This window comes from Klebsiella sp. FDAARGOS_511, from assembly GCF_003812845.1.
Classification (GTDB): domain Bacteria; phylum Pseudomonadota; class Gammaproteobacteria; order Enterobacterales; family Enterobacteriaceae; genus Klebsiella; species Klebsiella grimontii.
The window spans coordinates 342,642-565,557 of record NZ_CP033824.1; the positions used below are offsets into that span (position 1 = coordinate 342,642).

The following is a 222,916-nucleotide window of genomic DNA, read 5'->3' on the forward strand; positions in this document are numbered from 1 at the left end:
TCGCGAACATGAAGATACGTTAGCCGGGATCGAGGCCACCGACGTCGTTCAGCGTAACGGCGTGCTGGTGTTCAGCGGCGAGTTTTATCTTGATGAACAGGGACTGCCAACGGCGAAGAGTACGGCGGTATTCAATATGTTTAAATATCTCGCGCACGAGCTGTCTGATAAGTATCACCTGGCGGATTAACCGCTGCGCGCAGGGCCAATACGACAACGCGAGGCCGGTGCCTCGCGTTGTTTTGTTTACATTAGCGGCTTTTGCCCACGCTGCCACCAGCGCAGCAGCAGTTTATCGGCGCTTTCCGCCGCACTGCCGGTAAACCGGTCGAGCATTTTCTTACGCTGCTGGTAGCGCACGCTGATAACCTCATGCTTGTCCATCAGGCCCAGCAGAAGTTCATCGCTGGTTTCCACCGCGTCAACAAGGCCTTTTTCCAGCGCCTGAACGCCATACCAGTGTTCACCCGTCGCTACCTGCTCGATATCCAGACCAGGGCGCATCCGGTGGACAAAGTCTTTGAAGAGTCGGTGGGTATCGTTCAGATCTTCGCGGAATTTCTGCCGCCCTTCTTCGGTATTTTCGCCCAGCATCGTCAGGGTACGTTTGTACTGCCCGGCCGTATGTAGCTCAATGTCGATGTCCTTGTTCTTCAGGAAACGATTGATGTTGGGGATCTGCGCCACAACGCCAATAGAGCCAAGGATAGCGAACGGTGCACTGACGATTCTGTTCGCCACGCAGGCCATCATATAGCCGCCGCTGGCCGCAACTTTATCTACCGCGACCGTTAACGGGATCTGTTTGTCGCGCAGACGCTGCAGCTGCGAAGCGGCAAGGCCGTAGCCGTGGACCACGCCGCCGGGGCTTTCAAGGCGAATCACCACCTGGTCGCGCGCTTTTGCCGCCGCCAGAACGGCGGTGATCTCTTCGCGCAGGCTGCTGACTTCGTGGGCATCCATGCTGCCTTTAAAATCCAGCACCCAGGCGCGCGGTTTCGCGTCCGGCTCGGGAGTTCCCAGCTTTGCCCGCGCCTTTGCCGCTTTTGCTTCCTGCTTAAGCTTTTTCTTTTGCGCTTTATGCCACAGCTTCTGCTGCGGCCCATCGAGCAATGAAGCCGCCAGCTCTTCCTTCATCTCCTTATATTGCTCGCTAAGATTGGTTACCCGCAGCTCGCCGCGCTGTTTTTTGCGCTGAGTCAGGTTAACAATAATGGCGACGATAACCGCAATTGCGACAACGATGGTCGCGATTTTGGCCAAAAACAGGCCATATTGAGCAAGTAATTCCACGTTTTCACCTTGTGTAAACCGCTGACGTTGGCGCACAGTGTACATCAGCCATCGGCGAGAAGTCTTTGTGCTTTGTGTCGCGTGCGAGGCGCCTTCCTGTTTTTTTCAGCGACGATGAAATCGTTGCAAGATATTAATTCCGCGAAGAGTTTCCGTTTCGCCGATTGCAATAGCGGGCGCTTTCAGGCATAAAGACAAAGAAAAGCATGAAATAACAATAAATATCAATACTTTAATCAATAAACAGATTAAAAAACACACTACAATTTACTACATTTCACTACAAATCCAGTCACTATATATCAATTACTTAAGCCCTCTTTGTGACCTCACAATTCGCCCTTCTTATATAAGAATACCGTAAGCGTCATATGCCAAGATTCAGCGCACATATAAAGGATGCTCATCCCGAAGGTTTTCTTTGTCCTTTTCCGTGTCGCCTGGTTACTCCACAATTGCGACACATCTAAACAGGACTATCATCTTGCCTCAAATCGTTGATCGCATGGGTTGCAACTCAGGGCTCATCAACTTCTCCAGGACACCATTAAGTAAATACATGCCCATGCAACCGTCTCTTCAACTTAACTGTTCAGACCAGAAATATCTGGAAAAACCAGGCGTTTTCTCAGAAGATATCCCGCGCGCAAAGACGCACACAGCAATAATGTCATGAAGTATTTTCCCCTAAGTGTGCCTGCTCAGGGGACTTTTTATTAGCAGTCCATCCTCCAGCCTTATGTCGTTGACATGGTGTTGGGGCTATCGACTTTCATGACAGCTGCAAGTTTCTGTTAAGCCTCTGACCAGCATTGTCCGCTATACGCTGGAATAGCAAAAGCAATCGAACCTTTGGCTCTTGACTTTAAAGCATACCAGGCATGCAAGAGGTCATAACGTCGTCCCGTAAGAATTTTTGCTACTCCAAGTGATAAAGTGACTGCTGCTAACCCATGCATTATTGCTCTCAAGTGGGTACATATATCCATTTTCATACACAAAAATATTGGTCTTTATGTCCTTCATGGTCAGAAATGTTGAGGATTCGAGCCAGCCAACTTCAGCGGTGATTGCGGTAAGGTGGTGCTGACTGTTCCCCATAGTTTATCCGAATGTGCAGCGATAAATGCCAGCCCGAAATACCAACATTATCTGGCGTCATGTCTAACAGCAGAGTATTTGCCCGACCTTCCCATTCCGATTGAATAATCCTACCTGCTTAACTTCAAACAAAGTCTGGTTTCTTTCTCAGCAAGTCTTCGTATTCATATGGTTCAGTTAGACTGCATTAATAGGATAATTTTGCTACTCTGAAAAGGTTACACCTCTCACCTAGGGCGACTTATCAATTAATGGAATGTATAAAATGAGTGAACATGACACGATCCCTAAGAAGTCTCAGAGTCAGATTAATAAAGCAGTATTTTATACCTCTGCTTTGTTAATTTTCCTTCTTGTCGCTTTTGCTTCGCTCTTCCCCGATGCAGCTGACAAAAACTTCAAGCTTCTGCAGCAACAAATTTTCACTAATGCCAGTTGGTTTTACATCCTTGCTGTAGCACTGATCTTACTGAGCGTTACATTCCTGGGTCTTTCTCGCTATGGCGATATAAAACTTGGCCCAGATCACGCGCAGCCTGATTTCAGCTATCACTCCTGGTTTGCAATGCTATTTTCAGCCGGAATGGGGATAGGCCTTATGTTTTTTGGCGTAGCCGAGCCGGTCATGCATTATCTATCTCCACCAGTAGGTACACCGGAGACCGTCGCTGCAGCAAAAGAGGCAATGCGGCTGACTTTCTTCCACTGGGGACTCCATGCCTGGGCTATTTATGCTATTGTCGCGCTGATACTTGCCTTTTTCAGTTATCGTCATGGTCTTCCACTGACATTACGTTCCGCGCTTTATCCTATCATTGGCGACCGTATCTATGGTCCTATAGGCCATGCCGTTGATATTTTCGCTGTTATCGGTACAGTTTTTGGGGTAGCGACTTCGTTAGGATATGGCGTCCTGCAGGTTAACGCAGGTCTGAACCATCTGTTCGGTGTTCCCATAAATGAAACAGTCCAGGTTGTTCTAATCGTTGTTATCACCGGGCTCGCTACTATCTCTGTCGTATCGGGACTGGATAAAGGAATACGTATTTTGTCTGAGTTAAACCTTGGACTGGCAGTTATATTACTTGCACTAATTTTATTGTTGGGCCCGACAGTTTTACTCCTCAAATCATTTGTTGAAAATACAGGTGGATACCTTTCCGAACTGGTGAGTAAAACGTTTAATCTTTATGCCTACGAGCCAAAGTCGAGTAACTGGCTGGGTGGCTGGACATTATTGTACTGGGGTTGGTGGCTTTCATGGTCGCCGTTTGTCGGTATGTTCATCGCACGAGTTTCTCGTGGCAGAACCATCCGCGAGTTCGTGACAGGTGTGCTGTTTGTCCCCGCTGGATTCACGCTATTGTGGATGACTGTTTTTGGCAACAGTGCCATTTATCTGATAATGAATCAGGGAGCAACAGATCTCGCAAACACTGTTCAGCAGGATGTTGCGCTTGCGCTGTTTAATTTTCTTGAACATTTCCCTTTCTCGTCCGTACTTTCATTTATTGCCATGGCTATGGTCATCGTCTTTTTTGTGACATCTGCTGATTCCGGAGCAATGGTAGTTGATACGCTGGCTTCTGGCGGCGTGACCAACACGCCAGTATGGCAACGGATTTTCTGGGCATCATTGATGGGGATAGTCGCTATTGCTCTTCTCATTGCTGGCGGACTTAGCGCGCTGCAAACGGTGACAATAGCAAGTGCTCTACCTTTTTCAGTGATTCTGCTTATCTCTATTTATGGCTTGCTCAAAGCACTGCGTCGCGATCTCACAAAACGTGACAGTCTCAGTATGGCGACAATCGCCCCTACTGCAGCCCGTAATCCCATTCCATGGCAGCGACGGCTGCGTAATATTGCCTATCTTCCAAAACGTTCTCTTGTTAAACGATTCATGGTTCAGGTTATCAGACCAGCGATGTATCTGGTGCAGGAGGAACTCAATAAACAGGGCACGCAGAGCCATATCGGTGATGAATCAGAAGATCGTATTCGATTTGAAGTAGATTTAGGCAACGAGTTAAACTTTATCTATGAAGTCAGACTACGTGGATACAATTCTCCGGCATTCGCGCTAGCAGCGATGGATAATGATGAGCTGCAATCTGAACAGCATCGTTACTTCCGGGCGGAAGTTTATCTTAAAGAAGGTGGACAGAATTATGATGTGATGGGCTGGAATCAGGAACAATTGATTAACGATATACTTGATCAGTACGAGAAGCATCTTCACTTCCTGCATCTTGTTCGTTAATGACTAAGTGCCGTCCTTAGGACGGCACTTTTCAATAACTATTTTGAATTCCGGATGGGAGTTTATATGATTTCTCGCTGGCAATGGCACCTGACTCAGACATCACGAAAGATTTGGTTTAGGGCAACGCTTTTTGCTATAGCAGCTGTACTCACTGCGCTGCTATCAATAGTGTTTAAATCCATGATACCGCCATCATTTTCCGTGCGTATAGGTGCAGAAGCCGTTGACAATATACTGAATATACTTGCATCAAGTATGCTGGCAGTAACAACCTTTTCGCTAAGTATCATGGTTACTGCTTATGGTTCAGCAACAACAAACGTAACACCACGAGCAACCCGCCTTGTTGTTGAGGATTCAACTACACAAAATGTGCTGGCGACTTTTATTGGCTCTTTCTTGTTCAGTTTGGTCGGGATAATTGCTCTGAACATGGGGGCATACGGAGAGCGCGGAAGGGTCATTCTCTTTATTGTCACTCTAATTGTTATCGCACTCATCCTCATTACATTATTGCGCTGGATACAACATTTAACCTCATTAGGACGCGTCGGAGAGACGACCGCAAGGGTTGAAAGTGCTGCAATTAAAGCCTTCTCTGACCGAGCTCAGACACCTTACCTTGGAGGTTTTCCGTGGCCAGAAAACGGAAAACCTCCCATGGGGACTTTCACTCTGTACTCCGAGCAAATTGGTTACATTGAACACATTGATATGGGTAGGCTTTATCTTTCACTTGAGGACAGCGCAATACACGTCTACCTGAATGTACAACCCGGTAATTTTCTACATCCTTCAATTCCGGTGATGTATCTCACTGAAAGAGTTTCAGATGAAAAACATCATAAATTAATGTCTGCTTTTACTATTTCTGAAACCAGATCATTTTCACAGGACCCCAGATTCTGTTTGTGTGTATTGTCAGAAATCGCAAGCCGGGCACTTTCTCCAGCAGTGAATGATCCTGGTACTGCAATCGACGTACTTGGACGTTCTGTCAGAATTTTATCGTTTTATGCGCAGGAAATGCAAAAGAGCACAGATATCTTATATCCTAACATACATGTTGCACCACTCTCCATTGACAGTATTTTTGATGATATCTTTTCACCCATAGCCAGGGATGGAGCTACCTTACGTGAGGTGCAAATAAGATTATTAAAATCCCTGAGCATGTTGGCAAACGCATGGCCAGATATTTATTCAGAAAGCGCTAGAAAACATGCAAGAGAAGCTTTGAATTATGTAGAACATTCTCATCCATTACATTCAGATCTACGCTTATTACATGAACTCTACGCCGACACTTGGTTAAATAGTTCATGTAAGGATGTATGACACCATTAACTTTGAGAGTTTTTGAATCTCTCTCTAGCACAGGCTAAAACGTCTACTATTATTAAACTAACAATCAATTTTGCTTTACCATGGTTGTTATTTTCATGAATTTTTAACCTCTTATCAGAGCTTTCATGAACATTTCAAACATCATTAAGGTTGTAACCTATGCCACATAAAAATCCACACATTAACAGAATCCACATTCTTTACAAATCAATGGTAAAAAGATACGTCAATATTGATGAAACATTCAAGATAATCCTTGATGAAGGCCTTAAGGCATTTAACTTATCTCTGGGTATTGTGAGTCAGATTGATGGTGATAAATACACATTACTTGCTGTTTCCGGAGCTCCAGATGGAGTATACCCGGGATTAAGCCTTCAATTAAAAAACACCTATTGTAAAAAAGTTGTAGATGAGAAGAGAATTATAAGTACGAAGAATGCCGGCATAAATAAAAGTTACAACACACACCCTGTATATATAAACATGAAACTCGAAAGCTATATTTCAGCACCTATATGGGTAAGAAGTAAGATTTGGGGAACAATTAATTTCTCCTCAACAAAAATCAAATCAGAAGATTTTAGTAGTGAAGATCATGAATTCATCAGTCTTATGGCTGAAGGAATAGCATCGCTTTTGGAAATAGATATTTTAACTAAAGAAAAAGAAAGTATTATTCAATCTTTAGTAGAATCAAATCAGATACTTGAGAAGATATTTGATAACTCCACCATTGGTACGGCTATAGTTTCTGAAGAAGGGCGATGGGTAAAAGTTAACCAAGCACTTATAAATATGCTTGGATATGCTAAGGAATACTTGTTATCCACAGACTTCCAAATGATCACACATAAAGATGACCTTGACATTGACCTCAAACTTTTAGAGTCATTAAAAAAAGGTAAAATACCATATTATGAGCTTGAAAAAAGATATATTAAATTCAATCATGATAGTATTTGGTGTCTTTTAAGCGTATCAATGATGAAAGATGAAGTAAACAATGTCATATATTACATTTCTCAAATCCAAAACATCGATGACCGTAAGAAAATGGAGCTAGACATTATAAATAAACAAGAAGAACTTACAAATGCAAATGAAGAATTAGAAAAAATGGCTACATTTGATGCGTTAACTAACATATACAACCGAAGAAAGTTCATGATTTTATTCAACGAAGTAAAGACAAAAGCAGAATACAATCTAGAACCTTTCTCACTCGCCGTTATCGATATAGACTATTTTAAATCATATAATGACGACTTTGGTCATCAGGAAGGTGATTTAGCGTTAAAACATGTGGCACTCAATTTAACCTATGCGTTGGAGAAAAAAGGGATAGTTGCCCGATTCGGCGGTGAAGAGTTCATTGTGCTGATCCCAAGCACAACCGAAAATGAATGCTTAATGGCATGCGAAAAATTAAGAAAATCTATCGAGGACATGTCAACACTACAAAGGAAAATAACTGTGAGCGTTGGTGCTGTAACCATATCCCCGAAATCAGATTGTATAATTTCTTTTGACGACATATTCAAAATTACGGACTCGAAGTTATATGAAGCCAAGAGATCAGGTAGAAACCGTATAAAACATGCTTATTTAGAGTATTGATAGTTAACTTCATATGCCGCAACTGTTACGGTTTGCGGCATCGATAGAATGTACAAAAAGTTCGTTAAATTTTATATCTTGAGATTCCTAAATGCTTTTATAGGTCCAGACTGCTTTGGCGGCAGACTTTTATCGCATTGTGATTTCAAATTCATACTGAAAGATACTTATAAATTATCTTCACATCCCCCCTATCATATCGGCCACCTGCTGTCGGGTTTAGCTAGCTATTAACAAGTTCGATACTTTTCTCGCACTACTACTGCTTACGTTGACGCCAGGTAGAGATTTAGCTGCCTGACGTAAGGCGGCGTTGAAAGCGATTATGCTGACCGGGCAACATTGGTACTTAACACGGTTAGAATGACTCTGAAATAAAAAAACATCTTCTGGATAGCGCTCTCTTCTGCGAGCAATTATCGCCACTACTGGAGGGGATAATTCAACACGTAGCGCCTTCAGGCGTCGATGTTTGCGTATCACTATCGAGCCAGCTTCAATATCAACATATCGAAGACCAAGCAGCCTTCCAGCGCTTAAACCCGTGTGAAAAATTAATGCCCACAATTCAGCCCATGTATCTGAGATGAGAACAAGATTGCTGTTTATAGTTAGAAATTGTTCAAAACTAATTGTTTTCTTACCGTTCACGAGCAAACCAAACTGTTTTCAAAACTGAAAGCACTTTTTCTCTCAAATGTTACATAACACGGGAAGGGCTGGAACCCTTGATCGCGGACGGTAACAGGAAAGTATTTGTAAATCGTTTTTACTTCCACGCCTATCACATCGGCTACCTGCCGCCGAGTCGCTCCCAAATGCAGCATTCTATGGCACCGCTCCATAACATCTTCGGTCATTATCTGGACGCCGCCGACTCTCCCCTGCTTTCTCGCTGCAGCTAAACCGGCTCGGGTACGCTCTACGATAGCATTTGCAAAAATCAACTTTAAACCATTTAAAATCATATTGTTACATTTTAAAACATTGTTTTTTTAATTGGTTTTAATACACAAATTTATACACATTATTTTAGTTGTTCGCTCCGGCAGTCGTTTGTTATGTGACTGTCGGAGTTATCCCCTCCCTTTGACCCATACATTCTATACTTTCAGTCTGAAGACTGGAGGTAACCATGTGCGGACGATTTACCCAATCACAAACCCGTGATGAATACTTGGCTTATCTTGCTGAAGAGGCCGAGCGGGATATCGCCTTTGACCCCGAACCGATCAAAGATAAAAGTTATCATAGATAATCTAATGACTTATAAAATGAACAGCTTCACACTGTTCACTTTATATTTACCGAGATATCTAAATAACTTCACTAAGTATTCATTGGTGAATCATTTTTTTCATTAGATGCAATTTTTTCGCTAGTCTTTAACGCTCCTTTTGAAACATCATTTGCAGCATTTAGTGCTTGCTCAGCAATTTTTTTTATTTTATCTGAAAACCCTGGAACTACTTTTAACGCTTCCTTAAAGGTATCTGACGTCAATAATTCATGATAGGGGCTTCCATGTGTTTCGGTTTCCACTAAGCGTAGAGGTAGTTCATCTAATCTCGAAAGTGCTGAGGCTAAAAGTTTAACCTCTAAATTTTTATCTATACGAGAAGCTTCACTTCTAAATCCTTCATATGCACGGGATATTGAGGCTTTAAACGCATAATCCTCTGAAAGACGAAACCGTTGCCCTATCTGTTTTGTAGCCAACCACGCAAACCAGACAGGCCCACCTATAGATAATATTGATAAAAATAATCGTATTGTTATAACAGATGAAGATGGTTGAGGACTGCCAGTCGCAACCAATAGACCATGAACGTTTATTGTTCCGAAAATCGCCGCAGTTATAAGAGCTACAATTAGCCCCCCTATCCAAAACGTCATTGACTTGTTGAGAGCTGCTGAACGCTCACTAAAAGCTGCGGCCAGACCCACACTAGTTGACGCAGCATATGCGGTTTCGCAACGCTTTAGTATGTCATCAGCATTAACTCTCATTGATATGAGCTCATTCAAAATATCATTTCCCTCTTCTTTTAAGAGCTCAATCTTACTAGCACTCATGTCGCTTTTTGAGATTGTTTCTTTAATTTTTTCGCGAGACTCGGTTAGTAATTCAAGGTCGGCTGGAAGTTGTTCTGCTGTATTGAATGCTTGCTCTATCCTTTCAACCATAGAAGATAACGATGCAGTTCTTGGTTCAACTTGTTTTAATCTTGCCTCAAGAGCTCTAAGCCCTCTCACTGCTCTTTGTAGATCTGCATTATGATTTTTATCAAATAACTTGTTGAGTTCTTCCTTAAGCTCATCTAATGTCATCAAATAGGGAGGGACGCCTGCCGCCACATTCCCCCATAAATTAGGAATAGTTGAATCGGAGATAAACCTGAGCCTTTTTTTGTAGTCCGTGAGGATACTTATATTTTCATCAGGTATATCATCTTCTATACATTCAATTAGTGAAATTAAATTTCGAGCTTTATTGATTAGATCATTTTTAGTTAAGCCCGGAAATGTCCAATTAGCATGGGCAATATTAAATGGATCATTAGTTGGAATGATCGTACCTAGCTTTGATATTATACTTTCAAGTTCTACTGTGAGGTCTGATAATACTTCATTCATAAATACCGCCAAATTAGCCGTTGATATGATATAATTTCATTGAAAGTGTACTGTAAACAACTTAACTTGCCAATAAAGATTATCGACTCTCTCGTTCTAGCCCCCTTCTAAGTAGTATCAGGTTGCATAATATCCTAGGCTGTCAGAATAAGATGAACTAATGAAAGAATAATTTAATCAGATAATGTCCTACTATAGCGTAATGTTTCCTCTGATTTAAAATTTTAACAATGGGGTTAAGTGAGTGCTATGCATAAGAAAATAAATTTCACCTGACATGCATAAAATCGCTGTACCTAGTCGTGTACCGCGGCGAAAGCATTTCCCGCTTCATCTGCCAGGCAGTCTGGATCCCCTGCCCCGCAAAATAGAGCGTCCCCCTGCCATCCTTTGCATTGAGATGGTCGAGGACTTCCATTAACTTTTCGCTGTTCTGCCGCGGTGCGTTGTCATCAAAAAGATTCAGCTGTGCCACGCCCTGGCTGTAGAAATCGCCCAGCATCACGCCGGCCTTCTGGTAACGGTGCCCGTCTCGCCAGATAGCATCGAGGCATTTAGTCGCCGCGGTGATTATGTCCCTGCTGTCCTGGGTCGGGGTCAGCAGCTTTACTGATGCGCTGTTGCCGTAATATGGCTCGTTGAGCGCAAAGGGGCTGGTTTTGACAAAAGCGGAGATAAACCGGCAATACTGATGCTCGCCGCGAAGTTTCTCGGCTGCGCGCGATGCATAGCTGCATATCGCCTGTCGAATTTCATGATATTCAGTGATGCGGCCACCGAAAGAACGGCTGCACACAATTTCCTGCTTTATCGGCGCGAACTCCTCAAGCTCAAGACATGGCTCGCCACGCAGCTCCCGCACAGTTCTTTCCAGCACGACGTTAAAATGTTTCCGGATAAAACGAATGTCCGTATCGGCTAACTTAAGCACCGTGTCTATCCCCATGGACTCCAGTTTTTTACTGATGCGGCGCCCAACACCCCATACTTCATCAACCGGCAATAGATCCATTAACTTTCTCTGCCGTTCCAGGTTCGACAAATCAACCACTCCCCCGGTCTGCCGCTGCCACTGTTTCGCGGCGTGATTGGCCAGCTTCGCCAGAGTTTTTGTCTGGGCTATGCCAACACCAACCGTGAGGTGCGTCCGGCGCAGAACCGTCTCGCGAATTTCCCGGCCAAAGTCGGTAAGGTCGCGACAGTTACGAACTCCTGTCAGATCGCAAAATGCCTCATCGATACTGTAAATTTCGCATCGTGGAGAGAGCTCTTCAAGCGTAGTCATGACCCGGTTCGACATATCCGCATAGAGCTCATAGTTGCTACTAAACGCGATAATGCCGTGCCGACGAAACATGTCCTTTTGTTTAAAATACGGCTCCCCCATTTTGACAAACGGCTTGGCTTCTGCACTAAGTGCAATCACACAACCATCATTATTGGAAAGGACGACTACCGGCCGCCCTTTCAGATCTGGTCTGAATACCGTTTCGCACGATGCATAAAAGGAGTTCACATCGCAAAGCGCAAACATCTCAGCCAGCCGACTTGATTATATAAGTTACGACCCCGAAAACGTCGAGAGTGTCCTCACTACCGACGACTATCGGGGAATACGCGCTATTCATTGGGTTTAGCTGAACCCGCGGATGCAACTGCAGTTTCTTAACAGTGAATTCCCCGTCCACCGCGGCAATCACAATATCGCCATGGACTGCGGTCCTTGAACTATCCACGACCAGAAGATCCCCCTCACCGATCCCGGCGTCCTTCATGCTATCGCCGGCAGCTTTGACAAAATACGTCGCGCTGGGGTGGTTAACTAGCAGCTCGTTAAGGTCGATACGCTGCTCAACATAATCCTGGGCGGGACTTGGAAAACCACACTGAACAAGGTCGCTGTACAATGGGATCAGGATAATCTTACGTAACTCAACGGGCGTGTAAAACCGCATGATAGACTCGCTCATATAAATACTGTTTATATATACAGTATATTTAACCCAACCACATATCAATATAGGTTCCGGCTATCAATTCGCGACATTGACGTAACGCATTGATGTAATGAGTAAGGTAAGTCGTAAAGTGCTTTCAGTGCTGAACTGTTTGATGATTTTGCGAACAATGCGAGGATAAAATTTTTCAGCTATGACACTGCCTCCATAGCAAATTGCTCACCTGCAGGCTCTTGCATACGGTTACCAGGTAGGGCTCTGAAGTGCCTGGTAGCAAAACTTCATTGTTTTGTAAAGCTCAGCAACTATTTTTATGTCGTGGTGTCTAATGTGTAATCAATAAAACACAGGCTCTTAAATGACTACTTTACTCGTTGCCGCAACACTCTTTACTATCTCAGGACTCATGATGTTTGGGCTTTTACAACTGTGGGAAGGCATATCAAATAATCACGAAAAGTTTTGATAGCCATTAGGCTTAAAACTCATCCCGTTACTGGCAAATATTTATAGATAGTCTTCACCCCTACACCGATCACATCGGCTATCTGCTGGCGTGTAGCTCCGTTCTCCAGCATACGGCGGCCTCGTTCCACAACTTCTTCGGTCATAACCCGGCGGCGGCCACCGATCCGCCCCTGCTCTCTTGCCACCGCCAGCCCTGCGCGTGTCCTCTCTACTATCAATTCTCGCTCCATCTCCGCCAGAGCGCTCATGACGTGGAAGAAAAAGCGGCCGGCGGCTGTGCTGGTATCGATCGAATCAGTCAGACTCCGGAAATTTACCCCGCGCGCCTGCAGCTCCGATACCAGGGTGATAAGGTCACGCACGCTTCGCCCCAGCCGATCCAGTTTCCAGACCACCAGCACATCACCCGGTCGCAGCCGCCGCAGCGCACGCTTTAACCCTGGTCGTCTGGCATTCTTTCCGCTGGCCGTATCTTCGAAAACCAGCTCACATTCTGCGCGGATCAGCGCATTTTTCTGTAAATCGAGGTTTTGATCCCCGGTTGACACCCTGGCGTAACCAATCAGCATGATGTAACCCTCTGAAATAGCTGATTGTAAAAAGCTCCGGTCTTTCGCTCAAACCCTCGTTTGGGCGAAGCCTCTTTTTGGAGCAAAAAACATGGCCTTTAATCCTCCTCTGGGGAGCACTTCTCCTGCGGTACTGCTCGATAACGCCGGGCGACTGGATAAGCTGGTGAATGGCCCCGCTGCTGATGTTCCCGACCGCGAAGGTGAGCCGCTGGATTCCTGGCGTCAGGCGATAGCGAGACTAAAAGCGGCGGGCGGTGCGATGGGGTTTGCATCAGCGGCGGAATTACTGGCCTTTACGCCGTCAGAACCCAACACGCTGGCGATGGACACGGCTACCGGGACACTGTACCTCTGGAACGGGACAGCATGGGCCAAAGCCGGGTATCAGAACGCGCAAATCGTCGATTACATCAATGGCCTGATAGGCTCTACCCCGCTGGCCGTTCTCAGTGACCTGACCGGTTCAAACTACATCGTTAAAGCTGATGGTTCGCGGGTATCTTCGACTAACTGGCGAAACTCTACGTATATTGCTGTTACTGAGGGCCAGCAGCTTAAACTGACAGCAGCGAATAACAGCGCCAGTTACGCAAACGTTGCGTTTTACGATCAGGACAAAACGTTTATTTCTGCCGAGAATGTCGGGGTCGGGCCTGAGGCTTACACACGGACATTTGCGGTGCCCGCCGATGGTTTTATTATTCTGGCAACACGCATCGCAACATCACAGACATTTTCCTGTGATGTGATCAAAGACGTGCTGACGGTGGATAACAGCGATAAAGCCGGTGGCTATACTTCATTCGAGACGTTTGAAACCGCGATAAATACCCTTGTCGGTGAGGCCGTGACCGCCAGCGGTGCAGAGGCATTCCCGAATAATGGATTCGTGAGCGTAAGCGCGCCAGCCTCTTACCCTACGGTATCTGCAACCAGTTTTAATACGGGATTCATTAAGGTTACGGTGGGGAGTATTATTTCAGCCCGTCTGGCCCTGCCGTCTTCAGGCTATGCCATTGCGTTTTTCTCCAGCCATTCGGCTGCGTCTTTTGTCGAGGGCGTGATCGGCAACGGCGCTGAAAGCATCAAAGAGTATAGCTATTCCGTGCCAACCGACGGGTACATCGTACTGTCTTTAAGCACTGCGATTTTATCCACGGCAGCGCGGGACTCCAGCTACTCTATTTCAGCAGGGCTAATTAAACGCCGTGAAGTGGATTCTGCTCTTGATGTTGCCGTCCCCAGCACACAGAATCTGGTTGAAAATAAAGTCACGGATGTTTATTACGCCGACATTAACGCCAGAGCAACGGCGACAATCATTCCCAATCAGTACATTTCCATGGCGGGCGCGCTGGTTTCCAGCCTGTACCAGAAGCTGTATGTCGTTGAACTGGAGGCCGGGGAATCTGTTTTTGCCAGGGTAAATTTAAACTCAAATGCCTTAACCGCTAAATATGGTTTGCCTGTACTTTCTAAATATATTTCTGAGGGGGTATTTGAGCCGATCAGTTTTGCTTTCAAAGCGGGCGCTGTCTACACCGAGCATCTGTATACCGCCACTGAGGCCTGCACGATATATGTCACCGCATATATGACCGACGGCAGTCTTCCTGCCTTTATTCGTAAGCGTAAGTATGCTGTTGGCTCCAGGGTCAAACAGTACACTTACCCTGCCGATTCGTGGGAAGTGGGAGTTGTACGGTCGAACGGTAATTCAGGCCGCGTGGATTCGAATGTAAACTACATGAGCACGGCGCTTATCCCTGTGAAGGCTGGCGATTATGTGAAAGCCAGGACAGTGCAAAACTCGACGAATGCAGGCGCTACACTGTTTATGGGAGCCAGATATAACAAAGTCGGCAAATATCTTGGAAGCACGCTGCAGTTTACCTATGTTAATAACAATTACTACGGATACGCCTGTGCGCTGATTGAAGAAGACGGGTTTATCGCCGTTAACAACTATTCAGCAACCGGACTTTATGATCCTGAGGTCGTTATCTTCAGTACCACAGAAGATGATTCCTTTTTTATTAAAGGCCCCGGGTCGAATCCGTTCGGCGATATCTACCCCGGACTGGCCTATGATGCTGCGGGTTCGTTAGTTTCTGTTCCTACGGCGGTTACGTACCTTTTTGACCGCGCCGCAGTCCCCAAAGATGCAGAAGTCACGCTGTCATATGCCGCGGGTAACACCTACATGTATATGGCCAGACTGGACAGTAACCGCGGTGTTCTCTCCGTTGAGACACTAACCACGGGTATTAACACGTCCACTTTGCTTGACCTTTTCACATCAGACGATGTGGCTTACGTCGGGATTTCGCATGTGTCTGACGGGCGCAGGGACTCCACTGCATTCAACGTGCTGGTAAATGGTCGGGGAGGTGAAAGAGCCTTTCTGGAACTCTCGGAGCCAGTTTATAAATTATATGACCTGGCAGGCCGACCCGATAAAACCCTCGCTTATGATTACACCCCGTTGCTTCAAAAGCTCTGCCTGAAAATGGAGCGCCAGAAACGCGGCAAGGTTTATATGGAAAGTGGGCTGTATAAAATTTCCGGCTGTTACATCAAGAGCTTCAACCACATCTACGGCGACGGGATGTACAACACGATTATTTGCGGCGCGGACGTTCCGTTTAAAAATGAGAAGTTGAGCGATCACGTTTACGAAAAAATCACTTTCGAAAACCTGGGCTTTAACCTGGATATTCTCAGCTCTCGCGCGGGTCGTGGAATTAATATGGAGTATGTTAAGGATTTTACCGCCCGGAATATCTGGATTTATAAATCAGCGATAACCGGATTCGGCGTGGACATGATTATGTCCGGCGTCCTGGATCATATTGTTACTGAGGGCTGCGGGCAGAACAAACAGGATGGGTCCTGCGCCGGGATGGGGATCGGGGTAGGCGCGTTTCTCGCCGGACGGGAGCCGATTCAGGTGATGAACTGCATTAACCGGAATAACTATGGTCACGGCATGTTCTTTGAGTGGCACAACCACCGCGAGAGCAGCGGCGAGACGATTATCGGCGATTTCCCGGTGGGTGTTAACGTTACGAACTGCTATAGCGAAGGCAATGCGGTTGGCTTCGGTAACGCTGGCTGTAATGGCCTTTCCTATGCTAACTGCACGGCATTCCGCAACCTGAATGGATTCGCCGCAGATAATGGCAGTCAGGTTGGCGAAGTTCGTTATGGCATAAATGCCGTTTTCTCTGACTGTAAAGCCATGGAGAACGGAACCCGCTATATCCAGAACCCATACTTTACGCCTCGTCAGATGGGCTTCGGAAACGGCAACGGGTTTGCAGTGTATAAAACGGCAGACTACGTTAACGCTGAAATCGGAGATAATGCGCGCGGATACTACCTCGACAACTGCATTTCAGAAGACAACGAGAGCCACGGACTGCGGGTTGTTGCTGCAACGAATGTCACAACACCGATCCGGGAGGTCTCCGTTAATGGTGGCTCTTTCTCCAGAAATGGCGGGAGCGGTATCCAGCTTGGCAATGCGGCGGAAAACGTCATTATTCGGGGCGCCATGCTTCTGAATAATGGTCAGAACGGGATCGGGATTAGTGCCCAGTTAACTGACGCTATTCTCAAAGACAGCATCATAAAAGGCAACGCAAAAGGCATGTCCGCGGCGAGCGCTGACTATATGGCCAGCACTATCACCAGAGACAATATTGTTAAAGGTAATGCACAGAACTTAGAGAACGTAATAAATTCATAACAGTAAAATCAGTAACAGCCCTCATAAATTATGGAGGGCTGTTGTTCATTCAAATTGAAAAAGCGAAATACTACTTAGTCTTATTGCAGAGATTAACCTAAATCAGTAATTCCCCATGCTGCGCTGAGGTAGGCACTTACACTATCGAGGACTGATGCGACCTGAGCCTGAGTCAGCGCTGTTTCAAAAATCAATTCCATCCCCATCGTGATATTTGCCCCTGCTGGATAGGCAGCTGGCGCATGATGCGATCCGATGCGGATCGTACGGTCGGTATAAGCTGTGCGGCTGGTCAGGGTTTTGGAGTTCTGCCAGTTCAGGGCGCCTCCCTGCCGGGCTGCAATCCTCGCCACATTATTATCACCGTCAACCAGCTCGACAAAGGCGGCCCATCTGGCGCTGTCATACGCTGCGCTGTAATAGTTGATCATGTTCAACGGCGTAGCACCGTTATCCTCAACAAACGCTCCGTAAAGGCTTTGTCCGGAAAACAGAAATGCAAGCCCGTCGCCGCGGTAGACAGCCGGTGCGCCGGAATAGCTGTAGTTCCCCATCATGAATGCCTGCTGCGTTTCGGTTGCCGCTGTCGGCTTTACCGGCTTACAGATCACGATATGCGTCTGGTTTTTGGTTGAGACCTTCCCGGTATCAAAACAGTTTCCAAAACTACAGATCGCCCCAAATTCGGAGAGGATTGTCGGGGTTCCGATTTTTGTCAGCGGGGCGGAATTGTCGGCGCGATTCCTCATGCTGAGGTCTGCTGTTCCTCCCTGAATGTACAATCCTTTAAGCCCCGCTGTTACAGGAAGGTCTGGCTGCATGAAATGACCTTTTTTCGGATGTGCTCCGGGGATCACGACATCACCGAGTTTTGGGATATAAACAGTATTCATAATAAATTAGCCTTTAATCAGTGCGTTATTAAGTGATGATGCGACCAGATTACTGCCTGTAGCATTCGGATGAAGATTATCGAGGAAACAGCCCAGGCTGTTCATTTCAGTCCAGGTGTCAAACAGGTCATAGATGCTGAAGAACTCGACATTCAGCGTCTGCGAGAGATCGTGCATCACGTCACGGAAATCAACGAGCGGCGTTACCGCCGTTCCGTTCGTGCGGGGTGGTGCCATCAGGATAAACCAACGTCTGGCAACACCGTGCGGCAGGCGGCGATGTACGTCTGCAATGCGGTTTTAAATACCTGTGTCCCGTCAGAATTACGGTAATCATTGTTGCCGATGACGATACAAATGACGTCCGGCTGCATTGTGCTCAGGTACTCCGCGATTTTGTCGGAGAACAACAGAAACTGGTCCGCAAGAATCCCGGAGTTACCCGCCTTACTCATCACGCAACCAGCCACACCGGCGCGCCAGAGGTAAAACCGTGGATGGCCACACGCCCGGTATTGCCATCAGTTTTGACGTAAATCGTCCTGGCCTCGTCGGCCATGCCTGTCAGCAACACCGATTTGTCGCGCCGGTATTCCCGCAGACAACCTCAGTCCACTGAGTGACCCCGCCAACGTCGTAGCCGTACTGAAACTTACCGTTCAGGTCCTGGTAGTAAATACGGCAGTCAGTGCAGCGGACATTCGTCACCCTGAAATAGGCCGTGCTCGTCGTGGTATTGATTGACTGGCCGTCAATACCACAGCCATAAAGCGGCGCTCCGCTCGTCGGGGACGAATCATATAAATCCCATCCCTCTGATCGATATATTCCCGAACCGTCGCGCGCGGCCCCGTAGTTAACAGTTCTCCAGCCAAGACCCGCGTCACCGTAATCATTGTGCAACAGCCCGGCGATAGCTGTGGCCAGTTCGTTATTCTGCGTCCAGCTGTCGCCCGTCAGCATGAAGTGTGGACGGACTGTCAGGCCTGCTTTGAGCTGTGCTTTCTTCGCTTTCCAGCGCCAGAGCGTCCGGCCATCAGTATGCAGCGGAATATTGTAGACGGCAGAGTACATCCTCCCCTGAAACCAGCTGACCATATCCCCGCGAATGTTCGGCCCGACCCCACTGGCATCAAGCTTTCCATCATGGAACCAGAACGGGACGTTCCCGGCGGCATCCATCATCCCCGGTACAAAGCCAGGGGAAATCAGAGGGACATTCTGGTTAAGCGCGCTGGCGATGATACCGTTGATATAAGACCATATTTTTTCCAGCAGCCCCGTCGCAATTGCCGACGCATCCAGCCCGCCATTCCAGTACACCGGTACATTTCCCGCGCTGTCCATGAATAACGGAAAAAAGCCTGGGGAAACCCCTGTCACTTGTGCATTCAGCGCATCCCCAAGCCGCGCATGAACATCCTCATAGATCATCTGATACAACGATGTGGCAATACGCGAAACAGCAAAACCATTATCCCAGTACAAAGGCACATTTCCGGCCCCATCGACAAAGAAAGGGAAAAAGTCACCGCTGACGGTGCCGGTGGCAATAAAGTTTTCAATAAACTGGATAAGTGCATCGACAGAGCCCTGAGAGGGCATCCTTCGGCCGGTTGCCGTCAGAGTCACACCATCACTCAGGTACTCATCAGCCAGCGCGCTGCCGTCCTGGCTGCGCACATAGGTTGTGGAGCCCGCCGGAATATTCGCAATATCATCCTGCGCTACGGCCAGCGTCATGTACTGGCGACTCAGCGGGATGATGTTTTGCCGGACTTCATCATTTTTCGCCATCATCTGGCGCCACGTATCGAGCGGTTCACCTGCGCGGTCGTTAACCGTTCCTGCCGGGCCGTTCACTAACCGATCGGCCCGCTTAACGTTATCTAAAAAGATTTCAGGCGTCGTCGTACCCAGCGGCGGATTCAGTTCATCTGCAGCCATGTTTTTTGCTCCAAAAAAGGCGTTCGCCCAAACGAGGGTTTGAGCGAAAAGAGTTAATAAGGGGTTTTTGTGGGGTATTACGCGACGTCGCCGGGGTATGTGGCGTCGTCGTAGGCGTAGAACGATTCAAGATATTCGTTGGCGGTCACCTGACAGGTGCCGTCAGACTGTGGGGCAATTTCTGCCACCAGCGCATCATAGATATGCCGCGTTGAGCCGCAGAACACCAGCCGGATCGGCTCGATGGTTGCAGACGATAAATTGATTTTCAGCAGGTCATCAAACTCACTCAGATGCGGGACCGAAAGTTGATAATCCCCTGATCTGGTCGCCACCATCAGCCCGGAGGCCGAGCCATCCTGGTAACGGACCAGCGCACAAGGGTTTTCAAAAGACCAGTCCAGCGGCTCCGTAACGGTGAAGGTCGTTGAACCGCCAGCTGTTGTCATCTCCTCAACCAGACCGGAAATCGTGTTATTCCCCGGTATATCGTCGGTCAGCACAATACGATCGCCAACGTTGTAGCAGAGCGCGTCCAGTTCGGTCGTCGTCTGGAACGTTACCCGCTGCTGCAGGTATTTCATCAGGCGCCGCATCCCGATTTGATAAGCGTGATCCTGGCTCAATACCCCGTCGAGTTTGTAATCCTCGATTTTCACCGGTGTTGGGTTATCGGGAGTGCGGCATTTAACCGTCTCTTCCGCCCAGGTGGTCCCGTTAATGTACGTCACGTCAACGCCGTCGTAATCATCGTCAGATGGAGCAGTGAAACCACTCTGCAGCTCTTCGACCATCTCATGCGGGGTGATCACACCTGTCCAGGGCTTAATCCCTTCCCGGTTTACTGTCGCCAGGCCATCACTCAGCAGAAAACGTGACTTCCCGGCGTTGGCGATCTTTTGCAGCATTTCCAGTGCCGAGATACTGTCGCCAGTAGCGAAATCAAAATACTCTCCCCGCGGGGTCCAGTACGCGGACTCAATGCCGTTAATGGTATCGACATCCATCTCCAGTCCCAGCGAGTTCCCGACATGCAGCAGCGCCCCCGAAATGGTTCTGGCCGTTCCGGTTTCATAGGCACGCGTCCCAACAACGTTTACGCGGCGGTCAGACTGTGCCGCCAGTTTACCGCCCGTCTCGACAGTCGCCGCCATCAGCGACACACCGGGATAGGAGGCTGGGCGAGTCAGCAGTCGCCCGCGTAGTGCCTGCCAGTACATCGAATCGCGAGCATTATTACTTCCCTGCTCATTACGGCGGCTGCAACGCACTTCGACAAGGCCTGGCGAGCCCAGAACAATCCGCTCAGTAAAGCCCAGGCCGTTGACGTTTTTCAGCGCGTACTCGCCCTGTTTACTTACCCACCCTGAGCCGGAGCCGTAAATCCGGTACTGAATTTCCCACTCAACATGCCGGAGTCGCTTTTTGCCCTTGCTGTCAAAACCGCAGATGCCGTTCGGAAATGAAAAATTCACTTCGAACATATCCACCACTTCATTTTCAGGGCATACCAGAAACGGCCCCAGCCAGCTCAGCGTGTCGTTAAGGCCAGTGGCCTCATAGTCGATCATCGTCCTGGTGGTGAATCCCGGCCATGACTCATAAACTGCACCGTTAACCAGACGCGCCACCGTCGCCGTCGTGCCGTCTGCAGACGCAATCCGGTACTCATTCCCACGGTGAGCAAGTGAAAGCCGCTGCATACCATCCGGCATGCCGGAAAAGGCCGTTCCCGTGGCGCTGTTATAGGCAAGCGTCACGTTTGCCGTTACCGCCGGGCTGCCGCCGGTTGATGCCGTGCCGGCGGTGTAAACAGGGGCATCACCGAAAACGGCAGCAGGCAGCGAAGAGGATGTGATCGCCCCTCCCGCGAACGGGCTGGCCGCCTCAGTTATCACTACAGTCCCGCTGTTATCCTGCGCGACCAGGCCGGAGCCAGTGAGCCCTTCGGTGATAGCCGCCAACAGTCCCGACATCGAGATATAGTTCGCCACCAGCGACACCGCGTAAGCGATCCCCTGCCACGTGATCGTGAACGTGCTGGAGCTGGTCGAAAAGTCGTAGGTGGTAGGTGCTGCGCTGGCCTGAACTTTTGCCGCACTTCCCCCGGTGCCCGGCACCGCAGCCTGGCCAGGGGTATATGACGCGATAAACAAATCGTAATCGACTGAGTTAAACCCCAGCGTCACCGGCATACCAATCACCGGCGCGATCTCCGTCAGCAGCGGACTCGCGATAACGCTGTACCCGGCCGCCGTTGATATCTGGTAGTTGGCGGGAGCCTTTATCTCAACAATCGCGCCTTCTACCCAGCTATCCGGCAGAGAATTGTCGTTCTCGTCGTCATCATCGCCATCATCCGTGTCCAGCCCGGTAAACGTCACGGATGCACCAGAAACGGTCATACTATCGGCGTTGATATCTGTCGAATCTGGAGAGGTCTGGGCCATATCAAGACCGGTACCGGATGACGTCCCACCCACCTCGGTAGAATTGAACCAGTTTTCACTGCGCTCATCGCCTGATACGTCCGCACCTGGGGGATAATGCGTGCTGCTGAATCCTGGCAGGGTAGATGCAGGCGTACTGCCAACGCGGATATCACCATTGGTATAATCCAGAGCTCCGACACCAAGGCACAGCAGCATCTGCACCCGCATTTTCGTGGGATCGGCAGCATCGAACCGGGTAACGGGCTGCACAACATAATCAGGATAAATACGCACGCGCCCAAATACCTCCCGAATGGCATCACCGAGTTTCGCCGTATTCGCCTTTGCTGGGTTCAGGTCGAGGCTTCGCCCGGTGGATGACGTGTAGCCACCAGCATCAATATTACCCATCATGAACAGTGAATAAGCCGCCGTTGCCACAGCGATACCTACCCCTATCCACGCGATCGTTGCTACTTCAAGCCCGAAAGGAACCGGGTACATGCGGACATCGCTCTCCGGTCGGATGATGCAAAACGCCCATTCGCCAGGTGGTACCGGCTGGCCATCCAGTTCAATAGCCAGCGGTGGAACATCCCGATCCTCATAATCTGCGACATTGGCAACCAGCCAGCTCCGAATGGTGGTAACGCCATGCTGATGCGTTTCGACTGGTTCACCGGGCAGCCGCGACGGGTAAAAACGAATGGTCATTGCCAGAACTCCACTTTGACAAATCGCCGCTTAAATCGCGGCAACGGCAGAAAGGTGACGTTCGTTCCCGGATTACATTCCGCCACGTGCAGCAGGCCACCGATATTGACGACGATACCGACATGGGTGACGGTTGAACCGGAATAACAGGCCACCCCGGCGCCTTCGCGCGGTTCGCAGCGCTCCAGAGAAAGCATCATCCGGCGCGCTTCTCGATTGAGTCCGCCGCCGTCTTTGGTCACCCCGGCGAACTCAGGCCAGAGAGGCAGTCCAAGGTCCGCCCGGATTTCGTTCACAATGCCGAAGCAGTCAAGTTCTGGGTACGTGCGACCGCCCTTCAGCCAGGTGACTGAAAGGTATTTGTCAGGGTTAAACATTGGGATTCCTTAGCTGATGTAACGCAGACCGGGGAATAAAGGGAGCGTATAACGGTATCGCGGCCAGGCGGTATCGAGGACATTCATATAGCCCGCGGTGATCTGCACCTCTGTCGCTGTCCAGTAGCCAGATTTGACCTGCAGCGTATACGGTACCGCTGCAGGCGCCGCTAAATCTGTGGAGATATAACTCCGGTAAGTCAGCGACGCCGAAAGGCGGTTCGCCAGCGCATTGCGGATCGCCGTGGACACAACGCCGTCGATATTGCACAAAGCGAATTTCAGGTCCTGCGTTCCGTCCTCGTTACGCGCCGGCAGCGCAATATCCATCGCGCAGGCGGTAAACGTTACGGTCTCGCCGTTCTCCGTCGTCGCGGTAATATCCTCGTAGCCCTTACACAGATAGTGAACATCTGAACCGATGGTTATCTGCAGCGTTTCAATGATCACCTCCGGCCCGCTACTGGCGTAAAGGCGGTTAATCTGCGTCATGCTTTGGCCACTCCTTATTCAGCGCGATATCGAGCAGCGAGCTGCCGACTATCCATTCCGGATAATTCCCCCACGGGGCCGGAATAAGCGGACGCTCCCATAACTCAAGAGTCGCTGAATACTTCCAGTAAATTGGTGCAACAAGCTCCGGCCCCTGATAAATATCTGTAAACCAGCATTTATAAAACTTAATTCCCGCCGGCGTCTGCAGCTTCATCAGGAACCAAGCCGCACCATCAGATAATGCATCGCGGAACCACGATTCAAACGCCAGTCCCTGAGCATCGTTTTCCATGAACCAGGTGATACTGGCCTGCGTCGGCGTTGACGTATAAGCTCGCCTTTGCCGCGCGCGGCCGGTGGTTAGCTGAGTTCGTTTTAACGGGCTTACAGGCTGGAATCCGTACCCTTCCTGTAATGGCATCGGGAGGCTGTCATGTGGATAATAGATATCAGCCATCAACTCATCCCCCTGCCAGGATATTTACTTCGCATCGCGTTACCCACCTTCCCGTCCCCCTTCAGCACTTGCGCTGCAACCTGATTAAGCGCATCTGTTGTCGCCCGCTTCTGCGTTTGTGCCATGGAGATAGCCATCTGGTCAGGGGTTACACCAGCAGGTGAATGGAAATGCTGTTCTATCGGTGCATGAATAGTGGTTTTCCTGCTGTTATCACTATTCACGTTCTGCACCCCGGTCCCAAAACCCGGTTTGCTGAGCGTGGCATCGAGCGGTTTACCATTCCGAAGCGCCTCAAGCTGAGACACCCCTATCCGGTTCGTTGATGCCTGGTCAAAGACGTATTCACCTTTGTGAACAATACCCGCGGGCTGATACTTATCACCGGGGCCGGTATAACCGCCGGAGGCGAAGCCAACAGCAGCAGCGCTGGTGATGCTCGAAGAGATGGATGCCATAATCCCCACAACATTAGCCATGGCAGCAAGGTTAGCGGGGAATGGTAATCCGGCTAATGCCTGCCCCATCGCCATGGGGAGCTGTAAGGCAGCCTGAGCGATGGCGAATCCTTTCTGGGTCATAAAGGCGACTTTATACATCGCGGATTGCTCACCGAACATCGTTCCCATCGCATCGGTGATACCGGAGAAGGAATTTTGGGCAGATTGCATCTGAGCAACGTACACCGCTCTGCTTAACGCCTCCTGGTTCTGCTGGCCCTGTTGCTGCAAGTCCAGGAGCTGTTGCTGCTTCTGCTGCTCATTCAGGACTGTGCTCTGCGTTATTGCCTGCTGCTGCTGATTCAGCCAAGCCGCATAATCAGTCTGGGCAAGTTTTAACTTCTCAATGATTTCAAGCTGCGGATCGATTTGCAGCCCTATCATGTTCAGGCCTTGCCCTGCCAGGTCGCTGTTAGTCGCACTTGAAGTGAGCGTTCCACCAACCTTGTTAACCCCTGATATGACGGAATCGGGGAGTATTGATTTGCTAATGAGGTCAGTGGCCTGCTTTCCAGCATCCTCCGGTGACAACTTTTTGAGATCGACCATCTTTTGCAGGATTTCGAGACGTTTTTGCAAAGTCTCATTTTGTCGCAGTTCCTTCGGTGCGACCTGCTCCTGCATTTTCCGGTAGTCGTCCAAAGTCTTAACGGAGTTCTGTAACGCCTCCTGTTGCTTGTAGGCCTGCAAGATTGCATCAGAACGGGAAAGAATCGACTTCTGGTCGGCGGTAAGCTGCGTTTTAGACTTGAGATCAGCAATCTGCTGTTCAAACTTAACGCGAGCCTGTGTCGCACTGTTGAGCTTGTCACTTGCGTCCAGTTGAGACTGCATAGCGGCAGTCTGGTGATTGATCTGGTCGAGCAGGCGGGTGGCGGCATCTTCTGTGTAGGCTTTTTCTTTTGGCGTTTTTGGTGCTTTGGGATCCTTGTACTTCTCGTTTATATTTGCGCGAAGTTTTGCCTCTTCTTCTGCACTAATTGAGTTGCCGGCCGCCCTTGCCTTTGCCAAATCCCTTGTTAATTCATCCAGTGCCTTTTTCCGTTTCTGGGAATTTGTAAGGGTTTGGTCTGTTAGCTTATTAATACGCTCCTGGGCTTCGATCCCTTCTTGTTGTCGCTTGTTATAAGTGCTAATAGAGTCATTTAGCACACCCTGAACGGTAATTTGAGTTTGCAAGTCATCCCTCAGTTTCATCATTGCTGGGAGGTTAGTGAATCTTGCATTTAGTCCATTCCAAAGCCCACCTTCGGACTGTCCTTTTTGGGCTTCGGCTATGCTTTCATTCAGGGTTTTTAGCTTATCTTCGAGTGTTTGCTCACGCCCTACGTCGAGCATCGCGTCCCATGCGCCTTTCGCCCCTCTGCCAAGAGCGGCCCATGCGGATTCAAGTAAACCCAAGTTATCTTTAATATCATTAGAGCGCTGAATCAGCGTAGCGGAATACGACTCACTGGCTACTCGTGCCGCCTCCTGCTGATTCCCCTCATCCTGAAGAGCTTTAATCTGGTTGTACGTTGCGAGCGTAAGGAAGTGATACTGATCGTTTAGTTTGGTAATGGCTGCAACCGGATCAGCAGCAATGTCGTTAAAATCACCAACCAGCTTATCGGTAGCAATGCCTGTCGCCTCGCTGGTCTTAATGATAGCGGTTGTCACGCGCTCCAGAGAGTCGCCAGCGACTTTCCCGGATGATACCAATTGATTAAGCGTTGAAGCCGCTGCGCCAGTTGTGGAGTTCGCGGCGACTGATACACGGGCCGCCATATCAGCCAGTTGCCCGGATGTTTTGCCAACCAGATTACCGGTCAGTGTCAGCGACTTGTAAAATTCGTCCTGCTCCTGAGAGCCTTTGTAATATGCCAGACCAAGAACACCGACAGCCGCGGCAGCCAGAGTGACAGGATTAATCAACCTCAGCACATACCCGCTAACCCCTTTAACCGCAGGACCAATACCGCCGAACATGTCTTTAAGCTGACCGCCTTGCTGCATGAGCACCATGAATGGCGACTGACCTGTAGATAAGCCGACAATAATATCTGTCATTTGAGCAGGGATCATGCGCATAGCATTGGCAGTCTGAGCTGCAGATTGGCCTGTTTTACCCAATTGCGCCTGGGTTTTCTCCAGGGCATCGCGGGATTCTGCAAGTTTGCTGTTAAGGCGATCGTAAGCCAGGGGCGACAGCATCCCTGATGATTTGGCGCTATCCAGTTGGCGCTGCTGCTCATTCAAACGTCGGAAAGCTTCCCCTACAGGATCAATCTGAGCCTCAAGGCGTCGTAACGCTGCTACCTGCTCTTCGTGAGCTTTTGCGGCATCACGTTCTGCCTGAGCCGTCCCGGTAACTTCCCGGCGCGTCTCCATCAATTTTTTGCTGTATGCATCGTATTGTGATGGGTTAATTTTCCCAGACTCAAGAGCCTCATTCAGTTCAGATTGCTGCTGATCCAGGTTACGAAGAGCTGCGGATAATGGGTCAATTTTATCCAGCATTCTCTGAAGCGACTGAGCTTGCGCCTCCTGCTGCGCTGCTGATAATTTACCAGCCTTTTCCGCGTCCCGCTGAGCCTGGGCGACACCGCTCAACTCCTCGGTGGTGTCATTCAGCATCTTAGAAAGTGAACGAAATTCTTCCTCGTCAATTAGCCCTTTTTCGAAGTATTTTTTCAACTCACTAAAGCGACGGCCTACCGTATTGATTGCAGCGCCAACCGGATCAATTGCAGCTCGTAATTTATTTAGGGCCTCTTTTTCCTCATCTGTAGCTTTAGATACTTTGACAATGCTGGTTACTGCCTTATCCCCAGACTGGGTCATTTTATCGAGTGCTACAGTGAGACTATCGGCCTGCTTCTCTGCCCCAGAGCTATCAATAACAATGGCCAGGCGGGAGGTTTGTTCTGTCATTTAACGTTCTCCGGGCAATAAAAAACCCCGCCGGAGCGAGGTTCGTGTTATGGTGGCGGCAATAAAAAACCCACCAAATGGTGGGCTCAGTTATCAAAATTTCGCATTATAAGTTCGAATGAATTCATCCCGTATTCCACTAGGTAACTGATTTACCAAATCATCAATTTGCATAATATATTTTTCTTTGATGTTCTCGGGATTTAAGTCAGGATTGGCTTGTTTTAAGAGTGAAACCAAGTTAGTTACCGCCGCTTCATTAACATCAAAGCCTACCTTTTTTCTGCTAAAAAATGCATCAAACGGAATATCGCTAGGCTTGAAATTTCCGAGCCTTGCAACTTCTAGCGCTTCTTTTACATCACTACCGCAGTGCTTACACTTTATGGCTTCTGGCTTGATCATTTCTGCGCAATATGGGCATTTAACTAACCCCTCGTCAAGTTGGCTCTGCTCCAAGGCGCGAGCATCCTTCTTGATTAACAGTGAGTGAATTAAAGCAACGATGAAAAGCAGCGCTCCGTATAACCACCAGGCAAAAAACGATCGTCCCTTATTGCTCGCTATCGCTGCCGGTACACACCCAATAATTGCGCAAATTATGATTAATTCCACATCCCTATCCCCATCATTAACATTTGCACACAGGTTAGCAGGGATGCGAGGGGGCGGCAAAAGGGCTGATCGTTTATCAGGATGTTCGACGCTTCGTTACCATAGTAAGTTGGAAAACAAACCTAGCAAAAAGGAGTTGGTATGGAAAAATTCGATAGACTGCTTCAAAAAGAAATGCTTACGATCCTTATTGATGCATATCCGGATCAACCTGATGACATAGATTACCATTCAGACCTTATAGATAAAGCAGACCCAAAAGTTTTATCAGCAAACATTTACTACCTTGCGGAACATCGATTAATAAGAATTATGGAAAGTGCGGCAACTTTAGATTCTGGTGATTCTCGCTGGCTTTTCGAAAGTGCTACGGTTACGTCAAAAGGCATTGATTTTATGCTCAACGACGGCGGCCTCTCAGCAATTCTCAACGTTCAGACCATCAAATTTCATCGCGAAGCAGTAGTCGTCCTAGAAGACCTGATCGCGATTTCAAACATGAATGATGAGCAGAAAGAAAAGGCTAAATCAACACTTGGTGAACTATCAACAGAAGCCCTTAAAACTGTGGTGCAAGCTGCGACTACCGCGGGGCTATCTAAACTATTTGGGCAATGAAGACGGACAGGTAGCAAAAACCCGCCGGGGGCGGGTTTCTTAATCGAGAACATTTACGATGCCTTTGCTTCCTTAAGATCTATCCATTTTCCAAAGAAAAGACCAGCAGACTCTAGCCCTGCCTCTGCCATTTCTCTAGAAACGGTGACTTCAGAAATATGGTAGTCTGCTTCATTCCTAGCATCTCGCATTTGTTTTAGGTTATATCCCATAACTTTTAGCTTGTGCTTGTCATAAGGCTCCAACTTACATTCGGAAGCATTTGTCATATAACTGATGAGACTAGTGTGGTGATTCATACTATAAGCCGGAACGCATGTTAGTGACGTCATGGCCTCATGAAACATGCCATAGTAAGCACGAGATATACAACTGCGATAACCTGATTCAGTTTCACTGTTCATGCAACACAAAGCTGTTTCAATGAAATTAGTGCTATTAACCGACATAGCTCACCCCTGTATGCAGCTCTCTTATCGGTGAAAACCTTCCGATAAGCTTACAGTTATCCAACAACGGCTCCATACAGACAGCTTCAGCCAGAGAATAGTTCATTTTCGCAATTGTTTTGGGGTCTTTGTTATTTATATCAACAACATAGCAACAATTATGGTTTTTACTAACTTCAATGTGCCCATAGTTAGCCTCATATTCTTTAGCCACTTTAGCAATGGTTTCAGCAAGAAGCTGGAATTGCTCCTTGGTGCAACCAGATGATACATAAGCATCATCTAGTTCCGTAAGTAATTCTTCTTTGTGTTTTTCAGCCAATAACCTTCCCTCCTCATCAGAGAGCAACTTTATGTGTTGGCTCATGTACCTATCCAATGCAGCCTTATCACCGTAGCGATAGGCATAAGAATAGGCAAACACTGTCATTTTTTTTGATTGGTACTTATCGGCATATGCATACGCAAAATCTTTAACCAGATTCTCATTTCTGGTCGCTCTGAGCATGAACAGATGGTTCGCCGGAATTGATGCATCATGGAATTTCTCAACCCCATCTGTAAAAACCTGATTCGCTTTATCAATGAATCCAGCAGTAGCATGAAGCAAACCCAGAGCGCTTACCGAAGCGGAAGAGTTATCATTTTCCAACTCACGTAATGAACGCCAGTAGGACATCTCATCGATAGAAACGCCAGCCTTTAGCATGTCTCCATACATTTCGATCAGTTCTACTGATTTTTCCTTAGGTATGCCTGCCGCCATTCCAACTTACGCCTATACTATGTGGGTTTAGAATTCTATGTGCTTCAGCTAAGTTTCGTCAACCAGAGACTTTACACTAACTGTGCTTAAATATGTAATCAACTCACATATCCTGACTACAAAATCTCGCCTATTAGGCCATTTAAACTGGTAATGATCTATCATCATTTGCAAAGAATGGCCGTCTTCATCCATGGTGATATCGAACTCATCACGTTTAAAACATTCACGTTTAAAACATATCTGTTAAGGGTAGCCAGGACTGAGCATCAATGCGAACTGCATTATTGCAAGAATACCGTCCTCCTCCATATTGCACTTTAGGAGTCACGCTATGCTGGCAGTATCGATGTTCATGTGCCCTTATTGTTATCCTTCTGATATTTAGCCCACGCATCTCGCCAAGCATCATCCAGTGCCAGTATCGCAGCGTCAAACTCGATACGGTCAATCAGGATGGAGCGAGAAGCCAGATAGCGCTCGATATCACTCAGGGACAACGGGAGCGGTACGCCAGCCATTCCTGCATACTGCCTGCCGCGAGATATCATGGCGTAAGCGTTGAGGATCTCCCCCGTCACAGCATCAATCTCAGGCTCAGGGATTGGTGGGAGATTTAATTTCTCCCGCCGCCACTTTGCCTTATCTCCCCGTTCGACCCCGAACTCCTTAAGCCACTTCTGCGCCTCTAAGGCTTTTTTACGGTTTCCTGAGTCTGCTGCTCTTTACCCTGAGCAATGTTCGCGGACTCGGCCAGTATCAGCCAGTACAGCTCCGGGTGCTGTTTCAGCATGGCGGTCCCGAGTTCTGGGGTATAGTCGAGAGCAACCTCTGTGCCATCCACCAGCTGGCCCACACCTTCCCAGCCTTTCAGCAGGAACCGCGCTACGTTATCGATCAGCAGGTCATCAACAGAGTCGATATCGTCCACGCTGGCGAGATTAAAATCCGTTGTCCCCACCTTATAACCTGCGTCCATCTTATCGATGTGGCGGCGCACCAGCGCGTTACGAGAGCGATATTGCGGATTCTCGCTGCTGGCCACCAGCAGGCGAAGTTTGAACAGCGATTCTTCTTCCGGCGAGAATTCCTTTTTGCTGCCTTCTGGCTTTTTGTAGGGATAAAACCAGCGCTCACCATTTAAATCAATTTTCGGGGTAACAATCAGCATAAAAACTCCATAAAAAAACCCTCCAAAGAGGGCTAATGTTAATCACCACCGCCAGTAGTGGCAGGAACGCGGTTAATAGTTGGCGGAGTATTGGCCGCGGTGATATCCAGCTGAACCTGAACAATGTCAGTACTGCCCGCATCAGGCCAGTCGCCGGAAATCTGCACTTCCGGGAAATCGAAGGTATAGGCGCCTTCAGCATTCTCCAGCGTGAAGCTAAACGGCACCGTTTCGCCGGTGAACGTTTTTTTGTAAACCTCCCAGGCAGCCTTTGACCATGACAGAGTGATTTGACCTGACGGGGTAAAGGTTGTCGGTATATTTGCGCCGGCGAACGCCGAACCGGTACCGATGCAGCGCTGGGTCTGCATATTGTTGTTGAATTGAATGTTAAAGGTGTCGACGCAGAAGCCTGTCCCGCCATCAACACCATTCAGCCGGATGTTCGTGACCTCTTTGAAGGAGTAACGCAGCGCCCCCGCCAAATCCACCGGTGCGGTGAAATAGCTTGTGTCGTCCCCTTTCGTCTCCCAGTCCAGCCCTGCAAACGTAATGGTTGCAGTGATATCACCATCGGCCGGGATTTCCATCTGGAAGGTGCCAACCTGGCAACCGCGGGCAATCTGGGCGATCCCCACATCACTGGCAAAGGTCGCCACGGAGAACGTAATACGACCGTTACCCATCGTCAGCACGTTATTTACCCATTCGGTACCGAAACAGCTGGCAAGAAAATCATCATGCTGGTTCCAGCGAAACCGCGTGCCGACATCGCCGCCGACATCCACAGTGCCGCGTGAAACACCCTGCGCCATGCGTTCACCAGCGATTTCGTCATTGTCGTTGGTGTTCTGCGTTGGTTTCAGACCAAATGAAGAACGCCGCAGCAGGTTCCACGCCCCTGCTGTTGGCGTGATACCTGGCGTTGTCTCACGAATAAACGCGGCTACTACTTTTGCACCTGAGCTCACAGGAGCCTCCTGTTTTTTGTGCGCTACAGAGCGCGATAAGGAATTTGAAGATTGAGCTGTAACCAGCCATCGGTCTCGCCTGCCGGTACAGCAGAAACGGCGAAATAACTCAGCTTTCCGTCGTCCTTGAACTCAAATAGCTCCGTTAGCTGATCGGCGGTCCGGGAGATAAGCAACGTCCCGGAACCGACCGGAACAAACAGCTGAATGATGAGTAAACCTGTCCTGTGCACGACCGGCCCGTCCCCGATCTCGGTTGCGCCAGCCTGTCCTGCAATGTTAGTGAGGCGGGCCCAGATATCGCGGCCGCCGGGGTCAAATACCGGACCATTGGGATAATCCACCGCATCAGAGGCAATAGCGGTCTGTGCCGCCATTCGGGAAATGGCAGCGTTTCTGATTTCTGTGAGAGTCATTTGTAGGCCTGAATCACACCATTAAACGAGACGGCATAGACGCCTGTCGGCGCCTGCGTTGAGTGGCCATTCTCCAGAGGCACGGAGTAAGGCAGGTTCGACTGGATGTAAATCACCGAGTAGGCTGGCGCCTGTTCAATGATATTTTTGCCATTAAGAAACGTCATTGTCCCACGCGGATCCGGTTCGGTCGGGACGGAGTGATCGGGTTCGCCGATACTGACAAAATGCGATGCCCTGAAGGTTCCTGCGCGATACTCAGCCGGCCGCCTGATATCCATGCTGTCATTAACACGGACTTTCTTCCTGAGCTTTCCGGTTTTGGTCAGGTTAGAAGGATCGGCATAAAGAGATTCGTTCCATTCCCCAACAGCTTTGTTGTATTGAACCGCGGTCGCGTTGATGGCCCACAGCTCCGGGTTTCCTACCGGCGACCGTTGAACAATTTCATTCAGCAGTTGAATGGCGATTGTCCGCTGGCGTAGTTTGACATCTTCGGCCACCAGCCCGGCGAATGCCACCGGGTCAATGTTCCAGCCCTTAGCCATATCACACCCTCCGCAGTTGAATGGAGTACGCAGCGCCAGCAGAGTCGGCAGAAGCGGTGATGATCTCGTAACGCTGAAGCTCACCCGTAATAGAATCCGGTGCGGTGATGATATGCCCGACTGCCGGCTTGTCAGTCACCTCATTGACCAGGGCGGTTAGCTTCACGTCACCATGCAGAATGTTAACGCCATCGATACGGCGCAGTTTATAACGCGCCAGCACTCCACGCCCCGAGTAAGTCACCTGCGTTTCAGTGCCGGTTTCCGTCACCGGGTCCCAGGCACCTCGAACGGTGTATGACCCAGTGAAATCCTTAACGGCATCCTGCAGGTCTGTATCGAAGGCTGCGGCGACTTCAGTTTGGAGTTCGTCGCGGATACCCACGGTCTACCTCCTCTATGCCTTTTTCACCAAAACGCTGAAGCGGGATATTGTTAGAAACATATCCGCCAGTAAAAAGGACCAGGACGTTACCACGCAGTTTCCTGGTATAGATTTCGCCGTTGCGTTTAACCCTCAGCGGAAGCGGAGCAAACTCAACAACGCCCTTTGCCGGGTTTGCGTAAACGACATAATTGATCGGGTTTCCATTCACAAACACATCGCGAGGGCCGAGCCCGTCACCGGCATAATGCACATCAGTGTTTTGCATATCACCCCCTTACCAGCCGTACCTGAGACTGACTAACGCCATAGGGCTTTAGCATTGCAAGCGCCAGCTGCAGATCGGAATCAAGCAATGCCGAGCTGTTGGTAGCGAGTTCCGCGAAGGTCTTTGAAACGCTGACATCTTCGGCATCTACCGTCTTACTCAGCAACACACCAGAATCGGTTTTCTGCTGATAAAGGCCACCATTCGAGGCCGCTAGCGCCGCATAGGCGCCAGCTTGTTTCACATCGTCAGGAATGATGATTTCGTGAGTTGCCTTATTGCACGGCATTTTCAGGTTAAGTCCATTCATCCAGGTATTAGCCATCAGCACAGATTTGGCTTTTTTGCTTTCATCTGTCCAGGTGGCACCGAGAATCGAATTGACGTCTTCAACGGTGATGAAAGTGATCATGCATCACTCCATTTCTTTCCAGCCGTGCGCCTTCCAGTTCTCCACTTCATCAGGGTGAACGTTGGCGGTATTGGGGGCGCCGGGGAATGCCGGGAAATCGGTAATCATCGTCACCAGCTGCGATATGGTCGATACGGGTACGTTGTTATCCGCCTGCGTAGACGCAGTTTGCTCAGCAGCTCGTTGGGCGCGCTGCTCTTTTGTTAATCCGGCCATTAGCCCTCCACTAAAAAAAGGGGCCGAAGCCCCTGTTTATCAGCCCAGCAACAACGCTGAGTGCGCCGACTTAACTGCCGCTACGCCCCAGGACAAACCGACTTCGTAACGCACCTGGCGATACTGGCGGTACAGTGCTACCTGATAAGTGATGCCAGATACCGGGTCAGTAACGTTCATCACATCATCCGCGGTATCGCCGCCCTGCGGCATTGCCGGAGTTCGGGATGCAAGCAGGAATGCATTACGATCAAACGCCATGTTTGCGGTGTAGGCGCCACCAGCGGTAATAGCGGTGTTGTCGGCTAGTACCTGACGTAAGCCAGGAGCAGCCAGGGTGATTGCTGTGGCCGTCGCAGCAGCAACAAGGTATTTATTGCTGTCCCCGTCAAACGTCACGATGTCACCCGCTGCAAAAGCACCTGTGCCGGTATCAATCGCAATCAGAATATCGCCTTCAGCTTTTGCTCCATTTACCAGGTATCCGGCAGCCGGAGATGCAGCGCGTTTCTTGACATGCGCGGATTCGTGGATATTGAAACCTTCCAGTTGCCCCACGATACCTTCGCGCAGAAGCGCATCAGTACCGGATTCGTTTACTTTGAACAGAACAGACTGTTTACCGCGGAGGTTAGCGATAGCCGAAGAACCGAGAACCATCTGCAGATCAGTTGTCGGCGAACCGTTGTCAGAGAGAACCTGACGCGCATTTGCCGCATCTGATAAATCACCGGCAATACCAAACGGTGCTGTACCCGCAGTACCGACAGCACGGGAAGAGGCGAAATACAGCGCCGCCAAATCCGCATCCATCTCGTTGGCCAGCGCGCGAAAAGCCTGCTTAAACTGATCAGCAAGGATGGTGTTGTATGTCCCTGCGGGCCCCAGCGCCAGTTGTTCCTCACCGTTCCATTTAACCGGGGCCATTTTGGATTTGGTGATTTTGACATCAACAGTGCCGATCGTCTGGTCTCCGTCATTCGGCGCCGTAGCCCCCGGGGTAATATCAACAGTGGTTGCCGGTGGCGCAACCGGCGCAGTAACAGTCTGGTCCTTCGCCGCCGCATCAGCTTTAGCATTGCGCGATACAGCCGGGATAAAACCGACCTGTTCGCGAGATACGGTATCCAGAGCCGTGAAGATAGTCGGGATCAACCCGGTAAGCGTATTAGCCATATGTATAGATTCCTTGGAGATTAAAATATAGGGTTGGTTGAGCTATCCAGCTCCGGCACCAGCAGCCATCCGGCGGCTGGCAAAGAATTAATCGACGATGGTGATACCGTCTTTGAGAGTTGATTGCTGATCTGTCGGGCTCAGACTGGTAAACGCATCGCGTTTCATCGTTTTCTGCCCGAGTGAATGCTGAGACTGGCGAGAGCCTCCTCCTTGATTGCCGCTGGCCTTCAGAATGTGATCTTTCTGCGGGTACTGCTCCACCAGGAATTCCAGCGCCTCATCAAAGGCCGCCAGTTCGCCCGGCTTAGAACGGGAATAAATTTTGTTGCCAGAGCCATCATAGGCAACGACTTTGCCGTCCTCGACTTTGAAGGACTGACCGAACCGCGCCTGAAGCATATCTGCCGGAATTGCTACTTTATCTGCGATGAATTTCGAGCCTGAGAACCGGCCGCCAATCATTTCCTGATACAGCTGGCCTTCAAGGGTCGTCGCACGCTGAGTAGCTTCATCAAGCTGCGCCTGGAATGATTTGGTGATATCCGCTTTCACCTGGTCAACAGCACCCGCGTCGATCAGTTTTTTCTGGTCGATTTTGGTCATCATGTCCAGCGCTTCGAGCGCCTTCGCCGGGTCACCGATTTTGGCAAATTTAGCCAGGCTGGCTTCAGCAGCTTCTTTAGATTCACGATGAGATTTTGCCTCGCCATTCAGTGCGGAAATTTTTCCCACTGCCTGGACGGCATCAAAACCGACCTCCTGGCCGTCGTCGTGGACGTAGACGGGCAGACCGTTCGCGTCAATTTCTGCATACTGTTTGCCGTTTACTTCTGCTGTCTTCAGTTTCATGTTGATACCTTTTTGGGGTCATCCGACCGTTGCACCGCTCACCATCCGGATTACGGCAATAAAAAAGCCACCCGAAGGCAGCCTGATTGTTGATTTATAGAAAATTAAAGCCTGGCGTTGCTGAATGCCTGCGCGTCACGGTTGCGTAGCTGGTCCAGCGTCAGCCATTCTCCCCTGTCGTTATAGAATTCATCAGGAGACATGCCGCCATCACGAATCAGCCTGGCGCGCGTCACGCCGACAATCTGGGACTGCCGTGTGAATGATTGCCGCGAGAACCAGCCCTGATAATCGGTATCCGCTGGCACCTGTCCGTCCATGCTGGCGCGGGAACTATCCGATATTTGCCCCACAGCAATACCGAGCTCATCCGACGACTTAAGGATGTAGGTTTCGGTGCTGCGGCAGCAAAAGTGAATTTTCCCCGGGCCCTGAAGGTAGGGGATTTTGTGGCCGATGGGTTTACCATCCAGGGTGTACTTGAGGCGGTCGCGAATCCGACATTCTTTTGATGTCCGGTTATCCAAAGTGGATAACCACTGCTTACCCTTCAAAATGTCATCGTTCGCATCTGCAAAGCTTTTCCTGGCCGTAGAAGCAAGATGCCCCACAGCCGTTTTTGCAATACTGCCGGCATTGGTGCGGCTCATCTGCAGCGCGCCATCCTGATAGCCACGGTTAGCATGACCACGGACCTTTCTGGCGATTTGCTCATGTGTATCGCCCAGGAGAAAACCCTGCCGCACTGTATTGGATATTCTTGCCATTCTGTCAGCTTCAAGGTTATCTGCCCACTCCGAAAGCAGGCGCCCCTGAAACGGCTGTGCCATCGTAGCTGCGTAAACGACATCCGGTGAAATGCCCACCAGTGGATGAAGCGATAGAACATCATCGGGGATCGCAAACTGGAACAGGCTCAGCTGAAAGCCTGCTTCGTGCTGAGCGAGTTGCTGCAACTCTTCAGATAGTCCCGCGTACATTGACTGCACAGCCTCGCGATTAAGAGCCCTGACACTAACGAGCAGCGCTTCCAGTCGCGATACGGTAAAGCTGTCAGCATCCAGGCTATCCATGGCCACCAGCAATCTGGCGGTCAGCTCAGCGTCGCTGTCATTCAGGACCTTTATCATCCTGTTTGCAACGCTGGTGCTGTACCGCGCTATCCATATCGCATGCGCTATCGATTCATCCTGAAGCTTGTCATTCGCCGTTGCCATTTGCACCACCCTGGTTACTCAGGCCGCCGACAAGCGTCACCTGCTGGTTCCTCAGTTCGTCGATCACCTCTTCAGGTTTTGCGTCCGGGTCGATGAATTTCAGCGCCTGAAGAACGCGAACCGCATCAAACTGGCGAATATCACCACCCTGCCGAAGTGACTGAACAGCCGTAGCGGCCGCGGAATCGAATGTCTGTGCCGAAACATCCAGCTCAGTTCTGACATCGACGTTTCCACCCTCGGATTCACCAAGCCATTCCGCCATGATCTGCAGGATGTTATCGAGCGCGTCCTCCAGCGAACTCGCCATCGTGTACAGCGGCGAATTCTCCTGCATGTGCTCTTCATGCGTCTGATCGACTGATTTGGTCGAGGTATTTTCTACCCGAAGCAACTTCGCCCCAGCCTGGCGCATCTGATTCTCCAGGTCATCCAGAGACGTTTTACCTGAGCCGATTGCCGATCCAGTGTGTTCAGTGTATTCGAGCCCTTGCTTAGAGCGATCAGAGAACAGAGTTGCGACCGATGATCCGATAGTCAACTCTTGACCCTCGGCGAGACCGAATGCCGATAACAAAGGAACACGCGCGACATGCAGGATATTGTCCTGTTCGCTCTGGCTCTGCCAGTGCTTGATGTTCAGCAATGCCAGGTTCAGCAGCGGTGGAGAGCCGCGCATAAATCCTGTTCGCTTCGTGTAGAGCGTCACCAGAGGAATATCATCACGGCTGGTATTCCACTGGTCATGAAGTTGCCACTGGCTTTCGCCGTTATCGCCCTTGTTGCGGCGATATATCTCAACCTTGCGCGGCATGATGTGGCGAATCTGTTCTACCTTTGTCTGCCCGTAGTCATTGCCATCAACGACGATAACCTCTTTTACGCGCAAATCCGTCAGAATGACTTTGCCTCCCCGAACATCAGACTTCCAGCCAATGACCTGCCGGGGATTGAGCATTGTCACGTATGGGCGACCACCAGCTGCTTGCTCGTCAGCCCTCGTCTTAACCGCTTCTGGATCTGTTCGCGTATAGTCCACAAGGGCATGCGCCAGACCGTACTGGAACGCGAGCGAGAAGAATTGCTGCGCCCATACATCAAGTCGGTCGCCTTCCATGTCGATATTTTCAGCCAACTCGACAATCTTCTCGGGGGTTTCTTCGCTAAGCCTCGTCGGCTCAGCAAACACGCGACCGATGTTTTGCTTAATCGCCTCTTCATATGCAGGGAGAAGCGTAGCTACGGCCAGACGTTGTTCGTAGGCCTCCTTGTCCTCTTTAGGCCACCGAGGAAGATAGGTTTTATTCTGCCGCCGCATTTCAAGCGTACCGCCCATCAGCGCATCGTTGATATCCCAGGCCTCAACCATGTCGTTATAGTCGAGGTTGGGTGTTGAAATATCAGGCATAGTTTTACATCCGCAGTTGGGTGACTTTCCCGGTTGGTTTGACGATCGGAAACTGTTTCACGATGAAGTAGCCGCCGGCATCGTTGGGGTGATCGTTATCGGCTTTTTTGTCAGGCTCGCCATTTTCGCCCCAGACCTGCTGCTCAAGCGACTCCGTGTATACCGGGCAGCGCTTTACATTCACTTTGTAGCGACGCTCACCATTGCCATTGCAGAACATGGCGTTCATGGAATTAATACGATCTTTTACTGGCGGGTTTGAATCATTCACGATCACATTAAAGCCTGCCTGTTTAAGCTGGGCGATATCCGTAGTGCTGGCATGGGCTGATTTACGAGAATCACCGGAGGCGTCTGGGTAAATATAGATTTCCCGCACCTTCCGGTAGTCATGGCCGTCATACAGCCAGAACCGCTCTTTAATGATGCGAATAATGTCCGGTGTGTCGTAAGCCTTAATGATTTCCGTAACTGCACAGGGAAGCCCAAGGCGTAGCACATGAACAATTCCGGCCATTTTCCCGACGTTGAAATCCATACCGATATACAGAGGTTCGCCGGGCTGCTCTTCCTCCTGGCAGTTATTCAGCTTACGGTCAAACTGATGGTAAATAGTCCCGCTGGTCAGGTTGGTAAACTGGCCGCGCAGATAAGCCTTAATCAGCTCCGGCGGATAAGACTCCATCAGGGATGGAATGTAGTCTGCCGGCAGGTTCTTTTCGTTGTCGAAGGTCGAGGCCTGAACCAGCCCGTATAGCGTTGAGAGCGAAGGTTTATCGCGCACAGCCTTTGCGAACTGTTGATAAACAAACTTAAACCCTTCCGGCGTCGTGGTGACGTCTATTCCGTTACGCAGACCGGGCACGTTGTAACGCATACGCGCAATGATTTTCCGCCAGGCTAACTGCGCCTTTTTGGCGGGCATCACATCGAGCTCATCTATCAGGGCATTACCAATTTTGAAACCAACGATGGTATGTGGCTTTTCCATCGAGCGGCATATCGTCGTCCCGCGGAACTGCTTCCCGGCGTAGAAATGGACCTCTTTGTTTCCCTCATTGATTTTGACATTCAGCCCCCAGTCGTGGGCCACCTCCTCTACAGTGGGATAAAAGATGTCACGGATTTGCGGATACGTTGGCGCAAAGTAACCCTGGTTGATTTTGGGGTGTTCCCACATCCCTTTGCAGATACCGCCGCAACCAACCCATGTCTTGCCAGAACCAAACCCGGCTACGTAAGCCTTAAACTTGTACTGCATCGCAAGGAATTTGGCCTGAGGGATGTTAAGCGTCGGTGCTATCGCCATCCTCTTCCCTCACTCGCGCATCGACTACGTTGATATTGATTGCAACTGGCGTTGGTTCGTCATCTTCCGGGTCAGCGGCTAGTTCTTTGCGGAGTTTGTCGTTCTCCAGCTGTCGGCGCTCGATTTCTATCTGCTGCAGACGCTGGGCGAACTCGCTATCGGCCAGGCCAAGGCGCTTCATCACCGCCTCGTACATTCGCTCGCGGCTGATAGCCGTTATCTCTACCCCATTCTTCCCGAGCTTGACGCCGGAATAGGCAAGTGCAGCATCAGGCGCCAGCTTGCGCGTATCCGCGAAGAACGGCTGACCGATGCCATCACCATTGCAGCGGGGGCATTCAGGATTAGGTGCGCTGGTATGGTCGTAACCGTAACCGCCAACATCGAGAGGCTCACGACGTTTACGCTCAAGCGCTTCGAGTCGCTTTTCTTCGTACTCCACGGCATCACGCCATTGGTACTGGTGACCAAAGCCCCAGCAGTAACGGCAGCTCCCGCGACGATACTGTGATAGCAGGTTTGCATCGAAGGTGGCCAGGCGCCACATCTGCTCAAGCACCTCATCAGCGCTGCCGAGTGTGCGCACAATGGATGCTTTCTGCTGCTGCGCAATGGCCTGCGCAACTGAAGTTTTCTGAAGCAGTTGATAGCCAATCTGTTCAGCGGTCTTCTTGCTGTAGCCAGCGCGAATAGCTGCCTGTGTGGCGTTGTTGTCTTTCAGGTATTCCGCGACAAATAAACGTTGTTGACTGGTGAGGCCGTCACCATCCACCAGCTCTTCTGCGCACTTTTCCTTTTGCGCTGTGCGCAGTTTCTTCTGCGCAGGTTTTTGCGCAGTTTGCGCAGAAGGTTTTTTGATGTATCGACGGGCAGTAGCGTAATTCAGTCCCTGCGCTTCACACCAATCCTTCGGTGATACGCCGGTTGCGGTATGATCGGACAGGAACCGTTGCTGAAGCTCGCCCCAGTCCGGTTTTGCCATGGTTTAATCCTGTTATAATTCATTAAAAACAACACGGAGAAATCGTATGGGCGTAAAGATATTCAGAAGTGAACTTCAACCGGATAGTGAGTCTGCATATCGTCAGTGGCTTAACGATAATCCTGATGGATATGTCATCAACGCTTTAAAAACCGCCAGCGGTAAGGCAAGCAAGAGTGATGAACGCTTTACCAGGATTCATCGGGCTAATTGTAAAAGAATCAACCCGCTACTTGGACTGACGGAAAAGAAAGGCTTCACAACCGGTAGATACCAGAAGCTTTGCGCAGCTACCTTTGAATTGGCAGAGAGAGAAGCAAGATCGGTTACTGGGCTGGCAAGAGTGAAAAAATGCCTATGCATCTGATATGTTGTTAAAACCATGAAAAAAGCCACCAGGAGGTGGCCTTTCTGATGGCTAAGAAAAAGGCCGCAAAAAATGCGGCCTTTTGTCATACACAGTTATCGATTAAATAAACTCTCAGGAGCCATCCGGGAGAGCATCACTTAAACGAGTAACTGACCTCCGACAGACTGGTGTTGGGACAGAGGTGCAATGAGAGTAGTGTGTTTCTTTTTTTTCACACCAGCAACCACACAATAATGTGTAGTTCGTCTTTATAATCAGTAACTGCTGACCAATTAGTCTGCCCGGACAGATTATTGTTCTGGACATTATTATAGAAATCATTAAATGAATGCCTTCTGTAAGGCATTCAACTATGCGACTTAGTACTTAGCTCATTTAATTCACTAGCTTTTGCATTGCTTCATCCACACCTGACATCCTTAAGAGCAAAACAGATAGCTGAATATGCAATCCCGCTAATCCCATGAGCCCGCTACGCTTGTTAAATCTCATCTTTTTTCTAAACTAATGTATGAGTTTTTCAGCTTTAACAAAGTTCACCTTACTGTAGTACCTGTGAGCTCAAGGGTGAGCTACCCCACAAATAGTAGATGCATCATTGGCTACCATTGCAGCATATATTCATTTGGTCGTATACACACCAAGGGTTTATTAGGTTCCATAACGATGCTTCGGTCTAGAATGATCAATGCACTTAAGTGAAAGGCCAATGAAACTTAAAGGTCATGTATTTTTATTATATTGTTGAAACAAAAATTTTATAGCTTATTTTTATATCAGGTATATATCCATCCTGAAGTCCCTACGATCACGGCAAGCAGTAGAAAAATGACTGCTGTTTTGGGCATTAGCACACCATAAAATGCTAAAGCTAACCCGACGAAAGCAACAATCAATACTGGCCACATATCCAGTAAGAGGAAAAGATATCCCTCGAAAGCGCTGTCAATCAGCACGTCCACATTACGCACTCCTATTGATAGATAATTTTGGCCGAAAATCATATCACGAAGCGTTAGCAGACGAACTGCTAATTAGCAAGCATTGGCTTACTAATTTTTGGTGGTTTTATTCTCGCAGTTAGCCAGCACGGATTTGTTGTGCGCCAGAATGTCTCGCTTGGTCTGCATATCCAGCATGTCGATATCGTGGTCGGTCAGGTAAATGACTCTCACCCAGATGCAGGCCGTATCAACGACTACCGGGCCGGGTGAATTGCTCGCGCAGCTCGCGATCAACATCGTCATCGACCATACGCTTAACGTCTTCCTGTACATCAGTGGCCCCTTTCGTTGCATCAGCCCGGCGTTCTGCCGCGGCAACGGTAGCAGCGGCGTTTTCTTCGGTTCGCTGCTGATCGGCTTTGGCTTCCGCTTTATTAGTGCCTCGCGCATGACCTAACCCAAATGCGCCAGCGATAACGGCCAGCAACGCAGTTGCCAGACCAATAATCATTTCAATGCCCATAGTGACCTCACACCAGCACTGATTTAGCCTGGTTAAACAGCGCTCGTCGTTTATCCAGACCGTTGCGGCCACCGTTAATAAGCAGCGTTACGCGTTCAACATCACCGGAATGAAGAAGGCAACCGTGGGAAACATAAAACCATGCGGCTGAACGAGCGGCGTAATCATCTCGCTCCAGCAGCTCAGGCTGGGTGACAAGGTCAAGCTTCAGTGCCTGTCCGCAGCTGCGATAGTTGCTCAAGCCCGTAACTTGTTTCAGGCCGCGACCGCGATATTTCCAGCCATCACCGGCAACCTGATTTCCGAGGTTCTTTTTCCCCCACTCGCCCCCATACACCAGGTTCGCGATTGCTCGCTGATTAGCTAGTTGCGTTGCCGTTCTGCCGAGTGCGGCGGCCTGCTGGGCGGTGATACGGTGTTTACCGAACGTAGGCACAAGGCTATCTGCTGCATAGTTCAGATTTTCCACCAGCCGGGTAAAACCTCCGGACTCGTGCCCCATCTGGGCAATGAACATCGCCTGATCGAGTGGAGCTGTGATGCCGAATTCTTTCATCGCAGCATCAATGTGCGGAAACCAGCGCGCAGCTAACCCGGCGCTGATACCAGCCGCCCGTTGAAATTGTGATTGGTTCATCAGTGCCTCAGTGCATCAACCAGTCGCGCCACATTCCCCCTGAACCAGAGAACGGCAGCGCAAATCAGGACGTTCGCCAGCACCACAAACCAGTGTGATTCATGGTAGAGACCGAACAGATAACGGAAAGGAACGCTGGCATAAACCAGCACAGTGAAGTAAGCCATCAGCGATATCATGGGGCGGTGTCTTGACCCGTCGCGTCGGTAGAACATCAGCGCAACAACAATTACAGCGCATATCACCGCATTAATGATTGCGCTCGGATCACTTGTTACCATTGCTTGTCCCTCCTCCACGTAAGCGAGAGAGAATCCCAAACAGGCTACCCAGGTCCTGACTGTTTACGAAAGTCAGCAGCTTTATAGCTATGGCTGCCACGATTACCGCTCCGAGTGCATCAAGCGGCCTGTCGTTGTAACCAGTCCACTTTGAGAAGTACGACCCCAGCAGAGGAGCACCAATCACACCGAATATGAATGAAGTAATGAAATAGCCCACCAGCTTTATGCGGCTAATATTCACCGCCGTTGCGACATAGAACACCGCACCAGCAAACGCACCAAATACCACGCCGTAATCAATACCAGTTGCCAGGCCGAATAGGCTGGCGCCGAACAGTCCACCAGCCGCTATCGTTGTGGCAGAAACAGGATCGGACATTTAGCCCCCTCTATTGCTGTGAGTCCTCTCATGAACGAGGGGAATAAAAAAAGCCCGCTATGAGAGCGGGCTGAAAAAGTTGGCTTTCGAGGAGTAACGATAAAGAAAGGTTCCTGATAGTCCGAGCTACCGATTTACCAGAAAAACATTCCCTTTTATGTCGTTACTGTAATTAACCATAGTCTGCCAGAGAGAATGAGTAAACCCAACAAGGTGTTCGGTTTACTTACTTGCGATTAGATGTGGTGCCGGGTGCCTCCCGGTGAGCTTTTGGGTGACCGACCATAGCTCGCGTTCATTAGTTTCTAACTCTGCTGACGTTACCGTCACGAATCACTTAGTCAGTTACGCCCCTCCGCACAGGGGGATTCACCACGCAGACACAATAGCTGGGCGGCATATATCGAGTCAATGTGTCTGAGGGTATGCACCTCTTTAGAAAACTCAGTGATGAATCAGCTTTTGCTTGATCAATACATGTCAAATCATTTCAAAATGAATGATAAAATTTCATAAATGATGTAAAATCAACAAGATTAATCAGTTAGGAATTTTCTCACTTCGCTCGCACACTACGCCTCACATAAAACAAGAATATCCATACTCTTCTAGAGGCTTCACTCACATGACAACAACCATACTGATGATAGCGTTAGCTGTAGTTCTTCTTTTAGTCGCTGTGGGTTCACTGGTGTCTTACATCAAAGAAAGGCGAGCATATAAAAACACTTTCAAAAAAAGGTATTAATAATTATCCACTTTTACAGAAGCAGGGGTAGTGATACCTGGGGATTGCTCCTGCTTCTTATGCCACCTTTCGACACAAAGTCCTGCCCTACACTATCAATGCTCTCACCAGTTATATTCCGCATACTGATAAGAAGCCCTTTCCCTGCCAAACTAAATCAGCAATCTGGTTTAGAGCTCTCGCGTATGAGCTCAACGTATAGTACGGCACGTATTCACTCAAGAGCCCTGACCAGATTGCACAAATGATAAAGCCCCGGCGAATACCGAGGCTTTGTAATTGTGATTGTCGCTCTACGACGATGTGACAGGGGTACTGATGCAATGCACCTCGCGAATACCCCTGTCGTATCGCCGGAAAGCAAAAAGCCCAAGGCGTTAACCTCGGGCTTCTAATGATTTTTGCTGCTCAGTTCGCTTTAACGTCCCGAGCCTAACACAATTCAAGCAGTTTCTGGCTCACTTTGCAAGTAAAATCTGTCGCCATTTGTGCCGAATGCATCACACATTGGTGCGTACAGCATCGATTCAGCCAAACTTATCCATGTATCAACTCTTCGTCTGCAGGTCATAAAGCACCAGTCCGGATGCTTTTCATTGAGCTCTTCCGCTATGCGGCGTTTGCTTTTCCGCAAGCGGTAATGCTCCACCAGCACACTGTATAAGCCTTTATGTTCATTCGCGATAAGGATGGCACCCAGGACCCGATCAATCAGAAGCCCTTCATCATCAGTGCAGAACGATAGGCCGCTTTTGTTTTTCCCTTCTAAAATTTCACGGAAGAACGCCTCAAGCTCAGGTTTCGAAATTCCTGATTTCTTCATGCGGCGTAAGGCTTCATTGATAGCCGTTTTAGTTATCTTTCCGGATGCCAATAACTGATTAAACATATTGCCGCCGCTACCACCGCCAATATACGACCAGCGGCCCCACATACGCAGCTTTCCCTGTATCCAGATGCTTTCCAGAGTGCGGAGGCGAACCATTTCACCTGATTTACCAACCTCAGAAGGGTTAATCATTTATTCACCTCATTTTTGATTTTCGGTTGCTCGGCGGCAAACTGTGCCAGCGCCATAAACGCCTGGCCTTTCGCTTCCAGTTCGGTGCGGTTGATGTAGCTGAATTTCTCTCCTCGCCAGGTCTTATCAAACACAGCTATGGCGCCCGCAAAAAAAGCGCTGGTTGGCCTTTGTTTTTCGTCGGCAGGGTTAAACCAGACAGGCAGATCGAAACCAATTCGCCCTCGAATAAAGCAGACATGGTCCGCATCTTCTGGCCACCAGGTTTCGCTCGTTGCGGATTTGACCAGGAAAACATAGCGTCCGCCCTTCTCGCGTTGCGCAGCGGCGTAATTCATGATGTGAGTCATGCCAGTGATGGCTTGCTTTTCGTGGTACTGAGAGCGGCTGTAAGGCGGATTGCCAAATGCAGCACCACCGATTGAGGAAAGCATTTCCGACCAGTCCTGTGTCAGCGCGTTATCTTCTGCGGTGTACCAGACAGGACATTTTGCGTTGCTGTCATCAGCGAACAGGTCCAGCATCAACGGACCAAACATCGCGTTAATACCCCAGAACAACAGATCCGGAGTCCGCCACTGGTCGCCAACCTCTTTTAAATAATGTGATGGCGCATTGCGTAGGGCTGTGAGGGATTCGCAGTAAGGATTAGTCATGCCGCCTCCTGCGCTTTTTTCAGGGCGCGTAAGTCGGCGTAAGCCTGCAAGCGGATGGCTTCCAGCTCTTCGATGGTCCAGCGGTGAATTCTGTTGTCGTTATCCAGCCCTAGAACCGCAGATTCGCCGTATTTTTCCACAAGCCCTACGCGGTAGGCTTTGATATTCCCGGACTTGCCGACGTTGCAGTCATCGCATTGAAGGTTGATATTGATGTGGGTAAACCGCAGATGAGAGGCTTTAGCGACTGTCCGATAATGTCCAGCGTGCCAGACAGCAGCCTGGTGAGTTCCGCAGGAAATACACCCCTCTCCATTAGCAAGTGCAGTTTCACGGCACAGGGTATTAACCACGCGCTCGGTGACTTCCAGCCAGTGACTAAGGGACTTTTCAGCCGTCTTTGGTTCAGGGCGAATATGGTGAACGGGTTTATTTTTTAACCGGTCTTTAGCCTTAGTTTTTTGTTTCTCGCGCTGATGCGCAAGGTACTGGGTCTTATGCTCTTCGCAGCACCAGTAAACATTAGAATAGGTAAGGTTAAACCAGGCACCGCAGCCGGGTGCTTTGCATCTGCGACGGGGGTCTCTCATATCGCACCGCCTGGATGCGACAGACAAACAGAAACACCGCGCACTGAGGCACGGCGTAAAATGGCGTTGCTGCGTTTTTGCGTCATCACTTTACTCCTGTGATGGCGCGATAGGTTCGGTGTTCAGCCGAGGTGATTAGTATAAATCACTTTTTCTTCTTCCGGAAGAATACTTTACACTCCTCGTGAGATTCCTTTGTGATTACAATCTCTCCTTCATTAAGCGGGGTTACAACATAAACTCCACCAGAAAGGTGGTTGACGACATACGTACCCAAAACGTCCATTGCTTCATTCATTTCTTTCTTATTCATCAGTCTGCACCTTGTGAATATTTCATAAATCGTAGATTTTTCTTTTCCTGTACAGGGATGGCTAAAAATGAACTCGCGACGTTCTGGAATACAATGACATATTTAGATCGTCCATCAAGACCCTATTTTTACGGACAAAAGATAATAACAATGAAAATACAAAGATCAATAAATTCAATGCATTATGAAAAACCACTAAATATAAAAAGTCATTCACATTTTTTATCTGGTGCAACCCCCTATTTCACTCAGATAGAAGAATTTAGCCAATTTCAGGATTTAATTAATTATATGAAAAATGGAGTAGCAGAAAACACTACTGCAACAAAGAATGCACATTTTGCGTTGCGCGCAACCCCCTATTTCACCTAACTAAAGGTCTTCATCTGACTTCAGAGTTTAACGATTACAATTCTGTATTATGCAGCATAAAAAACTTTAAGAGAGGGTGATGCATATTTTGTATAGCGTGCAAGCCCCTATTTACTCGCATAATGAATAGAAATGTTCGAGATTGTCTTATAGATTAAACAAACCCGCCGAAGCGGGGTCTCATTGAGCGGATTTTTCAGCGACCTTGCTGTGAACTTCCCACAGGCTGATTCCGCAGCTGCCGCAGAAGTTAGCCAGGTAATCCAGGCCTGACCATTCCCGGACACCGCCGCGAGCGGCTTCTACGTATACGCCGATTTGCTTATCTCTCCAGAGACCAAACAGTCGCCAGCTTCCGCTATCTGCGTTTCTGACTGCAACAACGCGGGTCAGAACTCCGGTCTGATACAGCTCGGTAAAGGCTGGCTTTTTTCTGGTTATCATTTGCATAAATAACAAACCTTAGATTTGTTGATAACAAATATGGTATTTGTGTTTTATTGCTTTATCCCCTGCTCAGTATTTTTCAGGTCATTTTCCGCGAATAGAATTGCTGTCCTGGCGGAGCGTAGCCGGGCCTTGGCATTTTTCTCTTCTCGCTCGAGGTTGGCTACAGCCTCGCGCAGTTCGTCACGGCGGTTATGAAGTTGCTTAATCTCCCTCACCACAGCCTCGCCATCAGTCGCGCACTGGAGAACATACTGGAAAGGGTCTACAGCGCAGCCGCACTGTAGGCAAAGGATAACTCGGGCCTTATCGTCAACCTCAATAGCTCGATGCTTGCAGTGTTGTTGTCTGTAGTCTTTCCTGTCAGTTACTGTGATGTTCAGCAGCTTCTCTTCGTCACGCTTTGGCTGCTCCAGAGTGATGACGTTGTCGCTGTCATTTTCCATCTGGCACCTCCTGCGGGGTGGCTGCGAGCATGGCTGCGCGGCAGGCGTTCCACCATTTAGCAGCAATGATGCCATCCCGTATAGAATATTCCGCTCCTCTCGCGGCGGTCATTTCCGCTACCTTTTCAAGTGATATTTCATCCGGTATTACCAGCGCTGGCTGTTCTTTGATGTGCAATCGCGACTCACCATCTTTCGGCTCAGGCCATTCGCGTTGTTTGTTCACTGCCAGCTTTTCGATCATCGCCTGAGTAATCTGCTCGTCAGTGATACCAGCCCGGCGCTGGGCGTCCCACAGCAGGAATTGCATATCAGCCCACTCGCTGAGGTCGCCTGGTTCTGCTGCGGCTTCCAGCGCTTCTTTGCTGAGGTGTTTCAGTGGACCAATAGGACCGACATTACCGAATGTTGATTGTGACCACTCCGCATGCTCCTGGCGAATCTGTTCGCGTTCCAGCTCTGATTGAGCGCGGATAGTGTCAGCGCGACAAGAATTATAACCCGCAACAAAACTCTCAATAGAACCACGCCCTCCGCCCCAGAACTTCATTGCCACACCAATATTCATTTCCTCCGGCACGATGTTTCTGGCTAAGCTTATTCCATTGTCTATTGCGGCCAGCGCGATGCGGACCATAAACTCAATTTCTTCATCGCTAATTGGCTTGTTGAGCCTGCCGCCACGGAACTCTAAAATTTCTGACAGTCGCTCTCTGGTTATGGTTGATTTGGTCATTTGTTGGCTCCTTCTGGCTTGATTCCGCCGTCACAATGCGGACATGGGCCAGCTTGCTGACCGTTTTTGATGGTCCTGCCATACGAGCAACGGTAACACCGCAAATTTTTAGCCTTTTCCGTCGCTCTTATTATGTCCCTACCGAATCCCATAGAAATTCGCTCAAGATAGCCGCGCTTTATCAGGCTTTCAGCCACGGTGCCGACTCTAACTGGAAGGAGATAATCGCCATCCCATAAAGCCGTTTTACGGAATAGGCTAATTTCGATTTCCCAGCCGTGGACAATCGCTGGCTTTAAAAACTCGCGTTCGCGCTTGTTAAGTGGCTTATCCATCTACTCAGCCTCCCATAGCTTCTTCCAGCTCTGCAATTTTTGCCTGCTGATTTAATAACGTTTTGTGAGCTATCAATAATTGCCCTCTCACGTTCGCGGCCTGCTCTATTTCGTCGCTCAGCGTTGCCGCCAACTTATCCGCGCGAAAGCGCTCATTATCAAAGCTGGTGCGCCAGTTTTCCCGCTCCTGCAGCGCCTTCTCCAGCGCCTCTACCAGCGATAAAGAGAGTTTTCGTAAATGGTCTTTACTGCCAATTGCCGGATTTGAAAGCTCAGCACGCAGCTGCGCCAGTTCGATGATATTCATTCCGCCACCCATTCAATGATCATGCTGATACACCAAACCATGAAGAAAAAGCTCACCAAAAAGACAACTTGAATTGCCGCTTCAAGCCAGCGCAGCCAAGGTTTTCTGTACTTATTTGGATAAATATTCATAATTCTTCCCCGAGCACCCAACGCAGGGCGTCAGCATATTCACCGTTGGCACCTTCGAGGGCTTTGGTAATTTCTTTTCGAGTTTTAAGACGTAAATTTTTATCACCAAGGACCTGACGCTGGCGACGGGATTTTTCATGGCCGGTAGTCCCAGCGGTCGCAGATTCAATCTCTTTCACTTTTTCCCGCTGCTCTTCCGGGGGAAGCGTGCCAAGCTGACGTGCCTGGGTAACGGTAACAGTGCCAGACTCCACCGCTTCCCGGACGGCCTGGGTGGCATCCAGCAGTGACAGCGTTGCGCGTACGGTCTGGACACTCACGCCAAACATCAGGGCTAAATCGTCCTCGTCGTGCCCGCGCTCCAGCGCATCAGCCATTTTCTTTGCTCGGCCCAGCGGCGTATCTGCCTGGCGGATTTCGTTAGCACTTACCATCGCCTGCGCCATGCGAACGGCTGAGCCACGTTTAGCGACTGCCGGAACCAGTAACGGTTCTTTGCCTTCTTTCGACAGCCGCTTGTTAGCTTCCAGTGTATGGCGCACACGCTGGCGGCCATCAACCACACAAGACAGCCCTGTCTCCGGATCTTTCCAGACGATAATCGGCTCAAGAACGCCCTGGTCCATGATGTTCAGCACCATAGCCTCGCTAATAGGCAGGTGGATACGCTCATCGTAAAGCGGGTGAGTTTTGTCGGTAACCAGATGAAGGTTTTCAGGCTCGAACGTTAAAACGTTCGTCTTGCCACTGGCGCCGTATACCACTTTCGAATCTTTAGCCATTTTTAACCTCGTTTTTATTCACCGCTTCCGCCCATTTTTGTTCCAGAGCATTCCTGGCTTTGTTCTTTCCACCAGCCCAGTAACTGTGCTGGACTCGGTAATGGTCGTTTGGGCATTTCAGGGCGCCAGAGCAAGAGCCAAACGTGTAATCTTTCCAGTGAAACTCAGGTACAGCGCCGCAATCAGGGCATTTCTGCAATTTCATTGAGCGACCCCGCGACATTCCCTCAGGAGGTTTTCAAACATCATTCGGATACGGTTCGCGCAGCCAAACGGCATGTCGTTATAGCGCCACAAGGCTGCGCCGTTGCGTAGGCCGCTCTGGACAATCTGCCCTGCTCCATGAAGCTGGCGAAGCTGGCCATTCACTGACGACATACCACGCCCCAGCGCAGTGGCGATTTCACGCGTAGTCAAATCAGAATTAGCTTTGAGAAATTCGATCATCGTGATTTCACCGTTGTATTGTGTTTTCCTGGATTTTGTTGTTTTCATTAAAAAACTCCTTAGCCCCTGAAACCCTTCGGAATATCTGCCTGAACCTTGCCGCTAAAACCGAGATTGCCACCGGTTGTGAGATTTGCCGGACAAAGCTTCACAGCCACCTCAGGCCATTTGCTCCGCAGGCGGTCAGCAGTTTTAATGTCCTTGACCCACCAGCTGTTCTGAATGCGTTCAACCATGGTGTACATGTGCTCGTGAGTGCAGCCCTGCTGTTCGCGTAGCAACCGGATTTCATTCGCCCAGAATGTCCAGTCTGGCTCTACTGGTCTTGAAATCGTCCCGTCGAATTCAGCAGCTCGTTCGTGCACTTCGACGACGCGGGCATAAAACCACTTCGAAAACTCCAGGTCTTCCGCGCTTCCCCAAAGGCTTTTTTCAGCGTTGAAAATCACCGCCTCAGGATGCTTCTCAGCAAAGTTATCCACAGGGGAATACTCTCCGCCTTGGTTTTTAAGATCTGTTATAAGATCTGTTCTTTTAAGATCTGTATAGAGATAGGATTCGGCGTTTGTGCCGTTTCCATTCGGCGTTTGTGCCGTTTCCTGGATTCGGCGTTTATGCCGAATGCATTCGGCGTTTGTGCCGTTTCCATTCGGCGTTTGTGCCGAATCCAATACTTTCAATGCTTTGCTTCCATTCGGCACTTGTGCCGAATCCAGTATTGACGGGAAAATCTTGAGCATCAGCTCTTCCTGGTCAATGCGGTAATGCTTCTTCGGCGTACCGTTAACCTGACGAATTTCTTCCTGGATAACGCCGGGTAAATATTGCTCAGTAATTTTGTAGATAGCTCTTCGGACCACATCGCCCTCTAAAACCCGAACCTCTTTCGCAAGCGCTGCGTGCTCTTTGTAAAACCAGCCATTTTCCAGACTCGACTTGCCCGACCAGAACACCAGCTGATTGAGAATGGCCGCCAGCAAATGCTGCTGCCTGTCTCCTGCAAAGAAATCCAGATACGGTCCGGGGATCGTTATGCAGTTCCCCTGCCCCGACATGGCCTGAACAATTTCAAACACCTGATTGTTCATTCCGAAACCTCATTGTGTAGCCGTAAAAACTCTCTCAATCCCACCCAGCCAACAGCCCCGCAGGCTTTGCGGTAGGAAACATCTTTCTCTGTCGCTGTGATTACCGTCACCATGTGGCCTTTGTGCCTGTGCTGGAAGCGAGAACCGGCCTTAGGGATGCCAGTGCCTGCACAATCTCCTTCAGACGGCTCATACGCCGGATAAGCCCGTTTCAGGCGAGCAATCAATTCAGCAGCAGACTGGGTACACATAGTCACCTCCGAAATCAGTGGTATTTCGTTACTTCAACAGCTACAGGCTGATTCGCCTTGCTGTATATGGCTTCAATAGCGTCGTCGTGCGCATCAATAGCCGTTCCGATGGCATGCTGGGCCGCCAGCAATGCCCGACGCTCTATCGTGTCGTAGATGCTCAGACGATGACGGATTTCACGCGGCAGAACGCGCAGGATTGCCGGAAGCAGCAGACGGATTTTCTCGCGCTGCTGTTCGGTCTCACCCTTCAGCCAGCGATGGAAGATATTCTGCTGATTGGCCCACGCCTTACCCGGAACCAGGCGAAGCTCAGTCCCACCGGAACGCACGTACTCTTCAGTAATGGCATTGGCTGCATAGGCCTGACCGACTTCAGCAGCCCATGCCAGCAGAACTATCTCAACGTGCTCGTGTTTGATTTCCATCAATCAGACTCCCTCTGCCGCTTGGTGATAATTTCTTCCGTAAGCCCACTAATCGGTGTTGGATGAAGATCCGGGCGAAGTTCATGAGGGGTTACTACCCACCCTCCCATGCGACAGAGTGGGATGACGCGATCACTAGGGACGCAATTTCGGTTTATCCAATTTGCTACTGACTGGCTCGACTTAAAGTCGAACATGCGGGCGACACAGGAAACATTCCCAATCGCTCTAACGGCTTTTTCCGTTATGTTTTTGTATGGTGTAGGCATTCTTACCTCCTGTGAGTTGGTAAGTAGAGAATACTACACAAAGTAGAAAATGCAACTACTTAAAATAGAAATGACTAAAAACATTCTCTGCCGTAATCTTCTACCTATGGTAGAAAAATCGAATAAGCATCAAGACTTCGCAGATCGACTTAACCAAGAGATGAGTAAAAAGAACTTGTCTGTTAAGCAATTAAGTCATGCGGGACAGGTCACCTACGAAATGGCTAGGCGGTATACGCTTGGCACAGCAAAACCGCGCGATGAAAAGCTGATGAGAATTGCGGAATGGTTGAGCGTGCCTCCAGCCTGGCTAGACTACGGGGCAGTAGAAAACAGCGCTGAATCCAACGCAGCCCCGGAGACTGTCACCTTCACCCAACCAGAGAATGGCAATGAAACAGAATTCGCGAGCTTAAGCGATGAAGAGAAACGCCTGATTCGAGTCTTCAGAAAATTCCCTGATGCAGAAGCAAACAACATGCTTCTGGCCTTTGAGATTCGCTATAAGAAGCTCCTGGAGTTCTATAGCGAGTACGCAGATCCAGACAAAAAATAAATCAGAAACAACCACACCAAACCCAGCAATGCTGGGTTTTTTTGTGTTCCCGTATTGTTAAAAACAACTTTTAGTAGATATTTATTTCTACTTTAGGTGTTGACCAATCTACTTTATGTAGTATTCTCTACTTATCGACACAACGGTGCGATAGGTTAAACGTTCGGTTGGCCGCCTGAAGGCTAAAAATCAACAGACTTTACAATGCAGTGAATGCGGCTATGCGCACGCGGCACAGTTAAGCGGTATCACTCGTTTCTAAAAAGAGTGGGGTGGAAAAGAAGCTGTCGATACCAGTTGTTAACTGGCTGGTATCACCGGGAGGCACCCGGCACTGCATTGCAAGGCCTGTTAGGTACTCAACACGCATGAGGGAAAGGAGATGATTCGAGACGAAGACAAGCCAGCATGGCGCCGGTTCTGGTTGAAGGTTGTTCCGTTTTTGGTTGCGGTCGCATCGGTAAGCGTTCAGTGCTGGGGTGGCGTATGAGCAGAAATGGCATTCGATCACTGATTATTGTTCTGGCCATCTGCCTTGTTGCCTGGTCAGCGACCATTATCAAAATTCTGCATGTTACGGGGGTGTTTAATGGCTAATTGTCTGCAAAGCAACCCGACGGTTAAAGCAGCTCAAAGCAAACTCGCTATTGCGCAGTTCATTGGTAACAGTGGCATGTGGTCTGATGCCATGGCATCAATAAAAGATATTCATGAAGCAGCAAAGCACGAAGAAGACCATATGTTTTGTGGTCGTACGGATGCGCTTTCAGGACTTCAATTTCGTGATGTTATTTTAAATTACGACCTGTACGGGGATTTAATTTCCGTCGATGCTGACTTGCTTACAGGGCAATATAAAGTCAATACCGAAGTTTCATTTTAATTATCGAATAAATGAATTAATGCCTTAAATGGCAGGTATCCACACACCTTAATACAGGAATAAATATGGAAACCGAAACACTCCACTGCTACAGCTGCGGCGGCTCCTTTGCACGCGAAGAGTTGCAATATCGCCCCATCGGAAAGGGTGCATACCGTAAGCAAGCCTATTACTGCCCTGTGTGCAATGAAAAGCAAAAGAAGAAAGAAACGCTCACAGCTGCAAAGTCATCATTCCGAAACTCTTTACCAGCCAGACCAGCAACAGCCCAATTACGGCCTTCGTTCTGGAATAAATAAAATCAGTTTCAGTTAGCAATCCTGCAAAAGGAAATAACAAATATGAAAATAGAATTTATTGATAAAGGTGTAATAGCAACCGCGATTGTCACAAGTACGGTATTCGAATTCCGGCTGCACAATCGCGCCGTTGATACTGCTTTATTCCTGGCTCCTTCCGTTCGTTCAAAGCGTAGCGGGTTCTTTATTTTAAAAACGGTTATTTCCGGGAAAACAATCCATGTATTGCGTGCATACAAGGCTCTTCAGTCGGAGGCTTCACGATGCTCGAGCGTGGAATGATTTTTAACGCTGAGATGGTGCGGGCCATTCTCGACGGACGGAAGACGCAGACACGGCGCCCAGTAAGGTTTCCGGTATTAGACAAAAACCTTGGGTGCGAGCTGGCTGGCAATGAACTGGCCGGGGAGCTGTCGGCAGGCAACTATCTGAACAGCGCATTTGGTAAACCAGGCGATCGAATTTGGGTGCGCGAGACATTTCGTGTCCATAGCCGGGCTACCGACGTCGCCACACTGGTATACAAAGCCAGCGTGCGAAATTCCTGGACGGAGCAAACCCACCGCGTGCCTGTATCGGTCTGCAATAAACCGGCAACGCCTGAGAAGTGGACGCCATCGCTGCACATGCCGCGCTGGGCCAGCCGCATTCTGCTGGAAATTACCGGTGTGCGCGTGGAGCGATTAAACGCTATCAGCGAAGAGAATGCAGCATCTGAAGGCGTGGCCCAGTTTCGCGGCGGGTTCTGGAAGCATTACCAACCGGGCTGGACTCAACACCAGCTTAGCGCCAGGGGCTCTTTCGTTACTCTCTGGAAATCTATCTACGATGAAGAAAGCTGGCAGAGCACCCCATGGGTTTGGGTTATTGAGTTCAAACGATGTGGCAGCACAAACTGATTTCCAATAATCAACATTAAACCGGGGAACTGATTATAGTTTCCCGGCCATGAGGTTATTTATGGCACTTATTACCTTAAAAGAATGGAATGCCAGGCAGCCACGACCACGCAGCCTTGAGACCGTTCGTCGATGGGTTAGACAAAGTAAAATTTATCCAGCACCGAAGAAAGACGGTGTGGAGTATTTGTTTCAGGAAACGGCTATTAAGGTTGAGCCATCACAGTCATCAACCTGCGGTCTATTGCGGAGAATGACTGGTGGGAAGAAGAAGAAACCATGAGAGACGGGATTTGCCACCTAATTTGTATGTAAGGAATGGAGGTTATTACAGTTATCGCGATCCGCGAGATGGGAAAGAATATGGTTTAGGCAGAAACCGACGGCTTGCGGTCAGTGAAGCGATACAGGCCAATATAGAATTACTTGGTGACGCTGGTCATGTTCCTCTTAGTACGCGCATCAGTCAGATAGACTCCGTTACCTTACATTCATGGCTGGAGCGCTATGAAAAGATTGTCGCCTCTCGCGGGTTAAAGCCGAAAACACTTATCGACTATGCCAGCAAACTAAGGTCAATAAAGGAACGAATGCAGGACATTCCTATTGCGGAAATCACCACTAAACAGATAGCTATTATCCTGAATGATTATGCTAATGAAGGAAAGCATGCAATGGCAAAGCTAATCAGGTCGACGCTGGGAGATATTTTCAGGGAGGCTATCGCGGAGGGGCACATTACAGTTAATCCCGTCACAGCGACAAGAGCCGCTAAATTTGAGGTTAAACGCACCCGGCTGACCGTTGAGGAATACCGGGAAATTTACCGGGCTGCGGGAACGCTCTCACCGTGGGTTAGGCTGTCAATGGATCTGGCTGTATTAACCGGGCAGCGTGTCAGTGATCTATGCGCTATGAGCTGGGAGGATATTCGAGACGGGTATCTGTACGTAGAGCAGAAAAAGACAGGCGCCAAACTGGCGATACCAGTAGGGCTGAAAATTGAAGAGTTAAACATCTCTCTGGAAGGGGTTTTGCAGAAGTGCCGTAAGCTCTCCGCAGGAAAGACCATTGTCTCATCCAGTAGCGGAAAGAAGCTATCAACCACTACCGTGTCAGGTAATTTCAGGCGAGCTCGCGAACTTTGCGGGATTACCTTTACAGGAGAGCCTCCTAGCTTCCATGAACTCAGAAGCCTGTCTGCGAGGTTGTATGGCAAGCAGGTTGGTGATAGTTTTGCACAGCATCTGCTGGGGCATAAATCAGGAAGTATGACGGCGACATATCGTGACGACAGAGGCCGAGAATGGGACAGGATTGAAATTGGATAATGAATTTATTTTGAATGATTTTGACTTCACGTTTTTAATTTACTGATTTTTAAGATGAAATTTTTGATTACACTTTCAGGCATAAAGCGCAAAAGTGAAATACCGAATAGCAAGCGCGATCGCCTGCAGATCGCCCGAGGAGTCGCCGTGCACTATCAACCGCAACGTCACCTGTTACAGGATCGCATCATCCTGGTTACCGGCGCCAGCGACGGCATAGGCCGTGAAGCCGCCCTGACCTATTCCCGCTATAGCGCCAGCGTTATCCTGGTCGGCCGTAATGAAGAGAAGCTGCGCAGCGTTGCGCACGAGATTCAGCAAGCGGGCGGCATCCCCGCCCGTTGGTTTACTCTGGATCTGTTAACCTGCACGCCGCAGGAGTGTCAACAGCTGGCGCAGAAGATCGCCATCCACTACCCGCGCCTCGACGGGGTGCTACACAACGCGGGTCTGCTGGGCGATGTCTGCCCGATGGATCGGCAAAAGCCGGAGGTATGGCAGCAGGTGATGCAGGTGAACGTTAACGGCACCTTTATGCTCACCCAGGCGCTGCTTCCTTTATTACTCAAATCCGAATCAGGTTCGCTGGTCTTTACCTCCTCCAGCGTCGGCCGTCAGGGGCGCGCCAACTGGGGCGCTTACGCCGCATCTAAATTTGCCACCGAAGGCATGATGCAGGTGCTAGCCGAGGAGTATCAGAGCCGTCATCTGCGGGTTAATTGCATCAACCCCGGCGGCACGCGCACCAAAATGCGCGCCAATGCGTTTCCAACGGAAGATCCGCAAAAATTGAAAACCCCCGCTGATATCATGCCGGTTTATCTGTGGCTGATGGGCGACGACAGCCGCCGTAAGACGGGAATGACTTTTGACGCCCAGCCGGGCCGCAAACCAGGAATCGCACAATGAGTGATGAACGCCACCGCGAACGCCAGCAGCGGGTGAAAGATAAAGTTGACGCTCGCGTCGCCGCCGCGCAGGAAGAGCGCGGCATCGTGATCGTCTTTACCGGCAACGGTAAAGGCAAAACCACCGCCGCTTTCGGCACCGTCACCCGCGCCGTCGGGCACGGTAAAAAAGCCGCCGTCGTGCAGTTTATTAAAGGTACCTGGCCAAACGGCGAGCGCAACCTGCTTGAGCCGCACGGCGTTGAGTTTCAGGTGATGGCGACCGGTTTTACCTGGAATACTCAGGATCGCGAAAGCGACACTGCCGCCTGCCTGGCGGTCTGGGAGCACGGGCGCCGCATGCTAGCTGATGAAAGTCTCGACCTCGTTTTGCTGGACGAGCTCACCTATATGGTGGCCTACGACTACCTGCCGCTGGAAGAGGTGCTTACCGCGCTGCGCAACCGCCCGGCCCACCAGACGGTCATTATCACCGGCCGCGGCTGCCACCGTGAAATTAGCGAACTGGCCGATACCGTTAGCGAACTGCGTCCGGTTAAGCACGCCTTTGATGCCGGGATCAAGGCGCAGATAGGGATCGACTACTAGCCGCTAGCCGTTCGAGCAACCCATGATTGAGCGGCAGGCACAGACAGTCCTCCCCCAGCGCCAGCTCGCTTTCGGGAATATTTTGCCGTGAGACGAAGCGCTTGCGGTATTCGGTTGGCGTGACGCCGCAGTATTTATTAAAGGCGGCAATCAGATACTTGTGCTCCTGAAAGCCGCAGCTGTGGCTAATCTCAGTGATTGGCGTGCGGGTATCGCGCAGCAGGGTGCGGGCTTTGTTTAGCCGCACCAGCGTCAAATACTCTTTAAAATTATAGCGGCTCACCTTTTTGAACAGCCGCGAGAACCAGGAGTAGCTCATCCCGCTATGGCAGGCTACCTCGCTCAGGGTCAGCGGCTGATCAAAGTGTTGATTAATAAAATCAATGCCTCTTTTGATCATCGCCTCGTCACGCAGCGAGCTTTCGGCGCGCCGCGTCGGCTTTCCGGCGCAGACGACCGCATCCAGCAGCAGGTAAATCGCCGCGATGCGCTGAAACGGCGCGTGGTTGTCAATTAGCTGTTCCAGTAGCCTCGCCAACCGTAGGTGCACCTCACTGTCTGCCGTAGAGTAAGGCCGTCCGCAGGTACTCCAGTCCAGCTGCGGCGAGGGATGAAGCTCATCAAACAGGCCGGGTGAAAACTGGACGGTGACCAATTGGCTGCCCGCCATCTCCGCGCTAAGCGAATGGACCTCTTCGGCATTGATGTACAGCATATCCCCCTGCGCTAGCTCCAGGCTCTGCTGACCGACAGAGAGCGTAAATCGCCCCGCCAGCACGGTAATCAGCTCCGGAGCCGGATGCCAGTGAGGCTCGCAGTAGCGAACCTCCGCGGCAAACACGTTCAGCTTCTCGGCATCAAAGGCAATCAGCTCATAGCCGCTGTTCGCCGTTTGTCGTCCGGTCTGGGTGACCGAACGAGGATGAGTCACTGAAAAAGGGAACATGCGCACTCTCCTGTCATTAGCAATGATTAGCGCCCGCCAACACCGCGTTAAGCTCGTCGCGCTCAATATCCAGCGCCAGGAATTCGGTCAGCGCAATCAGCAGTCCGCAGAACAGATCCGGCGCCAGGCGAATCAGTTTTTCACGCACCTGCTCCGCTGGCATCTGACTCTTATCGGCTATCAGCATTACGACGCGGGCAAAGGCCTCCGGCTGCTGGATAAGCTGTTGTAGAGAGTTATCATCGCGCAGCGGTACGTACCGCTGCGGACAATCTACCTCCATTTCCGCGATTAACGGCAGATCCCGGGATGAGGCGCCGACGCGAACCTGCCAGATTCCCGGCGTCACCACCCAATCGCCCAGGCCCGGATGGTAGCAGGCTAGTTCGGCAATGGGCAGCTGCAGGCTTACGCGCCGGGATTCTCCGGCAGCCAGCACCACTTTGCTGAACGCTTTTAATGACTGCACTTCGCGAATCAGCTCCCCCTTCGGCGCGCTGACGTACAGTTGGACGATCTCTTTGCCCGCATACTCTCCGCAGTTGGTCAGGTCGAACGACACGGTAAGCGTCTCGTCTGCGCCTAATCGGGAGGCTGACAGCGCGATATTATCGTACGCAAACCGGGTATAGCTTAAGCCAAAGCCAAACGGAAACTGTGGCGTCAGGCGACGTTTGTCATAATAGCGATAGCCGACAAAAAGCCCTTCTCCGTAGTAGTGGCGCAGGTTTTCGCCCGGATAGTGCAGCCAGGCCGGCGTTTCCTCCAGGGAATTAGGCACCGTTACCGTCAGTTTGCCGCAGGGGTTACGCTGGCCGAAAAGGATTTCCGCCACCGCGCGCCCCATCCCTTGCCCGGCAAAGAACGTTTCCAGCAGCGCTTTGCACTCGCCGAGCCACGGCATCACCACCGCATCGCTATTCGCCAGCACCACCACGATATTCGGCTGGACCGTCGCCACTTCGCGAATTAACCGTTCGTGCACCGGCAGAATATGCAGATCCTGACGATCGCCATTTTCGCCATCTTCGCCTACGGCAGTACTGACGAAGAGTACCGCCACGTCTGCCTCTTTTGCCACGCGGCAGGCCTGCGCCAGCGCCTGTTCGTCATCGCGCAGATCGTCCGGCGCGCCTACGGCCGAGGTGACGCTAAAATCGTCCCCGGCGAGGTCGAAAATTTCATCCAGCGGGCGATCGAGAAGATACGGTACCGTGGTCGCACATCCGGATCCCTGAATCACCGGCTCCTGCGCCGGTTTACCCAGCACCGCGATGCGCGGCGTTTTCTCCGGACGCAGCGGCAACAGACCCTCTTCATTTTTCAGCAGGACGATGGATTCACCGGCAAGCCGCTGCGCCAGCGCGTGGTGCGCCCTAAAATCGGCTCGCGTTTGCGGGCGGCGATGGCGCTGAACCTTGTCGAGCAGTTCCAACATGCGTAGACAAGCGCGGTCCACCACCGCCATCGGAACTTCTCCGCCTTCGATAGCCGCCAGCAAGCTGTGTTTATCGCGGCGGGTTTCCGGCATCGCCAGGTCGTTGCCCGCCATCAACGAAGCGGGACGATCTTTAATACCATACCAGTCGGACATGACCAGGCCGTCATATCCCCACTCATCGCGCAATACCTGAGTGAGTAAAAATGGATCCTGCGAAGTTTGTACGCCGTTAAGACGATTGTAGGAGGACATCACCGTCCACGGCTGGGATTTTGCAATCGCCCGCTGGAAACCTGCCAGGTAGATTTCCCGTAGCGCACGCTCTTCAATGATCGAATCCATTTCCGTGCGGCGATATTCCGAGTTATTGGCCGCAAAATGCTTCAGGCTGGCTCCGACGCCCTCCTGCTGCAGGCCGTTGATCAGCGCAGCGGCAATATCGCCGCTGACCACCGGATCTTCGGCGTAATATTCATAGCCGCGCCCGGCCAGCGGCGTGCGGCGAATATTAATGCCGGGCCCGAGCAGGATCCCGACGCCCATTTGCTGACACTCTCGCCCCAGCGCTTCCCCCATCTGATGCACCAGCTCCACGTCCCAGCTACAGGCCAGACTGGAACCGTTTGGAAAGCAGGTCGCCGGTAGCGAAGTGCTGAATAGCGCCTCGCTACCCCCTTTCGCGACAGGCTCTTCCGCGCTGGCCTGGTCTGCGGTTTGGGTGATGACCGAGATAAAATCATCCATACTCCACTTTTCCCGGCCATCAATCTGCGCACTACTGTAGCGCACGCCGTAGGTGCCGTCGGTCATAATGATATCTTCGATACCGTGCTGCGGCAGCGAGGCGGTGCGCCACAGACCGCTGCCGGTCAACAGCGCTACTTTCTCTTCCGCGCTCATCGCGGCAAGGGTGGTGTTAAAATCGTTACTCATCTCTCTGACTCCCTGAGGTTAAAGCGCGTTCTGTTTACGCAGGCTGATCTTTTGCACAATATCGCGATAGGTTTTTTCATCCAGCGAATAGCAGGCGACAAAGAGGGCGCTGAGGGCAAACATCGCGCCGGGGAATAGCGTCATCAGTACGTTAATGCCGTTAATCGCGCTGGCGGTAATGTTGCCCGCGTCATAGTGGTAATAGTCCAGCATCCAGCCCGCGCAGCCGCCGCCGATGGCCATCGCTATTTTGGTAATGAAATTAAAGAAACCGTAAATTGCGCCTTCGGTGCGCACCCCATGGTGCCACTCGGCATATTCCACGGTATCGGCAATCATTGACCACATTGAAACGAAACCCATCCCCAGCGTAATACTGTACAGACACACGCCGGTCATGATCAGCCAGATATTGTCGCCGGCAATAAAATATTGCATCAGTACGCCCACAACGCCGATCGACAGCGCCACCAGCGTCATTTTCTTTTTACCTATCAACGCAATGATTTTTTCCGAAATAACGGTACCAACAATATAAGCCGCCGACTGAATCATAAAGAAGGTTGAGGTAAAACCTTCGCTACCAATTATATATTTGATAAAGTAAATAGCGATCGCCATCCACACGGTATAGGCAATATAAAAAAAGACGGTGAACATCGAGAGGTTAATTAGCGGCGCGTTGCCTGCCACCGCCTTCAACATTTCCCGCAGCGTCGGCGCCGGAGTCTCTTCCTCTTCTTCACCAACGCGCTCTTTGGTCATCCCGAAGCAGGCAAGGAACAAAAACGTCGCCAGCAGCGCAAAGCAAGAGACGGCGAAGACGTACCCCAGCTGTTTATCGCTAAACGGGGAAATCAGCCTGTCCGCAGTAGTGGACACAATCAGATAGCCAACAATCGCCAGGACAAACCGGTATACCGACAGCGATGAACGGGAGGCTTCATGCTGGGTTAAACGGTTGGTCAGCGCCGAATAAGGCGTATTTACCGCCGTATAGGCCAGGCAATAAATAGTATAGGAAATCAGTGCGAAGTAGAATTTGGCCTCACCGCCGAAAGGCACAAAGCAGAGCACCGTTAAGAAGCCGAGCGGAATTGAACCATACAACAACCAGGGTCGAAGCTTACCGTAGCGGCTGTGGGTTTTATCGATGGCAAAACCAATCAGAATATTAAATGCCGCATCAACCACGCGGGCAATAACAAAGATCAGGCTCGCCTGTACGGCGCTAATGCCGTAAATATTGGTATAGAAAAAAAGTAAAAACAGAGAAACGAAACCAAAGGATAAATTAGAGGCGAAATCGCCAAAACCATACCCTATTTTTTCTTTAACGCCGATAACCACATAGCTTGTCGAAAGTTTTCCTGCTGTTTCCATTTTAGGCTACCTGTTAATATAATCAGTGGCCTCAGTATATGGCGTCGCCTGGCGCGCCGCTTTGCGTTATTTGTCCGGGCATTTCCTGTTTTTTGTCTTTATGCAGAAGTGTGAAAGGAGTCACAGGAGGGAGAATTCCGGCGGTGACCGCCGGAACTGGAATAATTAACCGTTACCGTTATTACGGCTGCTGGAACGACGGTTGTTATTATTATTGCTCACCTGGCTGTGGCGCTTAACCGCGCGGCGAATCTGATTGGCCTTCATACGACGGCGATCTTTTTCGACGGCGACCTTAGAGGTGGTTTCCGGCGTAAGCTCGACCAGCTCACGCAGGTAGTTAGTTTGCGCCAGGTCCAGCTCGGTGTAGCCGCCGCGCGGCAGGCCTTTCGGCAGTAGAATATCACCGTAGCGCACGCGGATCAGGCGGCTGACCTGTACGCCAACGGCTTCCCACAGGCGGCGAACTTCGCGGTTACGTCCTTCGGTCAGCGTGACGTTATACCACTGGTTAATCCCTTCGCCACCGGTAAACTTGATGGTTTTGAACGCTGCCGGGCCGTCTTCCAGCTGCACGCCGCGAGAAAGCTGGCGCAGCTTGTCATCATCTATCTGGCCAAACACGCGCACTGCGTATTCACGTTCCACTTCGCGGCTCGGGTGCATCAGGCGGTTCGCCAGTTCACCATCGGTGGTAAACAGCAGCAGGCCACAGGTATTCACGTCCAGACGACCAACGGCAATCCAGCGCGCGCCGCGCAGCTTTGGCAGACGATCGAACACCGTCGGACGCCCTTCCGGGTCGTTACGGGTGCAGAGCTCACCCTCCGGCTTGTAGTAGGCCAGCACGCGGCAAATCTGTTCCGCAGACTCTTTCACCGAGATCAGGTGACCGTCGATACGAATTTTTAAACCCGGGACAATTTCAACGCGATCGCCAAGGGTGGCGATTTTGCCATCGACGCTGACGCGGCCAGCTTCGATTTTGGCTTCGATTTCACGGCGGGAGCCGTGGCCAGCGCGGGCCAGCACTTTTTGTAATTTCTCGCTCATTGAGCTTCCTTAAGGTGTCGCCTTCCCAGGCGTCTGGTATACTTCGAAAAACAGGACGTGAGGCAAAATGAAACCTAACACCCTGTTCTGTAAAATTTTTTTGCATCAGCGCGTGCCGTTATCTATGTTGCAACAGCAGACATAACAGAGACACGCCTTCTCGCGTGGGCGAACATGGTACACGAACTTTAAGATGAATGCTTCTCTGCGTTACGCAGCATAGCACAACTTACCGCGCACCTCCGTCCGGGCGCATGGCGCGCTGATGGAAGCCAGGTAGCACAATAGGGTCTTTTGCAGAGGATGAACCATCAAAAGGCGCGCGGCATTGCGCCGCGTTGAACGGCGGCAAATAAAAGCGGCGAGCGGGGATTCATTACATGACGATTCCTTCCATGGAAACAGGCGTCATTACAGGAACGGCGTCACGTCCCCGACACCTTCACGCACTACGACCGGCGCGTCTTCGGTAAGATCGATAACCGTGGTCGGCTGCTGGCCCAGATAGCCGCCGTGAATAATCAGGTCCACCTGCTTCTCCAGACGATCTTTGATCTCTTCCGGATCGGATTCGGTAAAGTCGCTACCTGGCAGCATCAAGGAAGTGGAAAGCATTGGCTCACCCAATGTTTCCAGCAGCATCTGCGCAATCGGGTTGGACGGCACGCGCATCCCGATAGTCTTACGCTTCTCCTGCAACAGGCGGCGCGGGACTTCTTTGGTGCCCTTGAGGATGAAGGTGTAGTTACCCGGCGTATTGTTTTTAATCAGACGAAAGGCCACGTTATCGACGAATGAATAGGTCGATAGCTCGGACAAATCGCGGCACATCAGAGTAAAGTTGTGACCGTTTGGCAAATTACGGATCCGGCAAATCCGTTCCATCGCGCCTTTATCTTCAATTTTACAGCCTAAGGCATAACCGGAGTCGGTCGGATAGACGATGACCCCGCCTTTACGCACAATGTCCACCGCCTGGTTAATTAACCGCGCCTGCGGGTTTTCCGGATGGATATAAAAAAACTGGCTCATATTTCCCTCTCAATTTTGTTCTACGGCCACTTCCCAACTGCGCCAGATCCCTTCTACGCCCGCGGGCAGCCAAAGTTTACGGCCCAGTTCGATCCACGGACAGGGCTGATGAAAATCAGACCCCTGCGAGGCATCCAGGCCATACTGCACGGCGTAAGCGGCAAGCTGAGCGCGCTCGTGCGGCGCCTGTTGACATTGCGCCACCTCCATCGCATCCCCGCCCTGTTCGCTAAAGTGGGCCAACAGACGTTTCAACCACTTGGCGGAAAGGTCATAGCGCCCGGGATGGGCAATGACCGCCTTACCGCCAGAATGATGAATGACATCAATCGCTTGTTTTATTGTACACCACTGAGGCGGAACGTAACCGGTTTTCCCGCGCGCCAGATACTTCTTAAAAACGTCAGCCATGTTGTTGGCATAGCCGGCCTCCACCAGAAAACGGGCAAAATGGCCGCGCGTCACTGCACCGCCGTCCGCCAGCTTCAGCGCCCCTTCCCAGGCCCCGGGGATCCGCGCTTTTTCCAGCCGCTCGGCAATCTGCTGGCCCCGCATCTGGCGACGCGCTTTCTGTTCATCAAGCAGCGCGGTCATCGCCGGATGGCCGATATCGATATTCAGCCCGACAATGTGAATTTCATGATTTTCCCACAATGTGGAAATTTCCACCCCGGTAATCAGCGCCAGCGGTAAGCCGGCGCGTTCAATTTCAGCCTGAGCCGCGGGAATTGCCGCCACGGTATCGTGGTCGGTAATCGCCAGGGTGCCGACGCGCATCTGGTGGGCGCGATGGACAAGTTCTTCTGGAGTCAGACGCCCGTCAGAGGCGATAGTATGGCTGTGCAGGTCGTAAATCACTGCGTAATTGGTGTTGCTCAAGATGACTCCTGCTGGACATGAACCTGTACCCGTCATACTTTAAGTCACAGGCAGATTGACTGTGATTCTGCAGCTTAAGTGATTCAGGATATCAATAAGCGCATCATCATACCGACTCAGAGAGAAAATCTGCAAACAGGGGTTGACTTTAATCTCCCGGACTAGTTAACTAGTACGCAAGTTCACATGAAGGGGTATTAACGATGAAAACGCAATTTATCACTCTGCACGGCTGGTGGCGCACCTCCTGTTATCGGGCGGCGTGATCGCGTTTTGCACTCAGCATACAGATACCCGGCCCGCCAATGAGCGGGCTTTTTATTGGACAAATTATTATAGCGAACAGGCGACAACAATAATGCAAACATCAAAACCGGCACTCGAGCTTCTCACCAGCGACGCCATCTATCGGGAAAACCCCACGGCATTGTTCCACCAGATCTGCGGCGCGCGTCCAGCCACCCTACTGCTGGAATCCGCTGATATCGACAGCAAGGATGATTTAAAGAGCCTGCTGCTGGTGGACAGCGCCCTGCGCATTACCGCACTTGGTGACACTGTCACTATTCACTCATTGTCCGCCAACGGTACGGCGCTGCTGGAACTGTTGGATAGCGCCCTGCCCGCTGGCATCAATAATCAGCGTCAGCCAAATAGCCGGGTATTAACCTTCCCGCCGGTCAGCGCGCTGTTAGATGAAGATGCCCGCTTATGTTCACTCTCGGTCTTCGATGCTTTTCGCCTGCTGCAGGAGCTGGTTACCGTTCCGCAGGACGAGCGCGAGGCCATGTTCTTCGGCGGCCTGTTCGCCTATGACCTGGTCGCCGGTTTTGAAGACCTGCCATCGCTGGAAAACGACACCGCCTGCCCGGATTACTGCTTCTATCTCGCGGAAACGCTGCTGGTTATCGACCATCAGACCAAAAACACCCGTATCCAGGCGAGCCTGTTTACGCCGTTGGAAAGCGAAAAGCAGCGTCTGCTTGAGCGGATCGCTCAGCTTCGTCAGCAGCTGAACGAGCCGCCGCTGCCGCTGCCGGTGACTACGGTTGCCGAGATGCGCTGCGACTGCGACCAGAGCGACGAAGAGTACGGCGCCGTGGTGCGTAAAATGCAGCGCGCCATCCGCGCGGGCGAGATTTTTCAGGTCGTGCCGTCGCGCCGCTTCTCGCTGCCCTGCCCGTCGCCGCTCGCCGCTTATGATGTGCTGAAAAAAAGCAATCCGAGCCCGTACATGTTCTTTATGCAGGACAACGATTTCACCCTGTTCGGCGCTTCTCCGGAGAGCTCTCTCAAGTATGACGCCACCAATCGCCAGATTGAAATCTACCCGATCGCCGGTACCCGCCCGCGCGGCCGTCGCGCCGACGGTTCGCTGGATCGCGATCTCGACAGCCGCATTGAGCTGGAGATGCGCACCGACCATAAAGAGCTCTCCGAGCATCTGATGCTGGTCGATCTTGCGCGTAACGACCTCGCGCGCATCTGTACGCCGGGTAGCCGCTACGTCGCCGACCTGACCAAAGTCGACCGCTACTCCTTTGTGATGCACCTCGTCTCCCGCGTGGTTGGCGAGCTGCGCCGCGATCTTGACGTTCTGCATGCCTACCGCGCCTGTATGAATATGGGCACCCTCAGCGGGGCGCCGAAAGTGCGCGCCATGCAGCTTATCGCCGCCGCTGAAGGCAAACGCCGCAGCAGCTACGGCGGCGCGGTGGGCTACTTTACCGCCCACGGCGACCTCGATACCTGCATCGTTATCCGTTCCGCCTACGTGCAGGATGGCGTCGCCACCGTCCAGGCCGGCGCCGGTATCGTGCTCGACTCCGTTCCCCAGTCAGAAGCGGATGAAACCCGTAATAAAGCTCGCGCGGTGCTGCGCGCTATCGCCCAGGCCCACCACGCGAAGGAGATTTTCTAATGGCCGACATTCTGCTGCTCGATAATATCGATTCTTTTACCTATAACCTGGCAGACCAGCTGCGTTCGAACGGCCATAACGTGGTGATTTACCGCAACTCCGTCCCGGCGCAGGCGCTGATTGAGCGCATCGGCACGATGAAAAACCCGGTACTGATGCTCTCTCCCGGTCCGGGGACGCCGAGCGAAGCCGGCTGTATGCCAGAGCTGCTAACCCGCATGCGCGGCAAGTTGCCGATTATCGGTATCTGCCTCGGCCACCAGGCGATTGTCGAAGCCTACGGCGGCTACGTCGGCCAGGCCGGCGAAATCCTCCACGGTAAGGCTTCCAGTATTGAACATGACGGACAGGCGATGTTTGCCGGTCTGAGCAACCCGCTGCCGGTGGCCCGCTATCACTCGCTGGTGGGCAGCAATATCCCGGCAGGACTCACCATCAACGCCCACTTCAACGGAATGGTGATGGCGGTGCGTCACGACGCGGATCGCGTCTGCGGCTTCCAGTTCCACCCTGAGTCAATTCTGACCACCCAGGGGGCACGCCTGCTGGAGCAAACCCTGGCCTGGGCGCTGCAGAAGCTGGAGCAGACCAACACCCTCCAGCCGATTCTGGAAAAACTGTACCAGGCCGAAACCCTGAGCCAGCAGGAGAGCCATCAGCTGTTCTCTGCGGTGGTGCGCGGTGAAGTCAAACCCGAGCAGTTGGCCGCCGCGCTGGTGAGCATGAAGGTGCGCGGTGAGCATCCGCAGGAAATCGCTGGCGCCGCCACCGCGCTGCTGGAAAACGCCGCGCCGTTCCCGCGCCCGGACTACCCTTTTGCCGACATCGTTGGTACCGGCGGCGACGGCAGCAACAGTATCAATATTTCGACCGCCAGCGCCTTCGTTGCCGCCGCCTGCGGCCTGAAGGTCGCGAAGCACGGCAACCGCAGCGTATCGAGTAAATCAGGATCGTCCGACCTGCTGGCGGCATTCGGTATCAACCTCGATATGAATGCCGATAAATCTCGCCAGGCGCTGGATGAACTGGGCGTTTGCTTCCTGTTCGCCCCGAAGTATCACACCGGTTTCCGTCACGCGATGCCGGTCCGTCAGCAGCTCAAAACCCGCACCCTGTTTAACGTGCTTGGGCCGCTGATCAACCCGGCCCACCCTCCTCTGGCGCTGATTGGCGTTTATAGCCCTGAACTGGTGCTGCCGATTGCGGAAACCCTGCGCGTGCTGGGCTACCAGCGCGCCGCGGTGGTGCATAGCGGCGGTATGGATGAAGTATCGCTGCACGCGCCGACGGTGGTCGCGGAACTGAACCATGGCGAAATCAAGAGCTACCAGCTGACCGCCGCCGACTTTGGCCTGACGCCTTACCATCAGGAGCAGCTGGCAGGCGGCACGCCGGAAGAAAACCGTGACATTCTTACGCGCTTGCTACAAGGTAAAGGCGAGGCCGCTCACGAAGCCGCCGTTGCCGCCAACGTCGCCATGTTGATGCGTTTACATGGATACGAAGATCTGAAGGCCAACGCGCAGCAGGTCATCGATGTGCTGCACAGCGGAGCGGCCTATGACAGAGTGACCGCATTAGCGGCAAGAGGGTAAATAATGCAGACCGTTTTAGCAAAAATCGTGGCCGACAAAGCGATTTGGGTAGAAGCCCGCAAACAACAACAACCGTTAGCCAGTTTTCAAAATGAAGTGGTACCGACGCAGCGCAATTTTTATGACGCCCTCGCCGGAACCCGCACCGCGTTTATTCTCGAGTGCAAAAAAGCCTCGCCATCAAAGGGGCTGATTCGCGATGATTTTGACCCGGCGGCCATCGCCGGCGTCTACAAGCACTACGCCTCGGCTATCTCGGTGCTTTGCGATGAGAAATATTTCCAGGGCAGCTTCGACTTTCTGCCGATCGTCAGCAAGGTCGCGCCGCAGCCGATTTTGTGTAAGGACTTCACCATCGATCCTTACCAGATTTACCTGGCGCGCTACTATCAGGCCGACGCCTGTCTGCTGATGCTTTCAGTGCTGGATGATGAGCAGTATCGCCAGCTCTCTGCCGTTGCACATAGCCTGAACATGGGCGTGCTGACCGAAGTGAGCAATGAAGAGGAGCTGGAGCGCGCGATTGCGCTGAAGGCGAAAGTGGTGGGCATCAACAACCGCGATCTGCGCGATATGTCGATTGATCTCAACCGTACCCGCACCCTGGCGCCTAAGCTCGGTCATGAGGTCACGGTGATCAGCGAGTCCGGTATCCATACCTATGCAGAAGTGCGTGAACTAAGCCACTTCGCCAATGGTTTCCTGATTGGCTCAGCGCTGATGGAGCACGCCGACTTGAACGCCGCCGTGAAGCGCGTGCTGCTCGGCGAGAATAAGGTCTGCGGCCTGACCCGCCCCCAGGATGCTCAGGTGGCGTATGAATCCGGCGCGATCTACGGCGGCCTGATTTTTGTCCCGACGTCGCCGCGAGCGGTGAATGACGCTCAGGCGAAAGCCGTCATCGATAGCGCGCCACTGAGCTACGTCGGCGTGTTTCGCAATACCCCGGTGGCGGAAGTTGTCGCCCGCGTGGAAAATCTGAGCTTAGCCGCGGTACAGCTGCACGGCAGCGAAGACCAGGCCTATATTGATACCCTGCGCGCCGAACTTCCGGCAACGGTGCACATCTGGAAGGCCCTCAGCGTCGGCGAAACCCTACCGCAGCGCAATCTGCATCACGTCGATAAATATATTTTCGACAATGGTCAAGGCGGCACCGGCCAGCGTTTCGACTGGTCGCTGCTGCAAGGTCAGGACCTGCGGAACGTTCTGCTGGCAGGCGGCCTCGGTGCCGATAACTGTGTGGAAGCCGCCAAAAGCGGCTGTGCCGGACTCGATTTTAATTCAGGCGTAGAGTCGCAGCCGGGTATTAAAGATGCCAGCAAACTGTCCTCTGTATTTCAAACGCTGCGCGCATATTAAGGAGCAATAATGAGTACTTTACTGAACCCCTACTTTGGCGAATTCGGCGGGATGTACGTTCCGCAGATCCTGATGCCCGCCCTGCGCCAGTTGGAAGAAGCGTTCGTCAGCGCGCAGAAAGACCCGGCATTCCAGGCTGAATTTACTGACCTGCTGAAAAACTACGCGGGTCGCCCGACGGCGCTGACCAAATGCCGGAACCTTACCGAAGGCACCCGCACCACGCTGTATCTCAAGCGTGAAGACCTGCTGCACGGCGGCGCGCATAAAACTAACCAGGTGCTCGGCCAGGCGCTGCTGGCGAAACGGATGGGTAAAACGGAAATCATCGCCGAAACCGGCGCCGGCCAGCACGGCGTTGCCTCTGCGCTCGCCAGCGCCCTGCTCGGCCTGAAGTGCCGTATCTATATGGGCGCTAAGGATATCGAACGCCAGTCGCCGAACGTTTTCCGCATGCGCCTGATGGGTGCTGAAGTGATCCCGGTACATAGCGGTTCTTCTACACTGAAAGACGCCTGCAATGAGGCCCTGCGCGACTGGTCCGGCAGCTACGAAAAAGCCCACTATATGCTCGGCACCGCCGCCGGTCCGCACCCGTTCCCGACCATCGTGCGTGAATTCCAGCGCATGATTGGCGAAGAGACCAAAGCGCAGATCCTCGAGAAAGAAGGTCGCCTGCCGGATGCGGTTATCGCCTGCGTCGGCGGCGGATCGAACGCCATCGGCATGTTCGCCGACTTTATCGACGAAACCGCTGTTGGCCTGATTGGCGTGGAGCCGGCAGGTCACGGTATTGAGTCCGGCGAGCACGGCGCGCCGCTGAAGCACGGTCGGGTGGGTATCTACTTCGGTATGAAATCGCCGATGATGCAAACAGAAGAGGGGCAGATTGAGGAGTCCTACTCCATCTCCGCCGGACTGGACTTCCCGTCAGTAGGGCCGCAGCATGCGTATCTGAACAGCATTGGCCGCGCCGATTACGTGTCAATTACCGATGACGAAGCGCTGGATGCCTTTAAAGAACTCTCCCGCCATGAGGGGATTATCCCGGCACTGGAGTCCTCCCATGCCCTGGCGCACGCGCTGAAAATGATGCGTGAAAACCCGGAAAAAGAGCAGCTGCTGGTGGTTAACCTCTCCGGCCGCGGCGATAAAGACATCTTCACCGTACACGATATTTTAAAAGCGCGAGGGGAAATCTGATGGAACGTTATGAGACGCTGTTTGCACAACTGAAAGCTCGCCGGGAAGGCGCGTTTGTTCCCTTCGTCACCCTCGGCGATCCGAATCCGGAACAGTCGCTGAAAATTATCGATACGCTGATTGAAGCGGGCGCCGACGCGCTGGAGCTGGGCATTCCCTTCTCCGACCCGCTGGCTGACGGCCCAACGATTCAGGACGCCACCCTGCGCGCATTTGCCGCAGGCGTCACGCCCGCCCAGTGCTTTGAAATGCTGACAGCAATTCGTCAAAAGCATCCGACCATCCCGATCGGCCTGCTGATGTACGCCAACCTGGTTTTCAGTCCGGGCATTGATGAATTCTACGCCGCGTGTGAACGCGCAGGCGTCGATTCCGTACTGGTCGCCGATGTCCCCGTGGAAGAGTCCGCGCCGTTCCGCCAGGCCGCGTTGCGCCATAACATCGCGCCGATTTTCATCTGCCCGCCGAATGCCGATGACGATCTGCTGCGCCAGATCGCCTCTTACGGTCGCGGTTATACCTACCTGCTGTCGCGGGCGGGCGTGACCGGTGCGGAAAACCGCGCCGCGCTGCCGCTGCATCATCTGATTGAAAAGCTGGCCGAGTACCACGCCGCGCCGCCGCTGCAGGGTTTTGGCATCTCGGCGCCGGAGCAGGTGACCGCGGCGATTGACGCAGGCGCAGCCGGCGCGATTTCCGGCTCTGCCATCGTCAAAATCATCGAGCGTAACGTGAACGACCCGCAGGCTATGCTCGCCGAACTGAAAGCCTTTGCGCAAAGTCTGAAGGCTGCCACCAAAGCCGCGTAAGCTAGTCCGCCGTCCGGTCCCGCGCCGGGCGGCTATTTCTGTTGCAAGCTGCCGGCATAGACAAAATAGCGCCAGCACATCATCTTGCGTCCACCCCGCCAGCACCTCATTCATCAGCCGCGTTCTTGCTTGCGCAATGCGTGTAATCATCTCCTGGCCCGCTTCGCTGAGCGTCACTTCGCTAATCCGCCGCTCTTTCGCATTGGGCTGCTTTCGCGCCAGCCCCAGGGCTTCCAGCTTTTTCACCTGCCCTTTCCGCTGCCGATATTGCTCTGAGCGGTACTGCGCTCCGCGCCGCTGCAGCTGATGGGCAGCGGTATTGGCAGCCTATCAGTGTCCCAGCGGCTGACCACTACGGGCGGGTTTACCATCGCCACCGCTCCCCAGATCGCCACGGCGTGGCCTCAGGATAACCGCCAGAAACGCACCATTTTTATCGTCGATTAAAAAATGATTCCGCACAAAAGTTGGGGTTGATATATTAAATGAGAAATATTATCTTTCTCATTACCGAATAGTTGAGTAATCAACTCAGGTATTCGGTACGACATTGCTCACATTGCTTCCAGTATTTTTGCCCGCACTTGTGCGGGCTTTTTTTATGGCTGCCGACATACTCTGCGCACCAGTTGCCTTAGCCAGCGATGCGCTAATTCATGCTGCTGGCGAGGATGCCACATTTGTGACACCGTTATCTCCGGCACGCTCACCGGGAGAGGAAAACCGATCATCTCTTTTCCCGCCGCGCTCCGCAGACAGGAGGCCGGGACAACGGCGATAAGTTCAGAATCCCGGGCAACGGCCAGCGCGGCGGAAAAAGCAGGCACCACCGCGGCAATTCTGCGGCTCATTCCACATGCCGCCAGCGCTTCATCAACCGGCCCTCGGATCGCCCCGCGACGGGAGGCTATGACGTGCCCTACGGAAACAAATTGTTCTCGCGACAGATCGGCAAAGGCGGCTAACGGGTGTGTTTTGGCCAGTGCGGCGACAAAGCGATCGCGAAACAGCGCCTGCAGGCGGATCTCAGGCCCCATATTTTCAAGTACGCCAATTTCCAGGTCCACCAGCCCCTCGCGTAGAAATCGGGCATTTTTCTCCGACTTCGCGGCAAACTCCAGCGTCACACCCGGCGCTTCTTGTGCGACAGCGTTCACCAGCGCCGGGCCAAAAACGTCTATAAATCCCTCATTGGTACGTAACGTAAATCGCTTCTCAAGGGTCAATAAACTCAGCGGCGCAGGCGAAGCATTAAGCACCGCGCGCATCTCAGTGACGACGTTTTTTGCCCGCGCCTGCAGACTTTCCGCATGGGGAGTCAGCACCATTTTTCGCCCGGCTCTGACCAGTAGCGGGTCGCCGGTTACCTGCCGTAAGCGCGCCAGCGTACGGCTCATCGCCGACGGGCTAAGCTCAAGCCGCTTTGCCGCCCCGGCAACGCTCTTCTCGCTCAACAGCACATCCAGCGCAGCCAGTAAATTAAAATCGGGATCGGTCATCTTTTCTCCATTCCAGGATATGGCGTCTGATGCACTTTATTATTGCAAATGCTGCGCCTTCCGCCTGCTACAGCACCAGCCTATATTTATCCCATCATTTATTTAAGCCGGAGGATACCAATGGCCGCTTCCACTAAAACAGTATTGATCGCGGGCGCTTCACGCGGGCTTGGCCACGCCATGGCTGAACAGTTTCTGCGGCATGGCTGGCAGGTCATCGGCACCGTGCGCGATCTGTCGCAAACCACGCCGCTGCACCATCTGGCTCGAGCATATCCTGGACGGGTTCGTATTGAGGCGCTGGATATTTGTGATAATGACGGGATCGCGGCGCTGCGCGAAGCGCTTAGCGATAGCGTACTGGATATGCTATTCGTCAACGCGGGCACCACCAACCGCGATCCGACACAAACCATCGGCGAAATCGCGACGGAAGAGTTTATTCATGTCATGTTGACCAACGCGCTCGCGCCAATGCGGGTAATAGAAAGTCTGCAAGATGTCGTGTTACCGCAGGGACTGATTGGCGTCATGTCCTCAGGGCAAGGCAGTTTGAGCAATAATACCGGCGGGCAGCGCGAGTTGTACCGCGGGAGTAAAGCCGCGCTGAATATGTTTATGCGCAGCTTTGCCGCCCGCCCTGCCTGCGTATCGCATCCGCTGGTGGTCATGGCGCCGGGCTGGATCCGCACGGCCCTCGGCGGCGAGAGCGCCCCGCTTACCATTGCAGAGACCATCCCCTCGCTGGTGAACGTGCTGCTGGAAAAACAAAATCGCCCCGGATTAGAGTATTTGGATTATCGAGGATGTCGGGTGCCGTGGTAATAGTTTTATGCGTATTAATGGCGTGCTGACGAGTTCAGGGCAGTCAATTTTCGTTTTTTACGCTATTACCCCCGATGACGGGGAGTTTCCGCGCCCGTCTCGCTTGGTGTGGGCTGGTCATGCGTTTTTCTGGTCGCTCCTGAGCTAAAGCCCGGCAGGAGTGGTATTATTCATGGCAGAAAAAACAGGCACAACGTCAACCGGGGAGCGATTTATGCACGAAGAAGTACCTCTGAAATATTACGACATTGCGGATGAGTATTCGACCGAGTCCGCCGAGCCCGTGAGCGAGTCGGAACGCGATCCTCTGGCGCGCTATTTCCAGCTGTTGATTACTCGCCTGATGAATAACGAAGAAATCAGCGAGGAAGCGCAGGGAGAGATGGCCGTACAAGCGGGCATCGATCGCCAGCGCATTGATGATATCGCGGTATTTCTGAATAAATGGGGTAATGAGTAGTCGTTGCTGCGGCCGACCTGGGGGATACTTAGGGAAATCCGCCACGCGTCAGAAAGCGTAATAAAGCTGGTCACGATGACCAGCTTTATCAGGGACTTTAGAACCGGTATCCGGCCGAGAACATAAACACCCACGGATCCAGACGAATACTATCGTGCTGCTGCGCGCCCGCCAGCTTATAGTTGGCGGTGGTATCGATATCCATGTACCACACCGACATGTTAATCAGCCAGTCGCGGTTAATCAGATAGTCCATCCCCACCTGCCCTGCCGCTCCCCAGGAGTCTTTCAGGCTCAGGTCAGAGATACCGGTTTTTTTACCCGTATCGTTCACGCTTTCGTCGAAGAAGGTCGTGTAGTTGATACCCGCGCCAATGTACGGACGCAGTTTGCTGCTCGAATCGCCAAAGTACCACTGCGCCATTAACGTCGGCGGTAAATGATGAACGGTTGCAATATTGCCGGTTGCCGCGGTCCCGACTTTATGCCGGAACGGCGTAGCGGCCAACAGTTCAACGCCGATGTTATCGGTTGCCATATAGGTGAATGTCAGACCCAGTTGCGTATTGTTGCTGACGTTAAAGCCCCCCAGGCTGCCTAACGTACCGCCCGCGCCTTCGGTCGGCCTGACCGTGGCCGAACCCGCGCGAATAAAAAATTCCCCGGCTTCATGCGCCCAGACGCTGCTGCCGGAAAGACTGCTCAGAATAACAACCGCCGCTGCTAACTTTTTCATACCCACTTCCTCGTTATGGTTATTCAGCGCAAGAATATACATACAAAGAGGTATGCTTGATCCAACATAGATCACATTAAGTGGGCAAATTTAACATTTATTGATCCAGATTAATTTTCACTTTCTCAATACAATCAGTGATAAGCGTGTGATATCAAGTTTCTTCATTTACGGTACTCCGAACAGCGCTTCGCTGATTTCCTCTTCTATTTACAAAGATATACTTAGCGCGCAGCAGCAGAGACTGCTACCCCGCCGCGATTTGCGGTACAATCGCCGGCTAGTTAACACCTGCAATACTCAAGGAGAATGCATGTCTATCACGGCGAAGTCCGTCTACCGTGACACCGGGAACTTTTTCCGCAATCAGTTCGTTACTATCCTGCTGATTGCGCTGCTATGCGCGTTCATTACGGTAGTACTTGGCCATGCCTTTTCACCCAGTGAAGAACAGCTGTCGATATTAAGCCAGGGCGATAGCCTGGCGGGTAGCGGCGGGCTGTTTGAACTGGTCCAGAGCATGACGCCTGAGCAGCAGCAAATCCTGCTGCGAGCCTCTGCGGCTTCCACTTTCTCCGGTCTTGTGGGCAACGCCATCCTTGCCGGCGGCGTTCTGCTCATGATTCAAATGATCTCCGCCGGTCAGCGGGTCAGCGCCCTGCGCGCGATCGGCGCTTCCGCGCCGGTGCTGCCAAAGCTGCTGCTGCTGATCCTGCTGACGACGTTTATCGTGCAGATGGGGATGATGCTGGTGGTGGTGCCTGGCGTCCTGCTGGCTATCGTGCTCTCTTTCGCACCGGTTATGCTGGTGCAGGATAAAATCGGCATCTTCAGCGCCATGCGTGGCAGTATGCGTCTGGCCTGGGCCAACGTGCGTCTGGTGGCGCCGGCGATTATCGGCTGGCTGCTGGCGAAAACGCTGCTGCTGCTGTTTGCATCCAGCTTCGCGGTCCTGACGCCGAACGTTGGCGCGGTGGTAATAAATACCCTCAGTAATCTGATCTCTGCATTGTTGCTGATCTATTTATTCCGCTTGTATATGCTTATTCGCAACTAACTTAATCCGAGGCGGGCTATTTCTGCCCCGATCTGAACGACGGAATCGATGTATGAAGCAGTTTCTGGATTTTTTACCGCTGGTAGTCTTCTTCGCATTCTACAAGCTATATGATATTTACGCCGCGACAACCGCGCTGATTATCGCCACCGCCATCGTGCTGATCTACAGCTGGGTACGCTATCGCAAAGTCGAAAAAATGGCGCTCATTACCTTCGTGCTGGTCGCCGTGTTCGGCGGATTGACTATCTTCTTCCATAACGACGAGTTTATTAAATGGAAGGTAACGGTTATCTACGTGCTGTTCGCCAGCGCGCTGCTGTTTAGCCAGTGGGTGATGAAGAAGCCGCTGATCCAGCGCATGCTGGGGAAAGAGCTGACGCTACCGCAGCAGGTGTGGTCGCGCCTCAATCTGGCCTGGGCGGTATTTTTTATTCTTTGCGGACTGGCCAATATCTACATCGCTTTCTGGCTGCCGCAGAATATCTGGGTCAACTTCAAGGTCTTCGGCCTGACCGCGCTGACGCTGGTCTTCACTCTGCTGAGCGGCGTTTATATCTATCGCCATATGCCACAGGATGACAACCACTAAGCTGCCATTCTCCCGGCACGCAGCTTTGCGTGCCGTCTCCCCCTTGATCCACTGTTATGCTCTCTGAACAGGATTAAAAAACCGTTTTCTTCATAATATCTACCGGATCACGGAAAGTTGCGGCAATTGTGAGGATTTTGTGGAGATTAACGCACTGTTATTGTAATGATAATTATTATCATTGATATTCTCGATCTCAATTTAACCCGATTTTATAGGGATATTTATCATGAGACCGCAGAAACAGCACATAACCACTCCTCTAGCACTGGCCATAGCAGGCTTGTTCAGTCCGGCTGGCTTTGCCGAAGAAGTGGAGCAGGATACCGAAACCATGGTGGTACGGGGAACCGCCGAAGAGGCGCTGAAGCAGCAGCCGGGCGTCTCGATCATCACCGCGGAAGATATTGCTAAAGCTCCCCCGGTTAACGATCTCTCAGAAATCATCCGTAAAATGCCCGGCGTAAACCTGACCGGCAACAGCGCCAGCGGCAGCCGCGGCAACAATCGTCAAATAGATATTCGCGGTATGGGGCCGGAAAACACGCTGATCCTTATTGATGGCGTGCCCGTCACCTCCCGCAATTCTGTGCGCTATAGCTGGCGCGGCGAACGAGATACCCGCGGCGACAGCAATTGGGTGCCGCCGGAAATGGTGGAACGCATTGAAGTTCTCCGCGGCCCTGCCGCAGCGCGCTACGGCTCAGGCGCCGCGGGCGGGGTGGTCAATATCATCACCAAACGCCCCACCAACGACTGGCACGGCTCGCTTTCGCTTTATACCAATCAGCCGGAAAATAACAAAGAAGGCTCCACTAACCGGGCTAATTTCAACCTTAACGGACCGCTGGCCGGGGACGCCCTGACCATGCGTTTATACGGTAACATTAACAAAACCGAACCCGACGCCTGGGATATTAACCGCGCGCAAAATGGATCTTATGCCGCGGGCCGTGAAGGTGTGCGCAACAAAGATATTAACGCCCTGCTGTCATGGAAAGTCACGCCGCAACAGATTATCGATTTTAGCTACGCCTATAGTCGGCAGGGCAATATCTATGCCGGCGATACCCAGTATAGCAACAGTAATATGAGCCCCAATGGCCTGGTAGATACCCTCTACGGTCAGGAAACAAACAGGATGTATCGACAGACCTGGGGGCTGACCTATAACGGGATATGGGACTGGGGCCAGTCAAAGGCGGGCGTCTACTACGAAAAAACCAACAATACTCGCCTGCAGGAGGGCACCACCGGCCGCGTTGAAGGGATGATCAACAGCGATGTCTATGACACCAGCCGCCTGGAGTCATGGCGCTCAACCGCAGAGGTGAATCTCCCCTTCAACTGGCTCGCTGAACAGACCCTCACTCTGGGCATGGAGTGGAATCACGATGAGCTGAACGATCCGGCGTCGATGCAGGCCACCACCACCACGGATGCGCTCCCCGGGGTTTCCGGCGATCCTTCACAACGCAGCCCTAAAAACAGCGCCACCCTGACCGGTATCTATCTCGAAGACAATATTGAAGCGACGCCGGGCACCAATATTATCCCGGGTCTACGTTTCGACTATCATAACGACTTCGGCAGCAACTGGAGCCCGAGCCTGAACCTGTCGCAGGATCTGGGGGATATGTTTAAGGTCAAAGCAGGTATTGCCCGGGTATTTAAGGCGCCGAACCTGTATCAGTCCAGCGAGGGGTATCTGCTTTCTACGCGGGGCAACGGCTGCCCGATAAGTATTGCCGATGGCAACTGCTATCTTTTGGGAAACCCGGACCTCGATCCGGAAATCAGCATCAATAAGGAGATTGGCCTTGAGTTTAACCTGAACGGTTATAACGCCGGCGTCACCTGGTTCCGCAACGACTACAAAAACAAGATCGTCTCCGGCACCGAGATACTGGGTAATACCGCTACCGGGGCGAATATCCTGCAGTGGGAGAACGGCGGGAAAGCGGTCGTCGAAGGCCTTGAAGGCACGCTGCTGGTTCCGGTCATTGCCGATAAGCTCAGCTGGCGCACCAATGCCACTTATATGATCAAATCGGAAAACAAAGATACCGGAAACCCGTTGTCCGTTATTCCGAAATACACCATCAATACCCTACTTGACTGGCAGGTAACCAGCAAGTTTTCGGCGAACGTCAACTGGACCCTGTACGGTCGGCAGAAACCGCGCGAATACGCGGAAATTCGTAATGAAAATGGGGTGCTGGCCACCAATGAAGTCGGTTCCTATTCCGTGGTGGGTATCGGCGGCAACTATCAGCTAATGAAAGACCTGCGCCTGAACGCCGGGATTAGCAACCTGTTCGATAAGCAAATTTATCGTGAAAACGAAGGCGCTTCGACCTACAACGAACCGGGTCGCGCCTATTACGCTGGCGTCACGATCTCGTTCTGACCCCTCATGCCCGCTATCGCGGGCGTATTCCCTATTTTCTCAGCGTCCTTTTCATAGTAGCATCGCGCCTGATCATCTTTGACTAGTACAGAGTATAGAATGACAACAACAGATCTTGCGCCGAAGGGCGAATTGGTTTTACGCACCCTGGCGATGCCGGCGGACACCAACGCTAACGGCGATATTTTCGGCGGCTGGCTGATGTCGCAAATGGATATTGGCGGCGCCATTATGGCCAAAGAGATTGCCCACGGCCGCGTCGTGACCGTCCGCGTCGACGGCATGACCTTTTTACGCCCGGTGGCAGTTGGCGATGTCGTATGCTGCTACGCCAACTGCGTGAAGCGCGGCAATACGTCGATAACCATTAATATGGAAGTGTGGGTCAAGAAAGTGTCGTCTGAGCCTATCGGCCAGCGCTATAAAGCGACCGAAGCGCTGTTTATCTACGTCGCGGTAGATAATCAGGGCAAGCCTCGCGCCCTGCCCGCCCTGTAATGCAGCCGGCCCGGCACAACCGGGCCGGTCGTTTACAGAAAACCGAGTAAAGAGAAGAAGAAGTAGCCCAGTACAATAATGACCACCGGCAAAACGTAAAGCGGAAAATACTGCACCAGGATGGTATGACGCGGCACCACCACACGTTCGGAGATTTGCTCGCGCGTCAGCCCTTCAGCCCCTTTTGCCTGCTCCAGAATCAGCTGATCCTCCACGCCTTCGCGCAGAAATTTAGCCTGGCGCCCCATCCGCGCCCCGGACGCCTGCAGCGCCATGCCGACAAACACCAGAATATAGATAATCCAGAAGCCAATGTTCATACCGTGCTTAAAGTCCGGCAGCGGCGAGTTGTACCAGAAGAAATTGAGGAACGGCGTATTAAAACGCATCATCTCAATCATTACATGGGCGAAGTCCATCATCACCGCGTCAATGCCCGGTTTTTTCTCACTGTGCTCGTACATAAACTTCAGCACGGAAATCAGCGTCGAGATAACCGCCGGGATAAATACCACCCACCCCAAAATACGTTTAAGTACTGCAATGCGTCCAGCTTGTTGATACGTCATGGGTTCCCCTTGTTAAGACGCCTATCCACTCTAAGTCTACCTTCGTCGGCGAATTTCGCCCAATAATGCGCGGTATGATATACCATGAGTGCCGATTCGTTATCTATTTACGCTACAAGGAGAGGGACTTATGTCAGCCAGGCGCCAGATTCACGCCGCGATTTTTGATATGGATGGGTTACTGATTGATTCCGAGCCGCTATGGGATAAAGCCGAACTGGAGGTGATAGCAAGCCTGGGGGTGGATATCAGCCGCCGCCATGAAATGCCAGATATTCTGGGCCTGCGCATCGATTTAGTCGTCGACCTGTGGTTTGCCCAGCAGCCGTGGAAAGGCCCGGATCGCGCGGAAGTCACCGCGCGGATCATCAATCGCGCCATCCAGCTGGTGGAAGAAGCGCGTCCGCTTCTCCCCGGCGCGCGCGAAGCGGTGGCATTGTGCAAAGCCCAGGGGCTAAAAATCGGCCTCGCGTCAGCATCGCCGCTGCGGATGCTGGAAAAAGTCCTCGCCATGTTTGAACTGCGCGACCAGTTTGACGCCCTCGCTTCCGCCGAAATGCTGCCGTTCAGCAAACCGCATCCGCAGGTGTATCTGAACTGCGCCGCCAGTCTTGGCGTCAGCCCAATGAACTGCGTGGCGCTGGAAGACTCGGTCAACGGCATGATTGCCAGCAAAGCAGCGCGGATGCGGTCTATCGTGGTACCGGAAGCAGAAAACAGCCGCGACCCGCGCTTCGTGCTGGCTGACGTGAAGCTTGCTACGCTTGAGTCCCTCACGCCGGGCGACCTGCTCGGCTAATCCTGTCTGTGATGATGGGATAGCGGTATCATCCTATCATCACAAAAATAAAACACCGTTTCATTTTTAATTGTTTTTTCCTCTTTCGCCCTCTATGCTTATCTCAACGGCGTTATTTGACGCATGAAATCAGCATACAGAGGTGCATATGGTACTGAACGCCTTTGACCTTGCGGGCAAGGTCGCCATCGTGACGGGTTGTGATACCGGGCTGGGCCAGGGAATGACTTTAGGCCTTGCCCAGGCCGGGTGCGATATCGTCGGCGTGAATCGCCGGATCCCCCATGAAACCGCAGAAAAGGTGCAGGCGCTGGGCCGCCGCTTTACCGCTATCCAGGCCGATCTAAGCCGGCAGGATGAGATTGAAGATATAGTGACTCAGGCTGTGGCCGCCATGGGCCGGGTAGATATTCTGGTCAACAATGCGGGAACCATCCGTCGCGCCGATGCGCTCTCCTTTAGCGAAAAGGACTGGGACGACGTGATGAATCTGAATCTGAAATCGGTGTTCTTTCTTTCCCAGGCGGTTGCCCGGCAGTTTATTCAGCAGGGTGATGGCGGAAAAATCGTGAACATTGCCTCCATGCTCTCTTTTCAGGGCGGTATTCGGGTTCCATCCTATACCGCATCAAAAAGCGGCGTACTGGGTATTACCCGCCTGATGGCCAATGAGTGGGCCGGGCATCGCATCAACGTTAACGCGATTGCGCCGGGGTATATGGCGACCAATAATACCCAACAGCTGCGCGATGACGCCGAGCGTAGCAAAGCGATCCTCGACCGTATTCCGGCCGGGCGCTGGGGGGTTGCGGATGACCTACAGGGGCCGGTCGTCTTCCTCGCCTCCAGGGCGGCGGATTACATCAGCGGCTATACCCTGGCGGTGGATGGCGGCTGGCTGGCGCGCTGATGGTTTTGTGACAAAGAGTTACACCGTCACCTCTTTCACACACTGTATAAAAACCCTATACTGTATGAATTGACAGTTTAGGGTTTTTATCATGACGGCGGAAGGCCACCTCCTCTTTTCTATCGCCTGCGCGGTATTTGCGAAAAATGCGGAATTAACGCCCGTGCTGGCCCAGGGCGACTGGTGGCATATTATTCCTTCCGCCATCCTGACCTGTCTGCTGCCGGATATCGATCACCCGAAGTCATTTCTCGGCCAGCGCTTGAGCTGGATATCAAAACCGATAGCGCGCGCCTTCGGCCATCGCGGCTTCACCCATAGCCTGCTGGTGGTTTTTGGCGCGGTCGCGATTTTCTCATTGAAAGTGCCAGAAAGCTGGATAGTTCCGGCAGATGCGGTTCAGGGGCTGGTTCTGGGCTATCTCAGCCATATTCTCGCCGACATGCTCACCCCGGCGGGCGTTCCGCTGCTCTGGCCCTGCCGCTGGCGTTTTCGTCTGCCTCTCCTCGCGCCACGCAAGGGCAATCAGCTGGAGCGTGCACTGTGCATGGCGCTGTTCATCTATGCCGTGTGGATGCCGCAAAACGTTGCCGAAAACAGCGCCGTTCGCTGGTCATCGGATATGATTAATTCGCTGCAAACCACCTTTAATCGCTTTATTAGCCACCAGACTGGACGATAAACCAGCGAATTATTCAATTGGTTATAATCAATTCCATTTGAATATAAGTAACGAATTACGCCTTCTGCTACCCTTGCCGTCATAAGAGTTGGTTATTGACCAACCCGGTGATAAAAGTTATCAGGAGAACGGGGATGAACTTTCCATTAATAGCGAACGTTATCGTGTTCGCGGTTTTACTGTTGGCGCTGGCCCAAACCCGGCATAAACAGTGGAGCCTCGCTAAAAAAGTGCTGGTCGGTCTGGTGATCGGCGTGGTCTTTGGCCTGGCGCTACAGCTGATCTATGGTTCCGACAGCCAGGTGCTGAAGGATTCTATCCAGTGGTTCAATATCGTCGGTAATGGCTATGTTCAACTGCTGCAAATGATCGTTATGCCGCTGGTTTTCGCCTCGATTCTGAGCGCGGTCGCCCGCCTGCACAATGCTACGCAGCTGGGTAAAATCAGCTTCCTCAGCATCGGTACCCTGCTGTTCACCACGCTGATTGCGGCGCTGGTCGGGGTGCTGGTGACCAATATGTTTGGCCTCACCGCCGAAGGACTGGTTCAGGGCAGCGCGGAAACCGCCCGCCTCAACGCCATTCAGAGCAACTACGCCGGTAAAGTCGCGGACCTGAGCGTCCCGCAGCTGATCCTCTCTTTTGTGCCGAAAAACCCGTTTGCCGATCTGACCGGCGCGAACCCGACATCGATTATCAGCGTCGTTATCTTCGCTGCGTTCCTCGGCGTCGCGGCGCTGAAACTGTTGAAAGATGACGTCGCGAAAGGCCAGCGCGTACTCACCGCCATCGACACGCTACAGAGCTGGGTGATGAAGCTCGTACGCCTGGTGATGCAGTTAACGCCGTACGGCGTGCTGGCGCTGATGACCAAAGTGGTTGCGGGCTCTAACCTGCAGGACATCATCAAGCTCGGCAGCTTCGTTATCGCCTCTTATATTGGTCTGGGCATCATGTTCGTGGTGCACGGTCTGCTGCTGGCGGTGAACGGCGTGAGCCCGCTGAAGTACTTCCGTAAAGTCTGGCCGGTACTGACCTTCGCCTTTACCAGCCGCTCCAGCGCCGCGTCGATTCCGCTGAATGTGGAAGCGCAAACGCGTCGTCTGGGCGTGCCGGAGTCTATCGCTAGCTTCTCCGCATCGTTCGGCGCCACCATCGGCCAGAACGGCTGTGCGGGTCTTTATCCGGCGATGCTGGCGGTAATGGTCGCACCGACCGTCGGTATTAACCCGCTCGATCCGCTGTGGATCGCAACGCTGGTTGGCATCGTGACCGTCAGCTCCGCCGGGGTCGCGGGCGTAGGCGGCGGCGCGACCTTTGCCGCCCTGATCGTCCTGCCGGCGATGGGCCTGCCGGTCACGCTGGTGGCGCTGCTGATCTCGGTGGAGCCGCTCATCGATATGGGCCGTACCGCGCTGAACGTGAGCGGTTCTATGACCGCCGGTACCCTGACCAGCCAGTGGCTGCGTCAAACCGATAAAACCATTCTCGATAGCGAAGAAGATGCGGAGCTGGCGCACCGCTAAGCTGATGCAATCTTCAGGTTATCAAAACAAAAAAACCGCTGAAATATCAGCGGTTTTTTTATTTCCCCTGCAGCCTCAGGAGTCGATTTCCCCTTCCTGCCTCATCTGCGTCGCCCAGCGCTGCGCAGCTTCCGGCACGTTAAACGGCGGGGAACGGCGAAAATGTTCGTCTATCAGCACAAAGGCAACGTACTTACCTCGCAGAGCCCAGACGTCGCGAAAACCATCCATTTTGACGGCGTGTTCCGGCGGCGCAGGTTCCACTCGAGGCACGTAGCTAATGACCTGACGATTTTGTTGGCGAAGTGGTTTCATCACAAATAGATTCACTAAACACAGCGGGAAACGGAAACCCTTATCATAGCCGAAAGCGCCCCCTTTCGTCGCCCCCTGCTTGCGACCCTTTAGTAGCAAAACTCCTATAAAAATATGTTCTTGAAATGATGTTCTACAATTAGAAGGGTTTTGGTTTAGCAATGACCATTTTCAGCAATGAAAGCAGGAGCAAGCAATGTCTGATAAACACTCTAACCCACAACCCCATCAATCGCCGGTTCACGATGACCGGGAAGCAAAACCTGGTCTGGATGCCTTGGCTCCCGAAGACCAAAACTGGCGGCCCACGCCGCATCCGACAGCCCCTGGCGAAGAGCCGACCGCGCCGGGCAGTATGAAGGCCCCGGATACGCACAGCGAAAAGCTTGATGCCCTCGAAAAACATCGTAAAGGCGGTGAAGATTATGCGCTCACCACCAACCAGGGCGTTCGCATCGCTGACGATCAAAACTCCCTGCGCGCAGGTAAACGCGGCCCCACGCTGCTGGAAGATTTTATCCTACGTGAAAAAATCACCCACTTCGACCACGAGCGCATTCCGGAAAGGATCGTCCATGCCCGCGGCTCCGCTGCGCACGGCTATTTCCAGGCGTACAGCGATTTAAGCGACATAACCAAAGCCGATTTCCTCTCCAGCCCGGAGAAAAAAACGCCGGTCTTCGTCCGCTTTTCAACCGTACAGGGCGGCGCAGGCTCCGCCGATACGGTGCGCGACATCCGCGGTTTTGCCACCAAGTTTTATACCGACGAAGGGATTTTCGACCTGGTCGGCAACAACACGCCGATCTTTTTTATCCAGGACGCGATCAAGTTCCCTGATTTCGTCCACGCGGTCAAACCCGAGCCCCACTGGGCCGTCCCGCAGGGGCAAAGCGCGCACGACACGTTCTGGGATTATGTCTCGCTACAGCCGGAAACGCTGCATAACGTGATGTGGGCGATGTCCGACCGCGGACTGCCCCGCAGCTACCGCACGATGGAAGGGTTCGGCATCCACACCTTCCGCCTGATTAACGCGCAAGGTAAAGCCACCTTCGTACGTTTTCACTGGAAGCCGGTCGCGGGCAAAGCCTCCCTGGTATGGGACGAGTCGCAAAAGCTGACCGGTCGCGATCCCGATTTCCACCGCCGTGATTTATGGGAAGCGATTGAAGCCGGCGATTATCCTGAGTATGAGCTGGGCTTACAGCTGATCCCGGAAGAGGACGAGTTTGCTTTTGATTTCGATCTACTGGATCCCACCAAGCTGATTCCGGAAGCGCTGGTCCCGGTGCAGCGCGTCGGTAAGATGGTCCTCAATCGCAACCCGGACAACTTCTTTGCCGAAAATGAGCAGGTGGCCTTCCATCCAGGGCATATTGTTCCGGGGATAGACTTCAGCAACGATCCGCTACTGCAGGGCCGACTCTTCTCTTATACCGATACGCAGATTAGCCGCCTCGGCGGACCTAATTTCCATGAAATCCCGATCAATAAACCCACATGCCCGTACCATAATTTCCAGCGCGACGGGATGCACCGGATGGATATTGATACCAACCCGGCAAACTACGAGCCCAACTCCATTAATGATAACTGGCCGCGGGAGACGCCGCCGGCCGCTAAACGCGGCGGCTTTGAATCCTATGCCGAGCGGGTTGACGGAGAAAAAATTCGCCAGCGCAGCCCCTCGTTTGGCGAGTACTACTCTCAGCCCCTGCTGTTCTGGCGTAGCCAGACGCCTGTTGAGCAGCAGCACATTATCGACGGCTTTAGCTTCGAACTGAGCAAGGTCGTCAGGGAGTGGATCCGCGAGCGGGTGGTCGATCAGCTGGCGCATATCGACCTGCAGCTAGCTCAGGCGGTGGGCAAAAACCTGGGGATTGAGCTCACCGACGAGCAGCGCAGCATCACCCCGCCACCGGATGTTAACGGCCTGAAAAAAGATCCGACCTTAAGCCTGTACGCCATTCCCAGCGGCGACGTTAAGGGCCGGGTGGTGGCGGTACTGCTTAACGACCGGCCGGTCGCGAAAGAGCTGCTGGCGCTGCTGAAGACGCTGAAGGCGCAGGGGGTACATGCCAAACTGCTCTATTCCCGAATGGGTAAAGTAAAGGCTGATGACGGTAGCGAGCTACCGGTGGCCGGAACCTTTGCCGGGTCGCCCTCGTTAACCGTCGATGCGGTTATCGTTCCCGGCGGCGATCTGCAAAGCCTGAGCAACAACGGAGATTTCCACTATTACCTGCTGGAAGCTTACAAACACCTGAAGCCAATTCTTCTGGCAGGCGATGCCCGGCAGTGTAAAGCGCCGCTGCAGATCGCCAGCCAGGGTGAAGAAGGCGTTATTGAGACGGATGTCATTGGTAGCCAGGCGATGGATGAGCTAATTACCCTGATGGCGGCACATCGGGTGTGGTCAAGAAGCGCCAAAATCGCCGCGATCCCGGCGTAAAAGAGAAGCCCGGCAGAAATGCCGGGCTTTTGACTTGCCTTTATACATCGCGATAGGTTCCGAGCCGGTAACCGCGCCCGGCGATCGCCGATTTCAGCGACTCGCTCGTCAGCACATCCAGCTCGGTCAGACGCGGATAGCAATAGGCGCTGCCCATAATCGTGTTATCCACGAACGCCGGGTGGCACATTACCTCCAGAGACGTCTCACCGCGGTGGATAGAGGCATCCAGGGTTTGCAGAAACAGTGCTTCCGAAACCCCTTCCCCGTAAAACTCACTGGCGAACCCTTCACTGCTGCGCGCCGCATCCTGCGCTAAACCTGACAGCGTCGCCAGCTGTCGGTCGATCCGCAGCGCCACCCCTTTCTCACGCGCAAAGGCCGCGACGATGGGGTAAATCTGCGCAATCATGTGCACATGGTGATGGCTGTCGATATGCGTCGGCTCATGGCCAAACAGCTCGACAAAGCGCCGGTACTGGCACTCCAGTTCGTGCGCGATTTCATCCAGCGGCAGGCTATCCTCTTCCGCCATCTGCCAAATCCACTTACCGAGACGGCCTTGGCGGGTTAATCCCGGCATCGCCGACAGCGGTTCGCCCAGCGTCAGGACAAAGTGCATCCCCACCGCCAGCTCAGGGATGCAGCGGCTAAGCTGGGCAGCATGGCCGATCGCCGCGCCGTTGACCAGCGCCGTCGTGGAGGTGACCAGACCGTTCTTGCAGGCTTCGATAATGCCGTAGTTTTGCCCTTTGCTGAGGCCAAAATCATCGGCATTGACGATTAACACGCGTTCCATGAGCCGCTCCCGTTACTGTTTCAGTTTTTCGATAGTCGCCGCAAAGTTTGGCAGCCACTGCTCGTGCGCAAGGATCATCTCACGCGCCAGCTTCTCGGCGTCACGATCGGAGTGGATCAGCGGGCTCAGGTTAAGCGCCAGCAGCACGTCATCCAGTTTACCGCTGATTGCCGCTTCGCTGGCCGCGACTTCAAAGCCTTTAATGGTGTAAATCAGTCCCAGCACTTTTTCGTCGAAATGCGTGATGCGCGGCGTCGGTTTGGCACCATCGCGACCCAGCGTACAGGTCATCTCGACCGCCCAGTCGGCCGGGATGTTATCCACGTGGCCATGGTGCGGCACGTTCACGTAATGCTCGGCCTGCTTATCATTGTAAATGGCGTTAATCACTTCACAGGCGGCGTCGGAATAATAGGCCCCGCCGCGCTGCTCCAGCTCTTTTGGTTTAACGTTCAGGTCCGGATCTTTGTACAGCTCAAACAGCTGTTTCTCAACCTTCTGCACCACCTGCGCGCGGGCGCCGCCTTTGTAGTACTCGCCCATTTCAATCGCCAGCATCTCTTTTGGCTTAAAGTAGTAGAGCAGATAAGAACAAGGGATCAGGCGCAGCGATCGGAGCAGCCCTTCGCTAAACGGCAAATCAAAGATATTTTTCACCGAGTTTGCGCTCAATCGACCCGACGCTACGCCGTCAAGCAGCTCGTCAAAGCGTGAAACGCCGTTGACCAGTACATCGCGAACAAACACCAGATGGTTCAGACCAAACAGATCGATATTAAGCTCATTGCTCGGAGTCAGCTTCAGCACGTCGGTGATAAACATCTTCATGCCGATAGGAATATTGCACACGCCGATAAAGCGCTTAAAGCCGGTATGACGATAAACCGCTTCGGTCACCATGCCCGCCGGGTTGGTAAAGTTAATCACCCAGGCGTTAGGACAGACTTCCTGCACATCTTTCACAATGTCAAAAATGACCGGAATGGTGCGCAGACCTTTAAACAACCCACCCGCGCCGTTGGTTTCCTGGCCTAAATAGCCGTGGCTCAGCGGAATACGCTCATCCTTTTCGCGCGCCTTAAGCTGGCCGACGCGCAGCTGGGTGGTGACGAAATCTGCGCCTTCCAGCGCCGCGCGGCGATCGAGGGTCTTGTAGACTTTCATCGGGACGCCGGCTTTTTCTACCATGCGCTGGCACAGCGCGTGGATAATATCGAGCTTTTCCTGCCCTTCCGCAACGTCCACCAGCCACAGTTCGCTGATCGGCAGTTCATGATAACGCTTCAGGAATCCTTCCAGTAATTCCGGGGTATAGCTGCTGCCGCCGCCAATAGTCACTACCTTCAATTTCTGGCTCATCTTTTTCTCCCTTGCGGATAGCGCGTATACGGCACCCGCTCTCCGTTTAAATACGGACAGTTAATTTGAATATTTAGACCGCGCGGACTAATCCGCGCCCGGTTAATTAATACTGGTGAGGTGTTTCCGATAGCTGCTGGGGGTAAAGGACGTCAGCTTCTTGAATGTTTTAATAAACAGACTTGGGCTACTATACCCCGACTCATAGGCGATATCGGTCACCGAGTAGTTGGTTATCTCCAACTGTTTTTTGGCGAAGTTGATGCGAATATCGTTAATCATCTGCATCGGCGTTTTGGCGTAATAACGCTGGGTTGCGCGGGTTAAGTATTCCTGAGTTTTCCCGGAAAGCTCGACCATATTTTCCAGCGCCCCCTCACCAAATTTAAGCTTATCGTGCATACCCTCGACGGTATTTTTCAACCACTGCGGAATAACATCTTCGGTAGGCTCTTCACGATAGTGCCGCAAACGATTCAGGGTGTAAAAAGACACCAGCTCGATAAATTCGTCGAATTCAGTTTCGCGAAAATTCAGTGATGCAATAACCGACTCAATATAACTGAGAAAAGTACTTTTAACGGCATAGACCTGTGAGGCGACCAGACCAAACGGCAGCAGCGGCAGATAGTGTTTCTCAAAGAAACTTTTGCTGATGCCAACGTTAAGAATGCGCGTCGCGCCAAATTCATAAAAACTCTGGTGATGCGACCCCATTGGGATGAAAACAAAATCCCCGCGCTCCAGCAGCACCCGCTTACCATTAATAACCTGATAATAGCGCCCGGTTAAAACGATGGTGTACTCGTAGTAATCATGCTGGTGAAGCCCGCTTACGCTCTCCGTTTTGTTATAGATGACCACATGAAAGTTCTTGCCGTTAAAGAGTTGTTGCTCCCGGGCGGTACTGATTTCAGTGGTCATCATCTTTGGCTGCCTCATCGTGTCGATGACCTATTGTACCTTCTCGTGCAGCTCAATCAATTCGGCAACCAGCTCACGAGCCAGCATTGAGGTCATCAGATGATCCTGCGCATGAACCAGCACCAGGCTCACCTTCATTTTGCCTTCTCCCTCATCGCTCTCAATCAGCTGCGTCTGCACAAGGTGCGCTTCGCTCAGCGCCATACGCGACTGTTCCATCATCGCTTTCGCCGCCGCGAAATCTCCCTGCTTAGCCTGCTTCAGCGCGGCATAAGCCAGGCTGCGCGCTTGACCGGAGTTGATAATCAGCCCCATCACCACCTCTTCGAGGTCGTTTACCGCGGTCTCTTCTGCTGCGATGTTATCCAGATCAAACATAATGACTCCCTTATTTCCAGGACGGTACGGGAAAACTCCCGTACCGCTCAATATTAGAATTTCAGTGCGTTAGCGATATCTTCTTCGCTCTCTTCCTGCTCAATGACGCCCTGCGCTTTGTTGGAAATCACCACAAACGGCAGGTAGACCAGGGTGGATACGGCAAGGTTGAACAGGGCCAGCAGCAGGGCCGCGACGCTACCGTTGGTGTTAAAGAAGGCGCCTAAACCGGTCGGCATGGTCCACGGCGCGATATTGGTAATCGGCGGGATGATGCCGAGGGTGTAAGCCGTCATGGTGATGGCCGCCAGCAGAGGCTGAATCAGAATGAACGGGATAAACATCACCGGGTTCATAATGATCGGCAGACCGAACAGGATTGGCTCGTTAATCTGGAAGATGCCTGACGGCAGCGCCAGTTTCGCCACCTGACGATGATCCTCACGACGTGAAGCGATAAAGATGGCGATGATTAAGCCCAGAGTCGCGCCGGTACCGCCAAGGAATATGTAGGAATCCAGCATCGGCTTGGCCCACATATGGAAGCTCTTACCCGCGGCCAGCGCGGCCTCTACAGAACCGTACTGCTGATAGGTTGCGATGTTTTCCAGCGCCCACGGCGTCATGATCCCGCTATCCAGCGCTGACAGCGCCAGTGACCCGTGTACGCCGAAGAACCACAGCAGCGAGGTGAAGATAACGTATGCCCAGCCTACGACGGCGCCCATTGAAGCCAGCGGCGTGGAGATCGTGTCCATGATGATCTGGTGGAAGTTAGTCCCCCAGTGGGTCAACGCCCAGGAGATAATCCCCATAATAGAGAGGATAATAAACGCCGGGATAACCGCCGAGAATGAACGGGAAACGGAGGCCGGTACGCTGGAAGGCAGCGTGATCACCCAATTGCGATGAACGATAAAGGTGAACATCTCGGCAACGACCAGACCGATGACAATACCAGAAATGATATTGGCGCCGCCTAACCAGTTTGCGCCCACGGCATAGGCTTCACCGACGCTATAAGGCGTAACGGTCATAAATGCCGCAACCGCCAGCAATCCGGCCGCCATTGGGTCAACTTTACGCTCTTCAGCTAAAGCCGAACCAATAAAGAAAGGCGCCATCAGCGACATAATGCCGAGCGTACCGTTATAAACGTTACCGCCGATAGCTTTAAAACCGTTCAGTGTTTCGATTGTCGAGGCATCCAGACGAATGCCCATTGAATAAAAGAATGAACCGTCGCCAAAGCTCAAAAATACGTTATTAATTAAAACAAACATCGCCCCTGCTAACGTCAATGGCATTAACTTAATAAAGCCGTTTTTAATTGCATTGACGTGGGGCTGCCTTCCTATTTTGACGGCAAAAGGAAGGAGTACCTTTTCAAGCGAGTCAATCACTTTACTCATAATAAATACCCTTTAAGGCCGCAATATAATCATTGCGGCAATGATAGATGAAATTACTCTTTGACGGGAAAATAAACTCTGGGTATTTCGGACAGCAAGCAGCTAAAACACACCCTCACGAAATTTTAACCGCTGCCATCCGAAATATGTCGAGTTTTAAAATAAAAATTATTGTGCAGCCGCTTTCTTAATGGCCGCAACGGCCGCTTTCAGAACACCTAAACCATCGATCTTACCGTACAAAACGGAATCAATGACTTCTACGGGTTTATTGGGCAGTAAACGCTGAATATCCGGCAGCATATAGGAAATTTGTGGGCCTAATAATACGACATCGGCATCAGGACCTTTTTCACCAGCTAAGGTCTCCGGAAATGCTTCAATAATCACCGGCACTTCATACTTCTCGGCCTGGGCGCGCATTTTCGATACCAGCAGTGATGTCGACATCCCGGCAGAACAGAACAGGTAGATATGTTTCTTTTCCATGAACGCTTCCTCAATTTGTGTGACCCGGTCCTCTCCGCATCATCGATGCCTGAGAGGCGGTAAGAGATGTTTCTTTGAATTAGTATTGTTTATGCATTGAGTATACGGCATCGTTCACCGCCAGGATAATTCCTCCTTGAACAGAATTGTCTCTCATTGACCTCGCGTTTTGACTGCCTTCACATTTCCCTCAAATAATTCGCGCAATTAAATAAGCATCAGAGTTCACAAAAAAGCCCGACCAATGGTCGGGCTTACGTAGAAATCAGCGTTATGTCAGGGATACTACTTGCTGTTGCGCGGGTCGGTATCGTACTCGGCACAGGTCTGATAACCGGAATTTATCACGTGGCCAGTATCGTCCAGAGCGACAAAGTAGGTTTCAATTTTACCATCGCGTTGACCCAGGATGTATGTCTGGCAGGTACCGCGCGCGTGGATCATGGTAACTTCTGATGAAGGTTTACCGGCAATCTGCGCAACCTGGGCGCGACTCATACCTTTTTTAACGTCTTTGACCACCGGCTGAGTGAACTGATCTTTGGTACGGTCATAGGCCGTACAGCCTGCCAGCATGGTCAATACTGCTGCTGCGCCCAGAAATCCTGCAAAATGCTTGTTCATGTTCCATCCTCTTTTTTTTGGCGTGTTAATAAGCCTGGAATAAATATCTTTATTTTTCAAGCCGAAGGTGGAAATGAAACGAAATTAAGAGCTTTCCAATAATAAATCCCCTCTTGTTGAGGTTGCCTGCTTTTGCTTCACTCAAAATTGTGATCCTTGTCGTTTTACCGGCAAAGAGGTAGGTTAAACCCCTGCTGATTGGCAAACAGATTCACTTCCCGGAGGGCGCAATGACGCTACAACAAGAGATTATTCAGGCGCTGGGCGCAAAACCCCAGATCGATGTCGAAGCCGAGATACGCCGCAGCGTAGATTTTTTGAAATCCTACCTGCAAAAATACCCCTTTATCAAATCGCTAGTCCTCGGCATCAGCGGCGGCCAGGACTCTACGCTCACCGGTAAACTGTGTCAGTTGGCCATCAGCGAACTGCGCGCCGAAACCGGCGACAGCAGCCTGCAGTTTATTGCCGTGCGCCTCCCGTACGGCGTGCAGGCGGATGAACAGGACTGCCAGGACGCTATCGCTTTTATTCAGCCGGACCGCGTATTAACGGTCAATATTAAGGGCGCCGTGCTGGCCAGCGAGCAGGCGCTGCGCGAGGCCGGGATCGAACTTAGCGACTTTGTTCGCGGTAACGAAAAAGCCCGCGAACGCATGAAGGCGCAGTACAGCATTGCCGGAATGACCCATGGCGTGGTGGTAGGCACCGACCATGCGGCGGAAGCGATCACCGGGTTCTTCACCAAATACGGTGATGGCGGTACCGATATTAACCCCATCTTTCGCCTCAACAAACGCCAGGGTAAACAGCTGTTGGCTCATTTAGGCTGTCCGGAGCATCTGTATAAAAAGCTGCCGACCGCCGATCTTGAGGACGACCGCCCCTCCCTGCCGGACGAAGTGGCGCTGGGCGTGACCTACGAAAATATTGATGATTATCTGGAAGGCAAAGCGCTGGATGAGAAAATTGCGAAAACGATTGAAGGCTGGTATTTGAAAACCGAGCATAAACGCAGACCGCCGATTACCGTCTTCGACGACTTCTGGAAAAAGTAATTCGCCTCTCCCCCTCTGCCCCGACCCGGTTCGGGGCGATTTTTTATCCTTTTCGCCTCTTCCTTCGACTGCTATACTGGATAAATAACCAGCACCAGGAGCAAAAGTGGCAAGAAGGCAATCCGCCCCGCGTCTCGAATTTGAAGCGGCGGCAATTTATGAGTATCCCGAACATCTGCGTCCGTGGCTTGAGGCTTTGCCCAGGCAGCCGGGGGTGTATTTGTTCCATGGCGAAAGCGATACCCTACCGCTCTATATAGGGAAAAGCGTGAATATCCGCAGCCGGGTGTTGTCGCATCTGCGCACGCCCGACGAAGCGGCGATGCTGCGCCAGTCCCGGCGTATTACCTGGCAGCGGACGGCTGGTGAACTCGGCGCGCTGTTATTAGAAGCGCAGCTAATTAAAGAACAGCAGCCGCTATTCAATAAACGACTGCGGCAAAACAGGCAGCTGTGCTCGTTACGCCTTGCTGACGACCGTCCTCAGGTGGTTTACGCCAGTGAGCTGGATTTCTCGCAGCAAAGCGATCTCTTTGGCCTGTTTGCAAATCGCCGCGCGGCGCTGCAGGCGTTGCAAAAAATCGCCGATGAGCATCGCCTTTGTTACGGATTAATGGGCCTTGAACCGCTCAACCGCGGGCGCGCCTGCTTCCGCTCCGCTCTGGGCCGCTGCGCGGGGGCCTGCTGCGGGAAAGAGAGCGTTGAAACGCACCATCAGCGGCTGCGTGAGAACATGCAAAAGATGCAGCTGGTGTGTTGGCCGTGGGCCGGAGCGATCGCACTGGAAGAGCGCAGCGAGGATATGACCCAATACCACATTATTCAAAACTGGCTGTGGCTCGGCGCGGTAGAGTCCCTGTCACAGGCATCATCGCTCACGCGCCTGTCGGCCAAATTTGACCATGACGGGTATAAAATATTGTGTAAGCCGCTGCTCAGCGGCCGCTATAAGCTCCATCCTCTGTGAGGTGAATGTCAGCCCCGATGCGCTATCGGGGCAATTACCAGCCGCCACCGCCACCGCCGCCCGAGCCGCCTCCGGATGAACCGCCTCCGGAGGAACCGGAGCCACTGTAACCGGAACCTGATGATGAACCACGTCCTGAACCGCTATCCGGCGTCGACATAGAGGCGGTTCGGCAGGCTTCGCTGAAGTGGCGGACGCTTCCCCAGTCGGCGTCGGCAAACGCATGCGACATGGCGCCTGTACTACTCAGGTAGTGGGCAAAGGTATTTGCCCATGTTTTCCCTACGCCAAGCGCCAGAGCAACCGGCAGCAGCGCTTCAAAATGGGAAATCATCTGCTCAGGCGGATAGATAATTTGATAACGATGCTTTTCGGCGGTACCCAGATAGCGCATCAGTCCTTTCGCGATAGCCAGTTCATCAAGCCCGCGCTGCGTATAGCGCGGCGTTTTCCAGGCAACGAAAACGCACAGCGCGAACGCGGCCATAAGCGCGCCAATGTATCCTGACGGAAGCTGGGTGATGGGCAGTATACCAAAGAGAAAAATCCCGCCTCCCAGCGTCGCGAAGGGGCCGAAGATCGCCAAAAAAAAGAGCGGCACCGGCCCCCAGGCACGCCACATCTCCCGCGGGCGGCATATAAAACGCAGCAAACAGGTGAGCATCGCTCCGCCGAACAGCATAAAAACTGCGGCCGGTATCGTCAGCAGCGCGGCCTCCGTATTAACCCAAAGGCCGCAGACCACCGGCACCAGCAGCGCGATATAGATACAGCGCCGCAGCGGCTGTCCCCATTTGCGAAATAATTTATCCCGCTGCGCTTCACAACGCTTTTCCTGCTTTTCACGCGCTGTCTGCATCGGTCGCTGATGGGCCTTGCTGAGATCGATATTTTTTTGTTTACCTTTAAAAAGCGTACTTAACAGCTGCCTGTCATCATAGTTTAATTGCCGGTTTCCCTCGACGGGCAAACGGGTCAGCCGCTGTTTTACGCCGGCGTTCGCAAGCCACGGGTTAGGGGTGTGTTGACTGTCCCCGCTGACCGCCATTCCGCGTTTAGCCACCAGCGCTAATAAATCGCTACTAAAAGCCACATCATCATATTTACGCCGGGTGATAAAACGCAGGTAGCCCGGAGACATGCCGGGGGGCGGCGAATAAAGCGCAACGACCGGCGGCATTTTTAGCCCGGCTTTGGTGACGTGTTTTCGCCACCACATCAGGTAATAAGCGGCCATCAGCAGCAGAGGTAGCCAGACTACGCCGGTTTTTAGGGTGGGGATAAGTAGATGCACCAGCGGCAAAGCCGCCTCCGGCGCCGGAGCGTCGGCAAGGATCGACCGAGGCCAGGTATAGACCACAGTCAGCCCCTCCCCCCGCGCCAGAGGCCGCAGGGTGCGGACACTACCGTCAGGAAGTATCTGCGCATTGTGTTCTTTCGCCCCTGCGACGCCGGTATAAACATCAAGCGATCGCAGTCTGGCGTCCTTAGCGTTAGCGTTGAGGTTTCCAGCGGCGTCCGGGAGGTCAAGATGAAAGCTGGCCTCGCTGATAGGCCACGCCCAGTCGTTGCCCGTCACGTTCCAGTAAAGCTCATCCCACTCGGGGAAGCGGCTGAAATGGTTGCTGATTTGATAGCGAATTTCGTAGTTATAGATCCCGGGTTTCAGGACCCGTTCACCGCTGCCAATGCGTACCGTCAGGTTTTTTTCTGCTTCATCAAGGCTAAACGGTTCAGGCACACCATCGCGCGACACCGACTCGATCGCATAATACACGCGAAAGATCTTGCCGTCCTGACGGTTCCAGGTGAGGGGCAGCGTACGGAAAATCCCCCGCCGAATCTGCCTGCCCAGAGAAAGTACTTTGATATTTTCTCGTATCTCCATGCTACCGTCCGGGTTAAAGCGCGCCCGGGCATCGAAAGAGAGGATATGTTCATACGCTGGAATAGCGTCAGCAGGAAGCTGGGAGGCATCCTTGATGATGATCATATCGTCGGCGGCAAAAGCCGCGCTGATGTTCAGAAGCAGCAGCAGGACGAGGGGGCGCAACCCCCGGAAAAGTAAATTCGCCATTTAATCACGCCATCCGCGGTAACTTAGCTTCTTCCGGTGAGTCAAGTTCAAAGAATGCTTCTGCTTTAAAATTAAATAACCGCGCCAGCAGCAGGCTGGGGAAAGACTCGACCAGGATATTGAAATCGCGCACCGAGCCGTTGAAGTAGCGACGAGCCATCTGCAGCTGCTCTTCTATTTCGCTGAGCGATTGCTGTAAAGCAAGGTAGTTTTCGCTGGCTTTAAGTTCTGGATACGCTTCGCCGAGCGCGAAAACGCGCCCTAGCGTGCCAGAGTACTGGCGTTCGCTGTCGGCGATCTGTCGGGTGCTGCCGACCAGTTCGCCACGCTGGCGGGAGATCTCTTCCAGCAGTTCTTTTTCATGCTGCGCATAGCGTTTCACCAGGCTCAACAGATTCGGCGCCAGGTCGTGGCGACGCTTAAGCTGTACGGCAATACCGCTCCAGGCTTCGTCTTTGAAACGTCGCAGGGAGATAAAGCGGTTATAGGTCATTACGACCCAAATGAGGACGACAACGAGTACGGCGAGGCCGATATACATTTCCATATGCGAGATCCATGAGCAGAGTAGGCTTTAGACCAGGACACCTGAGTCCTTGGCGATCGTTAAGGCACTCATACTGGCACATTCGTCCCTGCCGGGTAAATCAGGTTTCACGATGGACTTTTAGCAGATAAGAAAAAACCGCCGGCCCTGCCCAAAGCCTGTTGGCGTTATTGGGCAAGACCGGCGGTCTTAAGTCAGCGCGCTGAGTTATTCAGCTGGTGCAGGCATTTTACCTTCCGGCGCTTTACGATCTGTCAGATGCTTCTCAAAATTGGCATTGAACTGTTTTTTCTGTTCCGGCGTCAGGATGTTGTAAATCTTGTTCTGGGTTTCCAGACGCGTCAGCGCCATCTCTTTATGCTGGGCCTCCATCTTATCAATCTGCGCTTCCGCTTTTGCCTTATCGAAGGTATCGCTGGCTACCAGCTCATGCATCGCGCGGCGCTCATCCAGGGATGGACGTTTCATGTTGTCGCGCTGGTTCTTCATGATGTCGCGGATTTGCGTTCTCTGCGCATCGGTCAGGTTCAGACCTTTAAACATCATTTCGTGCGGGCCGCCAGGTCCGCGCTTATGATGCATCATCGGCGCGTTATCGGTTGGGGTAGCCGTAGTGTCAGCCGCGTGGGCCAGGTTAGCCGCGCCCAGAGCCAGAGTAGAGGCAACAAACAGTGCTGTAATCTTCTTCATCGTTCAATCCTTACTTTGCGTTATTCTTACGGCGCGTTGCCGTGTTGACGAGATTAACTTTACGACGTTTATCGTCAATTAATCAGAGCAAGCGTAAAACATTGAAAGTGTAAAAAACATTTTCTCGCCAATTATGGATAAAATAAGGAAAATGAGGAGAAAAGTGTCAGAAAAAATAAATAACAGGCTGTTTTACCGAGAAATTATGGAGATTATAAATCAGCAGAGATTAAAAACAAAGCATTTAACCAGGAATAATCTGCAATCAATGGACAGAGCACGAAAAAATAAGATGACAGTGGAAAAATAAAAACCGAAATAAACGCCGCCGCCCGGACGGGCGACGGATTCACTGGAAGCGCTGCAGCATCAGCCCGGCGCGCTGGCCCAAGGCGACGCTGGGATTGGGGAACAGAATGTACTCTTGCTCCCCTTCCACCACATAGCGAGTGTCGCCATCCTCAGCAAGCAGCGTCCCGGCGGCAAACGGCGTAAAGTTCAGCGTCTTCGCCGACATATACAGCTGGAACCTGTCGCTGCTGCGGGTGATTTGCTGTACCACCCTGTAGCGCAGCGGCGTGTGCTCAGCTTCCAGCGTCACCTCCCCCGCCAGCAGCAGCGACAGCGCGCGTTGAGTCGCCGCGAACAAGCGCAGATCGTTTTCGCCAAAAGGTAGCGCCTTACCGAGCTCCAGCGTGCAGGAGCGCGCGCCGAAGCGTTCGCAGCTGAAATGGGTAAAGGTCCCGCCCGGCTGCTGATGAAACACCAGCGCCTCCAGCCCTGCCGCCCCCAGCCAGCGCAAAAACGCTTCATCCCATGGGGTATCCCGCGCCGGCAGGACACCAAAGCGGGTATGCAGCGAACCGCGTATGGCGGTATGTAAATCCAGGTGCCAGCGCTCGCCGGACGTCCCGGCATAAAATCGCGCCAGCGCATGCTCCAGCTGCCGGGCGCGAACGGTTTCATCGCTGGCGCTAAAAGCGCGCCATCGCTCGCCGAACATACGGTTGATATCGCTATGCAGATAGCGCTTGTTGGCCCTTAACGCCTGAGGGTTACCGAAGATAACCAGCAGCCGCCAGCGTAGCGGCATTTCCCCACGAAAGAGCTGTCGCAGCAGGAGATCGGTGATTTCGACCGGCGCGGTTTCATTGCCGTGAAGTCCGGATGACAAAACCAGCGACCGATCGCAGGGCTCATGGGGAACGAGCTGCAGAATGCCGCAGTCAATCCAGTGCCAGCGAAACTGTGCGGTTTGGCCATGAAAATGGTGGGGCAAACGCCCCGCCAGAGTGAGTGCCAGAAAGTCGTCCACGACGCCTCCTTATTATTGCTGGAACGGATACACTGAGCCCAGGCACAAGATCTGCGTTAAATGGTCGAGCGCTTCGCGGCCTTCACGCAGAAGCTGCGGATCCGCGAGATCGGCCTGGGTCAGGCGATCGCGATAGTAGCGGTCTACCCAGTCATTCAGGGTGGCGAATAGCGCATCGTTCATCATCACCGCCGGATTCACCGCCTGTCGCTCGTCCTCAGTCAGCACCACCCGCAGCCGCAGGCAGGCCGGGCCGCCGCCGTTGGCCATGCTTTCGCGCAGATCGTAAACCTGCAGCTCATCAATCGGGTTATCGCCTTCCACCAGCCGGTTCAGGTAGCGCCAGACGCCCGGGTGTTCCTGCGCCTCCAGCGGCAGAATCAGCCGCATCCCACCCTCCCGTTTGCTCAACAGCTGACTGTTGAACAGATAGGTCGCCACCGCGTCTTCTACCGAAACCTGGCTTGCCGGTACGACGAGCGGCGTAAATCCGGGAACCTGCTGCGCCAGCTGCTGCAGGAGCTGCGGCTGGTCAACAAACGCCTGCTCGTGACAAAACAGCACCTGCTGATTGCTTACCGCAATCACATCGTTATGAAACACGCCTTTATCAATCACCGCCGGATTTTGTCGGGCGAAAATCACCTGCCGGGGATTGACCTGATTCAGGCGGGCGACGGCCTGGCTGGCCTCGAGCGTCTGCCGCGCCGGGTAGCGCAGCGGATTATCTTCGCCCCCCTGCTGGCGGCCGTAAATAAACAGCTGCACGCCGGGCGCGCCGTAGTCGCCGCCGAGGCGGTTATGGTTTGCCGCCCCTTCGTCGCCGAACAGCGATACCTGGGGCAACGCGCCGTGGACGGCAAACCGCTGCTCATCGGGGAAAATCGCCTTTAGCAGCGCTTCGGTGGTCGGCGCTTCGCTGGCGCGGTGGAATTTATCGTTCAGGTTTGCGACGGTCAGATGCACCCGGCCATCCAGCGAGTCGGCTGAGGGCGAGACCGTGGCGGCATTGGCGACCCACATCGATGACGCGGAGCTGACCGCCGACAGCAGTTCCGGCGCCTGGCGCGCCGCCTTTTCCAGTACCTGCTCATCGCTGCCGTCAAAACCAATCTGGCGCAACAGCGGAATGTTTGGCCGCTCCTGCGGCGGGATCAGCGCCTGCGGATAGCCCGCATCCGCCAGCGCTTTCATTTTCTTCAGCCCCTGCTTTGCCGCCAGCTGCGGGTTAGACACCCGATAGCGGTGTTTTGTCGAGGCTTCGTTGCCGAAGGATAAGCCCGCATAGTGGTGGGTCAGGCCCGGCAGCCCGTCAAAGTTCACTTCCCAGGCTTTCATTGGGATGTCTCCTGACGAAAATTCAGCCCCGGGCTGAGGGTAGCCGGTAGCGACAACTCCGGCGATTCCAGGCTGGCCATCGGCCAGGCGCAATAGTCCGCAGCGTACCAGGCCCCCGGACGATGGTTGCCGGAAGCGCCGGTACCGCCGAACGGCGCGGTGCTGGCGGCGCCGGTCAACGGTTTATTCCAGTTAACGATACCGGCCCGCGCCTCCAGCAGCAGCTGGTCGAATTTGTCGCGTTCGGCGGAGATCAGCCCGCAGGAAAGCCCGAAACGGGTCGCATTAGCGAGGGCAATCGCCTCATCAAAATGGTCATAGCGCCAGACGCAGAGCAGCGGGCCGAAGACCTCTTCGTCAGCCACCTGTGCAACTTCGCCCATGTCGATAATGCCCGGCGTCAGCAGCGAGGTTCCGGCCTGCAGCAGGCGCGGCTCCAGCAGGGTTTTGCCGCCGCTGGCCACGTGGGCCAGCCAGGCTTGATGCACCTTTTGCGCCGCCTGCGCTGAAATTAATCCGCCAAGAAACGGCTGGGGCTCGGCGTCCCACGCGGCGGGAATCAGCGTTTGTGACACCGTCACAAGACGTTTAAGAAAGGCATCGCCCGCCTCGCCGCGCTTTACCAGTAGCCGACGCGCGCAGGTACAGCGCTGTCCGGCAGTAATAAAGGCCGATTGAATCGTCAGATGCACGGCGGCATCAATATCCTGAAGATCATCCACGATCAGCGGGTTGTTGCCGCCCATCTCGAGGGCAAGAATTTTTTCCGGCTGCCCGGCAAGCTGGCGATGAAGCTGAAAACCGGTAGCAGAGCTGCCGGTAAACAGCAGGCCGTCGATATCCGCCTGGCCGCTCAGCGCCTCGCCGGTTTCCCGTCCGCCCTGGAGCAGGTTAAGCACGCCCGGGGGCAGGCCGGCTTCGGCCCATAGCTTCACCACCGCCTCGCCGCTTTGCGGCGTCAGCTCGCTGGGTTTGAATACCACGGTATTCCCCGCCAGCAGCGCCGGAACGATATGACCGTTAGGCAGATGCCCGGGAAAATTGTAGGGGCCAAATACCGCCAGCACGCCGTGCGGACGGTGGCGTAGCGTCGCCTCGCCGTCCGCCATCGCGGTCTGCGCTTCTCCAGTACGGCTATGGTAAGCGTTCACCGAAATGGCGATTTTATTGATCATCGCGGCAATTTCCGTTGCCGCTTCCCAGCGCGGTTTGCCGGTCTCCCCGGCGATAACCGCGGTTAATTCGCTTTTGTTCGCTTCCAGTAGCGAAGCAAACTTTTCCGCGATCGCTTTCCGGGCGGCAAACGGCTGACGGGCCCAGGCGGGAAACGCCGCACGCGCCGCGCTGACCGCCAGCGCAACCTGCCCGGCATCGGCATCGTTGCCCTGCCACAGCAGCGCCTGGCTTACCGGGTTATGTTTACTACGGGCCGGGCCGCGACCGCTTTGCCAGTCGCCGTTAATCCATAAACTCATGATTTTTTCTCCTCGGGGCACAAACGAACCAGGCGAATCTGGTCGCCGGGGTGGCATTTCAGGGCATCCAGCTCGCGCGCGCTTAGCACCAGGCGGTCGCTCTCCGGGTCGGCGTAAACTAACATGGCGCGAAACTGCTGGTACTGCTCATTGGCCACCAGGCACGCTGGCCACTCGCCCGGCGCGGGCTGGCCTTCGGCGACGGTGACCAGCCGACTTTTGCGAATAGCCCGCACCCGGTCAATTTCGCATTCCAGCGTCGGGCCGCCGTCAAAAATATCGACGTAGTTGAGATAGCGGAACCCCTCTTTCTCCAGCACCGCGCGGGCCGGGGCGGTTTGCGGATGGACCTCACCGATGACCGCTCGCGCCTCGTCGCTTAAAAAGTCGATATACAGCGGATGCTTCGGCATCAGGGCGGCGATAAACGCTTTTTGCCCGGTACCGCACAGATAGTCGGCGCGGGAGAACTCCATCGCGAAGAAGCGCTTTCCAAGACTCTCCCAGAACGGCGAGTAACCGTGTTCGTCGATGACGCCGCGCATTTCCGCCACGACCTTTTCGTTGAAACGTTCGCGAAAAGCGGCCATAAACAGAAAGCGTGATTTCGACAGCAGGTAGCCGTTGCCCTCTTTCCGCCATTTTGGATCCAGGAAGAGCGTGCATAGCTCGCTGCTGCCGGTATGATCGTTACTCAGGAACAGCGTCGGCAGGGCGTTGTAGACGTTAAGCTCTTTCGACGCGTGCACCTGGGTACCAACGCGATAGTTGTACCAGGGATCGTTAAGCCCAACGGCCACCTCAATGGCGCAAATTCCCGCCACCGCGCCGCTGGCGCAGTCCTCAAGAACGAAGACATACCCCTGCTCGCTTTTGGGCAGCTCGCCGCGCCAGGTCATCTGCGAACGTTCAATGCGCGCGGCCAGCGTGGCTTCATCAGCCGGCAACGACGTCAGGCCGCCGCCGGTCTCTCCGGCCAGGGTCAGTAGCCCCGGCAGATCACCTTTTTCTACCGGACGGATCACCATCATGATGAGACTCCCGCGAGAAAGCGTTTGCAGGCCAGCTCGAAACGATCCAGACCGCTGTTAACCTCGTCCTCGCTGATAATCAGCGCCGGAGCGAAGCGCACCACGTTGGCGCCGGCAATCAAAATCATCAGCCCCTCTTCCGCCGCCTGATTGCTGATAGCCTTCGCCTTGCCGGCATACTCGTCCTTCAGCACGCAGCCGATAAGCAGCCCCAGGCCGCGGATCTCTTTAAACAGGCCGTAACGCGCGTTGATCGCGTTGAGCCGTTCGCAGAACCACTGATGGCGCTGCTTAACACCATTGAGAACCTCGCGGGTGTTGACGATGGCAAACACTTCCCCCGCCACCGCGCAGGCCAACGGGTTACCGCCGTAGGTGGTGCCGTGGGTACCGACGGTCATCACGCTGGCGCAGCGCTCCGATGCCAGTAGCGCGCCAATCGGGAAACCGCCGCCCAGCGCCTTGGCGGTGGAAAGCAGGTCCGGCGTCACGCCGTAGTGCATATAGGCGTACAGCTCCCCGGTGCGGCCGACGCCGGTCTGGACTTCGTCGAAAATCAGCAGCGCGTTGTGCGCATCGCACAGTTCACGCAGGCCGCGCAGGAAGTCCGCATCCGCAGGCACGACGCCGCCTTCACCCTGCATCGGTTCAACGATCACCGCGCAGGTATTGGCGTCGATCAGCGCCTTTGCCGAATCGAGATCGTTATAGATAGCGTGCTGAATCTGCGGCGGCAGCGGCGCAAAATCCTGCGAATAGGCCGGCTGGCCGCCCGCGGAAACGGTAAACAGCGTGCGGCCGTGGAAGGCATTTTTGAACGCCACGATGCCGCTTTTCTCACTACCGAAACGATCGTGGGCATATTTGCGCGCCACTTTTAGCGCCGCTTCGTTGGCTTCGGCCCCGGAGTTACAGAAAAAAACCCGGTCGGCAAAAGTGGCGTCAATCAGCTGTTTAGCCAGACGCAATACCGGTTCGTTGGTGTAACCGTTGCCGGTATGCCAGAACTTTTCCGCCTGCCCGGTCAGCGCTTTAACCAGCCGAGGATGAGCGTGGCCGAGGGCGTTCACCGCAATGCCGCCGGCAAAATCGATATACTCTTTTCCCTGCTGATCCCACAGGCGTGACCCCTCGCCGCGTACCGGAATAAAAGCCGCTGGCGCGTATACAGGCATCATCCATTCATCAAAGTTGCTACGCGTAATTGACTGAGACATATCGACCTCTTCCGGTAAATAAAAAGTTTAAATAATGTTAATGAATATGGTTATTACGCTGTAAATGTAGATTGCACGGTTCGTGCCAGCCAGAGGTAAAAATGCATAAATCGAGGTCGATAACGAAATATCAATAAGTTACGAAAGACCGTTATTCATATAAAATGCATAAAAAGTGAATAAAAATACTAAAAGAGGCTTTTGCAGTGGAATAAAAAGAAAGATTATGCAGGGGTAAGATATAATTCTGTAATTGTGATCCTTGACGAAATTTATCGGCAATAATCGCCCTTTTTTGGCGCAGCGCGTTCCAGAATGGTGCACAGTTTGTGCAAACAGGCTACCAACCGCTGCAATCGGCAGAATAAAGCGCCTTTGCGCAGCCAGCCCGGCGAATTTCTGCTACCATCCCTGCACTATTCACCTTGCACAGTGGCAGCGACTATGAAATTTGTCTCTTTTAATATCAACGGCCTGCGTGCCCGCCCGCATCAGCTGGCCGCCATCATCGATAAACACCAGCCCGATGTCATCGGCCTACAGGAAACCAAAGTCCACGACGACATGTTTCCCCTCGAAGAGGTGGCGAAGCTGGGCTACAACGTCTTTTATCACGGGCAGAAAGGCCACTACGGCGTCGCGCTGCTGACCAAAGAGACGCCGATCGCCGTGCGTCGCGGTTTCCCGAACGATGGTGAAGAGGCCCAGCGCCGCATCATCATGGCGGAAATCCCTTCCCCGTTTGGCAACCTGACGGTGATTAACGGCTATTTTCCGCAGGGCGAAAGCCGCGATCATGAAACCAAATTCCCGGCGAAAGCGGCGTTTTACCAGAACCTGCAAAACTACCTCGATACTGAACTGAATAAAGAGAATCCGGTGCTGATCATGGGCGACATGAATATCAGCCCCACCGACCTTGATATCGGCATCGGCGAAGAGAACCGTAAGCGTTGGCTGCGTACCGGCAAATGTTCATTCCTGCCGGAAGAGCGCGAATGGATGGAGCGCCTGCTGGGCTGGGGCCTGGTGGATACGTACCGCCATGCGAACCCGCAGGATAACGAGCACTTCTCGTGGTTCGACTATCGTTCTAAGGGCTTTGACGATAACCGCGGGCTGCGCATCGACCTGCTGCTGGCAAGCACCCCGCTGGCGCAGCGCTGTGTCGAAACCGGCATCGACTACGAAATTCGTGGAATGGAAAAACCCTCCGACCACGCGCCGGTATGGGCGACCTTTAAAGTCTAAACCGCCGCGTCATCAGGCTCACTGGCCCGCTGAGCCTGAGCCATATCAAAAAAGCCGCCGTCAGCGATTGTGAACGGCGGCAAACTATTATACTGTCGCGCGCACTTTTGACCGCCGCGCAATACAGGAGAACCCAATGCAAAAGAAGCCGTCATAAAGCAGAGTATAAGCTGCTTTTTGTTGTGGTCGTATTGAGCATTGTCGCCTGTATTATTCAGCAGTCGGGTTTTGCCGAGCTGGTTACCCATTTTGACCGTCTGCGCGAGGCCATCCGTCAGAGCGGCGCCTTCGGCTATACGCTCTATATTCTGCTGTTTATCGTCGCCACCCTGTTTTTAATACCGGGCTCTATTTTGGTGATTGCCGGCGGAGTCATTTTTGGTCCGCTCGCGGGGACCTTGCTGTCGCTGCTGGCGGCGACGTTCGCCTCTTCCCTGTCGTTTCTGTTCGCCCGCTGGCTGGGCCGCGAGCTGCTGCTTAAATACATCGGGCAGACGGCGATATTTCAGGCCATTGAAAAAGGCATCGCCCGTAGCGGCGCCGATTTTTTAATTCTGACCCGGCTCATCCCGCTGTTTCCCTATAATATCCAGAACTACGCCTATGGCCTGACGGCGATTCCGTTCTGGACGTTTACCTTTATTTCCACCCTCACCACCTTGCCCGGCATATTTATCTATACGCTGATGGCCAGCGAGCTTATTCGCGATGGTGTCACCCCCCTGTTTGTACTGAAACTGACGCTCGCGGGGCTGGCCTTATTTGCCCTGATTCAGGCGGCGAAAAGCTATGCCCGCTATCGGCGGATCGCTACGCCACGTTTACGGTCTAACGATGAAAAATAGCAACGCGCTCTCGCGGATAGCCATTGGCATTACGCTGCTTGCGCTTCTGCTGGCATGGTGGCTGATACCCGGCGTACATGGGTTTATGCAGCGCAGCCTCGAGGCCTTTGCCACGCTCGATCAGCAAGCTGTTGAACGCTTTATCGACGCCTGGGGCCCGCAGGCGGCGCTGGTCTCCTTCGCGCTGATGATTCTGCAGGCGATTATCGCCCCGCTTCCCGCCTTTCTGATCACCTTTGCCAACGCCTCCCTGTTCGGGGCTTTCTGGGGCGGCGCGCTGTCGTGGGTAAGCGCTATGGCCGGGGCGGCGCTGTGCTTTTTTATCGCCAGAGCGCTTGGCCGAGAGGCGGTGGAAAAACTCACCGGCAAAAATGTATTACAGAGTATGGATGGCTTTTTTACCCGCTATGGCAAACACACCATATTAATCTGCCGTCTGCTGCCCTTCGTGCCATTCGATCCGGTGAGCTACGCCGCCGGGCTGACGTCAATGCGCTTTCGCCACTTTATGCTGGCCACCGGCCTCGGCCAGTTGCCCGCGACGATAGTTTATTCGTGGACCGGCAGCCTGCTGACCGGCGGCACCTTCTGGCTGGTCACCGGTTTATCGATCCTGTTTGCGCTGGCCATTGTGGTGGTGGTCGCGAAAGCGCTCTATCTTGAACAACAAAAGAGGCGTTCACGATGAGCTTACCCCCTCTGAAGTCCATTCCGCTGATTCTTCGCCCGCAGGCCTGGCTGCATCGCCGCCACTACGGCGAGGTACTCAGCCCTATCCGCTGGTGGGGCCGTATTCCGCTGGTGTTTTACCTGGTGTCGATGTTCGTCGGCTATCTGGAGCGTAAGCGTTCGCCCCTCGATCCGGTGCTGCGCTCGCTGGTCAGCGCCCGCGTCGCGCAGCTGTGCCTGTGCGAGTTTTGCATTGATATCACCAATATGAAGCTGGCGGAACGCAGCGGCGGCAGCGATAAACTGCTGGCGGTCGCCAAATGGCGGGACAGCGCGCTATTCAGCGAGCGCGAGCGGCTGGCGCTGGAGTATGCCGAGGCGGCCAGCATGACGCCGCCGGTGGTCGACGATGCGCTGCGCAACAGGCTGGCAGGTCAGTTTGACGCCCGCACGCTCACCGAACTCACGGCGCTGATCGGTTTACAAAACCTGTCGGCGCGCTTTAATTCAGCCATGGCGATCCCCGCCCAAGGATGGTGCCGGATCCCAACCGATTCAAAATCATAAGGAGCGGTTATGCGCAGTATGTTGGTCTTCGCTTTACTGTTGCTCTCCCCGCTGGCCGCCAGCGCGGGATGGCAATCCACGCTACAAGAAGCCCGCGGCCAGACGGTGTGGTTTAATGCCTGGGGGGGCGATCCGGCGGTTAACCGCTATCTCGACTGGGTCAGCGGTGAGGTGAAGCGCGATTACGCTATCGACCTGCGCATAGTGCATATTGCCGATGCCGCCGATGCGGTCAAGCGCATCCAGAGCGAAGCCCGCGCCGGACGTAGTCAAGGTGGTTCCATCGATCTGCTGTGGGTAAATGGCGAGAACTTCCGCACCCTGAAAAACGCCAGTCTGCTGCAAACCCGGTGGGCGGAAACCCTGCCCAACTGGCGCTTCGTTGATACGCAAAAGCCGGTGCGCGAGGATTTCTCCCTGCCGACCGATGGGGCGGAGTCCCCGTGGGGCGGCGCGCAGCTCACCTTTATCGCTCGCCGTTCACAAACGCCCAACGCGCCGCAAAATCCGCAGGCGCTGCTGGCTTTCGTCGCCGCGCATCCCGGCAGCGTCACCTATCCGCGTCCGCCGGATTTTACCGGTACCGCGTTTCTTGAACAGCTGCTGCTGACGCTGACCCCGCGGCCCGACGCGCTGCGCCAGCCGCCTGAGGAGGCCACCTTCGCCGCCGTGAGCGCGCCGCTGTGGCACTATCTTGACCAGCTTCACCCACTGCTATGGCGCCAGGGCCGTGACTTCCCGGCTTCGCCCGCCCGCATGGATGCCATGCTGAAGAGTGGGACCCTCAGGCTGTCCATCACCTTTAACCCGCTGCACGCGCCGCAAAAAGCGGCCAGCGGTGAGCTACCTGAAGACAGCTACGGCTTCGGCTTCAGCCAGGGGATGCTCGGTAATGTCCACTTTGTGGCGATCCCGGCCAATGCCCGGGCGACGGCGGGGGCGAAAGTGGTGGCGAATTTCCTGCTCTCGCCGCAGGCCCAGCTGCGCAAAGCCGACCCGGCGGTATGGGGCGACCCCAGCGTGCTGGATCCAGCGAAATTAAGCGACACTGAGCGGCAGGCCTTTAACGCCGTTGTGCCGCAGAATATGCCGCCGATGCTGGGTGAACCGCACGCGGCCTGGGTAGAAGCGCTGGAGCAGGAATGGCTGCGCCGCTACGGCACGCACTAAGGCTGCTGATCTGGGCCGCCATCGCGCTGATCTATCTGCCGCTGCTGCCGGCCGCTGGGCTAATGGCGCTTCCGGCGCTTCGCCTCTCCCTCTGGCAGTCGCTGTTTGCCGACCCGCAGTTTGGTCAGGCGCTGGCGGCGACTCTCGTCTCAACCCTGCTGTCGGTGGGCGGCGCGCTAATTATCACGCTCACCGTCGTGGCCGCGCTCTGGCCGTCGGGCGGCTGGCGACGGCTGGCGGCCAGGCTTCCGCTGCTGCTGGCGGTGCCCCACGTGGCCTTCGCTACTGCCGCCCTGCTGCTGTTTGCCGAAGGCGGCTGGCTCTCTCGCCTTTTCCCGCTCCTTAACCCGCCGATCGACCGCTACGGCATCGGACTGGGCCTGACGATGGCGATTAAAGAGAGCACGTTCCTGCTGTGGGTGGTTTACGGTCTGCTGGGTGAAAAACGCCTCGCCGGACAGGCAACGGTATTAAAAAGCCTCGGCTACGGACGCTGGCAGTGCCTGAAGTGGTTGGTGTTACCCACCCTGCTTCCGGCGCTGTCGATAGTGCTGCTGGCGACTGCCGCCTGGAGCCTTTCGGCGGTCGACGTCGCGCTGGTGATCGGGCCGGGCAACCCGCCGACCCTGGCGGTGCTTGCCTGGCAATGGTTAAGCCAGGGCGATGAGCACCAGCAGGCGAAAGGCGCCCTCGCCAGTCTGATACTGCTGCTGACCCTCGCTATGATGACGCTGGCGGCATGGGGAGTCTGGGGTATCTGGCGACGACGGATCCCGCCGGTTAAGGGGATCCGTCGCCCGCAGCCGCGGGCGCTAGCCGGGAAAAGCTTCGCCCTTCTTCTACCGCTGTGTGGGGTGGCCTGCGCCCTGCTGCTTGCCGCGGCGGCGCAGACTAGCCTGCCGGTCCAAGATAGCGTCGGCAACAGCCTGTGGCTTGGGCTATGCTCAGCATCGATCGGCGTGGTCATCTGTCTGCTATGGCTGGCGCTGGGCCCCTCCCGCTTCGGCGAATGGATCTGGCTGCCGCTGATTTTACCGGCGCTGCCGCTGGTGGACGGTCAATATCAGCTGGCGCTGTATACGTGGCAGGACGGCGAATGGCTCACCGTTTTATGGGGGCATTTGCTGTGGGTCGTACCGTGGATGCTGTTTATTCTGCGTCCCGCGTGGCGCGCTCGCGATCCGCGCGCGGAGCTCGTCGCCCGCACCCTCGGCTGGCAACGAGGCCGCATCTTCTGGCTGGTCACGTTACCCGCTCTGACCCGTCCGCTGCTGACGGCGCTGGCGGTGGGCTTTTCGGTAAGCATCGCGCAATATCTGCCGACGTTATGGCTGGGAGGCGGACGGGTTGTGACCCTGACCAGCGAAGCGGTGGCGCTGAGCAGCGGCGGCGATACGTCCACCCTCGCCGCGCAGGCGCTGTGGCAGTTGCTGTTACCGGCGCTGTTTTTTGCCGCCACCGCGCTGCTGGCCTGGCTGATCGGCCGATATCGACAAGGATTACGCTAATGTTGATCGTCAAAAACCTTACTCTGCGCCTCAAAGAAGAGCCTCTGCTGCGCAACGTCGATTTTTCCGTTGCTCCCGGCGAGGTCCTGACCTTGATGGGGCCATCCGGTAGCGGCAAATCAACGCTCTTCTCCTGGATGATCGGCGCGTTGGAAGAGAGCTTCCACGCCGCGGGCGAACTGTGGCTGGATAATCAGCGCTGCGACAGTTTACCCACCGAGCGGCGCCGTATCGGCATTCTGTTCCAGGATGCGTTGCTGTTCGACCACTTCAGCGTCGGGCAAAATCTGCTGCTGGCGCTTGCCTCTGACGTTAGCGGCCCACAGCGCAAAGCCCGGGTCGAGCAGGCGCTGGAGCGCGCCGGTCTGGCGGGATTCTATACTCGCGATCCGGCGACGCTTTCCGGCGGCCAGCGGGCGCGGGTCAGCCTGCTGCGTGCCCTGCTGGCCAGGCCGCGGGCGCTGCTGCTGGATGAGCCATTTAATCGCCTCGACGTTGCGCTGCGCGCCGATTTTCGCCGCTGGGTGTTCAACGAACTCGCGCGGCAGGCGATCCCCGCGGTGCTGGTCACGCATGATGACCAGGATACGCCCTCCGGAGGGCGCTGCTTGCATATGGGGATCTGGCAATGAAAGCCTGCGCTATCGCAAAGAATTCTCCGCTTATAACGCGGAGAATTGCCGCTCAATTTTCTACTGTCGGGCATTTCGATGAAACGTGTTTCTCAACTGACCGCACTCGCCCTGCTGATGGGGCTTGCTGCCGCTTCCACCTCCGCCGCTGAAACTATGCCAACGCTAACGCTTTCCACGCTGCAACAGCACAATGGCGTCGCCATTGATACGCGTCTTAGCGCTTTCTATAACGGTTGGCCGCAAGGCGCCAATGGCCCTCAGGGCCATGAACCACAGGCGCTCAACCTCGCCGCCGGCTGGCTTAGCGCAATGACCGACGAACAGCTGGGCGCCTGGGCTAAGCTGCACAATCTGCAGGCCTCAACGCCAATTGCGCTGTACGGCGATGCCGACGACAACGCGAAAGTCGCGGCGCGCCTTAAGGCCGCAGGTTTCACTCATCTCAGCTCGCTTGACGACGCCCTGAGCCAGGCAGAGCGCCTGCAGAAGCTGCCGCACTTTGAACAGCTGGTGTATCCGCAGTGGCTGCACGACCTCCAGCAGGATAAACCGGTCACCGCCGCGCCTGCCGGACACTGGAAGGTGTTCGAGGCCGCCTGGGGCGCGCCGAAGTTTTATCTGCTGAGCCATATTCCGGGCGCCGGGTATATCGATACCAACGAGGTGGAGAGCGAGCCGCTATGGAACAAAGTCTCCGACGCGCAGCTTAAAGCGATGCTGGCAAAACACGGTATTCGCCATGACACCACGGTGATTTTGTACGGTCGCGACGTGTATGCCGCCGCCCGCGTGGCGCAGATCATGCTTTACGCCGGAGTGAAGGATGTGCGCCTGCTCGACGGCGGCTGGAAAACCTGGTCCGACGCCGGGCTGCCGGTCGAGCGCGGAACCCCGCCGAAGCAGAAGCCCGAGCCGGAGTTCGGCGCACCGATCCCGGGTCAGCCGCAGCTGATGCTCAATACCGAGCAGGCTCGCGCCCTGCTGCACCGTCAGGACGCCTCGCTGGTGAGCATTCGTTCCTGGCCGGAGTTTATCGGCACCACCAGCGGCTACAGCTATATCAAGCCGATGGGGGAAATTGCCGGCGCCCGCTGGGGCCATGCCGGAAGCGACTCCACCCATATGGAGGATTTCCATAATCCAGACGGCACCATGCGTAGCGCAGATGATATCGCCGCGATGTGGAAATCATGGAATATTCTGCCAAACCAGCAGGTCTCTTTTTACTGCGGTACCGGCTGGCGCGCCTCAGAAACCTTTATGTATGCCCGGGCGATGGGCTGGAACAACGTCTCGGTCTACGACGGCGGCTGGTACGAGTGGAGCAGCAACTCGAAAAACCCGGTCTCGCACGGGGAACGCGGCCCGGAAAGCAGTATGTAATTCGCCTGTTGACCATATGAACCGCCGGGAAGCATTCGTCCCGGCGTATTTCCCGAAGACGACGCTGGCGCACCGGACCGCTGACGACTGCGGCACCGTAGCCCGGCTAAGCGCAGCGCGAGCCGGGAAAAACCTGCCCATCAATCTCTGACCTGCTTCAGGGTCAGGTATCCGCTCCACACCCGCGTAAAGGTCGTCAGCCAGCACAGCGCGCCAAAAATCCACGCCAGCCACGCAAACCACGCCGGGAACAGGCAGCTCAGCACAAACAGCGCGATAGTTTCCGTCCCTTCCGTCAGCCCGCCAAGGTAATAAAACGATTTATGGGCATAGCCCGGATTATCGATCTGATGCTTAGCCGCCAGCGCGGCAAAGGCGAGAAAGCTGCTACCGGTGCCGATAAACGCGAATAGTAGCCAGCCGCCCGCCAGCGCGTTGTGCGCCGGATCGGCAAGAATAAAGCCAAACGGCACCAGAGCGTAAAACAAGAAATCGAGCGAAATATCGAGAAAACCGCCGGCATCGGTCAATCCGCGTCGCCGGGCCAGCGCGCCGTCTAAGCCGTCCAGCAGGCGATTGAGCACGATCGCCGCCAGCGCCGCCGGATACCAGCCCAGGGCTAAAAACGGCAGCGCCAGCACGCCAATCGCAAAGCCAAATAGCGTCAGGCCATCGGGAGAGATAGCCGGACGATCCAACAAGCCGGCGGCAGCGTTAAGGACAGGTTTCAGGCGGGGATGCAAATGACGGTCAAGCACAAAGTCTCTCCAGCGGATTCAGGGTTGTTTGACGGGGACAAGGACGGTGATAATAGGCCATTATCCTGTACAGAACGATGATTCACATGCTAAAAACCCTTGATGTTGTTGCCGCCATTATCGAACGCGATGGGCAAATTCTGCTGGCGCAGCGGCCGCCCCACGCGGATCAACCGGGAATGTGGGAGTTGGCCGGAGGAAAAGTCGAACCCGGCGAAACCCAGGCCCAGGCGCTGGCGCGTGAGCTCCAGGAAGAGCTGGCGATCGACGCCTGGCCGGAATGCTATATCGCCAGCCATCAGCGCGAAGTTTCCGCCCGCCTGATTCATCTTCACGCCTGGTGGGTTCCACATTTTCACGGTGAACCCAGCGCCCGCTACCACAGCCAGCTGCGCTGGTGTTCACCGCAGGAGGCGTTAACCTTTCCTCTTGCGCCAGCCGATATTCCCCTGCTCGAAACCTTTATCGCCCAGCGCGCCGCTCTCCATTCCCGCTAATTTTGTCAGGTGGTTGTCATCGCTTTTGATTATGACCACCGCCTGATTATAAATTTTGCTTTCTGAACAATTTTTCCTTGCTTAACTAACGATTTCCGATGGTATAGTCGGAAAATCGGCTTTTTCAAGGGCCGAATCATAATAAATAGACGCAACCACAACCATAAGGGGAACTTATATCTATGGATCAGACGTGCACTCTGGAAGGTTTTCTCGCCCGCGTTCAACAGCGCGATCCAAATCAAACTGAATTTGCTCAGGCGGTCCGCGAGGTGATGACCACCCTGTGGCCATTCCTTGAGGAAAATCCGCGCTATCGTCAGATGAATTTGCTGGAACGTCTGGTTGAACCGGAGCGTGCTATCCAGTTCCGCGTCGTTTGGGTTGATGACCGCAATCAGGTTCAGGTTAACCGCGCCTGGCGCGTGCAGTTCAACTCCGCCATCGGCCCTTATAAGGGCGGCATGCGTTTCCACCCCTCCGTAAACCTGTCGATTCTGAAATTCCTCGGTTTTGAACAAACCTTCAAAAACGCTCTGACCACCCTGCCAATGGGCGGCGGTAAGGGCGGCAGCGACTTCGATCCCAAAGGCAAAAGCGATGGCGAAGTGATGCGTTTCTGTCAGGCGCTGATGACCGAACTCTATCGCCACCTCGGCCCGGATACCGACGTGCCGGCCGGTGATATCGGCGTGGGCGGTCGTGAAGTGGGCTTTATGGCCGGGATGATGCGTAAGCTCTCCAACAACAGCGCCTGCGTATTCACCGGTAAAGGTCTCTCCTTCGGCGGCAGCCTGATTCGTCCGGAAGCCACCGGTTATGGTCTGATTTACTTCACCGAAGCGATGCTTAAGCGCCACGGTTTGGGCTTTGAAGGGGCTCGCGTCGCGGTGTCCGGTTCGGGCAACGTGGCGCAGTACGCGATTGAAAAAGCCATGGAGCTCGGCGCACGGGTGATTACAGCTTCCGACTCCAACGGTACCGTGGTTGATGAATCTGGCTTCACCAAAGAAAAACTGGCGCGCCTGATCGACATTAAAGAGCGCTGCCACGGCCGCGTGGCGGATTACGCGCGCGAGTTCGGCCTGACCTACCTTGAAGGCAAACAGCCGTGGTCCGTGCCGGTGGATATCGCTCTGCCATGCGCCACGCAGAACGAGCTGGACGTCGACGCTGCCCGTCAGCTGATTGCCAACGGCGTGAAGGCCGTCGCGGAAGGCGCCAACATGCCAACCACTATTGCGGCGACCGATCTATTCCTCGAAGCGGGCGTGCTGTTCGCGCCGGGTAAAGCGGCGAACGCCGGCGGAGTAGCCACTTCAGGTCTGGAAATGGCGCAAAACGCCGCCCGCATGGGCTGGAAAGCGGAGAAAGTGGATGCCCGTCTGCACCATATCATGCTGGATATCCACCACGCCTGCGTTGAATACGGCGGTGAAGCGAAGCAGACCAACTACGTACGCGGCGCGAATATCGCCGGTTTCGTGAAGGTCGCCGACGCAATGCTGGCGCAGGGCGTTATTTAAGTCCACTCGCTGAATGAACCCGGTATATGGGTTAGGCGCATAATTGAAAAACCCCGGCTTCCCGGGGTTTTTTATTGCGGGCTTTCCGCCGCGGGGCCGGAGGCGGATTTTTTATCTTTCGCTTTGGCTCGGCCTTTCCCCTTGCTAAAGCTCTTCTTGCCGTCGCCCGGGGCCACAATTCCGCGGAAGCGGCGTACCGGCGTGCTCCTGGCCTGGTCGATAAGCTGGAACAGGGTACCGACCAACGGCTGCATAAAGTCCTGATAGCGGCACTGCTTCTCGCTGATTTGCGTCAGAATCGACTCCCAGTGGGCGGTCATATCCGGACGCGTCGCCATTTCAGGCAGCGAATGGAACAGCGCCTTCCCGGCGTCGGTAGAGTGGATATAGCGCCCTTTTTTGGTTAAGAAGCCGCGCTTGAACAACAGTTCGATAATCCCGGCGCGGGTCGCCTCCGTACCGAGTCCGTCCGTTGCGCGCAGGATCTTCTTCAGGTCTTTATCCTGCACAAAGCGGGCAATACCAGTCATCGCCGATAGCAGCGTCGCATCGGTAAAATGACGCGGCGGCTGGGTCTGCCGCTCCACCACTTCGCCTTTTTCGCACAACAGTTCGTCATTCTTTGCCACCACCGGCAGCGGCATGCCGTCATTCTCTTCATCGCGCTCTTTATTGCCCAGCAGGGTTCGCCAGCCCGCTTCCGCCAGAAAACGCGCTTTGGCCACGAACTTGCCGTTGGCGATATCAAGATCGATCTGACATTTGCGGAACACCGCATCCGGGCAGAACTGCATCAGATACTGGCGGGCAATCAGGCCATAAACCTTCTCTTCGTTGTCGCTGAGCTTCACCTGTGAACTGCGGGCGGTCGGAATAATCGCGTGGTGGGCATCGACCTTTTTATCGTCCCAGCAGCGGTTGCGGATCTCCGGATCCACCACCGGCTGCGGCAGCAGATCCGCCGCGTGCACGCTGATGGCGTTCAGCACCGCATGGCGGCCGGCAAAATGCTCTTCCGGCAGGTAGCGGCTATCCGAACGCGGATAGGTAATCAGCTTATGGGTTTCATACAGCTTCTGGCAGATATCCAGCACGTTCTGCGCGCTAAAACCAAAGCGTTTCGCGGCTTCAATCTGCAGCGCCGAGAGGGAGAACGGCAGCGGCGCTGGCTCAGAGTCCCGCTTATCGTTATAAGCGGTGACCGTCGCCGGCTGGCCCTCAATGCGCTTGACGACGTGCTCGGCAAGCGAGCGATGCAGCAGTCGCCCCTCTTCATCCTGGTACGGTTCGCAGGCCTCGCTGGGCACCCAGGTGGCGACAAAACGCTCATCCTTGGGGGTAACGATATGCGCCTTTACGTCGAAGAAGTCTTTGGCGACGAAGTTTTCAATTTCTTCATCGCGGCGTACCACCAGGCCAAGCACCGGCGTTTGCACGCGCCCGACCGAGAGCACCCCCTGATAACCCGCGTTACGGCCAAGGATAGTGTAAGCGCGGGTCATATTGATCCCGTACAGCCAGTCGGCGCGGGCGCGGGCAAGCGCCGAGACGCACAGCGGAACAAATTCGCTGTTGGCGCGCAGGCGGTTAATCGCCCGCTCCACCGCCTGCGGGTTAAGATCGTTTATCAGACAGCGCTGCACCTGCTGACGCTTTTCCGGCGCCAGCTGCAGATAGTCAAGTACCTCATCCACCAGCAGTTGCCCCTCTCTGTCCGGGTCACCTGCATGAATGACTTCCTGCGCATCGCCGAGCAAACGCTTAATCACATTAAGCTGTTTGGTCACCGAGGGCTTAGGCTGGAGCTGCCACTTTTCCGGCACGATCGGCAGGTCGAGCAGGTTCCAGCGCGCATAGCGCGCATCATAGACGTCGGGCTGGGCCTGCTCCAGCAGGTGGCCAATGCACCAGGTGACCACCTGCCCGTTACCGCACTCAATATAGCCATCGCCTTTGCGATGCGGTTTTGGCAACACCTCGGCGATGGCGCGGCCGAGACTCGGTTTTTCTGCAATAAACAGCCGCATGAAATCAACGGATCTCAATCATGGGGCGTCCGCCGCGGGCGGTAACCAGCTCGCCGATAGCGCTAAGCGTGATACCAAATTCAGCGGCGGCAGCCTGCACCTCAGCTTCGGCTTCCGGCGTTACCGCCAGCAGCAGACCGCCGGAGGTTTGCGGATCGCACAGCAGATCGCGCCACTCTGGCGGCATTTCGCCCATCAGATGACCGTAGCTGGCGAAGTTACGCCCGGTACCGCCCGGCACCGCCCCCGCCGCGATGTAGGCTTCGACGCCGGGTAATTTCGGGATATCGGCATAGGTAAGCTGCGCCTGTACGCCCGCGCCGCGGCACACTTCGCTGAGGTGGCCCAGCAGTCCGAAACCGGTGACGTCGGTCATCGCCTTCACGCCGTCAATGTTGGCGAACGCCGAGCCGACGAGGTTCATCTGGCACATGGTTTCCGTCGCCAGCCCCTGGTGCTCAGGCTTCAGCAGCGACTTTTTCTCCGCGGTGGTCAGCACGCCAATACCCAGCGGTTTAGTGAGATACAGCTTGCAGCCGGCCTGCGCGGTGCTGTTTTTCTTCACCCGCTCGGTCGGAACGATGCCGGTCACGGCAAGCCCGAAGATGGGTTCCGGAGCGTCAATGGAGTGACCGCCGGCAAGCGCGATCCCCGCCTGCTGGCAGGCAAAGCGCCCGCCCTCAACCACCTGACGGGCAATTTCCGGCGCCAGGGTATTGATGGGCCAGCCGAGAATAGCGATCGCCATAATCGGCTTACCGCCCATGGCGAAAATATCGCTGATGGCGTTGGTCGCCGCAATGCGCCCAAAGTCGAACGGGTTGTCGACGATCGGCATAAAAAAGTCGGTGGTGCTGACGATCGACGTACCGTTGCCGAGATCGTAGACGGCGGCATCATCGCTGGTTTCGTTGCCCACCAGCAGATTCGGGTCGATAAATTTGGCCTGGTCGCTTTGCAGAATAGTTTCCAGCACCTTAGGGGAAATTTTACACCCGCAACCGGCTCCGTGGCTGTATTGCGTTAAACGAATGGCTTGCTCGCTCATGGACATCTCCTGTCATTGCAATCCCGCTATGGTAGCGCCCAAATGGCGGAGTGGTAAGTGCGACAGTCCGAAATCGCGTATGGTTGCTCATTAAGCAGACAAAAAACCGATTTTGCGATGCGGCCCCGCTTTTTCAACGTGATTTTACCCTTTACTAAAAAATGACAGAAATATGACAAGCATAAATTCTGTTTTCTCTGGACATATAACAACGTAAGGAAGTTTTCATGAAAAAGCGTGTTCTCGCCGTTTGCCTGGCCAGCCTCTTCTCCCTTAACGCTTTCGCCCTGGTTCCCGCCGGTAACGACGTCACCACCAAACCCGATCTCTACTACCTGACCAACGCCCAGGCCATCGACAGCCTGACGCTGCTGCCGCCGCCGCCGGAAGTGGGCAGTATCGCGTTTTTGAACGATCAGGCGATGTACGAGAAAGGCCGTCTGCTGCGCGGCACCGAGCGCGGTAAGCTGGCGGTTGAAGACGCCAACCTGAGCGGCGGCGGCGTCGCCAACGCCTTCTCCGGCGCCTTCGGCTCGCCCATTACCGCCAAAGATGCGCCCGAGCTGCACAAGCTGCTCACCAATATGATTGAAGATGCCGGCGACCTGGCGACGCGAGGAGCAAAGGAGAAGTACATGCGCATTCGCCCATTTGCGTTTTATGGCGTCGCCACCTGTAACACCAAGGAACAGGATACGCTGTCGAAAAACGGCTCCTACCCCTCCGGCCACACCTCTATCGGCTGGGCCACCGCTCTGGTGCTGGCTGAGATTAATCCCCAGCGGCAAAATGAAATCCTTAAGCGCGGCTTTGAGCTCGGCGAGAGCCGGGTGATCTGCGGCTATCACTGGCAGAGCGACGTAGATGCGGCGCGTATCGTCGGGTCGGCGGTCGTCGCCACGCTGCATACCAATCCGGCCTTCCAGCAGCAGTTGCAGAAAGCGAAAGAGGAGTTCGCGAAAAGGCAGAAGTAAAGTCGTCGCCGTTAAAAACCCGTAAGCGGCGCCTGAAACGCCTGGACTACGGGTTCCCAGCCGTTCGCGGTTTGGTAGCCCGGACAGGTGCGCCAGCACCGCCTACGGGAAAGGCGTCAAGTCTGATACACCAGCGCTGCATCCACCCGGCTCTCGCTGCGCTTAGCCGGGCTACCCCCCTAGGCGGCGGTGAGCCGGGACCGCCCGGCATGATGAGAACGGACTCAGAAGCGCGTCACGAACGGCGCGGTATCCGGCAAAGCGATGGTTGTTGACGCTTTGAGCTGCGGGGTCCCCAGATAGAGAAATCCCACTATTTTATCCTGTTCGCGGCAGGCAAATCCTTCGCGTACAACCGGGCTTTCGGTTAACGCGCCGCTGCGCCAGATGCCGTTAAACCCCTGCGCCACGGCAGCCATCTGCATGGCCATCACCGCGCAGCCCGCCGACATCTCCTGCTCCCATTTGGGTACTTTTGGATGATCTTCACAGCGAGCCACCACCGCAATGATCAGCGGCGCGCGAAACGGCGCGCTGCGGGCTTTTTCAATCGCTTTTTCATCTCCACCTGCCGCCACCGCGCCTTTTTCCAGCAGCTGGCTGAAGCGCTCGCGCCCTTCATCGGCAATAATGAAGAAGCGCCACGGCTGTAGCGTCCCGTGGTCCGGCGCGCGCAGGCCAGCGCGCAGGATGTTTTCCAGCTGTTCGCCCGCCGGAGCCGGGTCGGTCAGACGTGAAGCGCTGCGGCGATTAACCAGTAGTTCGAGAGCATCCATCTGTATAACTCCTGTGATGTGATTTTTCACAAAATTAACATGAGCAAGGATTTTGTTACAGCCCAACGGGTGATTCCTGCTGACAACCGACGGCACTCTCATTAGGATAGCCAGACGCGGCGGCCCCTGCGGCTCGCCCATTTTTGATTATGGTTAGGGAGAATACATGCGAACTCTTTGGCGACTGCTCGCCGGATTTTTTAAATGGACATGGCGCGTGCTCAATTTCATTCGCCAGCTCGCACTGAACGTGGTTTTCCTGGTGCTGGTGCTGGCCTGCGTCGGCATCTGGGCCCAGTTCAGCAGCACAACGGCAGAGCACACTACCCGCGGCGCGCTGCTGCTGGATATCACCGGCGTGGTGGTCGATAAACCCTCGGCCAGCAGCAAGCTTGGCGTGATTGGCCGCCAGCTGTTTGGCGCCAGCTCCGATCGCCTGCAGGAAAACTCGCTGTTCGATATTGTGCAGACGATTCGCCAGGCGAAAGACGACCGCAATATCACCGGTATCGTGCTGGATCTGAAGAACTTTGCCGGCGGCGATCAGCCATCAATGCAGTATATCGGTAAAGCGCTGCGCGAATTCCGCGATAGCGGCAAGCCGGTATATGCCATCGGCAGCAGCTACAGCCAGGGTCAGTACTATCTCGCCAGCTTCGCCAATAAGATCTGGCTTTCGCCGCAGGGCGAAGTAGACCTGCACGGCTTCGCGACCAACGGCCTGTACTATAAATCGCTGCTCGACAAGCTCAAAGTATCGACCCATGTGTTCCGCGTCGGCACCTATAAGTCAGCGGTAGAGCCGTTTATCCGCGACGATATGTCTCCGGCGGCGCGCGAAGCGGATAGCCGCTGGATCGGCGAGTTGTGGCAAAACTACCTCAACACCATTGCCGCCAACCGCCAGATCACCGCACAGCAGTTGTTCCCCGGCGCTCAGGGCGTGATTGACGGCCTGCGTAAAGTCGATGGCGACACGGCTAAATACGCGCTGGATAACAAGCTGGTTGACGAGCTGGGCACCTCAACCGAGGTCGAGAAAGCGCTGACTAAGCAGTTTGGCTGGAGTAAAGCGGATAACAACTACAGCGCAATCAGCTATTACGATTACAGCGTCAAAACGCCTGCCGACCAGGGCTCCGCGATTGCGGTTATCTTTGCTAACGGCGCGATTATGGATGGCGAAGAAACGCCGGGTAACGTCGGCGGCGACACCACCGCCGCGCAGATCCGCGACGCGCGCCTGGATCCGAAAGTGAAAGCGATCGTGCTGCGGGTTAACAGCCCTGGTGGCAGCGTCAGCGCCTCAGAAGTGATTCGCGAAGAGCTGGCGGCAGCGAAAGCAGCCGGAAAACCGGTTGTGGTATCGATGGGCGGCATGGCGGCCTCCGGCGGTTACTGGATCTCCACCCCGGCGGATTATATCGTCGCGAACCCCAGCACCCTTACCGGCTCTATCGGTATCTTTGGGGTGATTAATACCGTCGAAAATACCCTCGGCTCGATTGGCGTCCATACCGACGGCGTGGCAACCTCGCCGCTGGCCGATGTTTCCACCACCAAAGCGCTACCGCCGGAAGTGCAGCAACTGATGCAGCTCAGCATCGAAAACGGCTACAAGCGCTTTATCACCCTGGTGGCGAACGCGCGTAAGAGCACGCCGGAGAAAATCGACCAAATCGCTCAGGGCCACGTCTGGACCGGTGAAGATGCAAAAGCAAACGGTCTGGTCGACAGCCTTGGCGACTTTGACGACGCGGTGGCAAAAGCCGCCGAGCTGGCGAAGCTGAAACAGTGGCATATCAACTATTATCAGGAAGAGCCGACCTTCTTCTCGATGGTCGTCGATAGCCTGACGGGTTCCGTTCGCGCGGCGCTGCCGGCAGCGGTACAGGCGTATCTGCCCGCACCGGTCGCCGCGGCGGCCAATGCGGTGAAAGCCGAGAGCGATAAGCTGGCGGCATTCAACGATCCGCAAAACCGCTACGCGTTCTGCTTAACCTGCGCCAATATTCGTTAATCCTCTGCCGCCCCATCCCGTGGGGCGGCATTTACTTTATTTTTTCTTCCGCCCCTCTATACTGCGCCTGTCTACGTTTAACCTAAGCGATGCTATGCAGAAGAAATCTATTTACGTTGCCTATACCGGCGGTACCATTGGTATGCAGCGTTCTGAACACGGCTATATCCCCGTTTCCGGCCATTTACAGCGCCAGCTGGCGTTGATGCCCGAGTTTCACCGCCCGGAGATGCCGGACTTCACCATTCATGAATACGCCCCGTTAATGGACTCTTCCGATATGACGCCGGAAGACTGGCAGCATATCGCCGACGATATTCGCGACCATTATGACCAGTACGACGGTTTCGTGATCCTCCACGGCACGGATACCATGGCGTTTACCGCCTCGGCGCTCTCCTTCATGCTGGAAAATCTGGGGAAACCGGTTATTGTGACAGGGTCACAAATCCCGCTCGCCGAGCTGCGCTCTGATGGCCAAATCAATCTGCTCAACGCGCTGTACGTCGCCGCCAACTACCCGATTAACGAAGTGTCGCTGTTCTTTAATAACCGCCTCTACCGCGGTAACCGCACGACGAAGGCCCATGCCGATGGCTTTAACGCCTTCGCATCGCCAAACCTGGCGCCGCTGCTGGAAGCCGGTATCCATATTCGCCGGCTCGGCACGCCTCCCGCTCCGCACGGTAACGGCGAACTGGTAGTTCATCCCATTACGCCGCAGCCGATTGGCGTGGTGACAATTTATCCCGGCATTTCCGCCGACGTGGTGCGCAACTTCCTGCGCCAGCCGGTCAAAGCGCTGATCCTGCGCTCCTATGGCGTCGGCAACGCGCCGCAGAACGGCGAGTTTATTCAGGTCCTGACCGAGGCCAGCCAGCGCGGTATCGTGGTGGTTAATTTGACCCAGTGTATGTCCGGTAAGGTCAATATGGGCGGCTACGCCACCGGCAACGCGCTGGCGCAGGCTGGCGTGATTAGCGGTTTTGACATGACCGTTGAAGCCACGCTGACCAAGCTACACTATTTGCTGAGCCAGGATCTGGACGTGGCGTCTATCCGTGACGCCATGCAGGAGAATCTGCGTGGCGAACTGACACCCGATGAGTGAGGAGGAGCACATGACCCAACGCGCGCTGCTACTGGTCGATTTACAAAATGATTTTTGCGCCGGCGGCGCACTTGCCGTCCCGCAGGGCGACAGTACGGTGGACATCGCCAACCGGCTTATCGACTGGAGCCTGGAACGAGGCGAAACGGTGGTTGCCAGCCAGGACTGGCACCCGGCGAATCACGGCAGCTTTGCCAGCCAGCATCAGGTTGAGCCCTATACCCAAGGCGAGCTTGACGGCCTGAGGCAAACGTTCTGGCCGGATCACTGCGTGCAAAATAGCGAAGGCGCGGCGCTGCATCCGCTGCTCAAAAAGCAGGATATTGCCGCCGTATTCCACAAAGGCGAAAATCCGGCCATTGATAGCTACAGCGCCTTTTTCGACAACGGTCACCGGCAGAAAACCCGGCTCGATGCGTGGCTGCGCGAGCGTGAAATAACCGAGCTAACGGTGCTGGGGCTCGCTACCGACTACTGCGTCAAGTTTACCGTGCTCGACGCCCTGACGCTGGGTTATATCGTCAACGTCATAACCGACGGCTGCCGCGGGGTAAATATTCAGCCACAGGACAGCAATCTGGCGTTTATGGAGATGGCCGCCGCGGGGGCAACTCTCTATACCCTTGACGACTGGCTGGAAACCCACGCATAAAATATGCCGACGGGCATTGTCCTGTCGGCGCGTTATCTCAGGCCAGAGCGGAAATCTCTTCCCGCGACGCGTTGCGCGTTTCGATGCCAAAACAAAACAGAATCAACGCGCAAAGCGCCGCATCACGCCTGGGATAATAAAGCCCCTAATCGGGTCATTGTTAGTCTCATTTTGCGTCATGTTCTGCATCCTGGCTTTTACTCCGAAGTGAACCTCATCGCACTACCGCTCCGCTAATGCAGCCGTGAACCGCTTCGCATTTTTGCACAGCGGAAGATGCTAGCCTGCACGAGCTGTTTTTTTCGCCACGCCATTTCCGTGGCGTGTTTGTTTTTCAATGTCACTTTTAAGTCAAGTCAAAGAGGATCCGCTATGAAACTTTTGCCTTTGCTGGCAGCTTTACCCCTGCTCTGCGCGAGCGTTGTTTCCGCTAACACGCTGATGTCCGTCGGTTACTTTAACGGCGGCGGCGACGTCACTGCCGGTCCCGGCGGCGATATTGATAAACTGGACGTACGCCAGATCACCCATCTCAACTACTCGTTTGGTCTGGTCTATAACGACGAGAAAGACGAAACCAACGCGGCCCTGAAAGACCCGGGCAAGCTGCATCAGATTTGGCTGTCGCCGAAAGTACAGGCGGATTTGCAGAAAATCCCCAGCTTGCGCCAGCAGAACCCAAGCCTGAAAGTGTTGCTTTCCGTCGGCGGCTGGGGGGCGCGCGGATTCTCCGGCGCAGCGGCAACGAAAGACACCCGGGCGGTGTTTATCCAGTCGGCGCTGGCGATCATTGAAAAATACGGCCTCGATGGCATCGACCTCGACTGGGAGTATCCGGTCAACGGCGCGTGGGGGCTGGTCGCCAGCCAACCGGCCGATCGCGATAATTTTACCGCCCTGCTGAAAGAACTGCGTGCGGCGGTAGGGAAAAACAAACTGGTGACCATCGCCGTAGGCGCAAACGCGGAGAGCCCAAAAAGCTGGGTGGACGTCAAAGCGATTGCGCCATCGCTCGACTACATCAACCTGATGACCTATGACCTGGCCTACGGCACCCAATACTTCAATTCCAACCTGTATGATTCAACCCGCTGGCCGACGGTCGCTGAAGCAGATAAGTACAGCGCTGACTTTATAGTGAACAACTACCTTGCCGCTGGTCTAAAGCCGAGTCAGATGAACCTGGGGATTGGTTTCTATGGACGGATACCAAAACGCGCCGTCGAACCGGGTATTGACTGGAGCCAGCCGGACGCGCAGAAAAACCCGGCCACCCGCCCCTACTTCGCGGCTCAACAGATTGAGCTGTTCGAATCGCTGGGCGTCGATCTGACCAAAGACACCTATGTGAAATATAACGATATCGTGGCGAAGTTAATCAACGATCCGCAGAAGCGCTTTACTCAGCATTGGGATGATGAAGCGAAGGTGCCGTGGCTATCGGTACAGTCCGCCGACGGTCAAGCCCTCTTTGCGCTTTCCTATGAAAACCCGCGCTCGGTAGCCATCAAGGCCGACTATATCAAGAGCAAGGGTCTGGCGGGCGCAATGTTCTGGGAGTACGGCGCGGATGACCAGAACCAGTTGGCGAAACAGCTGGCCGAGTCATTGGGGATCAAACGCTGAACTGCGCGGTGTCAGCGCGTGCACAATAGGTTATGATAACCGCATTCCGCTGCGCCAGCTCCGGCGCAGCTTTTCATTTGCAACAGAAGGCATGGGTATTATGGCTTATATCCCGAAAAACTACGCCCGTCTGGAAGTCGGTTACCGCGAAAAAGCGCTGAAGCTCTTCCCCTGGGTCTGCGGACGCTGCTCGCGTGAGTTTGTCTATTCAAACCTGCGTGAGCTGACGGTGCACCATATCGATCACGATCACTCCAATAACCCGGAAGATGGTAGTAATTGGGAGATGCTGTGCCTGTACTGTCACGATCATGAGCACTCAAAATATACCGAAGCCGATCTGTACGGTTCGACGGTGGTCGCCGGCGAAGATGCGCAGAAAAGCGTCGGCGAAGCGAAATATAACCCCTTCGCCGATCTTAAAGCGATGATGAATAAGAAGTAACGCGGTGACGCATCAAAGCCCGGCGCGCATCTGGCCGGGCTGACGCAGGCCTTTTCAGGCTCAGGATTTAAAGGTCGCGATAGGCTGCGGCGTAATGCCAAAGTCAACTTTCAGCTGCTGTTTACTTTTCATCACCATCTGCCCATTGGTATCAATGGTCATATGCTGCGCGTCAACGTTGTAGCGCGCCTGCCAAAGCATCACCAGCTGCAAGCAATTCTCTTTCTGTTCGTCAGTCAACGCCACGCCGTCCGGCCATTTACCCAACTCCACCGCTGTTGCCAGGCGCTGATAAACTTCCGGCGTCATACCGTCAATAATCCGATCGATTTCCATCTTCCGTTATCCCCGTTTGGAATAATTTGCTGAATCGTTTTTTCAACCCTTAATTTGCTCACCGTTTTCATCATTGGTGAAGCTTAACGAGGCCGAATTAACGCAAAAACGTTCTCCGGTGGGCTGAGGGCCATCCGGGAATACGTGCCCAAGGTGAGCATCGCAGTTTCCGCAGCGGATTTCCGTGCGCTGCATACCGTGGGAGTAATCATTTAGGTAGCGGATTGCGTCATCACTGACGGGCTCATAAAAGCTCGGCCAGCCGCAGCCGGAATCATACTTGGTTTGCGAGTGGAACAGCGCGGCATCGCACACCAGGCAGTGGTAGACGCCATCGCGTTTATTGTGCAGCAACCGCCCGGTGAACGGCGGTTCAGTACCGTGATTCTGCGTCACGTAAAACTGCATCTCGCTCAAATTTTTTTTGAGCTCGTCCGAAGAGGGTTTATTCGACATTGACTTGCTTCTCGCTGTGAAAGGACAACTTTTCACGTCAATTCTAACAAAATATTAACAATGAAGCGTGCACTTTTGTTCTAAACTTAGGCGACGCCAAAAGGCAGCCACACAATTGTGATGAACATCACATTTTTATCTTCAATGACCTTTAAAATTCCGGGCGCAGCCCCCATATGGAATTGGGCTCAAAGGGAAAGTGGGATAAATCGACCGCGCAAAGGCATGCTCTGGATTGATTTGTCGCAATGATTGACACGATTCCGCTTGACGCTGCGTAAGGTTTTTGTAATTTTACAGGCAACCTTTTATTCACTAACAAATAGCTGGTGGAATATATGACTATCAAAGTAGGTATCAACGGTTTTGGCCGTATCGGTCGCATTGTTTTCCGTGCTGCTCAGGAACGTTCTGACATCGAGATCGTTGCAATCAACGACCTGTTAGACGCTGACTACATGGCTTACATGCTGAAGTATGACTCCACTCACGGCCGTTTCAACGGTACCGTTGAAGTGAAAGACGGTCATCTGATCGTTAACGGTAAAAAAATCCGTGTTACCGCTGAGCGTGACCCGGCTAACCTGAAGTGGGACGAAGTGGGTGTTGACGTTGTTGCTGAAGCAACCGGTATCTTCCTGACCGACGAAACCGCTCGTAAACACATCACCGCTGGCGCGAAAAAAGTCGTACTGACTGGCCCGTCCAAAGACAACACCCCGATGTTTGTTAAAGGCGCTAACTTTGACAAATACGAAGGCCAGGACATCGTTTCCAACGCATCCTGCACCACCAACTGCCTGGCTCCGCTGGCAAAAGTTATCAACGACAACTTCGGCATCATCGAAGGTCTGATGACCACCGTTCACGCAACCACCGCGACTCAGAAAACCGTTGATGGCCCGTCTCACAAAGACTGGCGCGGCGGCCGCGGCGCAGCTCAGAACATCATCCCGTCCTCTACCGGCGCTGCTAAAGCTGTAGGTAAAGTCCTGCCAGAACTGAATGGCAAACTGACCGGTATGGCGTTCCGCGTTCCGACTCCGAACGTATCCGTTGTTGACCTGACCGTTCGTCTGGAAAAAGCTGCTTCTTATGAAGAAATTAAGAAAGCAATCAAAGCTGCTTCTGAAGGCGCAATGAAAGGCGTTCTGGGCTACACCGAAGACGACGTTGTATCCACCGATTTCAACGGTGAAATCTGCACTTCCGTATTCGACGCCAAAGCGGGTATCGCTCTGAACGACAACTTTGTGAAACTGGTTTCCTGGTACGATAACGAAACTGGTTACTCCAACAAGGTTCTGGACCTGATTGCTCACATCTCCAAATAAGTTGAGATGAGACAGTAATCTGTAAGAGCGACTTCGGTCGCTCTTTTTTTTGTCTGAAGATAAAGGATTGCGTAATGATTAATAAAATTTTTGCCCTCCCGGTTATCGAACAGCTTACCCCTGTACTTTCCCGCCGCCAGCTTGATGACCTCGAGCTGATCGTCGTTGACCATCCGCAGGTGAAAGCGTCCGTGGCTTTGCAGGGCGCTCACCTGCTCTCCTGGAAGCCCGCGGGTGAAGAAGAAGTCCTGTGGCTCAGCGGCAATACGCCGTTTAAAAACGGCGTTGCCCTGCGCGGCGGCGTGCCGATTTGCTGGCCGTGGTTTGGTCCTTCTGCTCAGCAGGGTCTGCCCTCCCACGGCTTCGCCCGCAATCTGCCCTGGGCTCTGAAAGGGCATGATGAAGATGAAAAAGGCGCGGTGCTGACCTTTGAATTGAAAAGCAGCGACGCTACCCTCCAGTACTGGCCGCACGAGTTCACCCTGCTGGCGCGTTTTAAGTTGGGCAAAACTTGCGAAATTGAGCTGGAAGCGCACGGCGAATTTGAAACCACGTCTGCCCTGCATACCTATTTCAACGTCGGCGACATTGCGGCAGTGAAGGTCAGCGGTCTGGGCGACCGTTATGTTGATAAAGTGAAAAACGCGGAAGAAGGCGTATTAAGCAACGGCACAGAGACTTTTCCCGATCGTACCGACCGCGTGTATCTGAATGCCGAAACCTGCAGTGTGATTCACGACGATGCGCTGAGCCGCAACATCGACGTGACCCATCATCACAACAGCAACGTAGTGGCCTGGAACCCGGGTCCGGCGCTTTCCGTCAGCATGGGCGACATGCCGGATGATGGCTACAAAACCTTCGTCTGCGTAGAAACCTGCTGCGTAACCGAAACCCAGAAGGCCAGCGAAGAGAAACCTTCGCGCCTGGCGCAAACCCTCCGCGTGGCGAAACGCTAACGCATAGCAGGATAGCGAGCGGGTTAACATCGTGCTGCCGGGCGGCGGCTAACGCCTTGCCCGGCATACGCGACTGATTGTGCTCGTATTTGGCCGAACGTAGAGTTGGGCTTTCCTTTACACCATATCCAGCGGCGTTTTTCTGGCCGGCGCCGGGTAAGCTTTATCCAGAAGCGCAAGCTCCTCGTCGTTCAGCATCATATCCAGCGCCGCGGCATTCTGCGCGACATGCTCAATGCTCGACGCTTTCGGGATCGCCAGTACCTCCCGGTGGCTAATCACCCACGCCAGCAGAATCTGCGCCGCGGTCACGCCCCGCTGCTGCGCAATATTTTTCACAACGGTATGATTTAAAAGTCCATTGCGCAGGCGACCAGCCTGAGCCAGCGGGCAATACGCCATTACCGGCAGCCGCCGCTGCTGGCACCACGGCAGCAGGTCATACTCAATACCGCGGGAAGCCAGATGATAGAGCACCTGATTGGTCGCGCACCGTTCGCCGCCCTCCACCTGCCAGAGCTGATGCATATCATCGTTATCGAGATTCGACACGCCCCAGCGGCGAATTTTACCCTGCGCAACCAGCGCTTCCATGCCGGCAACCGTCTCCTCTAGCGAATAATCTCCGCGCCAGTGCAGCAGGTAAAGATCCAGATAGTCGGTATTGAGGCGGCGCAGGCTGGCCTCGCAGGCGCTGGCTATTTTGCGTCCACCAGCATTCCATGGGTAGACTTTAGACACCAGCACCACGCGATCGCGTTGCCCGCGAATCGCCTCGCCGACGACCTCTTCAGCGCCGCCGTCGGCGTACATTTCCGCCGTATCGATAACCGTCAGGCCAAGATCGATGCCCGCGCGCAGTGCAGCCACCTCCTGCGCGCGCAGCGCTGGGTTTTCACCCATATACCAGGTCCCCTGCCCAATAACGGGAACCGCCGGATGCTCGCCAAAATGAATGGTCCTTTCTGCCATCGCTACCTCCCGTAAATGATTGCACCACCATAATGCAAAACAGGGCGAAACGCCCTGTTTTGATGCACAAATTGCCCTGTAATAAAGCACTATCAGAAGGAGTAAGTGATCCCGGTAGAAATCAGGCCGCTCCAGGATTTGTCCACCATCGGGCTATCGGTGATTTCATCGGACAGACGGGTATAGCGCGCCACGCCGTATACGCTCCAGTCGCCAAGGAAACGATAGTTTGCCGACAGCTCGAGGTACGGGTTCCAGCTGCTGTCCGGATCGTAGCTGCGCATGCCGCTGCGATTCGACTCATGTTTCGAAACACCATAGTAGTACTCGTTCTGGTTGTCGCTGTTCCACTCCACGCCAATACCCGGCGTAAGCGTCAGGTTGCCGTTGGTATAGCGATACAACCAGGCCAGATCCCATACGATACCGTTGCTGTTATCGAGGGTGTCCCCGGACAGCGCGGTGCGCAGGAAACCGTACTGCGTATAGTGTTCGTAGGAGAGCCCCGCCATCACCGTGGATTTACGTTTATCCAGACGACGCATCTGCTGGCTATCGCTGTCGCCAGGCTTAAAGTACATCGGCGACCAGTACGCGGTCACAGAGAGCTTGTCATTGGTATCATTCCACAGGTAGTAACCACCACCTAAGCCGCGAAACCAGAAGTTATCGCTCTCATAATTAATAACGGGCACCGGGTAAACATCAGCATCATATTGCTTGTAGGGATGTTCGACGACACCCACACCCGCCCCTAAAGTGAACTTCCCTTCAGCGTGTACGGCGGATGCTGAACTCGCAATCAACACACCAAGTGCCAGAAGTTTGATTTTAGTCACGATCCATATTCCTGTTGTCAAATAATCAGCGCAGGCAGTTTAACGTTGTATACGTCATGCCTCAAATTCTTTACCAGTCATTACACTGAACTCATCATTTTCTCATCGTCAGATGACTACTAGCTGACACCTGAATGACAGCGCCATGACGCCGCAGGACAAGAGGTGCAAAAAAGAGACCGTTTTCCGGATGAGTTATTGATATGTCATTGAAATTGATTTTCTACGCCATGCAAGTTTTCCAAATGCATCTACGCTTTAATTTAGAAGAAGTAAATGCGGGGCACGTTATACAGATACTTCGCCAACCTGGCATAAGGGTTGCTGGAGTATCAGAGAGCGCTATGCAGCTTACCTCTTCCGGGGGCTCCCACTATTCATATGAACGGCTCTCAACCTGTGCTAAAAACGAAAGGACGGCATGCCATGAATATATTCGATCACTATCGCCAGCGCTATGAAGCTGCCAAGGACGAAGAGTTCACACTGCAGGAGTTTCTTACCATCTGTCGGCAAGATCGCAGTGCTTATGCTAACGCAGCAGAAAGATTGCTGATGGCCATCGGTGAGCCGGTCATGGTCGATACGGCCCTGGAACCCAGGCTATCCCGTCTCTTTTCAAACCGGGTCGTGGCACGCTATCCGGCCTTTGAAGAGTTTTACGGGATGGAAGATGCCATTGAGCAAATTGTTTCTTATCTGAAGCACGCCGCTCAGGGGCTGGAAGAGAAGAAACAGATTCTGTACCTGCTGGGACCCGTGGGCGGCGGTAAATCATCGCTTGCCGAACGCCTGAAGTCCTTGATGCAGCGTGTCCCTATCTATGTACTTAGCGCAAACGGAGAGCGCAGCCCGGTCAACGACCATCCGCTGTGTCTGTTCAACCCGCAGGAGGATGCGCAAATCCTCGAAAAAGAGTACGGCATTCCAAACCGCTATCTGGGGACGATTATGTCGCCGTGGGCGGCCAAGCGCCTGCATGAATTCGGCGGCGACATCACTAAGTTCCGCGTGGTGAAAGTGTGGCCGTCAATTCTGGCGCAGATCGCCATCGCCAAAACCGAGCCCGGCGACGAGAACAACCAGGACATCTCCGCGCTGGTCGGTAAAGTGGATATTCGTAAACTGGAGCACTACGCGCAGAATGACCCGGATGCCTACGGCTACTCCGGCGCTCTGTGCCGCGCCAACCAGGGGCTGATGGAATTCGTCGAGATGTTTAAAGCGCCTATCAAGGTGCTGCATCCGCTGCTGACCGCCACGCAGGAAGGCAACTATAACGGCACCGAAGGGATCTCCGCCCTGCCGTTCAACGGGATCATCCTCGCCCACTCCAACGAATCGGAATGGGTGACCTTCCGGAATAACAAAAACAATGAGGCCTTCCTCGACCGCGTGTATATCGTCAAGGTGCCTTACTGCCTGCGTATCTCAGAAGAGATCCGTATCTATGAAAAACTGCTTAATAACAGCGAACTGACCCATGCGCCTTGCGCGCCGGGAACGCTGGAAACGCTGTCGCGCTTCTCGATTCTGTCGCGCCTGAAAGAGCCGGAAAACTCGAGTATTTACTCAAAAATGCGCGTCTATGACGGCGAAAGCCTGAAAGACACCGACCCGAAAGCGAAGTCCTATCAGGAGTATCGCGATTATGCCGGCGTCGATGAAGGGATGAACGGCTTGTCGACCCGCTTCGCGTTCAAAATTCTGTCGCGGGTCTTTAACTTCGACCACGCCGAGGTGGCCGCCAACCCGGTGCATCTGTTCTACGTTCTGGAGCAGCAGATCGAGCGCGAACAGTTCCCGCAGGAACAGTCAGAACGTTATCTTGAGTTCCTGAAAGGCTATCTGATCCCGAAATACGCCGAGTTTATCGGCAAAGAGATCCAGACCGCCTATCTTGAATCCTACTCTGAGTATGGGCAGAACATTTTCGACCGTTATGTCACCTACGCCGACTTCTGGATTCAGGATCAGGAATACCGCGACCCGGATACCGGCCAGCTGTTTGACCGCGAGTCGCTGAATGCGGAACTGGAAAAAATCGAGAAGCCCGCCGGGATCAGTAACCCGAAAGACTTCCGCAACGAGATAGTCAACTTCGTGCTGCGCGCCAGAGCGCACAACAGCGGGCGTAATCCAAACTGGACCAGCTACGAGAAGCTTCGCACGGTTATCGAGAAGAAAATGTTCTCCAATACCGAAGAGCTGTTGCCGGTGATTTCCTTCAACACCAAAACGTCAACCGATGAGCAGAAAAAACACGATGACTTTGTCGACCGCATGATGGAGAAAGGCTATACCCGTAAGCAGGTTCGTCTGCTGTGCGAATGGTATCTGCGGGTACGTAAATCATCCTGATAGACCGGCCCGACAGCTAACCGCTGTCGGGTTAATAATAACTGCGAAGACCCAATGACATTCAGCGACGGGCTATTTTCCGCGCCTGAATGGCCGGGGCATTGTTGGCAAATGCAGTACAGGAGGGCATATGACCTGGTTCATAGACCGACGCCTGAACGGGAAAAATAAAAGCGCCGTCAATCGGCAGCGCTTTCTGCGCCGCTATAAAGCGCAGATAAAGCAGTCGATCTCCGAGGCCATCAACAAGCGCTCGGTGACCGATATTCAGAGCGGAGAGTCCGTCTCCATCCCAACGGACGATATTAACGAACCGATGTTTCATCAGGGACGCGGCGGCCTGCGCAATCGCGTACACCCCGGTAACGATCACTTTGTACAAAATGACCGTATCGAACGCCCTCAGGGCGGCGGTGGCGGAGGCGGCAGCGGTCAGGGGCAAGCCAGCGCCGACGGCGAAGGCCAGGACGAGTTTGTCTTTCAGATTTCGAAAGACGAATATCTCGATCTATTGTTCGAAGATCTCGCCCTGCCAAATTTGAAGAAAAATCAGCAGCGTCAGCTGACGGAGTATAAAACCCATCGCGCGGGCTATACCGCTAACGGCGTTCCCGCCAATATCAGCGTCGTTCGCTCGTTGCAGAACTCGCTGGCTCGGCGCACGGCGATGACCGCCGGTAAACGCCGGGAACTGCACGCGCTGGAAGAAGACCTCGATACCATTAGCAAAAGCGAACCGGCGCAGCTGCTGGAAGAGGAGCGGCTGCGCAAAGAGATAGCCGAACTGCGGGCGAAAATCGACCGCGTCCCGTTTATTGATACTTTCGATCTACGTTACAAGAACTACGAAAAACGGCCAGAACCGTCCAGCCAGGCCGTCATGTTCTGCCTGATGGACGTCTCCGGCTCCATGGACCAGGCGACCAAGGACATGGCAAAACGCTTTTATATTCTGCTGTATCTGTTCCTCAGCCGGACCTATAAAAACGTCGATGTCGTTTATATCCGCCACCATACGCAGGCTAAAGAGGTCGATGAACACGAATTCTTTTATTCGCAGGAAACCGGCGGCACGATTGTCTCCAGCGCCCTGAAGCTGATGGATGAAGTGGTTAAAGAGCGCTATGACCCGGCGCAGTGGAATATCTACGCCGCACAGGCCTCGGATGGGGATAACTGGGCGGACGACTCACCGCTGTGTCACGAACTGCTGGCGAAGAAAATCCTGCCCGTGGTGCGCTACTATAGCTATATCGAGATAACCCGTCGGGCGCACCAGACGCTGTGGCGGGAGTACGAACACCTGCAGTCGACCTTCGAAAACTTTGCTATGCAGCATATTCGCGACCCGGAAGATATTTATCCGGTATTCCGCGAACTGTTTCACAAACAGACTTCCAAAATTGACACTTAGTTAAATAAAATCAGCCAGTTATATAAACTTCCTGGCTGATTTTTCCCTATTTTGAGTATGTTTTATTTTCTTATTTAATCAATGATATGCCTTTCATTTTGGGGAAGTATTCTTCCCTTTTAAGCATAAATTTTCTCACATCAAATAGGGCTATCGTCCTGCCTCAAGTCGTTGATCGCGTGCGTAGCCACCCCCAACACTTCAACATCTTCCATCGCCTCCCCTTCTATCGATTCACCTTCGACAGTGATAAAAGAACGCCCCATCAATTTTGCAAACTGCAGTTCGCCAGCCACGCGGATAAGCAGGACGCTTCCTTGCGTCACTTTTAACGACAGGTCAAGAACAACGAAGCCGCGATCAGTCTCTATAATCTGAGAGTTCGCGCCAATGTTGCACGCAGCCGTGACAGTCAGTCTCTGCTCAACGTAGTCGGCGGCCGGTGAAGGAAAATAGCTGGCAGTCATTACATCACCCTCCCCATGTTGCGGAGAATCCACAGCCGATTTTCTGTATGTTCGGGCGTTTTGTCAGCGAAGCACGACTGATAGCGCTCTATCCAGCGGTTAGCTTCTGAATAAGATAAGTGGATGCCACGGCACACAAGAGAAGACACAAAATCGCGTGTGTGCAGGTACTGGTAGCCTTTCGAGTTGCGAAGAATCGACTCCCGAAAGGCCTGGTTGATGTCTGATTGTCGAAGCATGATCTGCCATCCCATAAATACTGTTTATGCATACAGTAGTTTTATTTAAAGGGAAGATCAAGAGAGGTTGCGGCTGTCAATTTAGCCAGCAGCCGCGAGTTTCTGCCATTACTGTATTAACCTAAATCAGTAATTCCCCATGCTGCACTGAGATAGGCACTTACACTATCGAGGACTGATGCGACCTGAGCCTGAGTCAGCGCTGTTTCAAAAATCAATTCCATCCCTATCGTGATATTTGCCCCTGCTGGATAGGCAGCTGGCGCATGGTGCGACCCGATGCGGATCGTACGGTCGGTATAAGCTGTGCGGCTGGTCAGGGTTTTGGAGTTCTGCCAGTTCAGGGCGCCTCCCTGCCGGGCTGCAATCCTCGCCACATTATTATCACCGTCAACCAGCTCGACAAAGGCGGCCCATCTGGCGCTGTCATACGCTGCGCTGTAATAGTTGATCATGTTCAACGGCGTAGCACCGTTATCCTCAACAAACGCTCCGTAAAGGCTTTGTCCGGAAAACAGAAATGCAAGCCCGTCGCCGCGGTAGACAGCCGGTGCGCCGGAATAGCTGTAGTTCCCCATCATGAATGCCTGCTGCGTTTCGGTTGCCGCTGTCGGCTTTACCGGCTTACAGATCACGATATGCGTCTGGTTTTTGGTTGAGACCTTCCCGGTATCAAAACAGTTTCCAAAACTACAGATCGCCCCAAATTCGGAGAGGATTGTCGGGGTTCCGATTTTTGTCAGCGGGGCGGAATTGTCGGCGCGATTCCTCATGCTGAGGTCTGCTGTTCCTCCCTGAATGTACAATCCTTTAAGCCCCGCTGTTACAGGAAGGTCTGGCTGCATGAAATGACCTTTTTTCGGATGTGCTCCGGGGATCACGACATCACCGAGTTTTGGGATATAAACAGTATTCATAATAAATTAGCCTTTAATCAGTGCGTTATTAAGTGATGATGCGACCAGATTACTGCCTGTAGCATTCGGATGAAGATTATCGAGGAAACAGCCCAGGCTGTTCATTTCAGTCCAGGTGTCAAACAGGTCATAGATGCTGAAGAACTCGACATTCAGCGTCTGCGAGAGATCGTGCATCACGTCACGGAAATCAACGAGCGGCGTTACCGCCGTTCCGTTCGTGCGGGGTGGTGCCATCAGGATAAAACCAACGTCTGGCAACACCGTGCGGCAGGCGGCGATGTACGTCTGCAATGCGGTTTTAAATACCTGTGTCCCGTCAGAATTACGGTAATCATTGTTGCCGATGACGATACAAATGACGTCCGGCTGCATTGTGCTCAGGTACTCCGCGATTTTGTCGGAGAACAACAGAAACTGGTCCGCAAGAATCCCGGAGTTACCCGCCTTACTCATCACGCAACCAGCCACACCGGCGCGCCAGAGGTAAAAACCGTGGATGGCCACACGCCCGGTATTGCCATCAGTTTTGACGTAAATCGTCCTGGCCTCGTCGGCCATGCCTGTCAGCAACACCGATTTTGTCGCGCCGGTATTCCCGCAGACAACCTCAGTCCACTGAGTGACCCCGCCAACGTCGTAGCCGTACTGAAACTTACCGTTCAGGTCCTGGTAGTAAATACGGCAGTCAGTGCAGCGGACATTCGTCACCCTGAAATAGGCCGTGCTCGTCGTGGTATTGATTGACTGGCCGTCAATACCACAGCCATAAAGCGGCGCTCCGCTCGTCGGGGACGAATCATATAAATCCCATCCCTCTGATCGATATATTCCCGAACCGTCGCGCGCGGCCCCGTAGTTAACAGTTCTCCAGCCAAGACCCGCGTCACCGTAATCATTGTGCAACAGCCCGGCGATAGCTGTGGCCAGTTCGTTATTCTGCGTCCAGCTGTCGCCCGTCAGCATGAAGTGTGGACGGACTGTCAGGCCTGCTTTGAGCTGTGCTTTCTTCGCTTTCCAGCGCCAGAGCGTCCGGCCATCAGTATGCAGCGGAATATTGTAGACGGCAGAGTACATCCTCCCCTGAAACCAGCTGACCATATCCCCGCGAATGTTCGGCCCGACCCCACTGGCATCAAGCTTTCCATCATGGAACCAGAACGGGACGTTCCCGGCGGCATCCATCATCCCCGGTACAAAGCCAGGGGAAATCAGAGGGACATTCTGGTTAAGCGCGCTGGCGATGATACCGTTGATATAAGACCATATTTTTTCCAGCAGCCCCGTCGCAATTGCCGACGCATCCAGCCCGCCATTCCAGTACACCGGTACATTTCCCGCGCTGTCCATGAATAACGGAAAAAAGCCTGGGGAAACCCCTGTCACTTGTGCATTCAGCGCATCCCCAAGCCGCGCATGAACATCCTCATAGATCATCTGATACAACGATGTGGCAATACGCGAAACAGCAAAACCATTATCCCAGTACAAAGGCACATTTCCGGCCCCATCGACAAAGAAAGGGAAAAAGTCACCGCTGACGGTGCCGGTGGCAATAAAGTTTTCAATAAACTGGATAAGTGCATCGACAGAGCCCTGAGAGGGCATCCTGCGCCCGGTTGCCGTCAGCGTCCCGGCGATATTTCGGTATTCGATCGCCAGAGCGGAATCATCCGGACTGCGTACATAGGTGGTGGCACCTTCAGGAATACTGGCAATATCAGCCTGAGCCTCTTCAAGACTCTGGTATTGCTTGCCAAGTGGGATAAGGTTCTGGCGGGTATTTTCGACAATAGCAGCGAAGGTCTGCAGCATCAGGCGCCAGGAATCCAGCGGTTGCCCGGCACGGTCGTTAACGGTGCCCGCTGGTCCGTTAACGAGTTCGTCCAGGCGAGTGGCATTGTCGAGCAGCACCGCGGGCGACGTGCTCCCAAGTGGCGGATCAAAGGCCATATTTTTTGCTCCAAAAATAGGCTTCGCCCAAACGAGGGTTTGAGCGAAAAGAGTTAATAAGGGGTTTTTATGGGGTATTACGCGACGTCGCCGGGGTATGTGGCGTCGTCGTAGGCGTAGAACGATTCAAGATATTCGTTGGCGGTCACCTGACAGGTGCCGTCAGACTGTGGGGCAATTTCTGCCACCAGCGCATCATAGACATGCCGCGTTGAGCCGCAGAACACCAGCCGGATCGGCTCGATGGTTGCAGACGATAAATTGATTTTCAGCAGGTCATCAAACTCACTCAGATGCGGGACCGAAAGTTGATAATCCCCTGCTCTGGTCGCCACCATCAGCCCGGAGGCCGAGCCATCCTGGTAACGGACCAGCGCGCGAGGATTTTCAAAAGACCAGTCCAGCGGCTCCGTAACGGTGAAGGTCGTTAAACCGCCAGCCGTTGTCATCTCCTCAACAAGACAGGAAATCGTGTTATTCCCCGGTATATCGTCGGTCAGCACAATACGATCGCCAACGTTGTAGCAGAGCGCGTCCAGTTCGGTCGTCGTCTGGAACGTTACCCGCTGCTGCAGGTATTTCATCAGGCGACGCATACCGATTTGATAAGCGTGATCCTGACTCAATACCCCGTCGAGTTTGTAATCCTCGATTTTCACCGGTGTGGGGTTATCGGGAGTGCGACATTTAACCGTCTCTTCCGCCCAGGTGGTCCCGTTGACGTAAGTCACATCAACCCCGTCGTAATCATCGTCAGATGGCGCAGTGAAACCACTCTGCAGCTCTTCGACCATCTCATGCGGGGTGATGACGCCTATCCAGGGCTTAATCCCTTCCCGGTTTACTGTCGCCAGGCCATCACTCAGCAGAAAACGTGACTTCCCGGCGTTGGCGATCTTTTGCAGCATTTCCAGTGCCGAGATACTGTCGCCAGTAGCGAAATCAAAATACTCTCCCCGCGGTGTCCAGTACGCGGACTCAATGCCGTTAATGGTATCGACATCCATCTCCAGTCCCAGCGAGTTCCCGACATGCAGCAGCGCCCCCGAAATGGTTCTGGCCGTTCCGGTTTCATAGGCACGCGTCCCAACAACGTTTACGCGGCGGTCAGACTGCGCCGCCAGTTTACCGCCCGTCTCGACGGTCACCGCCATCAGCGACACACCGGGATAGGATGAAGGACGCGTCAGCAGGCGCCCGCGCAGTGCCTGCCAGTACATCGAGTCACGCGCATTATTGCTACCCTGCTCATTGCGGCGACGGCAGCGAACCTCTACAAGGCCCGGAGAACCGAGTGTGATCCGCTCAGTAAAGCCCAGACCGTTAACGTTTTTCAGCGCGTACTCGCCCTGTTTACTGACCCACCCTGAGCCGGAGCCATAAATCCGGTACTGAATTTCCCATTCAACGTGGCGAATGCGTTTTTTCCCCTTGCTGTCAAAACCGCAGACGCCGTTCGGAAAGGAAAAATTCACTTCGAACATATCCACGGTTTCATTTTCAGGACAGACAAGGTACGGACCCAGCCAGCTCAGCGTGTCGTTGAGCCCGGTTGCCTCGTAGTCGATCATCGTCCTGGCGGTGAATCCCGTCCATGACTCATCAACGGTACCGTTAACCAGACGCGCCACCGTCGCCGTCGTGCCGTCAGCTGACACAATCCGGTACTCATTCCCGCGGTGAGCAAGTGAAAGCCGTTGCACGCCTTCAGGCATGCCCGAAAATGCGGTTCCCGTGGCGCTGTTATAGGCAAACGTCAAATTTGCCGTTACCGCCGGGCTGCCGCCGGTTGATGCCGTGCCGGAGGTGTAAACAGGGGCATCACCGAAGATGGAAGCTGGTAGTGTGGAGGATGTGATGTCACCACCAGAGAACGGGCTGGCCGCCTCAGTTATCACTACAGTCCCGCCGTTATCCTGCGCGACCAGGCCGGAACCAGTCAGCCCTTCGGTGATAGCCGCCAGCAGTCCCGACATCGAGATATAGTTCGCCACCAGAGACACCGCGTAAGCGATCCCCTGCCACGTGATCGTGAACGTGCTGGAGCTGGTCGAAAAGTCGTAGGTGGTAGGGGCAGCGCTGGCCTGTACTTTAGCAGCGCTGCCACCAACGCCGGGGACGGCGGCCTGACCCGGTGTATATGACGCAATAAACAGATCGTAATCGACGCTATTGAAACTGAGCGTCACCGGCATACCGACTACCGGCGCGATCTCCGTCAGCAGCGGACTCGCGATAACGCTGTACCCGGCCGCCGTTGATATCTGGTAGTTGGCGGGAGCCTTTATCTCAACAATCGCGCCTTCTACCCAGCTATCCGGCAGAGAATTGTCGTTATCGTCATCATCGCTATCATCCGTGTCCAGCCCGGTAAACGTTACGTCGGCTCCGGCCACGGTCATGCTGTCTGCGATAATGTCGTCCGCATCCGGCGACGTCTGGGCCATGTCCAGCCCGGTGCCGGATGACGTCCCGCCGACCTCCGTACTGTTGAACCAGTTTTCACTGCGCTCATCGCCGGAAACGTCTGCACCAGGGGGATAATGCGTGCTGCTGAATCCCGGCAGGGTCGATGCAGGCGTACTGCCAACGCGGATATCGCCATTGGTATAATCCAGAGCTCCGACACCAAGGCACAGCAGCATCTGTACACGCATTTTCGTGGGATCGTCAGCATCGAACCGGGTAACGGGCTGCACAACATAATCCGGATAAATACGCACGCGCCCAAAAACTTCACGAATGGCATCACCCAGTTTTGCGCTGTTTGCTTTAGCGGGGTTCAGGTCGAGGCTTCGCCCGGTGGATGACGTGTAGCCACCAGCATCAATATTACCCATCATGAACAGTGAATAAGCCGCCGTTGCCACGGCGATACCAACCCCTATCCATGCGATTGTTGCTACTTCAAGCCCGAAAGGCACCGGATATATGCGAACGTCGCTCTCCGGCCGGATGATGCAAAACGCCCATTCGCCAGGTGGTACCGGCTGGCCATCCAGTTCAATAGCCAGCGGTGGAACATCCCGATCCTCATAATCTGCGACATTGGCAACCAGCCAGCTGCGAATGGTGGTAACGCCATGCTGATGCGTTTCGATTGGTTCACCGGGCAGCCGCGACGGGTAAAAACGAATGGTCATTGCCAGAACTCCACTTTGACAAATCGCCGCTTAAATCGCGGCAACGGCAGAAAGGTGACGTTCGTTCCCGGATTACATTCCGCCACGTGCAGCAGGCCACCGATATTGACGACGATACCGACATGGGTGACGGTTGAACCGGAATAACAGGCCACCCCGGCGCCTTCGCGCGGTTCGCAGCGCTCCAGAGAAAGCATCATCCGGCGCGCTTCGCGGTCGAGACCGCCGTCGTCTTTGGTCACCCCGGCGAACTCAGGCCAGAGAGGCAGTCCAAGGTCCGCCCGGATTTCGTTCACGATCCCGAAGCAGTCGAGCTGCGGATACACTCTGCCGCCCTTCAGCCAGGTGACTGAAAGGTATTTATCAGGGTTAAACATTGGGATTCCTTAGCTGATGTAACGCAGACCGGGGAATGATGGGAGCGTATAGCGATATCGCGGCCAGGCTGTATCGAGGACATTCATATAGCCCGCGGTGATCTGCACTTCTGTCGCCGTCCAGTAGCCAGATTTGACTTGCAGCGTATACGGTACCGCCGCAGGCGCCGCTAAATCTGTGGAAATATAACTCCGGTAAGTCAGCGACGCCGAAAGTCGGTTCGCCAGCGCATTGCGTATCGCCGTGGACACAACGCCATCGATATTACACAGAGCAAATTTCAAATCCTGCGTGCCGTCCTCATTACGCGCCGGCAGCGCAATATCCATCGCGCAGGCGGTAAACGTTACGGTCTCGCCGTTCTCCGTCGTCGCGGTAATATCCTCGTAGCCCTTACACAGATAGTGAACATCTGAACCGATGGTTATCTGCAGCGTTTCAATGATCACCTCCGGCCCGCTGCTGGCATAAAGGCGGTTAATCTGCGTCATGCTTTGGCCACTCCTTATTCAGCGCGATATCGAGCAGCGAGCTGCCGACTATCCATTCCGGATAATGCCCCCATCCAGCCGGAGGTAATGGGCGCTCCCATAACTCAATAGATGCTGAATAACGCCAGTACATCCCGCCCTCTGGTGTCGGACCCTCATAGATATCGTTAAACCGGCATACATAATTTTTCATCCCTACAGGTGTAAGTAATGGCATGTTGAACCAAGCCGCCCCGTCAGAAAGAACATCCCGATACCAGGCCTCAAAAGCCTGAGCCTGAGCGTCGTTGAAAATCCATGCAATATCCGTGTTGGTCGGTACAGAAGTGTAGGCTCGCCGTTGTCGGCGTCGCCCAGTTACCATAGCGGTACTCTTTAGAGGAGATAAAGACTTCAACCCAAAACTATCTTTAAGAGGGCCAGGCAGGTAATCGGATGGATAGTAAAGCGTTGTGGTGATAGCCATCAGCCGATTTTCCTCCCAGAGTTAGTTTTGCTGGTTAATGCTCGGTGCAAATCACCCTGCCCACTTGCAACTGAGTTCACCGCCTTTCGATACCCCCGTTCAGCCCCCTCATCTGCGGCTTTGCGCACCAGCGCCAAAGTTGCATCTGAGGGGTTCCCATTTATTGGGATGGTGATAGTAGGCGAATAAATAGCGCCGCTTCCGGTTGACTGAGTCGCGACCCTATCCAGAGTGGCATCCAGCTTTGCGCTGGTTTTAGCAGTAGTAACTCGCTCGCCTTTTTGTAGAAGCCAAGTTCCGGTTTCAGGCACTGAGTCGACACCATCGTGAGCCATGCCAGCGAGTGCTGATGTGCCTACGGCAGCCACCAAAGGGGTCGTTATTGCCGCCGCCGCCGCCATTGCCGCCGGGGCCAATGCTGGTCCGACAATTGGTATTGCAGCTGTTGATGCATATGCTGCGATTTGAGCTTGGAGAGATGTAGCTTGTGCATTGGCGATCATGGCAGGAATCGCCGAGGCTTGGGCGGTTTTGTTTACCAGCATCTGAACACCTTGATACACAATCCATTGCGCAGCCATATCAACTAAAGCTTTTATGACTGAAGTTCCAAGGTCTGAAAAAATCCCTTTAATTGCGTCCCCCATCGATTCAGTACCGCTGATAACGTCATATAAATGTTCTGAAATTGAATCTGTTGCAGAACCCAATATTGATGTCATCGCATCAGCGGCTTGCTGGTAGTAATCACTGGATATTTCAGCAAAGTCAGCTAATGAGCTTGAGATACCAGATTGCCAATCACTTTGTAAATCATCTGACTTCTGATAATAACTTTCCTGTATTTTCAAGCGCTCTTTAAGTGCATCCCTCAACGCTTCTTTCTTTTTATTATATAAACTATTATCAATATCACCAGACTGAAGTTGATTTAAAAGCTCCTCTTGCCTCGATTCAAAATCCTGCTGAATACCATTTAACTCTCGCATTCTGCCACGGTCCTTACTTCCTAAGGAAAGACCCATGATTTCGTTATCATATCCCTGTCGGACAAGCTTATTTTGCTTTGTTAAACCGGCAATATATTCTGCAACCTTAGCATTTTCTTGGTTAAGTCGCAGTTCTTCTTTTTTAGAATCAAGTGTTTTCGCAGCAATACGAAGCTGTTCTTTTTGATCCTCAGAAAGCTTTTTCAGATTACCACTAGCAATATCAAAATTTATTTTTTCGAGCTCTGTAACTTCCGCTGTTTTTTTACCAGTAGTTTCAATCAGTGCAGCTTGTTTCTGTAAATCTAGTAATCTACTTTTAAATGCGTTTTCAGTTGGATTTTTCTTGGCAGTTTGCTTCTGGTTCGACTCATCTTTACCAAGATTATAATTATCAGCGCTGGTCGGCTCTATACCCATGTCAGAAAGCAAGGACTGCATCCCCTTGGCAGCTCTTTGTGATTCTTCTGGAGTTGGTGTCGATCCTTTTATTGCTTGTAGAAACTGGAGGCGTTTGCTTAAAAAATCTAACTCTTCCTTTTGTTCCTTGCTTTGGTTACCTCTCTTGTTCAGGAATTCTATACGCTGTTCTACGTTGTTTAAATCAGAAGCGTCGTAATTTCCTGATACTGCACCTATCCTCGATCGTGTATAAGAAGCAATGGCACCAAGCCCACCAGCAATACGACCGACAACACCGGCCAAACTGATGGCCTCGCCAACCAGATCAGAAAGGCCCTGTAGGATGGCAGGGTCAGTGAATACATCATGAATACTATCAAGCCCGTCCTGCAGAGGGGATAAATCAACTTTTGCTAGACCAGAGGCTATTTCCATTTTCAGGCCACGAGCACTGGTCTCAATATCCAGGAAAAACTGATTAACCTTTACAAGATTATCAATATCTTCCTGTGGCGGTGCCACTCCATAATCTTTTGAAAGCTGAATAAATTGCTTCAACTTTTCATTATTATTGTCAAACAGCGGAAGCATTTTTGACAAGTCATTTCCTAGGCTTTCAAGGATATTTGTTTTCCCTGCCTGAGACGGTATTTTTTGCAGGGCAGCACTGATTGCCATCAGCTGCTTATCTGGAGATTGTTTTGATAACTTTTCCGCTGAAAGGCCCAACGTATCCAAAGCTTGTGCCGCTTCACCAGATTTGTTCAGTACCGCATCACCAACTTTATCATTAATATCTTTAAAAATATCCGCAATATTATCGCCGGTTAGACCTGCCTGTTCAGCTGCGTACTGCCAAGATAATAAATCCTGCGTAGACATTTTTAACGATTTGGCCCATCGGTCTGCCTCAGTAACCTGTTGAGCAGTGTTTTTTACAATTGAAAGTCCTGCAACACCAATACCAACAGCAGCAGTAGCGGCAGCGACTCCGATGGCGGCTATGGATGCACCTACTTCTTTAGCGTCTTTTTTAACCTGGTCGCGCCATTTTTGGGACGATCTTTCAGCCTTATCCATCCCCTGAACAAATCCGCCAACTTTTGCTATCAAATCAATTGTTAATGTACCAAGGGATTTTCCAGCCATTAAGTTTTCTCCGGGCATAAAAAAACCCCGCCGAAGCGAGGTTCATATTTTAATTTAAGCGTCTATTTTTTAAGTGCCTCGGCATAAGCTTGGGCGGTTTTTTGTGATGACTCCATGACATCATCAGCCAGTGTTTGCTGCCCCCACTTGGCCACTTTCCCGCTTACAAATGTAACAACTAGCCGATCATTAGCTAATTGTTCGTTATCGATAATAGTGTAGCCATATAGAGACTTATTCCAATATATCCAGCGTTCGCGCTCTGGGTTAACGTCAGTCCTTCTAGGCGACCCCATAATTTGCATAACATCATTTTTGCTCATCCCAAGGGATAGAAGCATAGATTTCTGGTTGTAGTCGATTTTCTGGACTGTTGGGGCGCATCCAGTAATTGTTAAAGCGGATGCGCCAAGTATTAAAGCTAAAATTAGATTTTTCATATCCCTATCCCAGTAGTTGTTAGTTTACTGATGATAGTGATCCCGTACTGCATTTAAAAGTTATCACTGCCAACTTTTCATAGCCTCTTCAAGCGATACAGAGACCTCATTGATATGCGGTGCAAAGTCGCTAACCTTAAACGGCGGTGAGTTCTTAGACTTATTGATGTTCGCCAGCACGGAGGCCACCAGAGAGGCCCCCCACTCGGTCCGCATCATAACGTTAAGCGGACCATACTTATTGCGGTACTTTACCCACACCTGAAATTCACGAAGGCTCATTCGCTCCTGAGCCTCGGCAATGGTGCGCCCACCGATGCCGTTCATGACTAACTCACACCAGAACTCGTCTTCTCCTGTGAGTTCGTAGTCTTTCCCAGATCGTTGACTTCCTGGATTACGGCCAGCAAAGCAATAACAATTGGCCCATCGAGTGCGCCACGGTCTTCAGATGCAGTTCCGAGAATGTCTGCCTCAGTAAAGATTTGCTTGCCTTCCTCATCACATATATGGGCGGCAATACGCCCAGCCACCGGATCAGATTTTCCGTTGTACGCCAGTAGTTCAGCTTTAGTGGTGTGGTAGCCCATAGGACGCACAAAAACGGTTGCGATATGTTCTTTCCCGTCACGACCTTTCCATTTTATTTCTTTCTCTACCGGACGGCCAGTGAATGCCCCGGACTCTTTTAATGTGTCGAGAGTAAGTTTCATTTCTTCTCCTGTATCAAGAAGCCCGGCAGACCGGGCAAATCATTACGCTGCTGCTTTAGGTACCCAGACCGCCGATCCGGAGCGCTGGATAGTTGCGGAGGTGGTAACCACGGCATTTGCCTGAAAATCGAACGGGAAATCGGAAACGTAGCCCTGAAAGATAAACCAGGTACGATCAGACGGAAGCACCAGACCATCAACAGCATCTTCATCGCCAGAAGCTGCAACGGTCGGGGCGCTGGTACCATCTGACCAGCCGATAGCAAAGGTTAGCGGTGTCTGATCATCAGTTTCAGAAAGCCCATGAAGCATAATGTGGCTGGCATTTTTCGGGTCGGCATTCAGCCCGACAGTTGCTGAAGCTGGCGTTTTCAGCCCTTTTTTATAGGTTCTGGAATCCCGCTCACTCAGACAGGTATCTTCAATCTGATCGGCCGGGTTGCCGCCGGGGTTGAAGCTGGTGATACATTCAACCTCGCTGACCACGCCAGATTTCAGCACAAAGAGCTGCGTGCCTTGCGTTAACACAGACATTTTTTAGTCTCCATAAATAGAAAAACCCGCTCAGAGCGGGTCAGTTTGGGGTTGTTAGTTACCTTAATGCGATCATGTCAACATCAAAGGAATAGTGGTATTTCAACGTGGAATCATTACGGCTTTGCTCTCCCCACCGGGTGATATAGGCTTTTCCCTCGATGGCATCACGCAGCGCATGGGCCACCGCCATCACGTCAACTTCAGTATTGCCATATATGTCGATCTGAAGAGAGTAACGGTCAGCATCAGGCCGCTGATTAAGGTAATTTTCAGGGGAGCCATCAATGTTTTGCCACACGGCATAGGGATAGACGATATTGTCGTCCTGCATCCCGAAGGGATAGAGCCTGACGGGGTTGGTACCCAATAAATCCTTTACAGCCTGGCTTGCCGCGCAGACAGAGAATATTGGAGCTATCATACGGACGTTCCTTTTTTGGCTGCGCTACGGACGGCACGATCGATAGCCTTTTCCAGTTCCACAGCGAAAATATTAATTACGTCAGTATCCACGCCATTCATTGCCGGGCGTAGTATTGGCCTCGCGGCCATATGCTCGGTCCCGAATTCCAGAAATCGCCAGTACCAGGTATCACCACCGGGATTGCCTTTATCTCCGGCTGTATTATAACTTTTACCCGCCCTGCCTTTTCGCACATTGGCCTTTGTATTGGCATATTGCCTTGCTCCGCCCATTACCCCTACACGAAAGGTTGGGTCGCCCGTTCTGCGAAAGGCTTTGCTGCTGAAACTGACGACAATATTTTTATAGATGGCTTCTTTAGTAAGAAAGTCATCAACACGAGCGGCATTACTGCGGGCCCTGTCCCGGATGACGTTTGCTGCTTTACGCAGCGCTGCACGCCCGGTTTTATTGCGGGTCACCTGTGAGACAGCATCCATCTTGCCCAGCACCGACTCAAGCCCGTTAAGGTTAACCTCTACACCATCAGCCATCATTCACCCCTTCTGAGCAGGGCAGCGTCAGATATTCCCTGCCGCTGCGCGGGTCTGGTAAAACGCCTTCAATGTTGTAAATGCCATCGCGATACAGAATCCTGTGCTTTCTGGTGACGCCCGCCCGGTAGCGAATCGTTATACGCGTTGTTATCTCGCCCTGTGATGCCTGGGCCGCGATAAACTCCCGCGCAGATAAGGGGGAGATTTCGGCCCAGATGGTTGCGACATCGCGCCAGGTATTGATTACGGCGCCCGTTGTCGGGCTCTGCTCTTTTACCGGCTCCTGCAGGATAACCCTGTGACGCAATTTCCCGGCCTGCATATCACCCCCTGGGTTTTCCGCTGAGATAGGTTGTCGGCTCTGCCTGCACATCCTCTTCACCGGCCAGAGACTGAATGATCACATCACACAGAGCCATGTTTGATTCAGCCAGGCGGTTTATCGCTTCCGTCTGCTCTCTCTGTGCTGCTGTTTGTTCGCTCAGCGCTGCTATCAGCGCGTTTACCTGTTGCTCGTTCATAGGCAATTTTCGTCCACTTTTTTAACCATTCACGCCGACGGCGGCACCCTTCGCAGGCCATATTTTTATACTCCCATATCGATGCGATAGGGATTAAGCAACCAACGCGCAGGGCCAGGGATATCATGACCCAGATCATCCCCGCGGTTTTCATACAGCCAGCCCACTATAAGAAGAACCGCACTCTGAATAGAGGGCGTGATAATAATTGGGCGATCGCCGGCGCCTTCATTTTCAATTGCGTTATCCAGCGCGGCCTGGTCAGCAAAAAAGCGTCGGTTAAGAAACTGCATAGCAGCATCCTCCGCAGCGGCAAGATACCCGCCCACTATCGTTTTATCGATTTCATCATCCAGCCTGAGATGTTCCATGGCTGTTTCAGTGTTGATTACCGTCATAACCATTACCCTTTGGTTTCGGGGGCGCGGTTCATTTTGTTATCAGGGACTTCACCAACTATCGTCACCAGCCCGTTACCTTTGAGCTCGGCAGCACGTAAGCGAGAGACATGAAAAGGATCATCGGCGGGCGTCCTGAAAATATCGCCATCCATAAAACGCCGGACAGGCTGAACCTGAATAGTCCCGGCCTCAGTGGGTTCTGGCGCCACATTTTTACCGTCGGATACAGACGGTTCAGCCACATTTTTTCTGGCCATCACAATCTCCTCAGAAAGAGAGGGCCGCTAAGCGGCCCTGACTTATCAGCCGCCAGAAGCGGTTACATTACCGGTGACAAATGCTTCCGGACGATAAACTGCTAATGCCAGACGCTCTTCCGCACGAATGGTGACCATGTTTTTAATAAAATCATCTTCGTTCTCAGTGGAGAGCAGCACTTCGATATCCATGCGATCGAAGATTTGCGCAGCCATGTTGAAGGCTCCAGTCAGGAAGTTGTTCTGCGCCATAGCCTGAGTTTCCACAACAGGAAGACCCCAGATACGTGGAACACCACCATTGACCGGCTGCGCAATGATGTAGCGGCCTTCGTTATCTTTGGTCAACTCGATGCCTGCCCAGTCAATCGGGTTCAGTACAAAACCAGACGCCGGATATTCTGCAAGAACGGCCTGCAGAACAGCCAGGCGAAGACGGTCGATCGGCGTGGCGTTGGACAGGGTAAGCGCTGGAGCGAATTCTGTTGCCTGCGGCAGAATACCGAGGATATTCGCGCCGGTGCCATCGCCGCTCAGCAACTGCTGCTCCTCTTTAAAGCGAAGACCATACTGAGCACGGCCATCGATATAACTGGCCAGACCGGGCGCATCGTCCAGGATCTGACGGGACGCTTTAAAATAATGCGCAATGGTACGAACCGGCGCACTTTTCAGCTCAAACTTAATGTCTGATTTTGGCTTCAGAGCACCTTCCGCCACAGCTGCAGCATTATTGGTAAACCCCGTTTCCTGAACGAATTCAATACCGTTAGATGCGGTATTGCCGGGGATAAGCAGATTACGGATGGTCAGAGTGCGTTCCGGCGGGGCGATAATGCCCTGAACACGATCGGAGACCACCAGACTGTTGGTTGTGCTCACGCCAGTGCCCGTAGTCGCCGGCACGTTCATAATATCTTTCTGTTCCAGCTTGACGCGGATGCTCTTACGGGCCGAACTGTCCATACCTTTGAACTCTTCACTTTCGACCACCAGCTCACCGAGCGATTTTCGCTGTGCAGGTGCATCGTTCGGACGGCGGGCACCTTTTTGCTCCAGTTCAGTGAGGCGTTCTTTCAACTCGTTCATCTGACTCAGGCTTTCGTCCGTTCGTTGTTTCAGTTCCTGCGAAACGGTTTCTCCTGCCTCCATTTTTCTCTTCACGTCTTCGCCGAAGTTTTTGACCTGATCAATCACCATGGTGAGCTGGGTAGAGATTTCGCTGATGGTTTGCGGCTGATCGTCAGCCGATTTTTTCTGGTACATATAAATCCCTTAGAGAATTTTGGGGAGAGAAAACTGGCTCAGTTGCTGGCGCATCGCCGCAATAGCCGCTTTGGTTTCGCCGTCTTCGCCCCCGGACTCACTCCGGTCAAGCAGATAGGACAGTCCGCGGGAGGCGACCGCAGCGGACTGACTTTTCGAGAAACCTGCCTCTCGCAGGAACTTCTCAAATTCAGGTAAGGAAGGAAGATCACCGTGTGACAGCTTCGACTTAATGACGTCAATGCGGGCATCGTCGTTGGCTGGTACGGTAACGATGGAAATTTCAACCAGGTCGAGCTTCGTTAATGTGCGGATCCGGGTTTTCTCATCGTAATTCGATTCCCGTACGTAATAGCCAATGGAAAGGCCGGTAATAGCGCGGGTTTTCATGCCCCGCCAGGCTGTTTTTGCATAAGCAGCATCGTCAAGCCACAAAGCCCCCTCGCCAAACAGTCCATGCTTATCTTCTTTGAGGGTCGAAATATCCCAGTTGCCAATGGGTTCGCCGGTGCGATGCTGCCAGAGAACCGGGAACGTTCTCCCCTTAGCCCGTGTTTCCTCGATGCTTTCGAGGAAAGCACCCGGCGCCACGACTTCGTTGTAACTATCGACAACATCGAAGACAGAACCGTACCCAGAAAAAAGGCCGTCATCGTTGACGGCCTTAATATCGAAGTCGAATGCCTTTACTTTCATGGCTGCGTTTTTCCGGTACATTCCGGCGTCTCCTCTGATTTAATGCCAAGCCATTCCCGCAGTGCGTTTTTGGCCGATTCACTGTCGCCGGACTTGCCAAGCTGATCTATCGGCAGCAGGTTGGATTGAACGGTTAGTTGGTCAGCGCCAGGTTTTGGCTGAAGGTTTTCTTTTTGCCGTGCTTCATTGCGGGTCATCAGACCGTTCTGGGTCATCGTTGAGTAAAAAGCGGCACGGGCGGCGCTGTCAGCACGTAAGAGACCTTCGATGGAAAACTCTGCGAAGTACTTATTTCTTTCTCCCGGAGCCAGGAGGCTTTTACGAATCGCCTGCTCAATACGGGTCAGCCATGGACGAAGTGAAAACGTTAAAAAGCCAATCAGCATCTGTTCGACGCCACTTCCCCACATTGTCTGCCCCTGGGCGCTGTGTCCAATCAACCCCGGCCATACTCTGAACCACCGACAAATCTCTTCAATATTGAATGCCCTGGACTGCAGCATCTGGGCGTCTTCCGGGTTGAGGTCAACTGGCTGAAACTTCATTCCCGCTTCAAGAACCATCATTTTCCCGGTATTCATGGATCCAGAAAATTGTTCAACCATGCTTTCACGTACTTCATTGCGCTGCTCTTTTTTCAGGATCTGATCCATTGAGAGAACGCCGCTGGGCCGCATACCGTTTTTAAAAACTTTGGCACTGGCTTCATCTGTTGCCATTGCCAGACCAAGTGTCTGTCGGGCATAACTGACAGGTGACAGGCCCATGACACCATTGGTGCTGAACGCACGGATGTGCATGATGTCCCGTTCATCAATGTTTCGGGATGTACCTGAAGGCCAGTCACGGTAGGTATAAATTGGATCTCCACTCTTGCTTAAATCAACCTTCATCCTTTCTGGCCTGAGCGGTACAAGCGAGGTTATGCGCTTTCCGGTACGATCGATTTCTGCGTAAGCATTCCCCCATAAAAGCAGGCTGGCCATGATCATTTCCCAGAACTCCACAGCGGTCATGTCAGCATTCGGTTGATTATGGAGGAGCTCATAAAGCGGGTGATCATTTGCACTCTGGCGACCATCAGCCGTTTTTTCGTAAAAACCAACAGGCAACGTCGCGATGGTTTCGGATAACAGCCTGACGCATGACCACACTGCCGATAACTGCAGGGCTTTATCAACCGTAACGGATTTGCCTGCTGCGGACTGCCCACCAGCATAAGCAGCCCAGAATTCACCGTCGGTAAGGGAGATGGGTACGCCTAGCCACCGGCGAACGGCGCTTTTTATCCGGCCTGGCTTCTTCTCTTTATTCATGGTGACTCACACAATGATGGGATTACTGAAAAAGTCGTCGATATCGCCAGAATCATCCTCATAGCCTTCGGAGGCACCGATTGCCATAGCGCCCGCTACAATGCCGTCGATACGCCCGGTACTTTTTTTCTTGGCAAAAATTCGGTTTTCTTTCTGATCAGCCTCCGTCACTGCTGAAGCCGCATTCCAGCGAAGACAAGGGTTCGTCCTGATGATAATGACGCTGTCATCAAGCAACTCTTCAAACAATTCGATGGAGTGAGGCATCCACAGCCCGGAATCTTTCGCTTTGTAATACCCTTGCCCATGAGGGATTAAGGGAACAGAAACAGATGCTTCCTCAAGCTCCGGCTCAAGATATTTAATGCGATACTGGTCGAAGGCGATGGCCTTGATATCAAACTTTTGAGTCAGATCTGCAATGCGCTGGGCAACAAAGCCGTATTTCACTGCTTTGCCAGGTGTGGTGTGTATGTGACCATCGCGCTCCCAGGCGTCATAAGGTACCCGGTCCGTTTTGGCCCGTTCCAGTAACGTATCTTTCGGGGTCCAGAACTCCACCAGCAACTTACGTTGTTTTGGAAAAAACAATGCCAGTGCCGTCAAATCACGCGATCCGGACAGGTCCAGACCGCCATAGCATTCCTCACCTTCCAGTTCATCTGGATCAAAGCTCTCCTCACAACCCATCCAGACATCACTGCTCATCCACGGATTAGCCGCGTCAACCCACTGACAGAAGTTAAGACGTCTGACGATGCTCTCTTTCGATGGCATCCCGCGGGCCTGAGTCACCTGCTCACGAAGATAGCTTTCTTCAAAGGTGTGACCCAGCGAAGGGTTAGCTTTCTTCCAGCAGGACTCATCCTTGAAAGGATCGTCTCCTTCATCCAGAGAACAAATGAAGGCAAAAAAGCTATCATCTTCAATCGAACCGGCAGAAACCTTTCGGCCGTATTCGTGATAGTCATAGCAGACGCTGGTTTTATCGTGCCCACTGTTGGTGATCATGAAAATCAGCGCCTGCCGACGACCTTTGGTACCGGCACGCATCATTTCAACAACCTGATTGCTTTTATGCTCGTGAACTTCATCAATAAGAGCGCAATGTGGTCGCGGGCCGGACTGCCCGTCATCTGAACTGATTGGACGAAAGAAGGAACCAGACTGAAGAAAAGCCAGGTTCCATTCCTTCCCGGCCCCCCCTGATTTCTGAATGCGTGCGGAAAGAGCTGGAGATTGATCCACCATCGCAACCGCATCACGGAAAAGGACCATTGCCTGGTCTTTCTTCGTGGCAGCGGCATAAACTTCAGCGCGTGCTTCTTTATCCGCAGTGAGACAGTAAAGCCCTATACCCGCAGAAAGGGGGGATTTCCCGGATCCCTTCCCGGACTCCACGTAAACCATTCGGAACCGGCGAAAACCTCTCGTATTTTTCCAGCCAAAAATCGAACCGACGATGAAGCACTGCCATGGCAACAGCACGAAAGGCTCGCCTTCAAAATCGCCACCGTTGAGCTTCAGAACTTTCGCAAAGTAATCAATCGAGCGTTGCGCTGCCTCGACATCCCAGTGCAGACCACGGGCATGGCATGACTTCAGGTCATTGAGATGGCGCTGGCACGAGTTACGAATGTCAGGCCCAGCCAGTTCTTTTCCCGAGGTTACATCCATCGCATATTGGGTTGCTGGATCAACCGAAGAACTTGTCGAGCGTGTCCTCTTCGGATTCTTCACCATTCACTTTCACCTTCGTCCTTGCCGCTGGCGTCAGACCGAATTCAACCAGGTAACTTTTAAAACGGCGGTCGGCATCGGCCAGCATCGAAACGGCCGGGTTAGCTTTGATAAGAAAACCACCCTCGGTCTGGACGGTATAGGTTCTTCCCTCTACTGCGATGGTGTCGCGCAACTGAAGGATATCAGCGTAAATATCGCATAGCCGTTCAAGGGCTAAGGTGTCAGCAACTGTCAACACCCCCATCCCGTCAAGGAGAACAGTCAACCTTCCCCAGGCAACCTTTCCCCAGTCGGTCAGGTGCGCTGGCGGGCTTGGAATTTCTCGCGCCGGAGTCGGTTCTTTATCGTTGAGTTTACGTTTGCCCGGGTTGCCGGAGACCACTTTGAGGTGGGTCGGTTTCGGGCGTCTTCCTGCCATCGGAACCTCCCGGAAAAAAACTTTTCATTTCGCGGTTGTGCATAAAAAGGATGGGCGGCGGTCATTTGGGTTCGAGGTTCTGAACTTTTGACCCGCCCCTCCCCATCAGATGGGAATCGATATCATTTGAATGCTAATGATTTCAAATGACAATCACTTTTGAGGTGTATTGATAATGGTTATCACTTAAACCAATGAGAAGCCGGGTCCAGTGGCATCCCATTTTCATCGCAGCCGATCACGGTGCCACGCTTCTCCATTCGCTGCTTCGTTGAGTCGTGGTGCTGCTTGCACAGCCCTTGCCAGTTCTTCCGGCTCCAGAAAAGCTTTTGCGCCTTCGCTATTTCCTGGCTGTCACCAGAGCGCAGAGCCTCTTTCAGTTTGTGCGGGATGATGTGGTCAACCACCGTTGCTGCTGTCACCCTGCTTTGCTCCTGGCACATGACGCACAAGGGGTGCGCACGAAGGAAGATAAGACGCTCACGGTCCCACTTGCTGCCGTAGATGCGGGGCTCTTTGTTCATGCTCTCATCCTGTTACCTAGGTGAGCGCTCTATCCTCACCAGTCCATACAATGTTTGCCGCTTTACTTGATCGTTCTTACCATAAATCGCCATCGGCTATCCAACACAGCGGTAATTACCTCGCCTTTGACATCATCGGCTGAGTAAACATGCTTTACTTCAACACCGTTAAGATAAACCCTGATGCGTTCACTACTTGGTGTTATGTATTCGCCGGGATCGTCATCCAGAACTTTAAGCCGCATATAACTGGAAATAAAAAAGCCCCGCACAAGCGGGGCTGCTGATTTCTTTGAAGAATCTATTGATTAAACCGGGCGAGGATTGTTTCTTAATATTGCTTCTTCAACATCTGGCATCAGGGGTTCCTGACCGTGAAAACCGACCAAATACATATTGCCATTATCGGAGATGTAATCAACAATAGTGAATGCTACTTCACGCAATCGTGGATCCTGAGGATTGGGAATGTATAAAAGATTGCGCGCACCTTCCTCGACATCCCTGACTTCTCCATTCCACCCCTCACCAAACAGCATCACATTATGCATAATTTGTTCCTGCTAATTGTTTAGCATTTACATTATCACAGGCACATAGTGAATGCCTATGTAATACCTTAGCTGGACTGTTCAGCAGCGGTATCAAAGAGCGGCAGCGCTTCAGTTGCTTCCTGTACTGCTTTCATCGTCTTTGCCACTACCTCAGTTTCTGATGTAACGCGGCTGTATTGCTGGATGAATAGCTGGTACTTAAGCGGGCTGTCCTGAACAAATTCTACAGCGACTTTTGCTGCTGCTGTGTCGTAGTTGAGGGTTGAAAGCAGGTTCAAGCGAATCTGCTGGGCGTCGGTGATTTCGACCATGTCGTACCTCTGTGCGATGTGGGGAGCATTATCGAAGCCACTCTGTAGAATGGCTCCTGTAATGCCTTACTTAACCGTTTCGATTGTTGAGCCGTGGGAGTTCATCACGTACACCTGGTCGCCGGGGTAGATGAACTGGTATCGAACGCCGTCGAATGCCTTGCGCTTTGCATGCTCAGGGCTTTCGAAGTCTTCTACCAAGATGGCGATAGCATCTTCATCCAGAACGCCATCACGCTCGCTGACGATTAACTCTTCTTCCTGCAGCGCATCTTTGCACTGTAGGTCTGAATAGACCGCTGGCAGCCAGATAGCGAAATCAGGGTTTGAGTGGTCATTGGTCTGCAAGAGAATATCGTCGAAACGCTCGCATCCCGCGCGGGCAATTGTCACACTCGGCTGTTCGCAGATGTGGGTCACGCCGTTGATGATGGTCTTAACTGTAAACATGGTATTTCCTTCTTCTTCTGGTAATAAAAAGCCCCGCTATTGCGAGGCATCGTATTTACTTGTATTTGATATTTATTGCCAACGAATCAACCTGGTAATCCGTCGATGTAGCTAAATATAAAACTGGCATCCATCATATTACTTTGATTAAAGCGGCTTCTTTTTATTGCCTCAAACCCTTCCTGCTTACTCGGCCAATTATTGCAGTAATCATTTATATTGTTGTTTTTTTCAAACCACAGTTTTTTGAAACTGAACTCTTCAGAAACCTTTTCAAAAGCAACAACTGTTTTCTTCTGAGTTCGTGTAGCAGTGATGATTACGTTGCATCCCATCTCAGCTAACTCTTTGGTGGATTTTTCAACCTGAGAGCCCAAATCACCCAAAGTGGATATCCCAATCTTAAGTCCATCACGCTCGAATACAGCTATAAGATCCTTTTCTCCACCAGGGTGGGTTTTTGCTGCCATAAAGGATGCATAGCGATCACTTTGCTCAAACAGTTTTATCAGAAATATTAGCGTTTCACTTTTTCCCCTGTTGCTGGAACCGAATACACCCATCATTAAGTTCATCTTGCAGCACTCCTTACTGTGTCGTCTTCCCTGATATAATGCTCATGCTGTGTTGATGCAACAGTTTTTATTAGCTATTAGTAGCCTTGTCGGTTTGTTGCGGGCAGTTCCCCTGCACTGATTTGTTATGCGCCAGAATGTCGCGCTTCGTCTGCTTGTCCAGCACGTCAATATCGTGGTCGGTCAGGTAGATGATCCGCACCCAGTCACAGGCCGTGTCGATGACTTCAGGTTTTGCGGGTAAAGCTTTCGCGCAACTCCCGATCAACATCGTCATCAGGCATATGGTTAACAGTCTGCTGTACATCGCTGGCCCCTTTCGTTACCTCCACACGACGCTCTGCCACAGCTGCATTACCGGCGGCGGTGTTTTCTGCATTCTGTTTTTCGTTCTCATCGGTGGCGATACCTTTGCCCTGACTTTTCCCGAGATGAAATGAACCGAATATCAGAGCCAGCACCGTAGCAATCGCCCCTACAATGATTTCCATCGTGGTCATGACTGCTGATCCGTATTGGGGCCACTGTCGGTCAGGCTGAACTGCTTAATGATGCGAGCAATAGCAGCGCAGACAGAAACAAAGCCGACAACCCAGCCCAAATACTGATCCGGTATTAACGCTTTCACGCCATCCGGTACCGCGGCCCACGACGTAGCGACGATGGCCAGAACAGCCAGAATGCGTACAGACCACATCTTCCAGGCTGATTGCCAGTTTTCGATTAATTGCATATCACACCACCAGGACAGATTTAGCTTTGAGGAAGCGGGCACGGCGGTCATCAATACCATTTTGCCCACCATTGATAATCTGGGTCACTCGCTCAAGGTCTCCGCCCCATTTGAGGCAACCATTCGTCACAAAAAACCATGCTGCGCTGCGAGCGGCATAATTGTCCTGAGCCAGTAGTTCTGGCTGAGCAACTAAATCAACCTTTAAGGCGTCACCACAGGTTCGGTAATTGTTCAGCCCCGTGACCTGGATAATTCCGCGACCACGGTAGAGCCAACCATCACCGGCGGCGTTGTTACCCATCCGCTTGCTGTACACCAGATTGGCAATTGCACGCTGACGCTGTAATGGGAGTGAAGGTTCGCTCTGCCGGCGCCCAAGTGAATTGGCCTGATCCTGCGTAAGGCGTTTGGCTTTAACAAAATTAGCCAGACCTGCAATGCTGTAGTTAAAATTCTCGACCAGACGTCTGAACCCAGTGCTTTCATGCCCACACTGAGCAATAAACATCGCCTGAGCCAGGGGAGTGGTAATACCGAATTCATTCATCGCGGCTGTAATGTGCGGATACCAGCGCGCAGTTAACTCGGCGCTTATACCAGCCGCCTTTTGAAATTGTGATTGGTTCATCAGTGCCTCAGTGCATCAACCAGACGTGCGACGTTCCCTCTGAACCAGAGAACGGCACCGCAGATAAGAACGTTTGCCAGCACCACCAGCCAGTGGGATGACTCATATAGACCAAACAGGAAGCGGAACGGGATGCTGGCATAAACCAGCACCATGAGATAAGCCAGAACAGATATTCCCGGTCGGTGTCGGGCGCCACCGCGCTGGTAGAACATCAGGGCCAGAACAATTACTGCGCAAATGACTGCATTTGCCAGCGCTGAAGGATCATTTATCACTTGAACCTCCTCCCCGGAACCGGGTAAGCATATTGAACAAGCTATTCAGGTCCTGGCTGTTAAGGAACGTCAGTACTTTGATGATCATCGCCGAAAGCAATACGGCGCCCAGTGCGTCAAGCGGGCGATCGCTGTAGCCGGTCCAGCTTGATAGCTTTGAGCCCACCAGTCCGGCGCCGAGGACTCCAACAATGAATGACGTCATGAAGTAAGCCACCAGCTTTCCGCGTGAAATATTCGCTGCTGTGGCCACGTAGAAAACTGCACCGGCGAACGCACCAAACACAACGCCATAATCAATCCCGGTAGCCAGGCCAAACATACTGGCCCCCATCAGGCCACCGGCCGCAACTGATGTTCCAGAGACAGGATCGGACATTTAGCCCCCTCTTTGTTGCTGTGAGTTCCTCTCATGAACGAGGGGAATAAAAAAATCTGCTCAAAATGAACAGTATCCAACAAAATGCCTATCGAGTTTTATTGGCTAGCCTTCCCTGTGAACTTCCATCGTCCGACATTACCAGCGTCAATAAAGGGGTAAAATGAGAGAAATAGTGAATGAGCATGGGGATAAATAGTGTTTTATCCAAAAAGGAAAGATATCATTGATGTAATCATATGCATTCCGTTTCCTGAGAGTAGATCTGGTTATTATCCATAGGAAACTAACTCAACGTTTTTCATTGATTTAATGGAGATTTTATGAATTGCTATTGTGGTAAACGTGCAACTCATGTACTTGTTACTTATGACCACGACATAGTTTTGCCATTGCAAGTTTTCTGTAAGACACATGCATTTGAAGACGATCGAGAAGAATGCTGTTGCTGCGATGCTTACGGTATCGAAGTTGAAAATCCGGCCAACTTTAAAACAGAGGAACTGTTACCTACATACTTACCGGGTTCGCTTGATGAAGGTAACGTTTGCAGCGAACATCCTTAAGCAACCTCGCTTACGATTAGTAAAAACCCGTCGCTAAACGGGTTTTTTCTAACAATGAAGGCTCTTATTCTTTGTAGAGTGATGTAATTGATTAGAAATTTTTGCGGCAAGGTAGTTTTTCTACCGAGCTAAACCAGCAAATTACGCATTTCCATGACCGTCTGATCAAATCGCTCCTTCTCAAGCTCAACACCGATACCATTCCGACCGAGCAAAGCGGCTTGCTTAAGAGTTGAGCCAGATCCGAAGAAGAAATCCGCGACTACCTCACCAGGTCTGCTGCTTGCTTTGATGATCTGCTGCAACATATCGGCGGGCTTTTCACATGGGTGCTTCCCCGGGTAGAACTGAACCGGCTTATGGGTCCAGACATCGGTATAGGGCACCGTGACAGAAACGCTGAATGGTCTACGTAGACGCTGATACTCCTGCTGGAGTTCTGCGTATTTCCGGTTAAGTGATTGCCATGTTGCCACCAGCTGGTGGTGAGGCCTCTCCAGCTCATTGCGAGCATGCTTGTCACCGGCAATTTGCTGGAACAATGCCTGGAGCTTCAAATAGTCGGATTCGCTCGGCAACTGCCACTGGCTAAGACCAAACCAGTGGGAAACCATATTTTTCTTTCCCGTTGTAGCAGCAATTTGAGCAGAGGTTACCCCCAGAGACTCTCTCGCATCACGGAAATATGAAATTAATGGAGTCATTACATGCTGCTTAAGCTCGCTGCATTTGACAGCGAAACCATCATCTTTCGGCCTGTAAGGGCCCTGATAATGATCTGCAAAAATGATCCGCTCAGTAGACGGGAAATATGAACGCAGACTTTCTTTATTGCATCCGTTCCAGCGGCCAGATGGTTTGGCCCAGATGATATGGTTGAGCAGTAGACTGGCCCCATGAATCTCCAGACAGTTGGTATCACTTAAATTAGTGATAGTCTTAATACTAGTTTTAGACTAGTCGTTGGAGTCCGAATGATTGATGTTCTAGGTCCAGAGAAGCGCAGACGGCGCAGCGTTCAGGAAAAAATCGCCATTGTTCAGCAGAGCTTTGAGCCCGGAATGACCGTGTCGCTGGTCGCCCGTCAGCATGGCGTTGCTGCCAGTCAGCTGTTCCTGTGGCGTAAGCAATATCAGGAAGGCAGTCTCACTGCGGTTGCCGCGGGTGAACAGGTTGTACCCGCGTCGGAGCTGGCATCTGCAATGAAGCAAATTAAAGAGTTACAGCGCCTGCTGGGCAAAAAAACCATGGAAAACGAGCTGCTGAAAGAAGCCGTTGAATATGGCCGACAAAAAAAGTGGATAGCGCACGTGCCCTTGTTGCCGGAGGATGGCGAATAAGCCTTGTCAGTCGTTGCCTCCGGGTCTCACGTGCGCAACTGCATGCCATGGCCCGTCGGTCGAAGGGCTGGCAGGATCGTCGGTGCAAGCGCAAGCCTGATGATACTGAAGCGCTGGCTCGTATCCATACCGTTATCGACGATCTGCCCACCTATGGTTATCGTCGTGTATGGGCACTGCTGCGCAGACAATCAGAAACTGACGACATGGCGGTGATCAATGCCAAACGCGTATACCGCATCATGCGTCAGAATGCGCTGCTGCTTGAGCGTAAACCGGCAATACCGCCCTCGAAGCGGGCGCATAGAGGGAAAGTGGCCGTTGGAGAAAGTAACCAGCGGTGGTGCTCCGACGGCTTCGAGTTCAGCTGTGATAACGGTGAAAAACTGCGGGTCACGTTCGCACTGGACTGTTGCGATCGCGAGGCACTTCACTGGGCGGCAAGTACCGGTGGATATGACAGTGAAACCGTGCAGGACGTCATGCTGGGTGCAGTAGAGCGTCGCTTCGGTAACAGGCTGCCGACATCCCCCGTTGAGTGGCTGACAGACAACGGTTCAGCCTACCGTTCTCATCAGACGCGTCAGTTCGCCAGAATGGTAGGACTGGAGCCAAAACATACGGCGGTACGTAGTCCAGAAAGCAACGGAATGGCGGAGAGCTTCGTGAAAACGATGAAGCGCGACTACATCAGCATCATGCCAAAACCTGACGGGTTAACAGCGGCAAAGAACCTTGCGGAGGCCTTCGAACATTACAACGAATGGCATCCGCACAGTGCACTGGGATATCGTTCGCCACGGGAATATCTGCGGCGGCGAACCAGTAATGGGTAAAGCGATAAAAAGTGTCTGGAAATATAGGGGCCAATCCAAGCAGGTTAAAACGCTCTCTAACCAGTATTTCAATATCGGAGGCTAAACGGTGCCCGCAGAACAGGTACATACTGCCGGAGGGTTTTAATACCCGCCAGAACTCGGACAAACATCTATCCAGCCAACGTAAGTAATCCTCGTCCCCTTTCCACTGATTATCCCAGCCGTTCGGTTTTACCTTAAAGTAAGGCGGGTCCGTAATGATCAGGTCGATAGAGTTATCAGGTAGCGATGGAAGATATTGCAGGCAGTCAGCATTGACTAACTCAATACTGGATATTTTTACAGTGTTTTTCATAGATCAGTAAGCACAACTCTGTTAGGCTCAGTATGCTTTTGCGCTAAAGCAGTGGGCCTTGGGTTAGCTTGTGACCTCAAAGCATGAGCTGATGGCTGGCTGGGTGCTACAACACCCACCAGCCGCCCATTTTCACAGCAGGAAACCTCCATTACTGGAGGCGCTTGTAACACCCAAACTGGTAATCAGATAACCCCGCCATCACAAGCTGCGTCAGTATTAACTGGCAACGTTCGCGCGTCAGGTGCGTATTCTGTGCAATCTCTCCAGCCGTTGCAGGCTTGTCACTTAAGGCGTTCAAAACCGCTTTGGCTGTTTCTGTCATATCTTGCTGATTTAGCATGTCTTTTACCCTTTCATTTGGCGTGACACACAGATAACTCTGGTGAAGGTATCCAGCAAGAAGTACTTGAAGAGAAGCGGGATTTTGTGATTTTTATCCGTAAAAAAACCCGCACATTGGCGGGTTTATCAACGGTGAACATACAAAGCCCATCGTTGTATCTACCATACCCATTTTTTTTGAAGAAAACAACCCCCTCTACTCACGACACTTCAATTTAGTGGCTTATGATACTTTATTTCTCTTACATCAATATGGACGAAAGTTTCATATTCAATAACGCCATATTTATCTGGATATGTTTGATCAAAATAATCGTAAACTATCTTCGGGCTAACATTATTTATAACAATATCAGCAGCCCATGCTTTTAAATGAAATGAGTTAGTGGCGCCTCCAACAACATGATTATAAGGCACACATCTAAATCCTGAATTTATATGGATTGGTTCATTGAACTCTGCGCGAGCTATTTCCAATATATTAATTAGCTCTTGGGGGACGTTAAAATCCCCACCACAACCATCATTACACGCGAACTCTTCTTTATTAAAATGCGCTGATAACGGAATGGGTGCCATAGAATAACCTCAACGTTAAGCTAAAAATCACTTTTCGCCATCTAAGCTCTCTGCAGCCAAACAAGATGCAGATAAATTAGAAGCAATCATATAAACATCTTTCGGTTCTTTCGCACTTTTAGCATCATCTGCAGCCTGTTGAATTTGATGAGCTATATTTTCCTTTTGCTTAACAAAATAGCTTGTACTTAATGGACCTTTCTCAGAGTTTCCCAAAATCATACTAATAACACCAGCCATCCCTGCAGCAATCCCACCGACAACAGTGCTTGAGCCAGCAGCCATGAGTGTCGAACCAGTTATACCAGCAACACCGCCAGTTGTTCCAAGTAATAGCTTGGTTTGCTCTGCGTTATTAGCTTTTATTTCATAATTATTGTGAATCACCCTACATCTGGCACTGGCTTCGAGGAAGTCCTTCCAAGCTGCAGTGAACTCTTTATCCTCGACTGTGCCATGAGCATCTATTAAAGCAGGGTAGTTGTTTAAGAACTCTTTGTTTATCTTAGGTACTGGTGACGTAGTGTAATAACAACCCGAGGTACATATGATGCATAAAAACGCAATAATTTTACGCCCATTCATAATAATCCCCCACCATTTTTATTACTATAACCACAACCCCTATTAATTGCATAGCGAATGGAAAATAAAAATTTTTACGCGTACTTTTAAGTTCCTGGAAAAATATAATACATCTACTGATTTATTTATCTAGTCAAAAAAACCACAAAACAACAGTATGCAAGTACAAATACGAAAAACACCATTACTTTACATCAATATAATAAGCCTTCTACTGTTTATAGAAGGCCTAGTGAAAGTCAACTTGTTATTTTTTTTAATTCAGCCTCGGCATAGCTCTCTTCCTGCCAACACTTTGTGACGAGAATATTGATCACCTCAGCATAGCCACTATACCATTGATAATTTGTCATATCCGGAACCAACTGAATTACCCGACCTTTTACCAATGTAGTAGGCAAACGGCTGTAACCTTTGCCATTGCACCGCCCACATAATTTTTGTACCGGTACTTTATGCAACTCAGTACGCTTTTTATCGAGTACAAGACCGCGCCCATGACAGTCCCTACATGCAGTGCTTATCCAACCCTTTCCTGCACAATGTCTGCATGTTGATTCAACCTCTTCAAGTTTAATAAAAGGGGGAATGCCTTTCACACCAGGATGTTTAACAACATCCTTTACCTCTCGAATGACTCCCTGTCCATGGCAATGCGGGCATGTGCTCTTACTTGCGGCAGATCTTGAATAATCGTTGAACGCAAAAGCGGCTAAGCAAGATGCCATTTCAATACGCACACTCTCGGAAAGCTGGGATATTACGGGATTCCTTAACGTCATTACGTAATTGATTAACTGCTGGATAGCCGGTTCTGGATCCTGAATTCCCATTTTTGCGAGGAACAAATTGAATCCAAATCGTGCCTTGGCAGACACCATACCTTGAGCAGCCATAACATCCGTAATCGTCAGAGAAGTACCACCGGTGGCCGGCGTTTCATCATTCAGCTTTGGGGATTTTGGCGAATAAAATTTCGGTAATGATTCAAGTTTCATGTTAAGCACTCCATACACTTAAGCTTTTACAATGACGCCGATACCCATTACCCGATCCAGAAAACGAGCCCACAGCTCTAACTGAGTGCCATATTTCTTTTCGAACTCTGATGTATTGGCGTGTAATTCATCGTGATGCACTCTGCACAGTGGTATCACGAAGAGATCATGGGCCTTGGTGCCAGTTCCCCCCAGACCATTCCCTATTATATGATGTGGATCGTCTGATGGTTGCCTACAGCATTCACATGGCTGAGTTTTAACCCAACGTGTGTAAACTTCGCAGGTCCAGCGCCGGCGCTTTGGGCGGCGCATAAATGATTCGGGGCTGTTCGGATCGACACTTAGCCTCAGAATGGGTTTACTTTCAATCCGATGTTGCTCAATGAGTACACTGGCGTCCGCCAGGTCTATGCCCTCGACAAGATCCTGAAGGATTTCACCTGCAGCAAATGACGGAACAATATCGCTATCCTTATAAACGGACAGGAAAGGTTCCTCAGGCAGTCTTAAGGCCTGTTGCGCCATCGTCTCGGTTATTGCGTCAGCAATGCCGGATTTCACAGCCCACCAGCAGAGCTCCGCCATCGATAATTCGCGCTCCTTATTGTATCCAAGGCTGATCAGCACCCTTTCAATCACCCACTGAACCAGATTCTGATAAGCCAGCTCTGACAACATTTCGGTGGTCTGCTCACGTAATTCATTATCACAATGCCAGCAGACAACCATGGCGCCCGGCGGATGCCGCATAGTCACTAATTCATGGTGGTGAAAGTGGGAATGCGGGTACTGGCACTCTCTGACATGTCGTAGAAGCCAGGCCTCAAGAGCATTTATTCCACCCGCTGCGTTAATAACCCTCTCATCCCTCATGAAAAAACGCAGAATGTCCATTTCTGCAAGCGGCTGACGTGCATCGGCGATCCGCCCAGTTGGCAGTGTTTTCATTTTCTCTGGCTGACGCTCTATCAGGACACGGCCGCCGGTAAAGAGAGGCATCAATTCACGACCGGGTTTGAAAAGAACAACACCGAGACGAGACACGACTTCAGGGGTCAGTAATGCTCTCACTGAATGCCCCCAGAAAGCTCTTTATCGTGGGTATATTCCCCATTCCAGGATTGCTTCATCGGCAGTTGTCCCTTCAGATACTTGCGATAAAGCCAAACAGCCCCATCGCGTAGGAGGACGGGCTGGTATGTTGTGAAACTGGCGGCGGCGCTCGGTGAAACTTTTGTGCTCTTCTCGGTGAGATACTTATCCCTGACCTGAGATCTGACACGCCATTGCGCGTGATTGCCGTTAGGGTTGTCATCGTAAAGCCAGTGATGCAAACGCACAAGGCGCCGGAGACTTATCAAAATCTTCTTCAATCGGAGCACAAGTCACCTCCGCAGTAATTTCCGGCCAGATAGCATGACCCGGCGAAATCATTCATGTTTCTGGCGTTTCGAACAGAAGCATTCTTAAGACGCAGGTACCGCTCTCTTGCTTTAGCCGTACAGTTGCTGTCACAAAGTTGCTGCCATACCGTCGCCGCACGGCGGTAATAGCGTTTCTCTTCCAGCTTTTTGGCTGTCGCTTCAAGGGCAAGAATCTCCCCCGAAAGCCCACCAGGCAGGTACTCTTCAATATCGATGGATCCCGCTACGAAGTAGATAAACCCACCAGTAACTTCAACGCTGGCAAGTTCCCCGTCGTAGTACAGGCGATGAACAGCGCTCTTCACTGTTACCGTTTTGGTTTCAGGAAATGCAGCAGTGATATCGCGCAGCATTTTGCCTGGATTCTTCTCAATAAATTCAAAGATCGACTTGGCTATGTTCATCCCCGGAACCCCCGTGGAATCGTGGTTTGTACTTGACTAATTGAATTAACATCCCGCGGTCTGGTTTTGTCCCACAACTCCCTTGGCGGGCGGCCTTTAGCATCCCAGCGGATAGCGCTTTGCAGATATCCCTCGAATTTTTTAGGCCCGAAAAGTGTCTCTGGACGCATGTACTGGTATTGCTCGTCGTTGCCATGCCAGTGCTCATGCTTGACGTCGATTACCAGTTTCAAGTCGCTAACGGTATGACCTTCGCGGAGGCGCGCGCGAATGTTCTCCAGTGAGGTCTTAGATTTCTGGTAACGGGAACCGCTGACCAGATTCAGGTGTGCCAGAACTTCGATCGCGTTATCGGTAATAACAACTTCAGGATCCGGCTTATCGTCGGGTTCCGCAGGAGCCCGACAAGAAGGTTTTTTAGATGACGGATCTAATGACGGATCTAATGACGGATCGCCTTCAACCATTGAGGGGTCCTCCCGCAATATTTGAGGGGGTACAGACCCATTATTTGAGGCATCAAAATTTGCCCCCTCAAATTTTGAACCCTCAAATTCTGAGGCATCAAATTTTGATTGTTCACGTGGCGTTGCGTAGAAGATTTTTGCTTCAGCTGCTGCACGTTCCAGCATGTCAACATTGAGTTTATAAACGTTCGAATTATTCTTTCCGCCCACGCGCCGTTCCTGCTTCTTCAGCCAGCCTTTAGCCTGAAGCTTTTTGATAGCGCTGCGGACAGTATTCTCGCTCTTGGCGCCGATCTGTCGCTGAATAGTGGTTACCGCTGGCCATGACACCCCTTCGTCATTACTGAAGTCTGCCAGGCGAGCCATGACCGCTATTTCAGAGATTATCAGCCCTTTGAAAGCGCATGCTTCCCATACGAGGCCGTGTAATTTACTGCTCATGGCTGCCCTCTACTTCCCTGAACTTGCGTTGAAACTGATCGAGTGGGCTAAAGCACTCGTGGGAATAGCCTTCCCGCAGGTAGATGACGCGACGTGTCTCAGGCTCCCAGCGGATAACTCTGACTGGATTGCCATAGTGGTCTTTGAACTTCCGGTTAACTTCTCGCATAACGCTTTTGCCCTCCGGTTAAAGACCCCCACAACTCCGCGTGCCCGACTGTGGTTACACTCGACCCATTTACCGCATACCATGCGCTCATACCGAAACGACGAAACGCCCGGGATCGGGTACATCCGTAGTTGCGGTAATTGAAGATTTACGATTAAATTGCTCATGCGGATTATTTCTCCATACACAAAGATTTATTCGCCACGACGCCCGGAGCTGCACACTCGCGGGCGTCACTCTTTTCTGGCTGGCAAAAGACACGGAAAAGCAATGTCAAATGTTCCTGCCATTTCGCCATCACCTGATAACTGTTCTCCTCGATCTGCTCGCGTTCTGCCTGGTCAATAACACCGTCAGCTGTAGCTTTACGGAGATACTGTGAGTGCTTTCCGATCCACTCGATAGACTCCATCAGGCGCTGGTTAATATCGGCGTTGTCCACATCCTCAATGTCTGCCAGCGGCACAAAGACCCCGTTCGAGTGGCGCGCTATCGCATTGGCGATATGATTCGTCCCACCAGCACGCTGTAGAACCATTGCCCAGCCGAGAGGGAAAATTTGATCACCATCGGCACGTAAGCGGTTAAACAATGCGTTTTCAGTAACGCCAAGCCATTCAGCTGCTTCTGCATATCCCCCGTCCAAATCAGTGATCGTTTTTTTAATCGCAGCTACCAGCCAAGCCGGCTGCTTATCAACTTTCCATTCTGGTTCTATACCCACGGCTTACCCCCTACCTCTGTGGTTTCTGTTACACCCCTGAAGCGCTATCGTTCTGATTAGCACCCTCGCCATAGAGCAACCAATGAGGATCGCAATGCAGGGCTGAAGACAATTCAATGATGTAACGGGGCCTCTTTGTTAAACCCGCCTCGATCGCTTGTAATGACTGCTGGGTCATTCCGACCAATTCAGCCAATTGCGCTTGTGAGAGATTCATCTCTTCACGTTTATTCTTTAATCTTTGAGAAATTGATTCCATAACACCTCCACAGTTTTATCTGTATTTTTTAACAGATACTACTGTTTGTCAATAACAGTTTAAACTGTGACCATGAGGCCATGGGAATGGAGGAGCTATGAGCCTTGCAGAACGCGTAAAACAAAAAAGAATCGAACTTGGTCTTACTCAAGAGCAAGCAGCTGAAAAGGCAGGAATAAGGCAACAATCATGGGCCAGCATTGAGGATGGAAAAACTAAAAAGCCTCGCAACATAGTAGGAATAAGCAAAGCACTTAAGTGCGACCCAACATGGTTGATGAACGGTGGGCCTTTCATGGCTCTGGCCGATGTGAATTCAAGGAAAGTACCTTTGATCAGTTACGTCCAGGCTGGGGCGTTAGCAGAAAAACACCCTATTGATGCATTTGATGGTAGCTTCGAATACATCATGACTGACCTTGATATTTCTGAGTTTACTTTTGCACTAAGGATAGAAGGTGATTCAATGGAGCCTGACTTTAAAGAAGGCGACATTATCATTGTTGATCCCGAGTTAGAGCCCGTTCCGGGCGAGTTTGTTGTTGCTAAAAATGGTGAAAATGAGGCTACTTTTAAAAAGTACCGTCCTACATTTACCGATATTTCAGGCCGCCAGCAATATGAACTGGTCCCCCTTAATGACGACTACCCCACCATTAATAGCTCTGAACGCCCGTTGAAAATTATCGGCGTAATGGTCGAACATAGAATTTACAGGCGAAAAAGGTAAATCCTTCCTCACATGAACCGGCCGGCGCCGGTTTTTTTACGTCTTTAGTTTCATAAAAAACAATAAATTACAGTTTTTTTAGTATAGCTCATCACTCAATACAGTTTTAACTGTTGACTCATTAACAGTTTTATCTGTATTATTAATCCATCAACAGCGAATAGGCAGGACGCCCACGAAGTAGCCGCCCGGGGCATATGAAGACCGGGATGATTCGCTAACAGATAAACCAAATAGGAACAGATCATGGCGAGCAAAGGCATTGAAAACCTTATCAAGGACGCACTAGCAAACGGCTGTCAGGTAGTCCGTAAAGCTCATCGCTTCGAGGTAAGCAAGAAAGGACAAAAATCAATCACTCTTATTATTTGTGAAGATGGCACAGCTTACCGCGGGGATATTGATCTGACGATAGCCATAGCCATTCGCACTCAGAAAGAAATGCGCAGCATCCTCGGCCTGCCGGCCAAGGCAATTTAATTACCTCAGGTGTCTTCGGGAGGGGTTGCGGAGCTGGATTGACCACCAGCAACAGATACTCACCCGACATACAGCAGCCGTTTAGCCCACGGCGTCGGGGGTCCAGTAGACCTGGATTAATACTGTAGGGGTTGTGCCGGTTGGTCGCCGGCGCCCCGCCCGAAGATTCCTGATCGAACATGGCGAAAGCCGACAGCGTTGAAGGCGATTTTCTCGGTTTGCGCGCTAAACAATAGCGGGGGTGAAATCGGGGCGGAGAAGCAGAATCCGCGATGTCGGGACTTGATACTTCCGGCCAGACCAACAAGCCGAATGATCGCGTAACGGTCCTTTGCATCTGCCCCGGTGAGGTGGCGCCGCCGGACCGGGGTAGATGAATCGTACACAACATGAAAGCGCATTCCATCTTCATCCGTCGTGGGGACTGGTTTGTAACTGAAGGAGTGCGCTTCCAGTTGTGACGGCAATATTCACGACCGTTGTATGGCACATGCAGCGTTAGCAGCCCGGATGGTTCCCTTGAAGTTCCATGCGCTATCCGGACAACTGGAATGTGCAAGCCAGGTGTTTCAGGCACGACGTGCGCCCCACCAGCGCGGCGAAAAGGTGTGACCCCCGGGAAGAGTCCGGGACACAACAGGAAAGAGTACTGAAGATGCCAGGAAACGCCCTACCGCCAGGCAGATAGACGGGTTATCCCGCAAGGGGTGGCGGCAGTGCTCTTACCCTTGTGGTGTAGCTCAAATGGATAGAGCGCCCCTTATGTGGGGAGTTGAGCACTAACCAATGTTCGCAACACAGGTTATCTCATGCGGCCGGCCGGACGTTATGCGGGTTCAAATCCCGTCACCACAGCGCACAACGATGAGGGCATTGACGAGCAAGGCACAGAGTCTGGTTCGATTCCAGACGCCAGGATAGTTCTATATCTGGTGATGGGCAGGGAAAAGGTCCGTTCGATTCGGACACCGGCAGTGCTCTCTTCGTTGTGGTAATTGCGGCTATGCGCACGTGACGAGCCAAACCCGTTCAATGAATGCGTTTCCGGGAAGTGTACGTCGCCGGTTATGGCTTAACCCGGCAGGTGGAGGCACCACCGCCACAACCTAGTTAACTGTGCTGTGTGTAGTCTTGGCGGTTATCCAGTTTTCCACTATCCAAAGGAGGAAGAGGATAACGTTCTGATGGATAACCGCCCTTTTTACACAATACACAAGAGCATCACCGGGCGACAGGCTCATTACCCAATCCACCCGGGCGGCGTCCTAACCGCAGGTGCTCTTCTGTGTTGTGTACGGAGAAATTCCCGGCGGTGGCAGCCGCCTTTCGAGAGGGTAAAACCATGAGTAATGATCGCATGACAGTCGTGCCCGATTTCCTGGGCGAACTGGACGCCGGCGTATTCATGAACAAGATTGCGGCGGCTCTTAATACCACCGCACTCGGCGTTCTGAATAACGGCAACAAAGGCAAGGTAGTCCTCACCTTTGATTTTGAGCGTATGGGCAACTCTGTTGAAGAGAAGCGCGTCAAGATTAAGCACAAGCTGAACTACAGCACCCCTACTCCCCGCGGCAAAGCGTCGGAAGAGGACACCACCGAAACACCAATGTGGGTTAACAAAGGCGGCAAGCTCACTATCCTGCAGGAGGATCAGGGGCAACTCTTCGGTATCACCGGCACGGTGGACGGAAAGCTTAAAGCGGCTCAGTGATCCGCCCGCACAAATTCACTGATACCACTTAGCTAATCAGTTAATAAGGAATTTTTATGTCTCAGTTAGACAGCGGTACTTTTCAGCAAGTCAAAGACCTGGTGCTTTCCGGTTATCACCTGAACGATATCCCCGGCCTGGCCTGCCCAACCGCCCTGTTACCTCAAAATACAAGCATTGAAAGCCTGGAGCGTTTTGCTTATGAGCGCTTTCGTTTCCGTGGCGCCATGGACACAACCAGCATTGATGATTTCGTTCGCTATTCTGTCGCTTACGCCCAGGAAGAAGAAAAAGCCCGCTGCTTTATTGATGCCGATAACATGCTGGCTCGTTCTATCTTCAATATCGGCACGCTGGACAAGCCAGGTCATGCTGATAACGTCGCCTCGATCAAGCTAAAGAAAACAGCGCCCTTCCGCGCGTTACTGGCGATCAACGGCGATCACCTTAATCAGAAGCAAATCGCTGAGTGGCTCGAAGACTGGAGCGATTATCTGCTGGCATTTGATGCTGGCGGCAACACGATGACGATCGCCCAAGCTGCGCAAGCTGTCCGCCGCGTCACTATCCAACAGGCGACTCAAGCCGACCATGAAGATAGTGACTTTAGCGGTAAGAAATCGTTGATGCAAAGTATTGAAGCCAGCAGTAAAGAGGTTATGCCAGTAGCGTTTGAGTTTAAGTGTGTACCCTATGAGGGCCTGGGCGAACGTCGTTTCAGTCTGCGCAATAGCCTGCTCAAAAGTAGCGATCCGGTATTCGTTCTGCGTATTGTCCAGCTGGAAGCCCAGGAAGAAGCGATCGCCAATGAGTTCCGCGATCTGCTGATTGGCAAGTTCGACGGCAAGCCGGTAGAAACCTTTATCGGCAACTTCAAGGCCTGATTGCACTCCATTAAATCCCCGGCGCCACGGGGATTTATTAAAGCGTAATCCTGAAATTAATCGCCACCTGGCGAGGGATTCCTACACCCAAAAAACAGCGCTGTGCAGGCGTAAAGTATGGAGAAAAAAATGAGCTTTATTCAAACCTTTTCAGGCAAACATTTTAACTATCTCGACATCCAGCAAGACGCCATCGAGATCGAAGATATTGCTAATGCACTCTCGAACATCTGCCGCTTTGCCGGTCACCTGCCTGAGTTCTATAGCGTCGGCCAGCACAGCGTTTTAACAAGCCAACTGGTACCTCAGGAATTTGCGCTTGAAGCGCTGCTGCATGACGCCGCCGATGCATATTTGCAGGATATCCCTGCCCCATTGAAACGCCTTCTTCCTGACTACCGAGCCATTGAAGATCAGGTTGATGCAGCTATTCGCCAAAAATTCGGCCTGCCGGCTGAGCAGCACCCGACCGTTAAATATGCCGACCTGGTGATGCTGGCCAGCGAACGTCGCGACTTTGAGATCGACGACGGCACCCACTGGCCGATGCTCGACGGCGTCATTCCTACCGACCAATTTGTGATTAATCCCGTCCGCCCTGGTCAATCTTACGGCATGTTCATGAACCGCTTTAACCAACTGATGGAGCGGCGCTAATGGCACACGTGAAAGTGAAAGAATTGGTTGCTGCAGCGTACGCTGCGGCACCTGACCTACCACCAGCAGCAGCCCAATTAATGCAAGACATAGCGTCAAGGCTGGATGTGACCTTTGTCGCCCTTACAGAGGCAATGGACCAGAACACCGCTATGGCCGCGATGATAGCGAACCTGAGCGAGGAAAACAGAAATGGCTAAAAACTCGATCGATGCTTATGGCGCCTGCGGCAAGACAAACGTTCTGATGTTCGAGCCGGAAAATCTGCATATTGTCACTGACAAGGCTCACCCGCTTTACGATGAACGTATTCACTTACCTCTCAGTGAAGCCATGGTGCTGAACATCATAGACCAGGGTGTTCTGGAGCCGATTATTGTCTGGAAAGACCCGGAAACTGGGTACTCCTGCGTGGTTGATGGCCGTCAGCGTGTCCGTCATACCCTGGAGGCTAACAGACGCCTGGCCAAAGAGGGTAAAACTCCGCTACTGGTTCCGGCTGTCACTAAACGCGGTTCTGCTGTTCGCATGGCTCAGGCAATGGTCAGCGCAAACGAAATCCGCCAGGCCGACACACCGCTGGGCAGGGCCAAAAAGATGGCTGATGCGCTGGAGCGCGGGCATGACGAGGAAGACCTCGCGCTGATGTTCGGCGTCAGTGTCCCCACTGTACGCGCTACGCTATCCCTTCTGGATGCCACTCAGGCAGTCAAAGACGCGGTAGAGTCCGGCGCAGTGACCGTTACCCAGGCACGGCAACTGGCATCACTGAAACCCGAAGAACAGCGGGAAAAGGTAGCCGAAATCGAAGCGGCGACCGCTGGCACTACCGGTCATGAAAAAGCGCGTCGTCAGCGCCAGGTCCTCGGCGATAAGAAACCGCGCCTTAAAACTCGCAAAGAAATCACAAAAGCCCTCGATGCTGCCAACGGTGAATACGCTGATGCTCTGCGCTGGGTACTTGGGGAGGTAACATTATGAGTAAAGTAGGAGATCATTTCTTTGAGTTTCCTGCATCACGTGGAACTCAGGGCGGTTCAATTGTCCTGATGCTGACTGTTCCTGCACGGACCCTTACGCGAGTTCTCGCCAGCGATAATTACGGGGACACTCTTGAACGCTCGCAGCGAGAACTGAACCCAGCCAGGGCGAAAAAGTTTTATCAGTATCTTGTTGAAGCATACGAAAACAAAGAGCCATTTATCATTCCACCGCTGGTAGGTAACTGCGATTCGTATGTTGAATTCGAAGAGTTCGGAAACACTAATGTCGGGGTGGCCCGATTCCCGATGGACGCAGAGATTAAATTGTTTGATGGTCAGCATCGCGCAGCAGGTATTGCGGAATATTGTCGCACCATTGATGAACCGATCCATGTCCCGATGATGCTTACTCTCCAGTTGCCACTGAAGACACGGCAGCAGTTTTTCTCCGACATTAACAACAATGTTTCGAAACCTTCTGCGGCTATCAATATGGCCTATAACGGTCGTGATAAGAACGCGCAGGAGATGGTTAGTTTTATCAGTTCACACAGCGTATTTTCTGAAGTCACCGATTTTGAGCATAACGTCGTTCCCGCGAAAAGTGACAAGTGGGTGAGCTTCAAAGCCCTTAGTGATGCTACTGCAAAATTTTCCGGTTCATGTTCACAAGATGATCTTGAGGGGTTGTGGAATGCCTGGCTGATGCTGACTGGTTTAGATGATATTCGCCGAGGTACGAACCAGGCCGAGTACAAACGCGAGTATATCCAGTTCCATGCTGTGATGATTAACGCCTTCGGCTACGCCGTGCAGAGGTTAAGCGAAGGACGGGGAGTTCGCGGGGTCACGCTGATGATTGAGGACCTGGTAATGAATACCGGCATTGCCGAACGTGAAGATTTCTTCCTCATTTCATCATGGGATGGTATTTGCGCCAACTGCGAGAAAATAAGGCCAACGGTCATTGCGAATGTCTCATCTCAGAAAGCTGCAGCATCACGCCTGATGGATGCCATCGCGAATAAAAACTTGTCTGTCAGTAGCGGTAAGGAATCAGCCAATGACCAATAACCAGTTAACCAGAGAACGTCTGGAAAAAATTAAATCATGGCGTGACACCTACGGTGCCGGAAGCAACGTAATGCTGCCAGCTGAAGAGGCTGAGGAGCTGGCTCGCATCGCGCTGGCCGTAATAGACAGCGAGCCGGTCCGCAACCCTGTGCTGGCGTATGCCGACAGTTATCGTGATATGGCGAAACAAGGCGTCGAGCCAGTCCCAATATGGAGCGTCATTACCGACCTAGAGCGAAACATAGCGCCGCTCTATATCCACGCGCAGCAGCCGGTAGTGCCGGAGGAAAAGCCAATGCCTAATCCGCTGAGCATGTACGCCGTTGATGCTGTAGCGGCTATAGCAGAGGTGAAAGGCTGGAACGCCTGCCGCGCTGCCATGCTCCAGGCTGGCAACTCTCCGGTAATTCCGGATGGTTACATGATGGTGCCGATGAGGCTAACCGCTGAGAACGGTGCGAAAGCAGCGCTTCTCGGGGAATTCAATCTTGAATATACGCTGACATGCCATGAGTGTTTTGGTGAAGGGTGCGACGACTGCAGCGGCGAGGGAACCTGGACGAGCACCATGCCGATTGACTGGACCACCATCAAAGAAATCTGGGATAAGTCCATTAATCACTTCGCAGCCGCCCTGCGGGAGGTGAAAGGTGAGTAAAGCCGAATTATTTCAAAGGCTTCAGGCTCTCACTACAGATTTTCATACTCTGGCATGTGAGCTTGATATCGGTGACGAGCGCACAGAAGTTTTCGAAATTTACGAAGTTCTGCGCCGGGCTCAGCGTCGCGGTGCAGCTGGTGAAATGTTGGCTGCAACTAATCCGCTGCTTAGTCCTGGTATTCCTGATGATATGGAATGGACGAATTTCGAAAACGAGGATTAAGACTGATGCCCAGCAAACTTAAACGCCGGCGTTGGCGCAGTATGCGTGAGGATCTAGCCTGGTATAAAGCAGAGGCAGATGACTGGAAAGCCATAGCCCTTGAACATGCAAACGAACTGTCAGTTCTTCGCAGACATTCGCTTCATGTTCCGTTACCAGTGCTTATTCCTGTGGAAATTGTCCACCAACTAAATGCAGATAAACATAAAGATCACCCGTTATGTAAAACCTGTATTGACGGGCTACGCAGTGGTTGTTCGTCATGTGCTTATAATATTCGATAACCGGGTGCAGCCGGTGTATGGAGAAAAAATGTCACGTATGGTCTCTTTACTCGAATGGGCGAAAGATGAATTCGGTAGTGAAGCCCCTAGCGAGCGAGTATTAAAAAAATACGCTAAAGGTCAAATGATAGTACCACCACCGATGCGAGTTGGACGGCGCTGGATGGTTGACAGAGAAGCTCGTTTTATAGGTGTAGTTGCTGAACCTCAACTTCCAATAAATGTAAACCCAAAATTGAGACGGATAATTAACGATGGCAGCTAGACCGCGCACTCATAAAATCTCTATCCCAAACCTGTATTGCAAGCTTGATAAACGCACCGGTAAAGTTTACTGGCAATACAAACACCCTATTTCGGGGCGTTTTCATAGCCTCGGCACAGATGAAGCTGAGGCAAAGCAGGTGGCAAGTGAAGCAAACACGATCATCGCAGAGCAGCGAACTAGGCAGATCCTTAGTATTAACGAGCGTCTGTCGCGTTTGAAAGGAAACCGTGCGGACATTACAGTGACAGCATGGCTTGATAAATATGAATACGTGCAGGAGGAAAGGTTGAAACACAACGAACTTCGACCAAATTCTTTTAGGCAAAAAGCTAAACCTATCCGGCTTTTTCGTGAGCATTGCGGCATGCAATATCTGAAAGACATTTCAGCACTAGATATTTCTGAAATAACAGATGCGGTTAAGGCTGAGGGTCATAATAGAATGGCTCAAATTGTTCGCATGGTATTAATTGATGTATTTAAAGAGGCACAGCATGCTGGACATGTTCCGCCAGGTTATAACCCTGCCCAGGCCACTAAGCAACCTCGAAACAAAATTACTAGACAACGTTTATCACTGGAGGAATGGAAGACTATTTATGAATGCGCTGAGCATCAACAGCCATATTTGCAGTGCGGAATGCTACTCGCAATAGTGACCGGCCAGCGCATAGGTGATATTTGTAATATGAAATTCACAGATATTTGGGATGATATGTTACATATTGTGCAGGAAAAAACAGGTACTCGTCTTGCCATTCCGCTCTCACTAAGAAATGAAGTACTAGATATTTCGCTACGCGATGTTGTTTCAAAATGTAGAGATGCGGTGGTTAGTAAATATCTGGTCCACTTCAGACATACCACCTCTCAGGCTAACCGTGGTGATCAAGTATCCACGAAAACTCTGACTTCTACATTTAAAAAAGCTCGGGACAAAAGTTGTCTTGCATGGGATGAAGGAAGCGCCCCAACCTTCCACGAACAGAGATCTCTTTCAGAACGGTTATACCGGGAGCAGGGCCTAGATACTCAAAAGTTACTGGGCCACAAATCGAAAAAAATGACGGATAAATACAACGATGACCGGGGTAAAGACTGGCTCATTGTAGGTCAAAAAACAGTATGATTTTAAGCCAGTTTTGGAGAAAAATATTCAACGATCGTAAAAATAGAAACATCAGACTCCCTTCTGTCTTTAATCAGCGATCGCCGATTACATGTTAACGATGAGCGCGTCGCCAAACTCACCACATTTCAGGAGCTTAGTGCCTTCCATCAGGTGTTCGAAGTCATAGGTCACGGTTTTGGTAGCAATTGCGCCTTTGGTACTTTTAACCCTCAGGTCTGCAGCTTCGAACCACTGTGTCCTGCAGTATCAGCGGACCATTTCACTTGGCCCCCTGTTTCCCGCTTTGTGGGTAACATGAAGAATCAGGGGGCGGAATTGATTGAGGCATTAATCTAACACTCGCCCAATAATTTTAGGTTGACAATTTTTATAAGGTTCGACAATACATATAAAATGTTTAAAGCTATAATTATCTATTTATTATAATTCTTCATAAGTTTAGAATTTGAAATAATAATTATTTCTGAACAGTATTTTGATGAAGCAGAAGATTTACTAAATTTTTTATCCAGTTAGAACAACAATCTGAGCGGATATGCTTTTAGAGGGCATTCAGATGAGCATTATCATTTATTAACATCCATATTAAGGGATTCATTAAGGTATATGACTGATAATCAACATCCAAAGGCCACATATCCAAGACATATTCGAAATTAAAATAGCGAATGGCATCAAATTCAACATTAACGAATAATTTTGAGGGAGTTCTACAGGTTAGCGGGTAACCATGGCCTTAAAGCTCCAAATGTAGTAAAATTATGTAACCCTTTAATAGGTTCATTTGATATTAATTTTGTAAATCAATGTCTAGTTGAATGGTTTGCTCAAGATATCTTAGAAGTAGCGGCCTTAGCACAGCGCGGTTTATTCACACACACACCTATTAACTTCGACTTTTCAAATCTTGATAACTATTCTATCCCTGCATTTCGGACACCTTCAGACATCAAACTTGCTAACATACTTCCTTCAGAACCATACATACAAAATAGAGAAAAAATCTTTTTAAGACTCACATTATCATGTTCTAAGGAAAAAGACCTACCAGGATTCCTACTTAAACAAGGTTAAAGAGAGGCCCGAATTTATCCGGGATATAAAGGTATCGCTAATCAAGTAATGAATAAATACAGATAGACGAAAATTATAGAGTAGCTGCATTGCTTCATATTTTATATGATTGCTATACAACGAAGAAGGTGACATGAAAAACAATACAGGAGACCATAAATAATATTCTCCAAAAAATGATTTCGTCCAAAAATATTAATTATCAGCTTCTTATAGTGAGTTTTTCTGCATGGCGAAGCAACTTGTAAGCTTCATTTTTAGTAAAATTAATATTTAGACGATAGTCAGCTTTAACTCTTGTTGGTCTGATTTTAAGTAATAAGTCACCAAGAGCTTGATCATTTTGATCACTACTGTTCAACAATTTATTTATAACCCTTTGATGGTTTCCAACATTTTCATCATACTCTCCGTCTATTTTATCGGCTCTCATCTTTCCTATATGGAATATATAATAGTAGGCACTTCTTGCACAGTCCCTTAAATCCAATTCAAGACAACAAGAAGTACTGGGTTCTTGTTCACAAACGGAATAGACTGATTTCGCTTTTTTAAGGATTTCATCAGCAGTAATCATTAATCTAACCCCACTTCAATAACCCTTTCAGTGAAAGGAAGTGAATCTTTCGAACTAATAGGAAGGATATTATAGACAACTGACGACATTATATTCGCTTTAATATCCTTTGTATTTTCACGTAGTACTTTGTAAAAATAATTTTCAATGTCCATTGCATAGTCTATATCATCAGAAACATACTCAATGATGACATTCATAAACACATTGCCTTCGTCTGAAAAAATATCTGGCCTTATAATTGAAGGGCCAGCCACCTTATAGATTCTTGATGTTATTTTTTCACGATGTATTTTAATTATTTTATTAAAGTATTCTTTAACATGCAGCCTGTCTTCTTCTTGATAAGAAAAATAAAAAACCTCAAAGTTATAAAGCATTTCCAAGATTGACTCAATCTGTTCTCTGGATATGCAATCATCATTGACATCCAATTCTTCGATTAAAGCACGGGCGTCATCAAAATTAAAACTTAAAATTGCAGACTTAAGATAAACCGTTATTAATTCATCAATATGGAACGTTTTAATATCATAATTTTTTAATATACTATATAGCTTATCGAAGCAAGATGCATTATTCAGGGCAAAAATACATTGAAGGGCACCTTTACTTAACTGTTTGCCCTTTAATGAAAAGAAGTAATTCGCACATTCATCCATGCCCTTAGCATCCCCCGTAAGAGCAGCTAAATTAGCATAGCAGTAATAATAACTTGATTTATCAGACGAGTATAACGAATCAAGTATGCCGTCTACTTTAAATCTTTCAGGCACAGTCAAAGCACGTCGTTCATCAACAGCCAATGCAATGATGCTGTTAAAAGAATGAGTGATAGTTTCTGGATTACTCTGTGCCATTATACTCCCAAAATGATGCTTAAAGCTTTAAAGACATAATACACGGTCTTTCCACTATCATCCACCCTTCGTGTGATATGAAAAACGATGAGCTAATCTAGCTAGGAAAACATCCTCCTCAAGCTATCATCTACAAGCTCGTAAAACCACAATAATTAATTGATTCTATGAGGAATTCAGTTCAACTTTACTGACTGATCATCCGCCAGATTAGCGCCCTTAGTCTGCTTGTCCAGCGCGTCGATATCATGATGTGTTAGGAAGATGATCTGCAACCAGATGTAGGTGGTATCAACGACTAGCAGGGCGGGAGAAGTTTACGAGCAACTCTCGATCTACACCGTCACTAGAAATGTGACTATGCCGTGCAGCGCTTATGGCATACCACTCCTGGCTAACCGGGATGAGCATGTATCGACTAAAACTCTAACCTCTACGTTTAAAAAAATCGGACAAGATAGGTCTTATCTGGAACGATGGAACTACGCTCACCTTTCATGAGCAGGCGTCTCTTTCTGAACGATTATATTGTGAGCAAGGTTTAGATACTCAAAAACTGTTAAGCCATAAAGCTAAGAAAATGACGGATAATTACATGATGCTCGGGATAAAGACTCGCTCGTTGTAGGTAAAAAAGCCGTATGATTTTAAGCCAGTTTTGGGGAAGAATTTTGGGGAAAGTTTTGGGGAAAGATTTTGAACGCTCGTAAAAAAGGGAGCCACTTGGCTCCCTTCTGTCTTCAATCAGTGATCGCTGATTACATATTCGCGATAATCGCGTCGCCAAACTCTGAACATTTCAGCAGCTTAGCGCCTTCCATCAGACGTTCAAAGTCATAGGTCACGGTCTTGGCGGCGATAGCGCCTTCGGTGCCTTTAACGATCAGGTCTGCGGCTTCGAACCACTGCATGTGGCGCAGCATCATTTCAGCGGACAGGATGATGGAACCCGGGTTCACTTTGTCCTGGCCAGCATATTTCGGCGCAGTACCGTGCGTCGCTTCGAACAGCGCGCACTCGTCACCGATGTTCGCGCCCGGAGCGATACCGATACCGCCAACCTGCGCCGCCAGGGCGTCAGAGATATAGTCACCGTTCAGGTTCATACAGGCGATAACGTCGTATTCCGCCGGACGTAGCAGGATCTGCTGCAGGAAGGCGTCAGCGATCACGTCTTTAACGACGATCTCTTTCCCGGTGTTCGGGTTTTTGATCTTCAGCCACGGGCCGCCGTCAATCAGCTCACCGCCGAACTCTTCGCGTGCCAGCTGGTAACCCCAGTCTTTGAACGCGCCTTCGGTGAATTTCATGATGTTGCCTTTGTGCACCAGGGTCAGTGAATCGCGATCGTTGGTGATAGCGTATTCGATGGCGGCGCGAACCAGGCGTTTAGTGCCTTCTTCAGAGCACGGCTTGATGCCGATACCGCAATGTTCCGGGAAGCGAATTTTCTTCACGCCCATTTCATCGCGCAGGAATTTAATCACTTTATCCGCTTCGGCAGAATCGGCTTTCCACTCGATACCGGCGTAGATGTCTTCGGAGTTTTCGCGGAAGATAACCATATCGGTCAGTTCAGGATGTTTAACCGGGCTCGGAGTACCCTGATAATAACGAACCGGGCGCAGGCAAACGTAGAGGTCCAGTTCCTGACGCAGGGCAACGTTCAGAGAACGGATGCCGCCGCCGACTGGCGTGGTCAGAGGGCCTTTGATAGCAACACGATATTCACGAATCAGATCAAGAGTTTCGGCAGGCAGCCAGACATCCTGGCCATAAACCTGGGTCGATTTTTCGCCGGTGTAAACTTCCATCCAGGAAATTTTACGCTCACCCTTATAGGCTTTCTCAACGGCAGCATCAACCACTTTCAGCATCGCCGGGGTCACGTCAACACCGATACCATCGCCTTCGATGAACGGGATAATCGGGTTATTAGGGACGTTCAGCTTGCCGTTTTGCAGGGTGATTTTTTGACCTTCCGCCGGAACTACTACTTTGCTTTCCATTAACCTCTCCTTCGAGCGCTTCTGGTTCTGCTCTTCCCTCTTCACGCTAGCCGGGCGTTGGCTTTATTCGCCCACTCCCGTCATCGGAATATCCCGCTAACCGGAGATTTCGCGTCCGTGTCGCCTTCCTGTAATGCGAATCGGTTTGAGCAACCTTTTTGTTAATAAGTTGTAATGAGCATGTCAATACTACCTGAATGTTTGCGTCCATGAAAGGCATTCGTAATTAGGCTATAATGCGGCAATTGATTGAGTCTGAAAATACCATGCAAAAAACTTCATTTAGAAAACATCGCGTTGAGCGATTCAGCACGCAACAAGTCACCAGACAACGCAAAGAACGCCAGCCAAAAACTGTGATCTTGTTCAATAAACCATACGATGTATTGCCGCAATTTACCGATGAAGCCGGGCGCAGCACGCTAAAAGATTTTATTCCGGTTGCCGGCGTCTACGCTGCCGGTCGGCTCGACCGCGATAGCGAAGGGCTGCTGGTGCTGACTAACGACGGCGCGCTGCAGGCGGCGCTCACCCAGCCGGGCAAGCGCACCGGAAAGATTTATTATGTTCAGGTGGAAGGTGAACCGACGGAGGACGCATTGGCCGCCCTCCGCGACGGCGTCACGCTTAATGACGGCCCCACCCTGCCTGCGGGGATCGAGCGGGTGGCGGAGCCTGAGTGGCTATGGCCGCGGAATCCGCCCATCCGCGAGCGCAAATCCATCCCCACCAGTTGGCTGAAAATCACCCTCTATGAGGGACGCAACCGCCAGGTGCGGCGGATGACCGCCCACGTCGGCTTTCCAACGCTGCGTCTGATTCGCTACGCGATGGGCGGCTATACGCTGGATGGCCTGGCCAACGGCGAATGGCGCAAAACCGACTCACCGCATACATAAGGAAAATCAATGTTTAAGCCGCACGTCACCGTCGCCTGCGTGGTTCACGCGAAAGGCAAATTCCTCGTTGTTGAAGAAACGATTAACGGAAAAGCGCTGTGGAACCAGCCTGCGGGCCACCTCGAGGCCGATGAAACACTGATTCAGGCCGCAGAGCGCGAGCTCTGGGAAGAGACCGGCATTCGCGCGACGCCGCAGCACTTTCTTCGCCTGCATCAGTGGATAGCCCCGGATCGCACCCCATTTTTGCGCTTCCTCTTTACTATCGAGCTTAACGATACGTGCGCCACCGAGCCCCATGATAGCGATATCGATCGCTGCCTGTGGCTTAGCGCTGAGGAAATTCTTAACGCGACAAACCTGCGTTCTCAACTGGTTGCTGAGAGCATTCGCAGCTATCAGCAGGATCCACGCTACCCGCTGTCGCTCATCGGTGAATTTAACTGGCCGTTTACAGGGGGTGCCTCAACCGAGGACGCGTGCTAGAATACGCCGCCTCGAAGTTCAATGTAGTGAGTATTCCAATGTCAGAAAGCCAGAAAAAAGTGATCGTCGGCATGTCCGGCGGGGTTGATTCCTCAGTTTCCGCCTACCTGCTGCTCCAGCAAGGGTATAAGGTGGAAGGCCTGTTCATGAAGAACTGGGAAGAAGACGACGGCGAGGAATACTGCACCGCAGCGGCGGATCTTGCCGACGCCCAAGCCGTTTGCGATAAGCTGGGAATTGAACTTCACACCGTCAATTTTGCCGCAGAATACTGGGACAACGTATTCGAGCTGTTCCTGGAAGAATATAAAGCCGGGCGCACGCCGAACCCGGATATTCTGTGTAACAAAGAAATTAAATTTAAAGCTTTCCTCGAATTTGCCGCAGAAGACCTCGGCGCCGACTACATCGCTACCGGACACTACGTGCGCCGCGCCGACGTTAACGGCAAGAGCCAGCTGCTGCGCGGCCTCGACGGTAACAAAGACCAGAGCTACTTCCTTTATACTCTAAGCCACGAACAGATCGCGCAAAGCCTGTTCCCGGTGGGGGAGCTGGAAAAGCCGCAGGTGCGTAAAATCGCCGAAGCGCTGGATCTCATTACCGCGAAGAAGAAAGACTCGACCGGTATCTGTTTTATCGGCGAACGCAAATTCCGTGAGTTCCTTGGCCGCTACCTGCCCGCTCAGCCGGGAAAAATTATCAGCGTTGACGGCGACGAAGTTGGCGAGCATCAGGGCCTGATGTACCACACCCTTGGGCAGCGTAAAGGCCTCGGTATCGGCGGCATCAAAGACGGCGGCGAAGACCCGTGGTACGTGGTCGATAAAGACGTCGAAAACAATATTCTGGTTGTCGCCCAGGGCCACGACCACCCACGTCTGATGTCCGTTGGGCTGATTGCCCAACAGCTGCACTGGGTCGACCGCGAGCCGGTTACGGGCACGCTGCGCTGCACGGTGAAAACCCGCTACCGTCAGACCGATATCCCCTGCAGCGTTAAAGCGCTGGATGACGACCGCATTGAAGTCATCTTTGATGAGCCGGTTGCAGCCGTGACGCCGGGCCAGTCTGCGGTCTTCTACAGCGGCGAAGTATGCCTCGGCGGCGGGATTATCGAACAGCGCTTGCCGCTGCCGGCTTGACAGACATTTTAGCCGCTGAATGCGCCGCTCGGGCATTCGACGGTTTATAAGGAGAATGTGTGGCGAAGAATTATTATGACATTACGCTGGCGCTGGCCGGCGTTTGCCAGGCCGCGCGTCTGGTTCAGGAACTGGCGCACCAGGGGCACTGCGATAGTGATGCTCTGCATGTGTCGCTGAACAGCATCATCGACCTCGATCCGGATTCAACGCTGGCGGTGTTCGGTGGTAGCGAAGCCAATCTTCGCCTCGGGCTGGAGACCCTTATTGGCGTGCTGAATACCAGCAGCCGCCAGGGGCTGAACGCCGAACTTACCCGCTATACTTTAAGCCTGATGGTGCTGGAGCGTAAGCTTGCCGCCAGCAAGGGGGCCATGGATACCCTCGGCAACCGTATCGGTGGCCTGCGCCGTCAGCTTGAACATTTCGATCTGCAATCCGAGACGCTGCTCAGCGCGATGGCCGGCATCTATGTTGATGTCATTAGCCCGCTGGGCCCGCGGATTCAGGTGACCGGCTCTCCCGCCGTGCTGCAAAGCCCTCAGGTTCAGGCGAAGGTTCGCTCTGCCCTGCTGGCCGGTATTCGCTCCGCGGTGCTCTGGCACCAGGTCGGCGGCGGGCGTCTGCAGCTGATGTTTTCTCGTAATCGTCTGGTTAACCAGGCAAAACAAATTCTTGCTCATTTAACCCCGGAGTTGTGATCTATGGAATTATCCTCACTGACCGCCGTTTCCCCAGTCGACGGCCGCTACGGCGACAAAGTCAGCGCGCTGCGCGGTATCTTCAGCGAATTCGGTTTGCTGAAATTCCGCGTTCAGGTAGAAGTGCGTTGGTTGCAAAAACTGGCCGCGCACGCAGCGATCAAGGAAGTTCCTGCTTTTGCTGCCGACGCAAACGGTTACCTTGATAAAATCGTCGCTGATTTCAGCGTAGAAGATGCAGAGCGCATCAAAACCATCGAGCGCACCACCAACCACGACGTCAAAGCGGTTGAGTATTTCCTCAAGGAAAAAGTCGCCGATGTCGCTGAACTGCACGCGGTCTCCGAGTTTATCCACTTTGCCTGCACCTCCGAGGACATCAACAATCTGTCCCACGCGCTGATGCTGAAAACCGCTCGCGACGAAGTGATCCTGCCCTACTGGCGCAAGCTGATCGACGCGGTGAAAGACCTGGCGGTACAGTACCGCGATATCCCGCTGCTTTCCCGTACTCACGGCCAGCCGGCTACGCCGTCCACCATGGGGAAAGAGATGGCGAACGTCGCTTACCGTATGGAGCGCCAGTATCGTCAGCTGAATCAGATTGAAATCCTTGGCAAAATCAACGGCGCGGTGGGTAACTATAACGCCCACATCGCCGCCTACCCGGAAGTCGACTGGCACCAGTTCAGCGAAGAGTTCGTCACCTCGCTGGGTATCCAGTGGAACCCGTACACCACCCAGATTGAACCGCACGACTATATCGCCGAACTGTTCGACTGCGTCGCCCGCTTCAACACTATCCTGATTGATTTCGATCGTGACGTCTGGGGCTATATCGCGCTCAACCATTTCAAGCAGAAGACGATTGCCGGCGAAATCGGCTCTTCCACCATGCCGCATAAAGTGAACCCGATCGACTTCGAGAACTCCGAAGGCAACCTCGGTCTGGCCAACGCGGTGATGCAGCATCTGGCGAGCAAACTGCCGGTTTCCCGCTGGCAGCGTGACCTGACCGACTCCACCGTCCTGCGTAACCTCGGCGTCGGCATCGGCTATGCGCTGATCGCGTATCAATCCACCCTGAAAGGCGTGAGCAAGCTGGAGCTGAATCAGGACCGTCTGCTGGATGAACTGGACCACAACTGGGAAGTACTGGCCGAGCCGATTCAGACCGTCATGCGCCGCTACGGCATCGAGAAGCCGTACGAGAAGCTGAAGGAGCTGACCCGCGGCAAGCGCGTGGACGCCGAAGGCATGCAGCAGTTCATCGACAGCCTGGCGCTGCCGGAAGCAGAAAAAGTTCGCCTGAAAGCGATGACGCCAGCCAACTATATCGGCCGCGCGACCACCATGGTTGACGAACTGAAGTAAACCTTTCAACCCTCTTTCCGCTCAGGAAAGAGGGTTTCCCTGCCCCCGCGTTCGTTAAATCCAGACGTCGTTCACCGCGGTCCGCTCTCCGCCCTCATGCCCGGTATTCAGTACGCCGCGCGGCTCGATCAGCATAAGTTTGGTTTCGGTTTCCGCCGAGGTTTTATGCTCAACGCCCCGAGGCACCACGATCATCTCGCCGGCCTGGAGCAGCAGATGCTTATCGCGAAAATCCAGACGCAGCACACCCTCCACTACGATCAGGGTTTCATCGGTTTCCGGATGGCTATGCCAGATAAAGTCGCCGAGGATCCTGACCACCTTGAACTGATAATTATTCATTTCGGCCACCACCTTCGGCTGCCACTGCTCGGTGAAAAGGGTGAATTTCTGCACGATATTAATCGATTGATACATCAGCTGACTCCTTGTGATAAAGGCTGTCAGCATAGATCCCCCCTCTCCGCAGAGATTGAACGATTGTGCAACTTGCGGCGGGTCAGGGGCGGACAAACTTCAGCCAGCGGCCCGGAGAGAGACCAAAACGGCTGATGAACTGGCGCGTCATATGGCTTTGATCGGCAAAGCCTGCGTGGGCTGCGATATCCGCCAGGTTATCCCCTGCCAGCATCCGCTGGCGGCAAAAATCGAGGCGCCGCATCATCACATAACGCCAGGGGCTGGCGCCAAACAGCGCTCTGAAATCGCGGCTCAGGCTCCAGCGGTCTCTGCCGCTGACATTCGCCAGGGTGTCGAGGGTGATGTTCTGGGCAAAACAGGCGTGGATATATTCCCGGGCCCTTTCCGCGGCAGGATAATCGAAGGCCCGGCGTCGAAAGCGCTGGCCGCCGACGGCGGCCAGGGTCTGCGCCAGATAGTACAGCGCGTCCTCCTCCTCCAGAGGCGCAAAGTGGGCACTGACGTCCTTCAGCAACGGCAGCGCGGCGCGCAGCAAGCGCGGATCGCTAGAAATTCCTCCAGGGATAAAGGGCAACGGCCTGCCGCCAAGGATCTTTTGAATCAGCGCGGGCTCAATGTATACCATCCGGTAGTGAAACCCCTCCTCGGTCCCTGCCTCGCCGTCATGGACCTCATCGGGATGCAAAACCATCGTCCCACCGGGGAGGCTGTGCTGGAGGCCGCCGCGATAGTGAAAACGTTGTACGCCGGAGAGCGTCTGGCCAATGGCATAAGTATCATGCCGGTGAGGCTCATAACCGTGTCCGCCGAAGAAGGCTTCGATACGCTCAATATGCGCGGGCGACTGGGCCAGCCGGACCCAGTCCGCACATTTCTGTTGTGGCATATGATTTACGCTCCCGCGCGTCATTAAAAACAACGGCTGCTATATTACACAAAAAATTAACATCACCCACTCGCTCTCCGCTAAACTTCTCCACCATCATGGCTCGACATCACGCCCCGAGTCATCAACCAGAACAACAGCGCCAGCAGACTGACCGATGCCCCCAGCAGGCAAACGCCCTGCCATCCCGCGCGCGCGTATACCGCAGTCGTACTTACCGCCCCCAAACCGCTGCCAAGCGCATAAAACAGCATATACAGACCGACCAGCCTGCTGTGCGCTTCGGGACGGGTACGGAAAATCATGCTTTGATTGGTGACATGCAGCGCCTGACCGCCGAGATCCAGCAGCACAATGCCAGCCAACAGCGCCGCTGGCGACCATGCCATCAGCGATAGAGGCCACCAGGCCACCAGCAACATGACCAGGGCCGCGGCGCTGGTGCGCTGCCCGTATCCACAATCGGCCCATTTACCGGCTCGTCCCGCCGCCAGGGCGCCGATGGCCCCCACCAGGCCCAGGGCGCCGATCTCAGTATGCGAAAAACCGAAGGGCGGAGCGCTCAATGGCAAAACCAGCGCGCTCCAGAAGATATTGAAGGCGGCAAACATCAGTAGCGCCAACACGCCGCGCACCTGAAGCACTTTTTCCTGACACAGCAGAGTCAGCATCGACGCCAACAGGCGCGGGTAGCTCAAGGAGGTCGACGCTACCGCTAATATCGGGAGCCGACGCCACAACGGAAGCGCAATGCCCAGCATCAGTAAAGCGGCAAAGATGTATACCCCGCGCCAGCCGAAGAGATCGCTCACGCCCCCTGAAAATACCCGCGCCAGCAACAGCCCGATAAAGACTCCGCTCTGCGCGGCGCCCACCACGCGTCCCTGTTCATGGGGCGAAGCGGCGCTGGCAGCATAGGCGATCAACCCCTGGGTCATCGCGGTACCCAGCAGGCCAACCGCAAGCATCCCGCCCAACAGCATCACGGTAGTGGATGCCATACTTACCGCCGTCAGCGCAGCGATCAGCAGAAGCACCTGCGTCGCCATCAGGCGGCGGCGATTGACTCTGTCGCCCAGCGGTACCAGCAAGAGCAGCGCCATCGCGCAGCCGAGCTGGGTCGCCGCGATCACCCCGCCAATCGCGGCGTCGCTGATGGAAAAATCTCGCGCCAGCGCGTCGAGCAGCGGTTGTGCGTAATAAACGTTTGCCACGCTCAGCCCGCTGGCGAGAGCAAACAGCCAGACCAGGCTACGCGGCATAACCGTTTCCGGGTCCATTAGCGATGGGGATAACGTTGACGCTTTCATAATTCCAGCCTTAACAATCTAGTTTCAAAATAAAACCAGTTGTAGGCTAGAACAGGGAGTTTTAAAATGCAACTAGTTTACCCGACCGTTTGGAGAGCCCATGCCAGCGCGTGAAAAAATTACCAACCAAACCTGCCCCGTCGCCCGAAGCTTGGATATTATCGGCGATCGCTGGTCCTTGTTGATTGTGCGCGACGCCTTCGATGGCCTGCGGCGCTTTAGCGATTTCCAGCGAAGCCTCGGTATGGCGCGTAATATTCTCTCTGACCGTCTGCACAAACTGGTAAACTCGGGTATCCTCACGACGCAATCCGCATCGGACGGCACGGCTTATCAGGAATATGTTCTGACGGCAAAGGGGGAGCGTTTGTTCCCTGTGGTGGTTGCGCTACGCCAGTGGGGAGAGCAGCATCTGTTTGCCCCTGACGAACCCCATTCCGTCCTGATCGATAAACGTACGCTGCGCCCGGTTCCCATGATGTCGCCCGCGACCGAGGACGGACTCGTTCTGACGTCTTACGAGACTGAGGTACAAAAAATCAAATAAAATTCTTTATTTAACAGCTGTTTATGTTAAAGGTGTATAATAAGCGCTAAACTATTCAAATCATAAATAAAATGGAGAACGGGCATGCGCGTACTCGTGGTTGAGGATAACGCTCTCCTGCGCCATCACTTGAAAGTTCAGCTGCAGGAGCTGGGACATCAGGTCGATGCGGCGGAAGACGCAAAGGAAGCGGATTACTATCTGGGTGAACACGTTCCGGACATCGCCATCGTCGACCTTGGCCTGCCGGATGAAGATGGTCTTTCGCTGATTCGTCGCTGGCGCAGCCACGACGTGTCGGTGCCGGTGCTGGTGCTGACCGCGCGCGAGGGCTGGCAGGATAAAGTCGAGGTTCTGAGCGCTGGCGCGGATGATTACGTCACTAAGCCGTTCCATATCGAAGAGGTCGCAGCCCGCATGCAGGCGCTGCTGCGGCGTAACAGCGGCCTGGCATCACAGGTCATCTCCATACCCCCTTTCCAGGTAGATCTGTCGCGTCGCGAGCTGTCGGTCAACGACCAACCCATCAAGCTGACGGCATTTGAATACACCATTATGGAAACCCTGATCCGTAACCGGGGCAAAGTGGTCAGCAAAGATTCGCTGATGCTGCAGCTCTATCCCGACGCCGAGCTGCGCGAAAGCCATACTATCGACGTGCTGATGGGACGACTGCGCAAAAAAATACAGGCTGAATATCCGCAGGATGTGATTACCACCGTGCGCGGCCAGGGCTATTTGTTCGAACTGCGCGGATGAAGGGGCTACTGCGGCATATTTTGCCGCTGTCGTTGCGCGTCCGCTTTCTGCTGGCAACGGCAGCCGTGGTGCTGGTGCTATCGCTTTCCTATGGCATGGTCGCGCTGGTGGGATATAGCGTAAGCTTCGATAAAACCACCTTCCGCCTGCTGCGCGGCGAGAGCAACCTGTTCTATATGCTGGCAAAATGGGAAAACAACACCATCGAAGTTGATATTCCCGAAAACCTCAATATGCAGAGCCCCACGGTAACGCTGATTTACGACGCTCACGGCCAGCTGTTGTGGGCGCAGCGCGATGTACCGTGGCTGGTCAAGCGCATTCAACCTGACTGGCTCAAAAATAATGGCTTTCATGAGATTGAGGCCGATGTAGACAGCAGCAGTATGCTGCAGCACAACAACCATGAGATTCAGCAGCAGCTGGACGCCATCCGGGAAGAGGACGACAGCTCCGAGATGACCCACTCGGTGGCGATCAACATCTATCCGGCCACCAGCACCATGCCGCAGCTCAGTATCGTGGTTGTCGACACCATTCCGGTGGAGCTGAAGCGCTCCTATATGGTGTGGAGCTGGTTTATTTACGTCCTGGCGGCCAACCTGCTGCTGGTGATCCCGCTATTGTGGGTCGCGGCGTGGTGGAGCCTGCGCCCTATCGAATCGCTGGCCAAAGAGGTACGCGAACTGGAGGAGCATCACCGCGAGATGCTCAACCCGAACACCACCCGGGAGCTTACGCGGCTGGTCAGCAATCTCAACCGCCTGCTAAAAAGCGAACGCGAACGCTATGATAAATACCGCACGACGCTGACCGACCTCACTCACAGCCTGAAAACCCCTCTCGCGGTGATGCAGAGCACTCTGCGTTCTATGCGCGGCGAGAAACTGAGCGTCAACGAAGCAGAACCGGTGATGCTGGAGCAGATTAGCCGCATCTCACAGCAGATTGGCTACTATCTGCACCGCGCCAGCATGCGCAGCGGTGGTTCGCTGCTCAGCCGCGAACTGCACCCCATCGCTCCGCTGCTCGATAGCCTGACCTCGGCGCTGAACAAAGTCTATCAGCGCAAAGGCGTGAACATTACCCTGGATATCTCGCCGGAGATTAGCTTTGTCGGCGAAAAGAACGATTTTATGGAAGTCATGGGCAACGTCCTCGACAACGCTTGCAAATATTGCCTGGAGTTTGTGGAAGTCTCCGTTCGTCAGACCAACGACAACCATCTGCATATTCTGGTTGAAGATGATGGCCCGGGGATCCCTGCAACGATGCGCAGCGCGGTGTTCGATCGCGGCCAGCGCGCCGATACGCTGCGTCCCGGACAGGGCGTGGGCCTCTCGGTTGCCCGCGATATCGTTGCCCAGTACGACGGACGTATCCTGGCCGAGGACAGCCTTCTCGGCGGTGCCTGCATGGAAGTGATTTTTGGCCGTCAGACCCTCGAAGATAAAGAGAGCTAAACCAATCAGTTTTTTAACGGCGCCTGCATCATGCTGGTGCCGCATCCGTTATAATCCCTATCAGACACCTGCTGTGGAATATAAATATGGATTATCAATTAACGCTTAACTGGCCCGACTTTATCGAACGCTACTGGCAAAAACGCCCGGTAGTGCTGAAACGGGGCTTTGCTAATTTCGTCGATCCGTTAAGCCCGGACGAGCTGGCCGGACTGGCGATGGAGAGCGAAGTCGACAGCCGCCTGGTCAGTCATCAGGACGGTAAATGGCAGGTTAGCCACGGCCCCTTTGAGAGTTACGATCACCTGAGCGAGAATAACTGGTCGCTGCTGGTACAAGCGGTTAATAACTGGCACCAGCCAACGGCGGCGCTGATGCATCCATTCCGCGCCCTACCTGACTGGCGCATCGACGATCTCATGATCTCGTTTTCCGTCCCCGGCGGCGGCGTCGGTCCGCATCTCGACCAGTACGATGTGTTCATCATTCAGGGGACCGGCCGCCGCCGCTGGCGCGTGGGCGAAAAAGTGCCGATGAAACAGCACTGTCCGCATCCGGACCTGCTGCAGGTCGATCCGTTTGAAGCCATTATTGATGAAGAGATGGAGCCGGGCGATATCCTGTATATTCCGCCGGGATTCCCGCATGAAGGCTACTCGCTGGAAAATTCGCTTAATTATTCGGTCGGCTATCGCGCGCCAAACGCCCGTGAGCTCTTCAGCGGCTTTGCCGATTACGTTTTGCAGCGTGAACTGGGCAGCCAGCGCTACGCCGATCCGGACGTACCGTCTCGCGACCATCCTGCCGACATTTTGCCGGTTGAACTGGATCGTTTGCGCGAGATGATGCTGGGGCTGATTAACCAGCCGGAGCACTTTAAGCAGTGGTTTGGCGAGTTTATCACCCAGTCCCGTCACGAACTGGACGTCGCGCCGCCGGAGCCGCCGTATCAGCCGGATGAAATTTACGATGCGCTGCAGCAGGGGGACAAGCTGTCGCGGCTCGGCGGCCTGCGCGTGCTGCGGATTGATGGCGAGGTATTCGTCAACGGCGAGAAAATCAACTCTCCGCACCGCCCGGCGCTGGATGCTCTGGCGACTCACCTGACGCTAAACGCAGAGCATCTTGGCGATGCGCTGGAAGATCCCTCCTTCCTCGCCCTGCTGGCCGCGCTGGTCAACAGCGGCTACTGGTTCTTTGAGGACTGAGTCATCTGTTTCGCCCGGTGGCGGCTGACGCCTTACCGGGCCTACAGGATGGTATTCTGCATTTGCCTACCGTACCGTCAGTTTCACCAGCTCACCGGGCCCGTAGCTCTAGAACCTTTACGCGCCGCGTTTCGCCGTCAGCTCAGCAATGCGTACAATCACCTGCACCGCCTTCTCCATGCCTTCAAGCGTCACAAACTCATGCTTACCGTGGTAGTTATAGCCACCGGTAAACAAATTCGGGCATGGCAGGCCCATAAAGGAGAGCTGCGCGCCGTCGGTACCGCCGCGAATCGGCTTCAACTGCGGTTCAATATCGCAATCCACCATCGCCTGGCGGGCGATATCGACGACGTGCGGGTGCGCCATCACCTTCTCATGCATATTGTAATAGCTGTCCTCAATCACCAGCTCGATATAGCAATCCGGATGAAGCCCTTTGCCGACCTTTTTGGCAATCTCCATCATCTTGCGCTTGCGAGCCTCAAACTGCTTCCGGTCGAAATCGCGGATGATGTAGTGCATATCTGCCCGATCGACGGTGCCTTTAATGCTAGCCAGATGGTAGAAACCCTCGTAGCCTTCGGTGGTCTCGGGCGCTTCGTCCGCAGGCACCTCGGCATGAATGCGCGTCGCTAGCGATAGGGCATTCACCATCACCCCTTTCGCCGTGCCGGGATGAACGTTATTACCCACGATCTTAATCGTCACCGAGGCGGCGTTAAAGTTCTCGAACTCCAGTTCACCCACCCCGCCGCCGTCGACGGTGTAAGCCCAGCGCGCATCGAATGCCGAGACATCAAAATGCTTCGCTCCTTTACCCACCTCTTCATCCGGCGTAAAGGCGACGCGGATATCGCCGTGTGGAATATTCTTCGCCTTTAGCATCGCCAGCGCGGTCATGATTTCCGCGATGCCCGCTTTATCATCCGCGCCGAGCAGCGTTTTGCCATCGGTGGTGATCAGCGTCTGCCCGAGCAGCTGGTGCAGCACCGGGAACATCACCGGGGAGAGAACCTCGTCTCCAATACCGAGAGCGATATCACCGCCGCGGTAGTTTTCGACGATCTGCGGATTGACGTTCTTACCGCTGAAGTCAGGTGACGTATCGACATGGGAAATAAAACCAACGGCCGGAATATCACCCTCAACGTTAGCCGGCAGGGTGCCCATGACTGTCCCTTTCTCACTCAGCGTCACGTTTACCAGTCCCATTTCTTGCAGCTGCGCCTGAAGCAGACGTAACAGCTTCCACTGACCTTCCGTGCTCGGTACCTGACGCACGCCAGGCTTCGACTGTGTGTCTAAAGAAACGTACTGCAAAAAACGCTCAAGCAATTTATCCATGTAGCCACCCTCTTCTTTTGTGACAACATTATTGATAAGCCGGAAAAGACAAATATTGCGTCAGGTCATTTTTAGCCCGGCAAATGAGAATTTAATACATTTCGCACGATAATGTTGTAAAGGTAGCTCATCATGGCGCATCAATCATTGGCGATTACAATCGTTTGCCGTAGAATGCTCGGCCTTATTATTTTATGTGTCAAACCAAAGGTGGTTAACCACAAACCCCGCATCGGTAAGCTTTCCGCTGCGTCTACATGGGACAGAGTCAAAAATTGAATACACAACCGCGTTCGCGTTCTCCGCTGGTTCAGCTAGCGGGAATTCGCAAAAGCTTTGATGGTAAAACGGTAATATCCGACCTCAATCTGACCATCAACAACGGTGAGTTTCTCACCCTGCTTGGCCCCTCTGGCTGCGGTAAAACAACCGTTCTTCGTCTTATCGCTGGCCTGGAAAGCGTCGATAGCGGCCGAATCCATCTCGAAGATCACGATATCACCCATATCCCGGCGGAAAACCGCCACGTTAACACCGTCTTTCAAAGCTATGCGCTGTTTCCGCACATGACGGTGTTTGAAAATGTCGCCTTTGGCCTGCGTATGCAGAAAACCCCGGCCGCGGAAATTACCCCCCGCGTCCACGACGCCCTGCGTATGGTGCAGCTTGAAACATTTGCCCAGCGTAAACCGCATCAGCTCTCCGGCGGCCAGCAGCAGCGCGTCGCCATCGCCCGCGCGGTAGTCAACAAACCGCGCCTGCTGCTGCTTGATGAATCCCTCTCCGCGCTTGATTATAAACTACGCAAGCAGATGCAGAATGAGCTGAAGGCGCTGCAGCGTAAGCTCGGCATCACCTTCGTCTTTGTGACCCACGATCAGGAAGAGGCGCTGACCATGTCCGACCGCATCGTGGTCATGCGCGAGGGTAAAATTGAGCAGGACGGCACGCCGCGGGAAATCTACGAAGAGCCGAAAAACCTGTTTGTCGCCAGCTTTATCGGCGAAATCAACATCTTCAATGCCACGGTTATCGAACGGATCGACGAGCAGCGGGTGCGCGCCAGCGTCGAAGGCCGCGAATGCAATATCTACGTCAGCTTCGCCGTTGAAAAAGGCCAGCGGCTTAACGTTCTGCTGCGTCCGGAAGACCTGCGCGTGGATGAGATCCACCACAGTAATGACGCCGATGGCCTGATAGGCTATATCCGCGAACGCAACTATAAGGGCATGACGCTGGAATCGGTGGTTGAACTGGAAAACGGCAAAATGGTGATGGTCAGCGAATTTTTTAATGAAGACGATCCTGATTTTGACCACTCTCTCGATCAGAAAATGGCCATTAACTGGGTAGAAAGCTGGGAGGTTGTGCTGGCCGATGAAGAACACCAGTAAATTCCAGAATGTGGTGATCGCCACCATCGTGGGCTGGCTTGTGTTGTTCGTCTTTTTGCCCAACCTGATGATCATCGCTACCAGCTTCCTGACCCGCGACGATACCAACTTCGTCAAGCTGGTCTTTACGCTGGATAACTACGCGCGCCTGCTCGACCCGCTTTACTACGACGTGCTGCTGCATTCGTTGAATATGGCGCTGCTGGCGACGCTGGCCTGCCTTGCGCTCGGCTACCCTTTCGCCTGGTTCCTGGCGAGACTGCCGGAGAAGGTGCGCCCGCTGATGCTGTTTCTGCTGATCGTACCGTTCTGGACCAACTCGCTGATTCGTATCTACGGGCTGAAGATTTTCCTCAGTACCAAAGGCTATCTCAACGAATTTTTGCTGTGGCTGGGGGTCATTGATACGCCGCTGCGCATCATGTACACCCCCTCGGCGGTAATTATCGGCCTGGTCTATATTCTGCTGCCGTTTATGGTGATGCCGCTCTACTCCAGCATCGAGAAGCTCGACCGCCCGCTGCTGGAAGCGGCGAGAGATCTTGGCGCCAGTAAGCTGCAAACCTTTATCCGCATCATCATTCCGCTGACCATGCCGGGCATTATCGCCGGCTGCCTGCTGGTGATGCTTCCGGCGATGGGGCTGTTTTACGTTTCCGACCTGATGGGTGGCGCGAAGAACCTGCTGATCGGCAACGTGATTAAGAGCCAGTTCCTCAACATTCGCGACTGGCCGTTCGGCGCGGCAACCAGCATCACGCTGACGCTGGTGATGGGCCTGATGCTGCTGATTTACTGGCGCGCGGCGCGCTTATTGAATAAAAAGGTGGAGCTGGAATGATTGGTCGACTGCTGCGCGGCGGCTTTATGACCGCCATTTACGCGTATCTCTACATCCCCATTATTATTCTGATCGTTAATTCGTTTAACAGTTCGCGCTTTGGCATCAACTGGCAGGGCTTCACCACCAACTGGTATAGCCTGCTGATGAATAACGATAGCCTGCTGCAGGCGGCGCAGCACTCGCTGACCATGGCGGTGCTGTCGGCCACCTTCGCCACCCTTATCGGCTCGCTGACCGCCGTAGCGCTCTACCGCTATCGCTTTCGCGGCAAGCCGTTCGTCAGCGGGATGCTGTTCGTGGTGATGATGTCGCCGGATATCGTGATGGCGATTTCGCTGCTGGTGCTGTTTATGCTGATCGGCATTCAACTGGGATTCTGGTCGCTGCTGTTTTCGCATATCACTTTCTGCCTCCCCTTCGTGGTGGTCACGGTGTTTTCGCGCCTGAAAGGCTTCGATGTGCGCATGCTGGAGGCCGCAAAAGATCTTGGCGCCAGCGAATTGACCATTCTGCGAAAAATCATTTTACCGCTGGCGCTGCCCGCGGTCGCCGCGGGGTGGCTGCTGAGCTTTACCCTGTCGATGGATGATGTGGTGGTTTCTTCGTTCGTCACCGGGCCGGGTTATGAGATCCTGCCGCTGAAGATTTATTCGATGGTTAAAGTTGGGGTATCGCCAGAGGTTAACGCGCTGGCGACCATTCTGTTAGTTCTGTCGCTGGTGATGGTTATTGCCAGCCAGTTAATTGCACGTGATAAAACTCAGGGGACGTTAAAATGAAAAAATGGTCACGCCACCTGCTCGCTGCGGGCGCTCTGGCAGTCGGGATGAGCGCCGCGCATGCGGACGATAGCAAAACGCTCTATTTCTACAACTGGACCGAGTATGTCCCGCCGGGGCTGCTGGAGCAGTTCACCAAAGAGACCGGCATCAAGGTTATCTATTCGACCTACGAATCGAATGAAACCATGTACGCCAAGCTCAAAACCTATAAGGACGGCGCCTACGACCTGGTCGTGCCTTCCACCTACTTCGTCGACAAAATGCGTAAAGAGGGCATGCTGCAGAAGATCGACAAGAGCAAACTGAGCAACTTCAGCAATCTTGACCCTGAAATGCTCAACAAGCCGTTCGACCCCAACAACGACTACTCTATTCCGTACATCTGGGGCGCGACGGCTATTGGCATCAATAGCGACGAGATCGATCCCAAAACCGTCACCAGCTGGGCGGATCTGTGGAAACCAGAGTATAAGAGCAGCCTGCTGCTCACCGACGACGCGCGCGAAGTGTTCCAGGTAGCGCTGCGTAAGCTGGGTTACTCCGGCAATACCACCGACCCCAAAGAGATCGAGGCGGCCTATAACGAGCTGAAAAAGCTAATGCCAAACGTCGCGGCGTTCAACTCGGATAACCCGGCGAACCCGTATATGGAAGGCGAAGTGAACCTCGGCATGGTATGGAACGGCTCCGCGTGGGTCGCGCGTCAGGCCGGTACGCCGCTGGAAGTGGTGTGGCCGAAAGAAGGCGGTATCTTCTGGATGGATAGCCTGTCGATTCCGACAAACGCCAAAAACGTCGATGGCGCGCTGAAGCTGATCAACTTCCTGCTGCGCCCGGAAATCGCCAAACAGGTAGCGGAAACCATCGGCTACCCGACGCCAAACCTGGCCGCGCGTAAAATGCTGAGCCCGGAGGTCGCCAACGATAAATCGCTCTACCCGGACGCCGCAACGATTCAGAAAGGCGAATGGCAGAACGATGTCGGCAGCGCCAGCACCCTATATGAAGAGTATTATCAGAAACTGAAAGCGGGTCGTTAATCGCGCCAGCATGCCGGGCATCGGTTAAGTTGAATACCCAAAATAATTCGATTTGCATCACGGCGGCAACTAAACGCATCCCCGGGAGCGTACAAACAGTACGTGACCGGGGTAAGTGCAGGTAGCCAACAAAGATGCAGCTTGAAGTATGATGGGTATTAATGTGTTACAAGGATAAGTACACATGAAACAAGATGGTAAAGTCCTTTATTATATCTTCCTCAGCATTGGCATCGTGATGATGCTCATCTCCGCCGCTATTTTTTATTATCAATATCGCTCTACCAGCAACGTTATCCATACCACCGGTATTATCGTTGATACCGAATTGCGCAGAAGCAACCCCAACGCCAAAGGGACAAAACGCAACAAAGCCACCTGGCGTCCCGTTGTCGCCTTCCGCCCGACGCCGGATTACACGCTCATTTTTAAATCAAAGTTCGGAAATTCCCTTTATGAAAACAGTGAAGGAGAAACCGTCGACGTTATTTACCCTCCTGGACAACCGCATCAGGCCAGGATCCATAGCCCGTGGATGAATTTTTTTAAATGGGGTTTTTTAGGTCTTATTGGCATCATTTTTACTGCGGGTAGCCAGCTTATTCGCCCTTCCTCTAAAAAGAAACGGAGGGTAGTCCAGTGAGGAAGTTAATTACCCTATTGTTCTGTCTTTCGATATTTCATCCTGGTTTCGCAGCGTCAACGCCTGACATCGAAGGATACTTTACGGATACTACCAATACGGTCTCCAGTAAGAGCGACATTATCCAGCGCGCTGAGCGTTTCAAAAAGCAAACAGGGATCGCGCCGTTTATTCTGTTAACCACGCAAGAAACCCTTTTGCAGGCGAAAAAAACACAACTACTGCAATCGGCAAAACGACTGGCTGACGAAAATCAGGGCTTCCTGCTGCTGATTATCACTACCGACAGCCGCCAGATTGAACTGATTGGCGACCCGAAAGCACAATCACGCCTACGGGACAGTCACGCGGCCTTAATCATTGAGAATCACACCCTCGCCTACTGGCAGAATGGTCTGTGGTTCCAGGGGCTCAATACCGCGCTGGACGTACTACAGGCGGCGCTATTACAGCAGCCCACTCCACCGCTCACCTGGTATGCTTCGTCGGATGCGCCCTACAAAGACGATTTGCCCGGCCATCCGCTCGGTTTTCTCTTCTGGGTGCTGGCGTTTATGGCCTTCACATGGTGTTTCCGCTTCACCACCCGCTGGCGCTATGCGCTGAAGTTCACGCTGGCAATGACGGTAGCTAACCTCTTTTATCAGGCGGTATGCCTGTACTTCAGCAGCGGCGGCTTTTACCTGTATAAAATCGTCCCCCTGTGGGCGATAATGATAGGCTTCAGTACGTTTGTAGCCACCTGGCTGTGGACGCGTAAACGACGCTGAATTTAGCTTTTCGCCATTCTGAATGAGAGTGAAATGCGGCGGGCGGCTTTTTACTACCCGCCAGAGTCCTACTCTTTCCGCTTTCCCTTACGCTTATTTGCGGCGTCATCCACCTTGCCGGTGACATAGTTCAGCGGCTTCCACAATGCTGCTATCGTAATAAGCGTACCGAACGTGGCAACATCGCCCTGTGCGCTCTGGCCGACCAACAGTAGATAGAGCAGATGAAACAGACATGAAGCGGTGGATCCGAGACCGAGAAAAAAACAAATAATAAACAGGATATTTCGATTATCGGAAAGACGGGGCAGGCAATACTGACTCCACAGGCCAACCCCCACTGCGGCCAAAAATATCGCGGCTGATATTACTAATGGGCTATCCATAGCCACTCCTGTTTTCCGTAACGTTGTAGTGATGAGGTTGCGTTTATCCTGCCAGCTGTTTAAGCAGCTTTTCCACAAAGCGCGGCACCACTTCACTAGCCAGGCCATAGTGTTTTTCGGCAAATTCACTGCCCACCTGGCTTGGCTCGAGGTTGAGCTCAACCGTATGGGCGCCCTGCAGCCGCGCTTCGTGGACAAAGCCGGCCGCCGGATAAACGTGCCCGGAAGTGCCGATGGCGACAAAGATATCGCACTCGGCCAGCGCCAGGTAGATCTCATCCATATCCAGCGGCATCTCGCCGAACCACACCACGTGCGGGCGCAGCGGCGCGGGGAACTGGCAGCAATGGCATTTGTCTTCAGCGGTTACATCGCCGGTCCACTCCAGCACTTGCCCGCTCCACGAGCAGCGCACCTTCAGCAATTCGCCGTGCATATGTATCACCCGACGGTTGCCCGCACGTTCATGCAGATTATCGATATTCTGGGTCACCAGCAGGAAATGGTCGCCCAGCGCCTCTTCCAGCCGCGCCAGCGCCTGATGCGCGGCATTGGGCTCGATATCCGGGCCTTGCAGCTGGCGGCGGCGGTCATTATAAAACGCCTGCACCAGCGCCGGGTCGCGGGCGAAGCCTTCCGGCGTCGCCACATCCTCAACCCGATGCTCTTCCCACAGACCATCAGCGGCGCGGAAGGTTTTAATTCCCGACTCCGCCGAGATGCCCGCGCCGGTTAATACCACAACTCTTGGTTTTTCCATCGCTTCAGGGGTCTCCTTATCTTCGCCGAAGAAAATCCGCTGGCGCAGACGGTCTCGTAACCGGCGCTTGTTGCGGCGAAATCGGCTTAATCGATGTAAGCGGCGCGACTGCATAGCTACCTCTGTCGTTATTGAGTCAGATGAAGGAAGGCCGCACCGCGCATACCTCCGGCATCGCCATGACGCGCGCGCTCAATACGCGGCACGCTGGCAACGGGAAGCAGATGTCGCGGCAGGCGCTGCGCCAGCCCTTCAGTTATTGCAGTAAAGTTAGACAATCCTCCGCCAAGCACCAGCAGATCCGGATCGACAATGGTTAAAATATTGCCCAGACACACCGCCAGCAGATCGAGATAGCGCTCGACGTGCTCGCGCGCCTTCGCGTCGCCCTGCTGCCAGAGCGCGACGATCTCCGGCGAGGTTAAAGATTGTTGGTAAAAATGTTCGTACAGCCAGGCAAAACCGCGGCCGGAAAGGTAGTTTTCAATGCAGCCCAGCTGGCCGCAGCCGCAGCGCGTAAGCGGAAAATCACGGCCGACGACTTCCAGCGCATCCACCGGCAAGCGGATATGGCCGAATTCGCCGGTAATATAGCGATGCCCGGTAATCGATTTTCCATTCAGCACCAGCCCCCCGCCAACGCCAGTGCCGAGGATCATCCCCATCACCAGCGGATAGTGGGTAAATTCGTCATCCCACGCTTCAGAAAGGGCAAAACAGTTGGCGTCGTTATCAAGGCGCACGTCGCGCGCCAGACGATCGCTCAGATCGGCCCGCAGGCGCCTGCCGCTGGCGGCGGGCACGTTGGCGGCGTAGAGCGTGCCGTCCTCGGTTTCCGGCATTCCCGGAATACCGATGCCCACCGAGCCCTGGCAACCGAAGCGCTGGTCGGCTTCGTGCACCAGCTCCTTTACGGCCTGCAAAAATGCTTCGTAGCTCTCTTTCGGCGTGGCGACGCGTTTTTCCCACTGCAGCCGCCGCGCTTTATCAAATACGCCCAGCGCTATCTTGCTGCCGCCAATGTCAAATCCATAGTACATTTCAGCAATTCCTCTTTACTGGTCTGCAAAGCCGACCATGACGATAAATTACTGGCCACTCAGCACCCTCGCCGGGTCAATGCGGCTGGCGCGGCGGGCGGGATACCAGCTGGCCAGCAAACTCAGCAACAGTGCCGTCACCAGCACGTAAACGACGTCCAGCCAGTGCAGTTCAGACGGCAGGAAGTCAATAAAATAGATGTCGCCGGAGAGGAATTTATGCCCGATCAGGTTCTCAATACCGTTAATGATTGCGGTCAACTTGAAGGCACAGATAACGCCAATCGCCACCCCAATCAGGCTCCCTACCGAACCGGCAAGTAAACCATACCATACGAAAATCGCGCGGATCAGCCCGTCTTTAGCGCCAAGCGTGCGCAGCACCGCAATATCGCCGCTTTTATCTTTCACTGCCATCACCAGGGTCGAGACGATGTTAAAGCAGGCCACGCCAATCACCAGCACCATTGCGAGATACATAATGGCGCGGATCATCTGAATATCGCGGTACATATAGCCGTAAGTGCCTATCCAGCTCTTGATATAAACGTAGCTGTTGGTTACTTCGCCCGCATCGCGCACCAGGGTGTTCGCGTGGAACACATCGGTGACTTTAATAGCGATACCGGTCACGCTGCTGCCCATTTCAAGATACTGCTGCGCATCCTGCATGGGGATCATGGCAAAACTATGATCGAGCTGGCCGCTGAGCTGCAAAATACCGGTAACGTGGAGCCTGACGCGCTTTGGCTGCAGCAGCTGGTGGTCGGCATCCGAGTTGGGAATCATAATTGACACCCAGTCGCCCTGCTTAACGTGCAGCGCATCGGCGACGCCTTTACCGAGGATCACCTGCTGCTCTCCGGCTTTAAAGTTCGCCCACGCGTTGTTCTGCACAAAGTTGGGTAGCGAACTGAGACGGCTCTCCTGCTGCGGATCGACGCCCTTTACCTGGATGGCGCGCATGTTGCTGCCGCTCTCCACCAGTCCGGTGAAGTTAATGTACGGCGCTGCGGCAACGATGCCTTTGACCTTTTCAACCTTCGCCAGCGCTTCGTTCCAGTTGTTCCACGGCTGGTTCACCGGCTCAATTTCACCGTGCGGCACCACCGCCAGAATGCGGTTGTTGAGCTCGCGCTCGAAGCCGTTCATGGCGCTCAGGCCAACGATCAGCACCGCCACGCCTAGCGCAATGCCGATGGTCGAGATAACTGAAATCAGCGAAACCATCCCTCCGCGCCGCCGTCCGCGGCTAAAGCGCAGGGCAATTAATAACGATAACGGAGAAGCCATTACTCAGCCCCCATCAGGGAGAGTTCGGCGGTCAGGCGCCCGTCGCGCATCTCCAGCTGGCGGCTCATCCGTTTTGCCAGCTGCAGGTCGTGGGTCACCACCAGGAAGGCGGTACGCTGCGCCACGTTTAGTTCGCCAAGCAGCTGAAAAATGCTGTCGGCGTTGCGGGCATCAAGGTTACCGGTAGGTTCATCCGCCAGCACCAGCCGAGGTTTATTAACCAGCGCGCGGGCAATCGCTACGCGCTGACGCTCGCCGCCGGAGAGCTCCGACGGGCGGTGGTCGCTGCGGTGCTCAAGCCCGACGGCGCGCAGCATCGCTTTTGCCTGACGCTCAATATCCGCCGCCTTCTGTTTACCGATTAACAGCGGCATCGCCACGTTTTCCAGCGCGGTGAAATCCGGCAGCAGGTGGTGAAACTGATAAATAAAGCCCAGCTCGCGGTTGCGCAGATCGGCGCGCGCGGCGGCTGAGAGTCGGCTCATCGACTGACCGGAAAAGATAACGTCGCCGGAGGTCGGCGTATCCAGCCCGCCAAGCAGATGCAGCAGCGTACTTTTGCCGGAACCGGAGGTGCCGACAATCGCCATCATCTCGCCCTCTTCAATGCTGAAGCTGACATTATGCAACACGTCGGTTTGCACGCTGCCTTCCTGGTAGCGTTTGCACAGGTTGTCGCATTGCAGCAGGATCTTATTCATAACGTAAAGCCTCAGCGGGTTGAGTGGCGGCAGCGCGCCATGAAGGATACAACGTAGAGAGTAATGCCAGCGCCATTGCTACAAGGGCAATCACGATCACCTGTAGCGGCTCGATGGCTACCGGCAGCGCGGCACCGTCGAGGAACGCGCCGATAATCGGCATCAAATTATTTAACTGGCTGGCAAGCAACGCGCCCAGTCCGGCGCCAAGCAGCGCGCCGACGATCCCGGCGCTCGCGCCCTGGACCATAAAGACCAGCATGATCTGCCGCGGCGTCAGGCCGAGGGTCTGGAGAATCGCCACTTCGCCCTGCTTTTCCATGACCATCATGCCCAGCGAGGTAATGATGTTAAAAGCGGCGACGGCGACGATCAGGCTCAACAGCAGGCCCATCATATTTTTTTCCATCCGCACGGCCTGGAACAGCTCGCCTTTACGTTCGCGCCAGTCCTGCCATTTGGTCCCTTCCGGCAGCGTCTGCTGGCTGAGGGTATCCACCTGTAAAGGCTGATTCAACCACAGCCGCCAGCCGGTAATATTACCCTGCGGATAGCGCATCAGGCGCGAAGCGTCGTCGATGTTGGTCAACATCTGATAGCCATCGACTTCGCTGTTGGCGGCAAAGGTGCCGATCACGTTAAACAGCCGCTGGCTGGGAACCCGCCCCATCGGGGTGAACTGGCTAGCGGAGGGCACCATCACGCGGATCTGATCGCCGCGATTAACACCCAGTTGCCCTGCCAGCTGCTCGCCCAGGATAACGTTATACTTTCCGGCTTGCAGATCGCTCTGCTTGACATTAACCAGGTAGGGCGTCAGGGGATCTTTTTGCGCCGGGTCGATGCCGAGCATTACGCCAACTGCTACGCTGCGGGCGCTTTGCAGCACCACATCGCCGGTGGTCAGCGGCGCCACGCGGGTAACGCCCTGTAATCTGGCCGCGCTTTCCGGCAGCTGTTGCGGGTTTATGGACCCCTGTTTGGCGCTAAGAATGGCCTGCGGCATCAGCCCCAGGATGTTATTTTGCAGCTCGCGCTCAAAGCCGTTCATCACCGACAGAACGGTAACCAGCGCCATGACGCCAAGCGTAATGCCAATGGTCGAGAGCCAGGAGACGAAACGACCGAAGCGGTCGGCTGCGCGCCCACGCATATAGCGAAGGCCGATAAAGAGTGCGGCAGGTTGATACATGTCATCCATCTGATTGCTGATAGCCGATGCCCGAGTATATAAGCGATTATGAGCAGCGTAAATGACTGATACCTGTAGATTTTATTGGCAATAATAACAAAAATTCAATATAAACAACAAGATAGATAAGCAAGCCGTTATTTAACTTTACGCTTATCGGAGTTCGTTACATTTCTGGCCAAAACATGACCTTTGCGATACGGGTTGGCGAATCCGGGTCGATCGCGGATAATCTCACTATTGAATATCAGCGAGTTGCCCTCCATATCGGCAGAGCGAATACCCAAGAGATCATGATACCGTCTATGCCTGAACAATACCGATACTCTCTGCCGGTTAAAGCCGGCGATCAGCGCCAGCTTGGCGAACTTACCGGCGCGGCCTGCGCCACTCTGGTGGCGGAGATGGCTGAGCGCCACGGCGGCCCGGTGGTACTGATTGCCCCCGATATGCAAAACGCCCTGCGTCTGAATGATGAAATCAGGCAGTTTACCGATAGCATGGTGGCGGGCCTGGCGGACTGGGAAACGCTCCCCTACGATAGCTTCTCCCCGCACCAGGACATTATCTCTTCGCGCCTCGCCACCCTCTACCAGCTCCCGACGATGGAACGCGGCGTACTGATTGTCCCGGTCAGTACCCTGATGCAGCGTGTCTGTCCGCATAGTTTCCTCCACGGCCACGCGCTGGTGATGAAAAAAGGCCAGCGCCTGTCGCGGGATGCGCTGCGCGCCCAACTGGATAGCGCCGGCTATCGTCACGTCGACCAGGTGATGGAGCACGGCGAGTACGCCACGCGCGGCGCATTGCTTGACCTGTTCCCCATGGGCAGCGAGCAGCCCTACCGTCTCGATTTTTTTGATGATGAGATAGACAGCCTGCGTCTGTTCGACGTCGACAGCCAGCGTACGCTGGAAGAAGTCGCCAGCATTAACCTGCTTCCGGCGCACGAATTCCCGACGGATCAGGCCGCTATCGAGCTTTTCCGCAGCCAGTGGCGCGACCGCTTTGAGGTCAAGCGCGACGCCGAGCATATTTATCAGCAGGTCAGTAAAGGCACGCTACCTGCAGGGATCGAATACTGGCAGCCGCTGTTCTTTAACGAGCCCCTGCCGCCCCTGTTCAGCTATTTCCCGGCGAAAACGCTGATTGTTAATACCGGCGATCTGGAAGCCAGCGCTGAACGTTTTCAGAATGAAACGCGCGCCCGCTTTGAAAACCGCGGCGTCGATCCGATGCGCCCGCTTTTGCCACCGGAACAGCTGTGGCTACGTAGCGATGAACTGTTTAGCGAGTTGAAAAAATGGCCGCGCGTCCAGCTCAAAACCGAGCGTCTGGCAGAAAAAGCCGCCAATACCAACCTCGGCTATCAGAAACTACCCGAGCTGGCGATCCAGGCGCAGAACAAAGCGCCGCTGGATAATCTGCGTCGATTCCTCGAATCCTTTAGCGGGCCGGTGATTTTCTCGGTTGAGAGCGAGGGACGCCGCGAAGCACTCGGTGAAATGCTGGCCCGCATCAAGATCGCGCCAAAGCATATTTTGCGTCTTGAAGAGGCAACGGGTAACGGCCGCTATCTGATGATCGGCGCCGCCGAGCATGGCTTTATTGATAGCCAGCGCAACCTGGCGCTGATTTGCGAAAGCGATCTGCTGGGCGAGCGCGTCGCCCGCCGTCGTCAGGATTCACGCCGCACCATTAATCCGGACACCTTAATCCGTAATCTGGCGGAACTGCATATCGGCCAGCCAGTGGTGCATCTTGAGCATGGGGTTGGGCGCTACGCCGGCATGACAACGCTTGAGGCGGGTGGGATTAACGGCGAATACCTGATGCTGACCTACGCAAACGACGCCAAACTGTACGTGCCGGTATCGTCGCTGCATCTGATTAGCCGCTACGCCGGCGGCGCGGAAGAGAATGCGCCGCTGCATAAGCTGGGCGGCGATGCGTGGGCGCGAGCGCGGCAAAAAGCCGCCGAGAAGGTGCGCGACGTGGCCGCCGAGCTGCTGGATATCTACGCCCAGCGCGCGGCGAAAGCGGGCTACGCATTTAAACATGATAAAGAGCAGTATCAGCTGTTCTGCGACGGCTTCCCGTTCGAAACCACGCCCGATCAGGCGCAGGCCATCAACGCCGTCCTGAGCGATATGTGCCAGCCGCTGGCGATGGATCGCCTGGTGTGCGGCGACGTTGGCTTCGGCAAGACGGAAGTGGCGATGCGCGCCGCGTTTCTGGCGGTGGAAAACCATAAACAGGTCGCGGTGCTGGTGCCTACCACCCTCCTCGCCCAGCAGCACTTCGATAACTTCCGCGATCGCTTCGCCAACTGGCCGGTGCGCATTGAGATGCTCTCGCGCTTTCGGAGCGCTAAAGAGCAGGCGCAGATCCTTGAGCAGGTCGCGGAGGGGAAAATCGATATTCTTATCGGCACCCATAAGCTGCTACAGCCGGACGTTAAGCTGCGCGATCTCGGCCTGCTGATTGTTGATGAAGAGCACCGCTTTGGCGTACGCCACAAAGAGCGCATTAAGGCGATGCGCGCCGATGTCGATATCCTGACCCTGACCGCAACGCCGATTCCGCGAACGCTGAATATGGCGATGAGCGGTATGCGCGACCTCTCGATCATCGCCACCCCTCCCGCCCGCCGTCTGGCGGTTAAAACCTTCGTTCGCGAATATGACGCGCTGGTGGTACGCGAGGCGATCCTGCGTGAAGTGCTGCGCGGCGGCCAGGTCTACTATCTCTATAATGACGTCGAAAATATCCAAAAAGCGGCGGAAAGACTCTCGGAGCTGGTGCCGGAAGCGCGTATCGCTATTGGCCACGGGCAGATGCGCGAACGCGAGCTAGAACGGGTGATGAACGATTTCCACCACCAGCGTTTTAACGTGCTGGTATGTACCACCATTATCGAGACCGGGATCGACATTCCGACGGCGAACACCATTATTATCGAGCGCGCCGATCACTTCGGGCTGGCTCAGCTGCACCAGCTGCGCGGCCGCGTCGGGCGTTCACACCATCAAGCCTACGCCTGGCTGCTGACGCCGCATCCGAAAGCGATGACCACCGATGCGCAAAAACGCCTTGAGGCTATCGCCTCGCTGGAAGATCTCGGCGCCGGATTCGCGCTGGCCACCCACGACCTCGAAATTCGCGGCGCGGGCGAGCTGCTGGGCGAAGATCAGAGCGGCTCAATGGAAACCATCGGCTTCTCTCTCTACATGGAGCTGCTGGAAAATGCCGTTGACGCGCTGAAAGCGGGACGCGAGCCCTCGCTGGAGGATCTCACCAGCCAGCAGACCGAAGTTGAGCTACGGATGCCGTCGCTGCTGCCGGACGACTTCATCCCCGACGTCAATACGCGCCTGTCGTTCTACAAACGCGTTGCCAGCGCGAAGAACGAGAATGAGCTGGAGGAGATCAAAGTCGAGCTTATCGATCGCTTTGGTCTGCTGCCGGATCCGGCAAGAAACCTGCTCGACATCGCCCGACTGCGCCAGCAGGCGCAGAAGCTGGGGATCCGTAAGCTGGAGAGCAACGAAAAAGGCGGCACCATTGAGTTTAACGAGAAGAATAACGTTAACCCGGTGTGGCTGATTGGCCTGTTGCAGAAGCAGCCCCAGCACTATCGCCTGGACGGCCCGACGCGTCTGAAGTTTATGCGGGATCTCGCCGAGCGTAAAACGCGGATGGAGTGGGTACGCCAGTTTATGCGCCTGCTGGAAGAGAACGCCACCGCCTGATAGCATTCGGGATACGGTCCGTGCACCGTATCCCGCCCCTCCCTGCCTGTGCGGCAAAATTTACAAACATTTTGCAATCCCTCTGAACTTCCAGACACTCGCTTAGCCATAATCTCAGGGACTTTTCGTATAAAAATAACCACTTACTTTTTATGGAAATTAGGGTGATGAAAAGCTTTTCGCGAATTTCTCTCTGGCTGGGGATGATAGCTATCGCCGCCGCGCTGGCGCTGCCCGTTCGCGCCAATACCTGGCCCCTGCCGCCGCCGGGCAGCCGTCTGGTCGGGCAAAACCAGTTCCACGTGGTCGAGAATAACGGCGGCTCGCTCGAAGCGATCGCTAAAAAATATAACGTCGGTTTTCTGGCCCTGCTCCAGGCGAACCCTGGCGTGGACCCTTATGTTCCGCGAGCCGGTAGCGTGCTGACGATTCCACTGCAAACTCTGCTGCCTGACGCGCCGCGCGAAGGGTTAGTCCTTAACCTCGCCGAACTTCGCCTCTATTACTATCCGCCCGGCAAAAACGAAGTGACCGTGTACCCTATCGGCATCGGTCAACTCGGTGGTGATACCATCACGCCGACAATGGTCACCACCGTCTCCGACAAACGCGCCAACCCGACCTGGACGCCAACGGCCAATATTCGCGCCCGCTATAAAGCCATGGGCATCGATTTGCCCGCCGTGATGCCCGCCGGCCCGGATAACCCGATGGGGCACCACGCCATTCGCCTGGCGGCATACGGCGGCGTGTATCTGCTGCACGGTACCAATGCCGATTTCGGCATTGGCATGCGCGTCAGCTCCGGCTGTATTCGCCTGCGTGATGACGACATCAAAGCGTTGTACAACGAAATAACGCCGGGAACCAAGGTGACGATTATTAATACGCCAATCAAGGTTTCCGTTGAGCCGAACGGCACTCGCCTTGTGGAGGTGCATCAGCCGCTGTCGAAGCATATCGATGACGATCCGCAGACGCTACCGATCGTCCTTAATGACAGCATGCAGACGTTCAAGCAGGCGCAGCTGACCGATACCGAGGTTATGGAACGCGCGATGACGCTGCGTTCGGGCATGCCGATTGACGTCACCCGCCACCATCGCGTCACGGAGCAGTCGCTATAATTTCCTGAATCGTTGACGAAAAAAAACCGCCTTCAGTTCACACTGAGGCGGTTTTTTTATGGCAATAATCAAACAGAGTACTGCTTTTCTGCGGGTTGCGGCACCATATAAGGGGTGGGCTCCGCTTCGCGTCAGAGACAACGCTTTCTTACTTCACGCGGACTGCTGAAGGGGGTCAGATCCGCGCGTGGTCAGTGGCATAACTGGGGTGGCGCGACAATTATTTGTAGATAACCGCAGTCCCGTGAAGGGTGTTAGGTCCGGTTACGGACGTAATACGGTAAGAGGTTGCGCCCATCTCTTCCGCCTTTTGCGCCAGCTGATCTTCCAGCGAACCGAGGTTGGTCCCGGCTGAGGCGGAAACGGTACCGATTTTATGCTGACCCGCCGGTGTTGACTGGACTTCGACAGCGGCAAAGCTGGCGAATGAGAGTGAGCTAAGTACCGCGGCGATAGCAAGCGTTTTAACGTTTTTCATGATTGTTATACCTATGCAGATGAATGTTATTGTAGGGGCGAACGAATTTAATTAACGATCGATAGGTAAATGATAGTGTGATCCATATCACACGTCAAACTATTTTTATAACGACCGTTTAACTATTTATAAACAGCATTAAATTCATACATATATGAATTATTTATTTTTAGACCGACATCGCTGGCAGCACGTAAGGTTTATTTTTATAATGGCCTTTCAATAAACCAACACAGGTACAGCGGCACCATGACAACTGACGTTCAAAGTTGCACGAAAAAAAGCCGTGGCCGACCTAAAGTGTTCGACAGGGAAGCGGCGCTGGATAAGGCCATGACACTCTTCTGGCAGCACGGCTATGAAGCCACCTCTCTCGCCGATTTAGTGGAAGCGACGGGCGCCAAAGCTCCTACGCTCTACGCGGAATTTGTGAATAAAGAGGGGTTGTTTCGCGCGGTGCTGGATCGCTACATCTCCCGCTTTGCCGCCAAACACGAAGCGCTTCTTTTTGACGAAGAGAAAAGCGTCGACACGGCGTTACGCGATTACTTCACCGCCGTCGCGACCTGCTTCACCAGTAAAGAGACGCCGGCAGGCTGTTTTATGATCAATACCTCCGCGGCGCTGGCGGCGGCGTCAACCGACATCGCCAATACCGTTAAGTCGCGGCACGCGATGCAGGAACAGACCCTTACGCAATTTCTGCAGCAGCGACAGCTGCGCGGCGAACTCCCGGCAGACGGCGACGTGCGTCAGTTGGCCCAGTTCCTCAACTGCATATTACAAGGCATGTCTATAAGCGCCCGTGAAGGCGCTGACTTCACTAAAATCATGCAAATCGCCGAGACCACGCTGCGTCTGTGGCCCCGGGTTCTTCAGCGCTAAGACCTCGCTTACCGGTGGGCTCCCACCGGTTCCCTCCCCCTTAATCCCTACATAAAGCAATGTTTTCAGTCATTTATTTTGTTCATTTCGCGAGAATGATATTGATAACAATAATCAATACGGGCAAAATTCGGTCTTAAACGTTTCTGTATATTTCACCGTGTAACAACCGGTACGCCCGTACCGAATAACGAAAACAACGATATCGTAAGCCCTTAATAATTCGAGTGGCAGAACAAGGAACTTGTGCCTTGAACTGCGCTAGCGCTGGCCCCATAGGGGCGAGGCCGCAGGCCGAGTAACGCGCCTGCAGCTTGAAGAATGACGGGTATAAACTCATAAAAGGAATGAGCATGAACAAGCGTCTCTGGGTGCTTAACCCACTGCTGCTGGCAACCGCCCTGCCCGCCTGGGCCGCTGATGACAGCATGATCGTCAGCGCTAACCGAACGCACCGTACAGTCGCTGAAATGGCCCAGACCACCTGGGTTATCGAAGGCCAGGAAATTGAACAGCAGGTTCAGGGCGGTAAAGAATTCAAAGACGTGCTGGCACAGCTGATCCCGGGCATCGACGTCAGCAGCCAGGGACGCACCAACTACGGCATGAATATGCGCGGCCGTGCGATCGTCGTCCTGATTGACGGCGTTCGCCTTAACTCCTCCCGTACCGACAGCCGCCAGCTAGACTCTATCGATCCGTTTAACATTGAACACATCGAGGTGATTTCCGGCGCAACATCCCTGTACGGCGGCGGCAGTACCGGCGGCCTGATTAATATCGTCACCAAAAAGGGCCAACAGGAGCGCCAGGTCGATCTGGAGCTGGGGGGTAAATCCGGTTTTGCCAACAGCAACGACCATGATGAACGCGTGGCTGCCGCGGTAAGCGGCGGTACTGACCACGCATCAGGTCGTTTATCGGTCGCTTATCAGCGTTTTGGCGGCTGGTATGACGGTAACCACGATGCGCTGCTCCTTGATAATACCCAGACCGGGCTTCAGCATTCCGATCGTCTGGATGTGATGGGAACGGGAACCATTGAGATTGACGAGAACCGCCAGCTGCAGCTGGTTACGCAGTACTATAAAAGCCAGGGCGACGATTACGGCCTGTACCTGGGGAAAAATATGTCGGCGGTGACCGGCGATGGCAAAGCTTTTACCACCGACGGTCTGAATTCCGACCGCGTCCCCGGCACCGAACGCCACCTGATTAGCCTGCAGTACTCCGATGCCGATTTCCTCGGTCAGAACCTGGTCAGTCAGGTCTATTATCGCGATGAATCCCTGACCTTTTATCCTTTCCCAACGCTTAGCAAAGGCCAGGTCAGCAGCTTCTCGTCTTCAAAGCAGGATACCGATCAGTATGGCGCGAAGATCACCCTGAATAGCCAACCGCTGGACGGCTGGGACCTGACCTGGGGAGTCGACGCCGACCATGAAACCTTCAACGCCAATCAGATGTTCTTCGATTTGGGCCAGTCGATGTCTTCCGGCGGCCTGAACAATCAGGCCATCTTCACCACTGGCCGTTACCCGGGCTACAGCATCACCAACCTGGCGCCGTTCCTGCAGTCCAGCTATGACCTGAACGATATCTTCACTATCAGCGGCGGCGTGCGTTATCAGTGGACAGAAAACCGGGTCGATGATTTTGTCGGCTATGCCCAGCAGCAGGATGTCGCCAGCGGCAAGGTTAGCTCGGCGGATGCCATTCCGGGCGGAAAAACCGATTACGATAACTTCCTCTTTAACGCCGGGATTGTGGCGCATCTCACCGACCGTCAGCAGACCTGGTTTAACTTCTCCCAGGGCGTTGAGCTGCCGGATCCGGGCAAATACTACGGCATCGGTAAATACGGCGCGGCGGTCAACGGCCATCTTCCGCTGCTCTCAAGCGTGAACGTAGGCGATTCGCCGCTACAGGGGATTAAAGTTAACTCCTACGAACTGGGCTGGCGCTACACCGGCGATAATTTGCGCACCCAGCTGGCGGCTTACTATTCGACCTCCGATAAGACGATTGTCGTTAACCGTACCGATATGACCATCGATGTGCAGTCCGATAAGCGCCGTATTTATGGCGTAGAGGGCGCGGTGGATTACTACTTCCCGAACAGCGACTGGAGCGCAGGGGCTAACTTTAACGTGCTGAAATCCCAGGTGAAGAGTGACGGTAGCTGGCAGAAGTGGGACGTCACTCTCGCCTCGCCGTCAAAAGCCACCGCCTGGGTTGGCTGGGCGCCGGAGCCGTGGTCGCTGCGGGTACAGAGCCAGCAGGTGTTTGATATAAGCGATGCCAGCGGCAATAAGCTCGATGGTTACAATACCGTGGACTTTATCGGTAGCTACGCGCTCCCTGTCGGCAAGCTGACCTTCAGCATCGAGAACCTGCTTAATGAAGATTATGTCACCGTCTGGGGCCAGCGCGCGCCGCTGCTCTACAGCCCGACCTACGGCAGCAGTTCTTTATACGAGTATAAAGGGCGCGGCCGTACCTTCGGTCTGAACTACGCGCTGAGCTTCTGATAAAAAAAGCCCCTCGGCCTGAGTGCCTGAGGGGCTAATAAAGATAAACATCTTTTTTACGCTTTGTTAGTCAGAATCAGTTGACCATTGCTGTCCAGCGGGATTTGCGTGCCTGGATCGCGATCCATCCGGATTTTGCCCTGCTGGTCGCCGATTTTGTAAGTGACGTCATAACCGAGCATTTTTTCCGATTTGTCATACACCGTTTTGCAGCGCTGCTGCGTGGTGGTGTAGGTGTCCCCTTCCTGCATTGAGCCCTGAATCTGGTTACCGGCATAGCCGCCGCCCAGCGCGCCCACTACGGTGGCAACGTCACGGCCGCGCCCACCGCCGAACTGATGACCAATAACCCCACCGGCCACCGCGCCTAAGACGGAACCGGCGATGCGGTTTTCATCCTGCACCGGTCGACGATGGGTCACGGTAACGTTACGGCACTCCTGACGCGGGGTTTTGACGCTCTCTTTTATCGGCGTACTGGACACTACCTGTGCATACTGCGGGCCGCGGTCTAACACGTTAAGACCGGCAACAGCTGCGACGCCCAGCGCGGCAGCCACGCCAATTCCTATACCCGCCAACATTGATTTATTCACGGGACTTCCTCCTTCGTTGCTATTGCCTTTAATTTTGCAACCCAGCCATCAGGCTTGCAAATAAGAAAGCGGATGAAAAGTGCGTGAACGTACGGCAAATCAATGGGATTCGGAGGAATCCGAGAGGGTTTTCCGGGAAGGACAGGAGGATATTCTGCCGATTGATCTCATCATTCGTCAGGAAAACGGGCGGTCAAAACCTTCCGGCTTTGCCGCCCATAGACATTAATGCAGCTTCAGACGCGGACGAATAATGCGGTTGATACGTCCTACCAGCATCATCAGGCCGGTTTTAAAGTAACCGTGCAGCGCAATCTGGTGCATGCGATACAGAGAGATATAGACGAAACGCGCAATACGCCCTTCGATCATCATTGAACCACGCATCAGATTGCCCATCAGGCTGCCAACGGTGGAGTAGTTAGAGAGCGACACCAGCGAGCCGTGATCTTTATAGGTATAAGCTTTCAGCGGCTTACCTTTCATCTGCGCCAGAATATTGTGCAGAGCGCAGGTCGCCATCTGGTGCGCAGCCTGAGCGCGCGGCGGGACAAAACCGCCTTCCGGACGGGCGCAGGAGGCGCAGTCGCCGATAGCGTAGATATCCGCGTCGCGAGTCGTTTGCAGGGTCGGCTCAACCACCAGCTGGTTAATACGGTTGGTTTCCAGACCGCCGATCTCTTTCATAAAGTCCGGCGCTTTAATCCCCGCCGCCCACACCATCAGGTCAGCGTGGATAAATTCGCCTTCCTTCGTATGCAGGCCGTTAGCATCAGCGCTGGTGACCATGGTTTTGGTCAGTACGCGAACGCCAAGCTTGGTCAGCTCGCTGTGCGCGGCGCCGGAAATGCGCGGCGGCAGCGCGGGCAGAATGCGCTCGCCGGCTTCAACCAGCGTGACGTTCAGGGCTTCATTGGTCAGTCCTTTATAGCCGTAGCTGTGCAGCTGCTTCACCGCGTTATGCAGCTCGGCCGACAGCTCGACGCCGGTCGCGCCGCCGCCGACGATGGCGATATTCACCTTGCCGTTCGCCCCGAGATTCGCCGAATACTTGAGGAACAGATCCAGCATTTCCTGATGGAAACGACGCGCCTGATGCGGATTATCGAGGAAGATACAGTTCTCTTTCACGCCTGGCGTGTTGAAGTCGTTCGAGGTACTTCCCAACGCCATCACCAGCGTGTCGTAAGGTAGCTTACGCTCGGGCACCAGCAGCTCGCCCTTCTCGTTATGCAGCTCGGCGAGGGTGATAGTTTTGGTTTCGCGGTTAATATCCACCACCGACCCCAGCTGGAACTGGAAGTCGTGGTTACGGGCGTGAGCAAGATAGCTTAACGCGTCTACACCTTCATCAAGTGAACCGGTCGCCACTTCATGCAGCAGCGGTTTCCACAGGTGGCTGTGATTACGATCAACCAGCGTAATTTTGGCCTTTTTATTACGGCCCAGCTTTTTCCCTAACTGGGTAGCCAGCTCCAGCCCACCGGCACCACCACCCACAATCACTATTTTTTTCAATGGTGTAGTCACGCGACCCCCTAAAATTATTAACCAATTGTTAATTAAAAGTTATACATATAACCTTTAATTAACAACAGGTTACGGCAGTGAAACCATTCAGCGGGATCGAGAATAACATGAACGGTGCATTGGTCATACCAAAATTGATATGCATCAAGTTTTACTGCATATTTTTTGAGCGTCAAATCGCAAAATGGATAAAAAAAGCCCGCGATGTTGGCACATCGCGGGCCGGGAGGAGATCAGCCGAGGGTTTTAAAGGCCTTTATTCGCTGCAGATGCGGGGAGATATTTTTAAATTTGTGGGTCTGCTCTTCATCCCAGATTATCTCATAGTATTGGTGCAGCAGGTCCGCCGAACGCTGGCTATTCAGCGCTTCGTCCTGGCGCGACAGCACCACCAGACAACGGTCGCGGTTTTTTTCGCGGAAATTGTTAACGCACTTGGTAGCGATATCCGCATACTCTTCCGGCCGATCAATCTTCCCTTCCATGTTTTCATTGGGAAACAGATTCGGGTTGAAAATGGCCTGACGGATATCGCAAAGAAAGCCAATTCGCTCCGCCCAGAAGCCGCCAAGACCCACGCCGCAAATCAGCGGCCGATCGTCGGCACTCAGCTGCAGCATCTTATCGACCTCTTTTAATAAATGCTGCATATCATGTTTGGGATGCCGCGTGCTGTAGCTAATCAACCGAACATCGGGGTCAATAAACTGAAGCTGAAGCACCTTCTCATGGTTACCGGGGCTGTTTGAGTCAAAACCATGTAAATAGATAATCATCGCATCCTCACCAGACAACAACGCCTTTCAGGTTTATTACGCGGATTTCGCCTCTTGCCAGCGCGCGTGAAGCTGCTCAAGCTGCGCGCTGATCGTCTTCCAGCGGGCGGAATCCCTTAACGCCTGACGGCTAAAGGAACCTTTATGATACAATTTCGTAACACGCTCTGCTTTGATCGGCGACAGGTTATCCAGCACGCTGACCGCACCCTTACGATTATTGCAGACAAGGATCATATCGCAACCCGCATCCAGCGATGCCTGGCCGCGCTCGGCATAGCTGCCCATAATCGCCGCCCCTTCCATTGAGAGATCGTCAGAGAAGATGACCCCATCGAAGCCCAGCTCGCCGCGCAGGACCGTTTTTAGCCAATGCGCGGAGCCGCTGGCCGGACGCGGGTCAACGTCGCTGTAGATGACGTGGGCGGGCATGATGGCATCCAGCCGCTGCTCGCCGATCAGCGTACGGAAAATGGACATATCTCTGGCGCGGATTTCCGCTTGCGCGCGCGGATCGCGCGGCGTCTCTTTATGGGAATCGGCCGTCACCGCCCCGTGTCCCGGAAAATGCTTACCGGTAGTTTTCATACCCGCGGCGTGCATGCCGTCAATAAAATGACGAGCTATCGCCAGGGCTTTGTCAGGATCGTCGTGATAAGAACGCTCGCCAATAGCGGCGCTGATATGCCCAACGTCCAGCACCGGCGCAAAGCTGATATCAATATCCATGGCGATCATTTCGCTGGCCATCAGCCAGCCGGCCTCTGCGGCTAGCTTACCGCCCTCCTCCATGCCGAGCAGCGCGGCGAAGGACTGCGCTGCGGGAAGACGAGTAAAGCCTTCACGAAAACGCTGCACGCGCCCGCCTTCCTGGTCTACCGCCACCACCAGATGGTTGCGCGAAGCCTCGCGGATCTGGCGAACCAACTCGCGCAGCTGCGCGGGATCGTGATAGTTGCGGGTAAACAGTATCAGCCCGCCAACCAAAGGATGCGCCAGAATCTCACGCTCTTCCGCATCCAGTTCAAAACCTTCGACATCCAACATTACCGGACCCACACCCACCTCTCTTATCCTTTTACTTTTTGTCTAACTGGCGCCATACCTCATCCGCCAGCGCAATAAACTGCCGGTCGCCGGTTTGCTGCCAACGCCGCTCGTACCAGCCCGCCATCAGTAGCTGCACCCACGGACGCCAGCGCTGAATTTGCCGCCAGAGCTGATGCTCATCAATGCTCGCCAGTCTCGCGTATTCTGCAGCTAGCCGACGTTGCGCGACGGGATCGATCCACACTGCCGCCAGCTCCAGCGCGATATCGCCATCGCCCGCATACTCCCAGTCAATCAGCCGCAGTCCCGACTCGCCGTGAACGATGTTGCCCGCATGGACATCCATATGTAACGGGGCGAGGCGCAGCGGCTGAGGCTCGCCGCGGCGCAGCAGGCGTTTATGCCAGCGCAGCCAACTCGGCGTACGCCGCGCGGGGCTGCACTGTTGCCAGTACAACTCAAGCAGCGGCCGCAGCGCGATACGCCAGCCAAAGCACGGCTGCCGGTGCAGATGATACAGTAACCCTGCGAGCGCCGGACACTCCGGTAATGCGTTAACCACGTCGCCTGAGCAATATTCCACCACCATCCAGGCGGGAGAATAAAAGACCGGCGCAGGCGCTAACGAATCGGGAAGGCGTGACAGGACGTGATATTGACGGCGAAAGTCGCTGGCCGGCGCACGCGGATCGTGCGGCTGGCGCAGCACCCGCTTTTGCCGACCATCGCTGAGAATGCAGCTGCCGCCGCTCAGCCCGTTTTGGGCCTGCGCGGCGACAGGCGTATAGCGCGGGAAAAAGCGCGACAGCACTTCGTCGCGCGTGAGCTTATTGTTGCTGAACAGCACCTTTACCTGACCAGATAATTTCGCCGGTCTGTACCAGCATTAGCTGCATTTTCAGCTCAGGGGAATTGACGTTACCGGTCGCGTTGGAATAGAGCACGTACTGTGCGCCAACGGTACGCGCAATGCCCATCGCTTTGCTGCGGCTGCCAAGGCTATCCTGCGGCGACAGGCCAAGCTGCTGTTTGGCTACGCCCAACTGCTGCTGCGAGACAAGGGTGAATTTCCCATTGCCTTCCAGCGCGTTGCGCAGCGCCGTGGTGGCCTCACCGGCATTCAGGGTGCCGTTGGTACGGTTATTGACGCTGTCGACCAGCAAAATGCTCCCCGCATTCACGCCGCTGGCCTGCAGCATCTGCCCGATCATCGGCTGCACCGCGGAACTCCAGTCAAAGTGACGTACGCGCGGCGCTGGCTGGACTGGCTGCTCGCCGTGTTCAATCGGCCCCGGCTGCGTAGGGATCGCGGGAATAGTCGGCACAGTCGGCTGCGGCTGAACTGGCTGCTGCGGCTTCGGCTGCGCTTCCTCAACGGGAGCGGGTTCCTGACGTTGCCCCACACATCCGGCAAGGAATATCGCCAGTGCGGTAACTAATGCATAGCGACATAATTTAATCATTACGATTACCTCTTACAGATAAAGATAAAGTCGGGCTTTGTGCGCCCCCAGAATATTGGCGCTGCCATACAGCGTGACGGAAGAGTGTGCCGGAACCGTTATACTGCGCGCCGGATCCAGCGGATGCATTTCCAGCCCCCTGGCGTCATACCAGAAAAAGCGATAATGCACGGTCACCGGCACCTGGCGTTCATTGAATAATCTTGTGGTCGCCGTCGCCTGAATCTCGGATGCGGTCACCGTCGGTACTTCAGCGCTAATTCCCGCTGCCAGTACGTTTGATTCCATCACCAGACTTTGCCGATCGCTGACCGGAATTTCCGGATGCGAACCGCACCCGGCCAGTAACGTCACGGCCAGAAGTGCGCCGAAATGGGCTGCGCGCATGGATGTTAACCTTTATGAGCCAGCATCGGGCCTAATGGACGGCCGCCCAGCAGGTGCATATGGATATGGTACACCTCCTGGCCCCCGTGGCGATTGCAGTTGACGATCAGGCGATAGCCATCGTCGGCAAGCCCCTCGTCGCGGGCGATTTTCGCCGCAACGGTCATCATACGTCCCAGGGCAAGCTCGTGCTCTGTGGTCACATCGTTGACGGTGGGAATCAGGATATTGGGAACGATTAGGATATGGGTTGGTGCCTGCGGAGAGATGTCGCGAAAAGCGGTAACCAGCTCATCCTGATATACCACATCCGACGGGATCTCCCGGCGA

At 53.1% G+C, this 222,916-nt stretch carries 239 protein-coding genes, 1 tRNA gene, 13 pseudogenes and 1 other annotated feature (2 of these 254 only partly in view); of the genes and pseudogenes, 93 read left to right on the top strand and 160 right to left on the bottom strand.

Annotation, left to right across the window (positions count from 1 at the left end):
* Positions 1-190, top strand: the 3' portion of a protein-coding gene (locus EGY08_RS02630) for a YciN family protein (protein WP_004101388.1). 62 nt of this gene lie to the left of the window's left edge; 190 of the gene's 252 nt are visible here — the last part of the coding sequence; its start codon lies beyond the left edge, outside the window; the stop codon is at positions 188-190.
* Positions 191-246: 56 nt separating this feature from the next.
* Here the strand turns inward: EGY08_RS02630 and sohB are convergent, their stop codons facing one another.
* Positions 247-1,293 carry a protease SohB gene (gene sohB, locus EGY08_RS02635; RefSeq protein ID WP_032741869.1) on the bottom strand — a complete coding sequence of 349 codons (1,047 nt, stop codon included), beginning with the start codon at positions 1,291-1,293 and terminating at the stop codon, positions 247-249.
* A gap of 1,366 nt (positions 1,294-2,659) precedes the next feature.
* Here sohB and EGY08_RS02645 point away from each other — a divergent pair.
* The 3 genes from EGY08_RS02645 to EGY08_RS02655 all read left to right on the top strand — a co-directional run bounded on the left by EGY08_RS02645 (position 2,660) and on the right by EGY08_RS02655 (position 7,627).
* Positions 2,660-4,657, top strand: coding sequence for a BCCT family transporter (locus tag EGY08_RS02645; protein ID WP_123828149.1), 1,998 nt, complete (start codon positions 2,660-2,662; stop codon positions 4,655-4,657).
* Positions 4,658-4,723: 66 nt separating this feature from the next.
* Positions 4,724-5,998 (top strand): DUF2254 domain-containing protein, encoded by a 1,275-nt coding sequence (locus EGY08_RS02650; protein ID WP_123828150.1) that lies wholly within the window; start codon positions 4,724-4,726, stop codon positions 5,996-5,998.
* A 168-nt stretch (positions 5,999-6,166) separates the two neighbouring features.
* Positions 6,167-7,627, top strand: coding sequence for a sensor domain-containing diguanylate cyclase (locus EGY08_RS02655; RefSeq protein WP_123828151.1), 1,461 nt, complete (start codon positions 6,167-6,169; stop codon positions 7,625-7,627).
* Between the two features lie 219 nt (positions 7,628-7,846).
* Here the strand turns inward: EGY08_RS02655 and EGY08_RS31305 are convergent, their stop codons facing one another.
* Both EGY08_RS31305 and EGY08_RS30970 read right to left on the bottom strand, forming a co-directional pair.
* Positions 7,847-8,284 carry a hypothetical protein gene (locus EGY08_RS31305; protein ID WP_123828152.1) on the bottom strand — a complete coding sequence of 146 codons (438 nt, stop codon included), beginning with the start codon at positions 8,282-8,284 and terminating at the stop codon, positions 7,847-7,849.
* Positions 8,275-8,559, bottom strand: a pseudogene (locus EGY08_RS30970) (hypothetical protein); the annotation flags it as partial. The pseudogene EGY08_RS30970 and the gene EGY08_RS31305, both read right to left, overlap by 10 nt.
* A gap of 203 nt (positions 8,560-8,762) precedes the next feature.
* Here EGY08_RS30970 and EGY08_RS30975 point away from each other — a divergent pair.
* Positions 8,763-8,861, top strand: a pseudogene (locus EGY08_RS30975) (SOS response-associated peptidase); the annotation flags it as partial.
* 95 nt (positions 8,862-8,956) lie between these two features.
* Here the strand turns inward: EGY08_RS30975 and EGY08_RS02675 are convergent.
* The 4 genes from EGY08_RS02675 to EGY08_RS02690 all read right to left on the bottom strand — a co-directional run bounded on the left by EGY08_RS02675 (position 8,957) and on the right by EGY08_RS02690 (position 13,259).
* A complete protein-coding gene (locus tag EGY08_RS02675; protein WP_123828153.1) occupies positions 8,957-10,264 on the bottom strand; it encodes a hypothetical protein in 1,308 nt (435 codons plus the stop codon).
* A gap of 268 nt (positions 10,265-10,532) precedes the next feature.
* Positions 10,533-11,798 carry a Y-family DNA polymerase gene (locus EGY08_RS02680; protein ID WP_123828154.1) on the bottom strand — a complete coding sequence of 422 codons (1,266 nt, stop codon included), beginning with the start codon at positions 11,796-11,798 and terminating at the stop codon, positions 10,533-10,535.
* A gap of 1 nt (position 11,799) precedes the next feature.
* Entirely contained in the window at positions 11,800-12,219 is a 420-nt protein-coding gene (locus EGY08_RS02685; RefSeq protein WP_123829397.1) for a translesion error-prone DNA polymerase V autoproteolytic subunit, read from the bottom strand.
* 488 nt (positions 12,220-12,707) lie between these two features.
* On the bottom strand, positions 12,708-13,259 hold the full coding sequence (locus tag EGY08_RS02690; RefSeq protein WP_123828155.1) for a recombinase family protein: 552 nt from the start codon (positions 13,257-13,259) through the stop codon (positions 12,708-12,710).
* Between the two features lie 91 nt (positions 13,260-13,350).
* On the opposite strand from EGY08_RS02690, the gene EGY08_RS02695 reads away from it, so the two are divergent.
* Positions 13,351-17,013, top strand: coding sequence for a right-handed parallel beta-helix repeat-containing protein (locus EGY08_RS02695; protein ID WP_123828156.1), 3,663 nt, complete (start codon positions 13,351-13,353; stop codon positions 17,011-17,013).
* A gap of 92 nt (positions 17,014-17,105) precedes the next feature.
* On the opposite strand, the gene EGY08_RS02700 is transcribed toward EGY08_RS02695, so the two are convergent.
* From EGY08_RS02700 to EGY08_RS02735, 10 genes and pseudogenes are all read right to left on the bottom strand, one after another.
* Positions 17,106-17,906 (bottom strand): hypothetical protein, encoded by an 801-nt coding sequence (locus EGY08_RS02700; protein WP_116956175.1) that lies wholly within the window; start codon positions 17,904-17,906, stop codon positions 17,106-17,108.
* A gap of 6 nt (positions 17,907-17,912) precedes the next feature.
* Positions 17,913-18,143, bottom strand: a complete 231-nt coding sequence (locus EGY08_RS31390) for a hypothetical protein (RefSeq protein WP_416381353.1) — start codon at positions 18,141-18,143, stop codon at positions 17,913-17,915.
* A complete protein-coding gene (locus EGY08_RS31395) occupies positions 18,143-18,361 on the bottom strand; it encodes a hypothetical protein (RefSeq protein ID WP_416381354.1) in 219 nt (72 codons plus the stop codon). The genes EGY08_RS31390 and EGY08_RS31395 overlap by 1 nt, the downstream gene beginning before the upstream one ends.
* A gap of 1,128 nt (positions 18,362-19,489) precedes the next feature.
* A pseudogene (locus tag EGY08_RS31400) lies at positions 19,490-19,853 on the bottom strand (right-handed parallel beta-helix repeat-containing protein); the annotation flags it as partial.
* 77 nt (positions 19,854-19,930) lie between these two features.
* The gene (locus EGY08_RS02710; RefSeq protein WP_123828157.1) at positions 19,931-22,999 is read right to left on the bottom strand and encodes a host specificity factor TipJ family phage tail protein; all 3,069 of its coding nucleotides are present in this window, start codon (positions 22,997-22,999) and stop codon (positions 19,931-19,933) included.
* Positions 22,996-23,376 (bottom strand): nitrite transporter, encoded by a 381-nt coding sequence (locus EGY08_RS02715; RefSeq protein WP_117085696.1) that lies wholly within the window; start codon positions 23,374-23,376, stop codon positions 22,996-22,998. The genes EGY08_RS02710 and EGY08_RS02715 overlap by 4 nt, the downstream gene beginning before the upstream one ends.
* 9 nt (positions 23,377-23,385) lie before the next feature.
* On the bottom strand, positions 23,386-23,868 hold the full coding sequence (locus EGY08_RS02720; protein WP_017146236.1) for a DUF1833 family protein: 483 nt from the start codon (positions 23,866-23,868) through the stop codon (positions 23,386-23,388).
* Entirely contained in the window at positions 23,855-24,328 is a 474-nt protein-coding gene (locus tag EGY08_RS02725; protein ID WP_123828158.1) for a hypothetical protein, read from the bottom strand. The genes EGY08_RS02720 and EGY08_RS02725 overlap by 14 nt, the downstream gene beginning before the upstream one ends.
* Positions 24,328-27,741 carry a phage tail length tape measure family protein gene (locus EGY08_RS02730; protein WP_228712767.1) on the bottom strand — a complete coding sequence of 1,138 codons (3,414 nt, stop codon included), beginning with the start codon at positions 27,739-27,741 and terminating at the stop codon, positions 24,328-24,330. The genes EGY08_RS02725 and EGY08_RS02730 overlap by 1 nt, the downstream gene beginning before the upstream one ends.
* A gap of 93 nt (positions 27,742-27,834) precedes the next feature.
* Positions 27,835-28,356: a zinc ribbon domain-containing protein gene (locus tag EGY08_RS02735; RefSeq protein WP_123828159.1), complete on the bottom strand. Its 522-nt coding sequence runs from the start codon at positions 28,354-28,356 to the stop codon at positions 27,835-27,837.
* Positions 28,357-28,497: 141 nt separating this feature from the next.
* Between EGY08_RS02735 and EGY08_RS02740 the strand changes: the two genes are divergently transcribed.
* Positions 28,498-28,974: a hypothetical protein gene (locus tag EGY08_RS02740; protein WP_117075959.1), complete on the top strand. Its 477-nt coding sequence runs from the start codon at positions 28,498-28,500 to the stop codon at positions 28,972-28,974.
* A gap of 53 nt (positions 28,975-29,027) precedes the next feature.
* On the opposite strand, the gene EGY08_RS02745 is transcribed toward EGY08_RS02740, so the two are convergent.
* The 17 genes from EGY08_RS02745 to EGY08_RS02825 form a co-directional block, all read right to left on the bottom strand.
* Positions 29,028-29,423 (bottom strand): hypothetical protein, encoded by a 396-nt coding sequence (locus EGY08_RS02745; RefSeq protein ID WP_065366374.1) that lies wholly within the window; start codon positions 29,421-29,423, stop codon positions 29,028-29,030.
* Positions 29,413-30,189, bottom strand: coding sequence for a hypothetical protein (locus EGY08_RS02750; RefSeq protein ID WP_123828160.1), 777 nt, complete (start codon positions 30,187-30,189; stop codon positions 29,413-29,415). Before EGY08_RS02750 ends, EGY08_RS02745 begins: the two co-directional genes overlap by 11 nt.
* 353 nt (positions 30,190-30,542) lie before the next feature.
* Entirely contained in the window at positions 30,543-30,740 is a 198-nt protein-coding gene (locus EGY08_RS02755) for a hypothetical protein (RefSeq protein WP_123829399.1), read from the bottom strand.
* 137 nt (positions 30,741-30,877) lie between these two features.
* The gene (locus tag EGY08_RS02760) at positions 30,878-31,360 is read right to left on the bottom strand and encodes a hypothetical protein (protein WP_123828161.1); all 483 of its coding nucleotides are present in this window, start codon (positions 31,358-31,360) and stop codon (positions 30,878-30,880) included.
* A 38-nt stretch (positions 31,361-31,398) separates the two neighbouring features.
* A complete protein-coding gene (locus tag EGY08_RS02765) occupies positions 31,399-32,331 on the bottom strand; it encodes a phage tail tube protein (protein WP_123828162.1) in 933 nt (310 codons plus the stop codon).
* Positions 32,332-32,354: 23 nt separating this feature from the next.
* Positions 32,355-32,747 carry a phage tail terminator-like protein gene (locus tag EGY08_RS02770; RefSeq protein WP_004121537.1) on the bottom strand — a complete coding sequence of 131 codons (393 nt, stop codon included), beginning with the start codon at positions 32,745-32,747 and terminating at the stop codon, positions 32,355-32,357.
* Positions 32,744-33,295: a hypothetical protein gene (locus EGY08_RS02775; protein WP_123828163.1), complete on the bottom strand. Its 552-nt coding sequence runs from the start codon at positions 33,293-33,295 to the stop codon at positions 32,744-32,746. The genes EGY08_RS02770 and EGY08_RS02775 overlap by 4 nt, the downstream gene beginning before the upstream one ends.
* Before the next feature lies 1 nt (position 33,296).
* On the bottom strand, positions 33,297-33,680 hold the full coding sequence (locus tag EGY08_RS02780; RefSeq protein ID WP_012967908.1) for a hypothetical protein: 384 nt from the start codon (positions 33,678-33,680) through the stop codon (positions 33,297-33,299).
* Positions 33,652-33,948 (bottom strand): hypothetical protein, encoded by a 297-nt coding sequence (locus EGY08_RS02785; protein WP_004146199.1) that lies wholly within the window; start codon positions 33,946-33,948, stop codon positions 33,652-33,654. The genes EGY08_RS02780 and EGY08_RS02785 overlap by 29 nt, the downstream gene beginning before the upstream one ends.
* A gap of 1 nt (position 33,949) precedes the next feature.
* Positions 33,950-34,360 (bottom strand): protein singed, encoded by a 411-nt coding sequence (locus tag EGY08_RS02790; protein ID WP_123828164.1) that lies wholly within the window; start codon positions 34,358-34,360, stop codon positions 33,950-33,952.
* Positions 34,361-34,363: 3 nt separating this feature from the next.
* Positions 34,364-34,576 (bottom strand): hypothetical protein, encoded by a 213-nt coding sequence (locus tag EGY08_RS02795; RefSeq protein ID WP_015958310.1) that lies wholly within the window; start codon positions 34,574-34,576, stop codon positions 34,364-34,366.
* Positions 34,577-34,615: 39 nt separating this feature from the next.
* Positions 34,616-35,752, bottom strand: a complete 1,137-nt coding sequence (locus EGY08_RS02800; RefSeq protein WP_123828165.1) for a P22 phage major capsid protein family protein — start codon at positions 35,750-35,752, stop codon at positions 34,616-34,618.
* Positions 35,753-35,839: 87 nt separating this feature from the next.
* Positions 35,840-36,604: a DUF6651 domain-containing protein gene (locus EGY08_RS02805; RefSeq protein ID WP_123828166.1), complete on the bottom strand. Its 765-nt coding sequence runs from the start codon at positions 36,602-36,604 to the stop codon at positions 35,840-35,842.
* A gap of 104 nt (positions 36,605-36,708) precedes the next feature.
* A complete protein-coding gene (locus tag EGY08_RS02810) occupies positions 36,709-37,821 on the bottom strand; it encodes a phage minor head protein (protein WP_123828167.1) in 1,113 nt (370 codons plus the stop codon).
* Entirely contained in the window at positions 37,805-39,229 is a 1,425-nt protein-coding gene (locus EGY08_RS02815; protein WP_123828168.1) for a DUF4055 domain-containing protein, read from the bottom strand. Before EGY08_RS02815 ends, EGY08_RS02810 begins: the two co-directional genes overlap by 17 nt.
* Before the next feature lie 4 nt (positions 39,230-39,233).
* The gene (locus tag EGY08_RS02820) at positions 39,234-40,538 is read right to left on the bottom strand and encodes a terminase large subunit domain-containing protein (protein WP_123828169.1); all 1,305 of its coding nucleotides are present in this window, start codon (positions 40,536-40,538) and stop codon (positions 39,234-39,236) included.
* Positions 40,516-41,520, bottom strand: coding sequence for a terminase small subunit (locus tag EGY08_RS02825; RefSeq protein WP_123828170.1), 1,005 nt, complete (start codon positions 41,518-41,520; stop codon positions 40,516-40,518). The genes EGY08_RS02820 and EGY08_RS02825 overlap by 23 nt, the downstream gene beginning before the upstream one ends.
* A gap of 46 nt (positions 41,521-41,566) precedes the next feature.
* On the opposite strand from EGY08_RS02825, the gene EGY08_RS02830 reads away from it, so the two are divergent.
* Positions 41,567-41,887, top strand: a complete 321-nt coding sequence (locus EGY08_RS02830; RefSeq protein ID WP_123828171.1) for a hypothetical protein — start codon at positions 41,567-41,569, stop codon at positions 41,885-41,887.
* Between the two features lie 1,055 nt (positions 41,888-42,942).
* Here EGY08_RS02830 and EGY08_RS02840 read toward each other — a convergent pair.
* From EGY08_RS02840 to EGY08_RS02860, 5 genes are read right to left on the bottom strand one after another with little or no spacing between them, the layout of a single operon-like run.
* Positions 42,943-43,131 carry a hypothetical protein gene (locus EGY08_RS02840; RefSeq protein WP_123828172.1) on the bottom strand — a complete coding sequence of 63 codons (189 nt, stop codon included), beginning with the start codon at positions 43,129-43,131 and terminating at the stop codon, positions 42,943-42,945.
* Positions 43,082-43,357: a hypothetical protein gene (locus tag EGY08_RS02845; protein ID WP_123828173.1), complete on the bottom strand. Its 276-nt coding sequence runs from the start codon at positions 43,355-43,357 to the stop codon at positions 43,082-43,084. Before EGY08_RS02845 ends, EGY08_RS02840 begins: the two co-directional genes overlap by 50 nt.
* Positions 43,358-43,364: 7 nt before the next feature.
* Positions 43,365-43,994 (bottom strand): glycoside hydrolase family 19 protein, encoded by a 630-nt coding sequence (locus EGY08_RS02850; protein WP_123828174.1) that lies wholly within the window; start codon positions 43,992-43,994, stop codon positions 43,365-43,367.
* Entirely contained in the window at positions 43,994-44,275 is a 282-nt protein-coding gene (locus EGY08_RS02855) for a phage holin family protein (protein ID WP_123828175.1), read from the bottom strand. The genes EGY08_RS02850 and EGY08_RS02855 overlap by 1 nt, the downstream gene beginning before the upstream one ends.
* Entirely contained in the window at positions 44,262-44,657 is a 396-nt protein-coding gene (locus EGY08_RS02860) for a phage holin family protein (protein ID WP_004121584.1), read from the bottom strand. The genes EGY08_RS02855 and EGY08_RS02860 overlap by 14 nt, the downstream gene beginning before the upstream one ends.
* A gap of 643 nt (positions 44,658-45,300) precedes the next feature.
* Between EGY08_RS02860 and EGY08_RS31405 the strand changes: the two genes are divergently transcribed.
* A complete protein-coding gene (locus tag EGY08_RS31405; protein WP_224384997.1) occupies positions 45,301-45,405 on the top strand; it encodes a small membrane protein in 105 nt (34 codons plus the stop codon).
* 442 nt (positions 45,406-45,847) lie between these two features.
* Here the strand turns inward: EGY08_RS31405 and EGY08_RS02865 are convergent, their stop codons facing one another.
* From EGY08_RS02865 to EGY08_RS30730, 4 genes are all read right to left on the bottom strand, one after another.
* Positions 45,848-46,426: a DUF1133 family protein gene (locus EGY08_RS02865; protein WP_123828176.1), complete on the bottom strand. Its 579-nt coding sequence runs from the start codon at positions 46,424-46,426 to the stop codon at positions 45,848-45,850.
* The gene (locus EGY08_RS02870; RefSeq protein WP_123828177.1) at positions 46,423-47,082 is read right to left on the bottom strand and encodes a phage N-6-adenine-methyltransferase; all 660 of its coding nucleotides are present in this window, start codon (positions 47,080-47,082) and stop codon (positions 46,423-46,425) included. Before EGY08_RS02870 ends, EGY08_RS02865 begins: the two co-directional genes overlap by 4 nt.
* Positions 47,079-47,672 carry a recombination protein NinG gene (locus EGY08_RS02875; protein WP_123828178.1) on the bottom strand — a complete coding sequence of 198 codons (594 nt, stop codon included), beginning with the start codon at positions 47,670-47,672 and terminating at the stop codon, positions 47,079-47,081. Before EGY08_RS02875 ends, EGY08_RS02870 begins: the two co-directional genes overlap by 4 nt.
* Before the next feature lie 145 nt (positions 47,673-47,817).
* Entirely contained in the window at positions 47,818-47,985 is a 168-nt protein-coding gene (locus EGY08_RS30730) for a hypothetical protein (RefSeq protein WP_155774241.1), read from the bottom strand.
* Positions 47,986-48,078: 93 nt separating this feature from the next.
* Here EGY08_RS30730 and EGY08_RS02880 point away from each other — a divergent pair, with 93 nt between their 5' ends.
* Positions 48,079-48,357 (top strand): hypothetical protein, encoded by a 279-nt coding sequence (locus EGY08_RS02880; RefSeq protein WP_123828179.1) that lies wholly within the window; start codon positions 48,079-48,081, stop codon positions 48,355-48,357.
* 180 nt (positions 48,358-48,537) lie between these two features.
* On the opposite strand, the gene EGY08_RS02885 is transcribed toward EGY08_RS02880, so the two are convergent.
* From EGY08_RS02885 to EGY08_RS02935, 11 genes and pseudogenes are all read right to left on the bottom strand, one after another.
* Positions 48,538-48,807, bottom strand: coding sequence for a hypothetical protein (locus EGY08_RS02885; RefSeq protein ID WP_123828180.1), 270 nt, complete (start codon positions 48,805-48,807; stop codon positions 48,538-48,540).
* Positions 48,808-48,854: 47 nt separating this feature from the next.
* On the bottom strand, positions 48,855-49,250 hold the full coding sequence (locus tag EGY08_RS02890) for a hypothetical protein (RefSeq protein ID WP_123828181.1): 396 nt from the start codon (positions 49,248-49,250) through the stop codon (positions 48,855-48,857).
* 10 nt (positions 49,251-49,260) lie between these two features.
* Positions 49,261-49,719, bottom strand: a pseudogene (locus EGY08_RS02895) (DUF550 domain-containing protein); the annotation flags it as partial.
* Positions 49,720-49,982: 263 nt separating this feature from the next.
* A complete protein-coding gene (locus EGY08_RS02900) occupies positions 49,983-50,321 on the bottom strand; it encodes a hypothetical protein (RefSeq protein ID WP_123828182.1) in 339 nt (112 codons plus the stop codon).
* Between the two features lie 4 nt (positions 50,322-50,325).
* Positions 50,326-50,628: a hypothetical protein gene (locus tag EGY08_RS30985; RefSeq protein WP_228712768.1), complete on the bottom strand. Its 303-nt coding sequence runs from the start codon at positions 50,626-50,628 to the stop codon at positions 50,326-50,328.
* Entirely contained in the window at positions 50,625-50,759 is a 135-nt protein-coding gene (locus tag EGY08_RS31235; protein WP_264834661.1) for a hypothetical protein, read from the bottom strand. The genes EGY08_RS30985 and EGY08_RS31235 overlap by 4 nt, the downstream gene beginning before the upstream one ends.
* Positions 50,756-51,541 carry a ParB/RepB/Spo0J family partition protein gene (locus EGY08_RS02910; RefSeq protein WP_123828183.1) on the bottom strand — a complete coding sequence of 262 codons (786 nt, stop codon included), beginning with the start codon at positions 51,539-51,541 and terminating at the stop codon, positions 50,756-50,758. The genes EGY08_RS31235 and EGY08_RS02910 overlap by 4 nt, the downstream gene beginning before the upstream one ends.
* Positions 51,534-51,746, bottom strand: a complete 213-nt coding sequence (locus tag EGY08_RS02915) for a hypothetical protein (protein ID WP_123828184.1) — start codon at positions 51,744-51,746, stop codon at positions 51,534-51,536. Before EGY08_RS02915 ends, EGY08_RS02910 begins: the two co-directional genes overlap by 8 nt.
* Entirely contained in the window at positions 51,743-52,036 is a 294-nt protein-coding gene (locus tag EGY08_RS02920; protein WP_049073884.1) for a FaeA/PapI family transcriptional regulator, read from the bottom strand. Before EGY08_RS02920 ends, EGY08_RS02915 begins: the two co-directional genes overlap by 4 nt.
* Before the next feature lie 11 nt (positions 52,037-52,047).
* Positions 52,048-53,076 (bottom strand): hypothetical protein, encoded by a 1,029-nt coding sequence (locus tag EGY08_RS02925; protein ID WP_123828185.1) that lies wholly within the window; start codon positions 53,074-53,076, stop codon positions 52,048-52,050.
* A 265-nt stretch (positions 53,077-53,341) separates the two neighbouring features.
* On the bottom strand, positions 53,342-53,755 hold the full coding sequence (locus tag EGY08_RS02935; RefSeq protein WP_123828187.1) for a toxin YdaT family protein: 414 nt from the start codon (positions 53,753-53,755) through the stop codon (positions 53,342-53,344).
* A gap of 318 nt (positions 53,756-54,073) precedes the next feature.
* On the opposite strand from EGY08_RS02935, the gene EGY08_RS02945 reads away from it, so the two are divergent.
* From EGY08_RS02945 to cobO, 10 genes are all read left to right on the top strand, one after another.
* Complete coding sequence (locus EGY08_RS02945) at positions 54,074-54,580, top strand: hypothetical protein (protein WP_123828188.1); 507 nt, start codon at positions 54,074-54,076, stop codon at positions 54,578-54,580.
* A 486-nt stretch (positions 54,581-55,066) separates the two neighbouring features.
* Positions 55,067-55,177, top strand: coding sequence for a hypothetical protein (locus EGY08_RS31310; RefSeq protein WP_049079962.1), 111 nt, complete (start codon positions 55,067-55,069; stop codon positions 55,175-55,177).
* Positions 55,170-55,463, top strand: coding sequence for a host cell division inhibitory peptide Kil (locus EGY08_RS02950; protein WP_123828189.1), 294 nt, complete (start codon positions 55,170-55,172; stop codon positions 55,461-55,463). Before EGY08_RS31310 ends, EGY08_RS02950 begins: the two co-directional genes overlap by 8 nt.
* A gap of 65 nt (positions 55,464-55,528) precedes the next feature.
* Positions 55,529-55,762 carry a hypothetical protein gene (locus EGY08_RS02955; RefSeq protein ID WP_123828190.1) on the top strand — a complete coding sequence of 78 codons (234 nt, stop codon included), beginning with the start codon at positions 55,529-55,531 and terminating at the stop codon, positions 55,760-55,762.
* Positions 55,763-55,804: 42 nt separating this feature from the next.
* The gene (locus EGY08_RS02960; protein ID WP_086073915.1) at positions 55,805-56,044 is read left to right on the top strand and encodes a hypothetical protein; all 240 of its coding nucleotides are present in this window, start codon (positions 55,805-55,807) and stop codon (positions 56,042-56,044) included.
* Positions 56,026-56,661: a hypothetical protein gene (locus tag EGY08_RS02965; RefSeq protein WP_123828191.1), complete on the top strand. Its 636-nt coding sequence runs from the start codon at positions 56,026-56,028 to the stop codon at positions 56,659-56,661. The genes EGY08_RS02960 and EGY08_RS02965 overlap by 19 nt, the downstream gene beginning before the upstream one ends.
* Before the next feature lie 61 nt (positions 56,662-56,722).
* The gene (locus EGY08_RS02970; RefSeq protein ID WP_224324059.1) at positions 56,723-56,944 is read left to right on the top strand and encodes an excisionase; all 222 of its coding nucleotides are present in this window, start codon (positions 56,723-56,725) and stop codon (positions 56,942-56,944) included.
* Positions 56,922-57,992 carry a tyrosine-type recombinase/integrase gene (locus EGY08_RS02975; RefSeq protein WP_123828192.1) on the top strand — a complete coding sequence of 357 codons (1,071 nt, stop codon included), beginning with the start codon at positions 56,922-56,924 and terminating at the stop codon, positions 57,990-57,992. The genes EGY08_RS02970 and EGY08_RS02975 overlap by 23 nt, the downstream gene beginning before the upstream one ends.
* 147 nt (positions 57,993-58,139) lie before the next feature.
* Positions 58,140-58,901: a YciK family oxidoreductase gene (locus EGY08_RS02980; RefSeq protein WP_004121257.1), complete on the top strand. Its 762-nt coding sequence runs from the start codon at positions 58,140-58,142 to the stop codon at positions 58,899-58,901.
* Positions 58,898-59,488 (top strand): cob(I)yrinic acid a,c-diamide adenosyltransferase, encoded by a 591-nt coding sequence (cobO, locus tag EGY08_RS02985; RefSeq protein ID WP_004121259.1) that lies wholly within the window; start codon positions 58,898-58,900, stop codon positions 59,486-59,488. Before EGY08_RS02980 ends, cobO begins: the two co-directional genes overlap by 4 nt.
* On the opposite strand, the gene EGY08_RS02990 is transcribed toward cobO, so the two are convergent.
* The 6 genes from EGY08_RS02990 to rnm form a co-directional block, all read right to left on the bottom strand.
* Positions 59,460-60,434: a helix-turn-helix transcriptional regulator gene (locus EGY08_RS02990; RefSeq protein WP_087829254.1), complete on the bottom strand. Its 975-nt coding sequence runs from the start codon at positions 60,432-60,434 to the stop codon at positions 59,460-59,462. The two genes, cobO and EGY08_RS02990, sit on opposite strands and share 29 nt — an antisense overlap.
* Positions 60,435-60,450: 16 nt before the next feature.
* Positions 60,451-62,808, bottom strand: coding sequence for a beta-glucosidase family protein (locus tag EGY08_RS02995; protein ID WP_123828193.1), 2,358 nt, complete (start codon positions 62,806-62,808; stop codon positions 60,451-60,453).
* 18 nt (positions 62,809-62,826) lie between these two features.
* The gene (locus EGY08_RS03000; RefSeq protein ID WP_123828194.1) at positions 62,827-64,191 is read right to left on the bottom strand and encodes an MFS transporter; all 1,365 of its coding nucleotides are present in this window, start codon (positions 64,189-64,191) and stop codon (positions 62,827-62,829) included.
* A 165-nt stretch (positions 64,192-64,356) separates the two neighbouring features.
* Positions 64,357-65,244 carry a 23S rRNA pseudouridine(2605) synthase RluB gene (gene rluB, locus EGY08_RS03005; protein WP_004121268.1) on the bottom strand — a complete coding sequence of 296 codons (888 nt, stop codon included), beginning with the start codon at positions 65,242-65,244 and terminating at the stop codon, positions 64,357-64,359.
* Positions 65,245-65,655: 411 nt separating this feature from the next.
* Entirely contained in the window at positions 65,656-66,276 is a 621-nt protein-coding gene (locus EGY08_RS03010) for an L-threonylcarbamoyladenylate synthase (protein ID WP_004121270.1), read from the bottom strand.
* Positions 66,277-66,285: 9 nt separating this feature from the next.
* Entirely contained in the window at positions 66,286-67,155 is an 870-nt protein-coding gene (gene rnm / locus EGY08_RS03015) for an RNase RNM (protein ID WP_004121271.1), read from the bottom strand.
* A 227-nt stretch (positions 67,156-67,382) separates the two neighbouring features.
* Positions 67,383-67,478, top strand: a sequence feature (Trp leader region).
* A gap of 35 nt (positions 67,479-67,513) precedes the next feature.
* Between rnm and EGY08_RS03020 the strand changes: the two genes are divergently transcribed.
* Genes EGY08_RS03020 through trpA form a run of 5 tightly spaced genes read left to right on the top strand, consistent with a single transcriptional unit; the run spans position 67,514 to position 74,045 of the window.
* On the top strand, positions 67,514-69,076 hold the full coding sequence (locus EGY08_RS03020; RefSeq protein ID WP_123828195.1) for an anthranilate synthase component 1: 1,563 nt from the start codon (positions 67,514-67,516) through the stop codon (positions 69,074-69,076).
* Positions 69,076-70,671 (top strand): bifunctional anthranilate synthase glutamate amidotransferase component TrpG/anthranilate phosphoribosyltransferase TrpD, encoded by a 1,596-nt coding sequence (trpD, locus tag EGY08_RS03025; protein WP_004121277.1) that lies wholly within the window; start codon positions 69,076-69,078, stop codon positions 70,669-70,671. The genes EGY08_RS03020 and trpD overlap by 1 nt, the downstream gene beginning before the upstream one ends.
* Positions 70,672-70,674: 3 nt before the next feature.
* On the top strand, positions 70,675-72,033 hold the full coding sequence (gene trpCF, locus EGY08_RS03030) for a bifunctional indole-3-glycerol-phosphate synthase TrpC/phosphoribosylanthranilate isomerase TrpF (RefSeq protein WP_123828196.1): 1,359 nt from the start codon (positions 70,675-70,677) through the stop codon (positions 72,031-72,033).
* A gap of 9 nt (positions 72,034-72,042) precedes the next feature.
* Positions 72,043-73,236 (top strand): tryptophan synthase subunit beta, encoded by a 1,194-nt coding sequence (trpB, locus tag EGY08_RS03035; protein ID WP_004121281.1) that lies wholly within the window; start codon positions 72,043-72,045, stop codon positions 73,234-73,236.
* On the top strand, positions 73,236-74,045 hold the full coding sequence (trpA, locus tag EGY08_RS03040; RefSeq protein ID WP_004121283.1) for a tryptophan synthase subunit alpha: 810 nt from the start codon (positions 73,236-73,238) through the stop codon (positions 74,043-74,045). The genes trpB and trpA overlap by 1 nt, the downstream gene beginning before the upstream one ends.
* A 33-nt stretch (positions 74,046-74,078) precedes the next feature.
* On the opposite strand, the pseudogene EGY08_RS30990 reads toward trpA, so the two are convergent.
* Positions 74,079-74,297: pseudogene (locus EGY08_RS30990) on the bottom strand (MarR family winged helix-turn-helix transcriptional regulator); the annotation flags it as partial.
* Between the two features lie 24 nt (positions 74,298-74,321).
* Here EGY08_RS30990 and EGY08_RS03050 point away from each other — a divergent pair.
* Positions 74,322-74,492: pseudogene (locus EGY08_RS03050) on the top strand (zinc-binding alcohol dehydrogenase family protein); the annotation flags it as partial.
* A 152-nt stretch (positions 74,493-74,644) separates the two neighbouring features.
* Here EGY08_RS03050 and EGY08_RS03055 read toward each other — a convergent pair.
* The gene (locus EGY08_RS03055; protein ID WP_004121285.1) at positions 74,645-75,544 is read right to left on the bottom strand and encodes a LysR family transcriptional regulator; all 900 of its coding nucleotides are present in this window, start codon (positions 75,542-75,544) and stop codon (positions 74,645-74,647) included.
* Positions 75,545-75,664: 120 nt separating this feature from the next.
* On the opposite strand from EGY08_RS03055, the gene EGY08_RS03060 reads away from it, so the two are divergent.
* On the top strand, positions 75,665-76,369 hold the full coding sequence (locus EGY08_RS03060) for an SDR family NAD(P)-dependent oxidoreductase (RefSeq protein WP_004121287.1): 705 nt from the start codon (positions 75,665-75,667) through the stop codon (positions 76,367-76,369).
* Positions 76,370-76,583: 214 nt separating this feature from the next.
* Complete coding sequence (locus EGY08_RS03065; RefSeq protein ID WP_004121288.1) at positions 76,584-76,829, top strand: YmjA family protein; 246 nt, start codon at positions 76,584-76,586, stop codon at positions 76,827-76,829.
* Positions 76,830-76,926: 97 nt separating this feature from the next.
* Here EGY08_RS03065 and ompW read toward each other — a convergent pair whose 3' ends face one another.
* Positions 76,927-77,565 (bottom strand): outer membrane protein OmpW, encoded by a 639-nt coding sequence (gene ompW, locus EGY08_RS03070; protein WP_004121296.1) that lies wholly within the window; start codon positions 77,563-77,565, stop codon positions 76,927-76,929.
* A gap of 313 nt (positions 77,566-77,878) precedes the next feature.
* Between ompW and EGY08_RS03075 the strand changes: the two genes are divergently transcribed.
* The 4 genes from EGY08_RS03075 to yciA all read left to right on the top strand — a co-directional run bounded on the left by EGY08_RS03075 (position 77,879) and on the right by yciA (position 82,122).
* Positions 77,879-78,622 carry a YciC family protein gene (locus EGY08_RS03075; RefSeq protein WP_004121298.1) on the top strand — a complete coding sequence of 248 codons (744 nt, stop codon included), beginning with the start codon at positions 77,879-77,881 and terminating at the stop codon, positions 78,620-78,622.
* A 52-nt stretch (positions 78,623-78,674) separates the two neighbouring features.
* A complete protein-coding gene (locus EGY08_RS03080; protein ID WP_004101360.1) occupies positions 78,675-79,214 on the top strand; it encodes a septation protein A in 540 nt (179 codons plus the stop codon).
* A 229-nt stretch (positions 79,215-79,443) separates the two neighbouring features.
* Positions 79,444-81,624, top strand: a complete 2,181-nt coding sequence (locus tag EGY08_RS03085) for a TonB-dependent siderophore receptor (protein WP_123828197.1) — start codon at positions 79,444-79,446, stop codon at positions 81,622-81,624.
* Between the two features lie 99 nt (positions 81,625-81,723).
* Entirely contained in the window at positions 81,724-82,122 is a 399-nt protein-coding gene (gene yciA / locus EGY08_RS03090) for an acyl-CoA thioester hydrolase YciA (protein WP_004121302.1), read from the top strand.
* 32 nt (positions 82,123-82,154) lie between these two features.
* On the opposite strand, the gene EGY08_RS03095 is transcribed toward yciA, so the two are convergent.
* Positions 82,155-82,691 (bottom strand): YniB family protein, encoded by a 537-nt coding sequence (locus EGY08_RS03095; RefSeq protein ID WP_004121305.1) that lies wholly within the window; start codon positions 82,689-82,691, stop codon positions 82,155-82,157.
* A gap of 130 nt (positions 82,692-82,821) precedes the next feature.
* Here EGY08_RS03095 and hxpB point away from each other — a divergent pair, with 130 nt between their 5' ends.
* The 4 genes from hxpB (at position 82,822) to EGY08_RS03115 (ending at position 86,608) form a co-directional block, all read left to right on the top strand.
* Positions 82,822-83,490 carry a hexitol phosphatase HxpB gene (hxpB, locus tag EGY08_RS03100; protein WP_004121307.1) on the top strand — a complete coding sequence of 223 codons (669 nt, stop codon included), beginning with the start codon at positions 82,822-82,824 and terminating at the stop codon, positions 83,488-83,490.
* A 148-nt stretch (positions 83,491-83,638) separates the two neighbouring features.
* The gene (gene kduD / locus EGY08_RS03105; protein ID WP_004121311.1) at positions 83,639-84,400 is read left to right on the top strand and encodes a 2-dehydro-3-deoxy-D-gluconate 5-dehydrogenase KduD; all 762 of its coding nucleotides are present in this window, start codon (positions 83,639-83,641) and stop codon (positions 84,398-84,400) included.
* Between the two features lie 91 nt (positions 84,401-84,491).
* Entirely contained in the window at positions 84,492-85,082 is a 591-nt protein-coding gene (locus EGY08_RS03110) for a metal-dependent hydrolase (protein WP_004121316.1), read from the top strand.
* 134 nt (positions 85,083-85,216) lie between these two features.
* Positions 85,217-86,608, top strand: a complete 1,392-nt coding sequence (locus tag EGY08_RS03115) for an L-cystine transporter (RefSeq protein WP_123828198.1) — start codon at positions 85,217-85,219, stop codon at positions 86,606-86,608.
* Positions 86,609-86,683: 75 nt separating this feature from the next.
* Here the strand turns inward: EGY08_RS03115 and cedA are convergent, their stop codons facing one another.
* Positions 86,684-86,923: a cell division activator CedA gene (gene cedA / locus EGY08_RS03120; protein WP_032742131.1), complete on the bottom strand. Its 240-nt coding sequence runs from the start codon at positions 86,921-86,923 to the stop codon at positions 86,684-86,686.
* A 196-nt stretch (positions 86,924-87,119) separates the two neighbouring features.
* Between cedA and katE the strand changes: the two genes are divergently transcribed.
* Positions 87,120-89,378, top strand: a complete 2,259-nt coding sequence (katE, locus tag EGY08_RS03125; protein WP_123828199.1) for a catalase HPII — start codon at positions 87,120-87,122, stop codon at positions 89,376-89,378.
* Between the two features lie 40 nt (positions 89,379-89,418).
* Here the strand turns inward: katE and chbG are convergent, their stop codons facing one another.
* The 7 genes from chbG to osmE all read right to left on the bottom strand — a co-directional run bounded on the left by chbG (position 89,419) and on the right by osmE (position 95,363).
* Positions 89,419-90,177 (bottom strand): chitin disaccharide deacetylase, encoded by a 759-nt coding sequence (chbG, locus tag EGY08_RS03130; protein ID WP_004121329.1) that lies wholly within the window; start codon positions 90,175-90,177, stop codon positions 89,419-89,421.
* A 12-nt stretch (positions 90,178-90,189) separates the two neighbouring features.
* Positions 90,190-91,536, bottom strand: a complete 1,347-nt coding sequence (locus tag EGY08_RS03135; RefSeq protein WP_123828200.1) for a 6-phospho-beta-glucosidase — start codon at positions 91,534-91,536, stop codon at positions 90,190-90,192.
* A gap of 102 nt (positions 91,537-91,638) precedes the next feature.
* Entirely contained in the window at positions 91,639-92,463 is an 825-nt protein-coding gene (chbR, locus tag EGY08_RS03140) for a transcriptional regulator ChbR (protein ID WP_004121335.1), read from the bottom strand.
* 27 nt (positions 92,464-92,490) lie between these two features.
* Positions 92,491-92,838: a PTS N,N'-diacetylchitobiose transporter subunit IIA gene (chbA, locus tag EGY08_RS03145; RefSeq protein ID WP_004121338.1), complete on the bottom strand. Its 348-nt coding sequence runs from the start codon at positions 92,836-92,838 to the stop codon at positions 92,491-92,493.
* Positions 92,839-92,891: 53 nt separating this feature from the next.
* Positions 92,892-94,250 (bottom strand): PTS N,N'-diacetylchitobiose transporter subunit IIC, encoded by a 1,359-nt coding sequence (chbC, locus tag EGY08_RS03150; RefSeq protein WP_004121341.1) that lies wholly within the window; start codon positions 94,248-94,250, stop codon positions 92,892-92,894.
* A gap of 168 nt (positions 94,251-94,418) precedes the next feature.
* Positions 94,419-94,739 carry a PTS N,N'-diacetylchitobiose transporter subunit IIB gene (chbB, locus tag EGY08_RS03155; RefSeq protein ID WP_004101340.1) on the bottom strand — a complete coding sequence of 107 codons (321 nt, stop codon included), beginning with the start codon at positions 94,737-94,739 and terminating at the stop codon, positions 94,419-94,421.
* A gap of 285 nt (positions 94,740-95,024) precedes the next feature.
* Complete coding sequence (gene osmE / locus EGY08_RS03160; RefSeq protein ID WP_004121344.1) at positions 95,025-95,363, bottom strand: osmotically-inducible lipoprotein OsmE; 339 nt, start codon at positions 95,361-95,363, stop codon at positions 95,025-95,027.
* A 230-nt stretch (positions 95,364-95,593) separates the two neighbouring features.
* Here osmE and nadE point away from each other — a divergent pair, with 230 nt between their 5' ends.
* Complete coding sequence (nadE, locus tag EGY08_RS03165; protein WP_123828201.1) at positions 95,594-96,421, top strand: ammonia-dependent NAD(+) synthetase; 828 nt, start codon at positions 95,594-95,596, stop codon at positions 96,419-96,421.
* Between the two features lie 106 nt (positions 96,422-96,527).
* Complete coding sequence (gene cho / locus EGY08_RS03170) at positions 96,528-97,388, top strand: excinuclease Cho (protein ID WP_004121349.1); 861 nt, start codon at positions 96,528-96,530, stop codon at positions 97,386-97,388.
* A 34-nt stretch (positions 97,389-97,422) separates the two neighbouring features.
* On the opposite strand, the gene EGY08_RS03175 is transcribed toward cho, so the two are convergent.
* The 8 genes from EGY08_RS03175 to EGY08_RS03210 form a co-directional block, all read right to left on the bottom strand.
* Positions 97,423-99,465, bottom strand: a complete 2,043-nt coding sequence (locus EGY08_RS03175; protein ID WP_123828202.1) for a DUF2207 domain-containing protein — start codon at positions 99,463-99,465, stop codon at positions 97,423-97,425.
* 4 nt (positions 99,466-99,469) lie between these two features.
* Positions 99,470-100,012, bottom strand: coding sequence for a LemA family protein (locus tag EGY08_RS03180; protein ID WP_004121356.1), 543 nt, complete (start codon positions 100,010-100,012; stop codon positions 99,470-99,472).
* A gap of 207 nt (positions 100,013-100,219) precedes the next feature.
* A complete protein-coding gene (gene spy, locus EGY08_RS03185; RefSeq protein WP_123828203.1) occupies positions 100,220-100,702 on the bottom strand; it encodes an ATP-independent periplasmic protein-refolding chaperone Spy in 483 nt (160 codons plus the stop codon).
* A 349-nt stretch (positions 100,703-101,051) separates the two neighbouring features.
* Positions 101,052-102,017 (bottom strand): succinylglutamate desuccinylase, encoded by a 966-nt coding sequence (astE, locus tag EGY08_RS03190; protein ID WP_123828204.1) that lies wholly within the window; start codon positions 102,015-102,017, stop codon positions 101,052-101,054.
* Between the two features lie 12 nt (positions 102,018-102,029).
* Positions 102,030-103,355 carry an N-succinylarginine dihydrolase gene (gene astB / locus EGY08_RS03195; RefSeq protein WP_004121363.1) on the bottom strand — a complete coding sequence of 442 codons (1,326 nt, stop codon included), beginning with the start codon at positions 103,353-103,355 and terminating at the stop codon, positions 102,030-102,032.
* Complete coding sequence (gene astD, locus EGY08_RS03200; RefSeq protein ID WP_123828205.1) at positions 103,352-104,830, bottom strand: succinylglutamate-semialdehyde dehydrogenase; 1,479 nt, start codon at positions 104,828-104,830, stop codon at positions 103,352-103,354. The genes astB and astD overlap by 4 nt, the downstream gene beginning before the upstream one ends.
* Positions 104,827-105,861 carry an arginine N-succinyltransferase gene (gene astA, locus EGY08_RS03205; RefSeq protein ID WP_004121368.1) on the bottom strand — a complete coding sequence of 345 codons (1,035 nt, stop codon included), beginning with the start codon at positions 105,859-105,861 and terminating at the stop codon, positions 104,827-104,829. The genes astD and astA overlap by 4 nt, the downstream gene beginning before the upstream one ends.
* Positions 105,858-107,078 carry an aspartate aminotransferase family protein gene (locus EGY08_RS03210; RefSeq protein ID WP_123828206.1) on the bottom strand — a complete coding sequence of 407 codons (1,221 nt, stop codon included), beginning with the start codon at positions 107,076-107,078 and terminating at the stop codon, positions 105,858-105,860. The genes astA and EGY08_RS03210 overlap by 4 nt, the downstream gene beginning before the upstream one ends.
* Before the next feature lie 444 nt (positions 107,079-107,522).
* Here EGY08_RS03210 and xthA point away from each other — a divergent pair, with 444 nt between their 5' ends.
* The 8 genes from xthA (at position 107,523) to EGY08_RS03250 (ending at position 115,106) form a co-directional block, all read left to right on the top strand.
* The gene (gene xthA / locus EGY08_RS03215) at positions 107,523-108,329 is read left to right on the top strand and encodes an exodeoxyribonuclease III (protein WP_123828207.1); all 807 of its coding nucleotides are present in this window, start codon (positions 107,523-107,525) and stop codon (positions 108,327-108,329) included.
* 182 nt (positions 108,330-108,511) lie between these two features.
* Positions 108,512-109,174 carry a TVP38/TMEM64 family protein gene (locus EGY08_RS03220; RefSeq protein WP_123828208.1) on the top strand — a complete coding sequence of 221 codons (663 nt, stop codon included), beginning with the start codon at positions 108,512-108,514 and terminating at the stop codon, positions 109,172-109,174.
* Complete coding sequence (locus EGY08_RS03225) at positions 109,164-109,862, top strand: TVP38/TMEM64 family protein (RefSeq protein ID WP_049115357.1); 699 nt, start codon at positions 109,164-109,166, stop codon at positions 109,860-109,862. Before EGY08_RS03220 ends, EGY08_RS03225 begins: the two co-directional genes overlap by 11 nt.
* Entirely contained in the window at positions 109,859-110,410 is a 552-nt protein-coding gene (locus EGY08_RS03230; RefSeq protein ID WP_123828209.1) for a carboxymuconolactone decarboxylase family protein, read from the top strand. Before EGY08_RS03225 ends, EGY08_RS03230 begins: the two co-directional genes overlap by 4 nt.
* Positions 110,411-110,419: 9 nt before the next feature.
* Entirely contained in the window at positions 110,420-111,580 is a 1,161-nt protein-coding gene (locus EGY08_RS03235) for an ABC transporter substrate-binding protein (protein WP_123828210.1), read from the top strand.
* Positions 111,553-113,088: an ABC transporter permease subunit gene (locus EGY08_RS03240; RefSeq protein WP_123828211.1), complete on the top strand. Its 1,536-nt coding sequence runs from the start codon at positions 111,553-111,555 to the stop codon at positions 113,086-113,088. Before EGY08_RS03235 ends, EGY08_RS03240 begins: the two co-directional genes overlap by 28 nt.
* Complete coding sequence (locus tag EGY08_RS03245) at positions 113,088-113,720, top strand: ATP-binding cassette domain-containing protein (protein ID WP_112166368.1); 633 nt, start codon at positions 113,088-113,090, stop codon at positions 113,718-113,720. The genes EGY08_RS03240 and EGY08_RS03245 overlap by 1 nt, the downstream gene beginning before the upstream one ends.
* Before the next feature lie 78 nt (positions 113,721-113,798).
* Positions 113,799-115,106, top strand: a complete 1,308-nt coding sequence (locus tag EGY08_RS03250; RefSeq protein WP_123828212.1) for a rhodanese-like domain-containing protein — start codon at positions 113,799-113,801, stop codon at positions 115,104-115,106.
* A 140-nt stretch (positions 115,107-115,246) separates the two neighbouring features.
* Here the strand turns inward: EGY08_RS03250 and EGY08_RS03255 are convergent, their stop codons facing one another.
* Positions 115,247-115,864, bottom strand: coding sequence for a CDP-alcohol phosphatidyltransferase family protein (locus EGY08_RS03255; protein ID WP_004121392.1), 618 nt, complete (start codon positions 115,862-115,864; stop codon positions 115,247-115,249).
* Between the two features lie 86 nt (positions 115,865-115,950).
* On the opposite strand from EGY08_RS03255, the gene EGY08_RS03260 reads away from it, so the two are divergent.
* Positions 115,951-116,361 (top strand): pyrimidine (deoxy)nucleoside triphosphate diphosphatase, encoded by a 411-nt coding sequence (locus tag EGY08_RS03260; protein ID WP_032742132.1) that lies wholly within the window; start codon positions 115,951-115,953, stop codon positions 116,359-116,361.
* A gap of 182 nt (positions 116,362-116,543) precedes the next feature.
* Complete coding sequence (gene gdhA, locus EGY08_RS03270; protein WP_004121398.1) at positions 116,544-117,887, top strand: NADP-specific glutamate dehydrogenase; 1,344 nt, start codon at positions 116,544-116,546, stop codon at positions 117,885-117,887.
* Positions 117,888-117,958: 71 nt separating this feature from the next.
* Here the strand turns inward: gdhA and EGY08_RS03275 are convergent, their stop codons facing one another.
* Both EGY08_RS03275 and selD read right to left on the bottom strand, forming a co-directional pair.
* The gene (locus EGY08_RS03275; protein ID WP_123828213.1) at positions 117,959-119,914 is read right to left on the bottom strand and encodes a DNA topoisomerase III; all 1,956 of its coding nucleotides are present in this window, start codon (positions 119,912-119,914) and stop codon (positions 117,959-117,961) included.
* Positions 119,915-119,918: 4 nt separating this feature from the next.
* Positions 119,919-120,962 carry a selenide, water dikinase SelD gene (gene selD, locus EGY08_RS03280; RefSeq protein ID WP_049115134.1) on the bottom strand — a complete coding sequence of 348 codons (1,044 nt, stop codon included), beginning with the start codon at positions 120,960-120,962 and terminating at the stop codon, positions 119,919-119,921.
* 227 nt (positions 120,963-121,189) lie between these two features.
* Here selD and phoC point away from each other — a divergent pair, with 227 nt between their 5' ends.
* Complete coding sequence (phoC, locus tag EGY08_RS03285; RefSeq protein WP_004121407.1) at positions 121,190-121,936, top strand: acid phosphatase PhoC; 747 nt, start codon at positions 121,190-121,192, stop codon at positions 121,934-121,936.
* Between the two features lie 224 nt (positions 121,937-122,160).
* Here phoC and EGY08_RS03290 read toward each other — a convergent pair whose 3' ends face one another.
* Entirely contained in the window at positions 122,161-122,712 is a 552-nt protein-coding gene (locus EGY08_RS03290) for an NAD(P)H nitroreductase (protein ID WP_004121410.1), read from the bottom strand.
* Between the two features lie 166 nt (positions 122,713-122,878).
* Between EGY08_RS03290 and sppA the strand changes: the two genes are divergently transcribed.
* From sppA to pncA, 3 genes are all read left to right on the top strand, one after another.
* Positions 122,879-124,732, top strand: coding sequence for a signal peptide peptidase SppA (gene sppA, locus EGY08_RS03295; RefSeq protein WP_004121423.1), 1,854 nt, complete (start codon positions 122,879-122,881; stop codon positions 124,730-124,732).
* Between the two features lie 94 nt (positions 124,733-124,826).
* Positions 124,827-125,843: an asparaginase gene (ansA, locus tag EGY08_RS03300; protein WP_004121426.1), complete on the top strand. Its 1,017-nt coding sequence runs from the start codon at positions 124,827-124,829 to the stop codon at positions 125,841-125,843.
* A 10-nt stretch (positions 125,844-125,853) separates the two neighbouring features.
* A complete protein-coding gene (gene pncA, locus EGY08_RS03305; RefSeq protein WP_087829275.1) occupies positions 125,854-126,495 on the top strand; it encodes a bifunctional nicotinamidase/pyrazinamidase in 642 nt (213 codons plus the stop codon).
* A gap of 37 nt (positions 126,496-126,532) precedes the next feature.
* Here the strand turns inward: pncA and EGY08_RS30995 are convergent.
* Positions 126,533-126,630 (bottom strand): annotated as a pseudogene (locus EGY08_RS30995) (hypothetical protein); the annotation flags it as partial.
* Positions 126,631-126,867: 237 nt separating this feature from the next.
* Between EGY08_RS30995 and EGY08_RS03310 the strand changes: the two are divergent.
* Positions 126,868-128,121 carry a glycoside hydrolase family 18 protein gene (locus EGY08_RS03310; protein ID WP_087829276.1) on the top strand — a complete coding sequence of 418 codons (1,254 nt, stop codon included), beginning with the start codon at positions 126,868-126,870 and terminating at the stop codon, positions 128,119-128,121.
* Between the two features lie 100 nt (positions 128,122-128,221).
* The gene (gene yajD, locus EGY08_RS03315) at positions 128,222-128,566 is read left to right on the top strand and encodes an HNH nuclease YajD (RefSeq protein WP_004138290.1); all 345 of its coding nucleotides are present in this window, start codon (positions 128,222-128,224) and stop codon (positions 128,564-128,566) included.
* A 60-nt stretch (positions 128,567-128,626) separates the two neighbouring features.
* Here yajD and EGY08_RS03320 read toward each other — a convergent pair whose 3' ends face one another.
* The gene (locus EGY08_RS03320) at positions 128,627-128,902 is read right to left on the bottom strand and encodes a YeaC family protein (protein WP_004138292.1); all 276 of its coding nucleotides are present in this window, start codon (positions 128,900-128,902) and stop codon (positions 128,627-128,629) included.
* 42 nt (positions 128,903-128,944) lie between these two features.
* Complete coding sequence (gene msrB, locus EGY08_RS03325; protein WP_004121465.1) at positions 128,945-129,358, bottom strand: peptide-methionine (R)-S-oxide reductase MsrB; 414 nt, start codon at positions 129,356-129,358, stop codon at positions 128,945-128,947.
* Between the two features lie 338 nt (positions 129,359-129,696).
* Between msrB and gapA the strand changes: the two genes are divergently transcribed.
* Both gapA and EGY08_RS03335 read left to right on the top strand, forming a co-directional pair.
* Positions 129,697-130,692 (top strand): glyceraldehyde-3-phosphate dehydrogenase, encoded by a 996-nt coding sequence (gene gapA / locus EGY08_RS03330; protein WP_004138295.1) that lies wholly within the window; start codon positions 129,697-129,699, stop codon positions 130,690-130,692.
* A gap of 74 nt (positions 130,693-130,766) precedes the next feature.
* The gene (locus EGY08_RS03335) at positions 130,767-131,651 is read left to right on the top strand and encodes a D-hexose-6-phosphate mutarotase (protein WP_112166362.1); all 885 of its coding nucleotides are present in this window, start codon (positions 130,767-130,769) and stop codon (positions 131,649-131,651) included.
* 117 nt (positions 131,652-131,768) lie between these two features.
* On the opposite strand, the gene EGY08_RS03340 is transcribed toward EGY08_RS03335, so the two are convergent.
* Together EGY08_RS03340 and EGY08_RS03345 are read right to left on the bottom strand one after the other, a co-directional pair.
* The gene (locus tag EGY08_RS03340) at positions 131,769-132,623 is read right to left on the bottom strand and encodes an aldo/keto reductase (RefSeq protein ID WP_112166359.1); all 855 of its coding nucleotides are present in this window, start codon (positions 132,621-132,623) and stop codon (positions 131,769-131,771) included.
* A 92-nt stretch (positions 132,624-132,715) separates the two neighbouring features.
* Entirely contained in the window at positions 132,716-133,462 is a 747-nt protein-coding gene (locus EGY08_RS03345; RefSeq protein WP_004121476.1) for a MipA/OmpV family protein, read from the bottom strand.
* A 426-nt stretch (positions 133,463-133,888) separates the two neighbouring features.
* Between EGY08_RS03345 and yeaG the strand changes: the two genes are divergently transcribed.
* Complete coding sequence (gene yeaG, locus EGY08_RS03350; RefSeq protein WP_004121478.1) at positions 133,889-135,823, top strand: protein kinase YeaG; 1,935 nt, start codon at positions 133,889-133,891, stop codon at positions 135,821-135,823.
* 130 nt (positions 135,824-135,953) lie between these two features.
* Positions 135,954-137,237 (top strand): YeaH/YhbH family protein, encoded by a 1,284-nt coding sequence (locus EGY08_RS03355; protein ID WP_004121480.1) that lies wholly within the window; start codon positions 135,954-135,956, stop codon positions 137,235-137,237.
* Between the two features lie 140 nt (positions 137,238-137,377).
* Here the strand turns inward: EGY08_RS03355 and EGY08_RS03360 are convergent, their stop codons facing one another.
* The 36 genes and pseudogenes from EGY08_RS03360 to EGY08_RS03540 form a co-directional block, all read right to left on the bottom strand.
* Positions 137,378-137,704, bottom strand: coding sequence for a hypothetical protein (locus tag EGY08_RS03360; protein ID WP_123828214.1), 327 nt, complete (start codon positions 137,702-137,704; stop codon positions 137,378-137,380).
* Positions 137,704-137,943, bottom strand: a complete 240-nt coding sequence (locus EGY08_RS31000; protein WP_123829401.1) for a hypothetical protein — start codon at positions 137,941-137,943, stop codon at positions 137,704-137,706. The genes EGY08_RS03360 and EGY08_RS31000 overlap by 1 nt, the downstream gene beginning before the upstream one ends.
* 116 nt (positions 137,944-138,059) lie before the next feature.
* Complete coding sequence (locus tag EGY08_RS03370) at positions 138,060-138,860, bottom strand: hypothetical protein (RefSeq protein ID WP_123828215.1); 801 nt, start codon at positions 138,858-138,860, stop codon at positions 138,060-138,062.
* A gap of 6 nt (positions 138,861-138,866) precedes the next feature.
* Complete coding sequence (locus EGY08_RS03375; protein ID WP_123828216.1) at positions 138,867-140,813, bottom strand: SGNH/GDSL hydrolase family protein; 1,947 nt, start codon at positions 140,811-140,813, stop codon at positions 138,867-138,869.
* A gap of 77 nt (positions 140,814-140,890) precedes the next feature.
* Complete coding sequence (locus EGY08_RS03380) at positions 140,891-143,956, bottom strand: host specificity factor TipJ family phage tail protein (RefSeq protein ID WP_123828217.1); 3,066 nt, start codon at positions 143,954-143,956, stop codon at positions 140,891-140,893.
* Positions 143,953-144,333 (bottom strand): nitrite transporter, encoded by a 381-nt coding sequence (locus EGY08_RS03385; protein ID WP_117079785.1) that lies wholly within the window; start codon positions 144,331-144,333, stop codon positions 143,953-143,955. The genes EGY08_RS03380 and EGY08_RS03385 overlap by 4 nt, the downstream gene beginning before the upstream one ends.
* A gap of 9 nt (positions 144,334-144,342) precedes the next feature.
* The gene (locus EGY08_RS03390; RefSeq protein ID WP_123828218.1) at positions 144,343-144,825 is read right to left on the bottom strand and encodes a DUF1833 family protein; all 483 of its coding nucleotides are present in this window, start codon (positions 144,823-144,825) and stop codon (positions 144,343-144,345) included.
* Entirely contained in the window at positions 144,812-145,291 is a 480-nt protein-coding gene (locus tag EGY08_RS03395; RefSeq protein ID WP_115239625.1) for a hypothetical protein, read from the bottom strand. Before EGY08_RS03395 ends, EGY08_RS03390 begins: the two co-directional genes overlap by 14 nt.
* Positions 145,291-147,831 carry a phage tail tape measure C-terminal domain-containing protein gene (locus EGY08_RS03400; RefSeq protein ID WP_123828219.1) on the bottom strand — a complete coding sequence of 847 codons (2,541 nt, stop codon included), beginning with the start codon at positions 147,829-147,831 and terminating at the stop codon, positions 145,291-145,293. Before EGY08_RS03400 ends, EGY08_RS03395 begins: the two co-directional genes overlap by 1 nt.
* A gap of 62 nt (positions 147,832-147,893) precedes the next feature.
* Entirely contained in the window at positions 147,894-148,271 is a 378-nt protein-coding gene (locus EGY08_RS03405; protein ID WP_064398076.1) for an outer membrane protein assembly factor BamE, read from the bottom strand.
* A gap of 63 nt (positions 148,272-148,334) precedes the next feature.
* Positions 148,335-148,598 carry a phage tail assembly protein T gene (locus tag EGY08_RS03410; RefSeq protein WP_123828220.1) on the bottom strand — a complete coding sequence of 88 codons (264 nt, stop codon included), beginning with the start codon at positions 148,596-148,598 and terminating at the stop codon, positions 148,335-148,337.
* Between the two features lie 2 nt (positions 148,599-148,600).
* Positions 148,601-148,984 carry a phage tail assembly chaperone family protein, TAC gene (locus EGY08_RS03415; protein WP_123828221.1) on the bottom strand — a complete coding sequence of 128 codons (384 nt, stop codon included), beginning with the start codon at positions 148,982-148,984 and terminating at the stop codon, positions 148,601-148,603.
* Between the two features lie 42 nt (positions 148,985-149,026).
* On the bottom strand, positions 149,027-149,518 hold the full coding sequence (locus EGY08_RS03420; protein WP_017146242.1) for a phage tail tube protein: 492 nt from the start codon (positions 149,516-149,518) through the stop codon (positions 149,027-149,029).
* Between the two features lie 58 nt (positions 149,519-149,576).
* Positions 149,577-149,942 carry a tail completion protein gp17 gene (gp17, locus tag EGY08_RS03425; protein WP_123828222.1) on the bottom strand — a complete coding sequence of 122 codons (366 nt, stop codon included), beginning with the start codon at positions 149,940-149,942 and terminating at the stop codon, positions 149,577-149,579.
* A complete protein-coding gene (locus EGY08_RS03430) occupies positions 149,939-150,478 on the bottom strand; it encodes an HK97-gp10 family putative phage morphogenesis protein (RefSeq protein WP_123829402.1) in 540 nt (179 codons plus the stop codon). The genes gp17 and EGY08_RS03430 overlap by 4 nt, the downstream gene beginning before the upstream one ends.
* A complete protein-coding gene (locus EGY08_RS03435; protein ID WP_064398061.1) occupies positions 150,471-150,803 on the bottom strand; it encodes a phage head closure protein in 333 nt (110 codons plus the stop codon). Before EGY08_RS03435 ends, EGY08_RS03430 begins: the two co-directional genes overlap by 8 nt.
* A gap of 1 nt (position 150,804) precedes the next feature.
* On the bottom strand, positions 150,805-151,002 hold the full coding sequence (locus tag EGY08_RS03440) for a hypothetical protein (RefSeq protein WP_123828223.1): 198 nt from the start codon (positions 151,000-151,002) through the stop codon (positions 150,805-150,807).
* A 65-nt stretch (positions 151,003-151,067) separates the two neighbouring features.
* Positions 151,068-151,400: a head-tail connector protein gene (locus tag EGY08_RS03445; protein ID WP_115239630.1), complete on the bottom strand. Its 333-nt coding sequence runs from the start codon at positions 151,398-151,400 to the stop codon at positions 151,068-151,070.
* A gap of 5 nt (positions 151,401-151,405) precedes the next feature.
* On the bottom strand, positions 151,406-151,660 hold the full coding sequence (locus EGY08_RS03450; protein WP_049083365.1) for a hypothetical protein: 255 nt from the start codon (positions 151,658-151,660) through the stop codon (positions 151,406-151,408).
* Positions 151,661-151,705: 45 nt separating this feature from the next.
* Entirely contained in the window at positions 151,706-152,926 is a 1,221-nt protein-coding gene (locus EGY08_RS03455) for a phage major capsid protein (RefSeq protein WP_123828224.1), read from the bottom strand.
* A gap of 9 nt (positions 152,927-152,935) precedes the next feature.
* A complete protein-coding gene (locus EGY08_RS03460) occupies positions 152,936-153,643 on the bottom strand; it encodes an HK97 family phage prohead protease (protein ID WP_025713387.1) in 708 nt (235 codons plus the stop codon).
* Positions 153,619-154,938, bottom strand: a complete 1,320-nt coding sequence (locus tag EGY08_RS03465) for a phage portal protein (protein WP_049131802.1) — start codon at positions 154,936-154,938, stop codon at positions 153,619-153,621. Before EGY08_RS03465 ends, EGY08_RS03460 begins: the two co-directional genes overlap by 25 nt.
* A gap of 6 nt (positions 154,939-154,944) precedes the next feature.
* Positions 154,945-156,681, bottom strand: a complete 1,737-nt coding sequence (locus tag EGY08_RS03470) for a terminase large subunit (RefSeq protein ID WP_123828225.1) — start codon at positions 156,679-156,681, stop codon at positions 154,945-154,947.
* On the bottom strand, positions 156,635-157,099 hold the full coding sequence (locus EGY08_RS03475; protein WP_064398049.1) for a phage terminase small subunit P27 family: 465 nt from the start codon (positions 157,097-157,099) through the stop codon (positions 156,635-156,637). The genes EGY08_RS03470 and EGY08_RS03475 overlap by 47 nt, the downstream gene beginning before the upstream one ends.
* 182 nt (positions 157,100-157,281) lie before the next feature.
* Positions 157,282-157,623: an HNH endonuclease gene (locus EGY08_RS03480; protein ID WP_123828226.1), complete on the bottom strand. Its 342-nt coding sequence runs from the start codon at positions 157,621-157,623 to the stop codon at positions 157,282-157,284.
* A gap of 308 nt (positions 157,624-157,931) precedes the next feature.
* Positions 157,932-158,174: a hypothetical protein gene (locus EGY08_RS03490; protein WP_049131804.1), complete on the bottom strand. Its 243-nt coding sequence runs from the start codon at positions 158,172-158,174 to the stop codon at positions 157,932-157,934.
* A 68-nt stretch (positions 158,175-158,242) separates the two neighbouring features.
* Positions 158,243-158,488 carry a DUF2560 family protein gene (locus EGY08_RS03495; protein WP_048258049.1) on the bottom strand — a complete coding sequence of 82 codons (246 nt, stop codon included), beginning with the start codon at positions 158,486-158,488 and terminating at the stop codon, positions 158,243-158,245.
* A 66-nt stretch (positions 158,489-158,554) separates the two neighbouring features.
* On the bottom strand, positions 158,555-158,938 hold the full coding sequence (locus tag EGY08_RS03500) for a hypothetical protein (RefSeq protein WP_048982869.1): 384 nt from the start codon (positions 158,936-158,938) through the stop codon (positions 158,555-158,557).
* An 86-nt stretch (positions 158,939-159,024) separates the two neighbouring features.
* Positions 159,025-159,513: a hypothetical protein gene (locus EGY08_RS03505; RefSeq protein WP_049131806.1), complete on the bottom strand. Its 489-nt coding sequence runs from the start codon at positions 159,511-159,513 to the stop codon at positions 159,025-159,027.
* Positions 159,514-159,583: 70 nt separating this feature from the next.
* Positions 159,584-159,784, bottom strand: coding sequence for a hypothetical protein (locus EGY08_RS31005; protein ID WP_116956183.1), 201 nt, complete (start codon positions 159,782-159,784; stop codon positions 159,584-159,586).
* Positions 159,741-160,004 carry a hypothetical protein gene (locus EGY08_RS03515; RefSeq protein ID WP_370516920.1) on the bottom strand — a complete coding sequence of 88 codons (264 nt, stop codon included), beginning with the start codon at positions 160,002-160,004 and terminating at the stop codon, positions 159,741-159,743. The genes EGY08_RS31005 and EGY08_RS03515 overlap by 44 nt, the downstream gene beginning before the upstream one ends.
* A 5-nt stretch (positions 160,005-160,009) precedes the next feature.
* The gene (locus EGY08_RS03520) at positions 160,010-160,246 is read right to left on the bottom strand and encodes a hypothetical protein (protein WP_123828228.1); all 237 of its coding nucleotides are present in this window, start codon (positions 160,244-160,246) and stop codon (positions 160,010-160,012) included.
* 1 nt (position 160,247) lies between these two features.
* On the bottom strand, positions 160,248-160,877 hold the full coding sequence (locus EGY08_RS03525; protein ID WP_123828229.1) for a glycoside hydrolase family 19 protein: 630 nt from the start codon (positions 160,875-160,877) through the stop codon (positions 160,248-160,250).
* Complete coding sequence (locus EGY08_RS03530) at positions 160,877-161,155, bottom strand: phage holin family protein (RefSeq protein WP_123828230.1); 279 nt, start codon at positions 161,153-161,155, stop codon at positions 160,877-160,879. Before EGY08_RS03530 ends, EGY08_RS03525 begins: the two co-directional genes overlap by 1 nt.
* Positions 161,145-161,534 (bottom strand): phage holin family protein, encoded by a 390-nt coding sequence (locus tag EGY08_RS03535; RefSeq protein ID WP_123828231.1) that lies wholly within the window; start codon positions 161,532-161,534, stop codon positions 161,145-161,147. Before EGY08_RS03535 ends, EGY08_RS03530 begins: the two co-directional genes overlap by 11 nt.
* 694 nt (positions 161,535-162,228) lie before the next feature.
* A pseudogene (locus EGY08_RS03540) lies at positions 162,229-162,984 on the bottom strand (site-specific DNA-methyltransferase); the annotation flags it as partial.
* A 90-nt stretch (positions 162,985-163,074) separates the two neighbouring features.
* On the opposite strand from EGY08_RS03540, the gene EGY08_RS03545 reads away from it, so the two are divergent.
* Positions 163,075-164,276 (top strand): IS3 family transposase gene (locus EGY08_RS03545; RefSeq protein WP_096913407.1). Its coding sequence is split into 2 segments (ribosomal slippage): positions 163,075-163,390 and positions 163,390-164,276, totalling 1,203 coding nucleotides; the frame shifts between segments, so codons are not numbered across the junction.
* Positions 164,277-164,313: 37 nt separating this feature from the next.
* Here EGY08_RS03545 and EGY08_RS03550 read toward each other — a convergent pair.
* The 11 genes and pseudogenes from EGY08_RS03550 to EGY08_RS03605 all read right to left on the bottom strand — a co-directional run.
* Positions 164,314-164,613 (bottom strand): annotated as a pseudogene (locus EGY08_RS03550) (DNA methyltransferase); the annotation flags it as partial.
* A 151-nt stretch (positions 164,614-164,764) separates the two neighbouring features.
* Positions 164,765-164,956, bottom strand: coding sequence for a TrmB family transcriptional regulator (locus EGY08_RS03555; RefSeq protein ID WP_048290386.1), 192 nt, complete (start codon positions 164,954-164,956; stop codon positions 164,765-164,767).
* A gap of 212 nt (positions 164,957-165,168) precedes the next feature.
* Positions 165,169-165,537 carry a D-Ala-D-Ala carboxypeptidase family metallohydrolase gene (locus EGY08_RS03560; protein WP_123828232.1) on the bottom strand — a complete coding sequence of 123 codons (369 nt, stop codon included), beginning with the start codon at positions 165,535-165,537 and terminating at the stop codon, positions 165,169-165,171.
* A gap of 27 nt (positions 165,538-165,564) precedes the next feature.
* Entirely contained in the window at positions 165,565-166,122 is a 558-nt protein-coding gene (locus tag EGY08_RS03565; protein ID WP_117076024.1) for a hypothetical protein, read from the bottom strand.
* A 239-nt stretch (positions 166,123-166,361) separates the two neighbouring features.
* Entirely contained in the window at positions 166,362-167,120 is a 759-nt protein-coding gene (locus tag EGY08_RS03570; protein ID WP_123828233.1) for an antitermination protein, read from the bottom strand.
* Positions 167,121-167,138: 18 nt separating this feature from the next.
* Complete coding sequence (locus EGY08_RS03575; RefSeq protein WP_123828234.1) at positions 167,139-168,194, bottom strand: DUF968 domain-containing protein; 1,056 nt, start codon at positions 168,192-168,194, stop codon at positions 167,139-167,141.
* A gap of 298 nt (positions 168,195-168,492) precedes the next feature.
* Entirely contained in the window at positions 168,493-168,951 is a 459-nt protein-coding gene (locus EGY08_RS03585) for a hypothetical protein (RefSeq protein WP_123828235.1), read from the bottom strand.
* Positions 168,948-169,859, bottom strand: coding sequence for a conserved phage C-terminal domain-containing protein (locus EGY08_RS03590; protein ID WP_123828236.1), 912 nt, complete (start codon positions 169,857-169,859; stop codon positions 168,948-168,950). Before EGY08_RS03590 ends, EGY08_RS03585 begins: the two co-directional genes overlap by 4 nt.
* On the bottom strand, positions 169,849-170,028 hold the full coding sequence (locus tag EGY08_RS03595; protein WP_064349867.1) for a DUF4222 domain-containing protein: 180 nt from the start codon (positions 170,026-170,028) through the stop codon (positions 169,849-169,851). Before EGY08_RS03595 ends, EGY08_RS03590 begins: the two co-directional genes overlap by 11 nt.
* Before the next feature lie 172 nt (positions 170,029-170,200).
* Positions 170,201-170,752 (bottom strand): YmfL family putative regulatory protein, encoded by a 552-nt coding sequence (locus tag EGY08_RS03600; RefSeq protein ID WP_049069267.1) that lies wholly within the window; start codon positions 170,750-170,752, stop codon positions 170,201-170,203.
* A 28-nt stretch (positions 170,753-170,780) separates the two neighbouring features.
* Positions 170,781-171,011, bottom strand: coding sequence for a helix-turn-helix domain-containing protein (locus EGY08_RS03605; RefSeq protein ID WP_086074045.1), 231 nt, complete (start codon positions 171,009-171,011; stop codon positions 170,781-170,783).
* Between the two features lie 97 nt (positions 171,012-171,108).
* Between EGY08_RS03605 and EGY08_RS03610 the strand changes: the two genes are divergently transcribed.
* The 13 genes and pseudogenes from EGY08_RS03610 to EGY08_RS03670 all read left to right on the top strand — a co-directional run bounded on the left by EGY08_RS03610 (position 171,109) and on the right by EGY08_RS03670 (position 180,098).
* A complete protein-coding gene (locus EGY08_RS03610) occupies positions 171,109-171,741 on the top strand; it encodes a LexA family protein (protein ID WP_064147558.1) in 633 nt (210 codons plus the stop codon).
* Positions 171,742-171,987: 246 nt separating this feature from the next.
* A complete protein-coding gene (locus tag EGY08_RS03615; RefSeq protein WP_086074044.1) occupies positions 171,988-172,221 on the top strand; it encodes a hypothetical protein in 234 nt (77 codons plus the stop codon).
* A gap of 729 nt (positions 172,222-172,950) precedes the next feature.
* Positions 172,951-173,076 (top strand) — tRNA-OTHER (locus tag EGY08_RS30735).
* A 487-nt stretch (positions 173,077-173,563) separates the two neighbouring features.
* Entirely contained in the window at positions 173,564-173,935 is a 372-nt protein-coding gene (locus tag EGY08_RS03620; RefSeq protein WP_004123001.1) for a hypothetical protein, read from the top strand.
* Between the two features lie 56 nt (positions 173,936-173,991).
* A complete protein-coding gene (locus tag EGY08_RS03625) occupies positions 173,992-174,819 on the top strand; it encodes a YfdQ family protein (RefSeq protein ID WP_123828237.1) in 828 nt (275 codons plus the stop codon).
* A 129-nt stretch (positions 174,820-174,948) separates the two neighbouring features.
* Positions 174,949-175,476: an HD family hydrolase gene (locus tag EGY08_RS03630; protein WP_123829403.1), complete on the top strand. Its 528-nt coding sequence runs from the start codon at positions 174,949-174,951 to the stop codon at positions 175,474-175,476.
* Positions 175,476-175,676, top strand: coding sequence for a hypothetical protein (locus EGY08_RS03635; RefSeq protein WP_047683655.1), 201 nt, complete (start codon positions 175,476-175,478; stop codon positions 175,674-175,676). The genes EGY08_RS03630 and EGY08_RS03635 overlap by 1 nt, the downstream gene beginning before the upstream one ends.
* On the top strand, positions 175,669-176,457 hold the full coding sequence (locus tag EGY08_RS03640) for a ParB/RepB/Spo0J family partition protein (RefSeq protein WP_123828238.1): 789 nt from the start codon (positions 175,669-175,671) through the stop codon (positions 176,455-176,457). The genes EGY08_RS03635 and EGY08_RS03640 overlap by 8 nt, the downstream gene beginning before the upstream one ends.
* The gene (locus tag EGY08_RS03645; RefSeq protein ID WP_123828239.1) at positions 176,454-177,533 is read left to right on the top strand and encodes a DGQHR domain-containing protein; all 1,080 of its coding nucleotides are present in this window, start codon (positions 176,454-176,456) and stop codon (positions 177,531-177,533) included. The genes EGY08_RS03640 and EGY08_RS03645 overlap by 4 nt, the downstream gene beginning before the upstream one ends.
* Positions 177,523-177,930: pseudogene (locus EGY08_RS31410) on the top strand (hypothetical protein); the annotation flags it as partial. The gene EGY08_RS03645 and the pseudogene EGY08_RS31410, both read left to right, overlap by 11 nt.
* A gap of 253 nt (positions 177,931-178,183) precedes the next feature.
* The gene (locus EGY08_RS03655; RefSeq protein WP_123828240.1) at positions 178,184-178,417 is read left to right on the top strand and encodes a hypothetical protein; all 234 of its coding nucleotides are present in this window, start codon (positions 178,184-178,186) and stop codon (positions 178,415-178,417) included.
* Between the two features lie 312 nt (positions 178,418-178,729).
* Positions 178,730-178,966, top strand: a complete 237-nt coding sequence (locus EGY08_RS03665) for an excisionase (protein ID WP_117077244.1) — start codon at positions 178,730-178,732, stop codon at positions 178,964-178,966.
* Positions 178,956-180,098, top strand: coding sequence for a site-specific integrase (locus EGY08_RS03670; RefSeq protein ID WP_123828241.1), 1,143 nt, complete (start codon positions 178,956-178,958; stop codon positions 180,096-180,098). Before EGY08_RS03665 ends, EGY08_RS03670 begins: the two co-directional genes overlap by 11 nt.
* A gap of 87 nt (positions 180,099-180,185) precedes the next feature.
* On the opposite strand, the pseudogene EGY08_RS03675 reads toward EGY08_RS03670, so the two are convergent.
* The 3 genes and pseudogenes from EGY08_RS03675 to EGY08_RS03695 all read right to left on the bottom strand — a co-directional run.
* Positions 180,186-180,335: pseudogene (locus tag EGY08_RS03675) on the bottom strand (NADP-dependent isocitrate dehydrogenase); the annotation flags it as partial.
* 1,042 nt (positions 180,336-181,377) lie between these two features.
* Positions 181,378-181,752 carry a hypothetical protein gene (locus EGY08_RS03690; protein WP_123828242.1) on the bottom strand — a complete coding sequence of 125 codons (375 nt, stop codon included), beginning with the start codon at positions 181,750-181,752 and terminating at the stop codon, positions 181,378-181,380.
* Positions 181,752-182,612 carry a hypothetical protein gene (locus EGY08_RS03695; RefSeq protein WP_123828243.1) on the bottom strand — a complete coding sequence of 287 codons (861 nt, stop codon included), beginning with the start codon at positions 182,610-182,612 and terminating at the stop codon, positions 181,752-181,754. The genes EGY08_RS03690 and EGY08_RS03695 overlap by 1 nt, the downstream gene beginning before the upstream one ends.
* 393 nt (positions 182,613-183,005) lie before the next feature.
* Between EGY08_RS03695 and EGY08_RS31020 the strand changes: the two are divergent.
* A pseudogene (locus EGY08_RS31020) lies at positions 183,006-183,257 on the top strand (integrase); the annotation flags it as partial.
* Between the two features lie 113 nt (positions 183,258-183,370).
* Here EGY08_RS31020 and icd read toward each other — a convergent pair.
* A complete protein-coding gene (gene icd, locus EGY08_RS03700) occupies positions 183,371-184,621 on the bottom strand; it encodes an NADP-dependent isocitrate dehydrogenase (RefSeq protein ID WP_004131480.1) in 1,251 nt (416 codons plus the stop codon).
* Between the two features lie 236 nt (positions 184,622-184,857).
* On the opposite strand from icd, the gene rluE reads away from it, so the two are divergent.
* The 5 genes from rluE to purB are packed head-to-tail and all read left to right on the top strand — an operon-like array spanning position 184,858 to position 189,226.
* Positions 184,858-185,520: a 23S rRNA pseudouridine(2457) synthase RluE gene (rluE, locus tag EGY08_RS03705; protein WP_004131478.1), complete on the top strand. Its 663-nt coding sequence runs from the start codon at positions 184,858-184,860 to the stop codon at positions 185,518-185,520.
* A 9-nt stretch (positions 185,521-185,529) separates the two neighbouring features.
* Positions 185,530-186,006, top strand: a complete 477-nt coding sequence (locus EGY08_RS03710) for an NUDIX hydrolase (protein WP_004131476.1) — start codon at positions 185,530-185,532, stop codon at positions 186,004-186,006.
* 38 nt (positions 186,007-186,044) lie between these two features.
* Positions 186,045-187,151, top strand: coding sequence for a tRNA 2-thiouridine(34) synthase MnmA (gene mnmA / locus EGY08_RS03715; RefSeq protein WP_004131473.1), 1,107 nt, complete (start codon positions 186,045-186,047; stop codon positions 187,149-187,151).
* A gap of 59 nt (positions 187,152-187,210) precedes the next feature.
* Entirely contained in the window at positions 187,211-187,852 is a 642-nt protein-coding gene (hflD, locus tag EGY08_RS03720) for a high frequency lysogenization protein HflD (protein WP_004131471.1), read from the top strand.
* 3 nt (positions 187,853-187,855) lie between these two features.
* The gene (purB, locus tag EGY08_RS03725; protein ID WP_004131470.1) at positions 187,856-189,226 is read left to right on the top strand and encodes an adenylosuccinate lyase; all 1,371 of its coding nucleotides are present in this window, start codon (positions 187,856-187,858) and stop codon (positions 189,224-189,226) included.
* Between the two features lie 54 nt (positions 189,227-189,280).
* Here purB and EGY08_RS03730 read toward each other — a convergent pair whose 3' ends face one another.
* From EGY08_RS03730 to EGY08_RS03740, 3 genes are all read right to left on the bottom strand, one after another.
* Positions 189,281-189,643, bottom strand: a complete 363-nt coding sequence (locus EGY08_RS03730) for a cupin domain-containing protein (RefSeq protein ID WP_123828244.1) — start codon at positions 189,641-189,643, stop codon at positions 189,281-189,283.
* 82 nt (positions 189,644-189,725) lie between these two features.
* Positions 189,726-190,532: an AraC family transcriptional regulator gene (locus EGY08_RS03735; RefSeq protein WP_123828245.1), complete on the bottom strand. Its 807-nt coding sequence runs from the start codon at positions 190,530-190,532 to the stop codon at positions 189,726-189,728.
* A gap of 80 nt (positions 190,533-190,612) precedes the next feature.
* On the bottom strand, positions 190,613-191,842 hold the full coding sequence (locus tag EGY08_RS03740; protein WP_123828246.1) for an MFS transporter: 1,230 nt from the start codon (positions 191,840-191,842) through the stop codon (positions 190,613-190,615).
* Between the two features lie 100 nt (positions 191,843-191,942).
* Here EGY08_RS03740 and EGY08_RS03745 point away from each other — a divergent pair, with 100 nt between their 5' ends.
* From EGY08_RS03745 to EGY08_RS03760, 4 genes are all read left to right on the top strand, one after another.
* The gene (locus EGY08_RS03745) at positions 191,943-192,389 is read left to right on the top strand and encodes a winged helix-turn-helix transcriptional regulator (RefSeq protein ID WP_049112936.1); all 447 of its coding nucleotides are present in this window, start codon (positions 191,943-191,945) and stop codon (positions 192,387-192,389) included.
* Between the two features lie 84 nt (positions 192,390-192,473).
* On the top strand, positions 192,474-193,148 hold the full coding sequence (gene phoP, locus EGY08_RS03750; RefSeq protein ID WP_004101181.1) for a two-component system response regulator PhoP: 675 nt from the start codon (positions 192,474-192,476) through the stop codon (positions 193,146-193,148).
* The gene (gene phoQ / locus EGY08_RS03755) at positions 193,145-194,611 is read left to right on the top strand and encodes a two-component system sensor histidine kinase PhoQ (protein ID WP_004131465.1); all 1,467 of its coding nucleotides are present in this window, start codon (positions 193,145-193,147) and stop codon (positions 194,609-194,611) included. The genes phoP and phoQ overlap by 4 nt, the downstream gene beginning before the upstream one ends.
* A gap of 86 nt (positions 194,612-194,697) precedes the next feature.
* A complete protein-coding gene (locus EGY08_RS03760; protein ID WP_004131462.1) occupies positions 194,698-195,819 on the top strand; it encodes a cupin domain-containing protein in 1,122 nt (373 codons plus the stop codon).
* Positions 195,820-195,936: 117 nt separating this feature from the next.
* On the opposite strand, the gene pepT is transcribed toward EGY08_RS03760, so the two are convergent.
* The gene (pepT, locus tag EGY08_RS03765) at positions 195,937-197,166 is read right to left on the bottom strand and encodes a peptidase T (protein ID WP_087829290.1); all 1,230 of its coding nucleotides are present in this window, start codon (positions 197,164-197,166) and stop codon (positions 195,937-195,939) included.
* A 257-nt stretch (positions 197,167-197,423) separates the two neighbouring features.
* On the opposite strand from pepT, the gene potA reads away from it, so the two are divergent.
* The 6 genes from potA (at position 197,424) to EGY08_RS03795 (ending at position 202,639) form a co-directional block, all read left to right on the top strand.
* Entirely contained in the window at positions 197,424-198,560 is a 1,137-nt protein-coding gene (gene potA, locus EGY08_RS03770) for a spermidine/putrescine ABC transporter ATP-binding protein PotA (protein WP_004131458.1), read from the top strand.
* Entirely contained in the window at positions 198,544-199,401 is an 858-nt protein-coding gene (gene potB / locus EGY08_RS03775; protein ID WP_004131456.1) for a spermidine/putrescine ABC transporter permease PotB, read from the top strand. The genes potA and potB overlap by 17 nt, the downstream gene beginning before the upstream one ends.
* A complete protein-coding gene (gene potC / locus EGY08_RS03780; protein ID WP_004138360.1) occupies positions 199,398-200,183 on the top strand; it encodes a spermidine/putrescine ABC transporter permease PotC in 786 nt (261 codons plus the stop codon). Before potB ends, potC begins: the two co-directional genes overlap by 4 nt.
* On the top strand, positions 200,180-201,226 hold the full coding sequence (gene potD / locus EGY08_RS03785; RefSeq protein WP_123828247.1) for a spermidine/putrescine ABC transporter substrate-binding protein PotD: 1,047 nt from the start codon (positions 200,180-200,182) through the stop codon (positions 201,224-201,226). Before potC ends, potD begins: the two co-directional genes overlap by 4 nt.
* 184 nt (positions 201,227-201,410) lie before the next feature.
* Complete coding sequence (locus EGY08_RS03790; protein WP_049112933.1) at positions 201,411-201,869, top strand: DUF3592 domain-containing protein; 459 nt, start codon at positions 201,411-201,413, stop codon at positions 201,867-201,869.
* Positions 201,866-202,639: a TPM domain-containing protein gene (locus EGY08_RS03795; RefSeq protein ID WP_049112932.1), complete on the top strand. Its 774-nt coding sequence runs from the start codon at positions 201,866-201,868 to the stop codon at positions 202,637-202,639. Before EGY08_RS03790 ends, EGY08_RS03795 begins: the two co-directional genes overlap by 4 nt.
* Positions 202,640-202,707: 68 nt before the next feature.
* On the opposite strand, the gene EGY08_RS03800 is transcribed toward EGY08_RS03795, so the two are convergent.
* The 7 genes and pseudogenes from EGY08_RS03800 to EGY08_RS31025 all read right to left on the bottom strand — a co-directional run.
* Positions 202,708-203,025, bottom strand: a complete 318-nt coding sequence (locus tag EGY08_RS03800) for a hypothetical protein (RefSeq protein ID WP_123828248.1) — start codon at positions 203,023-203,025, stop codon at positions 202,708-202,710.
* Positions 203,026-203,068: 43 nt separating this feature from the next.
* Positions 203,069-203,899 (bottom strand): Sir2 family NAD+-dependent deacetylase, encoded by an 831-nt coding sequence (cobB, locus tag EGY08_RS03805; RefSeq protein ID WP_004131435.1) that lies wholly within the window; start codon positions 203,897-203,899, stop codon positions 203,069-203,071.
* Between the two features lie 14 nt (positions 203,900-203,913).
* Positions 203,914-204,825 carry an N-acetylglucosamine kinase gene (nagK, locus tag EGY08_RS03810; RefSeq protein ID WP_123828249.1) on the bottom strand — a complete coding sequence of 304 codons (912 nt, stop codon included), beginning with the start codon at positions 204,823-204,825 and terminating at the stop codon, positions 203,914-203,916.
* Positions 204,826-204,873: 48 nt separating this feature from the next.
* Complete coding sequence (gene lolE, locus EGY08_RS03815; protein WP_004131432.1) at positions 204,874-206,118, bottom strand: lipoprotein-releasing ABC transporter permease subunit LolE; 1,245 nt, start codon at positions 206,116-206,118, stop codon at positions 204,874-204,876.
* The gene (lolD, locus tag EGY08_RS03820; protein WP_004131431.1) at positions 206,118-206,819 is read right to left on the bottom strand and encodes a lipoprotein-releasing ABC transporter ATP-binding protein LolD; all 702 of its coding nucleotides are present in this window, start codon (positions 206,817-206,819) and stop codon (positions 206,118-206,120) included. Before lolD ends, lolE begins: the two co-directional genes overlap by 1 nt.
* A complete protein-coding gene (lolC, locus tag EGY08_RS03825; RefSeq protein ID WP_004131430.1) occupies positions 206,812-208,011 on the bottom strand; it encodes a lipoprotein-releasing ABC transporter permease subunit LolC in 1,200 nt (399 codons plus the stop codon). Before lolC ends, lolD begins: the two co-directional genes overlap by 8 nt.
* 200 nt (positions 208,012-208,211) lie before the next feature.
* Positions 208,212-208,277: pseudogene (locus tag EGY08_RS31025) on the bottom strand (hypothetical protein); the annotation flags it as partial.
* Positions 208,278-208,316: 39 nt separating this feature from the next.
* Between EGY08_RS31025 and mfd the strand changes: the two are divergent.
* Positions 208,317-211,763, top strand: coding sequence for a transcription-repair coupling factor (gene mfd, locus EGY08_RS03830; RefSeq protein ID WP_123828250.1), 3,447 nt, complete (start codon positions 208,317-208,319; stop codon positions 211,761-211,763).
* A 167-nt stretch (positions 211,764-211,930) separates the two neighbouring features.
* The gene (gene ldtC / locus EGY08_RS03835; protein ID WP_004131428.1) at positions 211,931-212,890 is read left to right on the top strand and encodes a L,D-transpeptidase LdtC; all 960 of its coding nucleotides are present in this window, start codon (positions 211,931-211,933) and stop codon (positions 212,888-212,890) included.
* A 220-nt stretch (positions 212,891-213,110) separates the two neighbouring features.
* Here the strand turns inward: ldtC and bhsA are convergent, their stop codons facing one another.
* Positions 213,111-213,368: a multiple stress resistance protein BhsA gene (gene bhsA, locus EGY08_RS03840; RefSeq protein ID WP_004131427.1), complete on the bottom strand. Its 258-nt coding sequence runs from the start codon at positions 213,366-213,368 to the stop codon at positions 213,111-213,113.
* 249 nt (positions 213,369-213,617) lie between these two features.
* Between bhsA and EGY08_RS03845 the strand changes: the two genes are divergently transcribed.
* Both EGY08_RS03845 and EGY08_RS03850 read left to right on the top strand, forming a co-directional pair.
* Entirely contained in the window at positions 213,618-214,253 is a 636-nt protein-coding gene (locus EGY08_RS03845) for a TetR/AcrR family transcriptional regulator (RefSeq protein ID WP_004131426.1), read from the top strand.
* Positions 214,254-214,606: 353 nt separating this feature from the next.
* Complete coding sequence (locus EGY08_RS03850; RefSeq protein WP_004131425.1) at positions 214,607-216,784, top strand: TonB-dependent siderophore receptor; 2,178 nt, start codon at positions 214,607-214,609, stop codon at positions 216,782-216,784.
* Positions 216,785-216,840: 56 nt separating this feature from the next.
* Here the strand turns inward: EGY08_RS03850 and EGY08_RS03855 are convergent, their stop codons facing one another.
* The 8 genes from EGY08_RS03855 to hinT all read right to left on the bottom strand — a co-directional run.
* Positions 216,841-217,380, bottom strand: a complete 540-nt coding sequence (locus tag EGY08_RS03855; RefSeq protein WP_004131424.1) for a glycine zipper 2TM domain-containing protein — start codon at positions 217,378-217,380, stop codon at positions 216,841-216,843.
* Between the two features lie 225 nt (positions 217,381-217,605).
* Entirely contained in the window at positions 217,606-218,910 is a 1,305-nt protein-coding gene (locus EGY08_RS03860; RefSeq protein WP_004131421.1) for an NAD(P)/FAD-dependent oxidoreductase, read from the bottom strand.
* 233 nt (positions 218,911-219,143) lie between these two features.
* Entirely contained in the window at positions 219,144-219,686 is a 543-nt protein-coding gene (ycfP, locus tag EGY08_RS03865) for an alpha/beta hydrolase YcfP (RefSeq protein ID WP_004131420.1), read from the bottom strand.
* A gap of 36 nt (positions 219,687-219,722) precedes the next feature.
* Positions 219,723-220,733, bottom strand: coding sequence for a beta-N-acetylhexosaminidase (gene nagZ / locus EGY08_RS03870; RefSeq protein WP_170100739.1), 1,011 nt, complete (start codon positions 220,731-220,733; stop codon positions 219,723-219,725).
* 31 nt (positions 220,734-220,764) lie between these two features.
* Positions 220,765-221,583, bottom strand: coding sequence for a thiamine kinase (gene thiK / locus EGY08_RS03875; RefSeq protein WP_004131418.1), 819 nt, complete (start codon positions 221,581-221,583; stop codon positions 220,765-220,767).
* On the bottom strand, positions 221,564-222,199 hold the full coding sequence (gene lpoB, locus EGY08_RS03880) for a penicillin-binding protein activator LpoB (RefSeq protein ID WP_123828251.1): 636 nt from the start codon (positions 222,197-222,199) through the stop codon (positions 221,564-221,566). Before lpoB ends, thiK begins: the two co-directional genes overlap by 20 nt.
* Before the next feature lie 12 nt (positions 222,200-222,211).
* Entirely contained in the window at positions 222,212-222,586 is a 375-nt protein-coding gene (locus tag EGY08_RS03885) for a YcfL family protein (protein ID WP_004131416.1), read from the bottom strand.
* Positions 222,587-222,591: 5 nt separating this feature from the next.
* On the bottom strand, positions 222,592-222,916 hold the 3' portion of the coding sequence (gene hinT, locus EGY08_RS03890) for a purine nucleoside phosphoramidase (RefSeq protein ID WP_004131415.1). It continues 32 nt past the right edge of the window; the window shows 325 of its 357 coding nt (coding positions 33-357); its start codon lies beyond the right edge, outside the window — the gene reads right to left on this strand; it ends in the stop codon at positions 222,592-222,594.

Excerpts from the sequence above, each read along its gene's own strand:
- EGY08_RS02645 (WP_123828149.1), top strand. The coding sequence starts at position 2,660 with ATGAGTGAACATGACACGATCCCTAAGAAGTCTCAGAGTCAGATTAAT.
- EGY08_RS02650 (WP_123828150.1), top strand. The coding sequence starts at position 4,724 with ATGATTTCTCGCTGGCAATGGCACCTGACTCAGACATCACGAAAGATT.
- EGY08_RS02655 (WP_123828151.1), top strand. The coding sequence starts at position 6,167 with ATGCCACATAAAAATCCACACATTAACAGAATCCACATTCTTTACAAA.
- EGY08_RS02675 (WP_123828153.1), bottom strand. The coding sequence starts at position 10,264 with ATGAATGAAGTATTATCAGACCTCACAGTAGAACTTGAAAGTATAATA.
- EGY08_RS02680 (WP_123828154.1), bottom strand. The coding sequence starts at position 11,798 with ATGTTTGCGCTTTGCGATGTGAACTCCTTTTATGCATCGTGCGAAACG.
- EGY08_RS02685 (WP_123829397.1), bottom strand. The coding sequence starts at position 12,219 with ATGCGGTTTTACACGCCCGTTGAGTTACGTAAGATTATCCTGATCCCA.
- EGY08_RS02690 (WP_123828155.1), bottom strand. The coding sequence starts at position 13,259 with ATGCTGATTGGTTACGCCAGGGTGTCAACCGGGGATCAAAACCTCGAT.
- EGY08_RS02695 (WP_123828156.1), top strand. The coding sequence starts at position 13,351 with ATGGCCTTTAATCCTCCTCTGGGGAGCACTTCTCCTGCGGTACTGCTC.
- EGY08_RS02700 (WP_116956175.1), bottom strand. The coding sequence starts at position 17,906 with ATGAATACTGTTTATATCCCAAAACTCGGTGATGTCGTGATCCCCGGA.
- EGY08_RS31390 (WP_416381353.1), bottom strand. The coding sequence starts at position 18,143 with ATGGCACCACCCCGCACGAACGGAACGGCGGTAACGCCGCTCGTTGAT.
- EGY08_RS31395 (WP_416381354.1), bottom strand. The coding sequence starts at position 18,361 with ATGAGTAAGGCGGGTAACTCCGGGATTCTTGCGGACCAGTTTCTGTTG.
- EGY08_RS02710 (WP_123828157.1), bottom strand. The coding sequence starts at position 22,999 with ATGACCATTCGTTTTTACCCGTCGCGGCTGCCCGGTGAACCAGTCGAA.
- EGY08_RS02715 (WP_117085696.1), bottom strand. The coding sequence starts at position 23,376 with ATGTTTAACCCTGACAAATACCTTTCAGTCACCTGGCTGAAGGGCGGT.
- EGY08_RS02720 (WP_017146236.1), bottom strand. The coding sequence starts at position 23,868 with ATGACGCAGATTAACCGCCTTTACGCCAGTAGCGGGCCGGAGGTGATC.
- EGY08_RS02725 (WP_123828158.1), bottom strand. The coding sequence starts at position 24,328 with ATGGCTGATATCTATTATCCACATGACAGCCTCCCGATGCCATTACAG.
- EGY08_RS02730 (WP_228712767.1), bottom strand. The coding sequence starts at position 27,741 with ATGACAGAACAAACCTCCCGCCTGGCCATTGTTATTGATAGCTCTGGG.
- EGY08_RS02740 (WP_117075959.1), top strand. The coding sequence starts at position 28,498 with ATGGAAAAATTCGATAGACTGCTTCAAAAAGAAATGCTTACGATCCTT.
- EGY08_RS02745 (WP_065366374.1), bottom strand. The coding sequence starts at position 29,423 with ATGTCGGTTAATAGCACTAATTTCATTGAAACAGCTTTGTGTTGCATG.
- EGY08_RS02750 (WP_123828160.1), bottom strand. The coding sequence starts at position 30,189 with ATGGCGGCAGGCATACCTAAGGAAAAATCAGTAGAACTGATCGAAATG.
- EGY08_RS02755 (WP_123829399.1), bottom strand. The coding sequence starts at position 30,740 with ATGATATCTCGCGGCAGGCAGTATGCAGGAATGGCTGGCGTACCGCTC.
- EGY08_RS02760 (WP_123828161.1), bottom strand. The coding sequence starts at position 31,360 with ATGCTGATTGTTACCCCGAAAATTGATTTAAATGGTGAGCGCTGGTTT.
- EGY08_RS02770 (WP_004121537.1), bottom strand. The coding sequence starts at position 32,747 with ATGACTCTCACAGAAATCAGAAACGCTGCCATTTCCCGAATGGCGGCA.
- EGY08_RS02775 (WP_123828163.1), bottom strand. The coding sequence starts at position 33,295 with ATGGCTAAGGGCTGGAACATTGACCCGGTGGCATTCGCCGGGCTGGTG.
- EGY08_RS02785 (WP_004146199.1), bottom strand. The coding sequence starts at position 33,948 with ATGCAAAACACTGATGTGCATTATGCCGGTGACGGGCTCGGCCCTCGC.
- EGY08_RS02790 (WP_123828164.1), bottom strand. The coding sequence starts at position 34,360 with ATGATCACTTTCATCACCGTTGAAGACGTCAATTCGATTCTCGGTGCC.
- EGY08_RS02795 (WP_015958310.1), bottom strand. The coding sequence starts at position 34,576 with ATGGCCGGATTAACAAAAGAGCAGCGCGCCCAACGAGCTGCTGAGCAA.
- EGY08_RS02800 (WP_123828165.1), bottom strand. The coding sequence starts at position 35,752 with ATGGCTAATACGCTTACCGGGTTGATCCCGACTATCTTCACGGCTCTG.
- EGY08_RS02805 (WP_123828166.1), bottom strand. The coding sequence starts at position 36,604 with ATGAAACTGAAGACAGCAGAAGTAAACGGCAAACAGTATGCAGAAATT.
- EGY08_RS02810 (WP_123828167.1), bottom strand. The coding sequence starts at position 37,821 with ATGGCAACGGCGAATGACAAGCTTCAGGATGAATCGATAGCGCATGCG.
- EGY08_RS02815 (WP_123828168.1), bottom strand. The coding sequence starts at position 39,229 with ATGCCTGATATTTCAACACCCAACCTCGACTATAACGACATGGTTGAG.
- EGY08_RS02820 (WP_123828169.1), bottom strand. The coding sequence starts at position 40,538 with ATGGCGATAGCACCGACGCTTAACATCCCTCAGGCCAAATTCCTTGCG.
- EGY08_RS02825 (WP_123828170.1), bottom strand. The coding sequence starts at position 41,520 with ATGGCAAAACCGGACTGGGGCGAGCTTCAGCAACGGTTCCTGTCCGAT.
- EGY08_RS02830 (WP_123828171.1), top strand. The coding sequence starts at position 41,567 with ATGGGCGTAAAGATATTCAGAAGTGAACTTCAACCGGATAGTGAGTCT.
- EGY08_RS02840 (WP_123828172.1), bottom strand. The coding sequence starts at position 43,131 with ATGTTGATCGCGAGCTGCGCGAGCAATTCACCCGGCCCGGTAGTCGTT.
- EGY08_RS02845 (WP_123828173.1), bottom strand. The coding sequence starts at position 43,357 with ATGGGCATTGAAATGATTATTGGTCTGGCAACTGCGTTGCTGGCCGTT.
- EGY08_RS02850 (WP_123828174.1), bottom strand. The coding sequence starts at position 43,994 with ATGAACCAATCACAATTTCAACGGGCGGCTGGTATCAGCGCCGGGTTA.
- EGY08_RS02855 (WP_123828175.1), bottom strand. The coding sequence starts at position 44,275 with ATGGTAACAAGTGATCCGAGCGCAATCATTAATGCGGTGATATGCGCT.
- EGY08_RS02860 (WP_004121584.1), bottom strand. The coding sequence starts at position 44,657 with ATGTCCGATCCTGTTTCTGCCACAACGATAGCGGCTGGTGGACTGTTC.
- EGY08_RS31405 (WP_224384997.1), top strand. The coding sequence starts at position 45,301 with ATGATAGCGTTAGCTGTAGTTCTTCTTTTAGTCGCTGTGGGTTCACTG.
- EGY08_RS02865 (WP_123828176.1), bottom strand. The coding sequence starts at position 46,426 with ATGATTAACCCTTCTGAGGTTGGTAAATCAGGTGAAATGGTTCGCCTC.
- EGY08_RS02870 (WP_123828177.1), bottom strand. The coding sequence starts at position 47,082 with ATGACTAATCCTTACTGCGAATCCCTCACAGCCCTACGCAATGCGCCA.
- EGY08_RS02875 (WP_123828178.1), bottom strand. The coding sequence starts at position 47,672 with ATGAGAGACCCCCGTCGCAGATGCAAAGCACCCGGCTGCGGTGCCTGG.
- EGY08_RS30730 (WP_155774241.1), bottom strand. The coding sequence starts at position 47,985 with ATGAATAAGAAAGAAATGAATGAAGCAATGGACGTTTTGGGTACGTAT.
- EGY08_RS02880 (WP_123828179.1), top strand. The coding sequence starts at position 48,079 with ATGACATATTTAGATCGTCCATCAAGACCCTATTTTTACGGACAAAAG.
- EGY08_RS02885 (WP_123828180.1), bottom strand. The coding sequence starts at position 48,807 with ATGCAAATGATAACCAGAAAAAAGCCAGCCTTTACCGAGCTGTATCAG.
- EGY08_RS02890 (WP_123828181.1), bottom strand. The coding sequence starts at position 49,250 with ATGGAAAATGACAGCGACAACGTCATCACTCTGGAGCAGCCAAAGCGT.
- EGY08_RS02900 (WP_123828182.1), bottom strand. The coding sequence starts at position 50,321 with ATGGATAAGCCACTTAACAAGCGCGAACGCGAGTTTTTAAAGCCAGCG.
- EGY08_RS30985 (WP_228712768.1), bottom strand. The coding sequence starts at position 50,628 with ATGAATATCATCGAACTGGCGCAGCTGCGTGCTGAGCTTTCAAATCCG.
- EGY08_RS31235 (WP_264834661.1), bottom strand. The coding sequence starts at position 50,759 with ATGAATATTTATCCAAATAAGTACAGAAAACCTTGGCTGCGCTGGCTT.
- EGY08_RS02910 (WP_123828183.1), bottom strand. The coding sequence starts at position 51,541 with ATGGCTAAAGATTCGAAAGTGGTATACGGCGCCAGTGGCAAGACGAAC.
- EGY08_RS02915 (WP_123828184.1), bottom strand. The coding sequence starts at position 51,746 with ATGAAATTGCAGAAATGCCCTGATTGCGGCGCTGTACCTGAGTTTCAC.
- EGY08_RS02920 (WP_049073884.1), bottom strand. The coding sequence starts at position 52,036 with ATGAAAACAACAAAATCCAGGAAAACACAATACAACGGTGAAATCACG.
- EGY08_RS02925 (WP_123828185.1), bottom strand. The coding sequence starts at position 53,076 with ATGAACAATCAGGTGTTTGAAATTGTTCAGGCCATGTCGGGGCAGGGG.
- EGY08_RS02935 (WP_123828187.1), bottom strand. The coding sequence starts at position 53,755 with ATGGAAATCAAACACGAGCACGTTGAGATAGTTCTGCTGGCATGGGCT.
- EGY08_RS02945 (WP_123828188.1), top strand. The coding sequence starts at position 54,074 with ATGCAACTACTTAAAATAGAAATGACTAAAAACATTCTCTGCCGTAAT.
- EGY08_RS31310 (WP_049079962.1), top strand. The coding sequence starts at position 55,067 with ATGAGCAGAAATGGCATTCGATCACTGATTATTGTTCTGGCCATCTGC.
- EGY08_RS02950 (WP_123828189.1), top strand. The coding sequence starts at position 55,170 with ATGGCTAATTGTCTGCAAAGCAACCCGACGGTTAAAGCAGCTCAAAGC.
- EGY08_RS02955 (WP_123828190.1), top strand. The coding sequence starts at position 55,529 with ATGGAAACCGAAACACTCCACTGCTACAGCTGCGGCGGCTCCTTTGCA.
- EGY08_RS02960 (WP_086073915.1), top strand. The coding sequence starts at position 55,805 with ATGAAAATAGAATTTATTGATAAAGGTGTAATAGCAACCGCGATTGTC.
- EGY08_RS02965 (WP_123828191.1), top strand. The coding sequence starts at position 56,026 with ATGCTCGAGCGTGGAATGATTTTTAACGCTGAGATGGTGCGGGCCATT.
- EGY08_RS02970 (WP_224324059.1), top strand. The coding sequence starts at position 56,723 with ATGGCACTTATTACCTTAAAAGAATGGAATGCCAGGCAGCCACGACCA.
- cobO (WP_004121259.1), top strand. The coding sequence starts at position 58,898 with ATGAGTGATGAACGCCACCGCGAACGCCAGCAGCGGGTGAAAGATAAA.
- EGY08_RS02990 (WP_087829254.1), bottom strand. The coding sequence starts at position 60,434 with ATGTTCCCTTTTTCAGTGACTCATCCTCGTTCGGTCACCCAGACCGGA.
- EGY08_RS02995 (WP_123828193.1), bottom strand. The coding sequence starts at position 62,808 with ATGAGTAACGATTTTAACACCACCCTTGCCGCGATGAGCGCGGAAGAG.
- EGY08_RS03000 (WP_123828194.1), bottom strand. The coding sequence starts at position 64,191 with ATGGAAACAGCAGGAAAACTTTCGACAAGCTATGTGGTTATCGGCGTT.
- rluB (WP_004121268.1), bottom strand. The coding sequence starts at position 65,244 with ATGAGCGAGAAATTACAAAAAGTGCTGGCCCGCGCTGGCCACGGCTCC.
- EGY08_RS03010 (WP_004121270.1), bottom strand. The coding sequence starts at position 66,276 with ATGAGCCAGTTTTTTTATATCCATCCGGAAAACCCGCAGGCGCGGTTA.
- EGY08_RS03020 (WP_123828195.1), top strand. The coding sequence starts at position 67,514 with ATGCAAACATCAAAACCGGCACTCGAGCTTCTCACCAGCGACGCCATC.
- trpD (WP_004121277.1), top strand. The coding sequence starts at position 69,076 with ATGGCCGACATTCTGCTGCTCGATAATATCGATTCTTTTACCTATAAC.
- trpCF (WP_123828196.1), top strand. The coding sequence starts at position 70,675 with ATGCAGACCGTTTTAGCAAAAATCGTGGCCGACAAAGCGATTTGGGTA.
- trpB (WP_004121281.1), top strand. The coding sequence starts at position 72,043 with ATGAGTACTTTACTGAACCCCTACTTTGGCGAATTCGGCGGGATGTAC.
- trpA (WP_004121283.1), top strand. The coding sequence starts at position 73,236 with ATGGAACGTTATGAGACGCTGTTTGCACAACTGAAAGCTCGCCGGGAA.
- EGY08_RS03055 (WP_004121285.1), bottom strand. The coding sequence starts at position 75,544 with ATGACCGATCCCGATTTTAATTTACTGGCTGCGCTGGATGTGCTGTTG.
- EGY08_RS03060 (WP_004121287.1), top strand. The coding sequence starts at position 75,665 with ATGGCCGCTTCCACTAAAACAGTATTGATCGCGGGCGCTTCACGCGGG.
- EGY08_RS03065 (WP_004121288.1), top strand. The coding sequence starts at position 76,584 with ATGCACGAAGAAGTACCTCTGAAATATTACGACATTGCGGATGAGTAT.
- ompW (WP_004121296.1), bottom strand. The coding sequence starts at position 77,565 with ATGAAAAAGTTAGCAGCGGCGGTTGTTATTCTGAGCAGTCTTTCCGGC.
- EGY08_RS03075 (WP_004121298.1), top strand. The coding sequence starts at position 77,879 with ATGTCTATCACGGCGAAGTCCGTCTACCGTGACACCGGGAACTTTTTC.
- EGY08_RS03080 (WP_004101360.1), top strand. The coding sequence starts at position 78,675 with ATGAAGCAGTTTCTGGATTTTTTACCGCTGGTAGTCTTCTTCGCATTC.
- EGY08_RS03085 (WP_123828197.1), top strand. The coding sequence starts at position 79,444 with ATGAGACCGCAGAAACAGCACATAACCACTCCTCTAGCACTGGCCATA.
- yciA (WP_004121302.1), top strand. The coding sequence starts at position 81,724 with ATGACAACAACAGATCTTGCGCCGAAGGGCGAATTGGTTTTACGCACC.
- EGY08_RS03095 (WP_004121305.1), bottom strand. The coding sequence starts at position 82,691 with ATGACGTATCAACAAGCTGGACGCATTGCAGTACTTAAACGTATTTTG.
- hxpB (WP_004121307.1), top strand. The coding sequence starts at position 82,822 with ATGTCAGCCAGGCGCCAGATTCACGCCGCGATTTTTGATATGGATGGG.
- kduD (WP_004121311.1), top strand. The coding sequence starts at position 83,639 with ATGGTACTGAACGCCTTTGACCTTGCGGGCAAGGTCGCCATCGTGACG.
- EGY08_RS03110 (WP_004121316.1), top strand. The coding sequence starts at position 84,492 with ATGACGGCGGAAGGCCACCTCCTCTTTTCTATCGCCTGCGCGGTATTT.
- EGY08_RS03115 (WP_123828198.1), top strand. The coding sequence starts at position 85,217 with ATGAACTTTCCATTAATAGCGAACGTTATCGTGTTCGCGGTTTTACTG.
- cedA (WP_032742131.1), bottom strand. The coding sequence starts at position 86,923 with ATGAAACCACTTCGCCAACAAAATCGTCAGGTCATTAGCTACGTGCCT.
- katE (WP_123828199.1), top strand. The coding sequence starts at position 87,120 with ATGTCTGATAAACACTCTAACCCACAACCCCATCAATCGCCGGTTCAC.
- chbG (WP_004121329.1), bottom strand. The coding sequence starts at position 90,177 with ATGGAACGCGTGTTAATCGTCAATGCCGATGATTTTGGCCTCAGCAAA.
- EGY08_RS03135 (WP_123828200.1), bottom strand. The coding sequence starts at position 91,536 with ATGAGCCAGAAATTGAAGGTAGTGACTATTGGCGGCGGCAGCAGCTAT.
- chbR (WP_004121335.1), bottom strand. The coding sequence starts at position 92,463 with ATGATGACCACTGAAATCAGTACCGCCCGGGAGCAACAACTCTTTAAC.
- chbA (WP_004121338.1), bottom strand. The coding sequence starts at position 92,838 with ATGTTTGATCTGGATAACATCGCAGCAGAAGAGACCGCGGTAAACGAC.
- chbC (WP_004121341.1), bottom strand. The coding sequence starts at position 94,250 with ATGAGTAAAGTGATTGACTCGCTTGAAAAGGTACTCCTTCCTTTTGCC.
- chbB (WP_004101340.1), bottom strand. The coding sequence starts at position 94,739 with ATGGAAAAGAAACATATCTACCTGTTCTGTTCTGCCGGGATGTCGACA.
- osmE (WP_004121344.1), bottom strand. The coding sequence starts at position 95,363 with ATGAACAAGCATTTTGCAGGATTTCTGGGCGCAGCAGCAGTATTGACC.
- nadE (WP_123828201.1), top strand. The coding sequence starts at position 95,594 with ATGACGCTACAACAAGAGATTATTCAGGCGCTGGGCGCAAAACCCCAG.
- EGY08_RS03175 (WP_123828202.1), bottom strand. The coding sequence starts at position 99,465 with ATGGCGAATTTACTTTTCCGGGGGTTGCGCCCCCTCGTCCTGCTGCTG.
- EGY08_RS03180 (WP_004121356.1), bottom strand. The coding sequence starts at position 100,012 with ATGGAAATGTATATCGGCCTCGCCGTACTCGTTGTCGTCCTCATTTGG.
- spy (WP_123828203.1), bottom strand. The coding sequence starts at position 100,702 with ATGAAGAAGATTACAGCACTGTTTGTTGCCTCTACTCTGGCTCTGGGC.
- astB (WP_004121363.1), bottom strand. The coding sequence starts at position 103,355 with ATGAAAGCCTGGGAAGTGAACTTTGACGGGCTGCCGGGCCTGACCCAC.
- astD (WP_123828205.1), bottom strand. The coding sequence starts at position 104,830 with ATGAGTTTATGGATTAACGGCGACTGGCAAAGCGGTCGCGGCCCGGCC.
- astA (WP_004121368.1), bottom strand. The coding sequence starts at position 105,861 with ATGATGGTGATCCGTCCGGTAGAAAAAGGTGATCTGCCGGGGCTACTG.
- EGY08_RS03210 (WP_123828206.1), bottom strand. The coding sequence starts at position 107,078 with ATGTCTCAGTCAATTACGCGTAGCAACTTTGATGAATGGATGATGCCT.
- xthA (WP_123828207.1), top strand. The coding sequence starts at position 107,523 with ATGAAATTTGTCTCTTTTAATATCAACGGCCTGCGTGCCCGCCCGCAT.
- EGY08_RS03225 (WP_049115357.1), top strand. The coding sequence starts at position 109,164 with ATGAAAAATAGCAACGCGCTCTCGCGGATAGCCATTGGCATTACGCTG.
- EGY08_RS03230 (WP_123828209.1), top strand. The coding sequence starts at position 109,859 with ATGAGCTTACCCCCTCTGAAGTCCATTCCGCTGATTCTTCGCCCGCAG.
- EGY08_RS03235 (WP_123828210.1), top strand. The coding sequence starts at position 110,420 with ATGCGCAGTATGTTGGTCTTCGCTTTACTGTTGCTCTCCCCGCTGGCC.
- EGY08_RS03240 (WP_123828211.1), top strand. The coding sequence starts at position 111,553 with ATGGCTGCGCCGCTACGGCACGCACTAAGGCTGCTGATCTGGGCCGCC.
- EGY08_RS03245 (WP_112166368.1), top strand. The coding sequence starts at position 113,088 with ATGTTGATCGTCAAAAACCTTACTCTGCGCCTCAAAGAAGAGCCTCTG.
- EGY08_RS03250 (WP_123828212.1), top strand. The coding sequence starts at position 113,799 with ATGAAACGTGTTTCTCAACTGACCGCACTCGCCCTGCTGATGGGGCTT.
- EGY08_RS03260 (WP_032742132.1), top strand. The coding sequence starts at position 115,951 with ATGCTAAAAACCCTTGATGTTGTTGCCGCCATTATCGAACGCGATGGG.
- gdhA (WP_004121398.1), top strand. The coding sequence starts at position 116,544 with ATGGATCAGACGTGCACTCTGGAAGGTTTTCTCGCCCGCGTTCAACAG.
- EGY08_RS03275 (WP_123828213.1), bottom strand. The coding sequence starts at position 119,914 with ATGCGGCTGTTTATTGCAGAAAAACCGAGTCTCGGCCGCGCCATCGCC.
- selD (WP_049115134.1), bottom strand. The coding sequence starts at position 120,962 with ATGAGCGAGCAAGCCATTCGTTTAACGCAATACAGCCACGGAGCCGGT.
- phoC (WP_004121407.1), top strand. The coding sequence starts at position 121,190 with ATGAAAAAGCGTGTTCTCGCCGTTTGCCTGGCCAGCCTCTTCTCCCTT.
- EGY08_RS03290 (WP_004121410.1), bottom strand. The coding sequence starts at position 122,712 with ATGGATGCTCTCGAACTACTGGTTAATCGCCGCAGCGCTTCACGTCTG.
- sppA (WP_004121423.1), top strand. The coding sequence starts at position 122,879 with ATGCGAACTCTTTGGCGACTGCTCGCCGGATTTTTTAAATGGACATGG.
- ansA (WP_004121426.1), top strand. The coding sequence starts at position 124,827 with ATGCAGAAGAAATCTATTTACGTTGCCTATACCGGCGGTACCATTGGT.
- pncA (WP_087829275.1), top strand. The coding sequence starts at position 125,854 with ATGACCCAACGCGCGCTGCTACTGGTCGATTTACAAAATGATTTTTGC.
- EGY08_RS03310 (WP_087829276.1), top strand. The coding sequence starts at position 126,868 with ATGAAACTTTTGCCTTTGCTGGCAGCTTTACCCCTGCTCTGCGCGAGC.
- yajD (WP_004138290.1), top strand. The coding sequence starts at position 128,222 with ATGGCTTATATCCCGAAAAACTACGCCCGTCTGGAAGTCGGTTACCGC.
- EGY08_RS03320 (WP_004138292.1), bottom strand. The coding sequence starts at position 128,902 with ATGGAAATCGATCGGATTATTGACGGTATGACGCCGGAAGTTTATCAG.
- msrB (WP_004121465.1), bottom strand. The coding sequence starts at position 129,358 with ATGTCGAATAAACCCTCTTCGGACGAGCTCAAAAAAAATTTGAGCGAG.
- gapA (WP_004138295.1), top strand. The coding sequence starts at position 129,697 with ATGACTATCAAAGTAGGTATCAACGGTTTTGGCCGTATCGGTCGCATT.
- EGY08_RS03335 (WP_112166362.1), top strand. The coding sequence starts at position 130,767 with ATGATTAATAAAATTTTTGCCCTCCCGGTTATCGAACAGCTTACCCCT.
- EGY08_RS03340 (WP_112166359.1), bottom strand. The coding sequence starts at position 132,623 with ATGGCAGAAAGGACCATTCATTTTGGCGAGCATCCGGCGGTTCCCGTT.
- yeaG (WP_004121478.1), top strand. The coding sequence starts at position 133,889 with ATGAATATATTCGATCACTATCGCCAGCGCTATGAAGCTGCCAAGGAC.
- EGY08_RS03355 (WP_004121480.1), top strand. The coding sequence starts at position 135,954 with ATGACCTGGTTCATAGACCGACGCCTGAACGGGAAAAATAAAAGCGCC.
- EGY08_RS03360 (WP_123828214.1), bottom strand. The coding sequence starts at position 137,704 with ATGACTGCCAGCTATTTTCCTTCACCGGCCGCCGACTACGTTGAGCAG.
- EGY08_RS31000 (WP_123829401.1), bottom strand. The coding sequence starts at position 137,943 with ATGCTTCGACAATCAGACATCAACCAGGCCTTTCGGGAGTCGATTCTT.
- EGY08_RS03370 (WP_123828215.1), bottom strand. The coding sequence starts at position 138,860 with ATGAATACTGTTTATATCCCAAAACTCGGTGATGTCGTGATCCCCGGA.
- EGY08_RS03375 (WP_123828216.1), bottom strand. The coding sequence starts at position 140,813 with ATGGCCTTTGATCCGCCACTTGGGAGCACGTCGCCCGCGGTGCTGCTC.
- EGY08_RS03380 (WP_123828217.1), bottom strand. The coding sequence starts at position 143,956 with ATGACCATTCGTTTTTACCCGTCGCGGCTGCCCGGTGAACCAATCGAA.
- EGY08_RS03385 (WP_117079785.1), bottom strand. The coding sequence starts at position 144,333 with ATGTTTAACCCTGATAAATACCTTTCAGTCACCTGGCTGAAGGGCGGC.
- EGY08_RS03390 (WP_123828218.1), bottom strand. The coding sequence starts at position 144,825 with ATGACGCAGATTAACCGCCTTTATGCCAGCAGCGGGCCGGAGGTGATC.
- EGY08_RS03395 (WP_115239625.1), bottom strand. The coding sequence starts at position 145,291 with ATGGCTATCACCACAACGCTTTACTATCCATCCGATTACCTGCCTGGC.
- EGY08_RS03400 (WP_123828219.1), bottom strand. The coding sequence starts at position 147,831 with ATGGCTGGAAAATCCCTTGGTACATTAACAATTGATTTGATAGCAAAA.
- EGY08_RS03405 (WP_064398076.1), bottom strand. The coding sequence starts at position 148,271 with ATGAAAAATCTAATTTTAGCTTTAATACTTGGCGCATCCGCTTTAACA.
- EGY08_RS03410 (WP_123828220.1), bottom strand. The coding sequence starts at position 148,598 with ATGAACGGCATCGGTGGGCGCACCATTGCCGAGGCTCAGGAGCGAATG.
- EGY08_RS03415 (WP_123828221.1), bottom strand. The coding sequence starts at position 148,984 with ATGAAACTTACTCTCGACACATTAAAAGAGTCCGGGGCATTCACTGGC.
- EGY08_RS03420 (WP_017146242.1), bottom strand. The coding sequence starts at position 149,518 with ATGTCTGTGTTAACGCAAGGCACGCAGCTCTTTGTGCTGAAATCTGGC.
- gp17 (WP_123828222.1), bottom strand. The coding sequence starts at position 149,942 with ATGATAGCTCCAATATTCTCTGTCTGCGCGGCAAGCCAGGCTGTAAAG.
- EGY08_RS03430 (WP_123829402.1), bottom strand. The coding sequence starts at position 150,478 with ATGGCTGATGGTGTAGAGGTTAACCTTAACGGGCTTGAGTCGGTGCTG.
- EGY08_RS03435 (WP_064398061.1), bottom strand. The coding sequence starts at position 150,803 with ATGCAGGCCGGGAAATTGCGTCACAGGGTTATCCTGCAGGAGCCGGTA.
- EGY08_RS03440 (WP_123828223.1), bottom strand. The coding sequence starts at position 151,002 with ATGAACGAGCAACAGGTAAACGCGCTGATAGCAGCGCTGAGCGAACAA.
- EGY08_RS03445 (WP_115239630.1), bottom strand. The coding sequence starts at position 151,400 with ATGACGGTAATCAACACTGAAACAGCCATGGAACATCTCAGGCTGGAT.
- EGY08_RS03450 (WP_049083365.1), bottom strand. The coding sequence starts at position 151,660 with ATGGCCAGAAAAAATGTGGCTGAACCGTCTGTATCCGACGGTAAAAAT.
- EGY08_RS03455 (WP_123828224.1), bottom strand. The coding sequence starts at position 152,926 with ATGTACCAGAAAAAATCGGCTGACGATCAGCCGCAAACCATCAGCGAA.
- EGY08_RS03460 (WP_025713387.1), bottom strand. The coding sequence starts at position 153,643 with ATGTACCGGAAAAACGCAGCCATGAAAGTAAAGGCATTCGACTTCGAT.
- EGY08_RS03465 (WP_049131802.1), bottom strand. The coding sequence starts at position 154,938 with ATGAATAAAGAGAAGAAGCCAGGCCGGATAAAAAGCGCCGTTCGCCGG.
- EGY08_RS03470 (WP_123828225.1), bottom strand. The coding sequence starts at position 156,681 with ATGGTGAAGAATCCGAAGAGGACACGCTCGACAAGTTCTTCGGTTGAT.
- EGY08_RS03475 (WP_064398049.1), bottom strand. The coding sequence starts at position 157,099 with ATGGCAGGAAGACGCCCGAAACCGACCCACCTCAAAGTGGTCTCCGGC.
- EGY08_RS03480 (WP_123828226.1), bottom strand. The coding sequence starts at position 157,623 with ATGAACAAAGAGCCCCGCATCTACGGCAGCAAGTGGGACCGTGAGCGT.
- EGY08_RS03490 (WP_049131804.1), bottom strand. The coding sequence starts at position 158,174 with ATGCATAATGTGATGCTGTTTGGTGAGGGGTGGAATGGAGAAGTCAGG.
- EGY08_RS03495 (WP_048258049.1), bottom strand. The coding sequence starts at position 158,488 with ATGGTCGAAATCACCGACGCCCAGCAGATTCGCTTGAACCTGCTTTCA.
- EGY08_RS03500 (WP_048982869.1), bottom strand. The coding sequence starts at position 158,938 with ATGTTTACAGTTAAGACCATCATCAACGGCGTGACCCACATCTGCGAA.
- EGY08_RS03505 (WP_049131806.1), bottom strand. The coding sequence starts at position 159,513 with ATGAACTTAATGATGGGTGTATTCGGTTCCAGCAACAGGGGAAAAAGT.
- EGY08_RS31005 (WP_116956183.1), bottom strand. The coding sequence starts at position 159,784 with ATGTTGATCGGGAGTTGCGCGAAAGCTTTACCCGCAAAACCTGAAGTC.
- EGY08_RS03515 (WP_370516920.1), bottom strand. The coding sequence starts at position 160,004 with ATGGAAATCATTGTAGGGGCGATTGCTACGGTGCTGGCTCTGATATTC.
- EGY08_RS03520 (WP_123828228.1), bottom strand. The coding sequence starts at position 160,246 with ATGCAATTAATCGAAAACTGGCAATCAGCCTGGAAGATGTGGTCTGTA.
- EGY08_RS03525 (WP_123828229.1), bottom strand. The coding sequence starts at position 160,877 with ATGAACCAATCACAATTTCAAAAGGCGGCTGGTATAAGCGCCGAGTTA.
- EGY08_RS03535 (WP_123828231.1), bottom strand. The coding sequence starts at position 161,534 with ATGTCCGATCCTGTCTCTGGAACATCAGTTGCGGCCGGTGGCCTGATG.
- EGY08_RS03555 (WP_048290386.1), bottom strand. The coding sequence starts at position 164,956 with ATGCTAAATCAGCAAGATATGACAGAAACAGCCAAAGCGGTTTTGAAC.
- EGY08_RS03560 (WP_123828232.1), bottom strand. The coding sequence starts at position 165,537 with ATGGCACCCATTCCGTTATCAGCGCATTTTAATAAAGAAGAGTTCGCG.
- EGY08_RS03565 (WP_117076024.1), bottom strand. The coding sequence starts at position 166,122 with ATGAATGGGCGTAAAATTATTGCGTTTTTATGCATCATATGTACCTCG.
- EGY08_RS03570 (WP_123828233.1), bottom strand. The coding sequence starts at position 167,120 with ATGAAACTTGAATCATTACCGAAATTTTATTCGCCAAAATCCCCAAAG.
- EGY08_RS03585 (WP_123828235.1), bottom strand. The coding sequence starts at position 168,951 with ATGAACATAGCCAAGTCGATCTTTGAATTTATTGAGAAGAATCCAGGC.
- EGY08_RS03590 (WP_123828236.1), bottom strand. The coding sequence starts at position 169,859 with ATGAGCAGTAAATTACACGGCCTCGTATGGGAAGCATGCGCTTTCAAA.
- EGY08_RS03595 (WP_064349867.1), bottom strand. The coding sequence starts at position 170,028 with ATGCGAGAAGTTAACCGGAAGTTCAAAGACCACTATGGCAATCCAGTC.
- EGY08_RS03605 (WP_086074045.1), bottom strand. The coding sequence starts at position 171,011 with ATGGAATCAATTTCTCAAAGATTAAAGAATAAACGTGAAGAGATGAAT.
- EGY08_RS03610 (WP_064147558.1), top strand. The coding sequence starts at position 171,109 with ATGAGCCTTGCAGAACGCGTAAAACAAAAAAGAATCGAACTTGGTCTT.
- EGY08_RS03615 (WP_086074044.1), top strand. The coding sequence starts at position 171,988 with ATGGCGAGCAAAGGCATTGAAAACCTTATCAAGGACGCACTAGCAAAC.
- EGY08_RS03620 (WP_004123001.1), top strand. The coding sequence starts at position 173,564 with ATGAGTAATGATCGCATGACAGTCGTGCCCGATTTCCTGGGCGAACTG.
- EGY08_RS03625 (WP_123828237.1), top strand. The coding sequence starts at position 173,992 with ATGTCTCAGTTAGACAGCGGTACTTTTCAGCAAGTCAAAGACCTGGTG.
- EGY08_RS03630 (WP_123829403.1), top strand. The coding sequence starts at position 174,949 with ATGAGCTTTATTCAAACCTTTTCAGGCAAACATTTTAACTATCTCGAC.
- EGY08_RS03635 (WP_047683655.1), top strand. The coding sequence starts at position 175,476 with ATGGCACACGTGAAAGTGAAAGAATTGGTTGCTGCAGCGTACGCTGCG.
- EGY08_RS03640 (WP_123828238.1), top strand. The coding sequence starts at position 175,669 with ATGGCTAAAAACTCGATCGATGCTTATGGCGCCTGCGGCAAGACAAAC.
- EGY08_RS03645 (WP_123828239.1), top strand. The coding sequence starts at position 176,454 with ATGAGTAAAGTAGGAGATCATTTCTTTGAGTTTCCTGCATCACGTGGA.
- EGY08_RS03665 (WP_117077244.1), top strand. The coding sequence starts at position 178,730 with ATGTCACGTATGGTCTCTTTACTCGAATGGGCGAAAGATGAATTCGGT.
- EGY08_RS03670 (WP_123828241.1), top strand. The coding sequence starts at position 178,956 with ATGGCAGCTAGACCGCGCACTCATAAAATCTCTATCCCAAACCTGTAT.
- EGY08_RS03690 (WP_123828242.1), bottom strand. The coding sequence starts at position 181,752 with ATGATTACTGCTGATGAAATCCTTAAAAAAGCGAAATCAGTCTATTCC.
- EGY08_RS03695 (WP_123828243.1), bottom strand. The coding sequence starts at position 182,612 with ATGGCACAGAGTAATCCAGAAACTATCACTCATTCTTTTAACAGCATC.
- icd (WP_004131480.1), bottom strand. The coding sequence starts at position 184,621 with ATGGAAAGCAAAGTAGTAGTTCCGGCGGAAGGTCAAAAAATCACCCTG.
- rluE (WP_004131478.1), top strand. The coding sequence starts at position 184,858 with ATGCGGCAATTGATTGAGTCTGAAAATACCATGCAAAAAACTTCATTT.
- EGY08_RS03710 (WP_004131476.1), top strand. The coding sequence starts at position 185,530 with ATGTTTAAGCCGCACGTCACCGTCGCCTGCGTGGTTCACGCGAAAGGC.
- mnmA (WP_004131473.1), top strand. The coding sequence starts at position 186,045 with ATGTCAGAAAGCCAGAAAAAAGTGATCGTCGGCATGTCCGGCGGGGTT.
- purB (WP_004131470.1), top strand. The coding sequence starts at position 187,856 with ATGGAATTATCCTCACTGACCGCCGTTTCCCCAGTCGACGGCCGCTAC.
- EGY08_RS03730 (WP_123828244.1), bottom strand. The coding sequence starts at position 189,643 with ATGTATCAATCGATTAATATCGTGCAGAAATTCACCCTTTTCACCGAG.
- EGY08_RS03735 (WP_123828245.1), bottom strand. The coding sequence starts at position 190,532 with ATGCCACAACAGAAATGTGCGGACTGGGTCCGGCTGGCCCAGTCGCCC.
- EGY08_RS03740 (WP_123828246.1), bottom strand. The coding sequence starts at position 191,842 with ATGAAAGCGTCAACGTTATCCCCATCGCTAATGGACCCGGAAACGGTT.
- EGY08_RS03745 (WP_049112936.1), top strand. The coding sequence starts at position 191,943 with ATGCCAGCGCGTGAAAAAATTACCAACCAAACCTGCCCCGTCGCCCGA.
- phoP (WP_004101181.1), top strand. The coding sequence starts at position 192,474 with ATGCGCGTACTCGTGGTTGAGGATAACGCTCTCCTGCGCCATCACTTG.
- phoQ (WP_004131465.1), top strand. The coding sequence starts at position 193,145 with ATGAAGGGGCTACTGCGGCATATTTTGCCGCTGTCGTTGCGCGTCCGC.
- EGY08_RS03760 (WP_004131462.1), top strand. The coding sequence starts at position 194,698 with ATGGATTATCAATTAACGCTTAACTGGCCCGACTTTATCGAACGCTAC.
- pepT (WP_087829290.1), bottom strand. The coding sequence starts at position 197,166 with ATGGATAAATTGCTTGAGCGTTTTTTGCAGTACGTTTCTTTAGACACA.
- potA (WP_004131458.1), top strand. The coding sequence starts at position 197,424 with ATGGGACAGAGTCAAAAATTGAATACACAACCGCGTTCGCGTTCTCCG.
- potB (WP_004131456.1), top strand. The coding sequence starts at position 198,544 with ATGAAGAACACCAGTAAATTCCAGAATGTGGTGATCGCCACCATCGTG.
- potC (WP_004138360.1), top strand. The coding sequence starts at position 199,398 with ATGATTGGTCGACTGCTGCGCGGCGGCTTTATGACCGCCATTTACGCG.
- potD (WP_123828247.1), top strand. The coding sequence starts at position 200,180 with ATGAAAAAATGGTCACGCCACCTGCTCGCTGCGGGCGCTCTGGCAGTC.
- EGY08_RS03790 (WP_049112933.1), top strand. The coding sequence starts at position 201,411 with ATGAAACAAGATGGTAAAGTCCTTTATTATATCTTCCTCAGCATTGGC.
- EGY08_RS03800 (WP_123828248.1), bottom strand. The coding sequence starts at position 203,025 with ATGGATAGCCCATTAGTAATATCAGCCGCGATATTTTTGGCCGCAGTG.
- cobB (WP_004131435.1), bottom strand. The coding sequence starts at position 203,899 with ATGCAGTCGCGCCGCTTACATCGATTAAGCCGATTTCGCCGCAACAAG.
- nagK (WP_123828249.1), bottom strand. The coding sequence starts at position 204,825 with ATGTACTATGGATTTGACATTGGCGGCAGCAAGATAGCGCTGGGCGTA.
- lolE (WP_004131432.1), bottom strand. The coding sequence starts at position 206,118 with ATGGCTTCTCCGTTATCGTTATTAATTGCCCTGCGCTTTAGCCGCGGA.
- lolD (WP_004131431.1), bottom strand. The coding sequence starts at position 206,819 with ATGAATAAGATCCTGCTGCAATGCGACAACCTGTGCAAACGCTACCAG.
- lolC (WP_004131430.1), bottom strand. The coding sequence starts at position 208,011 with ATGTATCAACCTGCCGCACTCTTTATCGGCCTTCGCTATATGCGTGGG.
- mfd (WP_123828250.1), top strand. The coding sequence starts at position 208,317 with ATGCCTGAACAATACCGATACTCTCTGCCGGTTAAAGCCGGCGATCAG.
- ldtC (WP_004131428.1), top strand. The coding sequence starts at position 211,931 with ATGAAAAGCTTTTCGCGAATTTCTCTCTGGCTGGGGATGATAGCTATC.
- bhsA (WP_004131427.1), bottom strand. The coding sequence starts at position 213,368 with ATGAAAAACGTTAAAACGCTTGCTATCGCCGCGGTACTTAGCTCACTC.
- EGY08_RS03845 (WP_004131426.1), top strand. The coding sequence starts at position 213,618 with ATGACAACTGACGTTCAAAGTTGCACGAAAAAAAGCCGTGGCCGACCT.
- EGY08_RS03850 (WP_004131425.1), top strand. The coding sequence starts at position 214,607 with ATGAACAAGCGTCTCTGGGTGCTTAACCCACTGCTGCTGGCAACCGCC.
- ycfP (WP_004131420.1), bottom strand. The coding sequence starts at position 219,686 with ATGATTATCTATTTACATGGTTTTGACTCAAACAGCCCCGGTAACCAT.
- nagZ (WP_170100739.1), bottom strand. The coding sequence starts at position 220,733 with ATGTTGGATGTCGAAGGTTTTGAACTGGATGCGGAAGAGCGTGAGATT.
- lpoB (WP_123828251.1), bottom strand. The coding sequence starts at position 222,199 with ATGATTAAATTATGTCGCTATGCATTAGTTACCGCACTGGCGATATTC.
- EGY08_RS03885 (WP_004131416.1), bottom strand. The coding sequence starts at position 222,586 with ATGCGCGCAGCCCATTTCGGCGCACTTCTGGCCGTGACGTTACTGGCC.